The sequence below is a fragment of the Natrinema altunense genome (assembly GCF_000731985.1).
Lineage (GTDB): Archaea > Halobacteriota > Halobacteria > Halobacteriales > Natrialbaceae > Natrinema > Natrinema altunense.
Map to the genome: position 1 here is coordinate 395,998 of NZ_JNCS01000002.1, position 163,549 is coordinate 559,546.

General features: G+C 64.5%; 158 protein-coding genes, 2 tRNA genes and 7 pseudogenes. 75 read left to right on the forward strand and 92 right to left on the reverse strand.

Translation table 11 applies throughout. The features are described from left to right. The first annotated feature begins 134 nt into the window (after positions 1–134). Complete coding sequence (locus tag ALTAJ2_RS06135; RefSeq protein ID WP_007108358.1) at positions 135–464, forward strand: VOC family protein; 330 nt, start codon at positions 135–137, stop codon at positions 462–464. 97 nt (positions 465–561) lie between these two features. After that, entirely contained in the window at positions 562–936 is a 375-nt protein-coding gene (locus ALTAJ2_RS06140) for a TlpA family protein disulfide reductase (RefSeq protein WP_007108359.1), read from the forward strand. A gap of 82 nt (positions 937–1,018) precedes the next feature. Here ALTAJ2_RS06140 and ALTAJ2_RS06145 read toward each other — a convergent pair whose 3' ends face one another. The 4 genes from ALTAJ2_RS06145 to thyA all read right to left on the reverse strand — a co-directional run bounded on the left by ALTAJ2_RS06145 (position 1,019) and on the right by thyA (position 6,070). After that, positions 1,019–3,217: a thioredoxin domain-containing protein gene (locus tag ALTAJ2_RS06145; RefSeq protein WP_050031434.1), complete on the reverse strand. Its 2,199-nt coding sequence runs from the start codon at positions 3,215–3,217 to the stop codon at positions 1,019–1,021. 109 nt (positions 3,218–3,326) lie between these two features. Next, on the reverse strand, positions 3,327–3,860 hold the full coding sequence (locus ALTAJ2_RS06150) for a twin-arginine translocation signal domain-containing protein (RefSeq protein ID WP_193365027.1): 534 nt from the start codon (positions 3,858–3,860) through the stop codon (positions 3,327–3,329). 636 nt (positions 3,861–4,496) lie between these two features. Next, on the reverse strand, positions 4,497–5,057 hold the full coding sequence (locus tag ALTAJ2_RS06155; RefSeq protein WP_007108363.1) for a dihydrofolate reductase: 561 nt from the start codon (positions 5,055–5,057) through the stop codon (positions 4,497–4,499). Beyond that, positions 5,054–6,070 (reverse strand): thymidylate synthase, encoded by a 1,017-nt coding sequence (thyA, locus tag ALTAJ2_RS06160; RefSeq protein ID WP_007108364.1) that lies wholly within the window; start codon positions 6,068–6,070, stop codon positions 5,054–5,056. The genes ALTAJ2_RS06155 and thyA overlap by 4 nt, the downstream gene beginning before the upstream one ends. 142 nt (positions 6,071–6,212) lie before the next feature. Between thyA and ALTAJ2_RS06165 the strand changes: the two genes are divergently transcribed. After that, positions 6,213–6,674 carry a pyridoxamine 5'-phosphate oxidase family protein gene (locus ALTAJ2_RS06165; protein ID WP_007108365.1) on the forward strand — a complete coding sequence of 154 codons (462 nt, stop codon included), beginning with the start codon at positions 6,213–6,215 and terminating at the stop codon, positions 6,672–6,674. Between the two features lie 16 nt (positions 6,675–6,690). On the opposite strand, the gene ALTAJ2_RS06170 is transcribed toward ALTAJ2_RS06165, so the two are convergent. After that, the gene (locus ALTAJ2_RS06170; RefSeq protein ID WP_007108366.1) at positions 6,691–7,278 is read right to left on the reverse strand and encodes a hypothetical protein; all 588 of its coding nucleotides are present in this window, start codon (positions 7,276–7,278) and stop codon (positions 6,691–6,693) included. Positions 7,279–7,720: 442 nt separating this feature from the next. Between ALTAJ2_RS06170 and purD the strand changes: the two genes are divergently transcribed. Next, entirely contained in the window at positions 7,721–9,013 is a 1,293-nt protein-coding gene (gene purD / locus ALTAJ2_RS06175; protein WP_007108367.1) for a phosphoribosylamine--glycine ligase, read from the forward strand. A gap of 51 nt (positions 9,014–9,064) precedes the next feature. On the opposite strand, the gene ALTAJ2_RS06180 is transcribed toward purD, so the two are convergent. The 4 genes from ALTAJ2_RS06180 to ALTAJ2_RS06190 form a co-directional block, all read right to left on the reverse strand. After that, positions 9,065–10,363 (reverse strand): MgtC/SapB family protein, encoded by a 1,299-nt coding sequence (locus ALTAJ2_RS06180; RefSeq protein WP_007108368.1) that lies wholly within the window; start codon positions 10,361–10,363, stop codon positions 9,065–9,067. Positions 10,364–10,471: 108 nt separating this feature from the next. Next, positions 10,472–10,747, reverse strand: coding sequence for a PadR family transcriptional regulator (locus ALTAJ2_RS06185; protein ID WP_007108369.1), 276 nt, complete (start codon positions 10,745–10,747; stop codon positions 10,472–10,474). 451 nt (positions 10,748–11,198) lie between these two features. After that, entirely contained in the window at positions 11,199–11,345 is a 147-nt protein-coding gene (locus ALTAJ2_RS19605) for a hypothetical protein (protein WP_007108370.1), read from the reverse strand. 381 nt (positions 11,346–11,726) lie between these two features. After that, positions 11,727–12,353 carry a hypothetical protein gene (locus tag ALTAJ2_RS06190; protein WP_007108371.1) on the reverse strand — a complete coding sequence of 209 codons (627 nt, stop codon included), beginning with the start codon at positions 12,351–12,353 and terminating at the stop codon, positions 11,727–11,729. Between the two features lie 265 nt (positions 12,354–12,618). On the opposite strand from ALTAJ2_RS06190, the gene ALTAJ2_RS06195 reads away from it, so the two are divergent. The 3 genes from ALTAJ2_RS06195 to ALTAJ2_RS06205 all read left to right on the forward strand — a co-directional run bounded on the left by ALTAJ2_RS06195 (position 12,619) and on the right by ALTAJ2_RS06205 (position 16,020). Further along, on the forward strand, positions 12,619–13,365 hold the full coding sequence (locus ALTAJ2_RS06195; RefSeq protein WP_007108372.1) for a DUF7117 family protein: 747 nt from the start codon (positions 12,619–12,621) through the stop codon (positions 13,363–13,365). A 272-nt stretch (positions 13,366–13,637) separates the two neighbouring features. Continuing rightward, the gene (locus ALTAJ2_RS06200) at positions 13,638–15,620 is read left to right on the forward strand and encodes an OPT family oligopeptide transporter (protein ID WP_007108373.1); all 1,983 of its coding nucleotides are present in this window, start codon (positions 13,638–13,640) and stop codon (positions 15,618–15,620) included. A gap of 34 nt (positions 15,621–15,654) precedes the next feature. Then, positions 15,655–16,020, forward strand: coding sequence for a PqqD family protein (locus ALTAJ2_RS06205; RefSeq protein WP_007108374.1), 366 nt, complete (start codon positions 15,655–15,657; stop codon positions 16,018–16,020). 69 nt (positions 16,021–16,089) lie between these two features. Here the strand turns inward: ALTAJ2_RS06205 and ALTAJ2_RS06210 are convergent, their stop codons facing one another. From ALTAJ2_RS06210 to glyA, 3 genes are all read right to left on the reverse strand, one after another. Further along, a complete protein-coding gene (locus ALTAJ2_RS06210) occupies positions 16,090–16,983 on the reverse strand; it encodes a bifunctional methylenetetrahydrofolate dehydrogenase/methenyltetrahydrofolate cyclohydrolase (RefSeq protein ID WP_007108375.1) in 894 nt (297 codons plus the stop codon). A 97-nt stretch (positions 16,984–17,080) separates the two neighbouring features. Beyond that, positions 17,081–17,893, reverse strand: coding sequence for an alpha/beta fold hydrolase (locus tag ALTAJ2_RS06215; RefSeq protein ID WP_007108376.1), 813 nt, complete (start codon positions 17,891–17,893; stop codon positions 17,081–17,083). Between the two features lie 200 nt (positions 17,894–18,093). After that, on the reverse strand, positions 18,094–19,347 hold the full coding sequence (gene glyA / locus ALTAJ2_RS06220) for a serine hydroxymethyltransferase (RefSeq protein ID WP_007108377.1): 1,254 nt from the start codon (positions 19,345–19,347) through the stop codon (positions 18,094–18,096). 273 nt (positions 19,348–19,620) lie between these two features. Between glyA and ALTAJ2_RS06225 the strand changes: the two genes are divergently transcribed. The 7 genes from ALTAJ2_RS06225 (at position 19,621) to ALTAJ2_RS06255 (ending at position 26,886) form a co-directional block, all read left to right on the forward strand. Next, complete coding sequence (locus tag ALTAJ2_RS06225; RefSeq protein WP_007108378.1) at positions 19,621–21,798, forward strand: hypothetical protein; 2,178 nt, start codon at positions 19,621–19,623, stop codon at positions 21,796–21,798. 409 nt (positions 21,799–22,207) lie between these two features. After that, positions 22,208–23,026, forward strand: coding sequence for a transcriptional regulator TbsP (tbsP, locus tag ALTAJ2_RS06230; protein ID WP_006186667.1), 819 nt, complete (start codon positions 22,208–22,210; stop codon positions 23,024–23,026). A gap of 356 nt (positions 23,027–23,382) precedes the next feature. Then, positions 23,383–24,087 (forward strand): RNase P subunit p30 family protein, encoded by a 705-nt coding sequence (locus tag ALTAJ2_RS06235; RefSeq protein ID WP_007108379.1) that lies wholly within the window; start codon positions 23,383–23,385, stop codon positions 24,085–24,087. After that, a complete protein-coding gene (locus tag ALTAJ2_RS06240) occupies positions 24,071–24,703 on the forward strand; it encodes a class I SAM-dependent methyltransferase (protein ID WP_007108380.1) in 633 nt (210 codons plus the stop codon). The genes ALTAJ2_RS06235 and ALTAJ2_RS06240 overlap by 17 nt, the downstream gene beginning before the upstream one ends. After that, complete coding sequence (locus tag ALTAJ2_RS06245) at positions 24,700–25,185, forward strand: Rpp14/Pop5 family protein (protein WP_007108381.1); 486 nt, start codon at positions 24,700–24,702, stop codon at positions 25,183–25,185. The genes ALTAJ2_RS06240 and ALTAJ2_RS06245 overlap by 4 nt, the downstream gene beginning before the upstream one ends. 4 nt (positions 25,186–25,189) lie before the next feature. Beyond that, positions 25,190–25,960 (forward strand): archaeal proteasome endopeptidase complex subunit alpha, encoded by a 771-nt coding sequence (psmA, locus tag ALTAJ2_RS06250; RefSeq protein WP_007108382.1) that lies wholly within the window; start codon positions 25,190–25,192, stop codon positions 25,958–25,960. A 200-nt stretch (positions 25,961–26,160) separates the two neighbouring features. Further along, positions 26,161–26,886: a ribosome assembly factor SBDS gene (locus tag ALTAJ2_RS06255; protein WP_007108383.1), complete on the forward strand. Its 726-nt coding sequence runs from the start codon at positions 26,161–26,163 to the stop codon at positions 26,884–26,886. Positions 26,887–26,917: 31 nt separating this feature from the next. On the opposite strand, the gene ALTAJ2_RS06260 is transcribed toward ALTAJ2_RS06255, so the two are convergent. Beyond that, positions 26,918–27,235: an FUN14 domain-containing protein gene (locus tag ALTAJ2_RS06260; protein ID WP_007108384.1), complete on the reverse strand. Its 318-nt coding sequence runs from the start codon at positions 27,233–27,235 to the stop codon at positions 26,918–26,920. 337 nt (positions 27,236–27,572) lie between these two features. Between ALTAJ2_RS06260 and hflX the strand changes: the two genes are divergently transcribed. The 5 genes from hflX to ALTAJ2_RS06285 all read left to right on the forward strand — a co-directional run bounded on the left by hflX (position 27,573) and on the right by ALTAJ2_RS06285 (position 32,330). Further along, positions 27,573–28,877 (forward strand): GTPase HflX, encoded by a 1,305-nt coding sequence (gene hflX / locus ALTAJ2_RS06265; protein WP_049899905.1) that lies wholly within the window; start codon positions 27,573–27,575, stop codon positions 28,875–28,877. 122 nt (positions 28,878–28,999) lie between these two features. Continuing rightward, positions 29,000–30,157, forward strand: coding sequence for a thiolase family protein (locus ALTAJ2_RS06270; protein ID WP_007108386.1), 1,158 nt, complete (start codon positions 29,000–29,002; stop codon positions 30,155–30,157). Next, positions 30,154–30,513 carry a PhlB family protein gene (locus ALTAJ2_RS06275; protein ID WP_007108387.1) on the forward strand — a complete coding sequence of 120 codons (360 nt, stop codon included), beginning with the start codon at positions 30,154–30,156 and terminating at the stop codon, positions 30,511–30,513. The genes ALTAJ2_RS06270 and ALTAJ2_RS06275 overlap by 4 nt, the downstream gene beginning before the upstream one ends. 252 nt (positions 30,514–30,765) lie before the next feature. Continuing rightward, positions 30,766–31,926: a thiolase family protein gene (locus ALTAJ2_RS06280; RefSeq protein ID WP_007108388.1), complete on the forward strand. Its 1,161-nt coding sequence runs from the start codon at positions 30,766–30,768 to the stop codon at positions 31,924–31,926. Beyond that, positions 31,923–32,330: a hypothetical protein gene (locus ALTAJ2_RS06285; protein ID WP_007108389.1), complete on the forward strand. Its 408-nt coding sequence runs from the start codon at positions 31,923–31,925 to the stop codon at positions 32,328–32,330. The genes ALTAJ2_RS06280 and ALTAJ2_RS06285 overlap by 4 nt, the downstream gene beginning before the upstream one ends. A 34-nt stretch (positions 32,331–32,364) precedes the next feature. Here the strand turns inward: ALTAJ2_RS06285 and ALTAJ2_RS06290 are convergent, their stop codons facing one another. Next, positions 32,365–33,135 carry a DUF7547 family protein gene (locus ALTAJ2_RS06290; protein ID WP_007108390.1) on the reverse strand — a complete coding sequence of 257 codons (771 nt, stop codon included), beginning with the start codon at positions 33,133–33,135 and terminating at the stop codon, positions 32,365–32,367. Positions 33,136–33,270: 135 nt separating this feature from the next. On the opposite strand from ALTAJ2_RS06290, the gene ALTAJ2_RS06295 reads away from it, so the two are divergent. The 3 genes from ALTAJ2_RS06295 (at position 33,271) to ALTAJ2_RS06305 (ending at position 35,288) form a co-directional block, all read left to right on the forward strand. Continuing rightward, positions 33,271–33,930, forward strand: a complete 660-nt coding sequence (locus tag ALTAJ2_RS06295; RefSeq protein WP_007108391.1) for a DUF7504 family protein — start codon at positions 33,271–33,273, stop codon at positions 33,928–33,930. A gap of 125 nt (positions 33,931–34,055) precedes the next feature. Beyond that, positions 34,056–34,808 (forward strand): ribonuclease H-like domain-containing protein, encoded by a 753-nt coding sequence (locus ALTAJ2_RS06300; protein ID WP_007108392.1) that lies wholly within the window; start codon positions 34,056–34,058, stop codon positions 34,806–34,808. An 84-nt stretch (positions 34,809–34,892) separates the two neighbouring features. Beyond that, positions 34,893–35,288, forward strand: coding sequence for an acyl-CoA thioesterase (locus ALTAJ2_RS06305; protein ID WP_007108393.1), 396 nt, complete (start codon positions 34,893–34,895; stop codon positions 35,286–35,288). An 11-nt stretch (positions 35,289–35,299) separates the two neighbouring features. Here ALTAJ2_RS06305 and ALTAJ2_RS06310 read toward each other — a convergent pair whose 3' ends face one another. Beyond that, complete coding sequence (locus ALTAJ2_RS06310) at positions 35,300–35,587, reverse strand: HalOD1 output domain-containing protein (protein ID WP_007108394.1); 288 nt, start codon at positions 35,585–35,587, stop codon at positions 35,300–35,302. 249 nt (positions 35,588–35,836) lie between these two features. Here ALTAJ2_RS06310 and ALTAJ2_RS06315 point away from each other — a divergent pair, with 249 nt between their 5' ends. Together ALTAJ2_RS06315 and ALTAJ2_RS06320 are read left to right on the forward strand one after the other, a co-directional pair. Beyond that, the gene (locus ALTAJ2_RS06315) at positions 35,837–36,469 is read left to right on the forward strand and encodes a hypothetical protein (RefSeq protein WP_007108395.1); all 633 of its coding nucleotides are present in this window, start codon (positions 35,837–35,839) and stop codon (positions 36,467–36,469) included. 6 nt (positions 36,470–36,475) lie between these two features. Next, positions 36,476–37,693: a hypothetical protein gene (locus ALTAJ2_RS06320; RefSeq protein WP_007108396.1), complete on the forward strand. Its 1,218-nt coding sequence runs from the start codon at positions 36,476–36,478 to the stop codon at positions 37,691–37,693. Positions 37,694–37,701: 8 nt separating this feature from the next. On the opposite strand, the gene ALTAJ2_RS06325 is transcribed toward ALTAJ2_RS06320, so the two are convergent. Beyond that, on the reverse strand, positions 37,702–38,964 hold the full coding sequence (locus tag ALTAJ2_RS06325) for a cation:proton antiporter (protein ID WP_007108397.1): 1,263 nt from the start codon (positions 38,962–38,964) through the stop codon (positions 37,702–37,704). 93 nt (positions 38,965–39,057) lie between these two features. Here ALTAJ2_RS06325 and ALTAJ2_RS06330 point away from each other — a divergent pair, with 93 nt between their 5' ends. Further along, the gene (locus ALTAJ2_RS06330; protein ID WP_007108398.1) at positions 39,058–39,660 is read left to right on the forward strand and encodes a hypothetical protein; all 603 of its coding nucleotides are present in this window, start codon (positions 39,058–39,060) and stop codon (positions 39,658–39,660) included. Between the two features lie 40 nt (positions 39,661–39,700). Here the strand turns inward: ALTAJ2_RS06330 and ALTAJ2_RS06335 are convergent, their stop codons facing one another. Continuing rightward, positions 39,701–41,083, reverse strand: coding sequence for a heme-copper oxidase family protein (locus ALTAJ2_RS06335; RefSeq protein ID WP_239647704.1), 1,383 nt, complete (start codon positions 41,081–41,083; stop codon positions 39,701–39,703). A 93-nt stretch (positions 41,084–41,176) separates the two neighbouring features. Here ALTAJ2_RS06335 and ALTAJ2_RS06340 point away from each other — a divergent pair, with 93 nt between their 5' ends. Both ALTAJ2_RS06340 and ALTAJ2_RS06345 read left to right on the forward strand, forming a co-directional pair. Continuing rightward, positions 41,177–41,629: a ubiquitin family protein gene (locus tag ALTAJ2_RS06340; protein WP_007108400.1), complete on the forward strand. Its 453-nt coding sequence runs from the start codon at positions 41,177–41,179 to the stop codon at positions 41,627–41,629. Positions 41,630–41,722: 93 nt separating this feature from the next. Then, the gene (locus ALTAJ2_RS06345) at positions 41,723–42,025 is read left to right on the forward strand and encodes a CGCGG family putative rSAM-modified RiPP protein (RefSeq protein ID WP_007108401.1); all 303 of its coding nucleotides are present in this window, start codon (positions 41,723–41,725) and stop codon (positions 42,023–42,025) included. Positions 42,026–42,147: 122 nt separating this feature from the next. Here the strand turns inward: ALTAJ2_RS06345 and ALTAJ2_RS06350 are convergent, their stop codons facing one another. Beyond that, positions 42,148–43,362: a TIGR04347 family pseudo-SAM/SPASM protein gene (locus tag ALTAJ2_RS06350; protein ID WP_007108402.1), complete on the reverse strand. Its 1,215-nt coding sequence runs from the start codon at positions 43,360–43,362 to the stop codon at positions 42,148–42,150. Further along, entirely contained in the window at positions 43,359–43,706 is a 348-nt protein-coding gene (locus ALTAJ2_RS06355; RefSeq protein ID WP_007108403.1) for an Htur_1727 family rSAM-partnered candidate RiPP, read from the reverse strand. Before ALTAJ2_RS06355 ends, ALTAJ2_RS06350 begins: the two co-directional genes overlap by 4 nt. 147 nt (positions 43,707–43,853) lie before the next feature. On the opposite strand from ALTAJ2_RS06355, the gene ALTAJ2_RS06360 reads away from it, so the two are divergent. Beyond that, positions 43,854–44,987: a TIGR04053 family radical SAM/SPASM domain-containing protein gene (locus ALTAJ2_RS06360; RefSeq protein WP_007108404.1), complete on the forward strand. Its 1,134-nt coding sequence runs from the start codon at positions 43,854–43,856 to the stop codon at positions 44,985–44,987. 370 nt (positions 44,988–45,357) lie between these two features. Here the strand turns inward: ALTAJ2_RS06360 and ALTAJ2_RS06370 are convergent, their stop codons facing one another. Then, on the reverse strand, positions 45,358–47,196 hold the full coding sequence (locus ALTAJ2_RS06370) for an acetyl-CoA carboxylase biotin carboxylase subunit (RefSeq protein WP_007108406.1): 1,839 nt from the start codon (positions 47,194–47,196) through the stop codon (positions 45,358–45,360). A 192-nt stretch (positions 47,197–47,388) separates the two neighbouring features. On the opposite strand from ALTAJ2_RS06370, the gene ALTAJ2_RS06375 reads away from it, so the two are divergent. After that, complete coding sequence (locus ALTAJ2_RS06375) at positions 47,389–48,543, forward strand: SPFH domain-containing protein (protein ID WP_049899908.1); 1,155 nt, start codon at positions 47,389–47,391, stop codon at positions 48,541–48,543. A 56-nt stretch (positions 48,544–48,599) separates the two neighbouring features. On the opposite strand, the gene ALTAJ2_RS06380 is transcribed toward ALTAJ2_RS06375, so the two are convergent. Continuing rightward, positions 48,600–48,950, reverse strand: coding sequence for a hypothetical protein (locus ALTAJ2_RS06380; RefSeq protein ID WP_007108408.1), 351 nt, complete (start codon positions 48,948–48,950; stop codon positions 48,600–48,602). 4 nt (positions 48,951–48,954) lie between these two features. Then, the gene (locus ALTAJ2_RS06385; RefSeq protein ID WP_007108409.1) at positions 48,955–50,499 is read right to left on the reverse strand and encodes an acyl-CoA carboxylase subunit beta; all 1,545 of its coding nucleotides are present in this window, start codon (positions 50,497–50,499) and stop codon (positions 48,955–48,957) included. A gap of 157 nt (positions 50,500–50,656) precedes the next feature. Here ALTAJ2_RS06385 and ALTAJ2_RS06390 point away from each other — a divergent pair, with 157 nt between their 5' ends. Next, the gene (locus ALTAJ2_RS06390) at positions 50,657–52,009 is read left to right on the forward strand and encodes a sodium-dependent transporter (RefSeq protein ID WP_081603334.1); all 1,353 of its coding nucleotides are present in this window, start codon (positions 50,657–50,659) and stop codon (positions 52,007–52,009) included. A 53-nt stretch (positions 52,010–52,062) separates the two neighbouring features. Here ALTAJ2_RS06390 and ALTAJ2_RS06395 read toward each other — a convergent pair whose 3' ends face one another. Together ALTAJ2_RS06395 and ALTAJ2_RS06400 are read right to left on the reverse strand one after the other, a co-directional pair. Next, complete coding sequence (locus tag ALTAJ2_RS06395; protein ID WP_007108411.1) at positions 52,063–52,797, reverse strand: SDR family oxidoreductase; 735 nt, start codon at positions 52,795–52,797, stop codon at positions 52,063–52,065. Between the two features lie 68 nt (positions 52,798–52,865). Further along, positions 52,866–53,318, reverse strand: a complete 453-nt coding sequence (locus ALTAJ2_RS06400) for a response regulator (protein WP_007108412.1) — start codon at positions 53,316–53,318, stop codon at positions 52,866–52,868. Positions 53,319–53,496: 178 nt separating this feature from the next. On the opposite strand from ALTAJ2_RS06400, the gene ALTAJ2_RS06405 reads away from it, so the two are divergent. Then, a complete protein-coding gene (locus ALTAJ2_RS06405) occupies positions 53,497–54,162 on the forward strand; it encodes a glycerophosphodiester phosphodiesterase (protein ID WP_007108413.1) in 666 nt (221 codons plus the stop codon). A 193-nt stretch (positions 54,163–54,355) separates the two neighbouring features. Here the strand turns inward: ALTAJ2_RS06405 and ALTAJ2_RS06410 are convergent, their stop codons facing one another. The 9 genes and pseudogenes from ALTAJ2_RS06410 to ALTAJ2_RS19610 form a co-directional block, all read right to left on the reverse strand. Then, positions 54,356–54,781 (reverse strand): secondary thiamine-phosphate synthase enzyme YjbQ, encoded by a 426-nt coding sequence (locus tag ALTAJ2_RS06410; protein ID WP_007108414.1) that lies wholly within the window; start codon positions 54,779–54,781, stop codon positions 54,356–54,358. Positions 54,782–54,808: 27 nt separating this feature from the next. After that, complete coding sequence (locus ALTAJ2_RS06415; protein ID WP_007108415.1) at positions 54,809–55,843, reverse strand: HEAT repeat domain-containing protein; 1,035 nt, start codon at positions 55,841–55,843, stop codon at positions 54,809–54,811. 97 nt (positions 55,844–55,940) lie between these two features. After that, on the reverse strand, positions 55,941–57,536 hold the full coding sequence (locus ALTAJ2_RS20365) for a SpoVR family protein (RefSeq protein ID WP_394295496.1): 1,596 nt from the start codon (positions 57,534–57,536) through the stop codon (positions 55,941–55,943). Next, positions 57,531–58,262: pseudogene (locus ALTAJ2_RS20410) on the reverse strand (LAGLIDADG family homing endonuclease); the annotation flags it as partial. The gene ALTAJ2_RS20365 and the pseudogene ALTAJ2_RS20410, both read right to left, overlap by 6 nt. Continuing rightward, positions 58,245–59,144 (reverse strand): annotated as a pseudogene (locus ALTAJ2_RS20375) (SpoVR family protein); the annotation flags it as partial. The pseudogenes ALTAJ2_RS20375 and ALTAJ2_RS20410, both read right to left, overlap by 18 nt. Then, positions 59,137–60,465, reverse strand: coding sequence for a YeaH/YhbH family protein (locus ALTAJ2_RS06425; RefSeq protein ID WP_050031435.1), 1,329 nt, complete (start codon positions 60,463–60,465; stop codon positions 59,137–59,139). The pseudogene ALTAJ2_RS20375 and the gene ALTAJ2_RS06425, both read right to left, overlap by 8 nt. Beyond that, positions 60,456–62,741, reverse strand: a complete 2,286-nt coding sequence (locus ALTAJ2_RS06430; protein WP_007108419.1) for a PrkA family serine protein kinase — start codon at positions 62,739–62,741, stop codon at positions 60,456–60,458. Before ALTAJ2_RS06430 ends, ALTAJ2_RS06425 begins: the two co-directional genes overlap by 10 nt. 27 nt (positions 62,742–62,768) lie before the next feature. Next, positions 62,769–64,841 (reverse strand): PrkA family serine protein kinase, encoded by a 2,073-nt coding sequence (locus tag ALTAJ2_RS06435; RefSeq protein ID WP_007108420.1) that lies wholly within the window; start codon positions 64,839–64,841, stop codon positions 62,769–62,771. A 4-nt stretch (positions 64,842–64,845) separates the two neighbouring features. After that, positions 64,846–65,067, reverse strand: coding sequence for a hypothetical protein (locus ALTAJ2_RS19610; protein WP_007108421.1), 222 nt, complete (start codon positions 65,065–65,067; stop codon positions 64,846–64,848). 382 nt (positions 65,068–65,449) lie between these two features. Between ALTAJ2_RS19610 and ALTAJ2_RS06445 the strand changes: the two genes are divergently transcribed. The 3 genes from ALTAJ2_RS06445 (at position 65,450) to ALTAJ2_RS06455 (ending at position 67,983) form a co-directional block, all read left to right on the forward strand. Continuing rightward, positions 65,450–65,881, forward strand: a complete 432-nt coding sequence (locus tag ALTAJ2_RS06445; RefSeq protein ID WP_007108422.1) for a DUF5820 family protein — start codon at positions 65,450–65,452, stop codon at positions 65,879–65,881. Positions 65,882–65,975: 94 nt separating this feature from the next. Then, the gene (locus ALTAJ2_RS06450) at positions 65,976–66,422 is read left to right on the forward strand and encodes a UPF0179 family protein (RefSeq protein WP_007108423.1); all 447 of its coding nucleotides are present in this window, start codon (positions 65,976–65,978) and stop codon (positions 66,420–66,422) included. A 121-nt stretch (positions 66,423–66,543) separates the two neighbouring features. Continuing rightward, positions 66,544–67,983, forward strand: coding sequence for a short-chain fatty acid transporter (locus ALTAJ2_RS06455; RefSeq protein ID WP_007108424.1), 1,440 nt, complete (start codon positions 66,544–66,546; stop codon positions 67,981–67,983). A 45-nt stretch (positions 67,984–68,028) separates the two neighbouring features. Here ALTAJ2_RS06455 and ALTAJ2_RS06460 read toward each other — a convergent pair whose 3' ends face one another. Next, positions 68,029–68,382 (reverse strand): winged helix-turn-helix transcriptional regulator, encoded by a 354-nt coding sequence (locus ALTAJ2_RS06460; RefSeq protein WP_050031436.1) that lies wholly within the window; start codon positions 68,380–68,382, stop codon positions 68,029–68,031. Between the two features lie 392 nt (positions 68,383–68,774). Continuing rightward, positions 68,775–69,224, reverse strand: coding sequence for an acyl-CoA thioesterase (locus ALTAJ2_RS06465; RefSeq protein WP_006186713.1), 450 nt, complete (start codon positions 69,222–69,224; stop codon positions 68,775–68,777). 153 nt (positions 69,225–69,377) lie between these two features. Between ALTAJ2_RS06465 and ALTAJ2_RS06470 the strand changes: the two genes are divergently transcribed. From ALTAJ2_RS06470 to purM, 3 genes are all read left to right on the forward strand, one after another. Beyond that, a complete protein-coding gene (locus ALTAJ2_RS06470; protein ID WP_007108427.1) occupies positions 69,378–71,150 on the forward strand; it encodes a TraB/GumN family protein in 1,773 nt (590 codons plus the stop codon). Then, complete coding sequence (locus ALTAJ2_RS06475; RefSeq protein WP_007108428.1) at positions 71,150–71,788, forward strand: zinc metalloprotease; 639 nt, start codon at positions 71,150–71,152, stop codon at positions 71,786–71,788. The genes ALTAJ2_RS06470 and ALTAJ2_RS06475 overlap by 1 nt, the downstream gene beginning before the upstream one ends. Before the next feature lie 87 nt (positions 71,789–71,875). Further along, on the forward strand, positions 71,876–72,871 hold the full coding sequence (gene purM, locus ALTAJ2_RS06480) for a phosphoribosylformylglycinamidine cyclo-ligase (protein ID WP_007108429.1): 996 nt from the start codon (positions 71,876–71,878) through the stop codon (positions 72,869–72,871). Positions 72,872–72,964: 93 nt separating this feature from the next. On the opposite strand, the gene ALTAJ2_RS06485 is transcribed toward purM, so the two are convergent. Together ALTAJ2_RS06485 and ALTAJ2_RS06490 are read right to left on the reverse strand one after the other, a co-directional pair. Further along, positions 72,965–73,498: a macro domain-containing protein gene (locus tag ALTAJ2_RS06485; protein WP_007108430.1), complete on the reverse strand. Its 534-nt coding sequence runs from the start codon at positions 73,496–73,498 to the stop codon at positions 72,965–72,967. A gap of 58 nt (positions 73,499–73,556) precedes the next feature. Beyond that, the gene (locus tag ALTAJ2_RS06490; protein WP_007108431.1) at positions 73,557–73,880 is read right to left on the reverse strand and encodes a hypothetical protein; all 324 of its coding nucleotides are present in this window, start codon (positions 73,878–73,880) and stop codon (positions 73,557–73,559) included. Positions 73,881–74,200: 320 nt separating this feature from the next. Between ALTAJ2_RS06490 and ALTAJ2_RS19615 the strand changes: the two genes are divergently transcribed. Next, the gene (locus ALTAJ2_RS19615; RefSeq protein WP_007108432.1) at positions 74,201–74,368 is read left to right on the forward strand and encodes a hypothetical protein; all 168 of its coding nucleotides are present in this window, start codon (positions 74,201–74,203) and stop codon (positions 74,366–74,368) included. A 138-nt stretch (positions 74,369–74,506) separates the two neighbouring features. Here ALTAJ2_RS19615 and dpsA read toward each other — a convergent pair whose 3' ends face one another. After that, a complete protein-coding gene (dpsA, locus tag ALTAJ2_RS06495) occupies positions 74,507–75,052 on the reverse strand; it encodes a DNA starvation/stationary phase protection protein DpsA (protein ID WP_007108433.1) in 546 nt (181 codons plus the stop codon). Positions 75,053–75,257: 205 nt separating this feature from the next. Here dpsA and ALTAJ2_RS06500 point away from each other — a divergent pair, with 205 nt between their 5' ends. Then, complete coding sequence (locus ALTAJ2_RS06500) at positions 75,258–76,727, forward strand: aldehyde dehydrogenase family protein (RefSeq protein WP_007108434.1); 1,470 nt, start codon at positions 75,258–75,260, stop codon at positions 76,725–76,727. A 42-nt stretch (positions 76,728–76,769) separates the two neighbouring features. On the opposite strand, the gene ALTAJ2_RS06505 is transcribed toward ALTAJ2_RS06500, so the two are convergent. Then, positions 76,770–77,906: a hypothetical protein gene (locus ALTAJ2_RS06505; RefSeq protein ID WP_007108435.1), complete on the reverse strand. Its 1,137-nt coding sequence runs from the start codon at positions 77,904–77,906 to the stop codon at positions 76,770–76,772. Positions 77,907–78,019: 113 nt separating this feature from the next. On the opposite strand from ALTAJ2_RS06505, the gene ALTAJ2_RS06510 reads away from it, so the two are divergent. Together ALTAJ2_RS06510 and ALTAJ2_RS06515 are read left to right on the forward strand one after the other, a co-directional pair. Beyond that, positions 78,020–78,985 carry a carbohydrate kinase family protein gene (locus ALTAJ2_RS06510; protein ID WP_007108436.1) on the forward strand — a complete coding sequence of 322 codons (966 nt, stop codon included), beginning with the start codon at positions 78,020–78,022 and terminating at the stop codon, positions 78,983–78,985. Positions 78,986–79,049: 64 nt separating this feature from the next. Continuing rightward, positions 79,050–80,201, forward strand: a complete 1,152-nt coding sequence (locus ALTAJ2_RS06515; protein ID WP_007108437.1) for a YhjD/YihY/BrkB family envelope integrity protein — start codon at positions 79,050–79,052, stop codon at positions 80,199–80,201. Positions 80,202–80,321: 120 nt separating this feature from the next. Here the strand turns inward: ALTAJ2_RS06515 and ALTAJ2_RS06520 are convergent, their stop codons facing one another. Together ALTAJ2_RS06520 and ALTAJ2_RS06525 are read right to left on the reverse strand one after the other, a co-directional pair. After that, complete coding sequence (locus tag ALTAJ2_RS06520) at positions 80,322–80,747, reverse strand: CopG family ribbon-helix-helix protein (protein WP_006186726.1); 426 nt, start codon at positions 80,745–80,747, stop codon at positions 80,322–80,324. Between the two features lie 24 nt (positions 80,748–80,771). Further along, positions 80,772–81,584 (reverse strand): creatininase family protein, encoded by an 813-nt coding sequence (locus ALTAJ2_RS06525; protein ID WP_049899927.1) that lies wholly within the window; start codon positions 81,582–81,584, stop codon positions 80,772–80,774. A 723-nt stretch (positions 81,585–82,307) separates the two neighbouring features. On the opposite strand from ALTAJ2_RS06525, the gene ALTAJ2_RS06535 reads away from it, so the two are divergent. Then, complete coding sequence (locus tag ALTAJ2_RS06535; protein ID WP_007108440.1) at positions 82,308–83,120, forward strand: mechanosensitive ion channel family protein; 813 nt, start codon at positions 82,308–82,310, stop codon at positions 83,118–83,120. Between the two features lie 66 nt (positions 83,121–83,186). On the opposite strand, the gene ALTAJ2_RS06540 is transcribed toward ALTAJ2_RS06535, so the two are convergent. Next, positions 83,187–83,708 carry a hypothetical protein gene (locus ALTAJ2_RS06540; RefSeq protein ID WP_007108441.1) on the reverse strand — a complete coding sequence of 174 codons (522 nt, stop codon included), beginning with the start codon at positions 83,706–83,708 and terminating at the stop codon, positions 83,187–83,189. Between the two features lie 139 nt (positions 83,709–83,847). Here ALTAJ2_RS06540 and ALTAJ2_RS06545 point away from each other — a divergent pair, with 139 nt between their 5' ends. The 3 genes from ALTAJ2_RS06545 (at position 83,848) to ALTAJ2_RS06555 (ending at position 88,414) form a co-directional block, all read left to right on the forward strand. Further along, positions 83,848–84,300 carry a hypothetical protein gene (locus ALTAJ2_RS06545; protein ID WP_049899922.1) on the forward strand — a complete coding sequence of 151 codons (453 nt, stop codon included), beginning with the start codon at positions 83,848–83,850 and terminating at the stop codon, positions 84,298–84,300. 59 nt (positions 84,301–84,359) lie between these two features. Further along, a complete protein-coding gene (locus tag ALTAJ2_RS06550) occupies positions 84,360–87,806 on the forward strand; it encodes a PAS domain S-box protein (RefSeq protein WP_007108443.1) in 3,447 nt (1,148 codons plus the stop codon). A gap of 149 nt (positions 87,807–87,955) precedes the next feature. Continuing rightward, entirely contained in the window at positions 87,956–88,414 is a 459-nt protein-coding gene (locus ALTAJ2_RS06555; protein WP_007108444.1) for a hypothetical protein, read from the forward strand. On the opposite strand, the gene ALTAJ2_RS06560 is transcribed toward ALTAJ2_RS06555, so the two are convergent. Further along, positions 88,399–89,067 carry an O-methyltransferase gene (locus ALTAJ2_RS06560; RefSeq protein WP_007108445.1) on the reverse strand — a complete coding sequence of 223 codons (669 nt, stop codon included), beginning with the start codon at positions 89,065–89,067 and terminating at the stop codon, positions 88,399–88,401. The genes ALTAJ2_RS06555 and ALTAJ2_RS06560 overlap by 16 nt on opposite strands. 157 nt (positions 89,068–89,224) lie before the next feature. On the opposite strand from ALTAJ2_RS06560, the gene ALTAJ2_RS06565 reads away from it, so the two are divergent. Then, complete coding sequence (locus ALTAJ2_RS06565; protein ID WP_007108446.1) at positions 89,225–89,680, forward strand: dCTP deaminase/dUTPase family protein; 456 nt, start codon at positions 89,225–89,227, stop codon at positions 89,678–89,680. Between the two features lie 164 nt (positions 89,681–89,844). On the opposite strand, the gene ALTAJ2_RS06570 is transcribed toward ALTAJ2_RS06565, so the two are convergent. Both ALTAJ2_RS06570 and ALTAJ2_RS06575 read right to left on the reverse strand, forming a co-directional pair. After that, positions 89,845–90,645, reverse strand: coding sequence for an enoyl-CoA hydratase/isomerase family protein (locus tag ALTAJ2_RS06570; RefSeq protein ID WP_007108447.1), 801 nt, complete (start codon positions 90,643–90,645; stop codon positions 89,845–89,847). Beyond that, complete coding sequence (locus ALTAJ2_RS06575) at positions 90,645–92,213, reverse strand: long-chain-fatty-acid--CoA ligase (RefSeq protein ID WP_007108448.1); 1,569 nt, start codon at positions 92,211–92,213, stop codon at positions 90,645–90,647. The genes ALTAJ2_RS06570 and ALTAJ2_RS06575 overlap by 1 nt, the downstream gene beginning before the upstream one ends. A gap of 187 nt (positions 92,214–92,400) precedes the next feature. Between ALTAJ2_RS06575 and ALTAJ2_RS06580 the strand changes: the two genes are divergently transcribed. The 5 genes and pseudogenes from ALTAJ2_RS06580 (at position 92,401) to ALTAJ2_RS19420 (ending at position 95,941) form a co-directional block, all read left to right on the forward strand. Next, a complete protein-coding gene (locus tag ALTAJ2_RS06580; RefSeq protein WP_007108449.1) occupies positions 92,401–93,021 on the forward strand; it encodes a universal stress protein in 621 nt (206 codons plus the stop codon). 402 nt (positions 93,022–93,423) lie between these two features. Further along, positions 93,424–93,594, forward strand: a complete 171-nt coding sequence (locus tag ALTAJ2_RS19415) for a hypothetical protein (RefSeq protein ID WP_160163677.1) — start codon at positions 93,424–93,426, stop codon at positions 93,592–93,594. Between the two features lie 1,048 nt (positions 93,595–94,642). Further along, positions 94,643–95,245, forward strand: a pseudogene (locus tag ALTAJ2_RS20040) (M14 family zinc carboxypeptidase); the annotation flags it as partial. A gap of 130 nt (positions 95,246–95,375) precedes the next feature. Further along, entirely contained in the window at positions 95,376–95,786 is a 411-nt protein-coding gene (locus ALTAJ2_RS20045) for a hypothetical protein (protein ID WP_239647710.1), read from the forward strand. Then, positions 95,783–95,941, forward strand: coding sequence for a hypothetical protein (locus tag ALTAJ2_RS19420; protein WP_160163678.1), 159 nt, complete (start codon positions 95,783–95,785; stop codon positions 95,939–95,941). The genes ALTAJ2_RS20045 and ALTAJ2_RS19420 overlap by 4 nt, the downstream gene beginning before the upstream one ends. Here ALTAJ2_RS19420 and ALTAJ2_RS06595 read toward each other — a convergent pair. From ALTAJ2_RS06595 to ALTAJ2_RS06605, 3 genes are all read right to left on the reverse strand, one after another. After that, positions 95,910–96,767 carry a hypothetical protein gene (locus ALTAJ2_RS06595; RefSeq protein ID WP_007108453.1) on the reverse strand — a complete coding sequence of 286 codons (858 nt, stop codon included), beginning with the start codon at positions 96,765–96,767 and terminating at the stop codon, positions 95,910–95,912. The genes ALTAJ2_RS19420 and ALTAJ2_RS06595 overlap by 32 nt on opposite strands. A gap of 204 nt (positions 96,768–96,971) precedes the next feature. After that, on the reverse strand, positions 96,972–98,168 hold the full coding sequence (locus ALTAJ2_RS06600) for an ABC transporter substrate-binding protein (protein ID WP_193365028.1): 1,197 nt from the start codon (positions 98,166–98,168) through the stop codon (positions 96,972–96,974). A gap of 60 nt (positions 98,169–98,228) precedes the next feature. Beyond that, complete coding sequence (locus tag ALTAJ2_RS06605) at positions 98,229–99,242, reverse strand: HEAT repeat domain-containing protein (protein WP_007108455.1); 1,014 nt, start codon at positions 99,240–99,242, stop codon at positions 98,229–98,231. 349 nt (positions 99,243–99,591) lie between these two features. On the opposite strand from ALTAJ2_RS06605, the gene ALTAJ2_RS06610 reads away from it, so the two are divergent. Further along, positions 99,592–99,936, forward strand: a complete 345-nt coding sequence (locus tag ALTAJ2_RS06610) for a hypothetical protein (protein ID WP_007108456.1) — start codon at positions 99,592–99,594, stop codon at positions 99,934–99,936. 425 nt (positions 99,937–100,361) lie between these two features. Here ALTAJ2_RS06610 and ALTAJ2_RS06615 read toward each other — a convergent pair. From ALTAJ2_RS06615 to ALTAJ2_RS06645, 7 genes are all read right to left on the reverse strand, one after another. Further along, positions 100,362–100,435, reverse strand: a tRNA-Thr gene (locus ALTAJ2_RS06615). 12 nt (positions 100,436–100,447) lie between these two features. Then, a complete protein-coding gene (locus ALTAJ2_RS06620; RefSeq protein ID WP_007108457.1) occupies positions 100,448–100,963 on the reverse strand; it encodes a GNAT family N-acetyltransferase in 516 nt (171 codons plus the stop codon). Next, the gene (locus ALTAJ2_RS06625; protein ID WP_007108458.1) at positions 100,932–102,155 is read right to left on the reverse strand and encodes a phosphoglycerate kinase; all 1,224 of its coding nucleotides are present in this window, start codon (positions 102,153–102,155) and stop codon (positions 100,932–100,934) included. The genes ALTAJ2_RS06620 and ALTAJ2_RS06625 overlap by 32 nt, the downstream gene beginning before the upstream one ends. A gap of 101 nt (positions 102,156–102,256) precedes the next feature. After that, the gene (locus tag ALTAJ2_RS06630; RefSeq protein WP_007108459.1) at positions 102,257–102,865 is read right to left on the reverse strand and encodes a CBS domain-containing protein; all 609 of its coding nucleotides are present in this window, start codon (positions 102,863–102,865) and stop codon (positions 102,257–102,259) included. An 85-nt stretch (positions 102,866–102,950) separates the two neighbouring features. Further along, positions 102,951–103,721, reverse strand: coding sequence for a GTP cyclohydrolase III (locus ALTAJ2_RS06635; RefSeq protein ID WP_007108460.1), 771 nt, complete (start codon positions 103,719–103,721; stop codon positions 102,951–102,953). A gap of 66 nt (positions 103,722–103,787) precedes the next feature. Beyond that, on the reverse strand, positions 103,788–104,114 hold the full coding sequence (locus ALTAJ2_RS06640; RefSeq protein ID WP_006186749.1) for a DUF5785 family protein: 327 nt from the start codon (positions 104,112–104,114) through the stop codon (positions 103,788–103,790). 32 nt (positions 104,115–104,146) lie between these two features. Then, positions 104,147–106,390, reverse strand: a complete 2,244-nt coding sequence (locus tag ALTAJ2_RS06645) for a PAS domain S-box protein (RefSeq protein WP_007108461.1) — start codon at positions 106,388–106,390, stop codon at positions 104,147–104,149. A 590-nt stretch (positions 106,391–106,980) separates the two neighbouring features. Between ALTAJ2_RS06645 and ALTAJ2_RS19620 the strand changes: the two genes are divergently transcribed. Both ALTAJ2_RS19620 and ALTAJ2_RS06650 read left to right on the forward strand, forming a co-directional pair. Beyond that, positions 106,981–107,145: a hypothetical protein gene (locus ALTAJ2_RS19620; RefSeq protein WP_168713801.1), complete on the forward strand. Its 165-nt coding sequence runs from the start codon at positions 106,981–106,983 to the stop codon at positions 107,143–107,145. Between the two features lie 246 nt (positions 107,146–107,391). Next, positions 107,392–107,946: a hypothetical protein gene (locus tag ALTAJ2_RS06650; protein WP_049899932.1), complete on the forward strand. Its 555-nt coding sequence runs from the start codon at positions 107,392–107,394 to the stop codon at positions 107,944–107,946. A 43-nt stretch (positions 107,947–107,989) separates the two neighbouring features. On the opposite strand, the gene ALTAJ2_RS06655 is transcribed toward ALTAJ2_RS06650, so the two are convergent. Next, positions 107,990–112,219 (reverse strand): Eco57I restriction-modification methylase domain-containing protein, encoded by a 4,230-nt coding sequence (locus tag ALTAJ2_RS06655; RefSeq protein ID WP_007108464.1) that lies wholly within the window; start codon positions 112,217–112,219, stop codon positions 107,990–107,992. A gap of 134 nt (positions 112,220–112,353) precedes the next feature. Continuing rightward, positions 112,354–113,526 carry a succinyl-CoA:mesaconate CoA-transferase gene (gene mct / locus ALTAJ2_RS06660; protein ID WP_049899936.1) on the reverse strand — a complete coding sequence of 391 codons (1,173 nt, stop codon included), beginning with the start codon at positions 113,524–113,526 and terminating at the stop codon, positions 112,354–112,356. Positions 113,527–113,691: 165 nt separating this feature from the next. On the opposite strand from mct, the gene glmS reads away from it, so the two are divergent. Genes glmS through citE form a run of 5 tightly spaced genes read left to right on the forward strand, consistent with a single transcriptional unit; the run spans position 113,692 to position 119,017 of the window. Beyond that, positions 113,692–114,147, forward strand: a complete 456-nt coding sequence (gene glmS, locus ALTAJ2_RS06665; RefSeq protein ID WP_006186758.1) for a methylaspartate mutase subunit S — start codon at positions 113,692–113,694, stop codon at positions 114,145–114,147. 8 nt (positions 114,148–114,155) lie between these two features. Continuing rightward, positions 114,156–115,589, forward strand: a complete 1,434-nt coding sequence (locus ALTAJ2_RS06670; protein WP_007108466.1) for a methylaspartate mutase subunit E — start codon at positions 114,156–114,158, stop codon at positions 115,587–115,589. Further along, positions 115,590–116,867 carry a methylaspartate ammonia-lyase gene (locus ALTAJ2_RS06675; RefSeq protein ID WP_007108467.1) on the forward strand — a complete coding sequence of 426 codons (1,278 nt, stop codon included), beginning with the start codon at positions 115,590–115,592 and terminating at the stop codon, positions 116,865–116,867. It abuts the gene before it with no gap. Beyond that, positions 116,860–117,927, forward strand: coding sequence for a 2-methylfumaryl-CoA hydratase (gene mch, locus ALTAJ2_RS06680; protein ID WP_007108468.1), 1,068 nt, complete (start codon positions 116,860–116,862; stop codon positions 117,925–117,927). The genes ALTAJ2_RS06675 and mch overlap by 8 nt, the downstream gene beginning before the upstream one ends. 46 nt (positions 117,928–117,973) lie before the next feature. After that, positions 117,974–119,017, forward strand: coding sequence for an L-malyl-CoA/beta-methylmalyl-CoA lyase (citE, locus tag ALTAJ2_RS06685; RefSeq protein ID WP_007108469.1), 1,044 nt, complete (start codon positions 117,974–117,976; stop codon positions 119,015–119,017). A gap of 226 nt (positions 119,018–119,243) precedes the next feature. On the opposite strand, the pseudogene ALTAJ2_RS20485 reads toward citE, so the two are convergent. The 7 genes and pseudogenes from ALTAJ2_RS20485 to ALTAJ2_RS18535 form a co-directional block, all read right to left on the reverse strand. After that, positions 119,244–119,942, reverse strand: a pseudogene (locus tag ALTAJ2_RS20485) (IS6 family transposase). A 474-nt stretch (positions 119,943–120,416) separates the two neighbouring features. After that, entirely contained in the window at positions 120,417–121,190 is a 774-nt protein-coding gene (locus ALTAJ2_RS19105) for a hypothetical protein (protein WP_144240219.1), read from the reverse strand. A gap of 251 nt (positions 121,191–121,441) precedes the next feature. After that, a pseudogene (locus ALTAJ2_RS18520) lies at positions 121,442–122,066 on the reverse strand (IS6 family transposase). A gap of 123 nt (positions 122,067–122,189) precedes the next feature. Continuing rightward, positions 122,190–122,702, reverse strand: coding sequence for an RDD family protein (locus ALTAJ2_RS18525; protein WP_239647705.1), 513 nt, complete (start codon positions 122,700–122,702; stop codon positions 122,190–122,192). A gap of 329 nt (positions 122,703–123,031) precedes the next feature. Then, positions 123,032–123,325, reverse strand: a complete 294-nt coding sequence (locus tag ALTAJ2_RS06690) for a helix-turn-helix transcriptional regulator (protein ID WP_049899940.1) — start codon at positions 123,323–123,325, stop codon at positions 123,032–123,034. 123 nt (positions 123,326–123,448) lie between these two features. Then, complete coding sequence (locus ALTAJ2_RS18530) at positions 123,449–123,982, reverse strand: hypothetical protein (protein WP_007108472.1); 534 nt, start codon at positions 123,980–123,982, stop codon at positions 123,449–123,451. Next, a pseudogene (locus tag ALTAJ2_RS18535) lies at positions 123,979–124,164 on the reverse strand (UPF0175 family protein); the annotation flags it as partial. The pseudogene ALTAJ2_RS18535 and the gene ALTAJ2_RS18530, both read right to left, overlap by 4 nt. Before the next feature lie 153 nt (positions 124,165–124,317). Here ALTAJ2_RS18535 and ALTAJ2_RS18540 point away from each other — a divergent pair. Then, positions 124,318–124,908 (forward strand): annotated as a pseudogene (locus tag ALTAJ2_RS18540) (IS6 family transposase). A 156-nt stretch (positions 124,909–125,064) separates the two neighbouring features. Here the strand turns inward: ALTAJ2_RS18540 and ALTAJ2_RS06695 are convergent. Further along, a tRNA-Ser gene (locus ALTAJ2_RS06695) sits at positions 125,065–125,148 on the reverse strand. A gap of 41 nt (positions 125,149–125,189) precedes the next feature. After that, positions 125,190–125,930, reverse strand: a complete 741-nt coding sequence (locus ALTAJ2_RS06700; protein WP_007108475.1) for a hypothetical protein — start codon at positions 125,928–125,930, stop codon at positions 125,190–125,192. Positions 125,931–126,041: 111 nt separating this feature from the next. Here ALTAJ2_RS06700 and ALTAJ2_RS06705 point away from each other — a divergent pair, with 111 nt between their 5' ends. Further along, complete coding sequence (locus tag ALTAJ2_RS06705; protein WP_007108476.1) at positions 126,042–126,260, forward strand: hypothetical protein; 219 nt, start codon at positions 126,042–126,044, stop codon at positions 126,258–126,260. A gap of 29 nt (positions 126,261–126,289) precedes the next feature. Here ALTAJ2_RS06705 and ALTAJ2_RS06710 read toward each other — a convergent pair whose 3' ends face one another. The 12 genes from ALTAJ2_RS06710 to ALTAJ2_RS06765 all read right to left on the reverse strand — a co-directional run bounded on the left by ALTAJ2_RS06710 (position 126,290) and on the right by ALTAJ2_RS06765 (position 137,909). Continuing rightward, positions 126,290–126,892, reverse strand: coding sequence for a uracil-DNA glycosylase (locus tag ALTAJ2_RS06710; protein ID WP_007108477.1), 603 nt, complete (start codon positions 126,890–126,892; stop codon positions 126,290–126,292). Positions 126,893–127,004: 112 nt separating this feature from the next. Next, positions 127,005–127,280, reverse strand: a complete 276-nt coding sequence (locus tag ALTAJ2_RS06715; protein ID WP_007108478.1) for a hypothetical protein — start codon at positions 127,278–127,280, stop codon at positions 127,005–127,007. Beyond that, entirely contained in the window at positions 127,277–128,353 is a 1,077-nt protein-coding gene (locus ALTAJ2_RS06720; protein ID WP_007108479.1) for an Mrp/NBP35 family ATP-binding protein, read from the reverse strand. Before ALTAJ2_RS06720 ends, ALTAJ2_RS06715 begins: the two co-directional genes overlap by 4 nt. Positions 128,354–128,449: 96 nt before the next feature. Beyond that, a complete protein-coding gene (locus ALTAJ2_RS06725) occupies positions 128,450–129,391 on the reverse strand; it encodes a hypothetical protein (RefSeq protein ID WP_050031441.1) in 942 nt (313 codons plus the stop codon). A 5-nt stretch (positions 129,392–129,396) separates the two neighbouring features. Then, positions 129,397–130,572 (reverse strand): eCIS core domain-containing protein, encoded by a 1,176-nt coding sequence (locus ALTAJ2_RS06730; RefSeq protein WP_394297072.1) that lies wholly within the window; start codon positions 130,570–130,572, stop codon positions 129,397–129,399. A 45-nt stretch (positions 130,573–130,617) separates the two neighbouring features. Beyond that, on the reverse strand, positions 130,618–131,562 hold the full coding sequence (locus ALTAJ2_RS06735) for a hypothetical protein (protein WP_007108483.1): 945 nt from the start codon (positions 131,560–131,562) through the stop codon (positions 130,618–130,620). Positions 131,563–131,565: 3 nt separating this feature from the next. Beyond that, positions 131,566–132,933, reverse strand: a complete 1,368-nt coding sequence (locus ALTAJ2_RS06740) for an eCIS core domain-containing protein (protein ID WP_144240221.1) — start codon at positions 132,931–132,933, stop codon at positions 131,566–131,568. A 143-nt stretch (positions 132,934–133,076) separates the two neighbouring features. After that, complete coding sequence (locus tag ALTAJ2_RS06745) at positions 133,077–133,733, reverse strand: hypothetical protein (protein ID WP_007108485.1); 657 nt, start codon at positions 133,731–133,733, stop codon at positions 133,077–133,079. A 294-nt stretch (positions 133,734–134,027) separates the two neighbouring features. After that, positions 134,028–134,798: a hypothetical protein gene (locus tag ALTAJ2_RS06750; protein WP_007108487.1), complete on the reverse strand. Its 771-nt coding sequence runs from the start codon at positions 134,796–134,798 to the stop codon at positions 134,028–134,030. A 182-nt stretch (positions 134,799–134,980) separates the two neighbouring features. Beyond that, positions 134,981–135,928 carry a hypothetical protein gene (locus ALTAJ2_RS06755; RefSeq protein WP_239647707.1) on the reverse strand — a complete coding sequence of 316 codons (948 nt, stop codon included), beginning with the start codon at positions 135,926–135,928 and terminating at the stop codon, positions 134,981–134,983. A gap of 41 nt (positions 135,929–135,969) precedes the next feature. Beyond that, positions 135,970–137,250 (reverse strand): eCIS core domain-containing protein, encoded by a 1,281-nt coding sequence (locus ALTAJ2_RS06760; RefSeq protein ID WP_050031438.1) that lies wholly within the window; start codon positions 137,248–137,250, stop codon positions 135,970–135,972. Positions 137,251–137,588: 338 nt separating this feature from the next. Beyond that, positions 137,589–137,909, reverse strand: coding sequence for a hypothetical protein (locus tag ALTAJ2_RS06765; protein WP_007108490.1), 321 nt, complete (start codon positions 137,907–137,909; stop codon positions 137,589–137,591). A gap of 203 nt (positions 137,910–138,112) precedes the next feature. Here ALTAJ2_RS06765 and ALTAJ2_RS06770 point away from each other — a divergent pair, with 203 nt between their 5' ends. Continuing rightward, entirely contained in the window at positions 138,113–138,964 is an 852-nt protein-coding gene (locus tag ALTAJ2_RS06770; protein WP_050031439.1) for a translation initiation factor eIF-2B, read from the forward strand. A 102-nt stretch (positions 138,965–139,066) separates the two neighbouring features. Beyond that, positions 139,067–140,359 carry a TIGR00341 family protein gene (locus tag ALTAJ2_RS06775; RefSeq protein WP_050031440.1) on the forward strand — a complete coding sequence of 431 codons (1,293 nt, stop codon included), beginning with the start codon at positions 139,067–139,069 and terminating at the stop codon, positions 140,357–140,359. 9 nt (positions 140,360–140,368) lie between these two features. Here ALTAJ2_RS06775 and ALTAJ2_RS06780 read toward each other — a convergent pair whose 3' ends face one another. Continuing rightward, positions 140,369–141,064, reverse strand: coding sequence for a ThuA domain-containing protein (locus tag ALTAJ2_RS06780; RefSeq protein ID WP_049899956.1), 696 nt, complete (start codon positions 141,062–141,064; stop codon positions 140,369–140,371). Between the two features lie 343 nt (positions 141,065–141,407). Between ALTAJ2_RS06780 and ALTAJ2_RS06785 the strand changes: the two genes are divergently transcribed. Then, complete coding sequence (locus tag ALTAJ2_RS06785) at positions 141,408–142,532, forward strand: Gfo/Idh/MocA family protein (protein WP_049900019.1); 1,125 nt, start codon at positions 141,408–141,410, stop codon at positions 142,530–142,532. Positions 142,533–142,751: 219 nt separating this feature from the next. Here the strand turns inward: ALTAJ2_RS06785 and psmB are convergent, their stop codons facing one another. Further along, positions 142,752–143,483 carry an archaeal proteasome endopeptidase complex subunit beta gene (gene psmB, locus ALTAJ2_RS06790; RefSeq protein WP_007108495.1) on the reverse strand — a complete coding sequence of 244 codons (732 nt, stop codon included), beginning with the start codon at positions 143,481–143,483 and terminating at the stop codon, positions 142,752–142,754. Between the two features lie 170 nt (positions 143,484–143,653). Then, positions 143,654–143,824 carry a hypothetical protein gene (locus ALTAJ2_RS19625; protein ID WP_007108496.1) on the reverse strand — a complete coding sequence of 57 codons (171 nt, stop codon included), beginning with the start codon at positions 143,822–143,824 and terminating at the stop codon, positions 143,654–143,656. Between the two features lie 304 nt (positions 143,825–144,128). Here ALTAJ2_RS19625 and ALTAJ2_RS06795 point away from each other — a divergent pair, with 304 nt between their 5' ends. The 4 genes from ALTAJ2_RS06795 to ALTAJ2_RS06810 all read left to right on the forward strand — a co-directional run bounded on the left by ALTAJ2_RS06795 (position 144,129) and on the right by ALTAJ2_RS06810 (position 146,351). Next, a complete protein-coding gene (locus ALTAJ2_RS06795) occupies positions 144,129–144,485 on the forward strand; it encodes a DUF555 domain-containing protein (protein ID WP_007108497.1) in 357 nt (118 codons plus the stop codon). 185 nt (positions 144,486–144,670) lie between these two features. After that, positions 144,671–145,210, forward strand: a complete 540-nt coding sequence (locus ALTAJ2_RS06800) for a CBS domain-containing protein (protein ID WP_006186776.1) — start codon at positions 144,671–144,673, stop codon at positions 145,208–145,210. Between the two features lie 118 nt (positions 145,211–145,328). After that, positions 145,329–146,003, forward strand: coding sequence for a thiaminase II (gene tenA / locus ALTAJ2_RS06805; RefSeq protein WP_007108498.1), 675 nt, complete (start codon positions 145,329–145,331; stop codon positions 146,001–146,003). A gap of 105 nt (positions 146,004–146,108) precedes the next feature. Next, complete coding sequence (locus tag ALTAJ2_RS06810; RefSeq protein WP_007108499.1) at positions 146,109–146,351, forward strand: hypothetical protein; 243 nt, start codon at positions 146,109–146,111, stop codon at positions 146,349–146,351. A gap of 235 nt (positions 146,352–146,586) precedes the next feature. Here the strand turns inward: ALTAJ2_RS06810 and ALTAJ2_RS06815 are convergent, their stop codons facing one another. Further along, a complete protein-coding gene (locus tag ALTAJ2_RS06815) occupies positions 146,587–147,243 on the reverse strand; it encodes a helix-turn-helix domain-containing protein (protein WP_007108500.1) in 657 nt (218 codons plus the stop codon). A gap of 138 nt (positions 147,244–147,381) precedes the next feature. Between ALTAJ2_RS06815 and ALTAJ2_RS06820 the strand changes: the two genes are divergently transcribed. Next, a complete protein-coding gene (locus tag ALTAJ2_RS06820) occupies positions 147,382–147,603 on the forward strand; it encodes a YgaP family membrane protein (RefSeq protein WP_007108501.1) in 222 nt (73 codons plus the stop codon). 162 nt (positions 147,604–147,765) lie between these two features. Here ALTAJ2_RS06820 and ALTAJ2_RS06825 read toward each other — a convergent pair whose 3' ends face one another. From ALTAJ2_RS06825 to ALTAJ2_RS06850, 6 genes are all read right to left on the reverse strand, one after another. Beyond that, complete coding sequence (locus ALTAJ2_RS06825; RefSeq protein WP_007108502.1) at positions 147,766–149,496, reverse strand: hypothetical protein; 1,731 nt, start codon at positions 149,494–149,496, stop codon at positions 147,766–147,768. Further along, complete coding sequence (locus tag ALTAJ2_RS06830; RefSeq protein ID WP_007108503.1) at positions 149,483–149,854, reverse strand: hypothetical protein; 372 nt, start codon at positions 149,852–149,854, stop codon at positions 149,483–149,485. The genes ALTAJ2_RS06825 and ALTAJ2_RS06830 overlap by 14 nt, the downstream gene beginning before the upstream one ends. 63 nt (positions 149,855–149,917) lie before the next feature. After that, a complete protein-coding gene (locus ALTAJ2_RS06835; protein WP_007108504.1) occupies positions 149,918–151,780 on the reverse strand; it encodes a formate/nitrite transporter family protein in 1,863 nt (620 codons plus the stop codon). Between the two features lie 116 nt (positions 151,781–151,896). After that, the gene (locus ALTAJ2_RS06840; protein WP_007108505.1) at positions 151,897–153,051 is read right to left on the reverse strand and encodes an ABC transporter permease; all 1,155 of its coding nucleotides are present in this window, start codon (positions 153,049–153,051) and stop codon (positions 151,897–151,899) included. Continuing rightward, entirely contained in the window at positions 153,041–154,909 is a 1,869-nt protein-coding gene (locus tag ALTAJ2_RS06845; protein ID WP_007108506.1) for an ABC transporter permease family protein, read from the reverse strand. Before ALTAJ2_RS06845 ends, ALTAJ2_RS06840 begins: the two co-directional genes overlap by 11 nt. Further along, a complete protein-coding gene (locus ALTAJ2_RS06850) occupies positions 154,906–155,826 on the reverse strand; it encodes an ABC transporter ATP-binding protein (RefSeq protein ID WP_007108507.1) in 921 nt (306 codons plus the stop codon). Before ALTAJ2_RS06850 ends, ALTAJ2_RS06845 begins: the two co-directional genes overlap by 4 nt. A gap of 119 nt (positions 155,827–155,945) precedes the next feature. On the opposite strand from ALTAJ2_RS06850, the gene ALTAJ2_RS06855 reads away from it, so the two are divergent. The 3 genes from ALTAJ2_RS06855 to ALTAJ2_RS06865 all read left to right on the forward strand — a co-directional run bounded on the left by ALTAJ2_RS06855 (position 155,946) and on the right by ALTAJ2_RS06865 (position 159,048). After that, positions 155,946–156,368, forward strand: coding sequence for an SRPBCC family protein (locus ALTAJ2_RS06855; RefSeq protein ID WP_049900022.1), 423 nt, complete (start codon positions 155,946–155,948; stop codon positions 156,366–156,368). Positions 156,369–156,552: 184 nt separating this feature from the next. After that, a complete protein-coding gene (locus ALTAJ2_RS06860) occupies positions 156,553–158,184 on the forward strand; it encodes a hypothetical protein (RefSeq protein ID WP_007108509.1) in 1,632 nt (543 codons plus the stop codon). 63 nt (positions 158,185–158,247) lie between these two features. After that, positions 158,248–159,048 carry an ABC transporter ATP-binding protein gene (locus ALTAJ2_RS06865; protein WP_007108510.1) on the forward strand — a complete coding sequence of 267 codons (801 nt, stop codon included), beginning with the start codon at positions 158,248–158,250 and terminating at the stop codon, positions 159,046–159,048. A gap of 200 nt (positions 159,049–159,248) precedes the next feature. On the opposite strand, the gene ALTAJ2_RS06870 is transcribed toward ALTAJ2_RS06865, so the two are convergent. Then, a complete protein-coding gene (locus ALTAJ2_RS06870; RefSeq protein WP_007108511.1) occupies positions 159,249–159,476 on the reverse strand; it encodes a hypothetical protein in 228 nt (75 codons plus the stop codon). A gap of 112 nt (positions 159,477–159,588) precedes the next feature. Beyond that, complete coding sequence (locus ALTAJ2_RS06875; protein ID WP_007108512.1) at positions 159,589–160,368, reverse strand: HAD-IIA family hydrolase; 780 nt, start codon at positions 160,366–160,368, stop codon at positions 159,589–159,591. Between the two features lie 208 nt (positions 160,369–160,576). Between ALTAJ2_RS06875 and ALTAJ2_RS06880 the strand changes: the two genes are divergently transcribed. Continuing rightward, positions 160,577–161,047, forward strand: a complete 471-nt coding sequence (locus ALTAJ2_RS06880; protein ID WP_007108513.1) for a hypothetical protein — start codon at positions 160,577–160,579, stop codon at positions 161,045–161,047. A gap of 100 nt (positions 161,048–161,147) precedes the next feature. Here ALTAJ2_RS06880 and ALTAJ2_RS19110 read toward each other — a convergent pair whose 3' ends face one another. After that, on the reverse strand, positions 161,148–161,288 hold the full coding sequence (locus ALTAJ2_RS19110) for a rubrerythrin-like domain-containing protein (RefSeq protein WP_007108514.1): 141 nt from the start codon (positions 161,286–161,288) through the stop codon (positions 161,148–161,150). Positions 161,289–161,599: 311 nt separating this feature from the next. Continuing rightward, positions 161,600–161,782, reverse strand: a complete 183-nt coding sequence (locus ALTAJ2_RS06885) for a DUF7501 family protein (RefSeq protein ID WP_006187265.1) — start codon at positions 161,780–161,782, stop codon at positions 161,600–161,602. A gap of 320 nt (positions 161,783–162,102) precedes the next feature. Here ALTAJ2_RS06885 and ALTAJ2_RS19115 point away from each other — a divergent pair, with 320 nt between their 5' ends. Then, positions 162,103–162,234, forward strand: coding sequence for a rubrerythrin-like domain-containing protein (locus ALTAJ2_RS19115; protein WP_007108515.1), 132 nt, complete (start codon positions 162,103–162,105; stop codon positions 162,232–162,234). Between the two features lie 466 nt (positions 162,235–162,700). Next, positions 162,701–163,549, forward strand: an 849-nt coding sequence (locus tag ALTAJ2_RS06890) for a phosphoenolpyruvate carboxykinase (ATP) (protein ID WP_144240222.1), incomplete at its 3' end; no start/stop codon positions are given.

A 163,549-nucleotide genomic window follows, 5' to 3' on the forward strand; every position in this document is an offset into this window, starting at 1 on the left:
CGGTGTATCGGCTCGCCCGATCGAATCCGCCGGAGAGTGACGGCGTTCGGTGCTCGCGTCCCGGCCCGACACGGCCGGCGACGACCGCTCGCCGACCGCAGCCGATTTGTGTCGCTGTGACACAGGTAGCCGGTATGGACGGCATCGTGTTCTTTCGGACGGAGCGCCACGACGACGTGATCGAGTTCTATCGCGACCTCGGTGCCGAGATCTGGCTCGAGCAACCGGAGTGTACCATCCTCGAAGCGGGCTCGTTCCGCGTTGGTTTCTGCGCCGGATCGGAGGCGGATACCGAGGGGATCGTCACGTTCGTCTTCGACGGTCGCGACGGCGTCGACGAACTGTACGAGCAGTTGGAGGCCCGTGCGGACGGCGAACCCCAGTTCAACGATACGTACGACATTTACCAGTTCTTTGCGTCCGATCCCGAGGGACGAACCGTCGAGTTCCAGACGTTCGAGTGATCGCTGCTCGCCTCGAATCCCGGCGATCCGCGAGCGGGCCGCGCCGGACTGCCGTCGAAGCATCGCCGTTAAGCCCGCCCGGACGCAAGCCGTGCGTATGAGTCTCGAGACCATGCGGCCGAACCCCACGTGGGATGCGGCCAGCTACGAGGACGCAGTCGACACGCTCGCGGCCCACAGCGACGAACTGGTGTACACGGTCTGGGGTGGCGACTGGTGTAAGGACTGTCGCGCTCTCCTGCCTGACTTCGGCGCGGCGCTCGAGGCCGCCGCGGTCCCCGACGACCGTATCGAGGAACTCTCCGTCGATCAGGACAAGCAGGGGCCGGGCGTCGAGGAGTACGGCATCGAGTACATCCCGACGATCGTCGTCGAAACCGACGACGGCGAGGAGATCGTCCGCTTCGTCGAGGAGGAAGACGTGCCACCGGCCGTCTGGCTAGCCGAGCAACTCGAGGACGAACTCGCGTAACGCCGCCGGTTTCGGCCTCGAACCGACCGTCTTTCGAATCGCTATCCGCGCGCCCAGACGCGTCGCCCCTCGAGTATCGGCCCTAGAACGGGCTGCCCGACTCGTCGCCCGTCGTCCCGCTCGAGCCACTGGCGTCGGCGTTCGCACCGAGCCACTCGAGCGCGTCGGCCACGTCGTGGGTCGGCGGCGAGCAGGTCCGATCCCGACAGACGTACAGCGTCGGCTCGTCGTCGCGGGCCTCCCGGCCCGCCCAGATCGGCGGCGCGTCCGCGCGTCCGAGCGTCTCGAGCCACGCGTCGAGCCCGTCCTCGGTCGGCGGCCGCAGCGCGAAGAGCCGATCGGGGTAGTACTGCGTGGCGAGGCGGTCGCGCCACGCGGTCGGCAGGTCGTCGGCCGCGACGGTCACTTCGAGCGCGCCGGCCTCGAGCCGATCGGCGGCGAGACAGAGCGTCGCGTGCTCGAGCGCGTTCGTCTCGATTTTGTTCGCGTGGGTCTCGAGTACGGTGGCGGCGATCGTCTCGAAGTCCTCGGCTGCGAACTCGTCGAGGGCGAGGAGGGTTTCGACCGCGACCCCGGTCGCCGAGGGAGTCGACTGGTCGCCGAGTTCCTGCGGGCGGGTGACCAGCGCCTCGCCGCTCTCGGGCGTGAAGTACAGCGTCCCGCTGTCGGCGTCCCAGAACTCGGCCTCGATGACGCGAGCCAACTCGAGGGCGAACGCGAGGTGGTCGACCTCGCCGGTCGCCTGATAACAGTCCAGCGCACCCCGCGCGAGGAAGGCGTAATCCTCGAGGTAGCCGTCGATCTTGACGTCCCCGTCCTTGTATCGTCGCGAGAGACGCTGTTCGTCCTCGTCCCAGAGCTCGTCACGGACGAACCCGAGCGCGTCGACGGCGGTGTCGGCGTAGTCGTCCGCGCCGAGTACCAGCGCCGCCTCGGCGTAGGTCGAGATCATCAGTCCGTTCCAGCCCGCGAGGATCTTCTCGTCGCGGTTGGGTCGCGGCCGCTCCTGGCGGGCCTCGAACAGCCGCTGGCGGGCCGATTCGAGTCGCTTCAGGATCTCGTGGTCCGCGAGATCGAACTGCGCTGCGAGTTCCGACACCCTGGCCACGCGGTTCGGCTGGTTGCGCCCCTCGAAGTTGCCCGCCTCCGTGATGTCGTAGCGCGCACAGAAGAGGGCGGCGTCGGTCTCGTCCTCGAGCACGTCGTGGACTTCGTCGGGCGTCCAGACGTAGAACGCTCCCTCCTCGCGCTCCCCGGTCTCGGGGGAGTCGCTCTGGGCGTCGAGGGTGCTGAAAAAGCCCCCGTCATCGTGGGTCAGTTCGCGCTCGACGAACGACAGCGTGTCCGCGACGAGTTCCGCATAGCGGTCCTCGCCGGTCAGCTGGTAGCCCGAGAGGAACGCTCGCGGGATCTCGGCGTTGTCGTACAGCATCTTCTCGAAGTGGGGAACCGTCCAGTCCCGGTCGACGCAGTAGCGGTGGAAGCCGCCACCGACGTGATCGGCAAGCCCGCCCGCGGCCATCGCGTCGAGGGTCTCCTCGAACACCTCGCGGTACTCCTCGCGACCGGTGCGGTCGTACGTCCGCGCGAGGACGCGTAACCGCGACGGCTGGGGGAACTTCGGCCCGCTCGAGCCGAACCCGCCGTACTCGCGGTCGGCGCTCTGAACCACCGCGTCCGCCGCCGTCTCGAGTACGTCGCTCGAGGGCGGCTCCGGGGCCTCGACGGGGCTGCCCCCCGCGGCGTCCGGCGTCTCCTCGAGTCGGTCGGTCGCGGCGTCGGTCCACTGCTGGGCGCGGTTTTCCATCTCCTCGCGGTCCGCGTCGCTCTCCCAGGAGTCGCTGATGCGCTGGCAGAGATCGCGAAAACCGGGCTGGCCGCGCTGCCCCTCACGAGGGAAGTAGGTCCCGATGAAGAAGGGTTTGCCCTCGGGTGTGAGCCACGCCGAGAGCGGCCACCCGCCCTGTCCGCGCACGAGTTGACAGACGGTCATGTAGATGCTGTCGATGTCGGGGCGTTCCTCGCGGTCGACCTTGATCGGGACGAAGTTCTCGTTTATCACCTCGGCGACCGCTTCGTCCTGGAAGCTCTCCTCCTCCATGACGTGACACCAGTGACACGCCGAGTAGCCGATCGAGAGGAAAATCGGCACGTCGCGTTCCGTTGCGGCCTCGAGGGCCCGTTCGTCCCAGGGCTGCCAGTTGACGGGGTTGTCCGCGTGCTGGCGCAGATACGGGCTCTCCTCCTCGTCGAGCCGATTGCGCCGGGTCGGATCGGTCATGGACGGGCCTACGACCGACGCGGCTAAAAGCAACAGGTGATCCGGCATCGAGCACCGCCGCTCGCTCACTGTCGACAGCGCTCAAAACGGAGAAAACGGAAACTGCGCTCTAGCTTCCGCCGCCGCTCTCGTTGCCGCCGTTCCCCGTCGGCTCGTCCTCTCCGTCACCCATCGGTTCATCTGATTCGGCTTCACTGCCGCCGCCACCGCCGGTCTCGCCGGGGGTCGCCTCGACCAGACTCAGTTCGGAGTTGCGGAACTGCCCGTCCGCGCCCATCGTCTCGCTATCACCGGCACTGAGGTCGACGTCCTCCGTCATCAGGAAGCCGAGGGAGGGGGCGGAGCCGCCAACGTCGTAGTTGATGATGTAGACATCCCAGTCGTCCGGCGTGTCGAACTCGTCCTCCAGACCGGCCTCGCTGAACAGTTCGTCTTTCGTTCCGTCGTTCAGCGCTGAGGTAACGGTGAAGTCGACGCCGGGTTCGTAGTCGTCTCCGAAGACGACCACACTGCCACCGTCTTGAGCGGCTGCAGTCCCTGCACCTGCGGTTCCGAGCGCTACTGCGCCCGCAGTGAGGGCACTCTTTTTCATGAACGATCGCCGTGAGTCGTCGAATAGTCCGCTATCAGTTTCGTCTGTCATGTCTCTCACTTGTCCCCTCGCTCGGGGCACATGACCGTAGACCGGAGTATCGGAAAAGGGAGCCCGATCGTTTCACCTTCTATGGTTGCCTATACTCCAGCAACAGCACCTTTCGGGGCTCAAACGCCGACATATTGAAGGGGCCTCTATCGATGTCGACAGCGCTGAAAGACGGCGGTACCGACGGAAACGTAACTCGCGAGATAGTTGTCACAAAGGTTGGACAGTAGGGATGAGAAAACAAGCAAAGACGCCCCGACTGCCCCGTCGGTGTCGAGATCAAGAGGATGCCGGTCTCTACGAACGGGGCGGGTGAGTCAACAGTGTCGTCTCAGTCTCGATTCGGTCGGACCGTTTCGGGGGACCAAGAGGTGCTTTCGCCGGACAGTGCAGCGAACGTGAACGCCGTGAGACGCCCACCGAATCCGGATCGCCCTCCCGTCCTGGCGCGCCGCCGACGAGTGGACAGCCCCTTCGAGGAGTCGCTCGAGGCGCGAGCACGTGCCGGCGATCGAGGGATCCGGTCGTGAAACATCGCATTATGTTCCCGGAAAGAGTACGCATGGGCTCGTCGGTGTGTCCATATCGCCGCCGAAACGCGTCGCGAGCGCCGCCGTCGCGGCCGGCGGGTTCGGGTTACCGCTCGCGGACGTACTCCACGAACGCGAACCCGTCGCGTTCGTCTCGAGACGCCTCCGTCCACGACGCCCGCTCCCAGCCGGGGAAGAACGTGTCGCCGTCCGGTTCGTCGTGGACCTCGGTCACGACCAGTCGATCGAGCGCTGGGAGAAACCCCTCGTAGACGGTCGCCCCGCCGGCGATGAAGATCCGATCGGCATCGTCGTGGCACTCCCGCGCGGCCGTGTCGGCCCGGTCGACGGCTTCCTCGAGTCCGTTCGCGATCACGGCGTTGTCGGGCGTCTCGAGGTCTCGGCTCGTCACCACGACGGTCGTCCGCCCGGGCAGTGGCTCCCCCAGCGTCTCGAGGATCCCCTCGTAGGTCACTCGACCCATGACGACGGGGTGGTCCATCGTCGCCTCCTTGAAGTGTTGGAGGTCGTCGGGAATGTGCCACGGCATGTCGCCGTCCCGTCCGATGACGCCGTTGTCCGCGACGGCGACGATGCCGACGAGTTCGCGGTCGGTCTCGAGCGCGGACGGCGTCGCGTCGGCCGCCTCGTCCCGGTCCTCGCTCATTCGGCCACCGAGAACTCGATACCGTCGTGGGACTCGTAGTCCCGCAGTTCGACGTCCTCGTAGGACAGTTCGTCGATCGAGACGTCGGCGACCTCGAGCGTGGGCCGTGCGAGCGGCTCCCGAGACAGTTGCTCGAGCAGGCCGGGGACGTGATCGAGTCGCTCGTCGCCCTCGGTTTCGGGCGGGGCTTCGGACTCGAGCCACGCCTTGATATCCAGATAGTCCGCCCGCTCGTCGGCGTCGCTCAGCCTGGACTGGAGGGCCTCGAGGTTGTCGGCGTACCAGTCGCCGCGCGCGCCGCGGCCGCAGTAGACGTGCGTGTCGACGACGGTGTGCGCGAAGGTACCGGGTTCGAAGCCGGTCTGCTGGGCGATCACTTTCGTCAGGAGCGCGTAGGCCGCGATGTTGAACGGGATGCCGAGCGCGGTGTCGCCCGAGCGCTGCGTGAGATGACAGTTCAGGCGGTCGCCCTGGACGTTGAAGACGAACGAGTAGTGACAGGGCGGCAGCGTCGAAACGGCCGCGTTGGCCGGGTGCCACGCGTTGACCACGAGCCGCCGGGAGTTCGGCGAATCCGACAGGGTGTCGATCACGTACTGCAACTGGTCGAAGGTCCGTCGACCGTCGGCTTCGTCGGTGACCCACTGCTGGCTCTCGTCGGGCCAGGATTCCCCCTCGAGTCGGGCATCGTCCTCGGGGACCGGGAACCGCCGCCAGAAGCGGCCGTAGGCCGTATCGAGCCGTCCTTCGTCGTCGGCCCAGGCGTCCCAGATTTTCGTTTCCTCGCGGAGGTCGCGGATGTGTTCCGCACCGGAGAGATACCAGCAGACCTCGTGGAGCATCGAGTTCCAGCGATAGCCGTCCATCTCCTTGGTCGTCAGTAGCGGATACCCCTCCTCGAGATCGACCTCGTAGTGCTCGCTGAACGACGAAATAGTGTCGACGCCGGTCCGATTTGGTTTGTGAGTCCCTGTCGAGAGGACCGTGTCGACGAGCTCGAGGTACTGTCGCATTGAGCGCGATATTCAGACCGTGCGAATTTATCGGTATCGGTCCCGGACTCGGACGCACCAGTGTGTGAATATATAAGATGCGTACCAATATCGGTCGCGTTCACTTCCCAACTGATAACAATAACTGTGCTGATGAGACGATATGGAGATCGTCGAAAATACGCTGGACTCCGAACTCGACACCGTGCTCGATCGACCTCTGTTTTGTCATTTCGCACAAATCGCCGAGGCGGGACCACGGGTCTCGCCTCTCTGGTTCCTCTGGGAAGAAGACGTAATCTGGAACATCGCCCAGTTACAGGGGCGATCGTATCCGGAACGGGTACGCCGCCGTCCCCGTACGGCGATCGCGATCACGGATTTCGAACCACGTACGGGTCACGTCGAACACGTCGGAATGCGCGGCACGGCGAGTCTCGAGTCCTACGATCAGGAGCGGGCCGGGCGGCTTCTGGAAAAATACCTCGGGAGTGACGAGAACGAGTGGCCAAAGAGGTTCGTCGGACTCGATCCGACCGACTATCGGCTCATCAAATTCGAACCGGACACCATCGTCGCTCGGGATCAGTCGTACCCCGCGCCGCCGGAGATCGGCGATCAGTAAGCCATCGGACGGTCGTTCAACTCTGCTCTCCTCTTTCACCGGTGTCCCCATCGTCACAGACGCTCGCCGTGAGTCCCTCGAGAGCGGCCGGTTTACCTTCCAGACGGTATGTGAAGTCGTAGGAAGCGTTCAAGTCAGAGCCGTGAACGAGCGCGATCGTCCCGGTTCGCTCGTCGCCGAGACAGTCCTCCGCGTCCGCCCCGTTCGGATACGCGAACGGTGCGTATACTGTCTCGAACGTTCTCGTCTCCTCGGGTGGCACGACGAGGTCGGTTCTCGAGGGAGAGAGCGGTCGATTCGACCCGATCCCGACGATGCCGGGTCCGAGGTCGAACGACGAGCGGTCGAAGGAGTCGCGTTGTGGATCGATCGTCGGATTCGGGACGTGACCGTAGATCGCGATGAACCTAGCGAGAATGGACGCATGAGTTCGATTCTCGATATCGAACCGAGCACGGCCGTCTGGAAGTGGTTCGACGTTTCTCGCAGCGCCGTGGACTGGTTCCCAGACTGACTGTTCGGCCCACCCGTCCCCCGTCTCAGCTTTGACGCGAAGTGCCAGGTGTGTAGTGAGGTACGTTTCCAGGCGATCAGGGAAGACCACGGCAAACCGATCGTTTCCCCGGGTCGCTCCATTGTCTCGTATTCCGCATCCGTGATGGAGTTGAACAGGATGGCCTGCTCGACGTCGACATCGTCGTGGAACCGGACGACGAGTTCGATCCCGTCGTACCAGTAATCCGCGAACACGTCGGTCGGTTCCGGATCAGTGCTGGCAAACGGGAGCGATTCAGTGCAGCCAGCCGAGGCGAGCACGCCCCCGGTTGCGAGAGTCTGGAGAAGCGGGCGGCGGTTCATGTTCTAGAGTAGTCTTCTCGTGACAGATACATTCTTCATTCGTTCAACACTCTTGTGAGTCACTTCGACGAACGGAGAGCAGTGGTCGAATGTTCGTCTCCATCCAATTCGCGTCATATCCACGTGGATGTACATTTCTTCTCGAGGAAAGAGCAACGCTTACAGGTTCGTGCGTTCCGCGTTCGACCATGCGAGAGAACGTGCTGCTGATCGGTGGCGGCGGCCGCGAGCACGCCATCGCCCGCGCGCTCGAGGACAGCGAGGCCGACCTGTACGCCTGTGCCGGCAATCGGAATCCCGGCATCGCCCGCATCGCCGCCGGATTCGAGACGCTCGAGACGACCGACCCCGACGCCGTCGTCGACTACGCCGCGGAGATCGACGCGACGATCGCCGTGATCGGTCCGGAAGCGCCGCTCGAGGCCGGCGTCGCGGACGCGCTCGAGGCCGCGGGCGTCTACCCGTTCGGGCCGAAGGAGGCCGACGCCCGCATCGAGACGGACAAGGCCTTCCAGCGGGAGTTCATGCAGGAGAACGACGTTCCGGGCTGTCCGGACTTCGAGACGTTCGACGACATGGAGGCCGCGTGTGACTTCGTCGACGAGTACGACGGCGACCTCGCGATCAAGCCCGTCGGCCTCACCGGCGGCAAGGGCGTGAAGGTCATCGGCGATCAGGTCACCGCCGAGGAGGGCAAGGAGTACATCCGGGAGTCGGACTACGACCGGATCGTACTGGAGGAACGGCTGCTCGGCGAGGAGTTCACCATCCAGGCGTTCGTCGCCAACGGCGAGTTCCGCACCGCGCCGGCGGTCCAGGACCACAAGCGAGCCTACGAGGGCGACGAAGGACCGAACACCGGCGGGATGGGGAGCTACTCCGACGCGACCGACGAACTGCCGTTCATGACCGAGTCGGACTACGAGGACGCCGTCTCGATCATCGCGGCCACCGTCGACGCGCTCGACGACTACCGCGGCATCCTCTACGGCCAGTTCATGCTGACCGAGACCGGTCCCCGCGTCGTCGAGTTCAACGCCCGCTTCGGCGATCCCGAGGCGATGAACACGCTGCCGGTACTGGAGACCGACTTCCTCGATGTCCTCACCGCGGCTCGAGACGACGACCCGCTGCCGGCTCTCGAGTTCGCCGAGCGGGCGACGGTCTGCAAGTACGCCGTCCCCGAGGGGTACCCGACGGACCCCGAGGCCGGCGCGACGGTCCGGATCGACGAGGACAGCGCCGGCGATGCGCTCCTCTACTACGCCAGCGTCGACGAACGCGACGACGGCATCTACACGACGACCTCCCGGTCGTTCGCTTTGGTCGGCGTCGGCGACTCGATCGCCGAGGCAGAAGCGATCGCCGAGGACGCGCTCAGGGTCGCCGGCGAAGACGGACTGCGCGTGCGCCACGATATCGGCACCGCCGATCTCATCCAGCGCCGGATCGACCACATGGGCGAACTCCGCGATAACTGAGTCAGTCGTCCCGCTTCCTGACCGTGTGCCCGTCCAGACACTGCTCGCGGTCTAGACGACGAGAACCACCGACGCGACCGCCCCGCCCAGCAGCAAAACCGTGCTGTAGGCCGCGACCCGGTTCCGGAAGCCGTCGTTCGTCGAGGTCGCAGCCAGCAGTGCCTTGACGACGATGCTCGAGACCGTCGCGAGCAGGATGGCGATCGTCGCCTCCGCCGGCCCCAGTTGCCCGCCGCGGTAGAGGACGACCGCCGAGGTGGTCGCACCGGCGCTCGAGACGAAGCCGCTGGCGACGGCGGTCGCGTAGAAGCCGAGCGTTCCGAACCACGTCTCTGCCAGCGACCCGAACACGAGGACGACGAGGAAGACGGCCCCGAACGCGAGGGCGTTTTTCAGCGAAAACGGGCTCTCGAGATCCATCGGCCCGGATTCGGTCCAGTCGGCGGTGAGTGCGGCGACGGCGAACGCGAGCAGGATGACGGCACCGAGCGGGATGATCGCCTCGACGAGGATATCGGTCCCGCCGCCCGCGGTGAAGCCGACCGCGATCGCCAGATTCCGGGCGGCCATGGCGGCGTTCGCGAGCAGGATCGCCGCGACGGCATACGAGGACGCGTCGGGCCGCTGGTTGACGTGATCGAGCATCGTTCCGACGACGGCCGTCGAAGAGGCGAGACCGCCGAAGAAGCCGGTGATCGCGATGCCACGTCCGCCGTAGGTGGAGACGATCGCGTAGTTGACGATCCCGATCCCCGCGACGGCGACGACCATCAGCCAGATGACCTGGGGCTCGAGCGGGATCGTGAGCCCCGCGATTTCAGGCTCGTAGGTGGCCGGAAGCACCGGATAGATGACGAACGCGAGGATGGCGAACTCCGTGGTCGAGCGCATCTCCTCGCGGGAGAGCCCCCAAGCGAACTCGTGGAGTTCCCGTTTTAACACCAACAGGAGCGAGGAGAGGACGGCGACGGTGACGCCCTCGAGAATGAACCCGGCGGCGACCAGGATGCCGACGCCGTAAGCGACGAGCATCGAAACGGACGTCGTCAGCGACAGCCCCGTCTCCGCGGGGTCGTCCTGCATGAGTCCCTGGACCGCGAGCAAGATTCCCTGGACGATCACTAAGACACCGCCCAACGGAAGCAGACTCTCGCCGACCCCACCCTCGCGCACGAGCACGGTAAAGACCGCACCGAGCAGACTGATCAGCGAGAACGTCCGGATGCCCGCCGACTTCTGTGACCACTCGCGCTCGAGTCCGAGAAACATTCCCAGCGCGCCCGCGAGGGCCATCCGAACGACCGTCTCCTCGAGGGGCGCATCCGCGATCTGTAGCGCAACCCCGTTCACTGCCGAACGTTCGCCGCGACCACGGATAAGCGACCCGCCGGGAGAGGCGGACCGACAGTCGTGACTCCTGGGCGTCCAGCGACGGAAGCGACCGAGGTTCGGGGTCCGCTACAGGTCGACGTACTGGCTCTCCCACTCGCGGCGCGCCTCGAGTTCGCGGCGACCGCGACGAGTGAGCGTATAAAAGTTCGTTCGACGATCCCGGCGGCCCTTTTCGACGAGGCCCTTGTCGACGAGCGTGTCGAGGTTAGGGTAGAGCCGTCCGTGGTGGATCTCCTTCTCGTAGTACTGTTCGAGTTCCTCCTTGATCGCCAGGCCGTGGGGCTCGTCCTCGCCAGCGATGACGTAGAGCAGGTCACGCTGGAATCCTGTCAGGTCGTACATTGGGAAAGTACCAACCGTACTTACTGTCGAATTTTAATAAGGCTATCGGGTCGTTTCGATCGAAAGGAGGCTATTACCAGCGAGAGGGCGCGTTTTCAGCACAGTCGATCCATAACACCCGTGACGGATCGTCCACGAAACCACACATAATGCGCGATTCATGTTTACAGTTCGTGAGTTACGTTTCGGAACAATTATATCGGTCGACCGTGTTACTACTGGTTCATATCGTTCGGGAGTAACGGACGGTGCCGACGCTACGTCGATTCGATATCGAAACAGGAAAGCAGATCGCGTGACGGAAAAATGTCACGCGATCGCTTGCCGCCCTGAATTGGTCCCCGCTGACGCTTCGGCCCTCCAAGCGAAGCGTCACCAGAAAGGTTCTGCCGAGTGCACTTAAATGTAACGACACCGATCAGGACGGCGCTCCCGTCGCGCGTCGCCGTGGTCACATGTGCTCTTCCTCGAGCACCCAACCGATCGCGCGCTTGTAGTAGGTAAACATCTCCTCGACGCCGTCATGGCGCATCTCGTCGCTCTCGAGGTGGTCTTTGAGGAACTCGTACTGCTCGCGGATTTCTTCTTCGTCACGCATACCCGTGACTACCGAACGGACGGGGAAAAAAGCCGCTACGCCGAGTCGACATCGCGCCGTTTCCCGGTTGGGGCTCGCACTCGAGCGGACGGCGACCTGCTGCCCAGCCGCACGCGCGTGAACGAATGTTCGACACGATGGGCATCGGACCGTCGCTGTCGGTCGGTTCCGCGCTGCGTGTGCCGCGTCGTTTCGGATCGGAAGGACGCAGTTTCCGTCACGAAACGATCCGAAACGGGCGGCCGCTCTCAGGTGGCAGTCGCTCGGTATGCAGTGGCGATCCGATCGACGCTCGTGTCGAAAACGGGTTCCGCATTTGTTTATGATTGATGCGATCGAAACCGATGGGACACGGCCCTGGTCGGGGCCTGAGTGAACCGGTTACGAACTGTTCTCAGTGTCGCTCTCGTTGCTCTCGTTTCCGCTCTCCGTCTCGTTACCGCCGGTGTCGCCTTCGCCGAACGTCAGCATGACCTCTTCGTCGCCGCCATCGATTTCGACGTCCGATTCGGTCTCGTCGCCCTCGTATTCGGCGCTGACGGTGTAGGAACCGTCCTCGAGGTCCTCGAACTCGACCCCGCCGTCCCCGTCGGTCTCGGCCTCCATCGGGAAACTCCCGTCGCCGCCGTCGATCGTGGTCTCGTTGTCCGATTCGTTGCCCATCTCGTCCGATGTGTTGTCCGTCCCGTCGTCGGTCATCGTCTCGTTGTCCGAGACGTTGTCGGACTCGTTGCCCATCCCGTCGTCGGAGGAGTCGCCCATGCCCGCTTCCTCGAGAGTGACGGTCGCGCCTTCGACGGCTCCGTCGGCGTCTTCGACCATGACGGTCAGCGTATACGTCCCGTCGCCGGTCCCGCCGTCCTCGCTCTCGTTTTCGTCGCCGGTCGTGTCGTTCTCGTCGTCCGTCTCGTTGCCGCCGGGGCCGCTGTCTGCACACCCGGCGAGTGCGAGTGCGCTTGCTGTTCCTGCTGCGGTCACGAACGTTCGCCGGTTCAGTCTCCGGGACATATATTCGGGTTGGACGTTCCGTTTGGTTTCGATGTGGCCTGCAGGTGCTGCCCGTTAATGACCTATTGAACGACGCCCAACGACCGATGACCCTCATCGCGCGCGTACTATCAACGGGGTCGAAGTGTCACGAGAAGCGATGAAACGGGGACGAACGTGGACTTCACCGACGGGTTCGACCGACCCGTCGAACCGGACACGCGCCGTCGCTGCCCGGTCGCGGCGGGTCGGTGGGACTTTTGCCGTTCCGACCGTATCCCCGCCCATGAAAATCCGGGGCGAGCGCGAGTGCAAGGCGTGTGGAACTCGTTGGTCGTACTACGAGACCGGCAGCGTCGGCTGTCCGGCCTGCGGGAGCCTCCGAAGCGTCGGCGTCGACGAACGGACCGAACACACCGACCTCCAAGTCGCGTTCGATCTCACCCCCGTTCGGAACGCGATCGACGAGACTGAACCCGACGAACTCGCCGAGCGGGCGCGCGACCGCTGTCGCGAGTACGTTCGCCGGCGCGGGTTCGTCAACGCCGGCACCCTCCGGGACCTCGACGACACCTACCTCGCCGCGAGCGAACTCCTCCAGGTCGGCGACATCGTCGCTCGCGAGATCCACCTCGAGGACCGCGACGAGCTGTACTTCCTCTCGCTGCTTCGCGACGCCGATCGGGGCGAGCGGCCGCCGGTCGAGGACGTCCCGCGCTCGCTGCAGGCGGCCCGCGGGCTCGCGTACGCGACCGCCGTCCGCGAGTACCGCCGCGATGTCAGAACGTGGGCCGCAGATCGAGATCTCGCCGCCGACGAACGGAGCGCCCTCGAGACGCTCGGCGAACACGTCACCCGCGTCCGGATGCTCGACGGCGACATCGAACCGGAGACCGCCGAACGGCTCGTCGAGGCGACCCGCGAACTGGCACGCGGCCTGCGCGGCGACGAGTTCGCGTTCACGCAGGCCCAGGAGCGTCTGGACGCACTCGAGTTCACCGACAGTACCGCCGATGGCCGATTCGGCGGATAAACCGATGTCGCCAGCCGGCGACCCGGTGTAGGGGTACGGAAATCGCACTTTTCCGCGGACGGACCGGCGCTGGTCGCGCGCTCGAGGCCGGCACCGGTGACACCGTCTCGGTCGTCGTAAATCTTGCATCACTTATAGTCTCGATTGAATAGTAGCTAATCGACGGACGGACCGCCCTGAATCGGTTCGGCTAGCGACGGGTTCACTACCGGCACGGCCGCCTCGAACCGGTCGTCCGACCGAGCATTCGCAGGGTGGCCGGACCACCCACTATGGAACACGAACCATCGGAGAACCAACCGGAGGCAAGCGACAGTCGTACAGCATCCGAACAGTCGACGGCGGACGGGCCGTCCCCGTACGTTCCCGCGGGAAAGAGCGTCGCCGAACTCACGATCAAGGCGGTCGGCATGGGCCTCGCGCTCAACGTCGTGATGCTGACCGCGAACATGTACCTCGGCATGCGCTCGGGAATGACGATCAGCGCGTCCATCCCGGCCGCGGTCATCAGTATGGGCCTCTTCTACGGCCTTCGACAGGTCGGCATCGGCGGCTCGATCCTCGAGAACAACATCGTCCAGACGATGACCTCCGCGGGCGAGGCGCTGGCGGCCGGCGTCATCTTCACGATCGCCGGCGTCACGTTCCTCGATCAGCCGATCAACATCGTCAACACCGCGGTCGTGGCGATACTCGGCGGCCTGCTCGGGGTCCTCTTTATGATCCCGATGCGTCGGTATCTCATCGTCGACAAACACGAGGAACTCCCCTATCCTGAGGGGACCGCGTGTGCCGACGTCCTCGAGGCCGGCTCGCGCGGCGACGAGGGCGTGAAGCTCATTTCCGTCGGGTTCCTCGCGGGCTTCGTCTACATGTGGCTGGCAAACGGGATGGCTGCCTTCCGAACGACGATCCAGACGGCGTTCTCGGCGGGTGAAACCGACGGGTTCGCGATCGGCGGGGACTTTACGCCCGCGCTGATCGGTGTCGGCTACATCATCGGACCCCGGATCGCCGGCTACGTCTTCGGCGGCGGACTGATCTCCTGGATGATGCTGATCCCGCTGTTGATCACGGGTGGGTTCGTCCCGGAGTCGGCCGCCGACGCGGCACTGATGACGCAGGCGAACGAGGTCTGGGACGAGTACATCCGCTACGTCGGCGCAGGGGCAATGATCGTCGGCGGGTTCTACGCGGTCGTCTCGATGCGGGGGACGATCGCCGACGCGCTCGGTACCGCCGCGGCGGAGATCCGCGACTCCGGATCGGACGCGACCGCGGACCGCAAACGAACCCAGCGGGACCTGCCAATGAAGGTCGTCGTGGGCGGCGCGATCCTGATCGCGCTCGCACTGGTCGCGGTCCCGCAGGTCCAGGTCGGCCTGCTGGGCGGGTTCATCGCGGTGATCGCCGCGTTCCTCTTCGTTGCCGTCTCGGCGTACCTCGTCGGGGTCGTCGGTAGCTCTTCGAACCCCGTCTCGGGGATGGCCGTCGCGACGATCCTGATCGCGGCGCTGGCGCTGCGCTCGACCGGTGTCACCGACCCCGTCGTCGTGCTGGTGACCGCGTCGGTCGTGGCGATCGCCGCGGCGGTCGCGGGCGACACCTCACAGGACCTCAAGACGGGCTACCTCCTCGGGGCGACGCCCCGGAAGCAACAACTCGCACAGGTGATCGGCATCGCCGTCTCGGCGCTGTTCGCCGGGTGGGTCCTGTCTTTCTTCGATCAGGCTTACGGGATCGGGGGCAATACCATTCCCGCACCGCAGGCCGGGATGATGGCGCTGATCTCCGAGGGCGTCCTCACGGGCACCGCCCAGTGGGGGATGATCCTCATCGGTGCTGTCTTCGCGTTCGTCCTGATCCTGATGGACGTCCCCGTCCTGCCCTTTGCAGTCGGGATCTACCTTCCGATCACGCTCGCGACGCCGATCTTCCTCGGCGGCCTGCTCCGGGCCGGGATCGACCGCTACGTCGCCCGGCGCGACGACGAGGACGGCACGCTCGCCGAGCACGCGACCTCGAGGGGCCGAATCGTTGCGGCCGGGCTGATCACCGGCGAGGCGATCATGGGGATCGTCATCGGCGCGCTCTACATCACCGGGACCGGAAACGCCGACGGCGCGCCGTTCCCGCTCGGCCTCGATGCCGGGACGCAGTCGATTCTCGGCGTCGTCGCCGTCGTCGCGCTCGTCGGGCTCTTCACCGCGACCGTCCTCTGGAACGCGCCCGAGACCGAGGCGACCGACCAGTGATCGAGTCGAAAACGACGACCGGGAACGCCACCGCATGACCGAACACGGCCCGACCGCGGTTCCGAGACGCGACGCCGACGACTGGGAGATAGCGACGGTCGACGGCGAGGCGCGGGTCACGATCCACTGGACGAAGCGGCCGCAAAACCGGCTCGATCGGTTCCTGTTCGACCTCTTCGGGACCGATCGGGAGCGGGAACTCGAGCTCGATCCCGTCGGGACGACCGTGTGGCGCCATTGCGACGGCGACCACACCGTCGCAGAGATCGCCGAGCGCGTCGCGGCATCCCACGAGTCCGACCGGGTCGCTCCCGTCGACGAGACGCTCGCGCACTTCCTCATGCGACTCGAGGAACGGGGCCTCGTCCGGTTCGACGCGAGCGAAACGACCGGGGAGTGAGTCACGCCGGACTCGCTGGGGTCGTCGGTCGGGAGGAGAAAACTGCCGGCGAGTCGATCCGGACCGCGCTCAAGGAAGGTCGACGTCGATGTCTTCCTGCAGGCCGGCGGCCTTGACCGTGTTGTACAGCAGCATGGCACGGGTCATCGGACCGACGCCGCCGGGGACAGGGGTAATCGCGCTGGCTTTCTCCTTGGCGCTCTCGAACTCGACGTCGCCGACGAGTTCGTACCCCTTGTCCGTGTCGGCGTCGACCCGGTTGACGCCCACGTCGATGACGACCGTGCCGTCCTCGAGCATCGACCCGTCGACGAGTTCGGGGACGCCGGCGGCCGCGACGACGATGTCGGCGCTGCGGGTCTTCGCGGCGAGGTCGTCCGTACGGGAGTGACAGACCGTCACCGTCGCGTTGCCGTCCTCGGCTTTCTGGATCAGGAGGTTGGCGAGCGGTTTGCCGACGATGTCCGAGCGGCCGACGATGGTCACGTCCTTGCCCTCGGTGTCGATCTCGGCCGACTCGAGGAGCTTCTGGACACCGTGGGGAGTACAGGGACGGAAGCGGGCGTCGCCGGCGACGAGTCGGCCGACGTTCTCGGGGTGGAAGCCGTCGACGTCCTTCGCGGGATCGACCCGGCGGATGACCTCACGGTAGTCGACGTGGTCCGGGACGGGGGCCTGAACGATGTAGCCGTGGACGTCGTCGTTCCCGTTGAGGTCGGCGATGGTGTCGAACAGGTCCTCTGGCGGGGCGTCGCCGTCGACGTCGACGTGGTGACTCTCGATGCCGACCTCCTCGCAGTCGCGCTGTTTCATGTTCACGTAGGTCTGGCTCGCGGGGTCGTCGCCCATGAGGACCGTCGCCAGGCCCGGCCGCGCGCCCGCGTCCGCCAGCGTCTCGATCGCGTCGGTGAGGTCGTCTCGGATCTCGCTCGCGACGGCGTTGCCGTCGATGATCTCCGTCATTACCTGAGTGGGGGGCCGCGGGGCTCATTAATCCCCGGATCGGTGCGCACAACGGCGGTACATTCGGCCCGAATGTACACGTTCGTGGGTGGCCGTGTCAGAATCGCTCGTCGAGGAACGACCGGATCGCGTCGTTTGCCGCCTCCGGCCGCTCGCAGTTCGCGGTGTGGCCCGCCTCCGGAAGCAGCGTCATCTCGGCGTCGGGCAGTTCCTCGAGCATCGGTTCGGCTCTCGAGGGATCGATCGACGGATCTTCCGCGCCGTGAACGATCAGGACCGGAACGTCGATTTCCGAGAGGCGATCGGTCACGTCCGCTCGATCGAGCCAGGAATGCAACTCGTGATAGACCGCCGCGCCGGGATAGGTCGTCCAGCGGTCGACCCAGGCGTCGACCAGTTCGGGGTGCTCCTCCCGGGTCGTCTTGCCGAAGAGGTAGTCGGTCACGCCGTCGGCCAACTCGCGCGGGGTCGGGTCGAGTGACCCCGCCAGCGGCTCGACGAGGTCGCCGTATACCGCTTGCTCGTCGGGTGTGTGCGGCGTCGCCATCGAATCGATCAGGACGAGGCCGTCGACCCGCTCCGGATACTCGAGCGCGAATCGCAACGCCATGAAGCCGCCCATCGACATGCCGGCGACGACAGCGCTGTCCTCCCCGATGCCGTCGAGCACCGCCGCGCAGTCGTCGGCCAGATCCCACAGATCGTATTCCGGCGCGTACCGGTCCGTTCGCGCCCGCAGATCGTAGGCGACGGCCCGGTACTCGTCCTGCAGGGCCTCGAGCTGCGGGGCGAACATCGTCCGATCCATCAGGGTTCCGTGCGCGAAGACGATCGGCCGACCCGCACCGACATCGGCCGTCAGCGCGTCGGTCCGCGATCGATACATCTCCGTTGCGGAGTCGTCCGTCATGTGAACACATTCACGTAAATCGCGCTGAAAAAGATGTGGTATGCGGAACCACTCCTCACGGGCGGGCTGAGACGGACCGATCGGACTCGATGCCGATCCGAGCCCATGGCACACCGTACCGCTCATGACGGCCGCACGAACTCGCGTGCGGAGGCATCGCGACCGCCGTTGGGCACCCAGATGTCCCTGCAGTCGGTCGCTTACTCGTCTTCGTACAGCGGGTTCTCGTCGCACAGCGTCGCGACGTCCTCGCGAACCGCCTCGATAACGGCCTCGTCCTCGGGGGCGTCGACGACGCGGGCGATCAGGTCGCCGACTTTGCGACAGTCGTCCTCGTCGAAGCCGCGCGTGGTCAGCGCCGGCGTCCCGGCACGGATACCGCTCGGATTGAACGGCGAGCGCGTCTCGCCGGGCACCGTGTTCCCGTTGAGGACGATGCCGGCCTCCTCTAAGGCCTCCTCGGCGTCGCCGCCGGAGGTGTCGGGGTGGCTGTCACGCAGGTCGACGAGCACGAGGTGGTTGTCGGTGCCGCCCGAGACCAGCGAGAACCCGTGCTCGGAGAGACTCTCGCCGAGGGCCTTCGCGTTCGCGACGGTCTGCTCGGCGTAGTCCTCGAACGCGGGCTCGAGGGCCTCTTTGAAGCCGACGGCCTTGCCGGCGACGTTGTGCATGAGCGGGCCGCCCTGGCCGCCGGGGAAGACGGCGGCGTCGATGTCGTCGGCGTACGCCTCGTCACACATGACGATGCCGCCGCGGCCGGCGCGGATGGTCTTGTGGGTCGAACCGGTGACGAAGTCGGCGATGCCGACGGGCGACGGATGGACGCCGGCGGCGACGAGCCCGGTGATGTGGGCGATATCCGCGAGGTGGAGCGCGTCCACCTCGTCGGCGGCCGCCTGAATGCGCTCCCACTCGATCTCGCGCGGGTACGCGGAGTAGCCAGAAACGATGATGTCCGGGTCGAACTCGGCGGCGTGGTCGGCGAGGGCCTCGTAGTCGATGTAGCCCGTTTCGGGATCGACTTCGTACTGCTCGACCTCGTAGAGTTGGCCCGTGAAGTTCGCCGGGTGGCCGTGACTGAGGTGGCCGCCGTGGTTCAGATCCAGCGACAGGATCTTGTCGCCGGGCTCGAGCATCGCGAAGTAGACCGCCTGATTTGCCTGCGTGCCCGCGTGGGGCTGGACGTTGACGTGGTCGGCACCGAACAGTTCCGTCGCGCGTTCGATCGCGAGTTCCTCGACCGCATCGGCGTACTCACAACCGCCGTAGTAGCGCTCGCCGGGATAGCCCTCGGCGTACTTGTTCGTCAGCGCACTGCCCTGCGCGTCGATGACCGCCTCGCTGGCGTGGTTCTCGCTGGCGATCATCTGTAACGTCTCTCGCTGGCGGTCTACCTCGCCCTCGAGGGCGTCGGCAACGGCGGGATCGACGTCCCGAACCTGATCGTGGTTCATATCCGAAATGCAGTCTGGCGGCCGCATAAGTGTACCTTTCCCCGGCAAGAGGAGCCACTATACGAGATCTCGACGACCTTTCCCCACTTGCCGACCGTTGACCGCGTACGGGTGGACGCAACGGCCCGTCCGAGACGAGTCAGCCCGTCAATGTTTCATTCCGTGCGTTATTACCTATCAATATTATAACCGAGCGGTCGAGTACCGGCTGTATATGCCACTTACACGAACCCCGATACAACTAACTTGTCCCAGTGACATTCTGCCAACCGAATGATCGAGTGGGCGGTAGATGGCGACACTCTCCACGTCACCGACGCGGACAACGCCGAGCTAGCGGTCACTGGTGACGACCTCGACGTCAGCAGCTCCGACAGCGACGTCTCGCGCCCGGTCGACGAGACGGTCGCCCTGACGACGGACGAACTACGGTTTCCCCACGCGGTCGTCTACGCGTTCTCCCTCGGGCGCGAGGAACAGTACGAACTCGACCCCAGCGGCGAGCCGCTCGCGCTGTCGTCCGGCGAGTACGTCGTGGATATCGATACGGAGATCAAGGCTTACCTCCAGTTCACCGGGGAAGCGACGATCGAAAAGACCGACGACTACGAGGAGGTCGTCGTCTCTTTTCCGGATCGAACGCGCGTCGTTCTCGGAGTTCGCTGTCGCCACGAACTCCCCGCCGGTACGATCACCGTGCCGGACTCCCCGTCGGCGATCGCCGAGGCCATCACGCACATGGCCGCCTCACACAAGACCACCCGGCCGGACCGATCGTACCCCACGCTCCGCGGCCATCCGTCGCTGATCGAACGCGGCGAGCGCCTCGAAATTCCCGACTGCATCCGAGCCGATACACCGGACCACGGGATCGAACTGATCCTCCCACCGGACTACGAGGCGCTGTTCGTAGCCGCGCCGCTGGCGTACTACCTGCAGGCAACCGTCCGGACGACCGACGCGGGATCGGACTCTCGGCCCGGAGCCGATCCCGACCGGCCGCGGCTCCGGCTCCGCGACCACGGCCGCGAGGAGGAGCTTTCGCCGATGCCGGCCCTCGAGCGCGATGTCGAGCGACTCCTCCGGAAGACGTTCTTCCTCGATTGTCTCGCCCGGAACGCCGGTCCCCACGGGACCACCCTCTCCGAGAGCAGTCTGCTCGCGGCGCTTGGTCTCGACGCCAGCGTGCTCTATCATGCGTCGCCGCAGGATCGGTTGGCGACCTACCTCGACGTCCCCTACGCGGCGATCAAACACCGCCTGCCGGAGTGGCACCTCTCGACGTACGTCTCCCCGACCTACGACAGCGTCGAGACGCTGCCCTTCCTGCTCGACCGGCTGAGCATGATTTACACGCCCCAAACCTCGGAGCTCGAGGGCCAGGAACTGGTCGAGCGCTCGCTCGAGGACTTCTATCGGGGCAACGGCGGCCCCGCCGAATTCGCGTCCGGTATCCAAGCCACGCCGGCGATCGGGTCGGGTCGTGATTCCGGACGCAGTCGGGCCACCACCGGCCAGGTCGCCTCGGTCGATATCGTCAAACCCGAACTCCGAAGCGGCCGCACACACGGGTGGCTCGCGGACGGCGTCCCGATCGACGTCTTCAAATCGACGCCCGCGGCTTACCACAACCGATTGGAGTTCCTCGAGCAGGCGAGCGATTCGACCTCGATCTGTGTCGTCCTCAACGATCCGGAGATGGCCGGCGAGCACGACGATGTCGCCGAAATCTATCGCCAGCGCTCCGAGGAACTCACGATCGATCTCACCGTCACTGAGTCGCTCGAAACGGCCGCCCTTGCCCGTGTCCTGGAAGACGACAACGACTTCGTTCACTACATCGGCCACTGCGAAACCGGCGGACTGTGCTGCCCCGACGGAACGCTCGCGACCTCGAGTCTCGACCGGTGTAATGCACAGACGTTCTTCCTGAACGCCTGCGGGTCCTTCTACGAGGGCATGAACCTGATCGAAAAGGGAAGCGTCGCCGGCGCGGTCACCGTCACCAAGGTGTTGAACGACCACGCCGTCAAGGTCGGATCGACGTTCGCCAAGCTACTGGTTCACGGCTTCAGCATCGAACGTGCGATGGTGCTCGCTCGGCGGCGGATCATGATGGGGAAAGACTACGCCGTCGTCGGCGACGGCACCCACTCGCTTACCCAGGCGGAAAGCCGCAACCCGACGACCGCGCGACTCGAGGAACTCGGGGAGGACGGGAACGACGGGCAGTATCTGCTGTCGCTCGATTGTTACTCGACGCGGGTGACCGGCTCGTACTACTTCCCACACACCGAAACCAACGACTACGCCTATCTCTGCGGGAACGAGTCGAACTTTACGCTGACGGAGCCGGAGCTGGCGACGATGCTCGCGGAGACGGAGGCGTCAGTGATCTACGACGGCGACATCTACTGGTCGAAAGAATTGAGCAAGCGGTTCGATCGGTGAGCGACTACGGCCCGCCGTACGTGCTGACTCGCTTGGCCCGCGCCGTGAACCGCGGCGACGTCCGATCGGTCCCTCGCCTGTTCGCTGCGCTCTCGACTACCGTCTGTACGACCCACCACAGTCGATTGTGTCGAACACCCATACGATATGGTAATGCCACGTTTCCGGTATATAGTTATTGTAAACTTTGAGAGAGTATTGCCGTCGACTCGAGTCGATGGCCGCCCCTCACTCACAGATCAATCGGGAGGTTTTCGTCTCGTCCGTCCCGGAAGTGATATATCCTTTTCATCGGCGAACTAACGAATTATTGGTCAAAAATTACCGGTACAGGCCCCGAGAGAGAAGTTCTGGCGTGAAAACGGCCACCAAAATTAAGTACGACGCTCTCGATTACTTCTGTATAGGCATGACCTCGAATTTACTTAATCACCAAATTGACGATATCCTCGGGTCCGTGCTCGAGGACGTGAGCGGTACTATCTACATGGTCAACCCGTCACGGGACGCCATCGAAGAGTTCATTTCCGTCGCGACCGCGTTCGACGGCGACCTGCCGTCGGTTCGCATGCTCGCCGACGAACGCACCCTGAAAGACGTCATGGACGACTTCATCGTCGCCTCGAACGCCGCCGACCTCATCAGCGAGGACGCGCTGTCGCTGCGAACGCTCGCGGAAGCGCCCGAAAACTCGCTGCTGGTCAGCGAGGACCGCGTCGTCGCCCTCGTCCACGCCGACGACCGCGTCGGCGGGCTCACCACCGACGACGAGAGCTTCGTCGAAGATACGTACGACACCTACGCGGGCCGCTGGGAGGACGCCACCGACTTCAACCTCCGCACTCCGCCGATCACGGCCGTCCGCGAAACGCTGTCCGACGAGATCAGCCCCGAGGCCGAGGCCGACTTCACCGCCATCCTCGACTCCCTCGAGACCGCTCGCGGCGACGGCGATGGCCTCGACGAGGTCACCATCTCCCTGCTCGTGGCGGCCAAGAACGAAGCGCTGCTCTACGATATCAGCAAGTGGGGCGAGGACGTCGGCATCGCCTCCAAGGCGACCTTCTCCCGGACGAAGACCAAGCTCGAGGATATGGGCCTGATCGACACCGAGAAGGTCCCGATCGACGTCGGCCGACCGCGTCTCCGCCTGAAGATCGGCGACGAGCGTCTCAGCGAGGCCGACAACGGGCAGCTCGCGACCGTCGCACAGTCGATTCTCAACTGAGCCGGAACGTCACTCCGCGTTCTACCGGGCTGACGACAGCATCGCTGTCATATAGCTCGCCGTCGCTCGGTAACGTTTCGGTCAAAAGTACTCCTCGTTCCATTCGTTCGTCCCTCCAGACCTCACACAGCAGTCGGCTGCCGTTCGTTCACTGGATCAGAGCGACGCTGGTTGCCTTCCCGCGGCGCTTTGCACCGCGGGACCGTTCGCTCGCGGCCGGTGTCGGTCAGCTGCCTGCCCTCCCCCAAGTCGCGCCGCTCTCACTATCGTTCGAACCGCGCTCCTGGCCACGACAACTGTGGTCGTTCGATTGGCATGGCGCAAACCCCAAGTCGTCGCCGTGCGACGGGTCTCGTATGTACGAGGCCGTCCACGCCCATCCCGACGGACAGAGCACTGTCGCCAGGTTCGCGAAGACGGCGGCCGACTACGGCTACGAGGGCGTGGTCGTGCGCAATCACGACGATGCTCGAGCCGACTACGATCCCGAGCGGATCGGCGCGGAGTACGGGATCGACGTCGTCGACGGCGTCGAGATCCGCGCCGACGACCCGCGGCAGGCGAGCGGCTCGGTGGGCAATTACCGGTCGTCCGAAACGATCGTCGGTATCCACGGCGGGACGGACGGCTTGAACCGCTTCGCCGTCGAACAGCCGAAAGTCGACGTGCTCGCCCATCCGATGACCGACGGCGGTGACATCAATCACGTGCTGGCGAAAGCCGCCGTCGAGAACGGCGTTCGGATCGAGTTCGACCTCGCCGGCGTGTTGCGGGAGAGCGGCGGGCAGCGCGTCCGAATCGTCCAGTCGCTGCGGAAGCTTCGGGAGATCGTCGACCACTACGACGCACCCTACGTCGTGAGCGCGGACCCGCGTTCGCACCTCGAGTTACGGGCCCCGCGCGAACTGCAAGCCCTCGGCGAACAGCTCGGCTTCACATCCGACTTCATCGCGGACGGCCTCGCGGAGTGGGGTCGACTGGCCGAGCGCAATCGCCACGTCAACTCCGAGTCGTTCATTGAGCCGGGGGTCGAACGGGGCAGGTATGAAGAGGAGTCTTGACGAACACGCCGCGCGGTTCGACGAACAGGCCAGCGAGTACGACGATTCGAAGTCCGAGGAGTACAACGCCTGTGCGAATCTCGTCATCGAGCACGCCGCTCCCGGAGCCGACGACATCGTTCTCGATCTGGCGACCGGCACCGGCGCGATCGCGCTCGCCCTGGCCCCCGACGCGAAGCGGGTCGTCGGCCGGGACATCAGCGACGGGATGCTCGCGGAAGCGAAACGGAAGGCCGACGACGAAGGGCTCGAGAACCTCGCGTTCGATACCGGTCGCTTCCGGGAGCCGGCGTACGACGGGCCGGTCGATATCGTCACCTCGAACTTCGCCATGCACCATCTCTCGGACGCGGAAAAGCGCGAGGCGATCGCGGTCATCGGGGACCTCGAGCCCCGGACGTTCGTCCTCGGCGACGTGATGTTCTTCGGCGAACCGGACCCCGACGAGCCCTTTTACTCGCCCGAGGTCGACGATCCGGCGACCGTCGGCATGCTCGCCGACGCGTTTACCGATGCGGGCTTCTCGTTGACGGCCGTCGAGCGCGTCCACGATCAGGTCGGCGTGCTGGTCGCGGAGCGTAGTTCGGCGGCGGGCGACGCGGCAGTCGGTGAATGAAACACCTCCCGAAACACCTCCGCCCGCGCTGGCGGTATCTCGCCGTCGAACTCGAGACGTGGCCCGACGAACGGATCGGCAGGCGGTCGTTCCAGCGCGAGCTGTGGTACGCGGGCCAGAACGTACTCGGCGACCCGGGCAGCGCCGACGCCGATCTGACGGTCGTCAGGTTCGAGTTCGCCGACGGAACGGGGGAGGCGGTCGTCAAGGTCCGCCGCGGCGAGACGGAGCCCGCCCGAGCGGCACTGGCCTGTATCGACGGGATCGACGGCGCTCCCGTCGGTGTTCGGGTCCGCGGTATCAGTGGCACGATCCGTGCCGCTGAAGAAAACTATTTAGGACGCGACCGGCAAGATTCGGGAGAGAGAAACGTCGTGTTCGGGAACGAAGAGCGAGCCGCCGTCCTGCGGGACGACGTCGGGGACGTGCGGCTCGATGAGGCGTTCGTGGGCGCGACAGACCTCGATTACCATTTAGTGTGATACTATGCAGGGACAACAACAACAGCAGGCGTACGACCGCGGCATCACGATCTTCTCGCCCGACGGCCGACTCTACCAGGTCGAATACGCTCGTGAGGCGGTCAAACGAGGTACGGCGAGCATCGGTGTCCGAACGAACGACGGCGTCGTCCTCGCCGTCGACAAGCGGGTCCCCTCCCCGCTGCTCGAGGACTCGAGCGTCGAGAAGATCCACAAGGCCGACGACCACGTCGGCATCGCCAGCGCCGGCCACGTGGCCGACGCCCGCCAGCTGATCGACTTCGCGCGCCGCCAGACGCAGGTCAACCAGCTTCGGTACGGCGAGCCCATCGGCGTCGAGACGCTGACCAAGGAGGTCACCGACCACATCCAGCAGTACACGCAGGTCGGCGGCGCTCGCCCGTTCGGCGTCGCGCTGATCGTCGGCGGCATCCAGAACGGCGAGCCGCGCCTGTTCGAGACCGACCCCTCGGGGACGCCCTACGAGTGGAAGGCCCTGGCCGTCGGCTCCGACCGCGGCGAACTCCAGACCTACCTCGAGGAGCACTACGACGACGAGGCCGACCTCGACGGCGGCATTCAGCTCGCCCTCGACGCCCTCGCGTCGGTCAACGACGGCTCCCTGCTCCCCAACGAAGTGGGGCTGGCGACCGTCGACGTCGAGACCGAGTCCTTCGAACAGTTCGACCAGGACCGGATCGCCAACTATCTCGAGGAGAACGACCTCCTCGATACGGGCGAGGACGAGGACGACGCCGACGACTCCGCCGAGTAATCGAGACGCGAATTCGTTTTTCGACGCCGTATTCCGCCGTCCCGTTCGCGGAGCGGCCCGCTCGAACGCGAAGTCCCCTCGGAGCGCCGGTCACGTCGCGCGGCGGTCCCGTCCATCCGAGCCGACCCGATGCGTTTCGATCACCGAGTACCGGCTCGGCTCGGGAAACACTCTTTTCATTGGCGGCGGAACCGTCAGGTATGATTTCGCTTGACGAGGCAGTGACAGCGCGACTCGAGTCACACGGGGCGCGCTTCGAAGTGTTAGTCGATCCAGACGCGGCGCTTTCGATCAAACGCGACGAGTTCGATGGCGAGTTGGAGGACGTGATCGCCGCCGAGGACGTCTTCGAGGACGCTTCCCGTGGCGACCGGCCCGCGGAGTCGGACCTCGAGACGGTCTTCGATACCACGGAGCCCCTCGAGATCATTCCCGAAGTGATCAAGCAGGGTGAGATCCAGATCACGGCCGATCAGCGCCGCGAGATGCAAGAACAGAAGCGCAAGCAGTTGATCGATACGATCACGCGCAACGCGGTCAACCCGCAGATGGACAACGCGCCCCATCCGCCCGAACGGATCGAGAACGCCCTGGAGGAGGCCGGCTTCACGGTCGATCCGATGGAACCGGTCCAGGAGCAGGTCGACGACGCACTGGACGCGTTGCGGCCCGTGATCCCCATCCGATTCGAAGAGGTCACCGTCGCCGTTCAGGTGCCGGCGGACCACGCGGGCAGCGCACAAGCGAAGATCCGCCAGTTCGGCGATCTCGAGCGCGAAGAGTGGCAAAACGACGGCTCGTGGATCGGCGTGTTGACGTTCCCGGCCGGACTGCAAAACGAGTTCTACGACACCGTCAACGAACACACCAGCGGCCAGGCGGAGACGGAGATCGTCAAGGACAAGGACGATCTCCGAACGCGGTAGCCGACACGATCAGTTCCGGGTCGGGACCGCGTTAGCCGCGTCGGAAGCCGATCAGGAAGCCGCCGGTAAAGCCCGCACCGATCGAGAGCGTCGAGAGCAGTGAGTGAATCCAGTGGCTGTTCGCCGCGTCCCCGGCGCGCGCTTGCGTTTTCAGGAGGCCGGCCGAGAGCCGGTTCCAGTCGACGATGATGATCCCTTGGGACTCGAGGTAGCGAAAGGCCATCAATTGAACGCCGACGATGATCGCGAGGAGTTTCGCGATCTTCTTCGCGGCGAACCCGATGACGCCGCCGATGACCGCGCCGCCCCCGACTTCGAGGCCGAGCGCCGTCGGATCGAGATCGAGCATTATGCACCCCAATTCGAGTCGGTTCCTATGACTGTTGTGGTCGGGTCCGCTCGACGGACCGGACGGAGCCCGATCGACGGCCGGCGGCCGCGACGCGAACGCGCGGACGGTCACAGCGGGCGCGGGATTCAAGACGGTTCGCCGCGTACGGACGAGTATGACTCACGTGCGTCCAACGGAGGTGTGCGACCGGCATCGTTAGCGTCTCCGGGTCCACGCGGCAGTGCCCGCACCGACTGCGCGGCCGGTGTCGGCGAGCGACGGGTCGCGGAAGCGACGAGCCGCGGCGCTCGAGCGAGCACGACCGACCACGCCCGGCAGACACGAAGCCACCCGCATGAACACGATCATCGCGAAACGCGTCGATTCCGGCACGGCCGACACGAGCGAGATTCGCGACCTGGCCCGGGCGGCGGGGTATACCGTCGTCGGCGAGGTCACGCAGTCCCGACGGGCCGATCCGGCCCTTCAGATCGGCGAGGGGAAAGCAGAGGAACTGGCCGCGCTCGCCGCGGAGACCGACGCGACGACCGTCGTCTTCGACAACCGGCTCGGCCCGTATCAGACGTACAACCTCGGACAGCTCCTGCCGGACGGCGTCGAGGTCATCGATCGGTTCACGCTGATCCTCGAGATTTTCGGCCAGCGCGCCCAGACGCGGAAGGCACAGTTGCAGGTCGAACTGGCCGAACTCCGCTACGAACTCCCCCGTGCCGAGGCGAAGACGAGCCTCGCCAAGCGGGAGGAACACCCCGGCTTCATGGGGCTGGGCGAGTACGACGAGAGCCGCGAACGGGACATCAAAGCCCAGATCAGCCGGATCAAAGACGAACTCGAGCGAATCGAGCAGACCGAACAGCAGCGCCGGGAGCGCCGTCGGGACTCCGGGTTCGATCTGGTCGCGCTCGCGGGATACACCAACGCGGGGAAGTCGACCCTGTTGCGCCAGCTCGCGACCGATCTCGAGGTCGAGGAAAACGAGGAATTACATCCCGATCTGGATCCGACGGCCGAGTCCCAGGACAAGCTGTTCACGACGCTGGGGACGACGACGCGACGGGCGGCCATCGACCGGCGGGACGTCCTGGTGACCGACACGGTCGGGTTCATCAGCGATCTCCCCCACTGGCTGGTCGAGTCGTTCAAGTCGACGCTGGACTCGGTCTACCGGGCGGACCTGGTCTTGCTCGTCGTCGACGTCAGCGAGCCGGTCGACGAGATTCACGAGAAGCTGGTCACGTCCCACGACACACTCTACGAGCGCAACGAGGCCCCGATCGTGACCGTGTTGAACAAGATCGATCAGGTAAGCGACGAGGAACTCACCGACAAGCGCGAGGCCCTGTCGTCGCTCGCACCGAACCCGGTCACCGTCAGCGCCAAGGAGGGGCTCAACGTCGACGGCCTGCTCGAGCGGATCGATCGTGAACTGCCCGACTGGGAGGAAGAACGGCTCATGCTGCCGATGACCGACGACACGATGAGCGTCGTCTCGTGGCTTCACGACAACGCGAGCGTCGACGACGTTACCTACGGCGACGAGGACGTGATCGTCTCCTTCGAGGCCCGGCCCGCGGTGATCTCGCAGGCGCGCTCGCGCGCGAGCGAGTTGCGAACGGCGGCGGCGGAATCGGCCTCGTAGGGAGCACACCCAGTCGCGGCGGCGCTTTTCTCCGAGCAAGATTGCAGGAGCCGTCTCTCGGGGCGATTGCGTCCGCCGTCGTGACCCGCACTTATAAATCGATGTCTTGAGTCCGCTACGGTATGGGACGTGTTGCAATCATCGGAGCCTCCATGACCCAGTTCGGGCAACGGGAGGGGGAGTGGATCCAAGACCTCCTCGCGGAGGCCGGAATCGAGTGTCTCGAGGACGCGGGTGTCGACGCCGACGACGTCGAACACCTGTACGTCTCGAACATGGCCAGTGGCGAGTTCGAAGGGCAGACGGGCGTTCCCAACGCCCTGGCCCACGACCTCGACGCGATGCCGGCGTACACCCAGCGCATCGACCAGACGAGTTCCAGTGGCGGTGCGGGGATCTACGCGGCCTGGCAGTCGGTCGCCAGCGGTGCCAGCGACATGACGATGCTCGTCGGCGGCGAGAAGATGACGCACAAGACGACCGGGGAAGCGACCGACGTCATCGCGTCGCTGACCCATCCCGCGGAGTACAAACACGGCGTCACGCTGCCCTCCTTCGCGGGCCTGACGGCACGCCACTACTTGGAGCGGTTCGACGCCCCCCGCGAGAGCCTCGGGAAGGTCGCGGTCAAGAACCACAAGAACGGCGTCGACAACCCTCACGCCCAGTTCCAGACGGAGGTCGACCTCGAGACGGTCCTGGAGTCCCCGATCGTCGCCGACCCGCTGCGGCTGTACGACTTCTGTCCGATCACGGACGGCTCCGCGGCGCTTATGCTCTGTCCGGAATCGATCGCGAAGGAGTACGCCGACGAGTACGCTGTCATCACGGGGATCGACGGCGCGACGGATACCCACGTGGTCCACGAACGCGAGGACCCCACCGTCATGGGCGGCGTCGTCGAGAGCGGGAAGGGTGCGTACGAGATGAGCGGATACGGACCCGACGACATCGACGTGGCCGAACTCCACGACATGTTCACCATCCTCGAGTTCCTGCAGATGGAAGGACTTGGCTTCGCCGAGCAGGGCGAGGCCTGGAAACGCGTCGAGGAGGGACACACGGAACGCGACGGCGAACTCCCGATCAACACCTCCGGTGGGCTCAAATCGAAGGGCCACCCGCTCGGGGCCAGCGGCGTAGCCCAGGGCGTCGAGATCTACGAACAACTCGTCGGCGAGGCCGGTCCCCGACAGGTCGACGCGGACGTGGGGCTGTGCTGTAACGTCGGCGGCTTTGGTAACTGCGTGATTACGACCATCATGGAGGCTGCACAATGACTATGGAAGCGACGCGCTACGACGACGGCTCGATCACCTACCCCGGTCATCCACGCGGCCCGGGCGGCTCGGAACCGGTCGAAACGATCGACCTCAGCGAATACACTGCCGAGATCGTGACCTGGACGACCAGCACCGCGACGCCGCCCGGCGTCCGCGAACCCAACCACCTCGCGATCGTCGAGTTCGACGTGGAGGGCGAGTCCGTCCGCGCGATCGGCCAATTGACCACCGGCGACGTCGAGACGGGCGACGAGGTACGGCCGGTCTACGTCGACGAACTCCGCGATCCCGGCGCGGGCATTCGAGAGCCCGAGAGTCAAGCGTGGGACGGCTACCGGTTCGAGCCAGTATAAGCCGTCGCTGCTGCGCTGCAGTCGGGTTCCTCGAGTCCGCGGATAGCAGACCGCCGACCGGTGAAAACCGTTGTCCAGCTATCGCCGATGCCGTGTGTCCTCCTCCGCTCGTCGCCGACGGCCGTGTGTGCCGATTCCCGGGCCGTCTCTCGCGGAGGGAGATGGTTCCGTCTGTCGGATTCATTGAGTGGACTTTGACAGTATCTTTAAATTATAATTCGTGGTCAGCAACCGGTAGAGGAATCACCAGATATGGAACGTGTTGCGATCATCGGTGCCTCGATGACCCAGTTCGGGCACCGCGAGGGCGAATGGATCACGGATCTCCTCGCGGCGGCCGGCAGCGACTGTCTCGAGGACGCGGGCGTCGATGCGAGCGATGTCGAGCACCTGTACGTCTCGAACATGACCAGCGGCGAGTTCGAAGGACAGACGGGCGTGATGAACGCGCTGGTCCACGATATCGGTGCTATCCCGGCGTACACCCAGCGCGTCGATCAGACCAGTGCGAGCGGCGGTGCGGGAATCTACGCCGCCTGGCAGTCGATCGAAAGCGGGGCCAGCGACATGACATTGCTCGTCGGCGGCGAGAAGATGACACATCGATCGACGGCCGAGACGACCGACATCATCGCCTCGGTGACGCACCCGGTCGAGTACAATGCTGGCGTCACGCTGCCCTCCTTCGCGGGCCTGACGGCGCGCCACTACTTGGAGCGGTTCGACGCGCCCCGCGAGAGTCTCGGGAAGGTCGCGGTCAAAAATCACAAGAACGGCGTCGACAACCCTCACGCCCAGTTCCGGAAGGAAGTCGACCTCGAGACGGTCCTGGAGTCACCGATCGTGGCCGATCCGCTGCGGCTGTACGACTTCTGTCCGATCACGGACGGCTCGGCAGCACTCCTGTTCTGTCCGGAATCCGTCGCCCGGGAGTACACCGACGACTACGCCGTCGTCACCGGCGTCGACGGGGCGACGGACACGCAGGTCGTCCACGAACGCGCGGACCCGACCGTCATGGACGGCGTCGTCGAGAGCGGCAACGGGGCCTACGAGATGAGCGGACTCGCGCCCGCGGACATCGACGTGGCCGAACTCCACGACATGTTCACCATCCTCGAGTTCCTGCAGATGGAGGGGCTTGGCTTCGCCGAGCAGGGTGAGGCCTGGAAACGCGTCGAGGACGGGGACACCGAGCGAGACACCGGCGAGTTGCCGACCAATACCTCTGGCGGGCTCAAATCGAAGGGCCACCCGCTCGGAGCCAGCGGTGTCGCTCAGGGCGTCGAGATCTACGAACAACTCGTCGGCGAGGCCGGTCCGCGGCAGGTCGACGCCGACGCGGGCCTGTGCTGTAACGTCGGCGGCTTCGGCAATTGCGTGATTACGACCATCATGGAGGCTGCACGATGACCATGGAAGCGACGCGCTACGACGACGGTACGATCACCTACCCCGGCCACCCGCGCGGTCCTGACGGCGCGGAGCCGGTCGAGACGATCGATCTCAGCGAGTACACCGCGGAGGTCGTGACCTGGACGACCAGCACCGCGACGCCGCCCGGCGTCCGCGAACCCAACCACCTCGCGATCGTCGAGTTCGATGTCAGCGAGGCGTCCGACGACGCCTCGAGCAGCCGGACGCAGTCCGGCGACGACGGCGCGTCGGTCCGTGCGATCGGGCAACTAACTACCGGCGATGTCGAGACGGGCGACGAGGTGCGGCCGGTGTACGTCGACGAACTCCGCGAACCCGGCGCGGGCATCAGAGAACCCGAAAGCCAGGCGTGGGACGGCTACCGGTTCGAGCCGCTCTGATGGCCGTCGGGCCCACACACCCGCCACAGCGGATTCAGGGTTCGTCGCTGCCGTCTTCCGCGCCGTCGGCCCCAGTGCCGGCATCGGAACCGTCCCCGTCCGATCCGTCGGCGTCGCCCTCGCTCGAGTCGGCCGCATTCGAGTCGCCGTCCTCGTCGTCGGCGTATTGATCCCGAAGCGTCTCGAGTTCGGCGTCGACGTCGACGGCGGAGTCGCGGCCGGGGTCGTCGTCACGGTCCGTTCCGTCTTCGGTCGGCGGACCGTCCTCGATATCGATCGTCACTCCGCGTTCGGCCGCCGGTCGATCGGAGTCGGCGGTCGGTCCGGATCGTGACTCCCGTTCGGCGGCGTCCCGGAGGCGGCTGTCGACGTCGTCGCGGAGTTCCCGAGCCTCCGCGAGGAGGTCGCGAGCCTCCTCGTCGGCGGGGAGGCCGCCCTCGGAAGCGGCTCGCTGGAGTTCCGACAGTACGGAATCGAGCTGTGAGAGCGTCGTACGGCGGAGTTCGCTCGCGCGCTCGCTCGTCGCGTCGGTGGCCGCCTCCGTTCGGTCCCGCGCCTCTTGCCCGGTTCGAACGACTTTCAGGCTCCGCTGGAACGCCTCGAGCGCGCGGACGCTGGTCTCGAGGACGGCCAGAACGGCGGGAAGGGCGACTTCGTCGGTGAATCGCAGGAGTTCCCGCGGCGTCGGCGGGCGCAGCGGGGGCCGGCGACGCGAGCGCGGCCCCTCGAGTTCGTCTCGGAGCGCGTCGATCGTTCGCGCGAGTTCGCGAATCGCGTCGGCGAGTTCGTCGTCGGAATCGGCCATGTGCTCCCTACGGCCGCCGGTGTAAAAAACCGGCCGATCGGGACTATTCGATAGTAATGGCCAGACGTGATGTCCTTTTCCGCGTGACTCTCAGCCGCAATTTTTATCTCGATACCGTTTGACTGATCGAACGGAATGGAAGACGAGCGAGGGGACGCCGTCCCGGACTGTGCGACGTTCGCACGAACGCTCGGAACCCTCAAGCGGGAGGGAAGCAACATCTTACTCGTCGGTACGGCCAAGGGACCACACGAGACCGCCTGTCAGCAACTGCTCGGTGCAGCACGGGAGGACGCTCGATACCGCCTGTTCGTCACGGATGCGGACGACCACGTCGCACACGAAGGTGGCGCTGATCCCGGGATCGAACGGGTCCGAACGATCGATTACTCGCAATCGGGGCTCGAGTCGCGGTCGGAATCGGACGGCGAGAGCGGGCAGCCGTCGCTGGGGACGCTCGGGATCGAGATCGTCGAGACCATCGGCGAGTTCGACGACAGCGCCGACGGGCTCGCTCCGTCGGCGCTTCGCGTCTGCGTCGATTCGCTCGTGCCGCTGCTCCAGGAGTACGACGCGGAAACGGTGTTCCGGCTGCTGCAGTTGACGACCTCGCGAGTCGATCAAGCGTGTGGCATGGGTCACTATCACTTACCGCTGGGCCCGGACCACGACGCCGTCAACCTCCTCGAGCCGATGTTCGATGCGGTCGTGACGGTCCGATCCCGAAACGGAACCGACGAACAGCAGTGGTATCTCCGGGAGGCGGACACGACCACCGACTGGCTCGAGTTGTAGGCAGCGTCGCTTCCGTTGCCGACGACGGCACTGGGGCGCTGGGCGCGTGTCGCCGACGGTGAGAGCCCACCACTGCGTGACGACCGATCCAAGCGTTTTTACCCACCCCGTGCCCTCCAACTGGTGTGCGAATCGAGAACAGTTTCATCCCCGTCCGCGGGGTCGGGGAGACGACCGAACGACGGCTCTGGGAACACGGCGTGACCCATTGGGACGAGTTCGACGGCAGCGTCGTCGGCTCGACTCTGGCTGACCGGATCGAGACGTTCATCGACGAGGGTCGGGCCCACCTCGAGCGCGGAGACATCTCCGTCTTCGCGGAGGCGCTGCCGGCCTCGAGTCGCTGGCGCTGTTACGAGAACGTCAGCGACGAGACGTGCTTTCTGGACATCGAGACGACCGGGCTCGACGCGTCCACGAACGAGGTGACGACCGTCAGCCTCCATCGGAGCGGCGAGACGACGACCTTCGTCAAGGGCCGCGATCTCACGAGCGACCGCCTCGAGCGGGAACTCGCCGATGCGCCGCTGTTGGTCACGTTCAACGGCCAGCGATTCGACGTTCCCTTCCTCGAGACGTGTTTCGATATCGACGTGGACGTACCCCACGTCGACCTCATGTACCCCTGCAAGAAGGTGGGGCTGGACGGCGGGCTGAAAGCGATCGAGAAGGACGTCGGAATCGATCGGGACAAGCCCGACCTCAGCGGACGCGACGCGGTGCGCCTCTGGCACGAGTACGAAGCCGGCGACGAGGCAGCCCTCGAGACGCTCGTCGAGTACAATCGGGCCGACACCCGCAACATGAAGCCGCTGATGGAGATCGTCGCGGATCGCCTCCACGAGACCGTCTTCGAGGCCGCGACGGCCGGCGACTGATCGGCCGAGAGGATCGACCGCCGCGCGGGTGCGACGGCGGTGAGCAATCAGCTATACGGCAGCCAGCGCACTATTCACTCGTACATGGACGACTACAGCTACGAGACCGCCATCGACGTCCGACTCCGCGACATCGATTTCATGGGCCACGTCAACAACGCAACCTATGCGACGTACCTCGAGCAGGCCCGCGAGGCCTACTTTCGGGACGTGCTCGACGTCTCGTTGACCGAGACGAACACCGTTCTCGTGAGCCTCGAACTCGAGTATGCCCGCCCCATCAAGGCCGACGACGCCGTTACCGTCGCGCTCCGCGTGCCGGAACTCGGCGACTCGAGCCTGCCGATGGAGTACGAAATCCGTGCGAACGGCGAGCGCGCCGCGACGGCACGCACCGTTCAGGTCCTCGCCGCGCCGGACGACGGCGGTTCACAGCCGCTACCGTCCGAATGGCGGCGACGGATCGAGCACCGGGAGTAGCCATTCGTCGGCTACCGCGTCTCGGGATCGGATACGTCGACATCGCCGTCGCTCGTGACGACGACCCGATAGCCACAGAAGGGGAACTCGACGCGGCCGACCGACCGCTCGTGGCCGTTCTCTCGCGTCGCAAAGAGCGCGTCCAGAGCTTCGGGGTTGACGACATCGTAGAGGGCTTCGTATTCCGGGGGCTCGAGATCGACGGGGTCGACACCCTCGCGCTCGGCGACGGCAGCGACTACGTCGAAACTGAGAGACTGCCGGTCTGTCGCGTTCGATCGATCGACTGAGAGTAGCATTGACCGGAGCCTTTCTTCGATCAGGTATAAATCCTCTGGCCCTAACTCGAGGTTGGCAACCATCTATGGTTAATCGTGGCCATATCTACTCAATGATGCACTAATTGGGTCCAGAATAGTTACTAATTTTATTTCATTCACACATTCTAAAACTCTTCAGGGAGTGACAGTCACCACGCAATCACCGATTGCCGACAGGGGTGGCGTGGAATTCGCGGAAACTATCTCGAGGGCGATACGACGGGTGACATGTTCGGGAAGAGCTACTGGACGCTCCGGGACGTAGCACGGATCACGATGAATCCGTTTTCGAGCGGGCGGTCGACGGACGGGAGCGACAGCGAGGGGAGCTTCGATGCGCCCGGATCGTTCGTGCCCGAGCACGTGCCCGAGCCGGGGGCGTTCCTCGAGGGTCACGACGTCCTCGAAGGCGAGGAGCACGTCGCCTTCCACGACGTGACTCGGGATCTGTTCGAGGAGCGGGGGGTCTACGACGCCACCTTCGGCTACAATCTGGCGCGGCTCAACCTCGACCGCCGACATCCCGAGGCGGGCTACCGGTACGCGGTCGACGCTGACGATCCGACCGTCCTCCGGGCGGAGTTCAGCCCCACGACGGAGTTCTGTCCGCAAGCCGACGCGCTCGTCAAGGGCTCGTTTCGCGCCTGGAACGGCCTGAGCGATCGCCACGAGTACGATCTCGTCCGCGTCCGCGTCCGTCCGTCCCATCACCAGTCCGAGTCGCTCAACGGGACGCTCGAGTCCCTCGAAGCGCAGTACCTCGAGTCCGGCGAGGTCCCGGCCGAACCGGTCGGTAGCGGCCCCGGGACTGGAGCGAAAGGAGAGGACGGCGACGAGACGAGCGTTCAGTCGCCGTTCTGATCGCGGATGGGGACCGGGAACGCGACCGCAACCGTCACACGGTGGTCGCGCGCGTTCGTCGCGGTCGGTATCGGCTTCTTCGTCGCGTGGCAGGTCGCCGTCGCTGTCGGCGTAGGTAGAGCGGCGACCGTCCCCCTCGGCGTCTTCGGCTTCGTCCTCCACGTCGTCTTCGGCAAGGCCTACACGCTCGTTCCGTCGTACTTCGCGCGCGAACTCGCGGGTCCGCGCGCGCCGGCGATCCACCTCCCGTTGGCCTCGTTCGGCGTGCTCGGCGCGTTCGCGGTCGGCACCGGCATCGCCCCCGCCATCGTCGCGCTCGCGAGCGCGGCGAGCTGGCTCGCCGGCAGCCTCGTCTTCGTCGGGACGCTGTGCTGGACCGTCCGCGACAACCCGACGGGCCGCGAGACCGGGACCGGCGAGACCGACGCCCACCGTCGGCGCGCCGACCGGATCGCGAACGCCGCCGTTCCGTTCGTGCTCGCGTACCTGACCGTCGGTTCGGCGCTGCCGCTGGCGGCTGCACTCGGCCGCGAGCCGTCCGGACTTCCGGCGAGCGGGCCGGCAACGACGCACCTGCTCGCCGCGGGCACGGTGGCGCTGCTCGTCTTTGCGATCGGCTTCCGACTGTTGCCCCGGCTGCTGGTCGCTTCGGTGCACCCGTTGCTGGTCTCGGTCGTCGTCGCCGCCGGTATCGCCGGCCCCGCACTGCTCGCGGCCGACTTCCGCGGCGGGGCGGTGTTTCGCGTCGGTGCTGCACTTCAGGCGACCGCCCTCGTCGGGTTCGCCGTCGCCGTTCTCGACCTGACTCGGCAGAGCGACCGCCGACGCGTCGGCGGCCGGGCCATCATCGCCGCAGCCGGCTACGGCGCGCTGATCGCCGTTCTGGGCCTGTGCTTCGCGTTCGCACCCGCCGCGGGTCCGCCGGCAGCCGCGTTCGACGCCCACTACCGGCTCGCCGTCGGCGGCTTCCTCGGCCTGACGATCGTCGGCGTCACCTACCGCTTCTATCCGCCGGCCGTCGCGTCCGCCCCCGGAATCGGCGACCGAACCGCGAGCGCGTCGGTCGCGGCGCTCGTCGCCGGCCTGGGGCTCGAGGTCGCGGGCCTGCTCGCGTCGATCCCATCGCTGGTCGGGCCGGGCCGCTGGCTCTCGGTCGTCGGTGCGCTCCTCTACGCCGCCGTCCTCTGGACGGTTTTCTTCGAGCGCGCCGACTGGACGGGATGAGTCACCCGCTACTGTGCCCGCACCTCGAGCCAGCGGACCGCGGGGGTGGCGGTGATCCCGTGAACGACGATCGAGATGAGCACGACCGCGCCGACGACGGCCCACAGCACGTCGGCGTCGGGGAACGCGGCCTCGTTGAGGCCGTGTGCGAGGTAGTAGAACGAGCCGATTCCCCGGACGCCGAAGACGGCGATCGTCGCCCGCTCGGCCGGGTCGCGGTCGAACCCGAGGAACCCGACCAGCCCGGCGAGCGGTCGGACGAGGAACACGATCGCTACTGCCGCCGCGATCCCCTCGAGCGTGAGCGGCTCGAGGAGTCCACCTGCGATCGCGCCGCCGAAGAAGAGCATGACGAGTGCCATCATCACCTGTTCGGCGAACTCGCTGACCTCGTGAAGCGACCGGTTGTAGTCGTGGGAGCGCTCGTAGTGGCGGACCATCAGCGCGGCGACGAAGACCGCGATGAAGCCGTAGCCGCCCGCGAGTTCGGTCGCCCCGTAGACGAACAGGGTGCCGGCGATCGCCTCGAGTCCCTGGACCGACTCCGCGACGGGGGTATCGGGCTCCGTCGCGAAGACGAGCCGCGCGGTCAGGAAGCCGAGGGCGACGCCGACGAGCACGCCGACTGCGATCCGGTAGCCGACGTCGACGAGGAGCCACTCGCCGACCCAGTTGCCGGGCGCGAGGCCGACGAGCGCGATCGCGATCGCCATGTTCGTAAACGGGAACGCGAGCCCGTCGTTCAGCCCGGCCTCGGAGGTGAGCGCGAATCTGACCTCGTCTTCACCACCGGCCGCCTCCTCGAGACCTTCTTCTTCGCTGCCCATGCCCGGACCCCTGACCTGGACCTCCGATGCCAGTACCGGATCGGTCGGCGCGATGCACGCACCGAGCAGGACCGCGGTCGGAATCACGAGGCCGAGCCACCAGCCGAGCAGCGCCGCGCCGGCGATCGACAGCGGCATCGTGATCGCGAGCAACCGCCAGGTCGACGCCCACGCGCGCAGCCCGGGGACCCGATCGATCTTCAACCCGACTCCCATCAGGGCGACGATCACGCCGAGTTCCGCGAGGTGTTCCGTCGTCGTCCCTTGCTCGAGCGGGTCCGGCGCGGGCAGTCCGATCGGCAGACCGAAGGCGAGCATGCCGAACGCGACGAAGAAAATCGGCAGCGAGATCGCGCGATCAGAAACGAATCGCGGGAGGACGGCGACGCCGAACAGTGTCACACCGACCACGACCAGCCCGACGTTGTACAACTCGAGGGCCATCTGGGTGGTCCGGGCTACGAGAAATCGCGTCTTTATCCCGATGCCGGCGTTTGCAGAACGAACTCATTTGCAGCGGGCCGGCGTGTCGAGGGTATGGGTCGGAACGCGCCGGAAGAGGGAAGCGATCGGCCGACGCGGCGGCGGTTCCTGCGGACGGGGACGGTCGCCGTGACCGTCGCCCTCGCCGGCTGTATCGAGGAGATGGGAACGGAGTTCCCCGCAAATACGGAGTGGCCGGTCTCGGCGTACGTCCCCGACCTCCCCGTCGCGGAACGAAGCGCGATCTTCGAGGAGCGCATTCCGGCGCTGGCGGCTGCCGACATCACGACTCCGGACGGGCTCGCGTCCACGCTCGCGGAGTTCGACATGGCCGTCGAGTCGGTCGCACGTGAACGGGACGTGCTGACTCTCGAGTACGTCAACACCGATCGGTACGCCGAGGGTAACGCTCACGACATCGCCCTGATTGCGGGCGGCTACGCGGCGCTGGTCGACGCGGGTTACGATACCGTCGCGCTGGGGGCGACGATCCTCGACGACGCGCCCGCGTCGTACGGGTCGGCGACGGTCGAGACGGGACACGCGGCGGCATACAACGCGGGCGAGTTGACGGCCGCCGAGTACGGCGAACTGGTCGTCTCGACGATCGAATCACAGCGGTCCGAACCGGCGGTCGATGTGTCGCCGGAGGAATAGACTCGCACGACCCGCGCCGACGGGGTCGGCCTCTCCCCGGTCACCGATCGGGCGACGCGTCCACGTCGGGCTCTCCGCCGGCCGCTGCAGGGGCATCCTCGCCTGACTCGAACGCGCTCGCCAGCACGCCGGCGATGCCGTCGGGTCCGTGACGGTGGATCGTCAGCAGCATGTTCGCGATAAACACGCCGACGCCGACCGTCGCAAGGAGGCTGCTCGCGGTGGAGACGACGGCGGGAAGGTCGACCAGCGGTGCCGCCGACAGGCCGGCAAAGCCGACGAGCAGCAGCCAGAAATCCGCGCGCTCGAGGCGGTCGTCGTAGAGATCGTCGATCATCGGCACCTGCTCGAAGCCCAGCCGGTCGCTGTAGCGTTCGATCCAGATGATGAAGGGGACGATATGGTACAGCGACCCGATGACGACGAACCCGAAGACGCCGAACAGCAGGAGGGTCCGGGAGCCGGGATACCCGAAGAGCGATTCGTACGCGAGCGGATCGGCCCACCACGTCGGCGCGGCGAGGGCGATCCACGCGACCAATGCCGCCACGACGAGCCAGTAGCGAGCGAGCATCGGGGACCGCTCGACCGTCGCGCCGGCCAGTAATCGGGCGACGACGACCGCGAACGCGGCGAGGCCGACGAGGAGGGTGACCGCGCCGACGCGAGCGATGAGGGCGATGGTGAGTCCGCGGCCGACCACGAGCGCCGCGAGCCCGGCGGGGAAACACAGTTGCTCGAGGGCAAGCAGGCGGTCGCTCAACCGATCAGGCTCCGCCTGCGTGAACATCTTCGTCAGTTGGAACAGCGCACCGACGACCGTCGCGAGCAGGGCCCCGAACAGCGCCAGCGTCGCGTGAGAGCCGTGGATTTCGAATCGGTTCACCGGGACCGACTCGAACACCGGCGTGGTGAAATCCGTCGCGAGAAGCGCCCCGAGCGGTGCGACGAGGCCGAAGCACGCGAGCGCGAGTGCGAAGTGGCGCTCCGTGAAATCGAACGGGCGTGCACGGACGATCGTGCGCCCGACGTTATAGACGAACACCCAGATTCCCGCCAGCATGAGCGCGCCGGCGACCGGGAGCCAGGCGAACGCGCCCGCGAGCAACGCCGCGCCGAATCCGACCAGTCCGGCGGTCACGAGCCACAGTTGGGCGACCGCCAACCGCCGCGAGTGGATCGCCACGCCGGACCAGACGGGGACGAACTGGGTCATCGCGCCTATGATCGTCACCGCGATCCAGCCCACGAGCAGGGCGTGGAGGCGTGCCAGCCCGGCGAGACCCGGCAGCGTCGCGACGGCCAGGACGGTCCCCCCACCGATGCCGACCGCGAGAAAGCCCAGCGCGAGCAGGAAGTGCCGCAACGGGATCACCATCGGCGGCTGCTGGTCGGTCCGTAACCCGCCCGGTATTCCGTTCATGTCTCCCGGTACGGCCCGTACGGCCGTCCCCTTCCTCCCGAACAAGTTCGGACGATAGCGTTTGCCGATCCGTACCGTATCGCTGTGTGAGCCATGGGACCAGACCAGGCGACGACCACCGCCGACGAGGGATCGACCGCGACCGTTACGGACCAGCACGCGGCCGCGACGGCCGACCGGGAAATCGAGACGACCGTCACCGTCCGCTGTACCGGCCACGTCCGCACCGCACTCGGCCGCCACGAACTCGAGTTCACCTTCGAGGGGAACCGTCTCCGGGACTTCCTCGAGGCCTTCTTCGCGGAGTACGATCTCGCCGACATGCTCATCGCCGAAACCGAAGCGGACGCGACCCACAGCGGCTGGGCACCGGTTCCCGACGACCTGCCCGGGACGTGGCGCAAGAACCCGGAGGGCGAGCAGACCCGGCCGTACGCGCGGGTCTGTGTCAACGGCCGGTTCAACGAACACCTCGACGGATTCGAGACGGAACTCGCCGACGACGACCGTGTCGCGTTGCTCTACCCGTTTCTGTTCTGCTGTTGATCGTCTTGCGGTCCGTCGGCGGCGGCTCCGACGACCACCGTGGCGAACACGTTCGCCCTACTGCTGAGGCTCGTCGGGACCCGAGTGTCGACTATGACCGACGACTCCGGCGCCGAATCCGCCATGCGTCGCGAGCACGACGCGTCGTGGTCCGCGAATCTCGAGGGACCCGAACACGCGATGGATCGGGATCTGATCGTCGAGCAGTCGAAAGACGCGATCGCACAGACGGCCGCCGGCTACCACGTCAACCTCGTCACCCACGGCGATCACGGCCATCCCGAGACGTATCTCTGGGACGAACTCGAGGCAGCGTTCGACGACGTTCGGCTCGAGTACGTCGATCGGTGCGGCTGTGGCGGGCACGTCACTCGTGTCCACGTGGGCGGCGACTGAGCGCGGCGCTCGCACTAACTGAATCGGGGGCGGCACTCGGGTCCTCGAAATCGTCGAGCAGAAGCTAGTTGCGCGAGAACGGGCATTACCCGGCCGTTCGGCCGAGAGCGCTTGGACCGTGATCAGTCCGCGGCACCGCCGACGGCCGGCCCACCCTCGCCGCGCACTTCGTCCTCGTGGAGGTAACACTGCGGGTCGGGGGCGAACAGATCGCCCGTTTCGGCGAGCGCCCGCAGCCGCGAGCCGCCCCGACAGATCGACTGATACTGACAGTCCGCACACTTTCCGTGGAGGTGTTCCTCGCGGTTCCGCAGCGCCGTCAGCAGCGGGTTCGACTCGTCGTCCCAGATCTCGCCGAAGGGCCGGTCGCGGACGTTGCCGAGACTGTACCCCTGCCAGAACTGCGTCGGATGGACGTTGCCCTGATAGTCGACGTCCGCGATCCGTTCGCCCGTCGGGTCGCCGCCGTTTCGCTCGAGGTGGTCGTAGACCGCGCGGGCCTTCGCCTCGCCGAAGGTCTCGCGGGCGTACTCCACGAGGAAGGCGGCGTCGGCGTAGTTGCCCACCAGCAGGGTCTCGATCTCCTCGCCGCGGTCGTGATACGCGAGCGTGAGGTCGGCGACCTGTTCGATCGCCTCGCGCTTTGCCTGCGGGGAGAGATCGGCGTCGACGATCTCGGCCCCTCGACCGCCGTAGTCGAGGTGGTAGAAACAGAACCGGTCGAGGCCCTTCTCGACGAGGAGATCGACGACCCCCTCGAGATCGGGCGCGTTGGCCTCGGTGATCGTGTACCGCAGGCCGGTCTTGAGGCCGACCTCGAGACAGTGTTCGATCCCGCGGACGGCGGCGTCGAACGCGCCCTCCTCGCCGCGGAAGCGGTCGTTTCGTTCGGGGAGGCCGTCGACGGAGATACCGGCGTACTGGAGCCCGGCGTCCCGCAACGCCGCGGCCGTCTCGCGGGTGATCAGGGTGCCGTTCGAGGACAGGACGGGTCGGAGCCCGCGATCCGCCGCGTAGGAGACGAGTTCGACCAGATCGTCGCGGACGAGGGGTTCGCCGCCGGAGAAGAGGATGACGGGTGCGCCGAAGTCGGCGAGTTGGTCGAGGAACGACTTCGCCTCGGCCGTCGTGAACTCGCCGGTCGCGGCCTCGGTCTCGGCACCGGCATAACAGTGCGAACAGTAGAGGTTACACCGACGGGTCGCGTTCCAGACGACGACCGGCCGCTGCTGTTTCTCCTCGGTGATCTGTGGTTTCTTCGAGTCGTCGGCCGCGTCGTAGCGCAGCCCGTCGCCCTCGGCGTCGAGATCGCAGAGCAGTTTGCTGATCGAGATCACAGACTGTTCACCTCCGAGGCACCCGCAGTCTCCTTGTAGACGCGCTGTTCTTCGCTCCCGTCGTCGCCGTCGTCATCGTCGTCGGATCGCTCCTGGGCCGTCTCCGCCAGGCCGCGCGTCGAGTACCGTTCGACTTCGTCGGCCGGACAGAGCCAGATGTCGGCGGCATACCAGCCGAACAGCCGGGACGCGTGCTCGTGTGCTTCGCTTCCGCTCGCGGCCGCGACGCTCCCGACGTGGCGCATCGGATCTCCCTCCTCGTTGCGGACGAAGACCTCCCACTGCCGAGTCGGGTTCCCTCGCTCGTCGCTCTCGACCGCCGACCGGCGCGCTTTCTCGACCATATCGATACCTTCGACACGATACCGAAGGCCGTTGTGCGATCTCCCAGCGCGCGGGAATATCCCCGCGAACGGTCGAACATCTTCCCGTCTTCCCGGGCGGCGGGAACCAGAGGGGCGTTTTCGGTCGTCGGAGCCCCACCCTCGGCTATGCGCCCCGGCACGTTCGATACGTCCGAACGACCGTTCGTCCTCATCTGGGAGCTTACCCAGGCCTGTGGGCTCGCCTGTGATCACTGTCGCGCCGACGCCCAGCAGCGTCGTCACCCAGACGAACTCTCGACCGCGGAGGGGATGGACCTGCTCGAGGGGGCCGCCGAGTTCGGCGACGGCCAACTGGTCGTGCTCTCGGGCGGCGACCCGCTCGTCCGCGACGACGTCGAGGACCTGATCGCTCACGGCGACGACCTCGGCCTGCGGATGACGATCACGCCCAGCGGGACCGGCTCGCTGACCGCCGACCGGATCGCGTCGATGGCCGACGCCGGACTCAAGCGGATGGCGGTCAGCCTCGACGGCGCGTCGCCGGCGGCCCACGACGCCTTCCGCGGCGAGGACGGGAGCTTCGAGGAGACCATCCGCGCCGTCGAGGACGCTCGAGCGGCCGGGCTCCCGGTCCAGGTCAACACCACCGTCTGCCGACAGACCGTCGACGAACTCCCCGCGATCCGGGAGCTGCTGACCGAGATCGGGGCCGTCATGTGGAGCGTCTTCTTCCTCGTGCCCGTCGGGCGGGGGCGTATCCTCGAGCCGGTCCCGCCGGAGCGGGCCGACGCGGTAATGGAGTGGCTCCACGAGGTCAGCGAAACCGAACCTTTCGGCGTCAAGACCACCGAGGCCCCGCAGTACCGCCGGGTCGCGATGCAGCGACGGGCGGACGGGGACGAGACGGACGACGGCGCGGCCGGTCCGGGGGCCGGCATCGAACGACGGACCGGCATCGTCGCGGGCGACGGCTTCGCGTTCGTCAGTCACACGGGCGAGGTGTTCCCCTCCGGCTTCCTGCCGGAGTCGGCCGGTAACGTCCGTGAGCGGCCGGTCACGGAACTCTATCGCGAGTCGGAGCTGTTCCAGTCGCTGCGCGACCGCGACAACCTCTCGGGCAAGTGCGGGGCCTGTCCCTACCGCCACGTCTGCGGTGGCAGCCGCTCGCGGGCGTTCGCCCACACCGGCGACCCGTTGGCGAGCGACCCGCTCTGTCCGTTCGTTCCGGAGGGGTACGACGGCCCGTTACCGTGGGACGACGCCGACGGCGACTCCCGCGGCGTTTCGACCGGCGACTGAGCGATCCGGCCGCCGGAGCAAGAAAACGACTCGGATCGGTTCGCGACGGACGAGAGCGTGGCTATCACCGCGAGCCGACCGGAAGGAGTGGTACCGGCGTGGCAGCGGCCGTCACAGACGATGGCTCGGTGCAGCCGCCGGTCGGCACGCCGTTTCTTGCCGGTCGCGATCGGATACACGCGACACGCGGGTCAGGAACGTCTGGATGGTGGATCGACGGCGATCGAGCGCAGGCAACCGTCGTCCCGTCGATCACGTGCAGGGTCTCGGACCGGTGGCGCGTGCAGATATCCGGTGTGCCGGAGCGACCTTCGAAATTCCGGCGAACACGTTCACGGGCGGACGCCCCCGCGACCGGCGGCACGGGCCGTTACTCGAGGACGACTAACGTGTCGCCCATGTCGACGCTCTCGCCTTCCTCGGTGGCGATCTGCGTGACGGTGCCGCCCCGGGAGGCGACGATGTCGTTTTCCATCTTCATCGCTTCGAGGACGACCAGCACGTCGCCGGCCGCGACCTCGTCGCCCTCCGCGACCTCGACGTCGAGGATCGTCCCCTGCATCTCGGCGTCGACGGTCTCGCCGTCGCCCTCGAGTTCGGTCCCGCCGTCGTTGCTCGAGCCGCCCGCAGGCTCGGGCCGGCTCGCCTGGCCGCCGCCGGCCTCGATATCGCCGGTCGGGATGGCGGGTGCACCGCGCTCCTCGAGTTCGACCTCGAAGCGCTTGCCGTTGACCTCGACGGTGAACTCGCGCTCGACGGTCTCCTCGTCGTCCTCGCTGCCGCCCGAGCCGGTGTCACCGCCCCACTGCTCCTGGGCTTCCTCGATGCGGCTCTCGTCGAGTTCTTCGTCGAGGTACTTCGTGGTGTGCGTACTCCGGACGAACTCCTCGTCGGTGAGCATCAGCCGGTGGAACGGGATGATCGTCGGAATCCCCGCGATTTCGTACTCGCGGAGCGCGCGAAGCGACCGCTCGATGCACTCGTCGCGGTCCTCGCCCCAGACGATCAGCTTCGCGATCATCGAGTCGTAGTCGGTGACGAGGTCGTCCCCCTGTCGCAGGGCGTCGTCGAGTCGGACGCCGATCCCGCCCGGCGGGTCGTACGTCTCGAGCGTGCCGCCGGTCGCGGGCGCGAAGTCGTCGGCCGCGTTCTCGGCGTTGATCCGGAACTCGATCGCGTGGCCGTCGATCTCGACGTCGTCCTGGTCGAAGTCGATCTCCTCGCCGGCTGCGATCTGGATCTGTCGCTTGACGATGTCGATCCCGGTGATCTCCTCGGTCGCAGTGTGCTCGACCTGGATCCGCGTGTTGACTTCGAGGAAGAAGAAGTTCGCGTCCGGCCCCAGCGGGCCGTCTCGTCCGGGTTCTTCCTCGACGAGGAACTCGACGGTTCCGGCGTTGGTGTAGTCGGCGGCGGCGACGCCCTGCCTGGCGGCCTCGCCGATCTTCTCGCGCAGTTCGTCGGTCAGTGCGGCCGACGGGGCCTCCTCGATAACCTTCTGGTGACGGCGCTGGAGCGAGCAGTCGCGCTCGCCGAGGTGGCGGACGTTGCCGTGCTCGTCGGCGAGGATCTGCACCTCGATGTGGCGGGGCTGCTCGAGGTAGCGCTCGAGGTAGACCGAGTCGTTGTCGAAGTACGCCTCGCCCTCGCGCTTGGCGCTCTCGAGTTGGTCCTCGACCTCGCTTTCGTCCCAGACGACCTTCATTCCGCGGCCGCCGCCGCCGCCTTCCGCTTTGATAGCGATCGGGTAGCCGTGTTTCTCGCCGAACTCCTTGACCGCCTCGGGCTCGGTAACGGGATCGGTCGTCCCAGGAACGATCGGGACGTCAGCCTCGTCCATAATCGTCCGGGCCTTGGTCTTCTCGCCGAGCGACTCCATCGCGTCGCTGGACGGACCGATCCAGGTGATTCCCTCGGCGTCCTGGACTTTGCCCGCGAACTCGGCGTTCTCGGCGAGGAACCCGTAGCCGGGGTGGATGGCGTCGGCGTCGGCCTTCCGCGCGGCCTCGATGACGGCTTCGTGATCGAGATAGGAGTCGGCCGCACGCGCCGGCCCCACGTTGTACGCTTCGTCCGCGTAGCGGACGTGGCCCGAGTCCTTGTCGGCCTCGGAGTAGATCGCGACGGTCCCGATATTCAACTCTTCGCACGCTCGCATCACGCGAACGGCGATTTCCCCGCGGTTCGCCACGAGAACCTTCCTGAACATTTCTGTGGATACCGTCGTGAGGGCCCTACCTTACTTTTTCGCAACGGGTCCGATCTCGCGTCAGTTTTTGCCAGATCACGCCCCCGACACCGTCGATCGCTATCGGTGTCGGCTCCACTCCGAACCGCGTGCAACCACTACCCATGCGAGTTATGGGCAAGCGTTATCCGATCTGAGACCCTCATGCACACGATGTACGAGAACGTACTCGGCCCGCTACAGACACAATCGGTGCTCGAGGACCCGCTCCTGCTCGTCGGCCTGATCGGACTCTTCCTCGTCGTGGTCACGGTCTGGCAGATGGTCGAGATCGTCGACGCCTACGACAGAGCCGCGCTGACCGTCTTCGGCGAGTACCGCAAACTGCTCGAGCCGGGGCTGAACATCGTCCCGCCGTACGTCTCCCGGATCTACACGTTCGACATGCGGACGCAGACGCTCGACGTGCCCCGACAGGAGGCCATCACGCGGGACAACTCCCCCGTTACGGCCGACGCCGTCGTCTACATCCGGGTCATGAACGCCAAGCGCGCGTTCCTCGAAGTCGACGATTACCAGCGTGCGGTCTCGAACCTGGCCCAGACGACGCTGCGGGCCGTGATCGGCGACATGGAACTCGACGACACCCTCTCCCGCCGGGAGATGATCAACGAGCGCATCCGCCAGGAACTCGACGAACCCACCGACGAGTGGGGCATTCGAGTGGAGTCGGTCGAGGTCCGCGAGGTCACGCCTTCGGCGGGCGTCAAGGGCGCAATGGAGGAACAGACCTCCGCCGAGCGCCGCCGCCGCGCGATGATCCTCGAGGCGCAGGGTGAACGCCGCAGCGCCGTCGAGAAGGCCGAGGGTGACAAGCAGTCGAACATCATCCGCGCCCAGGGTGAAAAGCAGAGCCAGATCCTCGAGTCACAGGGTGACGCGATCTCGACCGTGCTGCGAGCGCGCTCCGCGGAATCGATGGGCGAACGGGCGGTCATCGACAAAGGGATGGAGACGCTGGCCGACATCGGCCAGGGCGAGTCGACGACCTTCGTCATGCCCCAGGAACTCACCTCGCTGGTCGGCCGCTACGGCAAGCACCTCTCGGGCAGCGACGTGAAAGGCAACGGCGCGGCCCTCGAGAGCCTCGAGTTCGACGACGAGACGCGCGAACTGATCGGGCTGGACGACATCGCCGACATCATCGGCGAGATCGACGAGCAAGCCGAGATGGACGTCGAGGCGATGGAAGAGCAGGCCCGGGCGATCAAGGAAGGCCAGGACGTGGGCATGGAGGCCGAAGAGCCGATCACCATGTCCGACTCCGACGACGAACCGGAGCCGGAACTGGGATCGGATTCGGAGTAGCTCCGGTCGCGGTTCGCTCTCTTTCTCGAGAACCCAGCGAAACGGTCCGCGGCGGGTTAGAACTGCTCGGTCCGTCCCGCCGCCGACCACGCGTCGGTCGGCGCACCGCGGGGGACGCGGACGGTCCGGTGTTGCTGTGCGCGGACCCGGCCGGCGAAGGCCCACCGCTCGTCGTCCCACGTCTCTTCCCCCTCGGCGGCGGCCGCGGCGACCGCAAGCGCGTGGTCGTGGAGGTGGGCACCGATCGCGGCCGCGATGGCCGCAGCTTCGTCCCCGTCGGCGTCGTCGGGTAGGTCGATCGAAACGTCGCCGGGCAGGACCCCCTCGAGTTCCGACGGCTCGCCATCGGCGGTCGTTTCGTCCGCGGACGGAGCCGCGCCGTCGGCGGTGGGCTGTTGTGAGGTCATCTGACTACAGCGGGATGTTGCCGTGTTTCTTGTCCGGGTTCTGTTCGCGCTTGGTCTCGAGCATCTCGAGGTCGCGGATCAGCCGCGGCCGGGTTTCGGTCGGCACGATGACATCGTCGAGGAAGCCCTTGTCCGTCGCGGTGTAGGGGTTGGCGAACTCCTCGCGGTACTCCTCGATGAGTTCGTCGCGGAGTTCGTCGGGGTTGTCGGCCTCCTCGAGTTCCTCGCGGTAGAGGATGTTGACCGCGCCCTGGGGACCCATGACGGCGATCTCGGCGGTCGGCCAGGCGTAGTTGACGTCCGCACCGAGGTTCTTCGAGGCCATGACGCAGTAGGCACCGCCGTAGGCCTTCCGAGTGATGACCGTCAGCAGGGGCACCGTCGCTTCGGCGTAGGCGTAGAGCAGTTTCGCGCCGTGGCGGATGATCCCGCGGTGTTCCTGATCGGTCCCGGGCATGTAACCGGGGACGTCGACGAACGTGACGATGGGGATGTTAAAGGAGTCACAGAAGCGGACGAACCGCGAGGCCTTCATCGAGGCGTCGACGGTCAGCGTCCCGGCGTTGACGCGGGGCTGGTTGGCGACGAGGCCGACCGAGCGCCCGTCGAGTCGGCCGAAGCCGACGACGATGTTCTGGGCGAAGTTGTCGGCGACCTCGAAGAACGACCCCTCGTCGACGACGCTATCGATGACGTCGGTCATGTCGTAGGGCTTTTGCGGGCTCGGGGGGACGATCTCGGTGAGCGCATCGTCGCGGCGGTCGGGGTCGTCCCACGGGTCGACGCGTGGGGGGTCTTCGACGTTGTTCTGTGGGAGATAGGAGAGGAGCCGCTTGATATCGTCGAGCGCCTGCTCCTCGCTCTCGCAGGCGAACTGGGCGACGCCGGTCTTGTTGGCGTGGGTCATCGCGCCGCCGAGTTCCTCGTGGGACACTTCCTCCCCGGTGACGGTCTTGGTGACGCCGGGGCCAGTGATGTACATGTGGCTCGTGTCCTTGACCATGAAGATGAAGTCGGTGATCGCCGGGGAGTAGACGGCACCGCCGGCACACGGCCCCATCGTCGCGGAGATCTGGGGGACGACGCCGCTGGCTTCCTGGTTGCGGCGGAAGATCTCGGTGTAGCCCGCGAGGCTCTTGACGCCCTCTTGAATGCGGGCCCCAGCGGAGTCGTTGAGTCCGATGACCGGCGCGCCGACCTCCATTGCCATGTCCATGACCTTGCAGACCTTCTCGGCGAAGACCTCGCCGAGCGAGCCGCCAAAAACGGTGAAGTCGTGGGCGAAGATGAAAGTGGTTCGCCCGTTGACCTCGCCGTACCCCGTGACAACGCCGTCGCCGGGAATCTTCTTTTCTTCCATCCCGAACTGGCTCGTCTGGTGGGTCCGGAGCTGGTCGAACTCGGTAAAGGTGCCGTCGTCGAGGAAGTAGTCGATCCGCTCCCGGGCGGTCATCTTCCCCTTGTCGTGTTGCTTCTCGATACGGGCCTCGCCGCCGCCCTGCCGCGCCTCTTCGCGGAGCTCCTCGAGTTCGTCGATGCGGTCTTCCATCGTCATTCCGGGAACACCCCTACACGATTCATACGCCGTTGTGCGAGGACCAACTGGAAAAGGATTCCGTAACTCCTTCACGATTAATAACTCATCTGCTGGCAAATAACCGGTGGTCCACAAAGACTTAAATAGGGGCATTTTTATAAAAGCTGGTATGGCACAACGCGAATCATGGGCCACACGAACAGGGTTCATCCTTGCTGCAGTGGGGAGCGCAGTGGGATTGGGTAATATATGGCGATTTCCGTATCAAGTGGGGGAGCAAGGGGGCGCCGCCTTCCTGTTTATCTATCTCCTGTTGATCGTCATGGTCGGCTTTCCGGTCATCCTCGCCGAATTCGTCGTCGGCCGAAATACGGAACGGAATCCCGTGGGAGCACTCAAGCGAATCGGGAGCGGCGCGTGGACGAAGATCGGCTGGGTCTTCGTCACGGCCGGTTTCGTCATCCTGTCGTACTACAGCGTCGTCGCAGGCTGGACGGTTCGTTACGTTCTCATCGGGCTTCAGGGAGGATATACTGCTGATGCCGCGCCTGAACAGTTCGGCGCAGTCGCGTCCGGGCTTGATGCCGTCGCCTTGCACGCGCTTTTCATGCTCGGAGTCATCGTCATCGTCGCGCTTGGCATCGAGCGCGGGATCGAACTCTCGGTCAAGGTGATGGTGCCCGCTATCATCGTCATTTCGCTCGGACTCGCTGCTTACGTGTTCACGCTTGAGGGGGCAGCTGACGCGTACGCGTACTACCTCTCGCCGGAACTCAGTACGATCATGAGCGAGTGGACGACGATTCTCCCGGCAGCCGCCGCACAGGCGTTCTTCACGCTCTCGCTCGGGATGGGAGTGATGATGACATACGCATCCTACCTCGGGGAGGATCGAAACCTCGCGTCGGACGCCGGTATCATTGCTGTCCTCGACACCTTTATCGCCTTCACCGCCGGTCTGATCGCGTTCCCGATCCTCTTTGCAGCGGGGATCGATCCCGGTGCGTCCGGTCCGTCGCTCATTTTTGTCAGCCTCGCCGCGGCGTTCGCCGAACTTCCGCTTGGCGGCCTCCTCGGTGCGATTTTCTTCGGCACCGTCGCCATCGCTGCACTCTCGAGCGCGATCAGTATTATGGAGGTCGTCGTCTCCTACCTGATCGACGAATGGGACATTGATCGCATTCCCGCAACAGCCACACTGGGCGCGGTTATATTCCTCTTCGGGACGCCGGCCGCACTCGACCTCATTTTCATCGATCTTTACGATGGCTTCGCGAACAGCATCCTGCTCATGCTCGGCGGGCTCTTACTCTCGATCTTCGTGGGGTGGATCGTTCCTGACCTCGCGCTCGAGGAGATCGAGAAGGGAATCAAAGACATCGGCTCACTGGGAGTCGCGTGGCTCTGGTTCGTCCGGATCCCAGTCGTTATCGCGCTGATCGGCCTGGTGGCGTTGAACGCGTGGGATTACTACGGGTTCCTGACTGGCTCGTTCGCCGATTGGCTCAACACGACCCTCTAACGGGTACGACCGCCGATTCGAACGACGACTTTTTTTGCCACTCCCGACGACAGTTAGGCCTCGCCGTACACCGGTACCGCAGCACCGCTTGTCACCGCCGCACCGTCGCTACAGAGGAACGCGAGCACGTCCGCGATGTCGCCCGGAGCGACCCATTCGTCGTGATCGGCGTCGGGCATCAGCTCGCGGTTCATCGGCGTGTCGATCACGCTCGGCATGACGCAGTTCGCACGGACGGTCCCGCGGTTCTCCTCGGCCAGCGTCTCCGTCAGCAGCCGGATGCCGGCCTTCGTGATCCGGTAGGGACCGTCGCCCGCGCCGCCCTCGAGCGAGGACCGGGCGCTGATACTGACGATCGAGCCCGCCACCTCCCGGAGGTGCGGCAGGGCGTGTTTGGACGCGAGGAAGGCCGTTTTCAGGTTGACGTCGACGAGCAACTCGAACTCCGCGAGGTCGGTGTCCTCGATGCGGTCGCCGCCGCGCCACGTCCCGGCGATGTTCACCAGGTGATCGATCCGCTCGTGGTCGTCGACGACGGCATCCATCAGGGTCGCGACGTCATCCTCGTCGGTCAGGTCCGCCTCGTAGAACGCGAGGCCGGGTTCGTCGGCGGGGTCCACCTCGAGCGAACTGTCCTCGTCGGCCGGTGGAATCACGTCGACGGCACAGACGGTCGCCCCCGCCGCGCGGAAGCGATCGACGGTCGCACTGCCGAGCGCGCCGCTCGCGCCGGTGATTACCGCGACGGTGCCGTCGAAATCGACGTCGAATGCGGTCGTGACTGCCATACCGTACGTGTGCTGGCCGGTCGTATCAAGGGACGGGGCGAAGACGCCTCGCCGCGTGCGAATCGGCGCTACGACCCGTCCGTCGGCAGGACAGCCCGCCCGAACCAGAAGTCCGCGATCGCCTCGACCATCGCGGCGTAGGCCGCTGGCTCGGACGGTTTCGTGAGAGAGGCGTTGGCCGCAAGCTCGTAGCTCGCTCGAACGTCCTCGACGGCCGCCGATCGCGTCAACACGAGCACGGGAAGCCGCGCGAGCGTCGGCTCGTTCGAGATCGCCTCGAGAAGCTCGAGACCGCTCAGCCGCGGCCCGTCCAGATCCAGCAACACGAGATCCGGAACCGATGGGGGTTCGTCGCCGCGGTCGGTCAGCACCGTCAACGCTTCGTCGCCGTCGGCGGCGACCCGAACCGACGTTTCGGCGTCGACCTCGTCGAACGCCTCGCCGATGAGCCGAACGGCTTTGGCCTCGTCCTCCACGAGCAGGACGTCGACAGGCACACTGTCTCGGCCGGTGCCGCTCATAGATGGATCACGCCGACCGAGTGAATGGGTGGGGTATCCAATCCGGTAATCGTCTCCATCTAGTCGGGGTACTCTTGTAACGTTGCTTACTAAGTGATTTGGACGGCCCCGGAGCGACGGGTTCAGGTCCTGCGACCGAACGCGCCACTGAAGCCCGCGGCTCCCGTTACGCCGGTGAATGCGACTCATCGCGCATCGCGGCTTCGCCGCGACCGCCCCCGAGAACACGATCGGTGCCGTCCGGGCCGCCGCCGAGCACGCCGATGTCGTCGAGTTCGACGTGCGACGCTGTGGCTCCGGCGAACTCGTCGTCGTCCACGACGAAACGATCGATCGCATCACCGACGGGTCGGGCAGCGTCGCGGAGACCCCGCTCGCGGAACTCGCCGACTACTCGGTGTTCGAGTCCGACGAGCGGATTCCGACCCTTGCGGACATGCTCGCGGCCCTGCCGCCGTCCGTCGAGGTCACGCTCGAGCTCAAGGTCTCCGACATCGCCGCGGACGTCCTCACGATGCTCGACGAGGCCGCCGTCGACAATCGCGTCATCGTGACGTCCTTTCTGGTCTCCGAACTGCGGACGATCCGCGAGCGCGATCCGGACCAGCCCATCGGGGTGCTCGTGAGTCGTAACCTCGAGACGCCGGTCACGACCGCGGTCGAACTCGACTGTGACGTGCTCGGTGCGAACCGCTGGCGCTGTCTGGCGACCGGGCTCGTCCCGCGGGCGAAGCGCGTCGGGCTCGAGGTTCACGCGTGGACCGTCGAGCGTCGATCGATGGCGGTGTTGCTCGGCTACCGGGGCGTCGACTGCGTCTCGGCGGATCGGCCGATCGCCGTCTGATCGTGCGGCTTCGAGAGAGACACGGCGCATCGGCCGATTCGTCTCGGGTCCGGCTCCTCGTCCCGTCGCGTCGAACCCCCGGCCGGTTCCGGCAGGTCCCACGCACCCGGCACCTCGAGCGGCGTTAAAGATCAGCTGACACGAGTGACACACTCCTCGCACAGCCGTCGTGCGAGCAGGCGTGCAGTGGCGTTCAGTGGCGATCAGCGTCGCCGACGGTCGTCACGGTCACGGTCCGGGTTCGCGGTCCGTCACACTCGACGAGCAACACCGACTGCCAGGTCCCCAGCGCCAACTCCCCGTCTACGATCGGGATCGTCACGTCCGGGCCGAGCAGTGCCGCTCGCAGATGGGCGTCCGCATTGCCGTCTAACTCGTCGTGTGCGTGCCCTTCGTCGGGGACCAGATCGCCCAGAAACGACTCGAGATCGCCGCGAAGCCGCGGCTCGTCCTCTTGGACGACGAGTCCGGCCGTCGTATGCTGGACGAAGGCCGTACAGGTACCCGACTCGAGGTAGTCCGGAACGGCTGCAGCGATGCGGTCGGTTACGTCGACGGTCGTCGACCGGGACTCGGTCTCGACGCTGACGTTCATGGTCGGAGAAACGGCCGCGAGCATCGACTGCGTTACGGTCCGTGTCGACCGCTACTTGCCGTCGGACAGGCGATGCACGGCCCACGAAGCGCGATCGCGGACGTTCGGTGCCGGATCATCGGCCGCGAGTTCCCGCAACCGCGGCGCGGCCGTGTCGACGCGCCCGTACCCGAGCGCAACGCAGGCGTTCGCCCGGACGGTCGCGTGGCCGTCCGCGAGGAGTTCGCGCAACTCGTCGCGAACCGGAGCGACCGCGTCGCCGGTCTGGGCGGCGATGCGGGCCACCGTGACCGCCGCGATAGCGCGCGTCTCCGAGTCCGGAAAGGAAAGCGCCGCCGCGAGATCGGCACAAACCGGTTCGACCGCGTCGGGGTCGCAGTGGGCGACGTCGCCGAGACAGGCGATCGCGTCGTGTCGCAGCGCTCCGTCGTCGTGGTCGACGAGACCCGCGGCGTGCGTAACGAACTCGCGGGCGGGCAGTTCCCCGCCGGACCGTGCCAGCCGACCGAGCGCTCGGCACACCGGCGGCCCGTTTTCGATCGGGTTCGCGGCCAGCGCGTCGATGAGAATCGGCGCGACCGGTTCGATCGCCGTCGGCTCCGCCGTCGAGACGCGGGCGATCGCCTGCAGCCCGTGGCGGTCGTACCCGCGTCGCCGATCCAGCACGTCGGCGATCACCTCGAGGTGCTCGACCAGGACGTCCGGCCGCTCGGCCGCGACAGCGGCGAGACACCGGAGGAGTTCCCGTGCCACCGGCTGGTCGGCGTTTTCGCGAGCGACCGTTACGATCGTGCCGGTCGACGGCGCGACGTCCGTCGGTGCGTCGGCCGCCAACTCCGCGAGACAGGCGGCGACTTCGTCGTGAAAATCCAGTTCGGACTGCTCGAGCAGCGTCCGTAACTTCGGCACCGTCGGGGCACACGCCGCCGCCTGCCCCTGGTCGTCGATTGTGGTCCGAATCCGACGGACAGCGGCCCGTTGCTCCGCCGGCTCCTGGTCGTCGAGTCGTGTCAGTACTGCTGGCAGATCGACCCCGGTGGCCCCCCGGCCCCGAGGCTCGACGGCCTCACACCCATCCCCATCCATCGTGTCCCTGCATTGGCGAACGCCGCCGTAAGGGTTCTGGCCAACGGCCCCCGGACCGATGCGCTCCGAGGAGACGGAACCCGGGTCACGAGCGCCTTTACGCGAGCCATTCGTCGGGCTTCGTGTCGTAATCGACATCGTCGGCAGCGAGGTGTTCGACCTCCTCCCAGGGCACGTCTTCGGTCGTCACCGTCTGGCCGTTGTACCGGATCAGTTTGCCCTGCTCTTCGGGTTCGGGCTCGCGATTGCGGCGCTTGGCGACCTCGATGTCGTGTTCGTCGACTTCCTTGACGATCGTCAGCAGGTTCACCGGCCGCCCCCACAGTTCGAAGATCCGCTTGAGCGTCTCCGTAGCCTGCTCGAGATCGAGCATGACACCGTTGTACTGGTGGCCGAGCAGCAGTTCGTTGGCGTTGTTGTAGTTGCCGTCGTAGACCGCGATGGTCGGCTTCCCGAAGTTAGTGAACTGCAACAGCAGCTTCTTTTTGACGTCCTCGGCCGCGTCGCTGGCGACGTGGAACTGCCCCGTCGCCTGGGAGTGCTCGTAGGTGAAGTAGTTGTTCTCCGTGATGAACTCCTGGGTCAGGAACTCGTCCAAGAAGGTCACGTCGTTGTGACTCTCACGGACGTCGAACATCCGGTTCCAGCCGGCCGTGAAGTCGACATCGTCCAGTGCTTCCTCAATCGACGCGTAGCGGGCGTCGTCGAACAGGTACCGACCGATCCGCTCGAGTTCGTTCTGGTTGACCCGACCGAGGAACCCGCGATGCTGACGCTTGACCAGCGAGTAGTGGCGACGCGCCAACCCCGTCTCGGTCAGTACCTTCCAGGGGTAGTTCGAAACGTCGATCTCGCCCGCGCGGGCCTTTTCGACGGCCTCGTGGTCGACCCACTCGTCGGAGACCTCCGCGAGCGCGTCGAGCGTCTCGGGAGTGATGGTCTCGATCGCCGCCGGCGGCTCGAGTCGCTCGAGGACGTCGTCGAAGTCGACGACGTCGACGAGGTTGCGCCACGAGATTCCCTCGACGCGCAGCAGGGCCTCGAGAACCTCCCGTCGGTTGGTCGTGTTCTCGACGTACTCCCAGAGTTCCATCCCGAGGCTGTAGGGGTTGAGCCCGCCCGACGCCAGCACTTTCGCCATGTGGTCGGCGTAGTTGACGAACTCGTCGTCACCGGCGAAGGCCTCGTCGGTCATCATCGTCGACTCCCAGTAGGAGTTGTGATTGATAACTCCTGCACCCGCGTACCGATGCGTTTCTTCGACCGAAATGTCGTATACGGTCCCGGTCGACTCCGCTATCGAGACGATCTCGTCGGTCCATTCTTCCGCCTCGAACCACGAGAGATCGTCGAGATACGCGCGAAGCGCGTCAGCCTTCGCTGGGTATCCAAACCCGATTTCGTCGGCGAACGTGTGGGCCGATTTGCCAGTGAGATGGACGTGGTAGCACCCATCCGTCTGTTCCCGCCGTCGACCGAGGATATCGAAGTTCGTCAAGAGCAACAGGACGGTTTCACTCAGTTCCTCGCTCGTCGTGGTCAGGATCGCACCCTGGTCGCCCGCGTGGCCGTCCGCGTCGAACAGCCCGCGGATGAACTCGGCGACGACGCTTCGTGGGGAGCGAAGGATCGGTTCCGGAACCGTCTTTCTATCTGCTGCCTTGCCATCCGGAAGGCCGATCTCTTCTTGCAGTAACTCGACGAGATTCCGGGAATAGGCGTATACCCGCCATCGGTTTCCTTGCTGTTCGACCGTTGGATCGATCCCGAAGAGTTCGTCGACTAGTCCTGCAAACTCCTCGGCGTGGCGCTTTTCGCGGTTCGTGAACCCGACGTGTCCGGCCGATGACGACACGTGGCCGTCACCGACAAGCAATCCGAGGAACCGACCGAACCGTTCGTCGATCGCGTCAGGAACGGCGATCGGATCTCGCTGGGCCAGTCCTTGGTCGTCCCCTTCGTACTCGCTCAAGGCGTTTTCTATGGCTTCGGTCTTTCGTGCCCGTCCGACTCGTCGGTATCGCATGACCGTCCAGACCGAAACACCGGCTTCCTCGGCGACATCATTCAGCGTGACGTTTTCGGGTGGTTCCCACTCGAGGTCGGCGTACGTCGACGACCACGTGTCGTTCCCGCCCGAGACGTCGATCTCGTCGCCGACCGAGAGTTCGTCGAGCCGGGACCACGACCCGTCCGGAAGCCGAATCCGGTGATTGTTCGATCCGGTCAGTTCGAAGCCGCGACGGGTCTCGATCGTCACGGTGTCGTGATCCGGAATGATATTGGCGTCGTAGACGTTGCGAGTGGTTTCGCCGTCGGAGACGGTCGTGTGGTTGTCGACCACTTCCCGCATCGGAACGAGCCCGTCGGTGGTGAATATCGGCGTTTCCGGGTCGACACAGGCCCAGCCCTCGTTCATCACCTTCGTCATCTTCTGGGCGGCGAAGTAGTAGGCCTCCGCTCGCATCATGTCGAGGATGTCGCGTTGCCACTCCTCCATCTCGACGCCGCGGCCGGCGTCGTCGTCGTACTGCTTGCCGTGTTCACGAACGAAGGCCAGCAGGTCCTTCTGTGGCTCCTCGGGGAAGGTCCCGGTAAGCTCCTCTTCCTCGAGTTGCTCGACCCACTCCTCGGTGAAGACCTCGCCTTTGATCTCGTCGGAGAGTTCGAGTTCGTCCAACTTCTCGGCGAGATCCTCGTCGATCCCCTCGATCGCGGGGCCATCGACGTCGAGCCGACGGCTGAACACCTGATGCTGGTCGATATTGTCCTCGAGGGACAGGCAGTGGTCGATCCACTTCTCGACCTCGGCGCGGTCGATCTCGGGATCGGACATGTACTCGTCGATCGCCCGCGCGTGCCGCTCGAGCATGGCCGCGGCGTTGACCTGGTCCTCGTCCGCGCGCCCGCTGGTGAACATGCCGAACCAGTCGTTGTTGGCGAAGAAGTCCGAGTGGGCCTCGACGTGGGTGATGACCGCCTTCTGGTCGGCGACCGTGTTGGACTCCTGGAGGAACGCGTGCGCTGGGTTGTCGTTGTTGACGATCTCGAAGGCCTTCCCGCCCGCGTACTGGCCCTGCTTTTGTTGCTTGTCGTACTGCATCCCCCACCGCCAGTGAGGGTACCGGCTCTGGAACCCGCCGTAGGCGATGAGTTCGTTCATCTCGTCGTAATCGATGATCCAGTACTTCACCGGATAGGGCTCGAGGCCGAGTTTCTCGGCGAGGTTCCGGGCCTCCTCGACCGGCTCCTCGAGTTCGCTGGCGATCGCCTGTTTGCGGAATCTGTCCGAATTACTCATTTGCAGTGCCCTCCGTCGAGAGGATCTCGTAGATCGCGTCCGTCACGTCCGATTCGTCGTTGACGTACGCCACCGCGACGTCGTCGGCGTCGGTGCCGAAGTGGCGCTCGAGTTCCTCGGCGTGGGTGGCGTTGATCGCGTTGCCGCTTGGTTGGGTCTCCACGTAGGCGTGGAGGTTCGCGGGGATACCCTCCATCATCGGGACCACGCGCTCCTCGGTGTCGTTCGAGGAGTTCTCCGAGTCGCCCGCGGCGAAGACGTACCGGTTCCAGTCGGCCCAGGGGTACTCCTCGAGCAACTCGGCGGCGAGTTCGTACGCGCTCGAGATCTTGGTGCCGCCGCCGCTGCGGATACCGAAGAACTCGTCGCGGTCGACCTCCCAGGCGTCGGCGTCGTGGGCGATGTAGACGAACTCGGCGTTGTCGTACTTCCCCTGCAGGTACCAGTCCAGCGGGGTGAACGTCCGCTCGACGAGTTCGCGTTTCTTCTCGCGCATCGAGCCGGAAACGTCGCGGATGTTGACGACCACGACGTTCTTCTCCTTCTCCTCGATGATCTCGGGGTGACGATAGCGTTCGTCCTCGCGGCGGAAGGGCACGTGTTTGATCCCTTCGCGGCGGATCTTCTGCTGGACGCTCTCGCGCTCGACGTTGTCTTCGACGTCCTGAATCGAGTCCCACGTACCGCGTTCCTCGTCCGGGATGTCCTTGTAGGCCTCTTCGATCCAGGCCATCGACACCGGCAGGTTCTCGCCGCGCGCCCACTCGAAGACATCGCGGGGCTCGATCCCCTCGACCTTGCAGAGTTCCCGCAAGAACTCCTCGTCGAAGTCCATCGCGAGCTTGCGCTTGAGCCCCTCCTTGAACATCCGCTCGAAGTCGAGCGTGCTGTTGGGACCGGTCCGCGTGAGGTCGGTAAACGGACCTTCCTTCTCCTCGACGACCTTCTTGCCCTTCGGATCGAGGTCGAGTCCCAACTCCTCGTCGAGTTCCGCGGCGAACTCCTCGGGGTCCATCTCGTAGTACTCGTGGTCGCCGCCCTCCTCGCCGGGGTCGCCGTCTTCGCCGTCGTCGTCACCCGGCTGGGGTTGTGGCTGGCCGACCGGCTGACCGGTATCGGGCGTGCCGTCCTCGCCCTGTCCGACGCCACCCTGATCGCGCTGGTCGTACTCGAACTCCGGCAGCGAGACGATTTTGACCGGGATCTTGATCTCGCCCGGCCGGCTCTGACCGAGGTCGCCGTACTGGATGAAGTCGGCCAGATCCTCGCGACGCTGTTCGCCCACCTCCCGGAACCGCTCGAGGTCGTCTCTCAGTCCCATCTGTAGCTCACCTGTCCCATGACGTGTCTGCTGGTCAGTTCGGCCGATGCCGCCGAGTAGCCGAAGAGGTCGACCATCGTGTCGATCGTGCTCTCCTTGACGGCGGCCGTCTCGGTCCCGCTCGGCGGGTCGCTCCACTGGCGCGGGTCGAAGTCCTCGAAGGTTCGCTCGACGTCGTCCCAGTCGTGGCTCTCGAGGACGGTCTTGATCACCGGGATCGCGGTGAGATCGACGTCCTCGACGGCGAAGTCCTCGTCGCGGTGCTCCCAGGCGTGGCGGTTCAGCGACGTGATGACCTTCTCGCGCCGGAAGTTCCGGACGCTCTCGCGGGGCTGGTTCCCGTCGTACCCGCTCTCGGAGAACCGGCCGAGGTGCTCGATCTCGAACAGCTTCATCGTCAGCGGGTCGGGCTCGACGCGCTCCCCGCGGTCGTTGTACAGCGGCTCCTCGGTCTCCCAGGCGTAGACGTGTTCGACGTACTCGGCGACGGTCTCCTCGTCGACGCGCTTGTCGTGCATGATGGCCTCGATGACGTCGCTCTCCTGTTGATCATAGATGTAGTTTTTCACGGGCACGACGCGGTTTTCGAACTCCGAGCGCTCGCCCGTCGAGAAGACCGGCGCGTCGATCAGCCCCTCGACCATGGCGTTTAACACGTCGCGGGGCATGACGATGTCCTCGACCGACAGCTCGGCGTGGTGGCGGTCCCGATCGGTCTGGAGCAGTTCCGCGAGCGTGTCCCGCGTGTACGTGACCGGGATGCCGTGATCGCCGTCGTTGCCGTCCCCGTCGAAGTCGAACTCGTCCTTTTCGCGGCGGCTGTCGCCCTCTTGAAGGTAGCCCTGATCGTATATCAAGGCCTTATCCACCAGATCGAGCCCGTTCGGGAGGTGCTCCTCGTCCAGTCGCGTGACGACCGCGTACAGCGCGGCCGCCTCGATCGCGTGCGGCGCGAACTCCTGGACGCGCGTCTCGCCGTCGCGGTCCTTGACCGTCACCGTCACCGGGGCGCGGATCCGATCGGCGAGTTCGTCGTAGCTCTCGGCCTCCCAGACGTTCGTCTCGTTGGTCAGCTCGCGGCGAATGAGTTCCGTCTCGAGGCTCAGATTCGTCAGATAGCCAAAGCGGTGTTTGTCCAGCCGGCGCTTGAGCGCCTTCAGCGGGTCCATCCCGTTCCGGTCGGCGTGCTGGTTGAGTTGGGCCTCGAGGTCGGGGTTCGAGATGATCAGGAGCTGGGAATCGACGTCCATCCCGATCCCCTTGTCCAGCTTCACCGACTGCTCGTCGGGGACGTTCAGCAGCTTCTGGAGGAGATCCGCGTGCTGGGCCGCGTCCTCGACGATCGTCAGCACGCCGTTGCCCTGCGAGAGCACGCCGTCGTAGCTGAACGCCTGGGGATTCTTCCGACCCCGCGAGTCGAGTTCCTGGAGCATGCCGTGCATCCACGAGCCGACGAGCCGCTCTTTGGGTGGGCCGTCGTCCTCCGAGTGGAGGACCCCGACGCCCTGGCCCGTGTCGACGACGTAATTTTTCACGCGGAGGTGGCTCTCGTCCGTGATCGCCGAGAACAGTTCCTCCTCGCCCGCCCGGCGGTAGCGCTCCTCCAGGAAGTCGTATGCCTCCCGGGAGAACGGATCGAGTTGTGCGTCGACCTGAATCGGCACGTGGGTGTCGAGGTCGGCGTTGAGTTCCTCGAGCAGATCGCTCCGCACCTCTGCGGGAAACACCGATAGCGGGTGGGCCTGGACGGGACTCTCGTACCAGTCCTGCTCGTCGGCGGCGCTGGTGTCGTCACCGTAGCTCAGTCCGCGCTCGCCGCCCTCGGCGGTCGAGATGTTCCACTCGACGGTGTAGCGACGGCCCTCGGGCGTCTTCGAGTACTCGCGCAGGCCGTTGACCAGACAGCGTTTGAGTTCGGACTTGCCGGTCGCGGTCGGCCCCTCGAACCAGATGATCTTCTCGTCTTTCGCCCGGCCCGCGGCGATCGACCGCAGGTCGTCGACGAACCCGTTGAGCACCTCGGTGTTCCCGAGGATCGCGTGCTCACCGTCGTTGTACGGGTCGTCGAAGAAGCGGTAGCGCTCCTTTTCCTCGCCTTCCTCGACGACCGTGCGCGTGCCCGCGGCCTCGATCGCCTCGAGCAGGTACTTCGAGGCGTGGGAGGCGATCGACGGGTTCTCGAAGATCCGATCGACGTACGCCGCGAGGGACATCGGCTCCTCGTAGGTCTCCTCGAGCGCGCGGTCGGCCTCGGTGACGTAGTCGTGTCCGGTCATGTTACTCGGCCTCGTGTTCGCTCATTGTTAGTCGTCCATCTCTGCCTTGGCGACCTCCGCACCGGCGAACTCGAGCACCTCCTTGGCACCGCCCTCGGAGTAGCCCTGTTCGATCAGCGCGTCGATCCACGCGGAGCGCTCGTCGTCGTCGAACTCGTTGGCGCTGACCAGCGCGGAGAAGTTGATGTTGTGTTTCTTGTCCTCCCAGAGCTTGCGCTCGAGGGCGCGGCGCAGGCGCTCGTTGTCCTGAGGGTTGAACGCCTCGCCTTCGCGGGCACGGCGGGAGACCCAGTTGGAGACCTCCTGTCGAAAGTCCTCCTTGCGGTCCTCGGGAATGTCGAGTTTCTCCTCGACCGACCGGAGGAACGTCTCGTCGGGCTCCTGTTCGCGACCCGTGAGTTCGTCCTCGATCGTGTCGTCGTCGATGTAGGCCATCACGTGGTCCATGTACTTCTCGCCCTGGCGCTGGATCTCGTCGATGTCGTAGGCCAGCGCGTGGCGGACGTCCTCGATGGCCCGCTCCTTGTACTCCTCGCGGACCGTCTCGAGGTAACGGTAGTAGGTCTCGAAGTTGTCTTCGGGAATCGAGCCGTGGTGTTCCAAGTTCTCCTCGAAGAAGTTGAACACCGTCAGCGGCGAGAGGAACCCGCGCTGGCGGTGTTTGGAGTCCATGATGGCCTCGGCGATCTCGTCGCCGATGAACCGCGGTGAGATCCCGACCATGCCCTCGCCGATCTCGGCTTTTACTTCGGCCTCTTCGCGGAGCTTCTTGGTGTCGATGTCGTCGCCCTCGTCGATCTCGCCGTTGTAGGCCTTGGCCTTCGAGAGGAGCCCGACGGTCTCGGTGTCCGGCTCCTCGATGCGCGTGAGGACGCCGAACAGCCCCGCCATCTCCAGGGTGTGTGGCTCGACGTTGATGTCGGGAACGTCGGCGTTCTGTAGCATCTTCTCGTAGATGCTGGCCTCGTCTTCGTAGGAAAGGACGTAGGGAAAGTCGATCCGCTTGGTGCGGTCGTTGAACGCCTCCATCTTCTCGTCGCCCTTCTTGTCCTTGTACTCGGGCATGTTCGTCCGGCCGACGATCACCTGATCGATGTCGATCCGCGGGTTGTTCTTGGGCTTGATCGTCTGCTCCTGGGTCGCATGGAGGAAGTCGTAGAGGAACTCCCGCTGGAGTTTGAGCAGTTCCTCGCCGGAGAAGATGCCGCGGTTGGCGTTACAGAACGCGCCGGAGTAGTCGAACGCTCGGGGGTCGCTCTCGCCGTAGATGGCGATCTTCGAGTAGTTGACGTCGCCGGTGAGTTCGGTCTCGTCCTGGTTCTTCTTGTCCTTCGGCTCGAAGGTCTCGAGGCCCTGTCGTTTGTTCTCGTCGGCGACGAACCGGACGATCTCGACGTGGTTCTCGAGGACCTGCTGGAGGTCGTCGTCGTAGTACGCCAGCAGCTTGTCCATGTAGAACTCGCTTTCGGGGTCGAGCGCCTGCTCGTTCTGAATGGTGTAGGGTGCGTCGAGGTTCTCATTGAGATCGTCGATAACACGCTGGCGCTGCTCTACGGGCAAGAGCACGAGCGGGTCCTGGTTCATCGGGGAGCGGACGGAGTCGTCGGCCGGGTCCTGATCCTGAATCACGTCACAGAGGTTGGTCCACCGGAAGGTGTACATCCGGCCGTCGTCCCGCAGCGTGTAGTCCTCGAAGTACTTGCGGACCTGCTTGTCGAAGTGGGATTTCCCGGAGCCGACCGGCCCGAGCAGAAGCTTGATTCGCCGTTCGGGGCCAAGCCGGCGGGCACCCGACTTGACCTTGTTGACGAACTCGTGGATCGATTGGTGGATGACCTTCCCGTAGAAGGTGTTCTCGCCGTCGCCCAGCGGGTCCTCGCTGGCGAGTTGGTACTCGACCATCCCTTCGGTCTCGTCGTAGGTCGTGCCGTAGTAGTCGAACATGTCCGCGACGCGCTGGTGGGCGTTGCGGGCCACCTTCGGGTCCTCGTAGACCACCTCCAAGTACCAGTCGAAGGACTTGGTTTCCCGGAGGTCTGCAGGCATCGATTCCTTGTAGTCCGTACTGAGCTGCTCGAGTGTTTCGATGTCACCGGTCATGGTATCATTGCCAGTTGCGGGGTTCCCCCGTCTGCTGTGCAGTCGTCCGTGAGCCGCGGACTGCCTGCGCGGCCGTCGTTCGACCAGCCGTGGCGTCGCGTGGCCGAACCGTCGGAATCCGTCGCCTCGCGTCACCCGACGTGAGCGCGTCGTACTCGTCGGACTCCTCGAGGGGGGTCTCGGGGAGCGTAACCCGTTCGTGGGCGGCGACGATGTGCCGTGTCATATGTCATCTATCACCACTCGACGTTGCGCGATGCCTCGTCAGGGGATCGGGCAACGCTGCGCCGGGGACGGGCGCGGAGTGGATCGGCCCGGCAAACGGATACCGATAGTATTTAATGAGTGAGTAATCCAGCTACTTAGCCTTAGCCCCAAAAGGTATTTGTCAGGACTTTATTCCAGGAGAATATTGCCAGGACACTGTGTTGATGCTCGGTAACACAGATCACATTCGGGCGCTTTCGGTATAAGTTACCGGCCTGCAGCGTCCACGTCGGCTCGCGCGCGCTCCATCGACCAACCGTCGTCGGGCCAGCGGAACCGAGGGGCCACCCGACCCGCTCGGTGGCGACGGGGATTTACGGTGAGGGGTCCTACCGCCGGCCATGTCGGATACGGATGCGGATGGCGTGGGTGACCGCTCGCGGCTCCCGGACGCATGGACCGTCTGGAGTCAGGGTGAGCAGGGGCGGCTCGTCCTCGCGTACCGACCGGACGTGTTCAACGCCGCGGACTTCCCCGCACCCTGTCTGCCGACGCTGTATCTCACCCACGGCAAGCGAACCCGCCGACCCGGCGTCAACCCCGCCGATACGGTCGATTCCGCGGACTGGTTCGTGACGCTCTACCTCGAGCCGGACGTGTCGCTGAACGAGACGCTGCGATACCCGACCCGGGACGAAGCCCTCGAGCGAACGATCGCACTCGCCCGGCAGTTCGACGACGGCGAGATCGACTATCGAGACCTGTACCAGGTCCCCCGGGAGACGTACTTCGAACGACTGGACGAACTCACCGGTGACGAAACCGACGGCTGAATCGGTTCACCTGCATTGCCTGCCGGTCCGCACCCGATTTCCCGGCGCTCGACGGGACGTGACGCTTAACCGCCAGTGGCGACTACCACGTCCCATGTCGACCGTTACGCTCATCGGCTCCCGGCTGGCCGAACCGGGAACCGAGTTCGTCTACGAGGGGGAAGCCGACGCCTGTACCGGTTGTCCCTATCGCAGCCAGTGTCTCAACCTCCAGCCCGGTACGAAGTACCGCGTCACGTCCGTCCGGGAGAACGCCCAGACCCTCGAGTGTGCCATGCACGACGGCGGGGTCCGCGCCGTCGAAGTCGAGCCAGCCGCGACGCGCGCGAACATCACGTCGAAGGGTGCCTTCGCCGGGAGCAAGACGAGCCTCCCCGGTCCCTGCCCGTACGTCGAGTGCCCCAGCCACGAGTACTGCGACCCCGACGGCGTCGAGTTCGACGAGGAGTACCGCATTCGGGAGATCGTCGGCGACCCCCCACACGAGGTCTGCCATCTCGACCGCTCGCTCGAACTCGTCGAACTCGAGACCGACGACTGACCTCTCGGTTCGCGCCGTCGTTCCCTCTCCCCCGCCGTCGCGGGGTGCCGCCGGTTCGCCCCACTCGAGTGCCCGTTCCGTCCGCACAACGCTTAACACGATATTTATTATCGCAGCACGTATGGAGGACGCAGACCGCGCGGCGGCGACCGGAAACGTCATCGAACGGCTGGGGAATCGAATCGCGAACGTCATCGAACGATGGATGCCGAGCCCGTTCCTGTTCGCGATCATCCTGTCCTACGTCGTCTTCGCGGTCGGAATACTCGTCGAAGGGCAAGGCCCGACGGAGATGGTCCAACACTGGTACGACGGGTTCTGGGTCTTCCTCACCTTCGCGATGCAGATGGTGTTGATCATCATGACCGGGTTCGTGATCGCCTACCACCCGCGGGTCAACGACGCGCTCCAGCGACTGGCGACGATCCCGAACTCCAGCAAACAGGCCGTCGTCCTGGTCGGGGTCGTCTCGATGGTTCTGGCCTGGGTTCACTGGGGGCTGAGCCTCGTCGTCGGCGCGATCTTCGCGCGTGAGATGGGGAAAGCAGCCTATCGGGAGGGACTCACGGTCCACTACCCGTTGCTTTGTGTGGCGGGCTACATGGGCCTGGGACTGACCTGGCACTGGGGCCTCTCCGGCTCGGCACCCCTGCTGCTCGCGACGTCGGGCAACGAATTCATCGAACTCGGCGTCATCGACGAGCCGGTCGGCACCGGCGCAACGATCTTCAGCAGCTACGCGCTCGCGCTCACCGCGCTATCGATTCTCTTCGCGGCGACCGTGCTCTCCCTGCTGACGCCCGCTGCGGAGCGCTCGCGGGAGATCACCGCGTACATTCCCGAGAGCGAACTGTTCGAGTCGACGGCCGACGGCGTCGACGACGACGCAGCGGACGATCGGACGCCGGCGAACTCATCGGCCGGCGGCCGCGTCCCCGCCGAGCGGATCGACAACAGTCGGTTGCTGGGCGGTGGCATCGCGCTGACCGGCGTCGCGGTGATCGGCTGGGAGTTCGCGACCAACGGGCTGGCCGCACTGGATCTGAACGTTCTGAACTTCGGGTTCCTGTTCGCCGGCCTGGCGCTCTACACACGGCCGGCGCTCTACCGGGACCGGTTCGGCGACGCCGCGGACGCCGCCGCCGGAATCATCCTCCTGTTCCCGTTTTTCGCGGGCATTCAGGGCATGATGAGCGGCTCCGGGCTGGCGGAAACGATGGCCGAGGGACTATTGGCGGTCTCGACCACCGAGACGTTCCCGATAATCGCGTGGCTCACGGCCGCGGTCGTCAACCTCTTCGTCCCCTCCGGCGGCGGCGAGTGGATCGTTCTCGGACCGCCGGTTCTCGAGGCCGCACAGGAGGTCGGGGTGCCGGTCGGTCAGGCGACGATCGCCTACGCCGTCGGGGACGCACACACGAACCTCCTGAACCCGTTCTGGGCGCTGCCGCTGCTCGCGATCACGAACATCCGGGCGCGGGAGATGTTCGGCTACGCCGTCACGATGTTGCTCGCGCTGCTCCCGTTTCTGGCAGTCGCCTTGCTCCTGTTGCCGTACTGATCGGCGCGGGCGACCGACCCCGCGGTTCGAAAACGAGTCGACGCGTTACTGGGGCTCGAGTTCGCCGTCCTCGAGCCAGGAACCGGCCCAGCACTCGATCTCGCTGAAGACCGGCTCGAGGGACTCGCCCTTGTCGGTGAGGCTGTAGTAAGTTGCGACGGGGGCATCCTCCTCGATGCGGCGTTCGACGAACCCCATCTCACCGAGGTCGTCGAGCACGCGCGAGAGGGTACGGGCGTTCGCGTCGGTCGATCGCTTGAGTTCGTTAAACCGCTGTTCGCCGTCCAGCAGTTCGTGGAGTACCGCCAGTCGCCACTGGGAGCCGATCTGCTCGAGGGAGGCGATGACGGGACAGGCGTCGTCGTGTTGCTCGCGGGATCTCGCTTGCGGAGAGGACATCGATCTGTGTGCCCCTACGTTGTGAACCAGTATAGTAGTTCTCATCCGAACCGGATAACATCGTGTTATCGGGAGTCGGCAGCACTCGAGTCGGCACCGGTCGTGGACCGGGCACTATAGCGAGGCCAATATAAAAACAGGTTCGGGAACGGCACCCGGGACCGGACATCTCGAGATCGACGCCGATCACGGCGGGGGACCGTCTCGGCCGTTCTCGAGCACGCCGACTCGAAGTCGAGCGACCAATCGGGAGATAGACGGACGGGCGTCGAACGCCGACGTCCGGCCGCCGGTCGGCAGCGACAGCGCCGCAGTGAAAGAAGAGTCGCTTCGGCTGGAACACTGCTGTCCGCGGTTTCCGACGGCGATACTCGTGACTCCCGTCGAATCGGTCAGTCGGCCCGACCCAGATCGTCCGCGAGCGCCTCCCGTCGAAGCCGTTCACCCTCCTCGGTGTCGACGGTCAGCTCGGGCACCGTCGTCGGCGTGTTGTCCTCGTCGATCGCGACGTAGACGAAGTACGATTCGGTGGTCCGCTCGCGCTCGTGGGTCTGGAGGTTCTCCCGCTCGGCGATCAGACGGACTTTCACGCTCGAGGTGCCCGCGTCGTACACGTAGGCGGTGATGTACGCCGTGTCGCCGACGGGGATCGGCCGCTCGAAGTTCATCTGATTGACCCGCGCGGTGACACACATCTCGCCGGCAAACCGCATCGCGCTCATCGCGCCCACTTCGTCCATCCACTTCATCACGTTACCGCCATGGGCCACGTCGAGCATGTTGGCGTGGTTCGGTTGGACCATCTCACGGTTCTCGATAACCGTCTCCCGTAGGGCAGTCATTGACCGGTATTACCCGACGGCACCAATCAGTCTTGCTTTCACCGGTCGGCATCGGCTGACGGTCCCGCTGGCTCGACAGCGAGACTGTATAGATGTTTTACATTCCTCCGCGGTCCGATACTGGTAAAAGTCGCCGCCGAGTTGGGGGGTATAATGAGCGATGCAGGCGAGGCCGACGTGCCGGAGCCGCCAGCACCACCCGACGGCGACGGCGGCTCCGTCGAGGTCCTCGGCACGGCACACGTCTCGCAAGCGAGTGTCGACGAGGTCCGCGAGGCGGTCGCCCGAGAGGACCCCGACGTCGTCGCCGTCGAACTCGACGAAGGACGCTACCGCCAGATGCAGGGCGGGACGCCCGACGACATCGAAGCGGGAGATCTCCTCTCCGGCAACACCGTCTTCCAGTTTCTGGCCTACTGGATGCTCTCGTACGTCCAGTCGCGGCTCGGCGATCAGTTCGACATCGAGCCCGGTGCCGACATGCGGGCCGCCATCGAGGCCGCCGAAACGAACGGCAGCGGCGTCGCCCTGGTCGATCGGGACATTCAGGTAACGATCCAGCGGTTCTGGAGTCGGCTCTCGGTCATGGAGAAACTGAAGATGGTCGGCGGGCTCGCGCTCGGAATCACCGACCCCCGTACGCTCGGGCTCACCGCGGGTGCCGTCACCGGCGCGTTGCTCGGCTTTCTCGTCGCCGCCTTTCTCGCCCCGCTGCTCGGCGTTGGCGACCTCCTGTTAGTCGGGCTCACCGATCCCACGACGCTCCAGTACATCGGGGGCGGCGCACTCGGTGCGCTCGGCGGCGCGTTCCTCGGTCTCCTCTTTTTGCCCTCCCTCGAGTCCGCCGGCCGATACACCGGCGGCTACCTCTCCGGGTTTTCGACGCGGATCCTCGCGGGGATCGCACTCGGTATCGGTGGCTGTCTCACGCTGATCGCAACCGGAACGTTCGTCGGGCCGTTCTCGGCCGCGACCGTCGAAAGCGCCGGCGTCGCCGCGGTTCGGGGGACAGCCGGAACGCTGGCCGGCCTCGGTGTCGGCGTTACGCTCGGTGCCGTTCTCGGACTCGCGCTCGACGGGCTCGGTGGCGACGTCGAGGAGATCGAGGAAGTCGACATCGAGGAGATGACCGACGGCAACGTCGTCGACGCGATGATGGAGGAGTTCCGCCAGTTCAGCCCGGGCGGCGCGAACGCCCTGATCGACGAGCGGGACGCGTACATCGCGCACAACCTCCACGAGCTCCGCGAACAGGGGTACGACGTTCTCGCCGTCGTCGGTGCCGGTCATAAAGCCGGGATCGAACGACACCTGCTGCATCCCGACGAGATCCCGACGCTCGAGTCGCTCTCTGGAACCGCCTCGAGTCGCCGGTTCTCGCCGCTGAAGATCGTCGGCTACCTCGTCATGGTCGGCTTCCTCGGGTTCTTCTTCCTGCTGATCATGGCCGGGGTCAGGAACGCCTTCCTGCTGAAACTGTTCGCCGCCTGGTTCCTGTTCAACGGGCTCTTCGCGTTCACCCTGGCGCGACTGGCCGGCGCGCGCTGGACCAGCGCGGGCGTCGGCGGCGCGGTCGCCTGGCTGACGAGCATCAACCCGCTGCTCGCGCCGGGCTGGTTCGCCGGCTACGTCGAGCTCAGACATCGCCCGGTCAACGTTCGTGACATCCAGACGCTCAACGAGATCGTCGGCGACACCGAGCGACCGGTCGGCGAGGCCATCGAGGACATGTTTAACGTCCCGCTATTCCGACTGATAATGATCGTCGCGCTCACGAACATCGGGAGCATGATTGCGACGGGGCTGTTCCCGTTCGTGGTACTGCCGTGGCTGGCTGGTCCCGAGTTCGGCGGCGTCGACGCCCTGATGGGCGAACTCTTCGAGGGCGCTAGGAATAGCCTCGAGCTACTCTGGGGGCTGCTCTGATGGGATACCGCACTACACAGCAACACGAACCCGAGCCGGAACTGCGATTCAGCGACACGGAGATCCGCGATCTCGCGATCGCGTGGGCCACGCTCAGCGTCGCGTTCGCGCTGTTGTTCGCGCCCGTCCACCGCGGCAAAAGCGTCGGCACGTTCGTCACGATGGTCGGATTGAGCCTCGTGACCGTCGGCGTCGCGTTCCTGCTCCACGAGATCGCACACAAGGTCGTCGCGATCGAACACGGCCAGATCGCCGAGTTCCGGGCCGACTACCAGATGCTGTTCCTGGCGCTCATGGGGGCGCTCGTCGGTTTCCTCTTTGCCGCACCCGGAGCCGTCTACCACCGCGGGCAGGTGACCCAACGCGAGAACGGCCTGATCGCGCTCGCGGGTCCGGTGACGAACCTCCTGTTAGCGCTGCTGTTCCTCCCGCTGGTGATCGTCCCCGAGCCGTTCGGGACGATCGGCCAGATGGGGATCTGGATCAACCTCTTCCTCGCGGCGTTCAACATGATCCCCTTCGGCCCGCTGGACGGCAAGTCCGTCCTCGAGTGGCACAAGGGCGTTTTCGCGATCGTCTTCGTCCCGACGGTGTTGCTCGCGGCGTACGTGGTCGTGTTCGTCGGCCCGTTCGGGTAACGCCGGCCGCTGCGGTCGCTCGTGCTGTCCCACGGGCGTCTCGACCGGACCGGTGACCTTTTGCTCGCGCCGGGAGGTGCTTCGAGTATGACCGACACGGAGGACGAGAGAGGCGACGCGGAGGGACTTACCTACGCCGAGACCGGCGTCGACATCGAGGCGAGCGAGGACGCGACTGCGGCCCTGCTCGAGGCCTTCGGCAGCGATCTGCGGACCGAGTACGCGGGGCTGCTCGACATCGGCGATCGGTACCTCGCGTTGGCGACCGACGGCGTCGGGACGAAGCTGCTGGTCGCCGAGGCGACCGGGGACTTCTCGACGATCGGGATCGACTGCATCGCGATGAACGTCAACGACCTCGTCGCGGCGGGCGTCGAACCCGTCGCCTTCGTCGATTACCTCGCGATCGACGAACCCGACGAGGAACTGACCAACGGGATCGGGGAGGGGCTCGCGGTAGGGCTCGAGCAGGCTGATCTCACCATGCTCGGCGGCGAGACGGCGGTCATGCCCGAGGTCGTGAAGGGATTCGACCTCGCGGGTACCTGTGTCGGGCTCGCCGCGAAAGACGATATTTTCGACGGCGAGGCGCGGGTCGGCGACGCGCTCGTCGGGTTCCCGTCGAACGGGATCCACTCGAACGGGTTGACCCTCGCTCGCGAGGCGGTAACTCGGAACCACGACTATACGGACGAGTTCCCGCTGGACCCGGAGAAAACGATCGGTGAGGAACTGCTGCGACCGACCCGGATCTACACGGACCTGCTCGAGTCGCTGCGCGACCACGAGGTCCACGCGGCGGCTCACGTCACGGGCGGCGGGTGGACGAACCTGCTGCGGATGGGCGACCACGAGTACGATATCGAGGCTCCACTCCCGGCCCAGCCGATCTTCGAGTTCGTCCAGGCCGAGGGGAGCGTGACCGACGCGGAGATGCACCGGACGTTCAACATGGGGACCGGGTTCGTCGTCGCGCTGCCCGAGGACCGCGCCGAAGAGTTGGCCGCGGCGACCGATGGCCAGGTCATCGGACGCGTCACGGAGGGCGAGACGGTCGAGATCCGCGGGCTCTCGCTGTCCTGAACTCGAACCGACGCCTCCGGCGCTTTCTCGAGGCGGAGCCGACCGCCCGGCGACTGCTCGCTGTCGGTCGACTGCCCGCACTGCCGGTTCCGGTCACCGATCCGGATTGCGCTCCCCGGGTAGCGTCGGCGCTTCGGAGTTGCCGGTCGCCGCTCCAAGGACGTCGTACTCCTCGTCGCTGTAGGCGATCAACTGGACAGTCGAGAGCGTCTCGGGTTCGTACCGCTCGAGTTCCGCACCGATGATCTCGGCCCCCACCGCGAGGTCGAAGCCGGCGATCCCACAGCCCAGCGCCGGGAGGACGAGCGATTCGCAACCGAGTTCGTCCGCCCGCTCGAGCGCGTGTCGCGTCGCGTCCCGAATGCTGTCCGCCGTCGCCTCGCCGGCATGCGGCATCGCTGCGGCGTGGATGACGTGGTCGGCCTCGAGGTCGTAGGCGTCGGTGACCGCGACCGCGCCGAGGTCGATCGGCCCCGTTGCCATCGCCTCCTCGGCGATCTCCTCGCCAGCACCGCGACGGAGCGCGCCGGCGACGCCGGACCCCATTCGAAGGCTGGTATTGGCCGCGTTGACGAGCGCGTCGGCGGACTGTGCGGCGATATCGCCTTGCACGACGTTGTACTCCATATGCGCCGCTTCCTGATCGAAGCCAATGAAGCTGACCCCGGTGGATAGCGCCGTCGGCTCAGTCCGTTCTGACCCAGTCGTCCGGAACCGGTCGGGTCTCGATATCGGCGTTCGCGATCCCGTAGAACTTCTCGCGGCCGACCGGCGTGCGAAGCCGGAGGACGCAGGTGTAGTCGGTTACCTCGAAGGCAGTCACCGAGCGGGCGGACCGCTGATGGGCGAATCGGAAGAGCTGATTCGCGTCCGCGTCGGCGGTCACGCGGTTACCGAGCGACCAGCTGAGGGATTCAACGTGTCCCCGCTCGACGCCAAACAGGGACGCGATCAGGGTCCGACCGTGTCGGCCTAGTGCCCCCTGTGACCGGTTCTCGTGTGAACTCATACTGGAACGATATCACTGAGTCCCGAAAAAAGATGCTATATTCGCATGGGCCGCTCTCGCACGCCGGGACGGCGAGAGGTGGCAAATCGGACGGCTCAGCGATCGAATCCGTGACCGATCGCGGCCATGGGAAATCGAGGGACGCCAACGGCATTTGTCCGGCTATAGTAGCAACTGAAACGATTGACACACTGATCGTAACGCTGTCGTGCGATCAGGTATGCAATGACTTTCAGTTGCTACTATAGTGGTATCTCCGCCTCGTGGAGTCTTAGGTCGACCAAAACCTTTTTAGAATTAGGCTCGCCTAACTTCACCTGATGGACGTACCCGCCCGTAGGGAAGAGCCCGAACCCGACGAGGAACTCGAGGAGCCGACGGCGGTCGTGAGCAGTCACGAGACCCGCCCCGGAAAGACCGTCTTTACCGAGCGAAACAACAGCGACGGGTGGATCGCGACCGATCTCACCGTCGATCTCGAGCGGTAACTGCGTCGGTACTCGCGGGCCGCGAGTTCGCGATCGACACCGACCGCGACCGACGCCGTCGCGCGTGATCGGCGAAAACCTGTCTGTCGTCTTCGATCGTCGACGGGACCCCGTTTCGGATCCGCTTGCCGACGTCGTTCAGTGAGTCGCTTCCTCGAGCACCAGGGTGTCGTCTTCGAGGTAGTGCTCGAAGTGGTGGCCGTCCTCCTCGAGGTCGACGAGGATCTCGCGCAGGATCTCGGCGGTCGCATGGTCGCCGAGGTTCTCCGCGAGCTCGATACTGCCGCGCATCGACTCGATGATGTCGCCGTATATTTCGAGGTCGTTTTCGAACATCGTACGGACGTCGTAGACGTCTTCGCCCTCGAACTCGACGGTCGCGCGCTCCTCCTGGTTCGACGGCCCGGAGACCGGAACGCCGCCGAGCGCCTGGGCGCGCTCGGCGATTTCGTCAGCACCTTCCTCGACGTGTTCGTACGCCTCCTCCAAGAACTCGTGGAGGGGCAGGAACTCCGCACCCTCGACGACCCAGTGGTGTTTCTTCAGCTGGTGGTAGAGGACGTACGAGTTGGCCAGTTCCGTGTTCAGCGCGTCGACGATCTGCTCGGCCTTGTCCTGCTCGAGGCGAAGCGCGTTCTCCTCGACGCTGTCTGCCGATTGGCGGACGGTCTGTTGGGTGCTCATCCTATCTACCGATACGTCCGCATCACACTTAAACCCTCTCCATGCAAAAACATTTCTTTGGCTTACCTAAAGAATAGTTCTGTAGTAGCTCCTACAGTTTATGTATCCGTCATAGTAAACGTGTTAGCAGACGGCACCCTCAATATCTCCTTTGTTTTTTCGAGGCTGAGTAAACATTTTCAATGAGGGGATCCAAGGAACCGGTATGGCAACGAGAATCGCACAGCGGCGGGAGCGGATCTACGTCGACGGCGAGTGGCTCGAGACCGAAGACGATCTGTCGGTCTCGGACCTCGCCGAGGGCGGGACGTTCGCACACGTCGCCGCTGCAGGGCCGACGGAGGCCCGCACCGCGCTGGCCGCCGCCCACGAGATCAAACCCGAACTACGCCAGACGACCGTCGTCGAGCGGGCGGAATGGTGTGAGACGATCGCCGACCGACTCCGCGAACGCGAAGAAGAGATCGCCGAGGTCATCGTCCGAGAAGCCGGCAAACCGATCTCCTCGGCTCGCGGCGAGGTCGGCCAGGCCGCCGAACGCTTCGATCGAGCAGCCGAGGAAGCCCGCACCATCGTCAGCAAAGGCGAGTACCGCGAGGGCTCGACCGACGGTCACGAGGGCTGGCAGGCGATCGTCAAACACGAGCCGATCGGCGCGGTGCTGTGTATCACGCCGTACAACTATCCGCTGGCGACGACGGCGCTGCAAGTCGCACCCGCGCTCGCGGCCGGGAACAGCGTCCTGCTCAAGCCCGCCAGCAAGACGCCCATCTCGGCGGCGATCCTCGCCGACGTCATCGCCGATGTCGACGGGATTCCGGACGGCGCGTTCAACTTCGTCCCCGGCGACGCCAGCGAGATCGGCGACGTCCTCTCGGGCGACGACCGCGTCAACGCGATCGCGATGACCGGCTCCTCGGGCGCGGGCAAACACGTCGCCCGGGAGAGCGGGATGGTCAATCTGCACATGGAACTCGGCGGCAACGCCCCGGCGATCGTCTTCGACGACGCCGACCTCACCGACGTCGCGGGTAACTGCGCGAAGGGGTCGTTCAAGTACGCCGGGCAGCGCTGCTCGGCGATTTCGCGCGTGCTCGCACACGAATCGGTTCACGACGACCTCGTCGATCTGATCGACGGGCAGATGGACGCCTGGCAGGCCGGCGACCTCTTCGCGGAAGACACCGCCCTCGGCCCGCTGATCAGCGAAGATCAGGCCGACTGGGTCGAAACGCTCGTCGAAGACGCCGTCGAGAAGGGCGCGGAGATCGTCCGCGGCGGAGAACGACGTGCCCCCGACGGCGTTCCGGACGAACTCGCCGATCAGTTCTTCGAGCCGACGCTGCTCGCGAACGTCCCCCACGACGCCCGCATCGTCGACGAGGAGCAGTTCGGTCCCATCGCCGCGATCACGACATTCGAAGACGAGGCCGAAGCCCTCGAGATCGCGAACGGGTCCGATCTCGCGCTCGACGCGGCGGTCTTCACGAACGACTACAAGCGCGCGATGCGCCTGGCCGAGCGCGTCGACGCCGGCGCGGTCCGGATCAACGGCGCGCCGAGCCACGGGCTGGGCGACGTTCCGTTCGGCGGCAACAAGGACTCGGGGATCGGCCGCGAGGGCCTCGACGCCTCGATCCACGCGATGATGCGCGAGAAGAGCATCATCCTGTAGCCCGACCGACTCGGTGCGGCGTCGTCGCTCGAGCCGCGACGATCAAAACGAGACCGAGTTACTGACGACTTGCGTCTTGGTGTCCCCGCTGACAGCGACGACCTGAACGGTCCCCGACTCGCCGGCATCGTACTCGAGCGTCGCCTGCTGTCCGACCTCGGTCAGGGTGTCCCGTTTCTCGCCGTCCGCACGTACTTCGATTCGGTCGGCGTTACCGCTGGCGGTGTACGTGACGGTGACGGTCCGCGACGACTGATCGACATCGATTGCCGCCCCGGCCCTCACTTCCGATCCGGGGTCGGCGAACATGTCACGGTACTCGTATTCCGCGGTCGGAACGGTCCGCGTCGCCACGCCGACGTTGCCGTCGACCTCAACGGTCACGTCGTCGAACTGGTCCGTCATCGTCTCCTCGAAGTCGGCCGTCCGCTCGGGGTCAGGGTAGACGGCGACCGCCGTGTAGGTCGACGTGTCGGCCCCGAACGACCACGAATACGTCCTGCCGGTCCCCGCCTCCTCGCCCTCGTATGCGCCCCAGAGGATCGCACGTTCGTCGACACCGACACGCTCGAGCAACTGCGCGAAGTGGTCGTGCTCGTCGACGCGGCGATCCGTTCCCTCGACGCCCGCCGCCAGGATCGTCTCGAGGGCCGCGCCGTCGGCGGGGCTCACGACGACCGTCTCCGCGGAGACGGCGACCGAGACGCCGTCGCGCTCGAGGACCGCGAACTCGCCGATCGACGACTCGCTTTCGGCATCGACCGCGCCGGGATCGAACGTCCCGGTGGCGATGACGTTCCCAGCGACGTCCTCGGATCCGAACCTGCAAACGGACGTGACCGCCGATTCGTCGTCCACCACCTCTTCGACGATCCCGCGACCGTTACCCGTCGGCAGCCGCGGCACGTCCTCGGCGGCGGCCGCGCCGAGATCGTCCGCGGATCGACGGATCGCAGCGAGGTCCCGGAAGTGAAAGACCAGGTTCTCGCTGCCCGATGCGGGGACCCAACGCTCGAGCGTCGACATGCCCGTCGCGGTCTCGTCGTCCGTGGCGTTCGATTCGTCGGTGTCCTCGGTACCGTTCTCGGACAGTCGATCGAGACAGCCTGCAGTAAGCGCGATCCCGCCCGTTCCCGCTCCTGTGGTCGCGAGAAGTTCGCGCCTCGAAATATCATTCATACTGTTACCTGCCGGTTGAAACCTCGAAAATATAAATTCACTGTCCTGACCGGCCCGCTCGCGGGCGGGAGATCGTCGATAGAACTACCGTCGTTGCCGGGGGAGGATCGACCATGTCTCGCGACGTGCTCGTCGTCGGCGAAACGCTCATCGACTGGGTACCCGAGCGATCGGGACCCCTCGAAACCGTAGACGGGTTCGAGCGCCGCCCCGGCGGTGCGCCCGCGAACGTCGCCGTCGGCCTCGCCCGCCTCGAGAGCCCGCCGCTGTTCTGGACCCGCGTCGGTGACGACCCGTTCGGACGCTATCTCGAAGGGACGCTCGCCGACCACGGGCTCCCCGACCGGTTCGTCGAACGCGACGCCGATGCGAAGACGACCCTCGCGTTCGTCACCCACGACGAGACCGGCGACCGCGAGTTTACGTTCTACCGCGACGGGACCGCCGACACGCGCCTCGAGCCCGGCCGGATCGACGACGCGACCCTCGCGGACTGCGAATGGGTCCACGCCGGCGGCGTAACGCTTTCGAGCGGACCGGCGCGCGAGGCGACGCTGGACGTGCTCGAGCGGGCCGCAGCCGCGGACTGTACGGTCTCGTTCGATCCCAACGCCCGATCCGAACTGTGGGCCGACGACGAGACGTTCGCGCGCGTGGTCGGCGATGCGCTCGCACACGTCGATCTCTGTTTCGCGACGGTCGCCGAACTCGAGGCGCTCGGTATCGGCGGCGGGACGCCGACGGAGAGCGCTCGACGGGCGATCGACGCCGGCGGGCCGCACACGGTCTTCGTCACACGCGGCGAGGAGGGTGCCGTCGCGGTCGCGGCCGACGACGCACCCTGGCCCGCAGCCGCGGTCGATCGGCCCGGCTTTGCGGTCGAGACGGTCGATACGACGGGTGCCGGTGACGCCTTCGTCGCCGGAGCGATCACCGCCCTGCGGGACGGTCGCGGACTCGCGGACGCGGTCACGTTCGCGAACGCCGTCGCCGCGACGGCGACGACCGACGCGGGCGCGATGGCGGCGCTCCCGACCCGCGAGGCAGCGGCCACACTGCTCGAGCGGGAGTCGGACTGACGGCGACTGAAGGGCGTGTGGTTGCAAGCCGGAGCGCTATCAGGACCTACGACGGACAGTGTGTATGAGCCTCGAGGGCCGTGGTGTTCCGCCGTTCGCGAACGCGGTGGTGGCGGGGATTCGGGAGAAGAACGTGACGTTCATGGCGGCCGGCATCGCGTACCAGGCCTTCATCTCACTGATTCCGTTGCTCGTGCTGGTCTTCTTTCTCGTCTCGTTTCTCGGCGGCGAGGGGCTCGCCCAACAGGTGTCGTCGGCGACCGAAGGCTTCCTCCCCGAGAGCGGCCGCATCCTTCTCGAGGACGGGATCGAGGGTTCGACCGGGAACGCCGGAACGTCGATCATCGGCCTCCTCGTCCTCCTGTGGGGGTCGTTGAAGATCTTTCGGGGGCTCGACACCGCGTTCTCCGAGATCTACGCGTCGACCGAGGACAACTCGTTGGTCGATCAGGTCCGCGACGGGGCCATCGTCTTCGGGACGATCGGGGTCGCGCTCGCGGCGACCGGAGCGACCAGCATCGTCTTCGCGTTCTTCCCGACCACTCTCTTCATCGGGCTCGTAAACCCGCTGTTGCTCGTCGGCGGGCTGACGATCGCCTTCCTCCCGATGTATTACTTCTTCCCCGACGTCGACGTTTCCGTCCGCGAGGTGCTGCCGGGGGTCCTCGTCGCCGCCGTCGGCTGGGCGGCGCTACAGTCGCTCTTTCAGGTTTACGTCGCCCTCTCGAGCAGTTCGGACTCCGCGGGACCGATCGGGGCGATCCTCCTCCTGCTGACCTGGCTGTACTTCGGCGGCCTCATACTGCTCGTCGGGGCCGTCGTCAACGCCACCCGCTCGGGACACATCGACATCGAATCCGACGCGCTCGGGGGCAGTCCCGCGAACCCGGACCGCGACCCCGTCGTCGATGCGGACCGGCGCGAACGCGAGCGACTCGCGGCGAGACTCGAGGACCTCCGGCGCGAACGCGATCAGCTACGCAACGATCGCGATGCCGAGCGGGCGCGCCGCTACCGGCTCGAGGATCGAGTCGCCGACCTCGACGACCGGGTCGAGCAGCTGGAAACGACGAACCGTGATCTCGAGGGGGAGATCGAGCGACTCCGCCGCGAACTCGCGGCCCGCGAGGGGTCGCCGTGGCGCCGGCGGTTGCGCGGCGCGATCGCACGGGTTCGGACGCTGAACGTCGGCGTCGTCGAGGAGCGAAACGAGTAGCGCGTTGGGCTGTCTGATGGGGGTCGCGGGACGATCGAACGGATCGGTGAGCGAGACGACCGCTGTGTCCTCGAGGTGCGAACCGACGCGGGTGATGCCGACCCCCGTCACACGGCGGCGCTATCCCTGTGCGAGCGGATCGAAACTATCGACCGGAATGACGGAGTAATCGACGGTCAACGCGTCCTTGGTCGCCCTGATCTTTCCGACGAACGCCGAGATATCCTCGAGTTCGCCTTCGAGGACGAACAGTTCCATGCAGTAGTGATCGCCGACGTGGCTGTGGAAGTTCGAGGCGACGAGGTGTTCGTGTTCGTGACGCAGGTGCATCATCCGCTCCTCGACGCTGGTGGTCTCGTAGTCGAACAACACGGTGACGATCCCCATCAGGTCCCGCTCCTCGAGTCGCGTGTCCTCGAACTCCCCGAGCAGGTTCCGCGAGGCTTCCCTGACGACTTCGCTCCGACCGGTATAGCCGTGCTCCTCGGCGAACTGATCGAGGCGCGCGAGGAGTTCGTCCGGCATCGAGACGCTGACGACTGCCATATAATAAAACCGCGCTAGCATCTATTAAGGATTATCATCGCTGCTGGGTCGGGTCGGCCCGCTGCCCGAGACGTGATCCGCGGGCAGCAGATCCTCGAACGGTTGAGCGGCGAGCCACTCGCAGAGCCGGACGAGTTGGTCGCTCGCGGCCTCGAACAGTTGCTCGCCCTTCTCGGCCGAGGCGTCCGTCTGATCGCCCAGGACGCCGTTGGCGGTATTGTCGGCCGCGTCGTAGAACGTCCGCGAGCCGTGTTTGATCGTCTCGGCCGCCTCGACGCTCGGGATCCCGGTCTCCCTGGCCTCCTCGAGTCGGTCGTCGTGGACGAGATCCGGTTCGAGATACTGGATCATCGAAGTCTCCTTCGGCCCGCCGTGGGGGCCGTTCTGCTCGAAGAGGTCGTCAACGAGGGTCGGAATCGAGTCGTTCCACATCCACTCGATGGCGTACGCGACCTCGTCCCGTCGGAGCCGTGCCCCGACTTCCCGGAGGTGCGGCACGTTCCCGCCGTGAGCGTTCACGTAAATCACCCGATCGATGCCGTGAGCGGTGAGGTTCCGCGTCAGCGACGCCACGTATTCCCTGAACGCCGGTGGGTCGACCCACATCGTTCCGTGGAACTGGCGGTGGTGACCGCTGACGCCGATATCGATCGTCGGGGTACGGAGAAAGCCCGTTCGGTCGGCCGCCTCGCGCGCGAACGCCTCCGCGATCAGGTGGTCGGTCGCCTCCGGCAGATGCGGCCCGTGCTGTTCCGTCGATCCGAGCGGCACGAGCGCGAGCGATTCCGATTCGAAGTACGTCTCGAGGTCCGGCCATGCCTCGTCGCCGAGATACATGGCCATCTCTCGTGTGCGGAGCATCAATAGCGTAGTGCCGACGCGCGCGGTGCACGGTCGAAACGCGGCCGCGACGACGAGCGCCGACACCGGCAGCACCGCTCGTCCCGGCCGACGTCGCACTGACGGGATGCTCACCGGTAATACCGTCTTACCGGATCGAGTAGCCATCGTACTGATCCGGGGGTCCCGACCGGCGTTCCGTCGACAACTGGACGCACTGAAACGGCATCCGACGGCGTGTCCGAAGCCGGGCGGAGGATCGACGGTTCGAACGCGGTCCCGCGTTCTCGCCCCGCTGTGCTCCCGTCGAGAGCGATTCGCGGCTCCACAGCCCCTGGTCGATCTCGAGCGTTCGAGCCCGCCGCGTCTTGCCCGCGTTCGACGCGACACTGCGGTCCCATGAGTGAAACTGGACACGTTCGGCGAGCCGGCGACGGCGGTGATTCGAATCCGATTTCCCGCTATCACCGACGCGGTTTCGAATCCGGTCACAATACGGGTTTATCGCCCGCCGGCTCGAGGATCGTCTCGGTCCCGAGGCAGAGCCCGCTCGTCGGTCCGTTCGGAACCGGTCTCGAGCGGGCACGGTACGGCCGTCGCACAATTCCCCGTAACGGACACTTCAATCGACCCGCGTTGGCCGGTCGAGAGCAGTTGGTTTCATGACAGTTAGATACGGACTCAATTACAAAGGACGGACGATACCAACCGGCGTCGTGTATGGTACCACCGTATCCTGCCCAGGCACAGGTTCCCGACTGGCTACAAGATCCCGTCGCGGAACTGATCACGTTCCTCCCGCGGTTGATCGGCGCGCTGATCATCCTCGCGATCGGGTGGGTCATCGGCCGCGTCGCAGCGGGCGTGGTCCGACGGCTCGCCGATGGCATCGAACTCGATCGGATGGTCCTCGAGACGCCGCTCGGTCGCATACTCGGCGGCACCGAACGGGCGGTCTCGAACGCATTCGGGACGCTGGCGAAGTGGTTCGTCTACGCGCTCGCAGTCCTCGCGGCCGCGAACGCGCTCGCGATCGCGACGCTGTCGCAGTGGATCTCGACGGCGGTCTCGTACCTGCCGGCGTTCGTCGCGGGGCTGCTCGTCATTACCTTCGGGTTCGTCGTCGCCGACTTCATCGGCGATGCCATCGAGCGGACCCGCGCGGCGACCGAGACTGCTTACACGAGCTGGTTTGCCACCGGCGCGCGGATGTTCCTCTACTTCACGGCGATCGTCATTGGGCTCGACACGATGGGGATCGACGTCGGCATCCTCTACGTGTTCGCCCGGGCGATCGCGTGGGGCCTCGGCGCGGCCATCGCCATCGGAGCCGGCGTCGCGTTCGGCTGGGGTGGCAAGGATTACGTCGCCGAAAACATCGACGCGTGGATGAACCGAACGAGCAACGTCGCGCCCAGCGAGGGAGAGTCGGCGACCGGCCGCTCCCGGAGCAGCGACCGGCCCGGAACGAATCCGAGCACCGACCGCGACCGCGGCTCCGAACCCGGTCCCGGACCGGGTGACGACGACTAAGCCCGGTCGCCGATCGCGGTCACGGTCGTCCGCGACGCCGCGAAGTCGATGTCGTTCTCGCGCCGCTCAGTCGGCGACGGCTCGTTCCGCGTCCGGCTCGTCGGCGTCGCCGCGCGGGAAGAGCGGCTTGACCGGCACGATCACGTGGGCCCGCACGAGTCGCCCGTCGTTTCGTCGCCACTTTTGCAGATGGGCAATCGCGTGCGAGCCGTCGTATCCCTCTTCGATCCGCTCGCAGATCGCGCCGAACTCGTCTTCGTCGAACAGGGCAGCCGAGACCGGGTCGGTCTCGACCGCGACGCTCCCCCGTCTGGCGTAGACGTCGAGACGGCCGTCGAACGCGTACTCGAGGGCTTCGATCCAGCCGTGGATCTCGCCGACCGTCGGCCGATCGGGCGCCGTCGGAAAGGTGATCGACGCCTGATACTGGTCGGGACGATCCTGGACGTGTCGCTGCCAGAGCCGTCCCAGTCGCCGCGCAGTCCCGCCGCCAGGTACTGCCGATGCGATGTGGGTCGCTCGATCGGCCGCGGCCGAGACTCGTCGTCGGAGGGCCGTCACGGGGACAGTTCGATCGCGTTCCCTCATTCGTTCTCACGTTCGAGTTGCGGGCATCGGTAATACGTCCTTTGTTGTGGCGCGACGGCGGCCGCCGCTCGAGACGCGGGACGCCGGCCGTCGACGGTTCGCGAGAGTTTTGTACAATGGGTTGCTACCCGACGGCAGCATGCCTCGTACAGGGTCCACTCCCTCGCGTCCGCTCCTCGCCGGTTCCGTTGCGACCGTCGCGGCCGGCGTCGCGGTTAATCTCCTCTTTGACTCCCCGCTTCGAACGCTGCCGGCGTTCGTGTTGGTCGCCCTCGGCGTCGCCGGCGTCACGAGCACCGCCAGAGAACACGGGACGGCACGGCTTCGACGCACCGCGAAGCGATGGTGGGTGCTCGCGTTCGCGACCTTCATTCCCTACGCGCTCGCGACGGCCCCCGACGGCGAATCGGCGGCCGCCGTCGGCGACGCGTTCGCCGGCCCGGTCGTCTCCCTCGCGCTCGAGTCGATCGCCGGCGCGACCGTCCTCTGTGCGGTGTCGATGACGGTCCTCTACGGGTTCGCCTGGTACGGCATCCATCCGGGCCGCCCGACGCCAGAGGAGCGCGTCCTCGCCGACGGCGGCGACGAGTAGTTACACTCGAGTGCGGAATCGGCGCTGGACTTATCCGTTCGAGCGGCCTCCTACGTCCAATGACCGAACGGGCGGAACCGACGGCGTCAGCCCCGTGGAGCGACGGTGCCGATCAGGCGGCGCGTCAGTGGTACCGGACGGTCGTCGAGACGGTTGCGGGCGGGGTGTTCCAGCTCGACGCGGACGACCGCATCGTCGGCGTCGACGACACCCTCCTCGAGTTGACTGGCTACACCCGCGACGGGCTCTCCGGCGAGCACGTCACGGCCCTCCTCGGTGAGTCCGGCAGTGGCTCGTTCGAGAGAGGGTCCGCGACCGGCGTGACCGAACGCGAGGATTCGATCCGGACGGCCGACGGTACCGCGATTCCCTGTGAACTACGGCTCGGAACGGTCCCCGGCAACGACGACCGTCGAGGTTCGATCGGCGTCGTCACCGAATGCCGCCCCGGACCTCGAGCGGCGTCGGACGCCGAATCGACCCGGACCAAACCGTTCGAATCGATCACGACAGTGCTCGAGGAGGCCGATATCGGCGTTTTCGTGCTCGACGAGTCGTTCGATGTCGCGTGGATCAACGAGGCCACCGAACGGTACTTCGGGCTCGACGCGGCGGACGTGATCGGCCGGGACAAGGCGACCGTGATCGACGAAACGATCCGCGACCGGGTCGGCGATCCCGACGCGTTCGCCGATGTCCTCACGGCGACCTACGACGACAACGGCGACACCGAGCGCTTCGAGTGTCGAATCACACCCGGCGACGGCCGCGAGGAGCGCTGGCTCGAGCACCGGAGCAAACCGATCGCGTCCGGCCCGTACGCGGGCGGCCGGGTCGAACTCTACTACGACGTGACCGAACAGCACCGGCGAGCCTCCCAGCTCAGACAGCTAACCGAGGCCGTCCGCGAGTGGCTGGGCATCGGGACGCGCGAGGCCGTCGCCGAACAGGCCTGCCGTCACCTCTCCGAGATCCTCGATCCGGATTTCAACGGCGTGTTCCTCTCCGACGCCGCGGGGACGACCCTCGAGCCAGTCGCCTGGTCCGAACCCGAAACGACCTCGGTCGACGAATGCCCGACGTGCGCGGCGGGAGCGGCAATCGCCCGGCGCGTCTTCGACTCCGGCGAGCCGGTGATCGACGACGACGTGTCCGTCGAGGCGGACGACTCCGCGGTGCCGATCCGAAGCGCGATCGGCCTCCCGATCGGGGACCACGGCGTCGTCGTCATCGGGTCCGAAAGCGCCGGCGCGTTCGACGAGGGCGACCGTTCGCTCGTGAAAGTCGCCGCGTCGAGTCTCGAGGCGACCGTCGATCGGATCAGCCACGAGCGATCCCTCGAGCGCGAGCGGTCCCAGACCGAGACGATCCTCCGGACCACGCCGGTCGCCATTTCGGTCGAGGACGCCGACGGCGAGACCGTGCTGGCGAACCGACACGCACAGACGGCGCTCGGACTCGCCGACCGCGGGCCGCTCGGCGAGACGGAACTGCTCGCCGAGGGGACCGTCGTCGACGCCGACGGCGACCCGGTCGGCCCCGACCGCGGCCCGTCGACGCGCGTCAGGGAGACCGGCGAGCCGGTCTTCGACGAGGAGCTCATGATCGAGGGACCGACGGGCGATCCGTTGTGGTTCTCCGTCACCGCCGTCCCCGTGTTCGGGGACGACGGCGACCTCGAGCGGGTCATTTCGGCCGGCGAAGACATTACCGCGCTCAAAGAGCACGAGCGCCGCCTTGAGCGTCGCAAGCACGAACTCGAGACCGAACTGAGCGAGATTCTCGGGCGGGTCTCGGACGCGTTCTACGCGCTCGACGACGACTGGCGGTTTACGCACGTCAACGACCGCGCCGGAGAACTACTGGGGCACGATCCGGCGGCCCTCGTCGGTGAGAACATCTGGGAGACGTTCCCCAGCGGAGCGCGATCCGACCTCTTCGAGCGCTATCGGACGGCCATGGAGACACAGCAACCCGTCGCGTGGCAGCGGTACTCCGACTCGCTCGACATCTGGATGGAGATCAGGGCCTACCCCTCCGAGACGGGACTGTCGGTGTACTTCCAGGACATCACGGACCGGAAACGCCGCGAGCGTCATCTCGAGCAGTACGAACGGATCATCGAGACCATCGAAGACGGGATCTACGTCCTCGACGAAAACGACCGGTTTTCCATGGTCAACGAGGCGTACACCGACCTCACCGGGTACGATCGCGACGAGTTACTCGGCAGCCACGCCTCGCTCGTCGCCGACGAACAGGTGATGGCCCTCGCCCAGCGAATCGCCGCCGAGAGCGATGATTCGACCATCGAGGCGTCGGTCGAGACGAAATCCGGCACCCGGATCCCGGTGGAGGCGACGGTGACGTCGATCGCGACCGTTGATACCGGACCCGAGCGGATCGGCGTCGTTCGGGACGTCACGGAGCGTCAGGAACGACAGCGCCGACTCGAGGCGAGCGAGCAGCGCTACCGCACCCTCGCCGAGAACTTCCCGAACGGCGTCGTCGCCCTCTTCGACGACGAACTGCGGTACACCGCCGCCGGCGGGCAACTCCTCGGCGAAATCGGGATCGATCGCGAGGTCGCGCTCGGCCAAACGATCCACGAGCGCTATTCCGACGAGCTACTCGCCGAGGTCGAACCCCATTTCCGGGCCGCCCTCGACGGCAACGAGCGCACCTTCGAGGTGACCTATCGCGGCCGGGACCTCCGTGCCACCACCCTTCCCGTCCGGACCGGTGACGAGGTGACCGCCGGAATGCTGGTCATCCAGGACATCACCGAACGAACGGCCTACCGGCGCAAACTCGAGGAGTCGAACGAGCGCCTGGAACAGTTCGCCTACGCCGCTTCGCACGACTTACAGGAGCCCCTGCGGATGGTCACCAGCTATCTTCAGTTGATCGAGGGGCGCTATGCCGACGAGCTCGACGCTGACGGCCGGGAGTTCATCGATTACGCCGTCGACGGGGCCGAACGCATGCGGGAGATGATCGACGGGCTGCTCCAGTACTCCCGGGTGGAAACGAAAGGCGAGCCGCTGGAGCCGGTCGCTCTCGATGCGGTTCTGGCGGACGTTCGCGAGGACCTCCAGGTCCGTATCGACGAACGGGACGCCGAGATCACGGCGGACACCCTCCCTCGTGTCGCGGGCGATGCGAGCCAACTTCGGCAAGTGCTCCAGAACCTGCTCTCGAACGCGATCGAGTACAGCGGGGACGAGCCGCCGCGGGTTCACGTCAGCGCCGAGCGGACCGGATGGAAGTGGGAAATCTCCGTCCGCGACGAGGGAATCGGAATCGACGCCGAGAATCAAGACCGGATCTTCCAGGTGTTCCAGCGCCTTCACAGCCACGAGGAACACGCGGGTACGGGCATCGGGCTCGCGCTCTGTCACCGGATCATCGAGCGCCACGGCGGCGAGCTGTGGGTCGACTCCACTCCCGGCGAGGGCTCGACGTTCTCGTTTACCCTCCCAACGGCAGAAACGGCGACGAACTGACCGCCGCCGATCGTCGCCACGGCCGGCCAGCGGTCCCGTCAGTCACCGATGCGATCCCGGGTTCGAGCCCCGACTCGAGCCGCCGGTGCGAGCGACCCACGATCAGCCAACAGCTATATATTCGCCCACCGACTCAACCCGGCAACGCGGTGCACGACGTGATTCCGACAAGACACGGCTCGGAACGAGCCCCGTTGGCTGCCGCGCTCGGCTGTTTCGCCGTCGCCGGCGTCGCGAACGTCACCGTCGACCACGTCGCTCTCACCATCGGAGCGACCGGACTGGCCGTCGGTGGCGTCGCGTGTCTCGCTCGCTACGCTCAGTCGGTCACGCGGAAACGCCTCGCAGTCACCGCGTTGGGGCTGTGGCTCTCGTTTCTGGGCGTCGCCGTGGCGCACGCCGTTGGCCTCGAGACCGTCGGCTCGAGCCTACCGGGACCCGCGCGGGTGACGGTCGTGGGACTCACTGCGATCACGTGGGCGACGCTGCTCGCCGCCGCCGGAACGACGATTTTCCTCGGCTTCCGGGAGTACGGGGCCTCGGCGCCGGCCGAAGAGCCCGACGAACAGGTGTTCGACGGCGAGACGACCGACTACTCGACGCGATAACTCACCGCGATGCCCTCGCCGAGGGGCACGACGATCGTCTCGAAGGCCGGATCGGCCCGCACCGTCTCGAGGTAGTCGATGATGCCCCGCGTGTGTTCGGTGGTGTCCGTCGGGGTACCGCCCTCGGCCCAGTCGAGGAGAGCATCGAACTCGATGACGCCGGCCGTAATCGCGTTGTCGGCGACGACGACGCCGCCAACCGGCACGTCCGACCGAACGGCCTCGAACGCGTCGGCGTAGGTGCTCTTCTGATGGTCGATCAGCACGACGTCGAACGGGCCGTCGTAGCGGTCGATCGTCGCCATCGCGTCGCCGAGTTCGTACCGCGCGATGTCGTCGTAGCCGCCCGCGGTCATGTACTCGCGAGCCAGTTCGAGTTCGTCGTCGTCGACCTCCGTGAGGACGATTTCGCCGTCGTCGGGGAGCGCGTCGGCGAACCAGTAAGCCGAGTAGCCGTAGCCCGACCCGAACTCGAAGACGCGCTCGGCGTCGGTCAGGCGGGCGACAAAGCGAAGGAAGGCCCCGACCTCGGGGCCGACGTGGGGGAACCCCGCAGCGGCGGCGTACTCGTCCATCTCGACCAGCGTCTCGTCGGGGTCCGGGCCGACCGCGCGAACGAAGCGAGCGATCCCGTCTGCGAGAACCTCGGTCATACTCGAGGCTACGGTCGCCAGCACATAGGGTTCGGGGAGTCCGACGCGCCGGCGGTCCCGATCGGGAGCGGGTCGGCGGCGGGTCGGCGACCGAGTGCCGTCGGGCCCGTTCACTGACAGTACTATTTTCACGCTCGGAGCCGTCATATCGACCGAAATGCCCACCGACCAACCCCTCGCCGAGTCGATCGACAACCTGGTGTACGAACCGGTACAGGTCACGGACCACGGCGTCGATCTGACGGTCAGCGCCGTCTACGAGGTGGCCGCCCCCGGCCGTCTCGACTTCGGCGGCGACGAACTCACGGACGCCGACCTCGAGCCCGTGCCGACGGAACTCGAGTCACCCCACGACGAGTTCGGCTGGTGGCATCTCGACGGCGGCCAGTACGTCATCCAACACAACGAGTTCCTGACCGACCTCTCGGAACCGGTCCGACTCCAGCCGCGCAACGAACTGCTGGCTCGCGGCGGCTCGCATCCCTCGATGCAGGTGCGAGACCACCTGCCGTTGATCCCGCTGTCGGTGACCGACGGCGGACTCAAACTCAAGGAGAACGCGCGGGTGTCGACGGTGGTGCCGATCGGAACCGCGTCCCGACAGGTCGAATAGCCGGTCCCTCCCTCGAGTATCCGTCTCGGTCCGACTGGGACAATGTATTGACGGCTACAACGGGTCGCTGACCCGACCCATCACGAGGCTCACGAGCAGCAACACGACGACCGCGATCACCCACGGCACACGGGGAATTGAGCCAGCGACAGTACCGCGGTCGACTACCGGCCCTCGTACTCTGGTTCGCGATCCTCGAAGAAGGCGTCGACGCCCTCCTCGTGGTCGGCGGTCTCGAAGACGATGCCCTGTGCCGTCGCCTCGTCGGTCAGGGCCTGCTCGAGGGACTTCTCCAGCCCCTCGCCGACGAGTCGGTTGGCGTGGCGAAGCGCGATCGGCGGGCCGGAGACGATCGTGTCGACGAACTCGTCGACTCGCTCCTCGAGTTCGTCGCGCCCGTAGACGTGGTTGACGAGGCCGAGTTCCGCCGCTCGGTCGGCGTCGACGATGTCGCCGGTGAGGACGAGTTCCTTCGCGACGTTCTCGCCGACGACCCGGGGGAGCAGATAGGAGGTGCCCGCGTCGACGCTCAGGCCGACCTGCCGGAAGACGAAGCCGAAGACGGCGTCCTCGCTGGCGAGTTGCATGTCACAGGCCAGCGCGAGGTTCGCGCCGGCACCCACCGCGGGGCCGTCGATCAACGCGATCGTCGGCACCGGGAAGTCGATCAGCGTCCGCATCAGATCGTTCGTCGACCGCTCGAGTGCGCGGACCCGCTCGTCGGCGGGGATGTCGTTCTCGATGCCCTCGACCATCGATTCGATATCGCCGCCGGCCGAGAACGCGCCGCCCGCACCCTCGATAACGACACAGCGGGCGTCGCCCCCTTCGATTTCCGCGAGCGCCGCCGAGATGCCGTCGCTGATAGCCGTCGAGAGCGCGTTGCGCCGCTCGGGCTGGTTGAGTGTGATCGTCGCAACCCCCTCGGAATCGATCTCGAGGAGGACGTCGTCGCCGAGCGCCATTATGCGTCCCCCTCCTGTTCGCGGAGTTTGAACTTCTGGACCTTGCCGGTCGTCGTCCGGGGGAGTTCGTCGACGAATTCGACCTCACGCGGGTGTTTGTACTCCGCGAGGTTGGTCAGACAGTACTCGGTGATCTCTTCGGCCGTGACATCGCCGTCGGGCGTCCGGACGATAAAGGCCTTGACGGTCTCCCCGCGGCGGTCGTCCGGAATCCCGGCGACGGCGGCGTCGGCGACGTCCTCGTGCTCGAAGAGTAATTCCTCGACCTCGCGTGGATAGACGTTGTAGCCGCCGGTGACGATCATGTGCTTCTCGCGGTCGACGACGTAGAAGAAGCCGTCCTCGTCATGGTAACCGATGTCGCCAGTGTGGAACCAGCGTCGCCCGTCCGCCTCGGTGAACGCCGCCTCGTTGGCGTCTGGCAGGCCGTAGTAGCCTTTCATCACGTTCGGCCCGGCGACGACGATCTCGCCGGTGATCTCGTGGAGGTCGGCTTCGTCCTCGTCGATCGGCCCCTCATCGACCGGTGGAACCGCACCGAAGTCGTCGTCGACGACCCTCGAGTCGACATCGGGAACGGTCTTCCCGATGCTGCCGACGCGGCGGCCCTCGATCGGGCTGTTGAAGTGCGTGATCGGGCTGGTCTCCGTGAGCCCGTACCCCTCGTAGATCGTCGGTTCGTAGAGCTCCTCGAACTGGCGCAGGACTTCGACCGGAATGCCCGAGCCGCCGACGCCACAGAGCCGCACCGACGACAGGTCGAACGCCTCGGCGTTCGGCTGATTGATCACGTCGTTGTACATGGCCGGGACCCCGTGCATGATCGTCAGCTCCTCGTCCTCGATCAGCGACACGGCCTCCTGTGCGTCCCATTCGGGCATCGGGTAGTACGCGGCACCGTTGAACAGCGCCGTGTTCATCACGACGGTCATCCCGTAGATGTGGAACAGCGGGAGGACCCCCAGCTGTTTGTCGTCCGGCCGGATACCGTCCGGAACGAGTTCCGACGCCGCGTTCGCGTTCGACGCGAGGTTGCCGTGCGTGAGCTGGACCCCCTTCGGTTGCCCGGTCGTCCCCGACGTATACGGCTGGACCGCGTCCTCGTCGTCATCACGCTCGGCGATCTCCGGGTCGCCGGGCTCGAGGAACTCCTCGAGCGTGCTCGCACCCTCGGCGTCGCCGCCGACGCTCACGACGTGTTCGACGCTCGTCTCGTCTCGTACCGCCGTCACGAACGGGACGAGATCGGCCAGTGCGACGACGACCTTCGCCCCGCTGTCGTCCAATAGGTGACCGATCTCGCGAGCCTTGTACTGGGGGTTCATCGGGACGACGACCCCGCCGGCCCGAAGCGTCCCGTGGAACGCGATCAGGAAGGGCGGCACGTTCGGCAGATAGAGCGCGACGCGGTCGTCCTGGCCGAGCCCTCGTTCCTCGAGCGCAGTCGCGAAGGCCCCGGTTTGCCCCCAGAACTCCTCGTAACTCGTTTCGGCCCCCTGGAACCCGATCGCGGTGTTGTCGCCATGTTCCTCGACGGCGTCCGCGACGTGAGTGACAAGATTTGTCATAGTCCATGTCATGCGTTTTCGCGTGTCGTAAAAAAGATTTACATCGTTCGGAGAATGCGGCCGTATTCCTTTCCATCGATAATCGGTCTGATAGCTTCTCGAGGGGAGAAGGGGAAGGGAACCGCTCGCAACGGGCTAGCGACGACTCGAGGGTATTTACGACCGTGCCCCCTAATTCCGCCGTAGCATGTATCAGGACATCCTCGTTCCGACGGACGGGAGCGACGGCACACGTCGATCGATCACGCACGGGTTGACGATCGCGGATCGCTTCGACGCGACGGTCCACGCGCTGTCGATCGTACCGCAGGGGCCGCTCGGCACGCTGCAGACCGACGACGCGATTTCGGCCGCCGAGCGTGCGGTCGAGCGCGTCGAAGCCGAAGCGACCCGGGAGGGGGTCGACGCCGTGACGGCCGTCGAACGGGGCGTCCCCCACGAGGAGATCCTCGAGTACACCGACGAACACGACGTCGACATGATCGTCATGGGGACCCAGGGGCGGACCGGCCTCGATCGGGTCCTGGTCGGGAGCGTCACCGAACGGATCGTCCGGATGGCGGACGTGCCGGTCGTAACCGTTCGCTTGAACGACGAAATCCGGATCGAAGATGCGGACGAGGCCGCACGGATCGCTCGAACGACGGCGGAACGGGACGGGTACGACGACGTGACCGTTCGCGAGACGCCACACCGGACCAGTGCCTCCTGGATCGTCCCGCTCGAGACCGAGTCGGGGTCGCTTCACGTCCACGTCGACGCCCTGACGAGCGAGGCCCGCGTTGCGAAGGGGCCGGAAACCGAATAGGGGCCACCGGGGCTCGAGTGATCGCCCGAACGACTCGTCGCCGTGTCGTGGCGTCGACATCGATCGGCACACCCCGGTTCGGAGGCGTCGAGTCCCGACGGTCCGTCGCGTCGTCGGTCGCGGAGAGTACGGCGTTCACTGCGCGGAAAACGGTCGCCCACGGGGGCGGTAGGTGGTGGTTTCGAGGGTCCCCGCGGACAGTTACACGGGAGCGATGCACGATGATAAAACTGCCCACATCGAACCTGCCCGCGTCCGTCGATGGCCGATTTCGGATCGGCCGCTCGACTCCGCCGACGGTGACGATCGAGTACGTGTCGACGGCCACCACGTCCGGGACTCGGTCCGGAATGACAGGGACGCTACAAACAGTTTTTAGTGAAAGTCAGCCTATGATACCGCATGGCAAGCAAGGAGGGTGAGCGATTGATCGTCAGCGGGGATGGGATGGGATCGGGACGACTCACGCGCGTTTTCCACTCGTCCGGTTCGCCCGAGTCGGTAGTGCTCGTGGCGCTCGCACTGGTGCTATTCGCCGTCGTCGTCACGGGGAACCTGCTCGGATTCTGGTGAGGACCTCGGCCGATCCGCGTTTCACATTCCGTGCCCGCCCGACTCGAGGCCGCTCGCCTCGCGTCCGACCGTCTGCGGCAGCCGCTCGCCTCGCGTGGGAACCCGGCCCGCTCGTCGGAGACCGACCACTCCGTCTCGAGTCGACGGCTTCCCGCGCATCCGAGAGCAGTCGCACTCGTCTTGGCTTCTCCCGACGACTTCTCGTCTCCGACCTCGAGTCCGGCGTGCTGTCACTCTCTCACGTCGGCGGGTCGTCGACGGGCCGCTGCCGAAATACTGCCTCGATCGGACGTCTAAATAAGTGACGCTGGGCCGATATTTTATATGCGTCACGTTCGATAGCAGCACATGGGGTGTTCGAATGACTGACAGGGATGGGGACGGGAGACAGTATCCGAACGGCCACTGTCAGCGGTGTGGCGAACCGCTCCGGCTCAGTCCGTGTCTCAACTGTGGCTGGACGAAACGGGCGAACGACGGCCGGTAACCGTGGCTGGTCGTTCGGCCTCGGTGCTGATCGTGCGAGCGATCGGTGACCGGGAATCGGACCGGTCGGACGACGAATTCGATACCGGCGAACTCGAACAGATGGGGCTCCGTGTTCGAACACATCCGCGCGACCCCTTCGACCGGCTTAAGCGCGGGGCTTCGTCGCCAAGCCTCGAGATCGCGCGTGGCCCCCAGGGGGCTTCGTCTCGTGACACGCCGGCGGGAACCACCTGTCAGCGACCGGCTTTGGCTCGGACGTCACCCGCGACAGCCGTGCCCTCGGCCGTCCCAAGCTCGGTCGTGTGCGTATTGCCGGTCGCTTTCGGCGGCAACCGCTACGGAGTGCCTTTTATTCCGCCAGGGGCGGGACGAACGTCCCGCTGTCGAGTACGTCCCGGAGTCATGTAACTGTTTCGAACAATCCGTTCCGGAACGAGATCGTACTCAGTTCGGTACCCCGGCAGTAGCTAGCCAATACGATTCTCTTCCAGTATGTTGCTGGAACATGCTTATTAATAATTAAATAATAGTGGTCAATCGGCTACTGAGGCGGCGGACGATGCTCAACACACTCAGTGGTATCGCAGGAGTCGGAACCGTCGGAACGGGTCTCGGCAGCGCTGAGGGGTGTCGAGGGGACTTCGTGAAACCGGGCGGGCCGTTCCCGCCGGACACGGCGTCGATCAATTACAACTCGTTTACGAACAACGAAACGCTCTATCGCACGCTCGAGAAACTCGACGCGCGGAGTTCCCTCGAGTACGAACCGATCGGTGAGACCTGGGACGGGCGACCGATTCCCTACGTACGTATCGACGGTGGTGACACCGACGTGTTCTACGTGACCCAGCAACACGGCGATGAGCAACATACGACGGAAGCCGCGCTACAACTCCTCACGAAATTCGCCGCTGGCGGGCGTCGCACCGCGGACATCCTGAACGAAGTGACACTCCACGTTATTCCGCGCCATAACCCCGATGGCTGGGCACCGGCGGACGAGACCGAAACGCCGGCGCGGGAAAACGGGCGGCCGGCGGACGTGTGCCATCACGACCCGTACTACGGCCCGGATCAGTGTGGGTCGGTCGACCCGAACCGGCAACACTATTTCGCCGTCGATCCGGACGTCCTCGCCGAGGTCGATGGTATCGATCCCGACCGAATCCCGGACGAGAACCCCTCACCCGAAACGCAGGCGATGCTCGACAAAGCCGACGAGGTCGACGCCGACATCGTCTGTGACTGGTACCACCAGTTCACCCTCCGAAACGACGAGTGCGAACTGATCAATGCCTCGACCAGGTGGCCGCTCAACGCGGCAGCCCGACGAGGCGGTGGCCCTCTCCCGGCGGATTTCCGCGTACGCGTATCAGGAGACGGCGGATCTCGGCCACACGACGTGGGACACCTATCCGGGCGGGACCACCGCCAACATCGCTCGAAACGCCCACGGCGTTCTGGGCCGCGGGAGCGTCCTCTTCGAGTTCCGGGGCCAGGCGAGCGACCTCGGCAACGCGGCGAACGGGAGGCTCGTGACGGTCATCAACACGGTCATGACCGATATCCTGACGGGGATCGCCTCCGGCGAATTGTACGCAGTCGATCCCGCCGCCGACGAGATCCCGCCCCGCGGGGACTACTTCTGGAAGGAACTCCCGCGATCGGAGTGGACGCCGGAACACGAGGCCTACGCGGAATGAGACCGCACGCGGCACGCCGGGACCCGGCTGCCGCCCGACGCGTCGATCACGACCTCGAGCCCGTCGCGGCCGTCGGTGGACTCGAGATGACGGTCGGTCGGGAGACCGGGGCAGCCGACGCGCTTAGTCCCGTGCGGAACGCTCCCGAACCGTAACCTCACGGTCGGCGGTGAGATACCCCCGAAGCGACAGCGTCACCGAGTCCGGTGTCTCGGTCGTGTACTCCGTGTCGAGTTCGAGGGAGAACGTCGCGTCGTCGCCGGCGGACACCTCGCGCTCGAGGATGTGGGATTCGTCGTCGTCCGCAATTCGTTCCGTCGGCCAATACAGGGCTGCGAGAAACCGGCCGTCGGTCTCCGAGGTGTTCGTCACGGTCAGCGACACCGGAAGCGGCTCTCCGCGGGACACCGTATCCGGGACGGTCAGCGACAGCAGTTCGAAACTGGGAGCGGGCGCAGCTAACCGCTCGCGTCCTGCTGCGGTGAGCGGCCACGTTGTGTCGGCGTCCGCGTACCGAATACGCGGGTTCGATGCCGAGAGCGGTGACGGGACCGCGAACGCGAGATATGACTCCTCGCCACCGCTGTGTCGACCGACCGGTCTGCCCCCGTGGCCCGCAACCGCGAAGTTCGTCCCGCCCCTGCTGTCGGGGAGTCCCGGGGTCCAGGACTCCGCAGCCGTCTCGAACGTGAAGTCCGATGCCCGGAGGTCCTCGTCGGCCTGCACCGAGGCAACGATATACTGTGTCCCGTCTTCGGCATGAACGCCACCTGACCCCATCATGGATTCGTACGTGACGGCCTTTCGCACGACGATATCGGTCACCGAAATCCCGGCATCGGGAGACGGCGATCGCGACTTCTCAGTTCCGTTATCGGGTTCGTCGGCGCTCCGATCCGGGGTGCTCGAGTCGCTGAGACAGCCACTCGCGAGGGTAGTGAGGGAGGTCCCGCCCGCGACGAGGAGTGTCCGTCGATCCATGTCGGATACTCTCGGACACGGGATATATGACTTGGTCAGGGTCAAACGGTTGTTTGACCTATCGAGCCACTGACCGTCACTGCATAGCTGGTCGCACGACGGCTGTGGGATCGGCGTGCAAATCGCGTCAGTTGACACTATCGCAGGGGCGACTATCGTTCTCCCGACCGGCGTGGGGTGACCTCGGCAACCAACGATCGGCGCTCAGAGTTCACCGTTGATGATGGCCGCAATTCGCTGGCGGTCGAACAACCGTTCGTCCTCGGGGATCTCCGGGTACGGTTCGCCGTCGACGTAGCCGGGCCACTCGCCGAACTGGTCGGGGTACAACTGCTTCGCGGTCATTTCCATCTGGAAGAGGTTGAGGATCGGTCCCTGTCGACGCGCCCCCTGGGCGTAGACGGTGCCCTCGTCCACGGCCGTGAGATCGCTCGTGGCGGCGCCTTCCTCCAGCTCCGTCCGGATGTCGTCAAGGTCGTGGTACGTCGTCATCGGGCCGAGGACGAGCAACACGTCCGGGTCCGCTTCGAGGAGGAGTTCGTAGTCGAGCGTGATGTTCCGGCCGTCCTCGCCGTACCCGTCCCCGGTGACGTCGGCGAGCGCGTCAGTAACGCCCATCGGCCGAGTGTGTGCGGCGTAGTAGCCCGGGTAGTTCATCTTGTAGCCCCACGCCTTTTTCTCGTCCGATGCGAACGTTACCAGCGCCGCGCTTGGCCGGTCGCTCTCCGGCGGACGGTTCGACTCGATAGTTTCCAGCATCGACTCGTGGACCGCAGCGAGTGCTTCGTACCGTTCGGTCTCCTGAAACACCTGCGCAATCTTGGCGAAAATGTCCCACAGCGTGTAGTATTCGTATTCGTCGGCCCAGCCCGACGGCGGTTCCCGATGGGTGCCACTGAGGGTGTTCCCGAACCACGGGCCGACGTTCTCATCGATCTTGCTGATGTCGCTGTCGTCCCATCCGGTGGCCGTCGCGACCTTCGCAGGGTCTGCGATGTGAACGTCGCTGTCCAGTTCGTACAACTTCTCCTCCGTCGGCGGCCACGAGGAGTACAGTCCCTCCCAGTCGACCGAGACCCCGTCGAGGCGCTGCAAGAATTTCCGGTACAGCGACTGGTGGTATTCGGGGGCGTGCATCGCGTTGATGTCGTCGCCACGCCCGAGTGCCAGCAACATGTCCGCGTGGTGGCCCAGTATCGTGAAGACGTTCTGTGGAACCTCCTCGAACGTAACCTCGCCCATGGGTGCCATCGTCACCGAGTAACTCCCGTTCTCCGGCGTCGAATCCGAGTCGGACTGACTCACACACCCTGCGAGCAGCCCCCCACCAACGACTGTCCCGCCGAACTTCACGTACTCACGTCGCGTCGGTGCCCCGTGCTCAGTGGCGTCATCTGCCATGTGTTTTAGGCTAGCCTAAAAATATAAAACGGTTCCGAATAGTCGGCCAGTCTAGATCAGTCAGTGTGGTGCGCCACAGCGCGGACACATCGGCGGACCGCTCTCGGGCAAGTCGAGTCCGCAGTGTTGGCACTCGGCACCGTCGGGCGACGTAATCGCTTCGACGACGTCGTCCGTCCCATCCCGGATCGACTCGACGGTCCCGAGACCGGTTAGCGCCTCCACGGACTCCGCGTCGTCCGACAGCGACTCCCGGAGGAACCGCACGCGGTCGGTGAGGAACGCCGGCGGGTCGTCGTCCCCGGAGTCGACCCTGCCGAGATCTGGGATCGGATCAATCGAGGCTTCCGACCGTATACCCAACGCGAGACCCTCCGCTGCTCGGCCCCTGACGTAGGGACTCTCGTCGTCCAACCGTTCTCGCAGATCACTCTCTGCTTCGGACATCCTCTCGGGATTCTCACACCCGACCGCGACAAGCGCCGTACAGAGCTGGTACCTGACGAGTTCGAGTTCGGCATCGAGATGCTCGGCCAGCGACGGGACCTGATGCCGGAGCCGGCTCGAGTCACCGAGCGCTACGTACGCCAGTGCCTTCGCGAGTTTCGTTCTGACTTCCGGTTCGTCGAACGACAGCCCGATGCGAAGGTCTGCCAATATCTCCGGATCACTGACTTCCTCGGGGAACTCGAGCGCGACGTAGCCGAGTGCTTCGGCACACCGCGCTCGGACGTAATAGAACTCCTCGTCATCGGTCAGTCGCTCCGCAAGCGGGTCGATAACGGGTAGGACGACACTCGAGTCCGACGCTGCGAGGGTGACGAACAGTTTGGCACTGGTTAGTCTGACCGCACGGTCGTCGTCGACCAGAAACGTCGCGAGCGGGGCAGCGAGTCCGTCGAACGCGCTTGGACGCTCTTCGGCGTCCGTCCGAACCGCCCGCAACGCTCGCTTGCGAGTGTCGGCGTCTGCCCCACCGATCCGCTCCAGCTTTGCAACCACCTCCTCGTGCTCGCTGTCGTCGAGAAGATCGGTCAAGCGGTCCGGTGTCGGCGGTTGGTCGGAGTCCGTCATCGGCGCTGTCAGTATGTGACCGTTCGATGACCGGTCGTTTCAATCCGGTGGCTTCGTACTGGCGCATCACCACCAACACTCCCGTGTTCTCACCCATCCGTTTGAGTCGAAGTTGCAGCTACTACCGGCGACGCTCGTCGACTCGACTGTGGGTCCACGACCGCCGTGGCCACCGACAAGGCCTCCGGATCGATTTCGGACCGAGCAAGCGGTACTTGAGGGGCGACTCGAGGGAGACGATCCTCACCACGCATCGCCACGACATTTAATAAGTGAGAAATATACATGTAAGGTAAAACTAGTTCTAGCAAAGATTTATTATTATTGGCGATGCCTATCCGATGCAGAAATGTCAGACAATGTCACAGGTATCGATCGACGTAGCGTCCTTCGAAAAACCGGCATCGGACTCGCCAGCGTCGGTGGCGTCGCGATGGCAGCCGGAAGCGCTTCGGCGACCCACCTCTCAGTCGGCGACACAGTCAAGTACACTCCCTGTAGTGACTGTGATGACTGCTATAACCTGATGGAAGATCCGCCGAACGGAGACTGGAGTCGGACCGGCCCCTACGCGTGCCGCGGGTGGGAAACGGAAGTGCTCAGCATCTACGAATCGTCGGGCGAGCAGTTCGTCGAACTCGATTTCGGCAAGGGACCCGGCTGGGAATCCGAACACGGCGTTGAGAAGGTATAATTCGGCCGGAGTCTAGAGACATTCACTACTTTTTGCGGCCGCCAGCGTTCCCATCTTGACTCCCTCTGGGGACACGAACTGTCAGGACAGCTTCAATGGTGGTTTGGCAGGCCGGTTGTAATCGCGGACGTGTGACGCGTCGTCGAGCGGCGTAAATTACCCGTCGTCCGCCGTCCAGCCGGCCCGGACCGTTCGCTCACCGCGTTTCGGCGACCGAGGACGGACTCGGCAGCCTCGGTGTCGCCGAGGCTCCGCAGAACGGGCCTGCCCTATCGGTCGCAGTGCTCGAGCGACGACACCTCCGTTCGACCGGCGGTAGAACGTGTTTTGACCCGTCGGTTCGGATTACTCGGCTTCCTGGACTGTACCTCTCCTCCCCAAAACAGGCGGCATCAGCCAGTAGGTGCTTTGAACGTAAGGGTTTAAGCCAGGGCGGGGATTTGAACCCCGGAAGTCTCGATTACAAGTCGAGTGCATGAACCGCCCATGCTCCCCTGGCGCAGGCCGTTGGTTAGCCGTCCTCCTTTGAATGTGTATCGTTTTGCTCCCGACTTTCGAGCGACCGCCCCATCGTCACCCGGACCTCGTCGTACCCCGTGCGGCGGTAAAACCGCCGGGCGGACTCGTTATCGGCCATCACCTCGAGCAGCATCGTGTCGACGCCGCGGTCGGCCAGCGACGCCTCGGCGGCCTCGAGCAGCGCCGTGCCGATGCCGCGATTCCGATAGGCGGGTTCGACGTAGATGTTCGACAGCATGCCTCGGGTCTCGTCGAGTTCGAGGGAGCCGCGTTCGACCGAGACCGTGGCGAACCCGACGATCGAGCCCTCGAGACGGGCGACGAACAGGCCGTCGCTGACCTGATAGGCACCGAGCGTCTCCCGCATGGTCTCGCGATTCGCGTCGGCGCGGATCGCTGACCCGTACTGGCGCTGATCGCGGGCGAGGCGGACCCAGCAGTCCGTGAGGGGTTCGATGTCGTCGCGAGTCGCGCGTTCAATCGTCGGCTGCGGGTCGTTGGGGGGCATTCTCGAGTGCCGTCACGGCGGGAAGCGATTCGGCGGTGAGCATCCGCAACGCGGCGCCGCCGCCGGTACTGACGTGGGAAAAGCCCTCGACGCCGAGCGTTCGCAGGGCGGCGGCCGTATCGCCGCCGCCGACGATGCTCGTCGGGATGTCGGTAGCAGCGCCGTAGAGTTCCCGGGTCCCCGTCTGGAAGCGCTCGTCCTCGAAGACGCCGGCGGGGCCGTTGAGGATGACGGTCTCCGCGTCCGCGAGTATCCGCCGGTAGTAGTCCAGCGTCGAGTCGCCGATGTCCATCGCGGCCTCGCCGTCGCCGGGAGGCAAGGCGTTGACGCCGAGTTCGTGGCGGTCGTCGTCCCGGGCGACGGCGACGTCCCGCGGGAGTGCGATCCGGTCGCCGTACGCGTCGAGCAGGTCGGCGGCGCGGTCGATCTCGTCCCAGTACCCCTGGTCGTAGATGAAATCGGAACTGGCGTCGCCGAGATCGACGCCGTCGGCGATGAGGAAGACGTTGCCGACGACGCCCGCGGTGAGGACGTGGTCGGCCAGCCCCTTCTCGAGGACGGACCAGGCGACGTCGATCGAGTCGGAGACCTTTGCGCCGCCGAGGACGTAGACTCGGGGGGCGTCGGTCTCCTCGATCGAGCCCAGCACGTCGAGTTCGGATTCCATCACGCGGCCGGCGTAGCTGGGGAGAACGGACGGGAGCCCGACGAGGGAGGGCTGTGAGCGGTGCGCCGCGGCGAAGGCGTCGTTGACGTAGGCGTCTAGAACGGGTTCGAGGCCCTCGACGAGGTGGGTCCGGGCGGCTCGTTCGGGGTCGAACTCCATGTACTCCTCGCTGTAGAAGCGAGTGTTCTCGAGGACGACGCAGCCGCCGTTCGAGAGGTCCCTGACGGCCTCGCGGGCGGCCTCGGAGAAGGTCGCATCGACGTAGTCGACGGGCTGGTCGAGCAGTGTCGAGAGGCGGTCGGCGTGGGAGGCAAGCGAGACGAAGTCGTCGCCGCCGGGCCGACCTTGATGGGCGAGGACGGCGACCTGACCGCCGCGTTCGAGCAGTTCCGACAGGGTATCGACGTGTGCGCGCAGTCGGGCATCGTCCGCGAGCGTGTCATCGTCGTCGATCGGACTATTGACGTCGACGCGAACACCGACGGTAGTCCCTTCGACGTCCAGGTCGTCGAGGGTCGCGATCATTATCGACCTGTCCACCGCGACACCCGAAAGGTCTTTCTATCGGAGAGATACGTATCGGGAGCCGCTGATACGACGCCTGCCGGGTCGGGATCGACAGCCGATCACACCGTCCGACAGTCCGTACAGACGAGTTGGCCGTTGGCATCCCAGAGCGCGTCGGCGAGCGAGCCGCAGGCCTCGCAGATGCCCTGCGTGGTGTACTCATCGCCACCGTTGGGGAGCAGTTGGGTGTCGTCCTCCTCGGTCGTCCGGGTCGCTGCGGGGTCGGCGGCCCCGCGGTCGCGATCGACCGGCGGCTCGTTCGAGCGGGAGGGCGTCATCGTCGCCTGGAACGAGCCCGCCGCGGCGATGACGTCCCGTTGAGTGACCAGGCCGACGATGCCGTCGGCGGCTTCGACGACGATGTTGCGGATGTTCTGGCGGGCCATCGTGGTCGCAACGTCGGTGAGCGATCGGTCGGGACCGACCGTGATGACCGGCGTCGTCATCGCGTCGCCGACGGTCGTCGCCGACGGATCGCGGTCGTCGGCGACGAGTCCGAGCACGTCCCACTCGGTCACGATGCCGACCGGCTCCGCGCCCCGGACGACCAGCGCGCAACTCGTCCGTTCCTCGCGCATGAGTCGAACGACCTCGCGGACGGTGTCGGACTCGCTGACGCCGACGTAGTCGGACGTCAGGACATCCCTGACGGACAGTTCCGATTCCATATTTGAACGATGCCCACGAACGGGCTAAAAGCTACCCCCGTCACACTTAAGCAAGCCGCCGGCGAAGTTCCCTAATTCACCGCTCTCAGGCCGTCTCCCACTCGAGTTCGACACGAGTGCCGTCGGCCCGACAGGTCTCGAGGGCGTGTTTCGCCGCGAAGCCGGCCTCGTGGGCGCTCGCCCCGCGACCGACGCCGACCTGCATCTCGACGTCGACGGCGTCCTCGACGTGGGCGGTGGCCTCCTCGTAGTCGGCCGCCTCGAGGTCGGGACAGACGACGATGACGTTGTCGCCGCCGACGAAAAAGGAGAGGCTGTCGTGGGTGTAGCGCATGTGGCGCATGAGTTCGGCGTACCCCTGCTCGATCTCGATGAAGGTGTCGAAGGCGTTGAGTTCGTCCGTGTAGTTGCCGGTCGCGTTGACCACGTCGAAGTGGGCGATCTGGACGTCGTCGTCGGCCCGGTAGCCGTCCTCGATGCCCCGCCCCTCGAGACACTCGCGGCGGGTCTCGTCCTGTGCGCTGCCGGCCTCCTGTAAGCGGGCCGTGGCATCGGACAGCGCCTGCACGGGGCTGGTCCCCGTCGCGACGCCGAGGCTGAGCGTGACGGGATACCGGTTGCCGATCGACTCCTGTAACAGCGCGTGGTCCTCGAGCGAGCAGCCGTTGGTCACCGCGATCATGTTGTCGAAGCGAGTGAAGAAGGCGTACCCGCCGCGGTTACCGACGAACTGCGAGATTTCGGCGAACAGCCGGGACTGCATGGTCTGGAGGTCGGCCTCCCGACGCGGCTCCGGCGTCACGGTCCAGGGTCCGTAGTTGTCGATCTGAACGAGCGTTACCTGCGTGTTAGTCACTGTGGGCGTTCATTTCGAACGGCGTCGTATAAGCGATACGCAATCCAGATTCGTGATGGGGGCCGCTCAGGCGTGTTTCTTCTCGGGGTCGCTGCCCTTCGGGTGGTACGTCCAGAAGTCGCCCGCACGCATCGCAGCGCCGACGGCCTTGTGCATGTCGAGCATCGTCTCGAACTCCGCGGGTTCGACGTACTCGAAGATCTCGCTCATCGGGACGACCGTCTCGTAGTTGATCCGGATCGGGTAGTCGCCGTACTCCGCGACGAACTCGTCGCGGTCCATCGGGAAGTCCTCCTCCTCGTCGACCTTGTCCGCGATGATCCGCATGTCGAACTTGCGCATCCCCTCGCTGCCCTCCTCGCCGTCGGGATCGACCGGCCAGTTGCTGCTCATACCCGGACGTGTGTCGGGGTCCCGCAAAAGGATTACTCCTCGTCGCCGGGCCGGTCGACCAGGTCGACGCCGGTCAGTTCGAACCGCGCCCCGCCGTCGGCTCCCTCGGTGACGGTCACCGTCCAACCGTGGGCGTCGGCGATCCGCTCGACGATCGCGAGTCCGAGGCCGGTCCCGGCCCCATCGCTCGAGTAGCCGCTTTCGAAGATCCTGTCGCGCTCGGCGGCCGGGATGCCGGGGCCGTCGTCGGCGACGAAGAACCCGTCGGCCGCCGCCTCGTCGAGGTCGCCGACGGTGAGCGTGATGGCGGCGCCGTCGGGTTCGGCGTCCCGCCGAGCCCGTGCGTCGGGGTTCGTCGAGCCATGTTCGACGGCGTTGCTGACGAGGTTCTCGAGGAGTTGGGCGAGGCGGGCGCGGTCGGCCCGAACGACGGCGTCCGTTTCGATCGCGACCGCGGCGTCGTCCGTTTCGACGTGTCGCCAGCAGTCCGCAACGAGGGCCGCGAGGTCGACCGGTTCGGTGTCGGGGTCGGGGTCGCGCTCGCGTGCGATCGTCAGGAGGTTCTCGATCAGGACCGCCATCCGATCGTGGGCCCAGGCGATGGCTTCGAGATCGTCGTCGTCGCAGTCGCCGGTCTCGCGGACCCGCTCGAGGTGCCCCTGGGCGACGTTCAGCGGGTTCCGGAGGTCGTGGGAGACGATGCCGGCGAACCGGTCGAGGCGTTCGTTTTGCGCTTTGAGTTCCCGCTCGCGGGCTTTCCGGTCGGCGATGTTGCGCAGGACGCCGACGGTACCGCGGAAGCGGCCGTCCTCGTCCGGCGGCAGGGCCGCGACGTGATTCTCGTTGGGGTGGCGCTCGCCGTCTTTCGTGATCGTCTCCATTTCGAACGACGCGTGCTCGCGGTCGGCATCGTGCAACAGCGCCTCGATTTCCGACTCGGCGGTGTCGATATCGTCCTCGTCCATGATGACCGAGACGTGCTCGCCGACCAGTTCCTCGGGTCGGTGCCCCGTCGTCGACACGTCGTCATTGATCGGGGGAACGATCTCGGTGATGACGCCCGCAGCGTCCAGCGAGTACACCTCGTCCGGCAGCGTCTCGAGGATCGTCTCGTAGCGCTCGAGTTCGCGTTCGCGGGCCTTGCGCTCGGTGATGTCGCGAACGACGCCGGCGACGCCCCGGTAGCGACCGTCCGCCAGGGGCAACAGCGAGACGTTGTCCTCACAGCGAATCCGCTCGCCGTCGCTCGTTTCGACGGTGATCTCGTAGGTCCGCTGGCGGGCGTCGGTGTCGTCGGAGAGCAGCGATCGGACGCAGTCCTCGCCGCGCTCCACGGAGGGCTCGTCGAGGAGAAACGAGACGTGGCGGCCGACGATATCGTCCTTCTCGTACCCCGTCATCGCGGCGTAGGCGTCGTTGACGAACGCGTACCGTCCCTCCGAATCGACCGTGTAGACCGGATCGCCCAGCGCGTCGATGATCGTCTCGTAGCGCTCGAGGTCGCGCTTGCGTTCCTCGCGGTCGGTCACGTCGCGGACCGTACAGATGAGATCGCCGTTGCCGGTCGTCGACAGCGAGTGGGCCTCGACGAAGGTGGTGCCGTCGGCCCGGAGGCCGGTCGTTTCGCCGAACCAGTCGCCCTCGGCCATCACCGTCGGAATGATCTCCTCGCGGACGGTCTCGACGTCCTCGTCCGGGTAGAGCCGTTCCCAGTGCGTGCCGATCAGGGTCGACGGCTCGTAGCCGTAGAGGTCGGCGTAGGCCTGATTCACGTAGACGAACCGGCCCTCGTCGTCGAGCAGGCTGATGCCCTCCCGTGCGGTTTCGACGGCGCGGAGCTGGCGCTCGCGGCGCGAGCGGGTGCGGATCGCGTCGACGGCCTCGAGGAGACGGTCCCGCAGCGTCGCGGCCCCCTCGCCTTTCGGCACGTAGTCCGTCACCCCGGCACCGATCGCCTCGCTCGCGACGGCCTCCGAGCCCGCCCCGGGACACAGGACGAACGGGAGCGCGTCGTGGGCCGTTCGGACGGCGTCGAACAACGCCAGGCCGTCCATGTCGGGCAGGTCGTACTCCGAGACGAGACAGTCGATATCGGCGTGCTCGAGCCGCTCGAGCGCGTCGCTGGCGCTGGTCGCGCTGAGCGTTTCGATGGGGGCAGCCGCTCGCTCGAGGCAGTCGGCGACCGTGGCCGTCCACGCCGGGTCGGCATCGACGTGGAGGACGCGAATCGGGTCCATCGAGACACTCCCGCGCCGGGGGTCGTCTCGAATGCTCATGGCTCGATTCTCGAGACCACGGGGATATACGTTGGGGCCAACTATGACCCGCGTTCCAGCGCCCGTCGCGCCCGTTCCGTCGATAGTCCCCACATTCGATTACGACCGACCGTCGCGTCGAACGGGGGTCGATCGGGGAGCCGTCGCCGGGTTCGGCGTCTCGAGTCGATCGGCGGGCCGGTCGAAACCGTGTCGCAACCTGGACGACTCGCTCACGGCGACGGGCGTGTGGTCAGGACGGCCGTCGTCCGCAGGGCGGGCCTCGAGCCGCGACACGGCCCGTGACCCGCCGCAAGCAGGGGGTCCTCGAGCGGCGAGAGCGCGGGCGGCGACGGCCGTTTTCGCGCCGCTTGCAGTAGATATAAGTGCCAACGAGTCAACGGATATACTGGAAGCAGTCTCCAGAAGAAAGGGGACGTATCGAAACGTCCCGGGTGGTAACAGCACCCGAGACTCGCTTCCAAATCCCTGGCGGGATTTGCAAGCAATGATTGCGTACATTCTACCGGGATATAAACGTCCCGCACGACCGCGGAATCGCCCGACTGCAGGAGTGTCATCGCCGTCCCCCCGCTCGAGGTGTCCCACCCATGCGTAGCGGCCGCGACGGCGATCCGGACGACGACTCGCCGCCCCCGGAGTGCCCGCGCTGCGGTGCCCCCATCGGATTCCTCACCGTCTCCGGCCCCATGACCGCCTCCGCGAGCCCCTGTGGCTGTACGGTGCCGCCGAAACTCGTCCACCCCGACGATTAGGGGCTCGCTCGAGCCCCGACAGTCACCCGGCCGGGCGGCAGGAGCCTTCGGAACCACCACCACGTCGACATCGTCCGTCGGTCGGCCGGGCTGTAATCGGGGCCTCGAGTGAATATGTTTTGCAGAAACTGTCGTTGAGACGTAGTGACCGTAACAAATTTATATGGGATTGCTAATTATAGGCTATGTCCGACGATAACGACTCAGACGACGGGTCTAGTCAAAGCGAAGACGTTCAGAAGGACGATGATCGAGACGAGTGAACAGTTAGAGGAAATCTCTCAAACGGCGACAACAAGTGGAGCGGAGTCTTCTCTGAAGTACATCCCGCCCTCGGAAGTCGCAGATATTCAGTCGACGCGTAAACTGGCGTACGAATTATATTCCGACGAGGATACTCGCAAGTGGAATATTAATTCCTCAGCCTCGGTGGTCTTGGGAGCGAACGCAGTGTTAGTAGCAATAATTTCTGGGTTGCTCTATACTCATGTTTCAAACGGCGTCATATCACTCATTGTTGCGCCGTTAGTACTCTCGATCGTGTGCGCTATTCTCTCACTGAAGCCGAGGAACTCGAAACGCCCAAAGATGACGGGAGATACGGCTGAAACGCTTGGGCTGACCGAAGACGAGTATGCAGGGGTGATGGCGTATACCTACGCGCATGACTTCTTCTATAACAGAGACATAAACGGACGGAAAATTCGTTGGTTGAAACTATCGTTGGCAGCAACTGCCAGCACGTTCCTCATTGCAGCCATCGCTGCACTCGCACTGATCGAAGGAATCAGTATCCTGTGAGTACTGACGCCAATAAGGGAAATCCAGCGGAGACTACTGAATCTCAGTTCTCAACGGTGTCTTCAACGATCTCGATCTCCTCCTCAGTCAGCCCGTACAGTTCGTAGACGATTTCATCGATCAACTCGTCCGTCTTTTCGATCTTCGCCTCGAGTTCCTCGGCTCGCTCCTTCGTCTCGATGTAGCTCTCGAGGCCGTCCCGAACGTCATCGACGGCGGGCAGGGTGAGCTTTCGAAGCCGATCCACGGGCGAGTTGGTCTTGGTCGCGTTCTCGCGGAAATTCGCGAAGCCGCCGGCCTCGTCGACGGCGACGGGGACGAAGGCCTCGATCAGGTCGGCCTCGGTTTTGGTGAGGTCCGATATTTTGAGAGCCGGCAAAGGATCAGTTTCGGTATATGCTTCTCGACCTTTTTTATCTGGATCAGGTTTATACCTAGCAGTTAGCTGAATTTCAATTTCTGTAGGAGATTCACGAATCACCATAACTTGGCCGATTCGAAGATTAGGATGGTCTTCAGAGGTGTCTGAAATTATGGACGCTACTGCTCCTTCAGGAGGTTGCGCGAAACCAATTTCACTGAGAGTTTGTCCTTCAGAATAAGAGCCGAGATAGTCTGGGAAAGATAGATTGAGCGACCGTTTAGCCTGAGTGAGGAATATTTGTTTTTCAGCTAGTACAGAAAGTGAGTCACGATATATTTCACTTTCACCACCCACAAATGTATTTAAAGTATCTATTGTATCAGAAGTAATAGAATGGCTGAGGTTTGATAACATATTTTCAATCTCTTCCTTTATCTCCTCCTCCTTGCCAGCAGACGTTTCTAATTTATCGACAGGAATTGGCAATTCCTCTAGATACTCCGTTTTATATCGGTAGTAGCCACCACGAACATTTGGACTTACTGACTTGAGACAAAGTTCAATCAGGGTAGAGTTCAGTATTGAAGTGATCGGTTTGATTAATTCACTTTTATTACTAACATCGATTGCATAGACAGTGTTCGGGAATATTGGCGTTTCATCTATATTAATAGCGAATTCATTTTCTTTTGCAATATCTGGGCAAAGAATCAAATCTTCACTCTCCAATTTTTCTGGAGTGTGATAATATCCATATTCTAAATCAATATCGAACTCCGATCCGGATTCTCCGTATATGTCTCCTGAGTTTTCCTCTAAATAGGAGTGTGTTTTGGGATAGTTTTCTATATTAATTAACTCATACTTCTCACTATTTCTCTTATATGGGAATATTATATTTTTGTTCGATAGAGAGATGGAGAACGGATCAATGTCTTCGGCTTTAATAAATGGACGGAGAAGCTCTTCTTCAACATTCTCCACATTGGTCGAATAGTAGACTTTTTCACCGCCAGGACGTGCACCTTCAAAGATATTATTAACGACTGCTTCAAGATCAGGATATTCGTTTATTGAATTCAGAACCGAATACACACCTTCGTCAAATAACCGCCATTCTTTCATTGCTTCGGGCGGGATTCTCGACCAATCATCGTCATGTTCACTCCGAGCTAAAGAAACTGCTTTCTCTGGACTACTATTTTCCATGTAATATGTTTCTTCGTATGATTCTCCTTTTTGTAGGATTGGAATACAAACATAATTCGTTGCATCACGGAATACAGAGCCATCATCAAAATCAATTAGACTATCAACATGGGACTTCTCATGTATGTATTCTTTTAGCTTTTCCCCGTATTGTGATCGGATGAATTTATTCGGTATTATATATCCGAACCATCCACCGTCAGCGTTCAACAGTTCTATACCTTTTTCAGTGAAAACTACATATGCATCATAGTTTCTATAGGGCGTGACATATTCACTTTCATAGTATCCTCTAGTTTGTTCACTTCCCTCCTGAAATGCTAAGTATGGAGGATTCCCAATGACTGCATCAAACCCAGCATCCTCTCGCTTCTCCCCATCATCGTCGAAGAACACCTCGGGATACTCCAACTCCCAGTGGAAAAACGCCTCGTCACCGCTCATCGCCTGTGCGGTCTGGAACCAGCCCTCGGCCTGCACCGCCGCCCACGCCTCGTCGTCGTCGATCGCCCGCGCCATTCGCTCGTACGCCCCCTCCGGCACGTCCAGGTCGAACCGCTCGGCGGTGTGGACGTTCGCCACCTCGAACAACCGCTGGTAGAACGGGTCCGCCCGCACTTCGTCGTAAATCTCCTCCATCGACTTCACGTCCGCGAGCGACTCGTTGTCGATCTCGAGCAACTCCTGCATCCGCTCCATGACGTGTTCCAGGGTGTCCTGGCGAACCCGCGCCAGCGCCTGCTCGAGGGTCAACTGCCCGTCGCTGTCCGCGGTCTCGCTCGAGAGCACGTCGGTCACGTCCGACCCTACCAACGAGTTCCCCGCCTTGAGGTGGTGATCGAGGAACGCAAGGGGCTGGTCGGCCGCCAGCGTCTCGAGCCACATCGACAACTTCGCGAGTTCGACGGCCATCCCGTTCAGATCGACGCCGTAAATACACTCCTTGGCCACGTCCCGGCGTACCCGCTGTTCGTCGAAGGCCGTCGCCCCCTCGATCTCGCGCACCTCCTCCATCACCTGCTGGGCGAGATACTCCGTCGCCCGCGTCAGGAAGTGCCCGCTCCCCATCGCCGGATCGAGGATCTTCAGATCCGTCACCCGCCGATAGAACGCCCCGAGATACTCGTGGGTCCCCGGCTCGAGGCCCTGCTCCTCGAGGTCGGCCGTGATCTCGTCGACCAGCGGCCCCACCGTCTCCTCGACGATGTAGGTCACCACGTAGTCCGGCGTGTAGTACGCCCCCGTGGCCTTCCGCTCGCCCTCGTCGTTGACGACGTACAGCTCGCCTTCGTCGACCGTTTCGACCGCCTCCGCGACGGACACCTCCGTAGCCGGCTTCCAGACCTGCCCGCCGTCCGCCGCCACCGCCGCGTACGCCTCCGGCGCGATCCGGAACTGGTGCTCGAGCAGCCCCTCGTAGACGCTCCCCAGATGCCGCGTATCGAGGTCGGCGTAGTCGGCCAACACGTACCGCCCCTCGTCGTTCTCCGTCGTGGAAATCCGATAGATGACCTCCGCGAGATGGCGGTTGCTGACCTCGTGCTCGGCCAGGAAATCGTGGGTCTCCCGATTGAACAACCCGCCGTTGTACGGCGGAATCCCGAGCGACTCCTCGCCCTCGTCGATCAGGCGAAACAGGTCCTCGAGCCGGCTCCACATCGTCGTCGAGTGCTCGCTGTAGGCGTCGTCGAATCCGGCGTCGACCTCGCCGATCTCCTCGTGAATCTCGAGGCGCAGTTCGTCGAGGCTGAAGTTCTCCTCGTACTCCGCGACCGCGTCCCCACCCTCCGGGTGGATCAGCCCCCGCGACTCGGCGTAGAGGACGAACATCAACCGATAGAGCAACACGAGCGATTGCTCCTTGAGTTCCCCGAGCCCCGTGTCGTCGTCCGGCTCGATCGCTAGGTCGTTCGTCTCGGCGAAGCCACGGCCCAGCACCCGCAGCGCCGTGAAAACGTTGTCCTGGAGGTCTTCGCCGAGTTCCTGCGCGACCGTCTCGCTCTCCGACCAGACCGAATCGAGAAACGTCGTCCCTCCCGACTCGCGGAACGCCGCCGGCCGGAAGAACGTATAGAAGTACTTGAACGCCTCGAGATCCCCGCGCTCGAGCAGTTCCGGCAGGTCGATCTCGTAGTAGGTCTGAGTCTCGTAGTCGTTCGTCCCGTAGAGTCGCCACTTGCGGCCGTTGGTCAACACGCCCCACTGAATCCGCTCGGGCGTCCGCTCGAGGTAGTGTTTGATCTGATGGGAGGCGTTCCGATACGGCCGCTGGTCGCTAAACCGGGTCGTGAAGTCGGCGTCCCACTGCTTGGCCTCGACCAGTCCGACACCCCGCTCGAACAGGTCGGTCGTGTCCTCGGAACTCAGGTAGACCTCCGCCGCGTCACGGCGCGCCTCGGTGTTCTCGAACAGCAACACGTCGATGTAGCCCCCGCCCTCGGGCAGCGTCGTCTCGACGTTCGTCCCGAATCCCAACACCTCGAGCACCTCGTCGATCCAGTTGTCGATCAGGGGATCTTCCTTGTAGCCGTCGACCAGCCCCGACTCGAGGTCGTACAGCGACTGCAGGTCGTCCATGGCCGCCCGTGCGGCGTCGTCGCAGTCCCACTCTTCGCGGTCCTGAATCCGCTCGTCGAGATAGTAGCCGGAGAAGAGATTCGAGTTCGTGTACGGGCGGTCCGAGAGCGTCGCCTGACTCATGCCTGGTTCCTTGAATTGTCACACCAAGAATCCACTGGTAACGGGGGTACTCGAAACCGGCTCCGACAGTGCGGTCGTCGCCGGGACCGCGATCGACAGGCGGTCGCTCCGGGAACCAGTTCCAGCAGCCGGTCTCAGTCGTCGGCCGTCTCCTCCGCCCGCTCGCCCAGCACTTCCGCGCGGTGCTCGTCGAGCAGCGGGGCGCGACCGCGGGGTTCGGGGTCGGTCTCGCTCATCTTGATCGGGGTGCCGGCGATCTCGACGTCCCTGTCGGCACCGGGCTGTTCGACCGGCACGAGCATGTCCCGGGCGTGGACGTGGTCGTCGTCGAAGATCTCTTCCGTGGTCTGGACCGGCGCGGCCGGGACCCGGCCCTCGAGTCGCCCGACGAGTTCGTCGTTGGACAACGCGAGCGCCCAGTCGGCCAGCTCCTCGCGAAGCGCCCCGCGGTGCTCGAGTCGGTCGGCGGTCGTGGGGTACTCCTCGGCGAGGTCCGGGCGGTCCATCACGTCACAGAGTTCGGCCCAGTGGTTGTTGTTGAACGCGGCGATGACGGCGTAGCCGTCGGCGGTCTCGAAGGCGTTGTACGGAAACAGCGTGGGGTGGGAGTTGCCCCGGCGGGTGGGAGCCTCGCCGGTGTAGGACTGCTGGTAGATGGCGCGTTCGGTGAAGCTGAGCATCGAGTCGTACATGGCGGTGTCGACGTACTGCCCCTCGCCGGTCTGCTCGCGGTGGTTCACGGCGGCGAGAACGCCGATACAGTTCAGCGTGGCGGTAAAGAGATCGCCGACGCCGGGGCCGGTCTTGGTCGGCGGGCCGTCGGGCTGGCCGGTGGTTTCCATGACGCCGCCCAGCGCCTGCGCGATGAGGTCGAAGGAGGGCTGACCCTGGCGGTGGGTCTCGCCGGTCCGCGGGTCGCCGAAGCCCCGAATCGAGGAGTAGATGATGTTCTCGTTGTACTCCGTGAGGGTTTCGTAGCCCAGATCGTACTTCTCCATCGTCCCGGCGCGGTAGTTCTCGATGACGATGTCGGCTTCTTCGACGAGCGAGAGGAAGTCCGCGCGGTCCTCGTCGTCGCCCAAGTCCAACTCGATGCTCCTCTTACCGCGGTTGACGCTCTGGAAGTAGCCGCCGTACGCCTCCTCGTCGGGATCGTCGACGAACGGCGGGTTCGACCGGATCATGTCCCCGCCCGGGCGTTCGATCTTGACCACGTCCGCGCCCATATCCGCGAGCAACATCGTGCAGTACGGCCCGGCCAGCACCTGGGTCAGATCCAGCACGCGAAGGTTCGAGAGTGCTCCCATGTGTGTGTATGCCCCCCTTCCCAAACCAGTACCAAAATCCTTACCATCGATTATGTAGTTGTTCTCGTATACCACGAGATGTGTGAGCACCTGACATAGAGACGCTGTTAATATCCTTAAGGAGTATTATCATGGAAGATCATTAGGTTTATACCCGAGTTCCTCATGGTTCTGGATACGATGTCCCAAACGGTCGTCCTCGGCGTTATCGGCTCCGATGCCCACGTCGTTGGCATCACAATCTTAGAGCAAGCCTTCAGTGCAGCCGGCTTCGATGTCGTGAACCTCGGCGTTCAGACCTCTCAGGAGGAGTTCGCGGAGGCCGCCAAAGCCCACGACGCAAGCGCTGTACTCGTCTCCTCGCTCTACGGCCACGCCGAGCAGGACTGCCAGGGATTCCACAGCGTTCTCGAGGACGCGGGCGTCGACGCGGTCAGCTACATCGGCGGCAACCTCGCCGTCGGCCAGGACGACTTCGAGCAAACCCGGCAAACGTTCCGGGAGCTCGGGTTCGACCGCGTCTTCGACTCCGAGACCGACCCCGAGGACGCGATCGCCGCGCTCCGCGAGGATCTCCAGATCTCGCCGACCGAATCGGAGCCGGCCACAATTACCTCCTAGATGGCTAGATGATACGAGACGAACGCATTCCATCCGACGAGCTACGGCGTATCGACGAGGAGATTCGGTCGAACTGGCCGACGGGTGCGGACGTCGACTTCGAGGACGCCATCGAGTACCACGAGTCGCTGCCCGACCACAAGCGATTCGCGGACGTCCTCGAGTCGGCCGACAAGCCCCTGCTCCAACCCCGGGCCGGCGTTCCGCGCCTCGACGACCAGATCGAGCTCCTGCGGTATCTCCACGAGGAGGGCCAGGCTGATCTCCTCCCGACGACGATCGACTCGTACACGCGCGACAACGAGTACGAGAAGGCCCAGCAAGGGCTCGACAAAGCCCTCGAGACGGGCGACGACACGCTGAACGGCTTCCCGGCGGTCAACCACGGCGTCGACGGCTGTCGAGAACTGATCGACGCGATCGACGCGCCGATCGAGGTCCGCCACGGCACGCCCGACGCCCGACTGCTGGCGGCGATCACCTTCGCCGGCGGCTTCCAGAGCTTCGAGGGCGGGCCGATCTCGTACAATATCCCGTACACGAAACGCCACGGGTTAGAGGAGACCATCGAGAAGTGGCAGTTCGTCGACCGGCTGGCGGGGGCCTACACCGAACGCGGCGTGCGGATCAACCGCGAGCCGTTCGGGCCGCTGACGGGGACCTTGGTCCCGCCGTCGATCGCGATCGCGATCATGCTGGTCGAGGGGAAACTCGCTGCGACTCAGGGCGTGCGCTCGATCACGCTCGGCTACGGTCAGGTCGGCAACGTCGTCCAAGACGTGGCCGCCCTGAACGCCCTGAAGAAGTTGGGCAACGAGTACCTCCCCGACGAGGTCGTCGTCACGACCGTCTTCCACGAGTGGATGGGCGGCTTCCCGCCGGACGAGGCCCGCGCCAACGGCGTCATCAGCCTCGGCGGCATGACCGCGGCCATCGCTCAGCCGGACAAGGTCATCACCAAGTCCCCCCAGGAGTTCCAGGGGGTCCCGACCAAGGAGGCCAACTCCGCCGGCCTGCGCACGACGCGGCAGGTCATCGACATGGCCATCGAGCAAAAGATCGACATCGACGGCATCGCGGAGGAACAGGACCTCATCGAACGCGAGACCCGCTGTCTGATGGACACCATCTTCGAGCACGGCGACGGCGACGTCGTCCAGGGGACGCTCAAGGCCTTCGACTCGGGCGCGCTCGACGTGCCCTTTGCACCCAGCGACAGCGCCGCCGGGGCCGTCCTGCCCGCACGGGACGACGACGGTCGCGTCCGCATCTTCGAGTGGGCCGACCTCGAGATGGACGACGACATCAAGGAGATCCACAAGGCTCGACTCTCGCAACGCGCCACGACCGAGGGCCGCGATCAGTCCTTCCGGATGGTCGCGGACGACGTCGACGCGATCAGCGACGGAAAACTCATCGGCCGACCACAGGGTGACGTCTAAATGGAGATTACAGGATTACACGCCACGCCCGGCTACTCCGGGTTCTTCTTCGACGACCAGCGCGCGATCAAGCAGGGAGCAGCACACGACGGCTTCACCTACGAGGGCGAGCCGGTCACCGACGGCTTCGACGAGATTCGACAGGCCGGCGAGACGCTCATCGTCGACGTCGAACTCGCCGACGGCACCGTGGTGCGGGGCGACTGCGCCGCGGTCCAGTACTCCGGTGCCGGCGGCCGCGATCCGCTCTTCCAGGCTGCGGCGTACGCCCCCGTTATCGAGGGTCCCGTCGCCGACGCACTCGAGGGCCGGGACGCCACCGAGTTCCTCGACAACGCCGAACTGCTCGAGGAGATGGCGGTCGACGGGGACCGGCTCCACACGGCGATCCGGTACGGCGTCTCGCAGGCGCTGCTCGCTGCAGCCGCGGACGCCCAGAACACCACACGAACGGACGTGATGGCCGACGCGCTCGACACCGAGCCCGCGACGGAGCCGGTGCCGGTCTTCGGTCAGTCCGGCGACGACCGATACAACAACACGGAAAAGATGTTCGTCAAGGGCGTCCCCGTCTTGCCCCACGCGCTCATCAACAGCGTCGAGAAGATCGGCGAGAACGGCGAGACGCTGCTCGAGTACGTCGAGTGGCTCGTCGAGCGCTCGCAGGAACTCGGACCGGACGGCTACGATCCCCGCTTCCACATCGACGTCTACGGGATGATCGGGGAGATCTTCGGTGCGCCCTACGACCGCGACGAGGTCGTCGACTACTTCGCCGCGCTCGAGGACGCCGCCGACCCCTTCCCGATCCAGATCGAGGGGCCGATGGACGTCGGCGATCGCGCCGACCAGATCGACGCGATGGTCGAGCTCCGCGAGGGGCTCGCCGACGCCGACGTCGGCGTCGACATCGTCGCCGACGAGTGGTGTAACACCTTCGAGGACGTGCAGGCGTTCGTCGACGCGGGCGCGGCCGACCTCGTGCAGGTGAAGACGCCCGATCTGGGCGGGATCCACCGCAGCGGACAGGCGGTCCGCTACTGCGAGGGGACCGACACCCGTGCCTATCTCGGCGGCACCTGTAACGAAACGGAAACCTCCGCGCGAGCCTGTGCCCACGTCGCACTCGCGACGAACGCCGCGCAGGTGCTCGCAAAGCCCGGGATGGGGTTCGACGAGGGGTACATGATCGTCGAAAACGAGATGCGACGGACGATCGCCCGCCGCGAGCGGGACCGACAGCGAACCGAGACCGACGAGGTGACTGCAGATGACTGATTGGACCGATCCCGACACGTTCGCACAGGCACTCGAGGAAGTCGAGACCAAGGAGAAGGGCAACTGCTTCGAGGACTTCGAGGAGGGAGATCTCGTCGAACACGATCCCGGACTCACCCTCACCGAGTGGGGCAACGAGCAGTGGATGAGCCAGACCTTGAACCACGACCCCGCCTACTGGCGGACCGACGCCGCCGACGCCCGCGGGTTCGACGAACCGCCGATCCACCCGGACTATCTCACCGCGGCGACGCTGGGCATCACCGTCGAGGATCTCAGCGAGAAGGGCGGCTACTTCCTCGGACGGACCGACGTGCGGTTTCCCGAAGCGCCGGTCTACGCGGGCACCGAACTCCACGTCGAGAGCGAGGTCGTCAACTGTGCAACCTCGAGTTCCCGACCCGAGTACGGTATCGTCTCATGGCGCACCCGCGGCACGGACGCCGAGACCGGCGACGTGCTCTGCTCCTACGAGCGGACGAATATGATTCCGCGCCGCGAGCCGATGGCCACGGACGGGAGCGGAGCCGCAACCGCCGACGAGGACGGCGATGACGAACCCGACCTCCCCGAGGAGTTCGTCGCCCCCGAAGGCGGCTACTACGAGGACTTCGTCGCGGCCCTCGAGCAAGCCGCCGACGGGAACGCGGCCGTCGCCTACCGGCACGAGCGCGGCCGCACCCAGGACGACGTGACCGTCGCCTCGCTGCCGTTGGCGACGCTGAACACGGCCAAGCAACACCACAACGTCGACGTCATGGCCGACTCGCCGTCGGGGGACATCGTCACCTACGGTGACGTGACCCGCTCGACGGCGCTCGGCCACGCCCGCTCGGACGAACGGACGTGGCGCGAGGTCGGCTTCGACGACGAATCCTTCCACACGTTCGTCGCCGTCGGCGATACCGTCTACGCCTTCACGCGCGTCATCGCGGCCGAGGACGACGCCTCGAGCGATGCCGCCGGCACCGTCACATTCGAACACATCGCGTTCAATCAGGACGACGACCCGGTTTACTCGGGGACGCGAACCGCCGAGGTTCGAAAGCGCTCGAACTGAGACGACGACCATCAGAGACGACCGCAGACACACACCGAGACAAAACATGACCGACGACATTCGACTCTGCCGTACGTTCCAGACCGCACCGGCCGCCGTTCCGAAAGACGACTCGGCGAAGTACCTCACTTCCGCGCTCGAGGCGGAGGGGTTCCAGGCCCCCGACTGGCTCGTCCCCGACATGGAAGACGGGACGGCACCCGATATGAAAGCCGAGGGCCTCGAGAACACCATCGAGAAGGTTCCCCAGTACGACTTCCCCGGCGAGATCTGGCCCCGCGTCGAGTGGAGCTACGAGGACGAGGAGTACTGCGAGAAGGGGCGCAACCAGATCGACCGGCTCGTCGCCGAGATCGGCGACGAGATCGACGGTGTCGTCGTCCCCAAGGTCGGCCGTCTCGCGGACGTGAAACGCGCCGCCGAGGTCGTCGCTGAGGCGGAGGCCGAACACGGCTATGACGACGGCTCGATCGGCCTCTCGGTCATCGTCGAGACCGGTCGTGCCCGCTCCGATCTGCGCGAGATCTCCAAATTCGGTGCGGACTCCCGGCTCACCGCGCTCGTCTTCGGCCCCGTCGACTACGCCGCCGAACTCGGCGGCCGCGACCTCGGTGACGGCATGCCCCGCTGGGACGGCCTGCTCGAGGCCCTCTCGAACGAGGCCAGCGCCGGCGGCCTGCTCTCGATCGGCGGCCCCTTCGACGACCTGTTCAAGGAGCGTGCCGGCCTGACCTACTACAACGCCGACGAGTACGCCGATCAGATCGAACACGAGGCCCAGCTCGGGCTCGACGGCTCCTGGTCGCTGTACCCCAAACAGACGATCCAGGCCAACACCGTCCACATGCCCACACCCGAGGAACTCGAGCGCGACGTGCACAAGATCGAACGCTTCAACGAAGCCAAACGCGAGGGGACCGGCGCGGTCACCATCGACGGCCAGATGGTCGACGAAGCGACCTTCAAGAACTTCCGTAACACCGTCCAGCAGGTCCGCGCGATCGACGACATGCGACCCGCACAGACCGAGGAGTACTACGACGCTGAGCTGCTCGACCGAGCGCGCGACCTCGAGCTGTCCTACGAATAGGGCTCGAGTCCGGCGGTGCTGCGTCGGGACCTGATTCTCACGTTTTCTTCGCCGCGTCTATTCTCTCGAGCAACCGGCCGAAGCGTCCGTACGGAAAACCGGTTGGGGATGTATGGCACCCCCCTGTTAGTATATTGAGTACTCGGTGTTGAATCCCAGAGACGGCCTACCCTTCGTTTCGAAATACTCTTTTCGAGTACTAGAATGGATGCGCTATGGGGCACTGCTAGATTGAACCCTTCTGTTTGAGTGCTTTGACTGGCGGTTGATTGTCGAGTGCTTGATGACTGCGGTGGTGGTTATAGTAGGCGGTGTGGGCAGTCAGGCCAGTGCCGAGCGCTGGCCTGACTGCCGTTCCATGTTTCATGGAACCGTTCGATTCGCATCGTATAGGTCTGAAAGAGCTTTTCAACGATGTTGCGGTCAGTGTAGTTGAGATCGCCGCTGAGATTGCTTGGGCACGGGCAGTCAGGTAGCCCACCCCATCAACGAGAAACTCCGCGTCTGCGACGCGGTGTTTCTCTTTCAGTTCCTCTAAAAACTGTTCAGCGGAATTTCGGTCCCTGTGCTTCGAAAGTCGTGCATGGAGCACGACTTTCGAATCGACATCAATCGCAGCGTAGAGTCACGCTCTCTCTTCGTTCCCTAGTTGAATCTGTTTCTCATCGACCGCAACACGGTCCGGTTCTGCTGTGAAGTCTTGCTCGTAATAATCAGCGTAGGCTTGGTACCAGTGCTGGATCGTGGCTCGGCGTCGTTCGACGCCGAACCACTCACAGAGGTCTCGACACTCTGCTAATAAGCCCGCTCCAGCATGGACAGCGCACGCCAGCCTGATCAGCCGGGCTGGCGTGCGCGTCCGATCACTATTCAAAAATCCCACACCAGAAGAACCCGTTACATCGACTTGGAGTTCTTCGAACAGCATGTTCCCACTTCCCTCGAAGAACTCCGCTCAGTTCAACCCCAATCTAGCAGTGCCTCAGTTACCTCTTTTTATGTGACTGGATACCCCCAACGAGAGCACCTATCCCAACAGCAATAAGTGAGATTTGTACAATGTGACTGGTGTCCTTAAACATAAGCACGCCAGCGATAATAAGAGATAATATTCCAAACCCTGACATTACATATCCGAAGGACTTCGGTTGTACTACGATAATTAGTAATCCAATCCCGACGATTGTTGGATAAACTGTTGTAATACTAATTCCAGTGAAATAATATCCAGCGATAGTAAGACCGAATGTTATTACAGACAGCAATACCCATGGATATTGCCATCGGTTAAGCGAAATCATACCTCTACATTTGTAATAGAAATGTATATATCTATCGTTTTGAAATAATAAATAATGCACTTAAATAGACATATTATAGAGGATGTCTAATGTTTAGACTATGTTGGAATACCTGGAACTGGTGGAGTGATAATACCTAATGCCAGTGCAAGCGCAATCACAACAGCCGTGGCAGTGATAATAACCTCTGGCGGACTAAGATCAACAGCATCATAGAGATCCTCAGCTAAGTTTCGAGAGGTATCGTAGAGAGCATTGGCCAACTCCGTAACGGAGACATCGTCTAAATCTGGGTAATCTGGGCAACGTGGCCCTATACACGCTGTATCAAACCCGGCACCTAATTCAAGATAAATACAGCCAGAATTCTCATTCACCAAAATATTCATGCTGACCTCATTCTGGATGTTACCTGTGAGATCGTCATTTTCAACTTCTACGCTAGGACCATAACCAATTGATGTACCGATTGACCGACCAGTAAAGTGGCTACCGCCACAACTGAGCGACTCCTCCACGATTGGTGCTTCAGCAAGTGCACATAGTTCTGGACCAAATGGAATGTTCAGACACCAACTGAACGGGAGTCCGTCTGGAAGTCCTGGAACCCAACTAGGAATCGTAGCTTGTGTATTCACACCATCAGAATTGTTTTTCACATCATCATTCAACTCATCTTCAGCAATTCTCTCTAATTCTTTGAGAAGCGCTTCTTTCTCTTCTTTACTGAGTTCATAGCTTTTCTCAGTGGTCTCATCTGATTGAGCCGCCCCTACTGATGAGAGCGCAAGGCTAGATCCGACAACGCCAAACCCAGCTTTTTGAAGTACTTTTCTTCGATTGAAGCTATCATTTCTATCTGACATCTGCATCTGATCAGAATTTCCAATGGAACTTATATTTGGCTATCCCACATGGTATTAAAGCAATAATTCAAAGCTGATTTTGTATTTAACATATAGTAAAATGTTTCCAAACATATTTATGTGGCAGTTGCTATGGCATTCAATATCTCTCAGACAGTTCGGTTCGCAAATCGTTCCGAGGGATAGTTATTTACCGTCACTGTCTAGTTCTGCACCTTCTCAACCGGCGTTTTTCCACCGAGAGATTGATGCGGCCTCTAGTGGTTGTAGTAATAAATGAATTATTCAAGTCACTCTCGAACGCTCGCCCGACTGACCACCCATGAATTATGGAAGCGGTCGATACGCATTTTGAGGGTGTGAAACCACTTTTCGATGAGGTTTCGCTCGGTATAGTTGACCTGACCGCTCAATCCTAATCGAGCAAGGGCAGTCCGATAGCCGAATTGATCAACGAGAAACTCAGCATCGGAGAGATCGTGTTTCTCGGTGAGTCGATGGAGAAACGCAGCCGCCGGATCGGTGCCATGCCGCCCAAATAACGCAACGTCGAGAATCAACGTTGTCTCGGTGTCTATTGCAGCGTATAACCAAGACCATTCGCCGTTAATCTTGACAGCAGTGTCGTCAACGGCGACCCGCTTCGGCTGCGCCTCAGGCGGGTCGCATACGCTGTCAGCTAGCCGAAGAATCCAGTTCCAAACCCCCCGTAAAGCGTTGAACGCCTAATTCAGCGAGAATCGTTGTTGTCGCTCGAAGCGAACAACCGGTCTGATGGAGGTGGATGGAGAACGTCCTGACGGGCATCGCCGTCCGATTGTTCTCCCAAGATTCTTCTAAATCCGCCTCGTAGTTCTCACTGAGCAGGTCTGCGAGTATCAACCAACTCAACAGTACGACCTACTCACTTCTCAAACTGGCTCAACTAGACAGTTCCTATTCAAGAATGAGTTCATATATCTCAAATTTACAATACCGCTGCTTGATAATAAATAAAAGAAAAAGTCATTCGCGGACAACAACTGTATTCGCAACGCGATCCCCAATTCGTTGATACCGGTCAGATATGAGTGACACACCAATTCCAACGATATAGAAAGCTGGGAACCAGTCAATAATTCTAATTAAATTGCGCATAAAAGAGTTTTGCAAAGATGGCGGAGACCCACTTTCGTGAGTAACTCTAATTGAAACAAGATATTTTCCTATCGTTTGTCCGAATTTCCACTCACAGATAGTGTGATAGCCGATTGCAAAAGTAAACCACAGCGAGAGTCCAATAACCGCAGCCATGCCGCCTAAGTCCGTATGAACACCATTGCTGGTCTCGATATTTCCAGTGAAAAGGCCGACAATCGGTATCGCAATGAAGGTAAGAAGAAACCAAATAAACGAATCGATAAACATGGCAATCCCACGGATACCGACGCTGCAATAATCCGAATCAGTATTAGAAGCCATTCTAATATAGAAGTTGCATTCCAGAATCATAAATACACCGAAATGGGAGATCTCCATTAACTATCGCGTTTATTTACTCCACAATATATAACTTAACATCGAGTAATGACGGCTCATTGCTTTCACGAGTGAGAGCGCATCTGAATGACGTACTCCTAACCAGTACTGGGCACCATCCTGCTGAGTGTAGCGAAGCAGGGCATGCCGAGACTCATCCGTGAGACACCCGCAGCCCCCCCACCGCTGCGAGCGTAGCGAGCAATTCGAAGAGCGTCGGAACAAGACTCGAGACGGGAGAATCTGCTCAATTCGACTAGGCCCGGCACCCGAGGAAACGGCGTATTCGCACGATAGAGGGCCTATCTTCTGATAACCGATCGAGCTAGCTACTCGTCGCTTGAGCTGAATCCATCGACGTACTGGTCTTCCCATTCACGCCGGGCCTCGAACTCGCGCTGGCCGCGGGCAGTGACCGCGTAGTAGTTCGTTCGCTTGTCGAGTTCGCCTTTTTCGACGAGGCCCTTGTTGACGACCTCGTCAAGGTTGGGATACAACCGATCGTGATGGATCTCTATCTCGCAGTAGTTCTCGAGTTCGTCTTTGATCGCAAGCCCATGGGGCTCGTCTTGGCCGGCGATCGCATACAAGACATCATGTTGAAATGCAGTCAAATCATACACATTTGGATTATTGAGTATGGGTATATATGCATTACTGAAAGTAGTGAAAGAAAGTGCGTGTTTCAGGGACAGGATTGCGTGAGAATCGAATCTCGAGTCTTGTCGAAACCACAGCGAGAGAAGCTATTCTGGAGTATACTCATCAAAAAGGACATCACTGACACTCTCAACGGGAGCATAGTAATCACATTCATCAACCCAGGTTGTGAACCAACTGTCAGCTGTTTCGACAGTGAGGTTGTCCCGAACAACACCACGAACGAGTAGCCCAATAGAACCCGTAAGGTTGATTTCGTATGTAGAAGCAGGGTTTCGGGCTGCACCGTCATCGGTTACGAGTGTGCCATCAGTTCTATCGGCAACAACGAATGCTTCCGCCTCACCAGGGTCGAGTTGGTCTCGAATCGTTGGATACGCTTGCTCGAGTTGTTCTGTTACACTCTTCTCGAGAGGAATTTGTCCAGTCCTGATGGCCTCAAGTGCGTTCTCAAGATACGGATACCCGTTCTCTATACCGCGTTGAAGTTCCCATTCAATGGCAGGGACAGTTGTTAGGTTCTCAAGTACCGCCGTAAGCCACGTTACCGACTCAGTACTCGCGAAGTTGCTCGACACTGTTGCATCAAGAATGACCGGCAGCGAAAACGACTCACTCATTCGATGTCGAGTGCTGTCTCGACCTCATCCTCGAGATCGTCCATGGTCTGTGGGCCAAGGCGAACCTCAACATCAGCCTCAGTGAGAATATCTTTCATCTCCCAGCGGGTGACATCAGCCCGCTCTGCAGCTTTCCCAAGGGAGATTTTACCGAGCACGTAGAGTCCGATCGTGGTCGCGAGCTCCTCAGTGAGATCGGCATAGAGTTTATATCAATTAGTTACTATGATTTCCAGCTACACACTCGAGCGGCAGCGTCATTAATGTGTCCTCGTCTGGCGCGGCCGTGTTTAGTTAAGCGTGAAAAGTGTGGCGTGCTGATTTTCAGCTAATTTATGGCAGAAATCGCACGCCTCAGTGGTAGTCGCGACTGGATTGAGTTGGATTTTGTGGAGCGAGAGCTGACACCGCGGCAGCTGATGGAGCTCGGTATTCGACTCCATCTTGCTTAATTATATCTTTCGAATACAGTTCTAGAATTGTGGAAGTTCGGTGTCGAACGATCGCGCAAAACTGTACACAATTGGGTACAGAAAGCCGATCTACAGCCAGCAACAGATGCGAACCCGAATCACGTTGCGCTCGACGAAACCGTGATTCAAATCGATGATTTCCAGTATTGGCTGTACGCTGCAGCCGATCCTGAAACAAACAGAGTCTTCCATATACGGCTATTTTCGACGGCCACGACCGCATTGATTGAACGTTTTCTGCGAGAACTAATCGAGAAATACGATGTCGAAGATGCGGTATTTCTCGTCGGTGACGCGCAGCATCTTCAGACAGCACTCTGCCGGCACGGGCACCTATTTCGATACGAAAAACATGGAAATCGGAACGCTGTCGAACGTATCTTTCGAAACATAAAACAACGCACCTCCTCATGCTCAAACTGTTTCAGTCACGTCAAACCATCAACCGCATAATCGTGGCTCCAGCCTTCGCTGTCTAGCAGAGTGCTACAAACTAAACACGACCACACCATCGTAGCATGTATTTGTCACTCTGGGAAAATCTTATAGAGGTGAAAGAGATACAAGAATGACATGGAGATGTCTATCGTCACCAAAATCGCAGGAAAGCGGTGGGGATGGGATTTGAACCCATGAGGCTTGACAGCCACCTGCTCTCAAGGCAGGCGCGTTAGGCCGCTCTGCCACCCCACCTCACCTGCACGTTCTCCGCACGTTCAAAAAGGGTTGTCGGTCTATTCGCGCTCGAGCGAGCCGTCGCCGCCGACGGTGAGCCCCACCTCGTCGACGAACGCGGCCGTCGCCTCGGCACCCGGTCGGTCGGCCACCCGTCGGGCCTCGAGTCCGGCGACGGTCGCCCGCAACCCGGCCGGTGTCGCGACGGACGGGAGCATCGGTGCGAAGCCGACGCCGAGACCCGCGGCCGCCGCTTTTTCGGCGAGCGTCGACAGGTCCGGCGTCGCGTACGCGTCGGTGAAATCGATCGGCGCGGTAAAGCCGGCGAAGTAACTGCGCCCCTCTGTCGACGGCCCCAACACGACCTCGTGACGCCGGAGCGACATCGCCGCCCCGTCGATTTCCGTTCGGTTGACCAGCGGCACCGTCGGCTCGAGGACGCCCACGCTCTGGGCTCCCTCCTGCTCGAGCAGGTGCGTGACGGTGTTACCGATGCGAGCGGCGCGGTTCGAACCGACCTGCCGTTCGAACCGAATCGCTGCATCCTCGCCGAGCGCGTCGAGCGCGAGCGCCCGCACCTCGGCTTCGGGGTCACCGTCGGCGTCGTCGGCCGGCAGGGTCTCAGCGTCGCGGTAGTTGAGCAGGAGGTCGCCGCCGCTGCGTGCGACGGCCCAGCAGACGTCGGCGACGGTGGCCTCGTAGAGCGACGCGGCCTCGGCTTCGGTCAACGGCGATTCGTCGACGAGCGACGAGAGGACGAGTCCGTCGCGCGGCGGGTCGATGGGGACGACGACGATCATGCCCTATCTTCCGAGCGCACGGCCCTTGAACGCGGCGCTTCCGGGGGTCGCGGGACCGAAACCGCCGGGAAATGAAGATGAATTATAACGGTGTAGCTCTTCCGAGACGGTATGGACGAACAGTCGCTCGCCGGACTGCTCGCGACGCTCGTGATCACCGCGCTGGCAGCGCTGGGCGTGTACGGATTCAGCACTGGCTACCTACTCAACTCACCCGGTCCCCTCTTCGCCCCGACGATCGGCGTGTTCGCCGTCGCGGTCCTCACCGTCGCGGCGTTGATCGCCTCCGGCGTCGGCTCGAAACGCTGGCGCGAGAACCCGTACTGGTAACCGCTCGAGCCGCGATCACCGCCGCTTCCTCACCGTTCCTGCCGCCCCTTCGTCTGCCGATAGTCCGACGCCATCAGGTCCACGAACGCCTCGAGCCAGACCTGCGTCTGGTCGGTCGTCTGCGCCTGCGGGTCGATCATGGGGACGAGTTCGAACCCGCGGCCCCGAATCCGCGTCGCGTGGTCGGCGGGCAGCGAGAGGTCGTCGACCGGGGTCGTTGTGTACTCGATGCCGAGTTCCGTCAGCGCGCGCTCCCCGACGGGAACGAGGATTTCCGGATTGATCATCCGGATCTCGGCGTCGAGATAGGGCTCGCAGTTACCGATCTCCTCGTCGGTCGGTCGCCGATCGGGGTCGCGACAGCGGGTGAGATGCGTCAGGTAGACGTTCTCGAGGGCGGGCGTTTCGGCCGGCGAGGTCACGTCACAGAGACCGAGCCGCTCGAGTATCCGTCGCAATCCGCCGTCGCCGTCGCTGCCGCCCACCCCGGCGAACGGAACGCCCGCGTCGTCGGCGCGTGCCGTCGGCCGCTCGCCGACGAACAGGAAGTCAGCGTCGACGTCGCCGTAGCCGTGGACGACCCGGCTGCGCGTCTCACAGAGCGCCGGGCAGTTCTGACACTCCTCGTCCATGCCGTAGGGGTTCGCTCGAGACCGTTGATTCGCGTCCACACTCGTGTCTCGAGGGGCAGACGCAAAAGCGACGCGCCCCGGCGGCCGGTCGATCGGTCTCGAGGCGGTCGATTCAGCGATCGAGGCCGCCGCGTTCGGTGACCTCGAGAATGAACTTCACGTTGCGGACGATCTCCTCGGGCGAGGTCTCCTCGTCCTCGTCGTAGAGGTCGCTGGTCCGATACAGGATGTTCGCGAGCTGTTTGCTCTCGCTGGTGTCGCCGCGTACGTCGTCCGCGACCTCGCGGAGCGACTCGACGCGCTCGGGATCGGGCGCGAATCCGGTGTCCGAGTCGGCGGTATCGGCCGTCGCGATTCCGCCCTCGGTGTCGTCTTGGTCGTCGCTCATCGGTCCGGTGAGGTGGGCTCGCTGCGTCGGCTCTGTGAGATGGCCTGTCGGTGGACGATGCCCGTGTTATTCGCCACGTTCTCGGTGATCGTTCGGAGGGCGTCGCTGGTCCCGTCCCCGTCTTTGAGGACCGTCGGCTTGCCGCCGTCGCCGCCCTCGCGGACGGCGGGGTCGAGTGGAATCGAACCGAGGAACGGGAGTTCGTGCTCCTCGGCGAAGGCTTCGCCGCCGCCGGAGCCGAAGATGTCGTGTTCGCCGCCACAGTCGGGACAGGCGAACGTCGACATGTTCTCGGCGATGCCCAGCACGACCGTGTCGTGTTTGGCGAACATCTCGAGGCCCTTCCGAGCGTCGTCTAGGGCGACATCCTGTGGGGTCGTGACGATGACCGCGCCGGTGACGGGCATGGTCTGGAGCATCGTCAGCTGGGTGTCGCCGGTCCCCGGTGGCAGGTCGACCACGAGGTAATCGAGGTGGCCCCACTCGACGTCCTCGGTCAGTTGCGTGATGACCTTGTGGACCATCGGCCCGCGCCAGATGACCGGGTCGTCCTCGCCGGTGAGAAAGGCCATGCTCATGAGCTTCACGCCGTACTTCTCGGGCGGGACGAGCGTCTCGTCCTCGGTGGCCATCGGCGGCTCGTCGGCGTCGACCATCCGCGGGACGTTCGGCCCGTAAACGTCGGCGTCGAACAGGCCAACGCGAGCACCCAGTTGGGAGAGGCCGGCCGCGAGGTTGACCGCGACGGTCGACTTGCCGACGCCGCCCTTCCCGGAGGCGACGGCGATGACGTTCTTGACGTTCGGCAGTACCTGGTCCTCGGCGGTGAGATCGTCGCGATCGGGCACGCTCGCGGTGAGATCGGGCTCGAGGCCTGCGTCGGTGAGAACCTCGCGAACCGCGGCGGCGATATCGCTCTCGCTGGGGGAGTACGGGGCCCCCAACGCGAGATCGACATCGACCTGCTCGCCGTCGATGTCGATCTCGTTGACGAGCCCGAGCGAAACGATATCGTCGCCGAGTTCCGGATCCTCGACCGTCCGGAGCCGGTCGCGAACGGCGGTTTCGTCCATGTCACTAGCTACTTGCCAGCGTCGAAAAGGGTTGTGTTCGGTCAACGGAACCGCGTCTCGCGTCGACCCCTGATAATCGGTCCCGCTGGGGACGAATTACACCGGTGCGACGTACCCGTCGATGTCGGCCTCGTGATCGAAGTACGGGTCGTAGAAGTCGAAGTGGCGGTACTTCCCCGTATATTTGTACTTGCCGTGTCCGAGGACGCGGTAGGGTTCGGGTGGTTCCAGCCCCATGCCGATGAAACAGTCCCTGATCTGGCAGACCAGATTGTGGCCGACGTGATAGCGGAACCGATCCCGGTCGTAGTTCGTCGGCACGATCTCGAGACGGGCACCGGGGTCGCGATCGAACGGATCGTCCCCTCGGATCGTCCGATCCTCGTTCGTGTCCTCGTAATACATGGTGTCGATTCCTGACACTCCCTCGATCGTGAGTGCAACGCCAGCGCCATCGGACTCGCCGTCACCACCAACGAGGGAGGTCGCTTTCGAGACGAGTCCCTCACTCGTCGCCGTGGCTCCCTCCTCGAGATCCTGCTCCCCGAGGACCTCCGTCGCGGGTCGGGTGAGTTGCTTCTGTATCGCCTCGAGGTCCTCCTCGAGGTAGATCTTCTGCTTGTAGAGCAGGAACTCCTCGTTGTAGACCGCCGATGGCAACTCGAGTGGCGGAACGATATCGGATCGGTCGTGGCTGGCTGCCTGCTCGTACAGTGTCTGGAAGTACTCCGCGAACTGTGCGTCGCTGAGATCCAGCAGTGCCAGCAAGACTGCAGCGATTCGGTCCGGGTTCTCGGCTGGCGGGAGCGTGTCGTGCCCCTTCTCTCGGTAGACGTGATAGCGGGCGAATCGGCGGGCTTCAAATACAGCCTCATGTTGTTTATTTGTCCGTTTTGAAGGATCGTCGAGATATCCATCCTGTGCGTGGCCAGTTATTTCACCGTCATATCCCATCACGATTCGGTGTTCAATGCTGCTGTTATCTACTACTTCTACACCCAGGTCCGTCTCATCTTCACCGACAATCTTGGCATCCATCGAGATCACCAGAATTTCATCGACGAGTCGTCGGTTTCCCCACCGTCCTCACGTTTTCCATCGGCATCATCATCGGCGCTGAAGAGTCGGTCTCTGATTCCACCGAAAGCGCTTTTGAGCCCTTCATTGGCAGTAGCCACGCCAGCAGTCATCACGGCAGCAGCGATGGCTGGTGCAGCCACTTGAGGGTTAGTTGCCGTCTCTTTCAGGACATCCTGAATTGCAGGTTCACTCACTGCCCGACCCAACGCGATTGTTCCAGCAACAGCACCGCCTTTCATGATGCCTTTCGCCTTCTCGCCAAACCCGCTACGGACCTCGTCCTCGAGTGCGCTCAAGTTCGACTGTGTGTCCTGAATCTCCCGCTGATTCTGGCTAACAGTCTCTTTGAGCCCAGTGACTTCCTGAATATCCTGCTGATTCCCGTTGATCGTCTTTCTGATTTCGCCGACCTGCTGTTTGAGATCAGTTATCTCCTGAGCATTGCTAGCAGCAACTGCCTCCGCACCGGATTTGACACGCTGAATCTGCATCTCCGATCCCATTCGATTGATCGTTACCGGCCCGTCGGCCAGCGCCTGTTGGGCCGCGTCCTCGGCTTCCCGCTCGAGTTGGGGATCAGGATCGATTGCCAACCCGCTGTCGTCTTGGGGCATCATGCTGATATCGGCTCCAGTCTGCTGGCGGACGTGCGCTAACTCGTGGGCGAGGATGTGCTGGCCCTTCGGCGATTCGGGATCGTACTCGCCGTGATTGAACGCGATGTGATTCCCGACAGTAAACGCCCGCGCGTTGATTTCCTCGCAGGCGTTCGCGGCGGTCGCATCGGCGTGGATCTGCACGTCGCCGAACGAATCGCCCATCCGCTCTTCCATCGCCTGCTGAATGCCGTCATCCAGCGGTTGGCCGGTCGACTGTATCACGTCTCGGACCGGATCTGGAACGCCCGCATCACCGGCCGGCTCCGTGGCAGCGGCGGCTTTCTCACTTCGGAGTACGGACCGCTTGTTCTGTCGTTCGATATCGTTGGGAACGGCCTCGGGACGGGCGGCCTGGCGCTCGCGGAACGCCTCGGCCGCGTTCGGATCCCGCATGTCCTCGACGGTCATCCCCTCCTCGAGTAATGTCAATATATTCTTCAGTTCGGCGTATTGATCGAACCCTCGAGTGGTTGACTGAATCACAGGTATGAATGTGAACAGTTACGTCATGGATACCGCCAGCTGTTAGCGGAACGCTTTGGTGTTCGGATCGTGAAATTGAGGATAGAACTCAATATTGTCGTACCGCCAGGTGGACATGAATCGCCCCATTCCGATCACCTGAAACGCTTCGGGTGGGTGGACACCCATCTCGACGAACGAATCTCGAATCTGACAGCGCAGGTAATGATCCATGAAGGACTTGAAATACTCGAGATCCTGTGGGTCAATCGGCAGCAGCTCGATGACAGTGTCCGGGTCGCGCGCTGCCGGCTCAAGATGATCGTCGATAGCTGTCAGATTTGGCCCGTTCGGATACTTGACGTAGAGTTGGGAGGTTTCGTCGATATAGGTTGCCTCACTCAGGTCGAGATCTGCATCCTCTGCACGACCGGCGAATTCACCGGCATACTCCGCCCATGTATCGATTTCATCCGCCGAGACATCAGTGAGATCGATATCGGCGGCCGGTTGGTCGATAGCAAGACCGTACTCGTCAGCAAGTTGCCCACCAATATCCGTCTCGAAGGGATCGACCCCAAGATAGATGTTCTGACAGAAGATACTCGGATCAGTGGCCTCCCCTGGAACAGTGATTGCAGGGGAGGTCCCGTCGCCCTCCTCATAAGCGAGTTGCTGATAGAGATCGCCGAAGTGGCGTTTGAACTCCTCAGCGCTCATCTCGTCAATCGCCTTCCGGACAGCATTAATCCGAATGGGGTTCTCAGCCGCCGGAACAGTATCGTATCCTCGTTCAGCCAAGACGAAATATTTTGCAAATCGACGGGCTTGGTTCACCCGTTCATTTTCTTCCTCTGTCCGTTCGGCTGGATTGTCAGGATACCCGTCTTGCTGGTGTGCTGTGATTTTACCATCGAAAGCCATCTCGATGACGTGTTCAGCGCCATCGTTATCCCGAAGATTCACTCCGACGAGTTCATCGCTTTCACCAGTAATTACAGCCTTCATGAATTACACCTGACCTCCTTGGCCAACACCCGTTAATTCAGATCCAGTAGATTCTCTTTCATTCTCTAGTCGTTCGATTTTGTCCTCAAGTTTCTTATATTTCTGGTGAAGATCGGCAACGGACGCAGCGTGCTCTTTCGGGAGCGTATAATCAGTTACCTGTTTAGCCACATCGCTAGCCGCCCCGCCGAGGAGTTCGCCGCCAAGTGTCTGGCCGACCTGGTAGCCAGTGGCAGCGCCTGCACCGGTCCCAATTGGCCCGGCGAGACTCCCCACGGCTCCCCCGAGAAGGGCACCGAGACTGCCACCGCCGACCGTTCCGATGAGTTTACCCCCAGCACCGGCCAGCGAGCCGATCGAACCCCGGGTCATCGTCTGGGTGAGATCGCTCCCGACCGATTTGGTATTCTCCCAGGCTTCCCTCATCGATCCAACGAACCCACTGCTCTCAGCCGCGTTGGCTGACTGCTCGAGCGATCCGCGCGCAGTACCACGCTCAGGACCAGCCGCAGTCGGATCGGAGTCGGCCTGGTCATTGACGTGGCCGCGATAGTAGTTATCGACGATCTCGAGAACCTCGTCTTTGGTGACGTACTCGGCTTCGCCTTTGGCCGCCCGCTGAATCTGCATTTCCGACCCCATCCGATTAATCGTCACCGGCCCATCAGCCAGCGCCTGTTGGGCAGCGTCGTCGGCCTCCCGCTCGAGTTGGGGATCAGGATCGATTTCCAACCTGCTGTCGTCTTGGGGCATCATGCTGATATCGGCCCCAGTCTGCTGGCGGACGTGGGCGAGTTCGTGGGCGAGGATGTGCTGTCCCGCCGGCGATTCGGGGTCGTACTCGCCGTGATTGAACGCGATGTGATTCCCCACAGTGAATGCCCGCGCGTTAATCTCCTCACAAGCTTTGGCGGCGGTCGCGTCGGCGTGAATGCGTACGTCGCCGAACGAATCACCCATCCGCTCTTCCATCGCCTGTTGGATGCCGTCATCCAGAGGCTGCCCTGTCGACTGTATCACGTCTCGGACCGGATCTGGAACGCCCGCATCACCGGCCGGCTCCGTGGCAGCGGCGGCTTTCTCACTTCGGAGTACGGACCGCTTGTTCTGTCGTTCGATATCGTCGGGAACGGCCTCGGGACGGGCGGCCTGCCGCTCACGGAACGCCTCGGCCGCGTTCGGATCCCGCATGTCCTCGACGGTCATCCCCTCCTCGATCCACTCGTGGACACGGACCGGGTTCGACGCCTCGAGTCGTTGTAACTCGAACAGCGTCTCTTCGTTCGGAATCGACATCCCGTACTGCTCTTCCGCCTCCTCGAGTGGCAGCCGCTGGAAGCAGTCCGGCGATTCCGAGGCACTGTCCGCCATTATCAGGGAGAATGTGTCGAACGGACATGCTTCCCGATCGGCACTGGAGGACTGCTCAGTTCGGCGTGCTGAACGAGGCCCCATATGACTGGCCGGATCACAAGTATGAATGTGAACAGTCACGTCGTGGATTCCATCGGCTGTTAGTGGAACGCTTCGGCGTTGGGATTGTGGAATTCGGGATAGAAGTCGATGTAATCGTAGCCGCGGGCAGCCATGAATCGACCCATCCCGATCACCTGAAACACCTCCGGTGGGTGGACACCCATCTCGACGAACGAATCCCGGATCTGACAGCGCAGATAATGATCCATGAAGGATTTGAAATACTCGAGGTCCTGCGGATCGATCGGAAGCAGTTCGATGATCGTGTCCGGGTCCCGCGTCGCCGGAGCGAGGTGATCGTCGACGACTGCTAACTGTGCACCGTCGGGATACTTGACGTAGAGATCCGATGTCTCGTCGATATAGGCTGTGTCGCTGAGGTCTAGTCCCGTATCGGTGGCCTGTGCCGCGAACTCACCCGAAAACTCCGCCCACGACTCGAGTTCCGACTCTGAAACGTCGGTGAGGTCGATCTCGGCAGCCGATTGCGTAACGTCGAGGCCGTGGTTCGAGGCGAGTTGTGTCCCGAGGTCGGTTTCAAGCGGATCAATTCCGAGATAGACGTTCGTGCAGTAGATACACGGGTCGGTCGCCCCTGATGGAACGGTCATCGCAGGCGACGTTCCACTTCCCTCCTCGTACTCGAGTTGCTGGTAGAGGTCACCGAAGACCGATTCAAACTCCGCGAGGTCCATCTCGTTGATCGCTTGTCGGACGGCGTCGATTCGGACTGGATTCTCGGAAGCCGGAACAGTATCATAACCGCGTTCCACGAAGACATAATAGCGAGCGAAAGACCGTGCCTGCCGGATACGTTCGCTTTCTTCGTCAGTTTGATTCACTGGTTTATCCGGGTACCCATCTTGGTCGTGGTGCTTGATCTCTCCGTCAAACTCCATCTCAACCACGTGCTCAACATCATCGTTATCGATAATGCTCAGACCAACACGTTCGTCATTTTCTCCTGTAATGAGTCCATCCATATTTGATTATCTCCGGCTTTCGCCAACACCCTGTGAATTGTTTTCTCCAGTCAAGGTATCATCTGATTTCTTTAGTTCCCTGACATCCTCTTCAAGTTTCTTATATTTCTGGTGAAGGTCGGCAACGGACGCAGCGTGCTCGTCTGGAAGCGTATAATCAGTGGCCTGTTTGGCCACATCGCTAGCGGCTCCACCGAGCATTTCTCCGCCCAGCACTTCGCCGAACTGGTAACCAGTAGCAGCGCCTGCACCGGCCCCAACCGGCCCGGCGAGACTCCCAACGGCACCTCCGAGGAGGGCACCGAGACTTCCACCGCCGACCTTTCCAACCAGTTTCCCGCCTGCACCGGCGAGCGAGCCGATCGCACCCTTTGTGAGCGCCTGCGAGAGATCACGCCCGACTGATTTGCTCTTCTCGAGAGCCTCCGTCATCGTTCTCAAGAACCCACTGCTCCCAGCCGAGGAATCAGACTGCTCGAGCGATCCGCGTGCGGTATCACGTTTGGAACCGGCCGCAGTCGGATCGGATTCCGCCTGCTCCTCGACGTGACCGCGATAGTAGTTGTCGACGATCTCGAGAACCTCGTCTTTGGTGACGTATTCGGCATCGCCTTTGGCCGACCGCTGGATGTGCATCGCTGAACCCATCCGGTTGATCGTCACTGGTCCGTCGGCCATCGCCTGCTGGGCAGCGTTCTCGGCTTCCCGCTCGAGTTGGGGATCAGGATCGATTTCTAACCCGCTGTCTTCGGCCGTCTCGTCCGTTGGGCACGTCAACCACGTTCGGGCTCCCGACCCATCCGACGCAGCCGTCTCCGATCGCCCTGCGACCTGAGTGTGCGTTGTGGCACTCAAAGAGTCGGAGTCGGCCGTTGCTCGGTCTCTTTTGAGAACCATTGTGGAGCGTCTCCGCTTATCCTAATTTCGACACCAGTGCCTCTATCAAAAGCTGTCTCAGATCAACCTAATAGACCCTCGGGCGTGTGTTCTTCCTGCCAGTCGTCGATTTCAGCGTGGTAATTGTAGTAGTCGGGATAGAACTCATGATGTCTGTACCAGCCGATGTTCTCGTAGAAGCCAGGACCGAGTACCCGGAAAGCTTCCGGCGGCGCGATCCCCATCTCAATGTAACAGTCTCGGACCTGACACCGCAAATGGTGGACGAGGTCTTCCTGGAAACCCTCGATGGTATCGAAGTCGTAGAAGTCGGCAATCATCTGCGGACGGGCGTCGGGTTCCCGATCCGGTAGCGGCTGACTCGAGTCAGCGGTAACGTCCTTGTCGGTTTCTTGAGACTCTTCCCAGCGGACACCCACAGGACCGACCGCTTCGATGAGGCTATCACCAAAGTGTGCAGCGGACTCTGTGAAATCGACATCCATCTCGGCGAGCGTATCCTGTAGCTCATTGAGTTGGGTTCCGTCGCTGGCACCCGTCGTTGCCGCTGCCTCGAGTTGCTGATAGAGGTCCGTCTCAGTCAACTCTTCGATAGATGAGATAAAATCTTTCTCACTGCTAAGATAGATGTCTTGACCGACACGCCGTAAATCAGCCTGCCGAGCGTCGCGTGGTTCGTCAACGACTGGTTTCGAGTTCTCAACATGACTCCGCAACTGCTGACGGGTATCTCCGAAGTGCTGCCGTACCTGGTCGGGAATAAATGAAGCTACTGCAAGCATTGCTGTGGCGATTCGGTCGGGATTGCGAGATGGATTTAGAGTGTCGTAGCCCCGCTCCAGGTAGACGTGATATCTAGCGAAGCGTCGAACTTGATTATTATGTTCATTTTCCATTACTGTTCGATCGGCCGCGTTATCCGCATAGTCTTCACACTCATGGTATTTTATTTCACCATTTTCGTTGATTTCAATGAGGTGCTCAGATCCGCGATTATCGATGACACTCAAACCAATCCGCTCGGACTCTCCAGTTATAATAGCGTCCATATTCACAAATCCTCTCTTGAAACTGCATCGCCAGTCGAAACGCCACCATGATCGTCGCCCTTGATCCGCTGTTTGACTTTCTCAGCAAGGGAATCTAATTCGGTTTCGGAGATGGCATCACGGCCACGCTCGTATACCTTCCCATAGAGTGTCTTAGCGGCATCGGACAACGCACCACCGGCCATCGCACCCAACACCGGGTTTGCAGTTGCGGCGGTGACAGCAAGCCCGATTCCGCCACCGACAATTCCCTTGCCAGTCGCTTCCCCAACAGCATCGAGCGTTCCCTGCTCGTTGCGAACCTCGTTGAATAGCTTCGCCTGATTGACCTTGATCTCTCGAACCTCCTCAGCCAACGCTTCGGGCTCAGCTTTCACCTCGTCGGGAACCAACTCCCCGCCTTCCTGCTTGTCCGTACTACTAAACGGGTTTAACTTCCCCAACGCCGTTCGCTGGATGTGCGTCTCGAGTCCCTTCCGGTTGACCACGACCGGTCCATCCTCGAGCGCGTTCGCCGCTGCTTCGTCGGCTTCGCGCTCGAGTTGGGGATCAGGATCGATTTCTAACCCGCTGTCGTCTTGAGGCATCATGCTGATGTCGGCTCCAGTCTGCTGGCGGACGTGCGCTAACTCGTGGGCGAGGATGTGCTGGCCCTTCGGCGATTCGGGATCGTACTCGCCGTGATTGAACGCGATGTGATTGCCGACAGTAAACGCCCGCGCGTTGATTTCCTCGCAGGCGTTCGCGGCGGTCGCGTCGGCGTGGATCTGCACGTCGCCGAACGAATCGCCCATTCGTTCTTCCATCGCCTGCTGAATGCCGTCGTCCAAGGGCTGCCCTGTCGACTGTATCACGTCTCGCACCGGGTCTGGAACGCCCGCATCGCCGGCCGGCTCCGTGGCAGCGGCGGCTTTCTCGCTTCGGAGTACGGACCGCTTGTTCTGTCGTTCGATATCGTCGGGAACGGCCTCGGGACGGGCGGCCTGCCGCTCGCGGAACGCCTCGGCCGCGTTCGGATCCCGCATGTCCTCGACGGTCATCCCCTCCTCGATCCACTCGTGGACGCGGATCGGATTCGATGCCTCGAGTCGTTGCAACTCGAACAGCGTCTCTTCGTTCGGAATCGACATCCCGTACTGCTCTTCCGCCTCCGCGAGTGGCATCCGTTGGGCCCAGCTGCCGGCGTCCGACTCGTGGTCGGACAACGACCGGACGGTCTCGATTTGCCGAGACCGTCGGTCGTCACCGGTCGTCGTGGCTTCCCTCGTTGATCGAAACCCCATGTAAGCTCTTGGCTCGGTATTTCGTTTCTTCTGATATAAAAGTTGTTTGAGGTGCCTATTTAAATAAAGGTGGACCCGGGATTACGTTCCATCAGCACGGAGGCGCTGAGCTATCCACTCCAGGAATGGCACGCAATGTGTTACGCCGCGATCACTCCCATCGCCTCGCCACAGTGGAACGCGATCCCATCGACACACCTTCGAGGTCACTACAGGCACTGAGCGGCGGTCGTCGAGTTCGAAGGCGGTCTCGAGGCTCGAAAAATCTATGGGACGGGCCGGCGCGTGCGGCGACCGCGAGTGAAGTGCGCCGGTTCGCGTCGGCTCCAGGCCCGGACTCACGAACTGAAATCGAACCGCGGCCCGCCGTAGGTCGGCGGCTCCGGCTCGAGTTCGACCCCCTGCTCGTACCGGACGAAGTTGAGGTAGAACGGCCGGCCGCAGCCCTCGATGGGGGTGCCCTCGAGATCGGTGACGGTGCCGTCCTCGCCACAGTGGAACTCGATCCCGTCGACCGCCTCGAACTCCTCGTCGGGGCCGGCGTACTCCCATCCCGGCTGGGGCAGTGTGGTCACGGATCGGTCCGCGAGGTCCGGTCGGCGTTCGACGCTCACGACGGCTCCGCAGTGTGGACACGTGTACCGGACGGTGACGGTCATCGGCGGGACTAGGGGACTCGAGGACGTAAGCCTGCGGGCAGCGGTGAAATCGTCGACGACTCGGTGCCGGGTCGTCCTGGCACCGGGCCGCGGCGCGGTTTCGGTCCACCGGGACCGCGTGACGACGACTGGGTGATAGGTCTGCGACGGGACGGCTGAGGGCACCCGGAACACCTTTTGCGCTGACCGAAAACCATCGGAGTATGATCGACGAGACGGCCGAGGAAATCCGTGAAATGCAGACGCACAGTTCCTCGGTGGTCGCGGTCCACGCGACCCAGGCCCTCGAGGAACTGGTCGGGCGGGAGTTCGCGACTGTCGAGGAGTACACGCGCGCCCTCGAGCGCAACGGGTCCGTCCTGCGGCGGGCGAACCCCTCGCACGCTTCGCTGCAGAACGCCGTCCGGGAGGTCGTCGACGACGTGACCGAGGCCGATCCGGACAGCGTGGAGGCGGCCCAGCGACTCACCAGCGAGCGGATCGACGCGGTTGTCTCGCGGATCGAGTCCGGCAAACGACTGGCCGCCGAAAACGCCGCGACGGTACTCGAGGACGGTGCGACCCTCCTGACCCACGACTACTCCTCGACGGTGGTCGAGGCCCTCGAGCAGGCGACCGACGCCGGCAAGACGTTCGATGTCTACGTCACGGAGGCGCGGCCCCGATACATCGGGCGCAAGACGGCCCGCACCTTCGCCGAGTTCGACGGGGTCGAGACGACGCTGATCACCGACAACGCGCACGGACTCGTCCTCGAGGAGTGCGATCGGGTCGTCGTCGGGATGGACTGTATCGTCGACGAGACGCTGTACAACCGCGTCGGGACGTTCCCGATCGCGTCGACGGCCGCGCGACTCGACGTTCCGGTTACTGTCCTGGGATCGGCCTCGAAAATCGTCAGCGAGGGGTTCGTCTTCGAGAACGAGTACCGGCCGAGCAGCGAGGTGCTGCCCGAGCCGGCCGACGGGTTCGCCATCGAGAACCCCGCCTACGACGCGACGCCGGTCGACCTGCTCGAGAGCGTGATTACGGACGAGGGCCGACAGGAGTTTTGAGCCCCCCACCGGTGTCGGCCGAGACCGCTCGAAGCGGTCGCCGGACCTGACAGTCGCCGTCGTGTGGCAACAGCCTATGCCGGTCTCGGATGTACTGGCCGTATGCGTCTCGTTCAGGTATTCGTGCCGCGAGGCGAGTTGGACCTCGTTCTCGAGGCGGCCGAGGAAGCTGGCGTCGACTACACCGTCTCACGGGATACGGACCGCGGCGAGTTCGAGGCCCTCGTTTCGATTCCCGTTCCGCCGCCGGCCGTGGAGGGGCTGTTGGCAGACTTTCGAGCCGCCGGGCTCGACGAACGCTCGTATACGGTCGTCACCGCCGCGGAGACGATCGTCTCGGAGCGAGCCGATGCCCTGTCTACTCGGGTGTCGGGCACGCGGATCTCTCGAGAAGAGCTCCGGTCGCGAGCGGTCGACCTCGCACCGGCCGTCTCGACCTATTTCAGCCTGCTCGTCGTGAGTACGGCGATCGCGACGGCGGGATTGTTGCTCGATTCCGCGGCGACGATCATCGGTGCGATGGTCGTCGCACCGCTGATGGGGCCGGCGCTGTCGGCAAGCGTCGGTGTCGTCGTCGACGACGAACAGCTCGCGACGCGGGGCGTCGTACTCCAGGGAGTTGGACTCGTGGTCTCGATCGCGACGGCGGCAGTGATCGGCTGGGCACTCAGGGGGACGATACTGCTCCCGCCTGGGTTCGACATCACGACGGTACCCCAGATCCACGAGCGGATCACGCCTAATCTCCTCGCGTTGTTTCTCGCGTTGGGTTCCGGCGTGGCCGCAGTCGTCAGCCTCACTCGCAACGTCGGGTCGGTTCTCGTCGGGGTAGCGATCGCCGTCGCGCTCGTTCCGCCGGCGGCCACCGCGGGACTCGGGATCGCCTGGGGTCGTCCGGAGGTCGTACTCACCGCCGGCACGCTCGTGTTGGTCAACATGCTCTCGATCAATTTCGCGGCGTTGCTCCTGTTGTGGCTCTCGGGCTACCGACCGCACCGGACCGCGGACATCGAACGCGCCTACGGGCGACTGCGTTCACGAATCGTCGTCCTCTTCGTCGCGATCGCCATCCTCACCGCCGTTCTCGGCGGCGTCACTTACGGGACGTACCGAACTGCGGCGGTCGAACACGACGTCCGGACCGAACTCGAGACGATGAGCGAGGAACGACTGGCCGACGGCGCTGCCCTCCAGTTCCGGGAACTCGCCGTCGACTACGAACTCGTCGACGTCTACACCGGCGCTGAACCGATGGTTACCGTCCTCGTCGAACGACCGCCGGGCGAGCAACTCCCCGATGACTTCGCCACCGACGTTCGCGAGCGCTTGGAGTCGGCGACCGGCGTCGATCTCGAGGTCGTCGTCGAACTGGTCGAGACGCAACGAAGCGGGTGAGTCGGACCGTTACTCCCGTTCTCCGAACGTCCGCGGCGAGCCCTCGGTCGGGGCGGCCCAGTCGACCGCGTTGCGGAGCACCCGCCGAATGTCGTCGTGCTCGTAGATGGGATACGTCTCGTGGCCCGGGCGGAAGTAGAAGATCCGGCCGTTGCCGCGCCGGTAACAGCAGCCGCTTCGGAACACCTCCCCGCCCTCGAACCAGCTGACGAACACCTGCCGGTCGGGCTCTGGGATGTCGAACGGCTCGCCGTACATCTCCGATTCGGGGAGTTCGATAGATTCGTCGAGTCCGTCGGCGATCGGGTGGCCGGGATCGACGACCCACAGCCGCTCGGTTCCCCCGTCTTCGCGGTACTGCAAGCGACAGGACGTTCCCATGAGTCGCTTGAATATCTTCGAGTAGTGGCTCGAGTGAAGCGGGATCAGTCCCATGCCCTCGAGCACGCGCTCGTGGACCCGATCGACGACCGCGTCTCGGACCTCGTCGTGGGCCTCGTGTCCCCACCACAGCAGAACGTCCGTTGCGTCGAGAACTCCCGCGGTGAGACCGTGCTCGGGGTCGTCGAGCGTCGCGGTTCGGACCGCGTGGTCGTCGGCGAGCGCGTCGGCGATGGGGGCGTGAATGCCGTCCGGGTAGACGGCCGCGACCGCGTCGTCTTCGCGTTCGTGGCGGAACTCGTTCCAGATCGTGACGTCGGCCATGGCGAGTCCCTCCACCTGCGAGCGACTTATAGTTCGGTCGGGCCAACGGAAAGGGGCCGACCGATCCGGTCAGCACGTGACCGGGTCGACAGCGCCGAGCGGGAAACCGGAGACAGTCTTGCTAACTTGAAATTCATACTTTCGAATTAAGTCGCCATAGAGGTTGGGAACAGTATACTAGATCCTGAAATACGAAATGATTGTACAGATTAATCGGTCACAACCCTTATTTCGGTCGCCCACTCCTTCTCCGTATGGACCGGAATCGAACGCAACCGATAGCGAAATGGCTGGTTTCTCGCTTTACTGCCATCGCTACTCCGACGAAATCGCGGGGTTGGACATGATCGGCGACGGGATCGGGGTCGGTATCGTCGGCCTCGGCGGCATGGGCAATCTCCACGCGCGAAGCATCCGTGACCTCGGCGCTGAGATCGTCGCGGGCGTGGATCTCGTTCCGGAGCAACGCGATCGATTCGCCGGCGAGTTCGGCGCGCGGACCTACGAGACCCACGAGGAACTCGTCGACGACGACGCGGTCGATGCCGTCATCGTGACGACGCCCAACCGGTTCCACGAACCGATCACCGTCACGGCTCTCGAGGCGGGACTGGACGTCCTCGTCGAAAAGCCCCTCGCACACACGCTCGAGAGCGCGGAACGGATCGCCGAGACGGCGGCCCGTTCGGACGGCATCTGTATGGTCGGCTTTCACAACCGGCACGCGGCGTCGATGGCCATGTTCGACGAACAGCACGCTCGCGGCCGGTTCGGCGATCTGACCCACGTCGAGGCGAACTACGTTCGCCGGCGCGGGGTCCCCGGGCCCGGGTCGTGGTTCACCGATCCCGAACTCGCGGGCGGCGGTGCCCTGCTCGACATCGGCGTTCACGCGCTGGATCTCGCGCTGTACGCGCTTGACTTCCCCGACGTCGTCGAAGTCAGCGGCGTCACCCGGACGACGTTCGGTACCAGCGAGGAGTACGCCGACCCCGACGGGTTCGGCGACAACTGGGACGCGGAGGCCGAGGCCTACGAGGTCGACGATTCCGTCAGCGCCTTCATCCGCACAGCGGACGGACAGACGATCTCGCTCGAGGCCGCGTGGGCGACGAACCGCGAGGAGAGCATGGACTTCCGCGTGCGCGGCACGCGATCCGGTGCCCAGTTCGACATCGGCGACACCGAACTCCGGATTCTCGAGGCCGGAACCACGGGCTGTGATCACTACGCCGACGTCGCCATGACCGGCGACTCGGCCGTCACCGGCTACGCCGAACAGGACGAACAGTTCCTCGAGGCGATCGCGACGGCCAGCGTCCCGGAGACGAACACCGTCGCGGAGGCGCTGACCGTCCAGCGCGTGATCGACGCGATCTACCGCTCGAGCGAGACGGGACGTGCGGTCCAACTCGAGGCGTCCCCGCTGGTCGAGGCCCGACTCGAGCAGTCGCCGCGACTCGACTGACTGCGTCTGTTTGTCGTGGGCCGTTTCCGACAGCCGGTGAGCAGCCACTCACCTGCCGGAACGGAGAGCGGCCCGTTCCGACCGGCCCGATAGCGAACGTGACAATGCGCGCCGATCGCACGGGACTCGTGCGATCGGGACTGGCGTGAGTCGATGCGAAGCGACGGTGCGACCGCTCTTCATTCGTCGAACTCGGAAAAGCCGCCCGCGTCGGCCGGTTTAGAGGACGTCGTCGAAATCGTGGTGCCCGTGGATGTCGACGCCCTCGTCGGTGATCTCCGCGAGGAAGACGCCGTTCCCGGAGCCGGTGTCGCGCTCGACGGCGGACTTGATGCCCCGTGCAGCGACGGTCTTGGCTTCCTCGTTGGACATGTCCGGTTCGTAGGCCTGCTCGAGGTGGCCGTAGGCCAGTTGCATCCCGCTGCCGGTGACGGTGTAGTCGTCTTCCATGACGCCGCCGGCGGGGTCGATGCTGTAGACGTGGCTGCCCTCGTCGTCGACGCCGCCGAGGATGGGGTGGATGGCGAAGAACGGGCCGCCGCGGGCGAAGTTACCCGCGAGCGTCGCCAGCGCGTCGATGCTCATTCCTTCCCCGCGTCGGGCCTCGTAGAGGTTGACCTCGGCACGGAGCGTCGAGATGAACGACTGGGCACCGCCGACGCTGCCGACCAGCGTGAGCGCGGCGGTCGGGTGGATCTGTTCGACCTTCTGGACGTTCTTGTTCGAGACGAACCGCCCGCCGAGACTGGCGCGCATGTCCGTCGCGATGATGACGCCGTCGGCGGTGGAGATGCCGATCGTCGTCGTCCCGGTCTTGTTGACGTTGTCCAGATCGGCCTGCGTCAGGTCGTTCTGGGGCATCGATCCGACCTCCGGCTCGTAGGGGTTCGGATCGTCGGCCAACTGGTCGACCGTCCGAGAGAAGTCGGAGTCGTGTGTGGGCGTACGCATTGATCGAACTCTACGACCGGGACGGTATAAAACACCGGCGGTCACCACTGCCGTTTCCGCTTTCACCGACTGCGAGGAGCGGCGGCTCGAGCGGCGAGTCGGACCGCAGCGTCGGCTCCTGCGGATCGGCGATCGGCGTGCGGGAAAACCAGTCAGCGTCGGGCGGTCGATCAGCGCTGTGCGGCTTCGTAGGCCCCCTCGACGTTCTCGAGGACGCGGTGGACCGGCAGGGTGATGCCGGCCTGGCGGGCGGCGATCGCGAGCGGCATCGCGACGATGCCGACCATAATGCACAGTTGGTACAGGGCGAACAGGGTCGCGTGGTACGCGCGGGATATCATCAGCGTTCATCGATGCCCAGACGGAGGGTATATATAAGCCTTCTTGAAAAAGAGATATCATAATGATCGTTAATTCGTTTTTGGGTCGATGCCCGCTTGCGATTAAACCGTGCTTGCTGGGGAGACAACTCGAGGCGTACTCGAGTCGATCCACGGGTATGTCGGTGGCAGTTGATCCGGTGATTTCTCGTAAGTTATGGGAATCATCCGACTGACGTGCGCGCTGCGATTCCGGGGGTGGTGTGAGCGAACGCTGGCGCGGACGAACCGCAAAGCAGGAAACCCCCCGGACCGACCGGAGCATATGGGCAATTATCTCGTCGCGATGGAAGCGGCATGGCTCGTTCGTGACGTCGATGCGATCGACGACGCGATCGGCGTCGCCGTCAGCGAAGCCGGGAAGCGACTCAACAGCGAAGACATGGACTACGTCGAAGTCGAGGTCGGCGCGACGGGCTGTCCGGCCTGTGGGGAGCCGTTCGATTCGGCCTTCATCGCGGCCGATACCGCGTTAGTCGGCCTCGCACTCGAGATGGAGGTCTTCAACGCCGACAGCGAAGAACACGCCTCTCGAATCGCGAAGAGCGAAGTCGGCGGGGCGCTGCGCGACGTGCCGCTGTCGGTCGTCGACATCGTCGAAACCGAAGCGGAGGACGAGTAGAACCACCGGGCACACGTCGCATCGCGGACTGTTCTCTCCCGTCCGGACGCCCGGGCCGGCTCGCGGTGTGGTTCTCGAGTGGCGGCCCTGCGAGCGGGGACGACGTGTCCCCATCGGCTCGCCGGGTGGGTCCCGGATGGAATGTAACCCAAAGTACTTTCTATAACCCGTGGTTATCCATTCGTATGGAACTCCCGACGCCCGCTGATCTCCGGCAGCGCCGTACCGAACTCGGGCTCACGCAGAGCGAACTCGCGGACACGGCCGACGTCTCCCAGCCGCTGATCGCGCGGATCGAAGGCGGCGACGTAGACCCGCGGCTGTCGACGCTCCGACGGATCGTCAACGCCCTGGAGAAGGCCGAAAGCGACGTCATCCGTGCGGCGGACCTGATGAACGAGGACGTCGTCAGCGTCGCCCCCGACGACCCCGTCAGCGAGGCCGCCCAGCGGATGGAAGAGGAGGCCTACTCGCAACTGGCAGTCATTCAGGACGGCATCCCCGTGGGGTCGATCAGCCAGAGCGACCTCGTCCACCTCGACTCCGAGGATCGCGACGAGTCCATCGAGAAACACATGAGCGAGAGTTTCCCGACCGTTTCGAAGGACGCGACGCTGGACGAGATCAGCAATCTGCTCGAGCACTACAAAGCCGTGATGATTACCGAAGCCGGCGAAACCGTCGGGATCATCACCGAGGCGGACATCGCCGCGCGGCTCTCCTGACGCCGCCCCGGGACGCTCCCGATCGATTTCGCTTCGGTTCGAGAGGTTCACACTGCGGCCGATCACGCGATTGTATTGGCCAGTAATATTAGCGTCGGGGCCGTACTCTCGGGCGACCATGGCAACCAGCGATCGACTCCTCGACGCGGGCGCGGACATCTGGGACGCACAGAAACGCCACCCGTTCGTCACGGAGCTCGCGGACGGAACGCTCGACGAAGACGCCTTTCTGACCTGGGTGCGACAGGATTACCGCTACCTGCTCGACTACGCCCGCGTGTTCGCTCTCGCGGGCGCGACGGCCCGCGACGAGGAAACGATGACCCGACTGTTCGACATCGCCCACACGACGCTCGCCGAGGAGTTGGACCTCCACCGCGCGTTCGCCGCCGAGTACGGGCTCTCTCGGGGGGCTCTCGAGTCGGTCGACAAAGCGCCGACCTGCGTCGCCTACACCAACTTCCTGTTGCGAACCGCCTACGAGGGGACGCTGCCGGAAATCGCGGCCGCGATCTACCCCTGCGGACAGGGCTATCTCGATATCGCCGATCACATGGCCGACCTGGCACCCGCGGCGGACCACCGGTACACGCCCTTCATCGAGAAGTACACGAGCGACGAGTTCCGCGAGGTCGTCGACTGGTTGCGGGCGTTCGTCGATCGGTGCGGCGACCGCCATCCCGATCAGTATCCGGCGATGGAGGCAGCGTTCCTCACGAGCGCGCGCCTCGAGTACCGGTTCTGGGAGATGGCGTACCGGCAGGAGGAGTGGGGGATCGCGGCGAGGGAGTAGGTAACACCCCCGTTCTACGTGCACGTAGAACCGGAGCCCGACTCCGTGCGAGTCGGAATCGACTCAAGAGGTTTGCCGCTGGATCCCGTAGTCCCCCGTAGGGACATGGACTACTACGGTCGCCTGCTCGGCGGAATGGTCGCGTCGCTGCTGCTCGGCGCGGCCGTCGGGCTCCATCCCGCGATCGCCGTTCGCTACGGGCTCCTCGGCGGGGCGCTCCTAGCGACCGTCTTCCTCTGGGAGGCGCTCGTCCGCAATCCGCCGGTCCCGACGACCGAGCCGGGGTACGCGGCCGCGACCGTCGTCTGGCACGGTGGGCTCCTCGTCTCGCTCGCGCTCGCGATGTGAGCCACGCCGCTCGAGCGACGTGGGACACCGCGGCCGAGGCAGACCTCTCGAGAGCCGGACGGCTCGCGAGCCGACCGGGTGACCGTCGGCCGGGACCTATGCGTTCCGAATGGTCGACGTTCGCGGCGAGTGGGACAACGGCATCCGTGTCTTCGAACTGCTCGAGGCAGACGTCCGACTGTACCCGTGAGAAACCGAGGACGACCCCGTCGAGACCGTGGAGACGCTCCCGAAGTCACGACCGGAAGAGCGACTCCATCACAGCCGATTCGGCTTTCTGGAGGTGCTCCGCTGCGGTCGCGGTCGCACAACCCAGTTCCTCGGCAACGTCTTCGCTCGTCGCCTTGCGCGGCACGTCGTAATAGCCGAGTTCGAGGGCGGTTTCGACCGCGTCCCGCTGTCGGGGTGAGAGCCGACCGACGACGCTATCGGCGGCAACACGCGTTCCGCCGACCGCTTCGACGGTCACGCCGACCGCGTCGGGAACCCCGTCGACTGCGGCCTGGACCTCCGCCTCCGTCCCGATGATCGTGTACGTGGTACTTCCGTCCGCGTTGCACTCGATGGGCGGAACCGTCATCAGACTCCCGTTGGTGAACGTCTCGAACAACGAGCGCGCGGCCGGCGAGACTGTTCCCTCGAAGAAGCAGTAACACTCCCGGTCGGTGATCGGTAGTAGTTCGTAGTCCGAAACCATCTCGCTCTCGTCGAGCACGCGATCGAAGCGCTCGTACTCTCCCTCGAGTCGGAACAGAAACGCCGTCGGCGGGGCCGACACGTTCCAGTTAACGATCGCGGCCCGCTCGAGGTAGCGTGTCCCGCCTGCGAGGCGTTCGTATATCGGCGGTGCGTAGTCGCCCTGCGGACGGAGGGTTATACGGACGCGTTTCATGATCTGTCGTTCGTATTAGGCGTTAAAATAACTGGGCCGGACGCAGACCGCCTGAGATCGGGTGGTTCGGCTTGCTATATAAATCCGCCCGAGCGATTCGGCTGTACTCATTACTGCGTTCGGTCCCTGCGATCGAGTATGGAACGGAACGTCGGTGGACTGGATCGAATCGTCAGGAGCGTCCTGGGACTCTGGTTGCTTGCGGTTACCGTCGCGGCACTCGTCGCCGGCCGCCGCGGGACCGCCGTCGCGACAGGCATCGCGGCGGCCGGTTTGCTGTTCAACGCGATGACCCGGTTCTGTGGCGGGAACTACTTACTCGGCATCGATACGACCGAGGCGTTCTGCTCGCGGGAGTAACGCGACGGTAGCGGCCTCGAGGAACGTCTACAGCTTGTGTCCGGCCATCGGAACTGACTCGGCGGGCACGAGCGCTTCGACGGTCTGCCCTCCGTGTTCGACGCAGGTCGGGCGAGACGCCGGCACGATGGTGACTGCGACCTGTCGACAGGGTGGACGCGGTTATCGCTCGGACGCGTCGGCGACGGGTTCCCACCCTGCTTCCCTCGCGGCTGGCAGCTCGAGCGGATCGACGACGTCGTCGAGTTGGCCGTCTCGATAGGCCTCGACGAACGGCTCGATACGTTCGGGAACGGCATCGTGATTTCGCTCGGAAAGCGTAACCAGCGCCCGGACGGCCCAGTATCGTCGATTGCCGTTGTATGCCGGCGTGTTCCCGATCGGCCCGACGCTTTCCGTGACGGCTGCGACGAGTTCGTCGGGGATTCGGACGCCGATCTCGGCGGTTGTAGCGAGAACTTGACACACGGTTCGCGGAATCGGCGGTGTCGTCTCCACGGTCTCGAGCAGGTCCGGAACGATTTCGGCGACCAGCGTCGGATGCGCCTCCGAAACGTTCGCCAGTAGCCGCCGGACGTTGTGCACGTTCGCTCCGTCAACGAGATCGGCGAGTACGGGCTCGGCCGCCGCCGGGTTGCGGTCGGCGACCGAGACGAGTAACTCTTTGTCGAACCGTCCATCGTACATATCCTCCTCTCGTAACGCCTCGTAGCCGTTCGTGAGGGCGTCGGCGACGAACGCCGGGTGATCCTCGGCGAGTGGTACCAGCGGATCGATACCCGCGTCGAAGAGCGACTGATCACCGGTTCGTTCGGCCACCGTCTCTTCGACCGACCCGAACGACTGCTCGCTCTCGCGGACGAGTCTGCCGAGCGCGTCCGCCGCGGCGGCGTGCTGCGCGTACGACCGTCTGGAATCGTTCGCCGCGAGTTCGGACCGGAGCGTCGACGCAACGTCGTCGATCACGTCCGGGCGTGTGAGAGCGACCGAGACGAGCAACTGCATCGTCTCCGCGGTCCGCAACGGATAGCACCCGTGTTCCAGTGCGTCGATGACGTCGTCGGCTATCGCCTCGCACCCGATTTCCCCCTGTTCGAGGAGGCCGATGCTCAACTTGACGATCTGAAATCGAAGGTATCCGTTGTCGCCGGTGAGGTGGGTGAGCATCGTCTCGAGGTGGGGTAAGATCAAGCCGGGACGATGCGCCACCAGTTCGACGAGCGTCTCTATTGCCGCGTTCCTCGGCTCACAGGCATCGCCTCTGTTGAAGACGGTATCGGCTGGGTCCGTCAGCGTCTCGACCAGCGTCGTCACCGCGCGGTCCGGATCTGGGTGGGCGAGCACGACCGTCGACGCGTCCTCGAGTTCGAAGAAGAGCGCGCTGGTTCGCTTGCGAATCACCGGCACTGGGTCCACGAGCCGCTGGAACAGGCGGTCCGCCAGCCACGACGCGGACGCCGACAGTGCGTCGGTGTCCACGTCGACGTCGGCGTCGTCCTCGAACGTCGCTGCGAGTATCGGGTGCAGATACCTCGGCACGAGTACCGCCTGTCTGACGGCCCAGTGTTCGTCGTCGATCCGCTCGAGCAGTCGGTCCGCGAGCGCTTCCGGTGGGTACTCGGAAAGCGCCGTCTCGGTCCCCTGTAGCTGCAAGTACATCGCGTTTCGCAACACGAGGAGCACTGCGCTCCGAACGGCCGGGTCTGGATCATCGAGATGAGGAAGCAGTCGGTCGATGGTGTCGTCCGTGAGTGCCGTCGACTGGGACGGAAGGACGGTCTCGAGCCGCCGCTTGGCGAGTTCCAGGGCCGGTCCACGGCGGTCCGCTGGCGGTGTCTCGGCGACCCGTGCAGCGAGCGTCTCCAGCGACGGGCCGTCGTCAGACGGCGGCATGTATCCCGTACTTTGCGGCGAAGTAGTCGAAGTACGCGCCCGGCTCCCACCGGAAGTCGGTTCGCAGCTCCTCGACCGCCCCGAAGCCGTCCGCCCCGTTCTCGTAGTATCTGCCGATCATCTCACCCCGCCCGCCATCGTGGTTGATCACGAGCACCGCCCGCTCGAGGGCGTCATCGACGGTGGTGAGCAAACGATCGAGCGTCGAAACCGGTCCTTCCATCCCGCTGAACGTCAGCACGTCGTCGTAGCGGTCGGCTCCGCTCAACCGGGTGTCGTCGCCCGCCAGAGCGTCCACGACCGGGTCGGGATCGGCCCCCTCAGCGAGTTCGACGGCAACGTAACTCCGATGACCCATGTCCGGTCGTTTTCGAAGGAGGTAACAAAAAGACAATCACTCGCGGACCGAGACCGGGCCCGGCTACCAGTGACCGAACAGCCGCTGAATGACGGTGCGTTCGCTGGGCCGTTCGGCCAACAGGACCGAACTGTCGACCTCGTTGACGACATCCATGTGCAGCGAGTCGCTCATCAGCCGCGAGATCACGCCCTCCTCGGTCGCGCCGATGAGGACGAGCGAGTGGTCTCGAGACTGTCGGCAGATCGCGTGTTCGACGTCGCCGGAGTCGTCGACCACGAGTTCGGCGTCCTCGAGGTCGCGTTCGGCGGCCCACTCGGCGAGGAACTCCTCGCCGCGCTCCCGGTCGTCGGGACTGGCGACGACGTGTTGCAGCGTGATTTCGGCCCCGGAGTGATCCCGAAGCGTGCGTGCGACCTCGGCGCTCAAGTCCGAGTCCGGGCCGCCGGCGGTCGGGAGCAGAATCCGGGAGGTATCCAGGCCTCGGTCCTTGAGGATGAGGAAGTCACAGGGGAGGTTGCTGGTCAGTTCGTTTATCCGCCCCTCGGCGCGTCCCTGGCCCCACGGCCGGTCGTCACCCCAGCCCAGCACCACGAGATCGGCCCGTTCCCGCTGTGCGGTGTCGAAGACGTCCTCGAACGAGCGGTGGGAGACGACCGTCGACGTCTCGAAGTCGACGTCGTAGGAGGCCGCACGCTGCCTGACGGTCTCCATGCGGTCCTCGGACTCGGAGACGATCCGCTCGGTCTGTCCCGCACCGTACCGCATCGACGACCGGCCCGGCATCTTGACGATGTGGACCGCGTGGACCGTCGCGTTCTCGTGCCCGCTGGCGAGCCGACAGGCTAGATCGACGATCGTCGACTCCGTGCGGGGGTTAGCGATCGGAACGAGAACCCGATAATCGCCGTTCTCGCTGTGGTGGGGCTCCGCGGTATCGATCAGCGGCACGTACGAGCGACCGGCGTAGCTGCCGAACAGCCACTCCGGAATCGAAAGCTGGCGGTCAGCCCCCTCGAACCGGGCCGACTCGAGGCGGTGTTCGCTGGTCTGGAAGTAGTTGACGACCGTCACGAGGACGATTCCGCCGATGGTGTTCCCCAGCAGGACCGGGAGAACGAACTCGGTCATGCCGACGAACACGTGCAGGTCACCGGCGAAGACCAGGTACAGCATCTCGGTAAAGGAGACGACGACGTGGAACAGGTCGCCGAGCGGGATCGCGAGGAAGGCCATGTAGACGACGACCAGCCGCGAGATCGTATCGCGAGAGGCGTAGACGATCCAGACGACGCCGGCGACGATCAGGCCCGCGAACGCCGCCTTCGAGAACAGCGTCCACCACGACGTTTGGATGCCGTGTCGAGCAAGTCCCATCGCGGCGGTCGCTGACTCGTCGTCGAAGACGCCGCCGTAGGAGAGCGCGAGCGCGCCGAGCGCGCCGCCGGCGAAGTTGCCCGCGAGGACGATCGACCAGTGTCGAAGCAGCGCGGGAATGCTGGCAAGCCGTTCTAGGGTCAGCGCGACCGGCGGCAGCGTGTTCTCGGTGTAGAGTTGGTAGCCGCCGATGATGATGTAGATGAACCCCAGCGGATACAACAACTTGCTCAGTATCGGGTGACCGTCGGTCGAGGCGGTCAGCGTGGCATACAGCAGGAACGTGATCGTGATGGCGAAGCCGGCCGCGAGGCCGCTGAAGAACAGTTCGCGACCCCCCGAGGTGACCTCCTCGTCGGCGGCCGCGACGATCCGCTGGAAGATCTCGTCGGAGGAGAACCGGTCGCGCACGACCGCACCGACGGCCGGAGCGCCGCTTCTGGACCGCTCGACCGCTTCTCGGACCTGTTCCTGTTCGGGCGGCTCACGAGCCCGCGACTCCCGGTTGGGGGGGTCACGGTCCGGTCGCTCTTGATCGGGATTGCTCATTAACAGGGACGCACGTCTAGAAAGACTAAGCGCTTCGGATCTCTGCCGTCGCGTCGTCTTCCAGCACCCGTCGGGAGAACGACGGCCGCCTGTCGGGACCACGACGGCTCCGCGCCCTAGAGCGAGTCCGGCTCGAGGCGACCGATGACCCGCCTGAGCGCGGCGAACGCGCCGACGGCGAGCAGGCAGTAGCCGACGAGCAGGCCCCACGTCGTCGCCGTCGGATTGCCGATCGCGAACTTCGCGACTGTGTTCGCAGGGTGTTCGGGTAACACCGTCGCGGCGACCAACGCGCCGACGGTCCCCGTGGAGTAGAGCAACTGGGCCTGCCGCCGATCGGGGGCCCACAGCGCGATCCCGATCCCCGCGGTGACGACGAGCAGCGAGAGCGCGGCGACCAGCGCGACCAGTGCGATCGGGGCCGCGATCGTCGTCCCGTTGCCCGCGAGCAAGAGGAGCCAGACGATTACCTGCAGCGGTGCCAACACTGCGAGCGCCTGCAGCTTCGCGTCGATCACGTCCGCGAGCGAGAGCGGCGCGACCCGGAGCAGTTCGAGCGTCCCTCGCTGGCGCTCCTCGATCAGCGAGTCGACGGCGATCGACCCGCTGATGAACACCGGGAGGAAGCACAGCAGCGGCAGCAGGATCGTGTAGGTGAAGCCGACGTACGGGCTGGCCTGGGTCGACGACGGCAGCGGCAGGGGCGACCGCTCGAGCCGGCCCGCGTCGGCGTTGCGCTGGCGCTCGATGCGTTCGACATCAGTCAGGGTCTCCCGAAGCTGGACGACGAGCACGCTCGTCTGCAGGTCCCCTTCGGGGGCAGTAACCCTGACGCTGAGCCGGCCGTCGTCGTTCCTGTTGGCCTCGACGACGGCGGACACCCTCCGGAGGTCGAACGCTTCGTGGGCTCGCTCGGGGTCGTCGTAGCGTCGGGCGGTGACCCCCGCTTGCTCGTTTGCGACCGCGAGGATCGTCTCGGTGTCGTTGCCGGTGACGGCGATCTCGGTCCGGTCGCCGTCGATCGACCCGGGATCGTACAGCGAGACGAGCCCGACGACCAGAAACGAGGAAAACGCCGCGATGAACAGCTGGATGGCGAGCGCCAGGAGGATCGTCTTCTCGGATCGCAGCGACCGCAACTCGCGGCGGGCGATCGCCCACCGCGCGCCCCACGTCGAGCCCGAGTCGGCCCCGTCGTCCGGTCGGGTCGGAGGGTTCGGCCCTCGGCGGCTCGAGTCCCGCGTCCGTCCGGGATCGCGATCACGCGACAAGGACGAACACCCCCAGGTTGTAGGCCACGTGAACGAGCACCGCCGTGAGGAGGCCGAGGGCGTAGCCGGCCCGACCGCGGCTCGCGCCGACTGCCGAGCAGACGGCCGTCCCGACGTGCAAGGCCAGCGGCGCGAGGAAGACGGCCCCGAGTATCAGCGGCTCGCTCGAGACGGCCGGGCCGAAGGCGGCGGTACCGACGGCCAGGTCCGGGAGCCCGACGAACTGGACGACGTGAGTGAGTTTCTCGCCGACGAAGAACCCGCTCCCCGAAAGCGCACCCACCACGACGGCCGTCCGCAGCGTCGCGTCGAACCGCGAGCGGGTTACGCCGGCGTAGACGTGGATGCTCTTTGCGATCTCCTCGACCGACGCGGCGACGAGGACGACCACCGGGATGGCGACCGACTGCGGAACGGCGAACAACAGCGCGACCGAGAGGAGTTGACTGGCGAAGACGAAGGGGAGAAAGAGGATCGATAGCAGCGGGATACTCCACGGGCCGCGGACCCGGTTCGCGATCGCGTCGAGGATTTTCGCCGGGATCGGCTTCTGGGCGAACATGTCCTCCTCGCGGTAGACGCCGATCCCCAGCAGGAAGCAGACGGCCGCGCTGAGGTAGAACGGACCGGTCGAGAACAGGTACTCCCCGAGCCGAACTGACTCGTTCTGGAGATCCATCACGACCAGCGTCAGCGGCGAGATCAACGCGATCGAGGTCACGTCGGTGAAGATCGCCGGCACGAACGTGTAGGTCGTCAGCACGACGCTGATCGTGACCGTCACGAACGTGAGTTCCTTGAACGACCGGGCGAACATCGCGCCAACGAACGCCGCCGCCAGGAAGAGCAGGGCGATCGGCAGCGCCGCTGCGACCGCGACCGGGCCGCCGTCGATCGCCAGCGCGATCGCGACGACGACGCCCGCGAGCCCGAGCAGGTACGGCAACGTCTTGCCAGCGACGATCTCGGAGCGCGAGGCCGGCGAGACCAACAGCAGTTCGCCCCGCCGCTTGACCCGTTCGTCCATGATCGTGCTCCCGTAGGCCTGAATGACGAAGTTCATCGGCACGACGAACAGGAACGCGAGGACGAGCGACGTGAATGGAAACGGCGGCGCGATCGAGCCTGGCGTTCCCGTCGACGACGCCGAGCCGCCCCCACCGATGGCCGGCACCTGTAGGGGCTCGTCACCGCCGGTATCGTCGGCAGCGCTCTCACCGTCACCGGTCTCGCTCGAGCCGTCGACAGCCCCCGTCCCCTCACCGGACTCGTCACCGTCGTCGGCTCCCGACGCGGGTGATCTGGGGCGATCGCGATCCCGATACTCGAGCGTGACGTGCACCGGATACGCGGCCGCGTGATCCTCCTCGTCGGCCATCAGGTTCGCGTTGTACGTCTCGATGGCGGTGCGAAACTCGTCGTAGGCGGCCGCCCCGTTTTCACCGACGTGGCCGATGCGGCCGTCTCGAGTTACCACGACATCGACGGTCGCGTCGCCGCGGACGACGATGTCGTCGCCGTTCGTCGCGCCGTCGTGCTCGGCGATAACGTCCGCGAGCGGAACCGGCCGGAACTGCTCGCTGTCGGCGGCGACGTCGTAGTACCGACTCCCCTCGTCGACGCCGACGACGTAGATCTCGCGCTCGAGGCCGAGTCCGTCGTCGGTGGCGGAGAACCCAGCGGTCCCGACCGCGAGCAGCATCACGACGAGGGCGATCACCGTCTTTCGATCGACGGTGCCCGCGCTCCGGCGGACTTCCCAGCGGGCGATCCGGCCCGTGCGAGCGATGGCCTCGCGGAGGCGGCGACAGGTCCGTCCAGATCGCTCGGCGAGCGCGCGGAGGCGGCCGTCGCTCACGACTCCCCCTCCGCGGTCGGCTCGCTCGCGACGTCGAGGAAGATCTCCTCGAGGCTCGGCGTCTGCGTCTGGATGTCGGTCACGCGGCCCCCGTCAGCCTCGACGGCGTCTTGGACGGCCTCGACGGCGCTCATGTCGGCGACGAGGTGACTGACCTGTCCGTTCTCGCGGGTGACCTCGATCGGATCGCGGCCGTCCGGGAGCCCGTCGCTGCCGTCGGCGGTCGCGTAGACGTGGTACTCGGTGCCGCCGTGGGCCGCCCGGATCTCCTCGAGCGTGCCGCGGGCGACGATCCGCCCATCGTTCATGATGACGATTCGGTCGCAGATACTCTCGACGTGAAAGAGGTTGTGGGCGCTGAAGACGATCGTCTTCCCCTCGTCGCTCAGTTCGCGGGTGAACTCGATGATGTAGTTGGTCGTCAGCGGGTCCAGCCCCGACGCCGGTTCGTCGAAGATCAACACGTCCGGATCGTTCACCAGCGCCCGCGCGATCGCGACCTTGCGCTGCATCCCCTTCGACATGTTGCCGATCCGTCGGTCGCGGTGCTCGAGGTCGAGCCGGTCCAGGGAGTCGTGAATCCGCTCCCGAGCCACGTCGCCGGGGACGTCGTAGAGATCGGCGAAGAACTCGAGGTAGCCGGTCGCGGTCATCTCCTCGTAGAGCGGGGACTCCTCGGGGAGAAAGCCGAGTTGCCGCTGCATCTCGGCGTCGCCCGGGGTGTGACCGGCGACGACGGCGGTGCCCGCGGTGGGTTCGATCAACCCGGCCAGCATCTTCAGCGTCGTCGTCTTGCCCGCGCCGTTGGGACCGACGACGCCAAATACCTCGCCGCGCTCGATCTCGAAGGAACTCCCCTCGACCGCGGTGAACCCGCCGTAGACCTTCCGGAGATCGGTGACCTCGAGTATCGCCATGCGTTAGCCCGACGGAGGGAGCCGCTCGAGTAAAACCTAGCGGCTCGTGACTGTCTCGACGGCCGATCGTTCGACGGGCGGCCCAAACCCCCATGATCGCGGCCCGCATAGACGGACGTATGACCCGAGTCGGGACCACGCAAACGCCGGACGGCCGCCGTCTCGAAGTCTCGCACGTCCTGTCCGTCCCCGCGACCGACGCCTGGGACGCCCTCATCGACACGACTCGGTGGCCCGATTGGTCGCCGCTCATCACCGGTGTCGAGGCGACGGACCGCCGACTGCGGCCGGGGACGACCGGCCGGGTCCGGATTCCCGGCGCTTGGCTGCCGTTTCGAATCACCGAGTGTACGTCACGACGGTGGACCTGGCGCGTGCTGGGGATTCCCGCCACCGGCCATCGCGTCGACGATCTCGGCTCCGATCGGTGTCGCGTCGCCGTCGAACTCCCGCGTTACGCCACCGGGTACGTCCCAGTCTGTCTGCGGGCGCTGGAAACCCTCGAGTCGCTGCTCGAGGACGACGAGCAGGCCGTCGCGTAGCGAGAGGACCGCTGCCCGGAACGACGGTCACGGCCGATCGATACCCGACCGAAAGCATTGGAATTTTAATAGACGCTGGCCGAACCATGCCGATCGTGAGCAGTCGGATCGCCGACCGACGAACTCGAGTCGATCCGGTCGTCTCGGATCCCGACCGATAACGCAGTCGACCACGGAAGACGATATGAGCGCCACGACAATACTCGCGCACAGCGTTCGCATCGCCCGTACCGAGTGGCGGTGTCATCGCCGCGACGCCGGTCAGTCGCGGATCCACCGGCGACTGCTCGTCGGACTCCGCCTCGTCGTTGCCGCCGCCCTCGGCGCGGCCGGCCGGTCGATCGGGCGCGATCTCGCCGCCGGACAGTCGATACCGGTCACCGAACTGTGGCTCGCCGGTGCCGTCGCGTTCGCGTGGGCAGTGTGGCGAAGCGCCACGCTGACACACGAGCGGTTTTCACGCCTCGATCCCGACATGCTCCTCACGGCCGTCCCGGCGAGGGCTCCCGCGCTTGGCTTGCTCGGATTCGTCTCCGCGCGACTCGCCGCCTCGCTCGCTGTGCCGACGCTCGGCGTCGCCGGGGGTCTCGCGCTCGGACTGCGATCACCGGCGGTCGCTCTCACGGTTATCATCGCGATCGCCGGGATGGCGGCGCTCGCGGCCGCAGTTGGCGTTACGGGTCGACTCGCCACACAACTCGTCGGGACGCGCCTCACGCGGGGACGGTTCTACAGGGATCTATTCGTGCTGTTCGGGTGGGCGGCGATACTCAGTGTGGTCGCCGTGTTTCGAAGCACCCTGGTCTCGGCACTCCCCGTCCTCGCCGGCGTCGGTTCCCTGTCGGGAGCGTGGATCGTCGATCTGGCGCTGCTGGGTGCCGGGGAACGGGCGGGCATCGAGGCGCGTCGCGGGCTGGCCGTCCTCGGGCTGATTCTCCCCTCGCTTGCGCTGTTCGCGGGCGGGACGACCGTCCTCGCTCGCCGGCTCTGGGAGGCCGAGCCGACCGGCTCCGACGGGGCCCACGGATCGCACCCGCTGGTCGATGGCGGGCGGTTGGATCGTGTTCTCGCCGGTGCCGTCTCGCGGCCCGTCCGGACGGTCGCTCGAGAACGGTGGCTCGCCGAACGGCGCGCTCCCCGCGGCGTGTTGAATACGGCGTACGTGTTGCTGTTCGTCGGCGTAGTCGGCTTTCCGGTGGTCGGGATCGTCGGGGTCCCGCTGTTGTTGCTGGTCGCGTTTGCCCTCGCCGTGGCGGTCGGCGTCGCGTTCGGGTCCGATCCGATCGGGGTCGAGTATCGCGTCCTGCCGATGCTCTTTACCACGATCAGGGGGCGGCAGTTCGTCAGCGGCCTGTTACTGGCCGCGCTCGTCGTCGGCGCTCCGACCGTGACGGCCGTCGTCGTCCCGATCGGGCTGTTCAGTTCCGCCACGCTCCTCGAGACGCTGGCGGTCGCCCTCGGCGGCGTGGCGATCTGTGCGTGTACCGCCGCGGTCGGCGTCGCGCTCGGACTGGGAGTCGACCACGACGGTCTCGTTCCCGTTCCGTCCTTCTTCACCGACGTCCCGGCGTACGCGGAGCGGGGATGGGCACCGTTTCGCAGACTGGCGGTGCTCTTCGCGGTCGTGTCGGTCGCGGGGCTGCCCGCGTTTCTGGGCACCATGCCAGCGGTGTCCGACAGCGGGGCCGGGATCGGCGCACCGGCGGCCGCCGTTCGGATCGGGTCCCTGCTGCTTACGACTCTCGTCGCCGTCGCGATCGCGAGCGGTGCCGTCCGGATCGCCGTGCGGCGATACCGGCGGTATCAATTGACGTGACTTCGAACCCATGACACCGAACACGACCGACCACCGACGAACGGACGCACCGGCGAGATAACGATGCACGAACAGCCAGCGATCGTCACGGACGATCTGACGAAGGCCTACGGCGATACGACCGCCGTCGACGGTCTGAGCCTCTCGATCGAGTCCGGCACCGTGTACGGGTTCCTCGGCCCGAACGGTGCGGGCAAGACGACCACGATCCGACTGTTGACGGCACTGGTAGCGCCGACCAGCGGGTCCGGACGCGTCGCCGGAGCACCCATCACGGACCGTGAGTCGCTCATCGATCACATCGGGTACCTGCCAGAATCGCCGCCGATCCGCGAGGCGCTTACCGCCCGCGAGCAACTCGAGTACCACGGCGGACTGCGCGACATGGACCCGGCCGAACTCGAGGCCCGCATCGAGACGCTGCTCGAGCGGTTCGATCTCGCGGCGGACGCCGACGACCGAATCGTGACCTATTCGAAGGGAATGCGCCAGAAGACCGGCCTCATGCAGGCGATCATGCACGAACCGGACGTGGTCTTCCTCGACGAGCCGACCAGCGGGCTCGATCCGCGGGCGGTGCGAACCGTCCGTGAAGCCATCGCCGAATTGGCCGCGGCCGGAACGACCGTCTTCCTCTCGACGCACATCCTCCCGGTCGTCGAGGACGTCGCCGAGACGGTCGGCATCCTCTCCGACGGGGAACTGGTCGCCGAAGGCCCGCCCGACGACCTCACAAACCGCGTCGAAACCGGTTCCGAGCGTTCGCTCGAGGACGTCTTCCTCGAAGTCACGACCGACCGGGACGGCGAGGCGGGCGAGTCCGACTCCGTCGGGGGGCGAGACGAGCGCTACAGTCCCAACTGAAACGGGTTCCACACCGATCGCACAGCCGTCGGACGATCAGGTGTGCAGCGATTTGCGGAGCGTACTATCGATCGAAACGGGCACGTCGGCTCGACCGATCCGCTCACGGTCGGTTCACACCTTTGTTACAGCGGCTGCGATAGCCGTCCGTCACACCGCGGAGAATCGAAACCGGCCGAACGGGGCGGCTCGAACCCGATTCAGTCGGTACTCGGGTCGTCGGACCGGGGGTCGAGTTCCTTGACCTCCTCGAGCGTGCCTTCGAGGGTCCCGCGAGTATCGGCGACCGTCGCGCCCACGAGACCACCGATCGCGCCACCGGTGCTGGCCGCGTTACGACTGAACAGGCCGCCGATGGCTGCGCCGACCGCTGCGCCGATCGCCGCGTATCGCGCACGGAGCAACACCGCTGTGATGCGTTCTCTCATGTCTCCTATTTGGTGACTGTTACGGATAAATATACCTCTCGAGCGCTCGCCGTCCACCATCGCGCGCGGGTGCCTCGCGATCAACCCGCGTGTCCCGATCGGCCGGTCGCTCTCAGAGCAGCGTCTCGACCGCGGCCAGCGACTCGAGGACGTGGTCGGGTTCGGTATCGGTGTCGGCGAGATCCGCGCGGTCGGTCACGCCGGTGAGCACGAGGGCCGTCTCCATGCCGGCGCGGTTGCCGAGTGCGATGTCCGTGTCGAGTCGGTCGCCGACGACCAGGACGTTCCGCGGGTCCGCGTCCAGCCGTTCCATCGCCGCCGCGGCCGCGATCGAGGACGGCTTGCCCAGAATCGCGTCCGCCTCGCGGCCGGCGACGGCCGCCATCGCGGCGAGAACCGCCCCTGTTCCCGGCATCTCGCCGTCGTCGACCGGGATCGTCGCGTCCGGATCGGTGCCGTAGAACGGAACGCCGTCCTCGAGCGCCCGCAGGGACTCCCAGAGCGTGCCGAACGAGAAGTTCCTGTCGAACGAGCCGAGCACGATCTCGGCAGCGTCGGGATCCGTCGTCAGGTCGACGGCCGCGTCGGCGAGGATGGCCCGGAGTCGCTCCCCGCCGACGAGGTAGACCGACTCGTCGGGGTGGGTCGCCGCGAGGTACTCCGCCGACACCGTCGCCGACGTGAGAACGCTGCCGGGATCGACGTCGATCCCGTGGGGCGCGAGTTTCCCGCCGTAGTGGTCGGCTCCCCGCGTCGGATTGTTCGAAAAGAGCAGCCGCGAACAGCCCGCCGCCTCGAGTGCGCGCAGTCCGTCGGTGACGCCGGGGAGCAACGCCTCGCCGCGGACGATCGTCCCGTCGACATCGAGGATCACCGCCTCGTAGTCAGTCATCGCTCGACAGTACGGCTGGTCGGCGATTGAGTGTTTGGATCGCACCCCCGACGGCCGACGGCGGATGATGCCGGCAACTCGACGGAACCAACGCCGTCGCTCGCGAAAGGGGCTCGGCCTCGACGATCGCTGATCCGGCCGACTCGCCGTTCGGCCGCCCCGACTACCGGAGGGAATTCTTATCCGGGAACCCGACCTACGACCGCCCATGACACTCGAGGTCGAGCCCCCCGAGCCGCCGGAACTGGAGTTCGTCGATCCGAACGAGTACGAGGACGCGACCATTAGCGCCGACGGGACCGCGGAGATCGACTACCGTCGCGAGGAACTCCAGGCGTTCCTCGAGGACGGCGCGTGGATGGAGGCGTTCGACGAGTGGCGCGCGGACACGGACCTCGAGGCGGCCGAGTACGACATCGCTCGCGACCTCGATCTCTTCGCGGGCTTTGACTTCTTTTGGGACGACTTCGCCGACCGCGTCGGGTATCACGCGCCCGGCATTCCGGAGGACTGGCAGGCTCGAGAGTACCATCCCGGCCTCGATACCTGGGGGACGGTCTCCTCGATCAACGCCGAACTCACCGAGTTCGGCCAGATCGTCTCGGTCACGCTCAAGGAGGAGTACGTCGACTGGGAGGCCGAGTACGAACCGCCGGAGGACCTGCCCGACTTCGAGTGAGCCCGCTCCTCGCTCCTCGAGAGCGGAGCGTGAGGCCTGCGCCGCGACGGACCGAGTCATCGAACCACGTCTCGCCGTTCCACCGGCTGGCCGTCGGGAGTCAATCCCGCGGAACCGCGAGGTTGCGCGTCCGCCCGCCGCATTCCGGGCAGGTGCCGAGCGAGTCGGCCGTCTCCCGATACCCGCAGTTCCGGCATTCGTAGTACGATCGGTCGGGCGTATACGGGTCGGCGTAGACCATGCCTTGAGTTAGGAAATAGCACGAAAAAGCGTTATGCTGAAGCAGTTGTGGGACGATATAGGTAATTCTACGGGAGAAATGCGTTTTATAATTGCCCATACGTCCAAAATAGTCGCACGCAATCTACTGATCGCGATCGTCACCAGCCAGTCACGGACGAGTCCGGTCTCGAAGCCGGGAGTCGCGAGTTGCGTCGTCGCCCCCGCGACGGCGAAGTCACACCGAGGAAAAACGCGATCGGCACGTCACCGGTTCGACCGGGCAACGCGACTCGAGTCGGTCGCGGTCCGAAACACGACGCGGAGCGGCCATTAGCCCGACCATTCGCCGGCGAGGTCGCCGGCGATGTTCTGTCGCCACTGATCGAATCCGTCTTCGCAGTCGGTGTTGTCGTCGATGTGGTCGACGAACCCAGCTCCCGGGGATGCGAGTTCGTCGCCGCAGAACGGACAGGTGATCGGATCGATCCAGTCGGTCGTCGTGTTCGTCGCCATTGTGCTCGAATCTATCAGGAACTATCATATAAGTCCCGCCCGTTAGGAACTATTACAAGTAATATGGCATATAAGGCCATATGCATGCGTGTCGTTGATTCGGTTTCTACCGTCAACCCGACAGCCATCTCGCTTCCGGAACGCGACATCGGTATCCGGTCGTGTCCGAGAACTGAGTCCGCCGCTTCGGAACGGACCAACGGGGTCGGAATCGATAGGGACTCGAGCGACCGCTCCCGAACTCGACTCACTACCGCCATCGGACTCGACGGCCGACCACTGTGCAAAGAGTTAACATACTCTGTTGTGTATGGACACTCATGACACTCGAGGAGCAACGCGAGTACGTCTGCGTCCAGTGTGGTCGGCGGGAGACAGTCGGGGACGCGCTCCTCAGCACCTGTCAGCAGTGCGGGGGCGAGATGCGAAACGTCGATCCGATCCGCGACTAGCCACACCCGGCGTCGGTCAGTGCGAGATAGTGTCTCGGCTCGAGCGACACCGTCGTCGTGCGAGGGAGTCGAGCCATCGGTCCGGTCATGTGCGAGCGAGTCCCACTGCGACCGCGATCAGCGCGGACCCGACGACGGCTGCACCGCCGCCGACGTACCAGATGTGAAAACCGGGTCAACGGCGTCGCCCGAGCATCGATCCCCACAAACCTCGAGTATGGAACCGTGGTTCGAGTCCGGCCGAATGCCGTCCCGTCCGCCCGCCGCCGATTAGAATTATTTCTTACTCGAGTACCTATTGACACACCTCCGATTACGAACTATTTTCGTTTGAGTGGTGAAACACCGTTTCGGGACCATTACAGTGGCACAAACGAGATTTTAATCATCGTAGTTGGGTATGTCGTACCACACAGCGGATAGAAACCTCCATGCTTATGCATCAGGACAGTGGTGCATCACGTGTATGTCTGAAACCGGGATGGAGTCCCGTCCGCTGGTCCGACAGCTCCCGGACCCAGCCACAGCGCCGAACGTCCGGTACGATCCGTCGCTCGAGGAACTGCGCGAACTCGCCGCGCCCGACGAGACGACCACCGAGTTCGGATCGCCGTCGTACGTCAGCGAGTTCCGTTCGCGGAGCGCCGATCGGACGAAGAACGCCGTCGACGACGAGTTCACCGACCGCGATCACGCACTGATCGACGAGGCCGTCGACAGTACCGACGACATCGAACTGCTCTGCGTCGACCGACTGATGGGGCGCCATCCGGAGGCGAGTTTCTGCTGTCGGCTCTTCGTTCCCGTCGAGCACGCCCGCATCGCCTACGCGTGGGCGAAGCTCTTCGAGCCGTCGGACGGGCGAGACCCCGATCTCTACACCGTCCAGCTTCCCGACCACGACGAGACCGCGATCCGCGTGCTTCCCGACACCGGGTTCACCGCCGTCCTCGGCAGCGACTACACCGGCGAGGCCAAGAAGTCGTTCCTCCGGCTGTTCATGTACCGGATCAAACAACAGGGCGGTCTCGGGCTCCACGCGGGCAGCAAGCGCGTCCGCGTCCGCGACGCTGACGGCGACCTCCGCACCGTCGGCCAGGTCTTCATGGGACTGTCCGCGACCGGCAAATCCACGCTGACCTCCCACGGCTGCTGGCTCGAGGAGCCGGAGGGGGCCTCGATGCTACAGGACGATGTCTGTGGCCTCCTCTCGGACGGCTCCGTCGCCGGCAGCGAGGGCGAGGGGCTGTTCATCAAGACGATCGGCCTCGACGAGGACGAACAGCCCGAACTCTACGCGGCCGCGACCGACGAG

What these genes read in the sequence shown, in the direction of transcription:
- ALTAJ2_RS06135 (WP_007108358.1), top strand. Translation starts at nt 135, where the DNA reads ATGGACGGCATCGTGTTCTTTCGGACGGAGCGCCACGACGACGTGATC.
- ALTAJ2_RS06140 (WP_007108359.1), top strand. Translation starts at nt 562, where the DNA reads ATGAGTCTCGAGACCATGCGGCCGAACCCCACGTGGGATGCGGCCAGC.
- ALTAJ2_RS06145 (WP_050031434.1), bottom strand. Translation starts at nt 3,217, where the DNA reads ATGACCGATCCGACCCGGCGCAATCGGCTCGACGAGGAGGAGAGCCCG.
- ALTAJ2_RS06150 (WP_193365027.1), bottom strand. Translation starts at nt 3,860, where the DNA reads ATGACAGACGAAACTGATAGCGGACTATTCGACGACTCACGGCGATCG.
- ALTAJ2_RS06155 (WP_007108363.1), bottom strand. Translation starts at nt 5,057, where the DNA reads ATGAGCGAGGACCGGGACGAGGCGGCCGACGCGACGCCGTCCGCGCTC.
- thyA (WP_007108364.1), bottom strand. Translation starts at nt 6,070, where the DNA reads ATGCGACAGTACCTCGAGCTCGTCGACACGGTCCTCTCGACAGGGACT.
- ALTAJ2_RS06165 (WP_007108365.1), top strand. Translation starts at nt 6,213, where the DNA reads ATGGAGATCGTCGAAAATACGCTGGACTCCGAACTCGACACCGTGCTC.
- purD (WP_007108367.1), top strand. Translation starts at nt 7,721, where the DNA reads ATGCGAGAGAACGTGCTGCTGATCGGTGGCGGCGGCCGCGAGCACGCC.
- ALTAJ2_RS06185 (WP_007108369.1), bottom strand. Translation starts at nt 10,747, where the DNA reads ATGTACGACCTGACAGGATTCCAGCGTGACCTGCTCTACGTCATCGCT.
- ALTAJ2_RS19605 (WP_007108370.1), bottom strand. Translation starts at nt 11,345, where the DNA reads ATGCGTGACGAAGAAGAAATCCGCGAGCAGTACGAGTTCCTCAAAGAC.
- ALTAJ2_RS06190 (WP_007108371.1), bottom strand. Translation starts at nt 12,353, where the DNA reads ATGTCCCGGAGACTGAACCGGCGAACGTTCGTGACCGCAGCAGGAACA.
- ALTAJ2_RS06195 (WP_007108372.1), top strand. Translation starts at nt 12,619, where the DNA reads ATGAAAATCCGGGGCGAGCGCGAGTGCAAGGCGTGTGGAACTCGTTGG.
- ALTAJ2_RS06200 (WP_007108373.1), top strand. Translation starts at nt 13,638, where the DNA reads ATGGAACACGAACCATCGGAGAACCAACCGGAGGCAAGCGACAGTCGT.
- ALTAJ2_RS06205 (WP_007108374.1), top strand. Translation starts at nt 15,655, where the DNA reads ATGACCGAACACGGCCCGACCGCGGTTCCGAGACGCGACGCCGACGAC.
- ALTAJ2_RS06210 (WP_007108375.1), bottom strand. Translation starts at nt 16,983, where the DNA reads ATGACGGAGATCATCGACGGCAACGCCGTCGCGAGCGAGATCCGAGAC.
- ALTAJ2_RS06215 (WP_007108376.1), bottom strand. Translation starts at nt 17,893, where the DNA reads ATGACGGACGACTCCGCAACGGAGATGTATCGATCGCGGACCGACGCG.
- glyA (WP_007108377.1), bottom strand. Translation starts at nt 19,347, where the DNA reads ATGAACCACGATCAGGTTCGGGACGTCGATCCCGCCGTTGCCGACGCC.
- ALTAJ2_RS06225 (WP_007108378.1), top strand. Translation starts at nt 19,621, where the DNA reads ATGATCGAGTGGGCGGTAGATGGCGACACTCTCCACGTCACCGACGCG.
- tbsP (WP_006186667.1), top strand. Translation starts at nt 22,208, where the DNA reads ATGACCTCGAATTTACTTAATCACCAAATTGACGATATCCTCGGGTCC.
- ALTAJ2_RS06235 (WP_007108379.1), top strand. Translation starts at nt 23,383, where the DNA reads ATGTACGAGGCCGTCCACGCCCATCCCGACGGACAGAGCACTGTCGCC.
- ALTAJ2_RS06240 (WP_007108380.1), top strand. Translation starts at nt 24,071, where the DNA reads ATGAAGAGGAGTCTTGACGAACACGCCGCGCGGTTCGACGAACAGGCC.
- ALTAJ2_RS06245 (WP_007108381.1), top strand. Translation starts at nt 24,700, where the DNA reads ATGAAACACCTCCCGAAACACCTCCGCCCGCGCTGGCGGTATCTCGCC.
- psmA (WP_007108382.1), top strand. Translation starts at nt 25,190, where the DNA reads ATGCAGGGACAACAACAACAGCAGGCGTACGACCGCGGCATCACGATC.
- ALTAJ2_RS06255 (WP_007108383.1), top strand. Translation starts at nt 26,161, where the DNA reads ATGATTTCGCTTGACGAGGCAGTGACAGCGCGACTCGAGTCACACGGG.
- ALTAJ2_RS06260 (WP_007108384.1), bottom strand. Translation starts at nt 27,235, where the DNA reads ATGCTCGATCTCGATCCGACGGCGCTCGGCCTCGAAGTCGGGGGCGGC.
- hflX (WP_049899905.1), top strand. Translation starts at nt 27,573, where the DNA reads ATGAACACGATCATCGCGAAACGCGTCGATTCCGGCACGGCCGACACG.
- ALTAJ2_RS06270 (WP_007108386.1), top strand. Translation starts at nt 29,000, where the DNA reads ATGGGACGTGTTGCAATCATCGGAGCCTCCATGACCCAGTTCGGGCAA.
- ALTAJ2_RS06275 (WP_007108387.1), top strand. Translation starts at nt 30,154, where the DNA reads ATGACTATGGAAGCGACGCGCTACGACGACGGCTCGATCACCTACCCC.
- ALTAJ2_RS06280 (WP_007108388.1), top strand. Translation starts at nt 30,766, where the DNA reads ATGGAACGTGTTGCGATCATCGGTGCCTCGATGACCCAGTTCGGGCAC.
- ALTAJ2_RS06285 (WP_007108389.1), top strand. Translation starts at nt 31,923, where the DNA reads ATGACCATGGAAGCGACGCGCTACGACGACGGTACGATCACCTACCCC.
- ALTAJ2_RS06290 (WP_007108390.1), bottom strand. Translation starts at nt 33,135, where the DNA reads ATGGCCGATTCCGACGACGAACTCGCCGACGCGATTCGCGAACTCGCG.
- ALTAJ2_RS06295 (WP_007108391.1), top strand. Translation starts at nt 33,271, where the DNA reads ATGGAAGACGAGCGAGGGGACGCCGTCCCGGACTGTGCGACGTTCGCA.
- ALTAJ2_RS06305 (WP_007108393.1), top strand. Translation starts at nt 34,893, where the DNA reads ATGGACGACTACAGCTACGAGACCGCCATCGACGTCCGACTCCGCGAC.
- ALTAJ2_RS06310 (WP_007108394.1), bottom strand. Translation starts at nt 35,587, where the DNA reads ATGCTACTCTCAGTCGATCGATCGAACGCGACAGACCGGCAGTCTCTC.
- ALTAJ2_RS06315 (WP_007108395.1), top strand. Translation starts at nt 35,837, where the DNA reads ATGTTCGGGAAGAGCTACTGGACGCTCCGGGACGTAGCACGGATCACG.
- ALTAJ2_RS06320 (WP_007108396.1), top strand. Translation starts at nt 36,476, where the DNA reads ATGGGGACCGGGAACGCGACCGCAACCGTCACACGGTGGTCGCGCGCG.
- ALTAJ2_RS06325 (WP_007108397.1), bottom strand. Translation starts at nt 38,964, where the DNA reads ATGGCCCTCGAGTTGTACAACGTCGGGCTGGTCGTGGTCGGTGTGACA.
- ALTAJ2_RS06330 (WP_007108398.1), top strand. Translation starts at nt 39,058, where the DNA reads ATGGGTCGGAACGCGCCGGAAGAGGGAAGCGATCGGCCGACGCGGCGG.
- ALTAJ2_RS06335 (WP_239647704.1), bottom strand. Translation starts at nt 41,083, where the DNA reads ATGAACGGAATACCGGGCGGGTTACGGACCGACCAGCAGCCGCCGATG.
- ALTAJ2_RS06340 (WP_007108400.1), top strand. Translation starts at nt 41,177, where the DNA reads ATGGGACCAGACCAGGCGACGACCACCGCCGACGAGGGATCGACCGCG.
- ALTAJ2_RS06345 (WP_007108401.1), top strand. Translation starts at nt 41,723, where the DNA reads ATGACCGACGACTCCGGCGCCGAATCCGCCATGCGTCGCGAGCACGAC.
- ALTAJ2_RS06355 (WP_007108403.1), bottom strand. Translation starts at nt 43,706, where the DNA reads ATGGTCGAGAAAGCGCGCCGGTCGGCGGTCGAGAGCGACGAGCGAGGG.
- ALTAJ2_RS06360 (WP_007108404.1), top strand. Translation starts at nt 43,854, where the DNA reads ATGCGCCCCGGCACGTTCGATACGTCCGAACGACCGTTCGTCCTCATC.
- ALTAJ2_RS06370 (WP_007108406.1), bottom strand. Translation starts at nt 47,196, where the DNA reads ATGTTCAGGAAGGTTCTCGTGGCGAACCGCGGGGAAATCGCCGTTCGC.
- ALTAJ2_RS06375 (WP_049899908.1), top strand. Translation starts at nt 47,389, where the DNA reads ATGTACGAGAACGTACTCGGCCCGCTACAGACACAATCGGTGCTCGAG.
- ALTAJ2_RS06380 (WP_007108408.1), bottom strand. Translation starts at nt 48,950, where the DNA reads ATGACCTCACAACAGCCCACCGCCGACGGCGCGGCTCCGTCCGCGGAC.
- ALTAJ2_RS06385 (WP_007108409.1), bottom strand. Translation starts at nt 50,499, where the DNA reads ATGGAAGACCGCATCGACGAACTCGAGGAGCTCCGCGAAGAGGCGCGG.
- ALTAJ2_RS06390 (WP_081603334.1), top strand. Translation starts at nt 50,657, where the DNA reads ATGGCACAACGCGAATCATGGGCCACACGAACAGGGTTCATCCTTGCT.
- ALTAJ2_RS06395 (WP_007108411.1), bottom strand. Translation starts at nt 52,797, where the DNA reads ATGGCAGTCACGACCGCATTCGACGTCGATTTCGACGGCACCGTCGCG.
- ALTAJ2_RS06400 (WP_007108412.1), bottom strand. Translation starts at nt 53,318, where the DNA reads ATGAGCGGCACCGGCCGAGACAGTGTGCCTGTCGACGTCCTGCTCGTG.
- ALTAJ2_RS06405 (WP_007108413.1), top strand. Translation starts at nt 53,497, where the DNA reads ATGCGACTCATCGCGCATCGCGGCTTCGCCGCGACCGCCCCCGAGAAC.
- ALTAJ2_RS06410 (WP_007108414.1), bottom strand. Translation starts at nt 54,781, where the DNA reads ATGCTCGCGGCCGTTTCTCCGACCATGAACGTCAGCGTCGAGACCGAG.
- ALTAJ2_RS06415 (WP_007108415.1), bottom strand. Translation starts at nt 55,843, where the DNA reads ATGGATGGGGATGGGTGTGAGGCCGTCGAGCCTCGGGGCCGGGGGGCC.
- ALTAJ2_RS06425 (WP_050031435.1), bottom strand. Translation starts at nt 60,465, where the DNA reads ATGGGACTGAGAGACGACCTCGAGCGGTTCCGGGAGGTGGGCGAACAG.
- ALTAJ2_RS06430 (WP_007108419.1), bottom strand. Translation starts at nt 62,741, where the DNA reads ATGACCGGACACGACTACGTCACCGAGGCCGACCGCGCGCTCGAGGAG.
- ALTAJ2_RS06435 (WP_007108420.1), bottom strand. Translation starts at nt 64,841, where the DNA reads ATGACCGGTGACATCGAAACACTCGAGCAGCTCAGTACGGACTACAAG.
- ALTAJ2_RS19610 (WP_007108421.1), bottom strand. Translation starts at nt 65,067, where the DNA reads ATGACACGGCACATCGTCGCCGCCCACGAACGGGTTACGCTCCCCGAG.
- ALTAJ2_RS06445 (WP_007108422.1), top strand. Translation starts at nt 65,450, where the DNA reads ATGTCGGATACGGATGCGGATGGCGTGGGTGACCGCTCGCGGCTCCCG.
- ALTAJ2_RS06450 (WP_007108423.1), top strand. Translation starts at nt 65,976, where the DNA reads ATGTCGACCGTTACGCTCATCGGCTCCCGGCTGGCCGAACCGGGAACC.
- ALTAJ2_RS06455 (WP_007108424.1), top strand. Translation starts at nt 66,544, where the DNA reads ATGGAGGACGCAGACCGCGCGGCGGCGACCGGAAACGTCATCGAACGG.
- ALTAJ2_RS06460 (WP_050031436.1), bottom strand. Translation starts at nt 68,382, where the DNA reads ATGTCCTCTCCGCAAGCGAGATCCCGCGAGCAACACGACGACGCCTGT.
- ALTAJ2_RS06465 (WP_006186713.1), bottom strand. Translation starts at nt 69,224, where the DNA reads ATGACTGCCCTACGGGAGACGGTTATCGAGAACCGTGAGATGGTCCAA.
- ALTAJ2_RS06470 (WP_007108427.1), top strand. Translation starts at nt 69,378, where the DNA reads ATGAGCGATGCAGGCGAGGCCGACGTGCCGGAGCCGCCAGCACCACCC.
- ALTAJ2_RS06475 (WP_007108428.1), top strand. Translation starts at nt 71,150, where the DNA reads ATGGGATACCGCACTACACAGCAACACGAACCCGAGCCGGAACTGCGA.
- purM (WP_007108429.1), top strand. Translation starts at nt 71,876, where the DNA reads ATGACCGACACGGAGGACGAGAGAGGCGACGCGGAGGGACTTACCTAC.
- ALTAJ2_RS06485 (WP_007108430.1), bottom strand. Translation starts at nt 73,498, where the DNA reads ATGGAGTACAACGTCGTGCAAGGCGATATCGCCGCACAGTCCGCCGAC.
- ALTAJ2_RS06490 (WP_007108431.1), bottom strand. Translation starts at nt 73,880, where the DNA reads ATGAGTTCACACGAGAACCGGTCACAGGGGGCACTAGGCCGACACGGT.
- ALTAJ2_RS19615 (WP_007108432.1), top strand. Translation starts at nt 74,201, where the DNA reads ATGGACGTACCCGCCCGTAGGGAAGAGCCCGAACCCGACGAGGAACTC.
- dpsA (WP_007108433.1), bottom strand. Translation starts at nt 75,052, where the DNA reads ATGAGCACCCAACAGACCGTCCGCCAATCGGCAGACAGCGTCGAGGAG.
- ALTAJ2_RS06500 (WP_007108434.1), top strand. Translation starts at nt 75,258, where the DNA reads ATGGCAACGAGAATCGCACAGCGGCGGGAGCGGATCTACGTCGACGGC.
- ALTAJ2_RS06505 (WP_007108435.1), bottom strand. Translation starts at nt 77,906, where the DNA reads ATGAATGATATTTCGAGGCGCGAACTTCTCGCGACCACAGGAGCGGGA.
- ALTAJ2_RS06510 (WP_007108436.1), top strand. Translation starts at nt 78,020, where the DNA reads ATGTCTCGCGACGTGCTCGTCGTCGGCGAAACGCTCATCGACTGGGTA.
- ALTAJ2_RS06515 (WP_007108437.1), top strand. Translation starts at nt 79,050, where the DNA reads ATGAGCCTCGAGGGCCGTGGTGTTCCGCCGTTCGCGAACGCGGTGGTG.
- ALTAJ2_RS06520 (WP_006186726.1), bottom strand. Translation starts at nt 80,747, where the DNA reads ATGGCAGTCGTCAGCGTCTCGATGCCGGACGAACTCCTCGCGCGCCTC.
- ALTAJ2_RS06525 (WP_049899927.1), bottom strand. Translation starts at nt 81,584, where the DNA reads ATGTATCTCGGCGACGAGGCATGGCCGGACCTCGAGACGTACTTCGAA.
- ALTAJ2_RS06535 (WP_007108440.1), top strand. Translation starts at nt 82,308, where the DNA reads ATGGTACCACCGTATCCTGCCCAGGCACAGGTTCCCGACTGGCTACAA.
- ALTAJ2_RS06540 (WP_007108441.1), bottom strand. Translation starts at nt 83,708, where the DNA reads ATGAGGGAACGCGATCGAACTGTCCCCGTGACGGCCCTCCGACGACGA.
- ALTAJ2_RS06545 (WP_049899922.1), top strand. Translation starts at nt 83,848, where the DNA reads ATGCCTCGTACAGGGTCCACTCCCTCGCGTCCGCTCCTCGCCGGTTCC.
- ALTAJ2_RS06550 (WP_007108443.1), top strand. Translation starts at nt 84,360, where the DNA reads ATGACCGAACGGGCGGAACCGACGGCGTCAGCCCCGTGGAGCGACGGT.
- ALTAJ2_RS06560 (WP_007108445.1), bottom strand. Translation starts at nt 89,067, where the DNA reads ATGACCGAGGTTCTCGCAGACGGGATCGCTCGCTTCGTTCGCGCGGTC.
- ALTAJ2_RS06565 (WP_007108446.1), top strand. Translation starts at nt 89,225, where the DNA reads ATGCCCACCGACCAACCCCTCGCCGAGTCGATCGACAACCTGGTGTAC.
- ALTAJ2_RS06570 (WP_007108447.1), bottom strand. Translation starts at nt 90,645, where the DNA reads ATGGCGCTCGGCGACGACGTCCTCCTCGAGATCGATTCCGAGGGGGTT.
- ALTAJ2_RS06575 (WP_007108448.1), bottom strand. Translation starts at nt 92,213, where the DNA reads ATGACAAATCTTGTCACTCACGTCGCGGACGCCGTCGAGGAACATGGC.
- ALTAJ2_RS06580 (WP_007108449.1), top strand. Translation starts at nt 92,401, where the DNA reads ATGTATCAGGACATCCTCGTTCCGACGGACGGGAGCGACGGCACACGT.
- ALTAJ2_RS19415 (WP_160163677.1), top strand. Translation starts at nt 93,424, where the DNA reads ATGGCAAGCAAGGAGGGTGAGCGATTGATCGTCAGCGGGGATGGGATG.
- ALTAJ2_RS20045 (WP_239647710.1), top strand. Translation starts at nt 95,376, where the DNA reads ATGCCTCGACCAGGTGGCCGCTCAACGCGGCAGCCCGACGAGGCGGTG.
- ALTAJ2_RS19420 (WP_160163678.1), top strand. Translation starts at nt 95,783, where the DNA reads ATGAGACCGCACGCGGCACGCCGGGACCCGGCTGCCGCCCGACGCGTC.
- ALTAJ2_RS06595 (WP_007108453.1), bottom strand. Translation starts at nt 96,767, where the DNA reads ATGGATCGACGGACACTCCTCGTCGCGGGCGGGACCTCCCTCACTACC.
- ALTAJ2_RS06600 (WP_193365028.1), bottom strand. Translation starts at nt 98,168, where the DNA reads ATGGCAGATGACGCCACTGAGCACGGGGCACCGACGCGACGTGAGTAC.
- ALTAJ2_RS06605 (WP_007108455.1), bottom strand. Translation starts at nt 99,242, where the DNA reads ATGACGGACTCCGACCAACCGCCGACACCGGACCGCTTGACCGATCTT.
- ALTAJ2_RS06610 (WP_007108456.1), top strand. Translation starts at nt 99,592, where the DNA reads ATGTCAGACAATGTCACAGGTATCGATCGACGTAGCGTCCTTCGAAAA.
- ALTAJ2_RS06620 (WP_007108457.1), bottom strand. Translation starts at nt 100,963, where the DNA reads ATGCCCCCCAACGACCCGCAGCCGACGATTGAACGCGCGACTCGCGAC.
- ALTAJ2_RS06625 (WP_007108458.1), bottom strand. Translation starts at nt 102,155, where the DNA reads ATGATCGCGACCCTCGACGACCTGGACGTCGAAGGGACTACCGTCGGT.
- ALTAJ2_RS06630 (WP_007108459.1), bottom strand. Translation starts at nt 102,865, where the DNA reads ATGGAATCGGAACTGTCCGTCAGGGATGTCCTGACGTCCGACTACGTC.
- ALTAJ2_RS06640 (WP_006186749.1), bottom strand. Translation starts at nt 104,114, where the DNA reads ATGAGCAGCAACTGGCCGGTCGATCCCGACGGCGAGGAGGGCAGCGAG.
- ALTAJ2_RS06645 (WP_007108461.1), bottom strand. Translation starts at nt 106,390, where the DNA reads ATGAGCATTCGAGACGACCCCCGGCGCGGGAGTGTCTCGATGGACCCG.
- ALTAJ2_RS19620 (WP_168713801.1), top strand. Translation starts at nt 106,981, where the DNA reads ATGCGTAGCGGCCGCGACGGCGATCCGGACGACGACTCGCCGCCCCCG.
- ALTAJ2_RS06650 (WP_049899932.1), top strand. Translation starts at nt 107,392, where the DNA reads ATGATCGAGACGAGTGAACAGTTAGAGGAAATCTCTCAAACGGCGACA.
- ALTAJ2_RS06655 (WP_007108464.1), bottom strand. Translation starts at nt 112,219, where the DNA reads ATGAGTCAGGCGACGCTCTCGGACCGCCCGTACACGAACTCGAATCTC.
- mct (WP_049899936.1), bottom strand. Translation starts at nt 113,526, where the DNA reads ATGGGAGCACTCTCGAACCTTCGCGTGCTGGATCTGACCCAGGTGCTG.
- glmS (WP_006186758.1), top strand. Translation starts at nt 113,692, where the DNA reads ATGGTTCTGGATACGATGTCCCAAACGGTCGTCCTCGGCGTTATCGGC.
- ALTAJ2_RS06670 (WP_007108466.1), top strand. Translation starts at nt 114,156, where the DNA reads ATGATACGAGACGAACGCATTCCATCCGACGAGCTACGGCGTATCGAC.
- ALTAJ2_RS06675 (WP_007108467.1), top strand. Translation starts at nt 115,590, where the DNA reads ATGGAGATTACAGGATTACACGCCACGCCCGGCTACTCCGGGTTCTTC.
- mch (WP_007108468.1), top strand. Translation starts at nt 116,860, where the DNA reads ATGACTGATTGGACCGATCCCGACACGTTCGCACAGGCACTCGAGGAA.
- citE (WP_007108469.1), top strand. Translation starts at nt 117,974, where the DNA reads ATGACCGACGACATTCGACTCTGCCGTACGTTCCAGACCGCACCGGCC.
- ALTAJ2_RS19105 (WP_144240219.1), bottom strand. Translation starts at nt 121,190, where the DNA reads ATGCAGATGTCAGATAGAAATGATAGCTTCAATCGAAGAAAAGTACTT.
- ALTAJ2_RS18525 (WP_239647705.1), bottom strand. Translation starts at nt 122,702, where the DNA reads ATGGAGATCTCCCATTTCGGTGTATTTATGATTCTGGAATGCAACTTC.
- ALTAJ2_RS18530 (WP_007108472.1), bottom strand. Translation starts at nt 123,982, where the DNA reads ATGAGTGAGTCGTTTTCGCTGCCGGTCATTCTTGATGCAACAGTGTCG.
- ALTAJ2_RS06700 (WP_007108475.1), bottom strand. Translation starts at nt 125,930, where the DNA reads ATGATCGTCGTCGTCCCCATCGACCCGCCGCGCGACGGACTCGTCCTC.
- ALTAJ2_RS06705 (WP_007108476.1), top strand. Translation starts at nt 126,042, where the DNA reads ATGGACGAACAGTCGCTCGCCGGACTGCTCGCGACGCTCGTGATCACC.
- ALTAJ2_RS06710 (WP_007108477.1), bottom strand. Translation starts at nt 126,892, where the DNA reads ATGGACGAGGAGTGTCAGAACTGCCCGGCGCTCTGTGAGACGCGCAGC.
- ALTAJ2_RS06715 (WP_007108478.1), bottom strand. Translation starts at nt 127,280, where the DNA reads ATGAGCGACGACCAAGACGACACCGAGGGCGGAATCGCGACGGCCGAT.
- ALTAJ2_RS06720 (WP_007108479.1), bottom strand. Translation starts at nt 128,353, where the DNA reads ATGGACGAAACCGCCGTTCGCGACCGGCTCCGGACGGTCGAGGATCCG.
- ALTAJ2_RS06725 (WP_050031441.1), bottom strand. Translation starts at nt 129,391, where the DNA reads ATGGATGCCAAGATTGTCGGTGAAGATGAGACGGACCTGGGTGTAGAA.
- ALTAJ2_RS06735 (WP_007108483.1), bottom strand. Translation starts at nt 131,562, where the DNA reads ATGAAGGCTGTAATTACTGGTGAAAGCGATGAACTCGTCGGAGTGAAT.
- ALTAJ2_RS06740 (WP_144240221.1), bottom strand. Translation starts at nt 132,933, where the DNA reads ATGGCGGACAGTGCCTCGGAATCGCCGGACTGCTTCCAGCGGCTGCCA.
- ALTAJ2_RS06745 (WP_007108485.1), bottom strand. Translation starts at nt 133,733, where the DNA reads ATGGACCTCGCGGAGTTTGAATCGGTCTTCGGTGACCTCTACCAGCAA.
- ALTAJ2_RS06760 (WP_050031438.1), bottom strand. Translation starts at nt 137,250, where the DNA reads ATGGGGTTTCGATCAACGAGGGAAGCCACGACGACCGGTGACGACCGA.
- ALTAJ2_RS06765 (WP_007108490.1), bottom strand. Translation starts at nt 137,909, where the DNA reads ATGACCGTCACCGTCCGGTACACGTGTCCACACTGCGGAGCCGTCGTG.
- ALTAJ2_RS06770 (WP_050031439.1), top strand. Translation starts at nt 138,113, where the DNA reads ATGATCGACGAGACGGCCGAGGAAATCCGTGAAATGCAGACGCACAGT.
- ALTAJ2_RS06775 (WP_050031440.1), top strand. Translation starts at nt 139,067, where the DNA reads ATGCGTCTCGTTCAGGTATTCGTGCCGCGAGGCGAGTTGGACCTCGTT.
- ALTAJ2_RS06780 (WP_049899956.1), bottom strand. Translation starts at nt 141,064, where the DNA reads ATGGCCGACGTCACGATCTGGAACGAGTTCCGCCACGAACGCGAAGAC.
- ALTAJ2_RS06785 (WP_049900019.1), top strand. Translation starts at nt 141,408, where the DNA reads ATGATCGGCGACGGGATCGGGGTCGGTATCGTCGGCCTCGGCGGCATG.
- psmB (WP_007108495.1), bottom strand. Translation starts at nt 143,483, where the DNA reads ATGCGTACGCCCACACACGACTCCGACTTCTCTCGGACGGTCGACCAG.
- ALTAJ2_RS19625 (WP_007108496.1), bottom strand. Translation starts at nt 143,824, where the DNA reads ATGATATCCCGCGCGTACCACGCGACCCTGTTCGCCCTGTACCAACTG.
- ALTAJ2_RS06795 (WP_007108497.1), top strand. Translation starts at nt 144,129, where the DNA reads ATGGGCAATTATCTCGTCGCGATGGAAGCGGCATGGCTCGTTCGTGAC.
- ALTAJ2_RS06800 (WP_006186776.1), top strand. Translation starts at nt 144,671, where the DNA reads ATGGAACTCCCGACGCCCGCTGATCTCCGGCAGCGCCGTACCGAACTC.
- tenA (WP_007108498.1), top strand. Translation starts at nt 145,329, where the DNA reads ATGGCAACCAGCGATCGACTCCTCGACGCGGGCGCGGACATCTGGGAC.
- ALTAJ2_RS06810 (WP_007108499.1), top strand. Translation starts at nt 146,109, where the DNA reads ATGGACTACTACGGTCGCCTGCTCGGCGGAATGGTCGCGTCGCTGCTG.
- ALTAJ2_RS06815 (WP_007108500.1), bottom strand. Translation starts at nt 147,243, where the DNA reads ATGAAACGCGTCCGTATAACCCTCCGTCCGCAGGGCGACTACGCACCG.
- ALTAJ2_RS06820 (WP_007108501.1), top strand. Translation starts at nt 147,382, where the DNA reads ATGGAACGGAACGTCGGTGGACTGGATCGAATCGTCAGGAGCGTCCTG.
- ALTAJ2_RS06825 (WP_007108502.1), bottom strand. Translation starts at nt 149,496, where the DNA reads ATGCCGCCGTCTGACGACGGCCCGTCGCTGGAGACGCTCGCTGCACGG.
- ALTAJ2_RS06830 (WP_007108503.1), bottom strand. Translation starts at nt 149,854, where the DNA reads ATGGGTCATCGGAGTTACGTTGCCGTCGAACTCGCTGAGGGGGCCGAT.
- ALTAJ2_RS06835 (WP_007108504.1), bottom strand. Translation starts at nt 151,780, where the DNA reads ATGAGCAATCCCGATCAAGAGCGACCGGACCGTGACCCCCCCAACCGG.
- ALTAJ2_RS06850 (WP_007108507.1), bottom strand. Translation starts at nt 155,826, where the DNA reads ATGGCGATACTCGAGGTCACCGATCTCCGGAAGGTCTACGGCGGGTTC.
- ALTAJ2_RS06855 (WP_049900022.1), top strand. Translation starts at nt 155,946, where the DNA reads ATGACCCGAGTCGGGACCACGCAAACGCCGGACGGCCGCCGTCTCGAA.
- ALTAJ2_RS06860 (WP_007108509.1), top strand. Translation starts at nt 156,553, where the DNA reads ATGAGCGCCACGACAATACTCGCGCACAGCGTTCGCATCGCCCGTACC.
- ALTAJ2_RS06865 (WP_007108510.1), top strand. Translation starts at nt 158,248, where the DNA reads ATGCACGAACAGCCAGCGATCGTCACGGACGATCTGACGAAGGCCTAC.
- ALTAJ2_RS06870 (WP_007108511.1), bottom strand. Translation starts at nt 159,476, where the DNA reads ATGAGAGAACGCATCACAGCGGTGTTGCTCCGTGCGCGATACGCGGCG.
- ALTAJ2_RS06875 (WP_007108512.1), bottom strand. Translation starts at nt 160,368, where the DNA reads ATGACTGACTACGAGGCGGTGATCCTCGATGTCGACGGGACGATCGTC.
- ALTAJ2_RS06880 (WP_007108513.1), top strand. Translation starts at nt 160,577, where the DNA reads ATGACACTCGAGGTCGAGCCCCCCGAGCCGCCGGAACTGGAGTTCGTC.
- ALTAJ2_RS19110 (WP_007108514.1), bottom strand. Translation starts at nt 161,288, where the DNA reads ATGGTCTACGCCGACCCGTATACGCCCGACCGATCGTACTACGAATGC.
- ALTAJ2_RS06885 (WP_006187265.1), bottom strand. Translation starts at nt 161,782, where the DNA reads ATGGCGACGAACACGACGACCGACTGGATCGATCCGATCACCTGTCCG.
- ALTAJ2_RS19115 (WP_007108515.1), top strand. Translation starts at nt 162,103, where the DNA reads ATGACACTCGAGGAGCAACGCGAGTACGTCTGCGTCCAGTGTGGTCGG.